170 protein-coding genes, 1 tRNA gene and 1 pseudogene are annotated in these 194,452 nt (G+C 73.2%); 77 read left to right on the forward strand and 95 right to left on the reverse strand.

Features of this window, described 5'->3' with window-relative positions; translation table 11 throughout:
* The first annotated feature begins 130 nt into the window (after positions 1–130).
* From ACZ518_RS20790 to ACZ518_RS20800, 3 genes are read left to right on the forward strand one after another with little or no spacing between them, the layout of a single operon-like run.
* On the forward strand, positions 131–922 hold the full coding sequence (locus ACZ518_RS20790; RefSeq protein ID WP_469114467.1) for an ABC transporter ATP-binding protein: 792 nt from the start codon (positions 131–133) through the stop codon (positions 920–922).
* On the forward strand, positions 909–1,805 hold the full coding sequence (locus tag ACZ518_RS20795) for an ABC transporter permease (protein WP_469114468.1): 897 nt from the start codon (positions 909–911) through the stop codon (positions 1,803–1,805). Before ACZ518_RS20790 ends, ACZ518_RS20795 begins: the two co-directional genes overlap by 14 nt.
* A gap of 7 nt (positions 1,806–1,812) precedes the next feature.
* Positions 1,813–2,574 carry a sirohydrochlorin chelatase gene (locus tag ACZ518_RS20800; RefSeq protein ID WP_469114469.1) on the forward strand — a complete coding sequence of 254 codons (762 nt, stop codon included), beginning with the start codon at positions 1,813–1,815 and terminating at the stop codon, positions 2,572–2,574.
* A gap of 40 nt (positions 2,575–2,614) precedes the next feature.
* Here the strand turns inward: ACZ518_RS20800 and ACZ518_RS20805 are convergent, their stop codons facing one another.
* Positions 2,615–3,616: a ketopantoate reductase family protein gene (locus tag ACZ518_RS20805; protein ID WP_469114470.1), complete on the reverse strand. Its 1,002-nt coding sequence runs from the start codon at positions 3,614–3,616 to the stop codon at positions 2,615–2,617.
* A 44-nt stretch (positions 3,617–3,660) separates the two neighbouring features.
* Here ACZ518_RS20805 and ACZ518_RS20810 point away from each other — a divergent pair, with 44 nt between their 5' ends.
* On the forward strand, positions 3,661–4,512 hold the full coding sequence (locus ACZ518_RS20810) for an aldo/keto reductase (protein ID WP_469114471.1): 852 nt from the start codon (positions 3,661–3,663) through the stop codon (positions 4,510–4,512).
* A gap of 124 nt (positions 4,513–4,636) precedes the next feature.
* On the opposite strand, the gene ACZ518_RS20815 is transcribed toward ACZ518_RS20810, so the two are convergent.
* Both ACZ518_RS20815 and mgt read right to left on the reverse strand, forming a co-directional pair.
* The gene (locus tag ACZ518_RS20815) at positions 4,637–5,200 is read right to left on the reverse strand and encodes a DUF1697 domain-containing protein (RefSeq protein WP_469114472.1); all 564 of its coding nucleotides are present in this window, start codon (positions 5,198–5,200) and stop codon (positions 4,637–4,639) included.
* Positions 5,201–5,246: 46 nt separating this feature from the next.
* Positions 5,247–6,532 (reverse strand): annotated as a pseudogene (gene mgt / locus ACZ518_RS20820) (macrolide-inactivating glycosyltransferase).
* Between the two features lie 115 nt (positions 6,533–6,647).
* Here mgt and ACZ518_RS20825 point away from each other — a divergent pair.
* Positions 6,648–7,511 carry a phosphotransferase enzyme family protein gene (locus ACZ518_RS20825; RefSeq protein ID WP_469114473.1) on the forward strand — a complete coding sequence of 288 codons (864 nt, stop codon included), beginning with the start codon at positions 6,648–6,650 and terminating at the stop codon, positions 7,509–7,511.
* Positions 7,512–8,034: 523 nt separating this feature from the next.
* Here ACZ518_RS20825 and ACZ518_RS20830 read toward each other — a convergent pair.
* Together ACZ518_RS20830 and ACZ518_RS20835 are read right to left on the reverse strand one after the other, a co-directional pair.
* Complete coding sequence (locus ACZ518_RS20830; RefSeq protein ID WP_469114474.1) at positions 8,035–8,754, reverse strand: exonuclease domain-containing protein; 720 nt, start codon at positions 8,752–8,754, stop codon at positions 8,035–8,037.
* 168 nt (positions 8,755–8,922) lie between these two features.
* The gene (locus tag ACZ518_RS20835; RefSeq protein WP_469114475.1) at positions 8,923–10,206 is read right to left on the reverse strand and encodes an SAV2148 family HEPN domain-containing protein; all 1,284 of its coding nucleotides are present in this window, start codon (positions 10,204–10,206) and stop codon (positions 8,923–8,925) included.
* 317 nt (positions 10,207–10,523) lie between these two features.
* On the opposite strand from ACZ518_RS20835, the gene glgX reads away from it, so the two are divergent.
* A complete protein-coding gene (glgX, locus tag ACZ518_RS20840; protein ID WP_469114476.1) occupies positions 10,524–12,638 on the forward strand; it encodes a glycogen debranching protein GlgX in 2,115 nt (704 codons plus the stop codon).
* On the opposite strand, the gene ACZ518_RS20845 is transcribed toward glgX, so the two are convergent.
* The gene (locus tag ACZ518_RS20845; protein ID WP_469114477.1) at positions 12,623–13,945 is read right to left on the reverse strand and encodes an MFS transporter; all 1,323 of its coding nucleotides are present in this window, start codon (positions 13,943–13,945) and stop codon (positions 12,623–12,625) included. The two genes, glgX and ACZ518_RS20845, sit on opposite strands and share 16 nt — an antisense overlap.
* 82 nt (positions 13,946–14,027) lie before the next feature.
* On the opposite strand from ACZ518_RS20845, the gene treY reads away from it, so the two are divergent.
* Positions 14,028–16,352, forward strand: a complete 2,325-nt coding sequence (treY, locus tag ACZ518_RS20850; RefSeq protein WP_469114478.1) for a malto-oligosyltrehalose synthase — start codon at positions 14,028–14,030, stop codon at positions 16,350–16,352.
* 11 nt (positions 16,353–16,363) lie between these two features.
* Here treY and ACZ518_RS20855 read toward each other — a convergent pair whose 3' ends face one another.
* The 3 genes from ACZ518_RS20855 to ACZ518_RS20865 form a co-directional block, all read right to left on the reverse strand.
* Entirely contained in the window at positions 16,364–17,461 is a 1,098-nt protein-coding gene (locus tag ACZ518_RS20855) for a serine hydrolase domain-containing protein (RefSeq protein WP_469114479.1), read from the reverse strand.
* A 169-nt stretch (positions 17,462–17,630) separates the two neighbouring features.
* A complete protein-coding gene (locus tag ACZ518_RS20860; RefSeq protein WP_469114480.1) occupies positions 17,631–18,089 on the reverse strand; it encodes an RICIN domain-containing protein in 459 nt (152 codons plus the stop codon).
* An 18-nt stretch (positions 18,090–18,107) separates the two neighbouring features.
* Positions 18,108–18,692 (reverse strand): hypothetical protein, encoded by a 585-nt coding sequence (locus ACZ518_RS20865; RefSeq protein ID WP_469114481.1) that lies wholly within the window; start codon positions 18,690–18,692, stop codon positions 18,108–18,110.
* A 212-nt stretch (positions 18,693–18,904) separates the two neighbouring features.
* On the opposite strand from ACZ518_RS20865, the gene ACZ518_RS20870 reads away from it, so the two are divergent.
* Both ACZ518_RS20870 and ACZ518_RS20875 read left to right on the forward strand, forming a co-directional pair.
* Entirely contained in the window at positions 18,905–19,705 is an 801-nt protein-coding gene (locus tag ACZ518_RS20870) for a helix-turn-helix domain-containing protein (RefSeq protein ID WP_469114482.1), read from the forward strand.
* Between the two features lie 59 nt (positions 19,706–19,764).
* A complete protein-coding gene (locus ACZ518_RS20875; RefSeq protein ID WP_469114483.1) occupies positions 19,765–20,115 on the forward strand; it encodes a hypothetical protein in 351 nt (116 codons plus the stop codon).
* On the opposite strand, the gene ACZ518_RS20880 is transcribed toward ACZ518_RS20875, so the two are convergent.
* Positions 20,066–20,722, reverse strand: a complete 657-nt coding sequence (locus ACZ518_RS20880) for a hypothetical protein (protein WP_469114484.1) — start codon at positions 20,720–20,722, stop codon at positions 20,066–20,068. The two genes, ACZ518_RS20875 and ACZ518_RS20880, sit on opposite strands and share 50 nt — an antisense overlap.
* 101 nt (positions 20,723–20,823) lie before the next feature.
* Between ACZ518_RS20880 and ACZ518_RS20885 the strand changes: the two genes are divergently transcribed.
* Positions 20,824–22,059 (forward strand): M14 family zinc carboxypeptidase, encoded by a 1,236-nt coding sequence (locus ACZ518_RS20885; protein ID WP_469114485.1) that lies wholly within the window; start codon positions 20,824–20,826, stop codon positions 22,057–22,059.
* On the opposite strand, the gene ACZ518_RS20890 is transcribed toward ACZ518_RS20885, so the two are convergent.
* Genes ACZ518_RS20890 through ACZ518_RS20900 form a run of 3 tightly spaced genes read right to left on the reverse strand, consistent with a single transcriptional unit; the run spans position 22,041 to position 23,938 of the window.
* On the reverse strand, positions 22,041–22,499 hold the full coding sequence (locus ACZ518_RS20890) for a GNAT family N-acetyltransferase (protein ID WP_469114486.1): 459 nt from the start codon (positions 22,497–22,499) through the stop codon (positions 22,041–22,043). The genes ACZ518_RS20885 and ACZ518_RS20890 overlap by 19 nt on opposite strands.
* 59 nt (positions 22,500–22,558) lie before the next feature.
* Positions 22,559–23,326 carry a DUF6193 family natural product biosynthesis protein gene (locus ACZ518_RS20895; protein WP_469114487.1) on the reverse strand — a complete coding sequence of 256 codons (768 nt, stop codon included), beginning with the start codon at positions 23,324–23,326 and terminating at the stop codon, positions 22,559–22,561.
* 39 nt (positions 23,327–23,365) lie between these two features.
* On the reverse strand, positions 23,366–23,938 hold the full coding sequence (locus ACZ518_RS20900; RefSeq protein ID WP_469114488.1) for an FHA domain-containing protein: 573 nt from the start codon (positions 23,936–23,938) through the stop codon (positions 23,366–23,368).
* Positions 23,939–24,049: 111 nt separating this feature from the next.
* Here ACZ518_RS20900 and treZ point away from each other — a divergent pair, with 111 nt between their 5' ends.
* On the forward strand, positions 24,050–25,801 hold the full coding sequence (gene treZ / locus ACZ518_RS20905) for a malto-oligosyltrehalose trehalohydrolase (RefSeq protein WP_469114489.1): 1,752 nt from the start codon (positions 24,050–24,052) through the stop codon (positions 25,799–25,801).
* A gap of 16 nt (positions 25,802–25,817) precedes the next feature.
* Here the strand turns inward: treZ and ACZ518_RS20910 are convergent, their stop codons facing one another.
* Together ACZ518_RS20910 and ACZ518_RS20915 are read right to left on the reverse strand one after the other, a co-directional pair.
* Entirely contained in the window at positions 25,818–26,972 is a 1,155-nt protein-coding gene (locus ACZ518_RS20910) for an aminopeptidase P family protein (RefSeq protein ID WP_469114490.1), read from the reverse strand.
* Complete coding sequence (locus ACZ518_RS20915) at positions 26,950–27,816, reverse strand: LysR family transcriptional regulator (RefSeq protein ID WP_469114491.1); 867 nt, start codon at positions 27,814–27,816, stop codon at positions 26,950–26,952. The genes ACZ518_RS20910 and ACZ518_RS20915 overlap by 23 nt, the downstream gene beginning before the upstream one ends.
* 139 nt (positions 27,817–27,955) lie before the next feature.
* Here ACZ518_RS20915 and ACZ518_RS20920 point away from each other — a divergent pair, with 139 nt between their 5' ends.
* Positions 27,956–28,711 carry a CTP synthase C-terminal region-related (seleno)protein gene (locus ACZ518_RS20920; RefSeq protein WP_469114785.1) on the forward strand — a complete coding sequence of 252 codons (756 nt, stop codon included), beginning with the start codon at positions 27,956–27,958 and terminating at the stop codon, positions 28,709–28,711.
* Positions 28,712–28,785: 74 nt separating this feature from the next.
* Positions 28,786–28,858: transfer RNA gene (locus ACZ518_RS20925), tRNA-His, on the forward strand.
* 79 nt (positions 28,859–28,937) lie between these two features.
* Here ACZ518_RS20925 and ACZ518_RS20930 read toward each other — a convergent pair.
* Entirely contained in the window at positions 28,938–29,693 is a 756-nt protein-coding gene (locus tag ACZ518_RS20930; RefSeq protein WP_469114492.1) for an alpha/beta fold hydrolase, read from the reverse strand.
* 73 nt (positions 29,694–29,766) lie between these two features.
* Here ACZ518_RS20930 and ACZ518_RS20935 point away from each other — a divergent pair, with 73 nt between their 5' ends.
* A complete protein-coding gene (locus ACZ518_RS20935; protein WP_469114493.1) occupies positions 29,767–30,483 on the forward strand; it encodes a hypothetical protein in 717 nt (238 codons plus the stop codon).
* Here the strand turns inward: ACZ518_RS20935 and ACZ518_RS20940 are convergent.
* Positions 30,470–32,533 carry a phosphocholine-specific phospholipase C gene (locus ACZ518_RS20940; RefSeq protein WP_469114494.1) on the reverse strand — a complete coding sequence of 688 codons (2,064 nt, stop codon included), beginning with the start codon at positions 32,531–32,533 and terminating at the stop codon, positions 30,470–30,472. The two genes, ACZ518_RS20935 and ACZ518_RS20940, sit on opposite strands and share 14 nt — an antisense overlap.
* A 329-nt stretch (positions 32,534–32,862) precedes the next feature.
* Between ACZ518_RS20940 and ACZ518_RS20945 the strand changes: the two genes are divergently transcribed.
* Positions 32,863–34,944: a GTPase-associated protein 1-related protein gene (locus tag ACZ518_RS20945; RefSeq protein WP_469114495.1), complete on the forward strand. Its 2,082-nt coding sequence runs from the start codon at positions 32,863–32,865 to the stop codon at positions 34,942–34,944.
* Here the strand turns inward: ACZ518_RS20945 and ACZ518_RS20950 are convergent.
* Together ACZ518_RS20950 and ACZ518_RS20955 are read right to left on the reverse strand one after the other, a co-directional pair.
* On the reverse strand, positions 34,922–35,251 hold the full coding sequence (locus ACZ518_RS20950; protein ID WP_469114496.1) for a hypothetical protein: 330 nt from the start codon (positions 35,249–35,251) through the stop codon (positions 34,922–34,924). The two genes, ACZ518_RS20945 and ACZ518_RS20950, sit on opposite strands and share 23 nt — an antisense overlap.
* A gap of 45 nt (positions 35,252–35,296) precedes the next feature.
* On the reverse strand, positions 35,297–36,835 hold the full coding sequence (locus ACZ518_RS20955) for a hypothetical protein (protein WP_469114497.1): 1,539 nt from the start codon (positions 36,833–36,835) through the stop codon (positions 35,297–35,299).
* Positions 36,836–37,013: 178 nt separating this feature from the next.
* On the opposite strand from ACZ518_RS20955, the gene ACZ518_RS20960 reads away from it, so the two are divergent.
* From ACZ518_RS20960 to ACZ518_RS20985, 6 genes are read left to right on the forward strand one after another with little or no spacing between them, the layout of a single operon-like run.
* A complete protein-coding gene (locus ACZ518_RS20960; protein WP_469114498.1) occupies positions 37,014–38,048 on the forward strand; it encodes a 3-oxoacyl-ACP synthase III family protein in 1,035 nt (344 codons plus the stop codon).
* Complete coding sequence (locus ACZ518_RS20965) at positions 38,045–38,791, forward strand: glycosyltransferase family 2 protein (RefSeq protein WP_469114499.1); 747 nt, start codon at positions 38,045–38,047, stop codon at positions 38,789–38,791. The genes ACZ518_RS20960 and ACZ518_RS20965 overlap by 4 nt, the downstream gene beginning before the upstream one ends.
* Positions 38,791–40,290 carry a class I adenylate-forming enzyme family protein gene (locus ACZ518_RS20970; RefSeq protein ID WP_469114500.1) on the forward strand — a complete coding sequence of 500 codons (1,500 nt, stop codon included), beginning with the start codon at positions 38,791–38,793 and terminating at the stop codon, positions 40,288–40,290. Before ACZ518_RS20965 ends, ACZ518_RS20970 begins: the two co-directional genes overlap by 1 nt.
* Positions 40,287–41,042 carry a glycosyltransferase family 2 protein gene (locus ACZ518_RS20975; protein WP_469114501.1) on the forward strand — a complete coding sequence of 252 codons (756 nt, stop codon included), beginning with the start codon at positions 40,287–40,289 and terminating at the stop codon, positions 41,040–41,042. The genes ACZ518_RS20970 and ACZ518_RS20975 overlap by 4 nt, the downstream gene beginning before the upstream one ends.
* Positions 41,039–42,286, forward strand: a complete 1,248-nt coding sequence (locus tag ACZ518_RS20980) for a cytochrome P450 (RefSeq protein WP_469114502.1) — start codon at positions 41,039–41,041, stop codon at positions 42,284–42,286. Before ACZ518_RS20975 ends, ACZ518_RS20980 begins: the two co-directional genes overlap by 4 nt.
* Complete coding sequence (locus ACZ518_RS20985; RefSeq protein ID WP_469114503.1) at positions 42,283–43,185, forward strand: NAD-dependent epimerase/dehydratase family protein; 903 nt, start codon at positions 42,283–42,285, stop codon at positions 43,183–43,185. Before ACZ518_RS20980 ends, ACZ518_RS20985 begins: the two co-directional genes overlap by 4 nt.
* Here the strand turns inward: ACZ518_RS20985 and msrB are convergent.
* The 4 genes from msrB to ACZ518_RS21005 all read right to left on the reverse strand — a co-directional run bounded on the left by msrB (position 43,166) and on the right by ACZ518_RS21005 (position 46,486).
* Complete coding sequence (gene msrB, locus ACZ518_RS20990) at positions 43,166–43,573, reverse strand: peptide-methionine (R)-S-oxide reductase MsrB (RefSeq protein ID WP_469114504.1); 408 nt, start codon at positions 43,571–43,573, stop codon at positions 43,166–43,168. The genes ACZ518_RS20985 and msrB overlap by 20 nt on opposite strands.
* A gap of 15 nt (positions 43,574–43,588) precedes the next feature.
* Positions 43,589–44,998 (reverse strand): UDP-N-acetylmuramate--L-alanine ligase, encoded by a 1,410-nt coding sequence (murC, locus tag ACZ518_RS20995; RefSeq protein ID WP_469114505.1) that lies wholly within the window; start codon positions 44,996–44,998, stop codon positions 43,589–43,591.
* Positions 44,999–45,068: 70 nt separating this feature from the next.
* Positions 45,069–45,536: an indole-3-glycerol phosphate synthase gene (locus tag ACZ518_RS21000; protein ID WP_469114506.1), complete on the reverse strand. Its 468-nt coding sequence runs from the start codon at positions 45,534–45,536 to the stop codon at positions 45,069–45,071.
* Between the two features lie 146 nt (positions 45,537–45,682).
* The gene (locus tag ACZ518_RS21005; RefSeq protein ID WP_469114507.1) at positions 45,683–46,486 is read right to left on the reverse strand and encodes a pyrimidine reductase family protein; all 804 of its coding nucleotides are present in this window, start codon (positions 46,484–46,486) and stop codon (positions 45,683–45,685) included.
* 36 nt (positions 46,487–46,522) lie between these two features.
* Here ACZ518_RS21005 and zapE point away from each other — a divergent pair, with 36 nt between their 5' ends.
* From zapE to ACZ518_RS21025, 4 genes are all read left to right on the forward strand, one after another.
* Positions 46,523–47,629 (forward strand): cell division protein ZapE, encoded by a 1,107-nt coding sequence (zapE, locus tag ACZ518_RS21010; protein WP_469114508.1) that lies wholly within the window; start codon positions 46,523–46,525, stop codon positions 47,627–47,629.
* Positions 47,630–47,691: 62 nt separating this feature from the next.
* Positions 47,692–48,117 (forward strand): OsmC family protein, encoded by a 426-nt coding sequence (locus ACZ518_RS21015; RefSeq protein ID WP_469114509.1) that lies wholly within the window; start codon positions 47,692–47,694, stop codon positions 48,115–48,117.
* 159 nt (positions 48,118–48,276) lie between these two features.
* Positions 48,277–49,617 carry an alkaline phosphatase PhoX gene (locus tag ACZ518_RS21020; protein WP_469114510.1) on the forward strand — a complete coding sequence of 447 codons (1,341 nt, stop codon included), beginning with the start codon at positions 48,277–48,279 and terminating at the stop codon, positions 49,615–49,617.
* Between the two features lie 85 nt (positions 49,618–49,702).
* A complete protein-coding gene (locus tag ACZ518_RS21025; RefSeq protein WP_469114511.1) occupies positions 49,703–50,605 on the forward strand; it encodes a polyphosphate kinase 2 family protein in 903 nt (300 codons plus the stop codon).
* A gap of 24 nt (positions 50,606–50,629) precedes the next feature.
* On the opposite strand, the gene ACZ518_RS21030 is transcribed toward ACZ518_RS21025, so the two are convergent.
* Genes ACZ518_RS21030 through ACZ518_RS21040 form a run of 3 tightly spaced genes read right to left on the reverse strand, consistent with a single transcriptional unit; the run spans position 50,630 to position 53,216 of the window.
* Positions 50,630–51,910 carry an HTTM domain-containing protein gene (locus tag ACZ518_RS21030; protein WP_469114512.1) on the reverse strand — a complete coding sequence of 427 codons (1,281 nt, stop codon included), beginning with the start codon at positions 51,908–51,910 and terminating at the stop codon, positions 50,630–50,632.
* Positions 51,907–52,551, reverse strand: coding sequence for a DUF5819 family protein (locus ACZ518_RS21035; protein WP_469114513.1), 645 nt, complete (start codon positions 52,549–52,551; stop codon positions 51,907–51,909). The genes ACZ518_RS21030 and ACZ518_RS21035 overlap by 4 nt, the downstream gene beginning before the upstream one ends.
* Before the next feature lie 50 nt (positions 52,552–52,601).
* On the reverse strand, positions 52,602–53,216 hold the full coding sequence (locus tag ACZ518_RS21040; RefSeq protein ID WP_469114514.1) for a hypothetical protein: 615 nt from the start codon (positions 53,214–53,216) through the stop codon (positions 52,602–52,604).
* A 133-nt stretch (positions 53,217–53,349) separates the two neighbouring features.
* Here ACZ518_RS21040 and ACZ518_RS21045 point away from each other — a divergent pair, with 133 nt between their 5' ends.
* Entirely contained in the window at positions 53,350–54,249 is a 900-nt protein-coding gene (locus ACZ518_RS21045) for a polysaccharide deacetylase family protein (protein WP_469114515.1), read from the forward strand.
* A gap of 29 nt (positions 54,250–54,278) precedes the next feature.
* Here the strand turns inward: ACZ518_RS21045 and ACZ518_RS21050 are convergent, their stop codons facing one another.
* From ACZ518_RS21050 to ACZ518_RS21060, 3 genes are read right to left on the reverse strand one after another with little or no spacing between them, the layout of a single operon-like run.
* Positions 54,279–54,935 (reverse strand): ABC transporter, encoded by a 657-nt coding sequence (locus tag ACZ518_RS21050; protein WP_469114516.1) that lies wholly within the window; start codon positions 54,933–54,935, stop codon positions 54,279–54,281.
* Positions 54,932–55,756: an ABC transporter ATP-binding protein gene (locus ACZ518_RS21055; RefSeq protein ID WP_469114786.1), complete on the reverse strand. Its 825-nt coding sequence runs from the start codon at positions 55,754–55,756 to the stop codon at positions 54,932–54,934. Before ACZ518_RS21055 ends, ACZ518_RS21050 begins: the two co-directional genes overlap by 4 nt.
* Entirely contained in the window at positions 55,753–56,427 is a 675-nt protein-coding gene (locus ACZ518_RS21060) for an AIM24 family protein (RefSeq protein WP_469114517.1), read from the reverse strand. Before ACZ518_RS21060 ends, ACZ518_RS21055 begins: the two co-directional genes overlap by 4 nt.
* Before the next feature lie 71 nt (positions 56,428–56,498).
* Here ACZ518_RS21060 and ACZ518_RS21065 point away from each other — a divergent pair, with 71 nt between their 5' ends.
* The 8 genes from ACZ518_RS21065 (at position 56,499) to ACZ518_RS21100 (ending at position 64,870) form a co-directional block, all read left to right on the forward strand.
* The gene (locus ACZ518_RS21065; protein ID WP_469114518.1) at positions 56,499–57,248 is read left to right on the forward strand and encodes a peptidyl-tRNA hydrolase; all 750 of its coding nucleotides are present in this window, start codon (positions 56,499–56,501) and stop codon (positions 57,246–57,248) included.
* Positions 57,245–57,682 (forward strand): SMI1/KNR4 family protein, encoded by a 438-nt coding sequence (locus ACZ518_RS21070; protein ID WP_469114519.1) that lies wholly within the window; start codon positions 57,245–57,247, stop codon positions 57,680–57,682. The genes ACZ518_RS21065 and ACZ518_RS21070 overlap by 4 nt, the downstream gene beginning before the upstream one ends.
* A 271-nt stretch (positions 57,683–57,953) precedes the next feature.
* Positions 57,954–58,163, forward strand: a complete 210-nt coding sequence (locus tag ACZ518_RS21075) for a hypothetical protein (RefSeq protein WP_469114520.1) — start codon at positions 57,954–57,956, stop codon at positions 58,161–58,163.
* Positions 58,164–58,299: 136 nt separating this feature from the next.
* A complete protein-coding gene (gene galE / locus ACZ518_RS21080) occupies positions 58,300–59,301 on the forward strand; it encodes a UDP-glucose 4-epimerase GalE (RefSeq protein ID WP_469114521.1) in 1,002 nt (333 codons plus the stop codon).
* Between the two features lie 456 nt (positions 59,302–59,757).
* Positions 59,758–61,047: an MbnB/TglH/ChrH family RiPP precursor modification enzyme gene (locus tag ACZ518_RS21085; protein WP_469114522.1), complete on the forward strand. Its 1,290-nt coding sequence runs from the start codon at positions 59,758–59,760 to the stop codon at positions 61,045–61,047.
* On the forward strand, positions 61,044–62,105 hold the full coding sequence (locus tag ACZ518_RS21090; RefSeq protein WP_469114523.1) for a TIGR04222 domain-containing membrane protein: 1,062 nt from the start codon (positions 61,044–61,046) through the stop codon (positions 62,103–62,105). The genes ACZ518_RS21085 and ACZ518_RS21090 overlap by 4 nt, the downstream gene beginning before the upstream one ends.
* Positions 62,106–62,189: 84 nt before the next feature.
* Positions 62,190–62,960 carry a TIGR04222 domain-containing membrane protein gene (locus ACZ518_RS21095; RefSeq protein ID WP_469114524.1) on the forward strand — a complete coding sequence of 257 codons (771 nt, stop codon included), beginning with the start codon at positions 62,190–62,192 and terminating at the stop codon, positions 62,958–62,960.
* Between the two features lie 119 nt (positions 62,961–63,079).
* A complete protein-coding gene (locus ACZ518_RS21100; RefSeq protein ID WP_469114525.1) occupies positions 63,080–64,870 on the forward strand; it encodes an alpha/beta hydrolase in 1,791 nt (596 codons plus the stop codon).
* Positions 64,871–64,981: 111 nt separating this feature from the next.
* Here the strand turns inward: ACZ518_RS21100 and hemQ are convergent, their stop codons facing one another.
* Entirely contained in the window at positions 64,982–65,695 is a 714-nt protein-coding gene (gene hemQ, locus ACZ518_RS21105; RefSeq protein ID WP_042802045.1) for a hydrogen peroxide-dependent heme synthase, read from the reverse strand.
* A 23-nt stretch (positions 65,696–65,718) separates the two neighbouring features.
* On the reverse strand, positions 65,719–67,197 hold the full coding sequence (gene hemG / locus ACZ518_RS21110) for a protoporphyrinogen oxidase (RefSeq protein ID WP_469114526.1): 1,479 nt from the start codon (positions 67,195–67,197) through the stop codon (positions 65,719–65,721).
* Between the two features lie 135 nt (positions 67,198–67,332).
* On the opposite strand from hemG, the gene ACZ518_RS21115 reads away from it, so the two are divergent.
* Both ACZ518_RS21115 and ACZ518_RS21120 read left to right on the forward strand, forming a co-directional pair.
* Entirely contained in the window at positions 67,333–68,361 is a 1,029-nt protein-coding gene (locus tag ACZ518_RS21115) for a DUF4349 domain-containing protein (RefSeq protein ID WP_469114527.1), read from the forward strand.
* 63 nt (positions 68,362–68,424) lie between these two features.
* The gene (locus ACZ518_RS21120) at positions 68,425–69,807 is read left to right on the forward strand and encodes an FAD-dependent oxidoreductase (RefSeq protein ID WP_469114528.1); all 1,383 of its coding nucleotides are present in this window, start codon (positions 68,425–68,427) and stop codon (positions 69,805–69,807) included.
* Between the two features lie 257 nt (positions 69,808–70,064).
* On the opposite strand, the gene hemE is transcribed toward ACZ518_RS21120, so the two are convergent.
* Positions 70,065–71,129 carry a uroporphyrinogen decarboxylase gene (gene hemE, locus ACZ518_RS21125; protein WP_469114529.1) on the reverse strand — a complete coding sequence of 355 codons (1,065 nt, stop codon included), beginning with the start codon at positions 71,127–71,129 and terminating at the stop codon, positions 70,065–70,067.
* Between the two features lie 91 nt (positions 71,130–71,220).
* Between hemE and ACZ518_RS21130 the strand changes: the two genes are divergently transcribed.
* From ACZ518_RS21130 to ACZ518_RS21140, 3 genes are all read left to right on the forward strand, one after another.
* Entirely contained in the window at positions 71,221–71,877 is a 657-nt protein-coding gene (locus ACZ518_RS21130) for a DUF3000 domain-containing protein (RefSeq protein ID WP_469114530.1), read from the forward strand.
* 287 nt (positions 71,878–72,164) lie between these two features.
* Positions 72,165–72,827, forward strand: coding sequence for a helix-turn-helix transcriptional regulator (locus ACZ518_RS21135; protein WP_007267191.1), 663 nt, complete (start codon positions 72,165–72,167; stop codon positions 72,825–72,827).
* 125 nt (positions 72,828–72,952) lie between these two features.
* Positions 72,953–74,239, forward strand: coding sequence for an HRDC domain-containing protein (locus ACZ518_RS21140; protein WP_469114531.1), 1,287 nt, complete (start codon positions 72,953–72,955; stop codon positions 74,237–74,239).
* Between the two features lie 84 nt (positions 74,240–74,323).
* Here the strand turns inward: ACZ518_RS21140 and ACZ518_RS21145 are convergent, their stop codons facing one another.
* A complete protein-coding gene (locus ACZ518_RS21145; protein WP_469114532.1) occupies positions 74,324–75,493 on the reverse strand; it encodes an alpha/beta hydrolase in 1,170 nt (389 codons plus the stop codon).
* 343 nt (positions 75,494–75,836) lie between these two features.
* On the opposite strand from ACZ518_RS21145, the gene ACZ518_RS21150 reads away from it, so the two are divergent.
* Together ACZ518_RS21150 and ACZ518_RS21155 are read left to right on the forward strand one after the other, a co-directional pair.
* Complete coding sequence (locus ACZ518_RS21150; protein ID WP_469114533.1) at positions 75,837–77,063, forward strand: thiolase family protein; 1,227 nt, start codon at positions 75,837–75,839, stop codon at positions 77,061–77,063.
* A complete protein-coding gene (locus ACZ518_RS21155) occupies positions 77,060–79,198 on the forward strand; it encodes a 3-hydroxyacyl-CoA dehydrogenase NAD-binding domain-containing protein (RefSeq protein WP_469114534.1) in 2,139 nt (712 codons plus the stop codon). The genes ACZ518_RS21150 and ACZ518_RS21155 overlap by 4 nt, the downstream gene beginning before the upstream one ends.
* A 64-nt stretch (positions 79,199–79,262) precedes the next feature.
* Here ACZ518_RS21155 and ACZ518_RS21160 read toward each other — a convergent pair whose 3' ends face one another.
* Together ACZ518_RS21160 and ACZ518_RS21165 are read right to left on the reverse strand one after the other, a co-directional pair.
* Complete coding sequence (locus ACZ518_RS21160) at positions 79,263–81,002, reverse strand: polysialyltransferase family glycosyltransferase (RefSeq protein ID WP_469114535.1); 1,740 nt, start codon at positions 81,000–81,002, stop codon at positions 79,263–79,265.
* The gene (locus ACZ518_RS21165) at positions 80,999–81,973 is read right to left on the reverse strand and encodes a glycosyltransferase family 2 protein (RefSeq protein ID WP_469114536.1); all 975 of its coding nucleotides are present in this window, start codon (positions 81,971–81,973) and stop codon (positions 80,999–81,001) included. The genes ACZ518_RS21160 and ACZ518_RS21165 overlap by 4 nt, the downstream gene beginning before the upstream one ends.
* 274 nt (positions 81,974–82,247) lie before the next feature.
* On the opposite strand from ACZ518_RS21165, the gene ACZ518_RS21170 reads away from it, so the two are divergent.
* Genes ACZ518_RS21170 through ACZ518_RS21185 form a run of 4 tightly spaced genes read left to right on the forward strand, consistent with a single transcriptional unit; the run spans position 82,248 to position 86,318 of the window.
* Positions 82,248–83,525, forward strand: a complete 1,278-nt coding sequence (locus tag ACZ518_RS21170) for a DUF6716 putative glycosyltransferase (protein WP_469114537.1) — start codon at positions 82,248–82,250, stop codon at positions 83,523–83,525.
* Between the two features lie 37 nt (positions 83,526–83,562).
* Positions 83,563–84,333: an acylneuraminate cytidylyltransferase family protein gene (locus ACZ518_RS21175; RefSeq protein ID WP_469114538.1), complete on the forward strand. Its 771-nt coding sequence runs from the start codon at positions 83,563–83,565 to the stop codon at positions 84,331–84,333.
* 6 nt (positions 84,334–84,339) lie between these two features.
* Positions 84,340–85,257, forward strand: a complete 918-nt coding sequence (locus tag ACZ518_RS21180) for an N-acetylneuraminate synthase family protein (RefSeq protein WP_469114539.1) — start codon at positions 84,340–84,342, stop codon at positions 85,255–85,257.
* Complete coding sequence (locus ACZ518_RS21185) at positions 85,254–86,318, forward strand: hypothetical protein (protein ID WP_469114540.1); 1,065 nt, start codon at positions 85,254–85,256, stop codon at positions 86,316–86,318. The genes ACZ518_RS21180 and ACZ518_RS21185 overlap by 4 nt, the downstream gene beginning before the upstream one ends.
* Here the strand turns inward: ACZ518_RS21185 and ACZ518_RS21190 are convergent.
* Positions 86,292–87,419, reverse strand: coding sequence for a PLL family lectin (locus tag ACZ518_RS21190; protein WP_469114541.1), 1,128 nt, complete (start codon positions 87,417–87,419; stop codon positions 86,292–86,294). The two genes, ACZ518_RS21185 and ACZ518_RS21190, sit on opposite strands and share 27 nt — an antisense overlap.
* Before the next feature lie 156 nt (positions 87,420–87,575).
* Here ACZ518_RS21190 and ACZ518_RS21195 point away from each other — a divergent pair, with 156 nt between their 5' ends.
* A complete protein-coding gene (locus tag ACZ518_RS21195; RefSeq protein WP_469114542.1) occupies positions 87,576–88,688 on the forward strand; it encodes an LCP family protein in 1,113 nt (370 codons plus the stop codon).
* Between the two features lie 21 nt (positions 88,689–88,709).
* Here ACZ518_RS21195 and ACZ518_RS21200 read toward each other — a convergent pair whose 3' ends face one another.
* The 6 genes from ACZ518_RS21200 to ACZ518_RS21225 form a co-directional block, all read right to left on the reverse strand.
* Positions 88,710–90,206, reverse strand: a complete 1,497-nt coding sequence (locus tag ACZ518_RS21200) for an amino acid permease (protein ID WP_469114543.1) — start codon at positions 90,204–90,206, stop codon at positions 88,710–88,712.
* A gap of 102 nt (positions 90,207–90,308) precedes the next feature.
* The gene (gene dxs / locus ACZ518_RS21205; RefSeq protein WP_469114544.1) at positions 90,309–92,225 is read right to left on the reverse strand and encodes a 1-deoxy-D-xylulose-5-phosphate synthase; all 1,917 of its coding nucleotides are present in this window, start codon (positions 92,223–92,225) and stop codon (positions 90,309–90,311) included.
* A gap of 252 nt (positions 92,226–92,477) precedes the next feature.
* Positions 92,478–93,770 carry a sugar ABC transporter permease gene (locus ACZ518_RS21210; RefSeq protein WP_469114545.1) on the reverse strand — a complete coding sequence of 431 codons (1,293 nt, stop codon included), beginning with the start codon at positions 93,768–93,770 and terminating at the stop codon, positions 92,478–92,480.
* Positions 93,767–94,555: an ATP-binding cassette domain-containing protein gene (locus tag ACZ518_RS21215; RefSeq protein WP_007267176.1), complete on the reverse strand. Its 789-nt coding sequence runs from the start codon at positions 94,553–94,555 to the stop codon at positions 93,767–93,769. Before ACZ518_RS21215 ends, ACZ518_RS21210 begins: the two co-directional genes overlap by 4 nt.
* Before the next feature lie 182 nt (positions 94,556–94,737).
* Positions 94,738–95,850 (reverse strand): sugar ABC transporter substrate-binding protein, encoded by a 1,113-nt coding sequence (locus ACZ518_RS21220; protein WP_469114546.1) that lies wholly within the window; start codon positions 95,848–95,850, stop codon positions 94,738–94,740.
* Positions 95,851–95,968: 118 nt separating this feature from the next.
* Complete coding sequence (locus tag ACZ518_RS21225) at positions 95,969–97,183, reverse strand: ROK family transcriptional regulator (protein ID WP_469114547.1); 1,215 nt, start codon at positions 97,181–97,183, stop codon at positions 95,969–95,971.
* Between the two features lie 611 nt (positions 97,184–97,794).
* Here ACZ518_RS21225 and mgtA point away from each other — a divergent pair.
* A complete protein-coding gene (gene mgtA / locus ACZ518_RS21230) occupies positions 97,795–100,566 on the forward strand; it encodes a magnesium-translocating P-type ATPase (protein ID WP_469114548.1) in 2,772 nt (923 codons plus the stop codon).
* A gap of 98 nt (positions 100,567–100,664) precedes the next feature.
* A complete protein-coding gene (locus ACZ518_RS21235; RefSeq protein ID WP_469114549.1) occupies positions 100,665–101,546 on the forward strand; it encodes a glycosyltransferase family protein in 882 nt (293 codons plus the stop codon).
* Here the strand turns inward: ACZ518_RS21235 and ACZ518_RS21240 are convergent.
* The 4 genes from ACZ518_RS21240 to acnA form a co-directional block, all read right to left on the reverse strand.
* On the reverse strand, positions 101,524–102,462 hold the full coding sequence (locus ACZ518_RS21240) for a carbohydrate ABC transporter permease (protein WP_469114550.1): 939 nt from the start codon (positions 102,460–102,462) through the stop codon (positions 101,524–101,526). The genes ACZ518_RS21235 and ACZ518_RS21240 overlap by 23 nt on opposite strands.
* A 13-nt stretch (positions 102,463–102,475) precedes the next feature.
* Complete coding sequence (locus ACZ518_RS21245) at positions 102,476–103,423, reverse strand: carbohydrate ABC transporter permease (RefSeq protein WP_469114551.1); 948 nt, start codon at positions 103,421–103,423, stop codon at positions 102,476–102,478.
* 38 nt (positions 103,424–103,461) lie between these two features.
* On the reverse strand, positions 103,462–104,886 hold the full coding sequence (gene ngcE, locus ACZ518_RS21250; protein ID WP_469114552.1) for an N-acetylglucosamine/diacetylchitobiose ABC transporter substrate-binding protein: 1,425 nt from the start codon (positions 104,884–104,886) through the stop codon (positions 103,462–103,464).
* A 321-nt stretch (positions 104,887–105,207) separates the two neighbouring features.
* Positions 105,208–107,922 carry an aconitate hydratase AcnA gene (gene acnA / locus ACZ518_RS21255; protein ID WP_469114553.1) on the reverse strand — a complete coding sequence of 905 codons (2,715 nt, stop codon included), beginning with the start codon at positions 107,920–107,922 and terminating at the stop codon, positions 105,208–105,210.
* Positions 107,923–108,406: 484 nt separating this feature from the next.
* Between acnA and ACZ518_RS21260 the strand changes: the two genes are divergently transcribed.
* The 9 genes from ACZ518_RS21260 (at position 108,407) to ACZ518_RS21300 (ending at position 115,118) form a co-directional block, all read left to right on the forward strand.
* Positions 108,407–109,936 carry a helix-turn-helix domain-containing protein gene (locus tag ACZ518_RS21260; protein ID WP_469114554.1) on the forward strand — a complete coding sequence of 510 codons (1,530 nt, stop codon included), beginning with the start codon at positions 108,407–108,409 and terminating at the stop codon, positions 109,934–109,936.
* A gap of 253 nt (positions 109,937–110,189) precedes the next feature.
* Positions 110,190–111,416, forward strand: a complete 1,227-nt coding sequence (locus ACZ518_RS21265; protein ID WP_469114787.1) for a helix-turn-helix domain-containing protein — start codon at positions 110,190–110,192, stop codon at positions 111,414–111,416.
* 88 nt (positions 111,417–111,504) lie between these two features.
* Positions 111,505–111,765 (forward strand): hypothetical protein, encoded by a 261-nt coding sequence (locus tag ACZ518_RS21270; RefSeq protein WP_469114555.1) that lies wholly within the window; start codon positions 111,505–111,507, stop codon positions 111,763–111,765.
* Positions 111,762–112,025, forward strand: a complete 264-nt coding sequence (locus ACZ518_RS21275; protein WP_469114556.1) for a hypothetical protein — start codon at positions 111,762–111,764, stop codon at positions 112,023–112,025. The genes ACZ518_RS21270 and ACZ518_RS21275 overlap by 4 nt, the downstream gene beginning before the upstream one ends.
* Entirely contained in the window at positions 112,022–112,231 is a 210-nt protein-coding gene (locus ACZ518_RS21280; protein WP_469114557.1) for a hypothetical protein, read from the forward strand. Before ACZ518_RS21275 ends, ACZ518_RS21280 begins: the two co-directional genes overlap by 4 nt.
* A gap of 77 nt (positions 112,232–112,308) precedes the next feature.
* Positions 112,309–113,427 (forward strand): cyclophane-forming radical SAM peptide maturase AmcB, encoded by a 1,119-nt coding sequence (gene amcB / locus ACZ518_RS21285; RefSeq protein ID WP_469114558.1) that lies wholly within the window; start codon positions 112,309–112,311, stop codon positions 113,425–113,427.
* Positions 113,405–113,644, forward strand: coding sequence for a multiple cyclophane-containing RiPP AmcA (gene amcA, locus ACZ518_RS21290; protein WP_469114559.1), 240 nt, complete (start codon positions 113,405–113,407; stop codon positions 113,642–113,644). Before amcB ends, amcA begins: the two co-directional genes overlap by 23 nt.
* Before the next feature lie 66 nt (positions 113,645–113,710).
* Positions 113,711–114,385, forward strand: coding sequence for a pentapeptide repeat-containing protein (locus tag ACZ518_RS21295; RefSeq protein WP_469114560.1), 675 nt, complete (start codon positions 113,711–113,713; stop codon positions 114,383–114,385).
* A 13-nt stretch (positions 114,386–114,398) separates the two neighbouring features.
* The gene (locus tag ACZ518_RS21300) at positions 114,399–115,118 is read left to right on the forward strand and encodes a hypothetical protein (protein WP_469114561.1); all 720 of its coding nucleotides are present in this window, start codon (positions 114,399–114,401) and stop codon (positions 115,116–115,118) included.
* 68 nt (positions 115,119–115,186) lie between these two features.
* On the opposite strand, the gene ACZ518_RS21305 is transcribed toward ACZ518_RS21300, so the two are convergent.
* Positions 115,187–115,513, reverse strand: a complete 327-nt coding sequence (locus ACZ518_RS21305) for a hypothetical protein (protein ID WP_469114562.1) — start codon at positions 115,511–115,513, stop codon at positions 115,187–115,189.
* 13 nt (positions 115,514–115,526) lie between these two features.
* Complete coding sequence (locus ACZ518_RS21310) at positions 115,527–116,672, reverse strand: hypothetical protein (protein ID WP_469114563.1); 1,146 nt, start codon at positions 116,670–116,672, stop codon at positions 115,527–115,529.
* 304 nt (positions 116,673–116,976) lie between these two features.
* Between ACZ518_RS21310 and ACZ518_RS21315 the strand changes: the two genes are divergently transcribed.
* Together ACZ518_RS21315 and ACZ518_RS21320 are read left to right on the forward strand one after the other, a co-directional pair.
* Entirely contained in the window at positions 116,977–117,225 is a 249-nt protein-coding gene (locus tag ACZ518_RS21315) for an excalibur calcium-binding domain-containing protein (protein WP_469114564.1), read from the forward strand.
* Positions 117,226–117,329: 104 nt separating this feature from the next.
* Positions 117,330–118,697, forward strand: a complete 1,368-nt coding sequence (locus ACZ518_RS21320; protein ID WP_469114565.1) for a cytochrome P450 — start codon at positions 117,330–117,332, stop codon at positions 118,695–118,697.
* A gap of 176 nt (positions 118,698–118,873) precedes the next feature.
* Here the strand turns inward: ACZ518_RS21320 and ACZ518_RS21325 are convergent, their stop codons facing one another.
* On the reverse strand, positions 118,874–119,434 hold the full coding sequence (locus ACZ518_RS21325) for a hypothetical protein (RefSeq protein WP_469114566.1): 561 nt from the start codon (positions 119,432–119,434) through the stop codon (positions 118,874–118,876).
* A gap of 36 nt (positions 119,435–119,470) precedes the next feature.
* Positions 119,471–121,036 (reverse strand): MFS transporter, encoded by a 1,566-nt coding sequence (locus ACZ518_RS21330; RefSeq protein ID WP_469114567.1) that lies wholly within the window; start codon positions 121,034–121,036, stop codon positions 119,471–119,473.
* An 82-nt stretch (positions 121,037–121,118) separates the two neighbouring features.
* On the opposite strand from ACZ518_RS21330, the gene ACZ518_RS21335 reads away from it, so the two are divergent.
* Entirely contained in the window at positions 121,119–123,185 is a 2,067-nt protein-coding gene (locus ACZ518_RS21335) for a S9 family peptidase (protein ID WP_469114568.1), read from the forward strand.
* Between the two features lie 71 nt (positions 123,186–123,256).
* On the opposite strand, the gene ACZ518_RS21340 is transcribed toward ACZ518_RS21335, so the two are convergent.
* The 15 genes from ACZ518_RS21340 to ACZ518_RS21410 all read right to left on the reverse strand — a co-directional run bounded on the left by ACZ518_RS21340 (position 123,257) and on the right by ACZ518_RS21410 (position 140,498).
* Complete coding sequence (locus ACZ518_RS21340) at positions 123,257–124,279, reverse strand: ABC transporter ATP-binding protein (protein WP_469114569.1); 1,023 nt, start codon at positions 124,277–124,279, stop codon at positions 123,257–123,259.
* The gene (locus ACZ518_RS21345; RefSeq protein ID WP_469114570.1) at positions 124,276–125,304 is read right to left on the reverse strand and encodes an ABC transporter ATP-binding protein; all 1,029 of its coding nucleotides are present in this window, start codon (positions 125,302–125,304) and stop codon (positions 124,276–124,278) included. Before ACZ518_RS21345 ends, ACZ518_RS21340 begins: the two co-directional genes overlap by 4 nt.
* Positions 125,304–126,290, reverse strand: coding sequence for an ABC transporter permease (locus ACZ518_RS21350; protein WP_469114571.1), 987 nt, complete (start codon positions 126,288–126,290; stop codon positions 125,304–125,306). Before ACZ518_RS21350 ends, ACZ518_RS21345 begins: the two co-directional genes overlap by 1 nt.
* Positions 126,287–127,264, reverse strand: coding sequence for an ABC transporter permease (locus ACZ518_RS21355; protein WP_469114572.1), 978 nt, complete (start codon positions 127,262–127,264; stop codon positions 126,287–126,289). Before ACZ518_RS21355 ends, ACZ518_RS21350 begins: the two co-directional genes overlap by 4 nt.
* A 23-nt stretch (positions 127,265–127,287) precedes the next feature.
* Positions 127,288–129,030, reverse strand: coding sequence for an ABC transporter substrate-binding protein (locus ACZ518_RS21360; RefSeq protein WP_469114573.1), 1,743 nt, complete (start codon positions 129,028–129,030; stop codon positions 127,288–127,290).
* A gap of 230 nt (positions 129,031–129,260) precedes the next feature.
* Positions 129,261–129,971: a GntR family transcriptional regulator gene (locus ACZ518_RS21365; protein WP_469114574.1), complete on the reverse strand. Its 711-nt coding sequence runs from the start codon at positions 129,969–129,971 to the stop codon at positions 129,261–129,263.
* A gap of 56 nt (positions 129,972–130,027) precedes the next feature.
* A complete protein-coding gene (locus ACZ518_RS21370) occupies positions 130,028–130,993 on the reverse strand; it encodes an ornithine cyclodeaminase family protein (RefSeq protein WP_469114575.1) in 966 nt (321 codons plus the stop codon).
* Positions 130,990–132,009, reverse strand: a complete 1,020-nt coding sequence (locus tag ACZ518_RS21375; RefSeq protein WP_469114576.1) for a proline racemase family protein — start codon at positions 132,007–132,009, stop codon at positions 130,990–130,992. The genes ACZ518_RS21370 and ACZ518_RS21375 overlap by 4 nt, the downstream gene beginning before the upstream one ends.
* Positions 132,006–133,010, reverse strand: a complete 1,005-nt coding sequence (locus tag ACZ518_RS21380) for a proline racemase family protein (RefSeq protein ID WP_469114577.1) — start codon at positions 133,008–133,010, stop codon at positions 132,006–132,008. Before ACZ518_RS21380 ends, ACZ518_RS21375 begins: the two co-directional genes overlap by 4 nt.
* A gap of 32 nt (positions 133,011–133,042) precedes the next feature.
* Positions 133,043–133,969: a dihydrodipicolinate synthase family protein gene (locus ACZ518_RS21385; protein WP_469114578.1), complete on the reverse strand. Its 927-nt coding sequence runs from the start codon at positions 133,967–133,969 to the stop codon at positions 133,043–133,045.
* Positions 133,970–134,045: 76 nt separating this feature from the next.
* Complete coding sequence (locus ACZ518_RS21390) at positions 134,046–135,515, reverse strand: FAD-dependent oxidoreductase (protein ID WP_469114579.1); 1,470 nt, start codon at positions 135,513–135,515, stop codon at positions 134,046–134,048.
* Positions 135,496–135,807, reverse strand: coding sequence for a (2Fe-2S)-binding protein (locus ACZ518_RS21395; protein ID WP_469114580.1), 312 nt, complete (start codon positions 135,805–135,807; stop codon positions 135,496–135,498). Before ACZ518_RS21395 ends, ACZ518_RS21390 begins: the two co-directional genes overlap by 20 nt.
* Positions 135,807–136,952: an NAD(P)/FAD-dependent oxidoreductase gene (locus tag ACZ518_RS21400; protein WP_469114788.1), complete on the reverse strand. Its 1,146-nt coding sequence runs from the start codon at positions 136,950–136,952 to the stop codon at positions 135,807–135,809. Before ACZ518_RS21400 ends, ACZ518_RS21395 begins: the two co-directional genes overlap by 1 nt.
* A gap of 80 nt (positions 136,953–137,032) precedes the next feature.
* Positions 137,033–139,420 carry a collagenase gene (locus ACZ518_RS21405; RefSeq protein WP_469114581.1) on the reverse strand — a complete coding sequence of 796 codons (2,388 nt, stop codon included), beginning with the start codon at positions 139,418–139,420 and terminating at the stop codon, positions 137,033–137,035.
* Between the two features lie 175 nt (positions 139,421–139,595).
* On the reverse strand, positions 139,596–140,498 hold the full coding sequence (locus ACZ518_RS21410; RefSeq protein WP_469114582.1) for a LysR family transcriptional regulator: 903 nt from the start codon (positions 140,496–140,498) through the stop codon (positions 139,596–139,598).
* A 102-nt stretch (positions 140,499–140,600) separates the two neighbouring features.
* On the opposite strand from ACZ518_RS21410, the gene ACZ518_RS21415 reads away from it, so the two are divergent.
* Together ACZ518_RS21415 and ACZ518_RS21420 are read left to right on the forward strand one after the other, a co-directional pair.
* Positions 140,601–141,347, forward strand: coding sequence for an SDR family NAD(P)-dependent oxidoreductase (locus tag ACZ518_RS21415; protein WP_469114583.1), 747 nt, complete (start codon positions 140,601–140,603; stop codon positions 141,345–141,347).
* 32 nt (positions 141,348–141,379) lie between these two features.
* Positions 141,380–141,589 carry a tautomerase family protein gene (locus tag ACZ518_RS21420; protein WP_386270637.1) on the forward strand — a complete coding sequence of 70 codons (210 nt, stop codon included), beginning with the start codon at positions 141,380–141,382 and terminating at the stop codon, positions 141,587–141,589.
* 9 nt (positions 141,590–141,598) lie between these two features.
* Here ACZ518_RS21420 and ACZ518_RS21425 read toward each other — a convergent pair whose 3' ends face one another.
* Positions 141,599–141,997 carry a RidA family protein gene (locus tag ACZ518_RS21425; RefSeq protein WP_469114584.1) on the reverse strand — a complete coding sequence of 133 codons (399 nt, stop codon included), beginning with the start codon at positions 141,995–141,997 and terminating at the stop codon, positions 141,599–141,601.
* The gene (locus ACZ518_RS21430) at positions 141,994–143,118 is read right to left on the reverse strand and encodes an acyl-CoA dehydrogenase family protein (RefSeq protein ID WP_469114585.1); all 1,125 of its coding nucleotides are present in this window, start codon (positions 143,116–143,118) and stop codon (positions 141,994–141,996) included. The genes ACZ518_RS21425 and ACZ518_RS21430 overlap by 4 nt, the downstream gene beginning before the upstream one ends.
* 134 nt (positions 143,119–143,252) lie before the next feature.
* Here ACZ518_RS21430 and ACZ518_RS21435 point away from each other — a divergent pair, with 134 nt between their 5' ends.
* From ACZ518_RS21435 to ACZ518_RS21445, 3 genes are all read left to right on the forward strand, one after another.
* Positions 143,253–144,872 carry an AMP-binding protein gene (locus ACZ518_RS21435; protein WP_469114586.1) on the forward strand — a complete coding sequence of 540 codons (1,620 nt, stop codon included), beginning with the start codon at positions 143,253–143,255 and terminating at the stop codon, positions 144,870–144,872.
* A gap of 4 nt (positions 144,873–144,876) precedes the next feature.
* Positions 144,877–145,683, forward strand: a complete 807-nt coding sequence (locus tag ACZ518_RS21440; protein WP_469114587.1) for a PaaX family transcriptional regulator — start codon at positions 144,877–144,879, stop codon at positions 145,681–145,683.
* 272 nt (positions 145,684–145,955) lie between these two features.
* Positions 145,956–146,813: a GNAT family N-acetyltransferase gene (locus ACZ518_RS21445; protein WP_469114588.1), complete on the forward strand. Its 858-nt coding sequence runs from the start codon at positions 145,956–145,958 to the stop codon at positions 146,811–146,813.
* Here the strand turns inward: ACZ518_RS21445 and ACZ518_RS21450 are convergent.
* Positions 146,810–149,071 (reverse strand): bifunctional salicylyl-CoA 5-hydroxylase/oxidoreductase, encoded by a 2,262-nt coding sequence (locus ACZ518_RS21450; protein WP_469114589.1) that lies wholly within the window; start codon positions 149,069–149,071, stop codon positions 146,810–146,812. The genes ACZ518_RS21445 and ACZ518_RS21450 overlap by 4 nt on opposite strands.
* Before the next feature lie 4 nt (positions 149,072–149,075).
* Entirely contained in the window at positions 149,076–149,903 is an 828-nt protein-coding gene (locus tag ACZ518_RS21455) for an enoyl-CoA hydratase family protein (RefSeq protein ID WP_125814897.1), read from the reverse strand.
* A gap of 315 nt (positions 149,904–150,218) precedes the next feature.
* Here ACZ518_RS21455 and ACZ518_RS21460 point away from each other — a divergent pair, with 315 nt between their 5' ends.
* A complete protein-coding gene (locus ACZ518_RS21460; RefSeq protein WP_469114590.1) occupies positions 150,219–150,641 on the forward strand; it encodes an ATP-binding protein in 423 nt (140 codons plus the stop codon).
* Positions 150,642–150,697: 56 nt separating this feature from the next.
* Here the strand turns inward: ACZ518_RS21460 and argF are convergent, their stop codons facing one another.
* The 9 genes from argF to ACZ518_RS21505 all read right to left on the reverse strand — a co-directional run bounded on the left by argF (position 150,698) and on the right by ACZ518_RS21505 (position 160,981).
* Positions 150,698–151,708, reverse strand: a complete 1,011-nt coding sequence (gene argF / locus ACZ518_RS21465) for an ornithine carbamoyltransferase (protein WP_469114591.1) — start codon at positions 151,706–151,708, stop codon at positions 150,698–150,700.
* Positions 151,709–151,844: 136 nt separating this feature from the next.
* Positions 151,845–153,071 (reverse strand): arginine deiminase, encoded by a 1,227-nt coding sequence (locus ACZ518_RS21470; RefSeq protein ID WP_469114592.1) that lies wholly within the window; start codon positions 153,069–153,071, stop codon positions 151,845–151,847.
* Positions 153,072–153,126: 55 nt separating this feature from the next.
* Positions 153,127–153,594: a hypothetical protein gene (locus ACZ518_RS21475; protein WP_469114593.1), complete on the reverse strand. Its 468-nt coding sequence runs from the start codon at positions 153,592–153,594 to the stop codon at positions 153,127–153,129.
* A gap of 236 nt (positions 153,595–153,830) precedes the next feature.
* Positions 153,831–156,407, reverse strand: a complete 2,577-nt coding sequence (locus tag ACZ518_RS21480; RefSeq protein WP_469114594.1) for a polynucleotide kinase-phosphatase — start codon at positions 156,405–156,407, stop codon at positions 153,831–153,833.
* The gene (locus ACZ518_RS21485; RefSeq protein ID WP_469114595.1) at positions 156,404–157,930 is read right to left on the reverse strand and encodes a 3' terminal RNA ribose 2'-O-methyltransferase Hen1; all 1,527 of its coding nucleotides are present in this window, start codon (positions 157,928–157,930) and stop codon (positions 156,404–156,406) included. Before ACZ518_RS21485 ends, ACZ518_RS21480 begins: the two co-directional genes overlap by 4 nt.
* A gap of 52 nt (positions 157,931–157,982) precedes the next feature.
* The gene (locus tag ACZ518_RS21490; protein WP_469114596.1) at positions 157,983–158,729 is read right to left on the reverse strand and encodes a hypothetical protein; all 747 of its coding nucleotides are present in this window, start codon (positions 158,727–158,729) and stop codon (positions 157,983–157,985) included.
* Between the two features lie 127 nt (positions 158,730–158,856).
* On the reverse strand, positions 158,857–159,087 hold the full coding sequence (locus ACZ518_RS21495; RefSeq protein WP_401241913.1) for a hypothetical protein: 231 nt from the start codon (positions 159,085–159,087) through the stop codon (positions 158,857–158,859).
* Positions 159,088–159,176: 89 nt separating this feature from the next.
* Positions 159,177–160,043 carry a homocysteine S-methyltransferase gene (mmuM, locus tag ACZ518_RS21500; RefSeq protein WP_469114597.1) on the reverse strand — a complete coding sequence of 289 codons (867 nt, stop codon included), beginning with the start codon at positions 160,041–160,043 and terminating at the stop codon, positions 159,177–159,179.
* Positions 160,044–160,054: 11 nt separating this feature from the next.
* Entirely contained in the window at positions 160,055–160,981 is a 927-nt protein-coding gene (locus ACZ518_RS21505) for an LLM class F420-dependent oxidoreductase (RefSeq protein WP_469114598.1), read from the reverse strand.
* 203 nt (positions 160,982–161,184) lie between these two features.
* Between ACZ518_RS21505 and ACZ518_RS21510 the strand changes: the two genes are divergently transcribed.
* Positions 161,185–161,466 carry a hypothetical protein gene (locus ACZ518_RS21510; RefSeq protein WP_469114599.1) on the forward strand — a complete coding sequence of 94 codons (282 nt, stop codon included), beginning with the start codon at positions 161,185–161,187 and terminating at the stop codon, positions 161,464–161,466.
* An 88-nt stretch (positions 161,467–161,554) separates the two neighbouring features.
* On the opposite strand, the gene ACZ518_RS21515 is transcribed toward ACZ518_RS21510, so the two are convergent.
* The 4 genes from ACZ518_RS21515 to ACZ518_RS21530 form a co-directional block, all read right to left on the reverse strand.
* On the reverse strand, positions 161,555–162,043 hold the full coding sequence (locus ACZ518_RS21515) for a DUF6099 family protein (RefSeq protein WP_469114600.1): 489 nt from the start codon (positions 162,041–162,043) through the stop codon (positions 161,555–161,557).
* A 122-nt stretch (positions 162,044–162,165) separates the two neighbouring features.
* Positions 162,166–162,561, reverse strand: a complete 396-nt coding sequence (locus ACZ518_RS21520) for a nucleotide pyrophosphohydrolase (RefSeq protein WP_469114601.1) — start codon at positions 162,559–162,561, stop codon at positions 162,166–162,168.
* Entirely contained in the window at positions 162,558–163,775 is a 1,218-nt protein-coding gene (locus ACZ518_RS21525; RefSeq protein WP_469114602.1) for an AAA family ATPase, read from the reverse strand. Before ACZ518_RS21525 ends, ACZ518_RS21520 begins: the two co-directional genes overlap by 4 nt.
* Before the next feature lie 66 nt (positions 163,776–163,841).
* Positions 163,842–164,237 (reverse strand): cell division protein SepF, encoded by a 396-nt coding sequence (locus ACZ518_RS21530; RefSeq protein WP_125606022.1) that lies wholly within the window; start codon positions 164,235–164,237, stop codon positions 163,842–163,844.
* A 98-nt stretch (positions 164,238–164,335) separates the two neighbouring features.
* On the opposite strand from ACZ518_RS21530, the gene ACZ518_RS21535 reads away from it, so the two are divergent.
* Genes ACZ518_RS21535 through ACZ518_RS21545 form a run of 3 tightly spaced genes read left to right on the forward strand, consistent with a single transcriptional unit; the run spans position 164,336 to position 166,745 of the window.
* Positions 164,336–165,001, forward strand: coding sequence for a TetR/AcrR family transcriptional regulator (locus ACZ518_RS21535; protein WP_469114603.1), 666 nt, complete (start codon positions 164,336–164,338; stop codon positions 164,999–165,001).
* A 43-nt stretch (positions 165,002–165,044) separates the two neighbouring features.
* Positions 165,045–165,782 (forward strand): DUF2470 domain-containing protein, encoded by a 738-nt coding sequence (locus tag ACZ518_RS21540; protein WP_469114604.1) that lies wholly within the window; start codon positions 165,045–165,047, stop codon positions 165,780–165,782.
* 42 nt (positions 165,783–165,824) lie between these two features.
* Positions 165,825–166,745: an NADP-dependent oxidoreductase gene (locus ACZ518_RS21545; protein WP_469114605.1), complete on the forward strand. Its 921-nt coding sequence runs from the start codon at positions 165,825–165,827 to the stop codon at positions 166,743–166,745.
* A gap of 137 nt (positions 166,746–166,882) precedes the next feature.
* Here the strand turns inward: ACZ518_RS21545 and ACZ518_RS21550 are convergent, their stop codons facing one another.
* The 6 genes from ACZ518_RS21550 to ACZ518_RS21575 are packed head-to-tail and all read right to left on the reverse strand — an operon-like array spanning position 166,883 to position 172,585.
* Entirely contained in the window at positions 166,883–168,214 is a 1,332-nt protein-coding gene (locus ACZ518_RS21550) for an LLM class flavin-dependent oxidoreductase (RefSeq protein ID WP_469114606.1), read from the reverse strand.
* A 48-nt stretch (positions 168,215–168,262) separates the two neighbouring features.
* Positions 168,263–169,207 (reverse strand): ABC transporter permease, encoded by a 945-nt coding sequence (locus tag ACZ518_RS21555; protein WP_469114607.1) that lies wholly within the window; start codon positions 169,205–169,207, stop codon positions 168,263–168,265.
* A complete protein-coding gene (locus ACZ518_RS21560) occupies positions 169,204–170,025 on the reverse strand; it encodes an ABC transporter ATP-binding protein (protein ID WP_469114608.1) in 822 nt (273 codons plus the stop codon). Before ACZ518_RS21560 ends, ACZ518_RS21555 begins: the two co-directional genes overlap by 4 nt.
* 6 nt (positions 170,026–170,031) lie before the next feature.
* Complete coding sequence (locus ACZ518_RS21565; protein ID WP_469114609.1) at positions 170,032–171,069, reverse strand: ABC transporter substrate-binding protein; 1,038 nt, start codon at positions 171,067–171,069, stop codon at positions 170,032–170,034.
* 14 nt (positions 171,070–171,083) lie between these two features.
* A complete protein-coding gene (gene ssuE, locus ACZ518_RS21570) occupies positions 171,084–171,629 on the reverse strand; it encodes an NADPH-dependent FMN reductase (RefSeq protein WP_469114610.1) in 546 nt (181 codons plus the stop codon).
* 26 nt (positions 171,630–171,655) lie between these two features.
* Positions 171,656–172,585, reverse strand: coding sequence for a TauD/TfdA dioxygenase family protein (locus ACZ518_RS21575; RefSeq protein ID WP_469114611.1), 930 nt, complete (start codon positions 172,583–172,585; stop codon positions 171,656–171,658).
* A gap of 1,282 nt (positions 172,586–173,867) precedes the next feature.
* Here ACZ518_RS21575 and ACZ518_RS21580 point away from each other — a divergent pair.
* The 4 genes from ACZ518_RS21580 (at position 173,868) to meaB (ending at position 180,345) form a co-directional block, all read left to right on the forward strand.
* Complete coding sequence (locus tag ACZ518_RS21580; protein ID WP_469114612.1) at positions 173,868–175,160, forward strand: ROK family protein; 1,293 nt, start codon at positions 173,868–173,870, stop codon at positions 175,158–175,160.
* 63 nt (positions 175,161–175,223) lie between these two features.
* A complete protein-coding gene (locus ACZ518_RS21585; protein WP_469114613.1) occupies positions 175,224–177,140 on the forward strand; it encodes a methylmalonyl-CoA mutase family protein in 1,917 nt (638 codons plus the stop codon).
* Positions 177,130–179,349: a methylmalonyl-CoA mutase gene (scpA, locus tag ACZ518_RS21590; protein WP_469114614.1), complete on the forward strand. Its 2,220-nt coding sequence runs from the start codon at positions 177,130–177,132 to the stop codon at positions 179,347–179,349. The genes ACZ518_RS21585 and scpA overlap by 11 nt, the downstream gene beginning before the upstream one ends.
* A gap of 12 nt (positions 179,350–179,361) precedes the next feature.
* Complete coding sequence (gene meaB, locus ACZ518_RS21595) at positions 179,362–180,345, forward strand: methylmalonyl Co-A mutase-associated GTPase MeaB (RefSeq protein WP_469114615.1); 984 nt, start codon at positions 179,362–179,364, stop codon at positions 180,343–180,345.
* A gap of 30 nt (positions 180,346–180,375) precedes the next feature.
* Here meaB and ACZ518_RS21600 read toward each other — a convergent pair whose 3' ends face one another.
* Both ACZ518_RS21600 and ACZ518_RS21605 read right to left on the reverse strand, forming a co-directional pair.
* Complete coding sequence (locus ACZ518_RS21600; protein ID WP_469114616.1) at positions 180,376–183,513, reverse strand: NACHT domain-containing protein; 3,138 nt, start codon at positions 183,511–183,513, stop codon at positions 180,376–180,378.
* A 73-nt stretch (positions 183,514–183,586) separates the two neighbouring features.
* On the reverse strand, positions 183,587–184,588 hold the full coding sequence (locus ACZ518_RS21605) for an asparaginase (RefSeq protein WP_469114617.1): 1,002 nt from the start codon (positions 184,586–184,588) through the stop codon (positions 183,587–183,589).
* Between the two features lie 114 nt (positions 184,589–184,702).
* On the opposite strand from ACZ518_RS21605, the gene ACZ518_RS21610 reads away from it, so the two are divergent.
* On the forward strand, positions 184,703–185,152 hold the full coding sequence (locus tag ACZ518_RS21610) for an Lrp/AsnC family transcriptional regulator (protein ID WP_469114618.1): 450 nt from the start codon (positions 184,703–184,705) through the stop codon (positions 185,150–185,152).
* A gap of 133 nt (positions 185,153–185,285) precedes the next feature.
* Entirely contained in the window at positions 185,286–187,118 is a 1,833-nt protein-coding gene (locus ACZ518_RS21615; protein WP_469114619.1) for an AfsR/SARP family transcriptional regulator, read from the forward strand.
* A 34-nt stretch (positions 187,119–187,152) separates the two neighbouring features.
* Here ACZ518_RS21615 and ACZ518_RS21620 read toward each other — a convergent pair whose 3' ends face one another.
* Both ACZ518_RS21620 and ACZ518_RS21625 read right to left on the reverse strand, forming a co-directional pair.
* Positions 187,153–187,713, reverse strand: coding sequence for a hypothetical protein (locus ACZ518_RS21620; protein WP_469114620.1), 561 nt, complete (start codon positions 187,711–187,713; stop codon positions 187,153–187,155).
* 89 nt (positions 187,714–187,802) lie between these two features.
* On the reverse strand, positions 187,803–188,591 hold the full coding sequence (locus tag ACZ518_RS21625) for a 4'-phosphopantetheinyl transferase family protein (RefSeq protein ID WP_469114621.1): 789 nt from the start codon (positions 188,589–188,591) through the stop codon (positions 187,803–187,805).
* Between the two features lie 218 nt (positions 188,592–188,809).
* Here ACZ518_RS21625 and ACZ518_RS21630 point away from each other — a divergent pair, with 218 nt between their 5' ends.
* On the forward strand, positions 188,810–189,817 hold the full coding sequence (locus tag ACZ518_RS21630) for a TauD/TfdA family dioxygenase (RefSeq protein ID WP_469114622.1): 1,008 nt from the start codon (positions 188,810–188,812) through the stop codon (positions 189,815–189,817).
* A 75-nt stretch (positions 189,818–189,892) separates the two neighbouring features.
* Here the strand turns inward: ACZ518_RS21630 and ACZ518_RS21635 are convergent, their stop codons facing one another.
* From ACZ518_RS21635 to ACZ518_RS21645, 3 genes are all read right to left on the reverse strand, one after another.
* Positions 189,893–192,454: an FtsX-like permease family protein gene (locus tag ACZ518_RS21635; RefSeq protein WP_469114623.1), complete on the reverse strand. Its 2,562-nt coding sequence runs from the start codon at positions 192,452–192,454 to the stop codon at positions 189,893–189,895.
* The gene (locus ACZ518_RS21640) at positions 192,454–193,233 is read right to left on the reverse strand and encodes an ABC transporter ATP-binding protein (protein ID WP_405978129.1); all 780 of its coding nucleotides are present in this window, start codon (positions 193,231–193,233) and stop codon (positions 192,454–192,456) included. The genes ACZ518_RS21635 and ACZ518_RS21640 overlap by 1 nt, the downstream gene beginning before the upstream one ends.
* A 206-nt stretch (positions 193,234–193,439) precedes the next feature.
* Positions 193,440–194,150, reverse strand: coding sequence for a hypothetical protein (locus tag ACZ518_RS21645; RefSeq protein ID WP_469114624.1), 711 nt, complete (start codon positions 194,148–194,150; stop codon positions 193,440–193,442).
* Between the last annotated feature and the right edge of the window lie 302 nt (positions 194,151–194,452).

Genomic DNA, 194,452 nt, shown 5'->3' on the forward strand with positions numbered 1-194,452 from the left:
GACCTGACCGGCATCTACGACCTGACGCTCCTGAACAAGGTCCTCAAGGCCGCCGGCAAGCCCGAGGTCTCCGACGCCGGCCTCGGCGCCAAGTAATCCCGTAGTCCAGCAACCCCAGGAGGTGACGACCATGGCCACCACTCTCGCCAAGGCTGCCGAGGGCGCGGTAGCGGAGCAGACGCACGCCGCCCGCATCGAGCACGTCTCGAAGTCCTTCTCCGGCCCGGCCGGATCGCAGCTCGTCCTGGACGACATCAGCCTCGATGTCGCTCCCGGAGAGTTCGTCACCCTGCTGGGGGCCTCGGGGTGTGGGAAGTCCACCCTGCTGAACCTGGTCGCGGGCCTGGACAAGCCGTCGGCGGGGTCCATCGAGACCCTCGGCCGTCCGGCCCTGATGTTCCAGGAGCACGCCCTCTTCCCGTGGCTCACCGCCGGCAAGAACATCGAGCTGGCCCTGCGGCTGCGCGGGGTCGCCAAGGCCGAGCGCAGGCCCGAGGCCGAACGGCTGCTGGAGCTGGTCCGCCTCGGCGGCGCCCACGGCAAGCGCGTCCACGAACTCTCCGGCGGCATGCGCCAGCGCGTCGCCCTCGCCCGGGCCCTCGCCCAGGACAGCCGCCTCCTGCTGATGGACGAGCCCTTCGCGGCCCTCGACGCCATCACCCGCGACGTCCTGCACGGCGAACTCACCCGCATCTGGGAAGAGACCGGCCTGTCCGTCCTCTTCGTCACCCACAACGTGCGCGAGGCCGTCCGCCTCGCCCAGCGCGTCGTCCTCCTCTCCTCCCGCCCCGGCCGGGTCGCGAAGGAATGGACCGTGGACATCCCGCAGCCGCGCCGCATCGAGAACGCGGACGTCGCGGAACTGTCCCTCGAGATCACTGAACACCTGCGTGGGGAGATCCGCCGCCATGGCCAGCACTGACACCACTCCGAAGGCCACGGCGAAGACGGACGACCTGGCCGGCCTGGAGGCCGGCCTCGACGCCCTCGACGCGGTCCAGACCCACCGCACCCCGGTGCGCGAGGTCCTCACCAAGAAGGTCCTGCCCCCGCTCCTCGCCGTCGCCCTGGTGCTGGTGGTCTGGCAGGTGCTGGTCTCGGCGAAGGTCACCGAGGAGACCAAGCTCCCCGCCCTGTCCGCGGTCTGGGACAGCCTGTCCGAGATGTGGCTCAAGGGCACCCTGCTGGAAATCATCTGGACCTCGGTCTCCCGGGGCCTCCTCGGCTTCCTCCTCGCCCTCGCGATCGGCACCCCGCTGGGCCTGCTCGTCGCCCGGGTGAAGTTCGTCCGTGCCGCGATCGGCCCGATCCTCCAGGGTCTCCAGTCGCTGCCGTCGGTGGCGTGGGTGCCGCCCGCCGTCCTCTGGTTCGGCCTCAACGACGCCATGATGTACACGGTGATCCTGCTCGGCGCGGTGCCGTCGATCGCCAACGGCCTCGTCTCCGGCATCGACCAGGTCCCGCCGCTGTTCCTGCGCGCCGGCCGCACCCTGGGCGCCACCGGCCTGCGCGGCGCCCGGCACGTCGTCATGCCGGCCGCCCTGCCCGGCTACGTCGCCGGCCTCAAGCAGGGCTGGGCCTTCTCCTGGCGGTCCCTGATGGCCGCCGAGATCATCGCCAGCTCCCCCGACCTGGGCCTCGGCCTCGGCCAGCTCCTGGAGAACGGCCGCAACAACATCGACCTGCCGGGCGTGTTCCTCGCGATCATCCTGATCCTGATCGTCGGCATCGCCATCGACCTGCTGATCTTCAGCCCCGTCGAGCGCTGGGTCCTGCGCAGCCGCGGCCTCCTGGTCAAGAACTGAGCACCCGATGTCCCGCGCACTTCTGGTCATAGCCCACGGCAGCCGCGATCCGCGGCACGCGGCGACCGTGCACGCCCTCGTCGGGCGGGCCCGGTCGCTGCGGCCGGGGCTCCGGGTGGAGACGGCCTTCCTGGACTTCAACGGGCCGACCGTCTCCCAGTCCCTGGCCTCCCTGTACCTCTCGGGCGTACGCGAGGTGGTGGCCCTGCCGCTGCTCCTCACCAGGGCCTTCCACGCGAAGGCCGACATCCCGGCGGTCCTGGCGGAGTCGGCCGTCCGCCTCCCCGACCTCTCGGTCCGGGTCGCGGACGTCCTGGGCCCCCACCCCCTCCTGGTGGCCTCCCTGGAGCGCCGCCTCGCCGAGGCCGGCCTCGGCCTCACCCCGGCGGACCGCGCGACGACCGGTGTCGTCCTCGCGTCCGCCGGCTCCACAGACCCGGAGGCGATCGCAGTGATCGCTGAAATCGCGCGGGAGTGGCGGCACACCGGTTGGTGCGCCGTGCGGCCTGCGTTCGCCTCCGCTGCCCTTCCCCGCACGGAGGACGCCGTACGCGCCCTGCGCGCGGAGGGCGCCCGCCGCGTGGCGGTCGCCCCGTACGTGATCGCCCCGGGTTTCCTCCCGGACCGCATCACGGCGGGCGCCGAGGCGGCGGGCGCGGACGTGATCGCGCCCGTCCTGGGCGCCACCCCGGAACTGGCCCGCCTCCTCCTCCACCGCTACGACACCGCGGCCCCGGCCCGCACCCCGCGCCAGGCCCTGACGGCCTGAGGCGCCGTCCCCGTCCCCATCGCCGGGGACGGCGGACCGGTCAGCCGCGGGCGGCGGCCTCGTCGGCCAGGGAGGTGAGGTCGGCGATGGACATCGCGCCCGGGGGCAGGCCTTCGCGGGCGAAGATGTTCGCCGCGTGGCGCAGTACGTCGTTGACCGGGGTGGGCACGCCGTGGAGCCGGCCCAGCAGGGAGATCTCACCGTTGAGGTAGTCGGCCTCCACCGAGCCCGTGCCACGGGCGAGGCTCTGCCAGGAGGAGCCGCCGCGTACGCCCGCCGGCTGGTCGACCTTGCCGTCGCGGGCCGCCGACTGCTCGGCCTCGGTGACGTAGGCGATGCCCGCCGCGTCGAAGGCGGCCTTGCCCTCCCGGACGGCCCGCAGCAGCAGCGCCGCCTTGGCCGGGTCCGGCTCGGGGCCGGTGGTCGCCTGGATGGCGTTGCCCAGGTTGCCGAGCAGCTTCGCGTACTTCCACCGCATCACGTCCTCGACGACGGGCGCCTCGAAGCCCGCCCCGCCGAGGTCGGCGGCGACCGCCCGGATCCGCGCGTCCGATCCGCCGGCGGCCCGCCCCAGGTGCAGGATCCCGGTGAGCGGTGAGCACAGGGCCGAGACCACTCCCGGTTCCAGGAAGGTGGCGGGGAGCCAGACGCAGACCCCGTACACCCGCGAGAAGCGGCGGAGCGCGAGCCGTTCGCTCTCCACGCCGTTCTGCGCGCACAGCAGCGGCAGCCGCTGCGCGGCCGTGCCGCCTCCCGCGACCTCCGCGTCGCCCCACGCGTCCAGGGCCGCGATGGCGTCCTGCGTCTTCACCGCGAGCAGCAGTACGTCGTCGGCGCGCAGTTCGCCCAGCTCCGACGGGCCGGTGACCACGGGGAGCCGGTGGACGCGGGCGCCGTCGGCGGTGGTGAGCCGCAGTCCGTCCGCCTTCAGCGCCTCGGCGTGCGCGCCGCGCGCGACGAGGACGACCTCCCGGCCCGATTCGGCGAGGCGCCCGCCGATGGTCGCGCCGACCCCGCCGGCGCCGATGATGATGTAACGCATGCCCCGAGCCTGACACACCCGTGACGCCCGGATACGGTCGGCCCATGATGGACTCGACGTTCCTCCTGGGCGGGGACCTGCCCGTACGCCGCCTCGGACTCGGTACGGGCGGGCTGGTCGGCGCCGGCTACTGGGGCCCGCGCGGCAGCCGCGCCGAGGCCCGGGCACTGCTGCGCGCGGCCGTGGAGCGGGGCGTGACGCTGATCGACACCGCGGACAACTACGGGCCCGGTCTGGCCGAGGAGTTGGTCGCCGAGGCCCTGCACCCGTACGGGGAGCGGCTGGTGGTCGCCACGAAGGGCGGGGTGGTGCGCACCGGGCCGGACGAGTGGCACGTGGCGGGCCGTCCCGGGGAACTGCGGCGGATGTGCGAGGCGAGCCTGCGGCGGCTGCGGGTGGAGCGGATCGACCTGTACCAGCTGCACCGCTTCGACCCGGCGGTGCCGATGGCCGAACAGCTGGGCGCGCTCGCGGAGTTGCGGGCGGAGGGGAAGATCCGGCACATCGGCCTGGACACCGTCACGGCCGAACAGCTGAGCCTGGCGGTGGAGTCGGCGCCCGTCGCCGCCGTGCAGAACCCGTTCAACCTGCTGGACCGGTCCTCCGCCGACGTGCTGGCGCTGTGCGAGGCGCGGGGGATCGCCTTCCTGCCGTACTACCCGCTGGGCAGCGGGGCCCTGACCCGCGAGGGTGCGGCCGCCGTCGCGGAGGTGGCCGCCGCGCACGGGGCGACCCCGGGGCAGGTGGCGCTGGCCTGGCTGCTGCACCGCTCCCCGGTCCTGTGCCCGACGCCGGGCACCGGTTCCCCGGCGCACCTGGCGGAGAACCTGGCCGCGGCCTCGCTCACCCTGTCCGTCGGTGACCTGGCGCTGCTCGACGCGGTGGGGGCCGGTTAGGGACGCAGGTCCACCCGGGTGGCACCGCCAGGGAGGACAACGTGGCCGCGGCCTGCGGCCGAGGGGATCGACGCCGAGGGCCACGGGACCGTGGGGCCGGCGGCGCACTGAGCCCGTCCCGTGCTCACGGGCGGGTCAGCTCCACGAGCTTGACGACGGTGTTCCAGTTGCGGGTGGTGACGTCCAGGCCCTTGACGACGGCGGGCCGGGCGAGGGCCTCTGCCAGTTTGGAGCGGCCGAGGCCGTCCGGGGCGTAGAGGTAGAGGACGCGGTCCCCCAGCCGGTACTCCTCCGGGAGGTACGCGGCGCCGTCGAGCGCGGCGAAGCGCTCCGGTCCGGGCTGTTCGGAGAAGAAGGTGGCGTGGAGCTGCCTGCCCTCCAGTTCGGCCGCCGGGAACGGGCAGGCCGCGGCGACGGCCGCGAGGTGGTCCCCGTCGACGACGAGGCAGGGCACCCGGAAGCCGAAGTGGGCCTCGATGGCCGTCTCCAGGCCCCGGGCGAGGGCGGTGGGGTCGGCCTCCGCGCTGCTGAAGACGGCGTTGCCGCTCTGCAGGTACGTCCGCACGTCGCCGTGGCCGAGGCCCTCCAGTACGGAGCGCAGCTCGGCCATCGGGACCTTCTTGTTCCCGCCGACGTTGATGCCGCGCAGGAGGGCGGCGTACTTCTTCGTACTCGCTGTCTTCGTCATGGCCGCACCCTAGGGCCTGTCCGGTGGATCAGGCCCTAGGGGGTGGCTACGACAGTGCGGCCTCGATGAGGTCGGCGGCCTGGCGCGTGCCGCCCTCGGCGGCCATGGCGGCGCGGACGGCCTCCGCGCGGACGGCGACCTCGGGGTCGGCGAGCAGGCCGAGGACGGCCTCGCGCAGGGTGGTGGCGTTCGCGTCCTCCGCGTCGACGCGCCGGGCGACGCCGAGGGCGGCCAGCATGTCGGCGTTGCCGAACTGGTCGACGGCCTGCGGCACGGCGACCATCGGGGTCGCGGTGGCCAGGCCCTCCTGGCTGCCGCCGGCGCCCGCATGGGTGATGAAGGCGTCGGCCTGGCGCAGGATGTCCAGCTGGGGGACCCAGCGGTGGACCTCGACGTTGGCGGGGACCTCCCCGAGTTCGGCTTCGTCGGTGAACTTGCCGATCTGCAGGACCACGTGCCAGTCGGGGAGGCCGCCGAAGGCCTCGATGCAGGCGCGGTAGAAGGCGGGCCGCTTGGTGAAGGCGGAGCCGAGGGAGACCAGGAGCACCTTCTTCCCCTCGGCGGAGGCGGGCCGCTCCCAGGTGCCCTGGGTGGCGCTGCGGTCGCCCTGGCAGGCGCCGACGAAGGTGTAGACGGATTCGTCGACCCGGTCGGCGTGCGGCTGGAGGACGCGCGGGATCAGGACGATGCTGCGCCGCGGGCGGCCGGTGAAGCGGTCGGAGTCCTCGTCGATGCCGTTCTCGTCGAGCCAGGCGCGGAAGCGGGCGTAGTACGCCTGCCCGCGCCCGGAGGCGCGCAGCTGCGCCGTCATCGGGGCGGCGACCTCCTCCTCGTAGCCGGTCCAGGCGACCAGGTTCGGGGAGAGGGAGATCTCGGGGACGCCCCAGCGGCGGGCGAGGACGCTCGCCGGGTAGGCGGTGATGTCGTGGATGACGAGGTCGGGTTCGTCGCCCTCGAAGGCGGCCGCGAGCTGCGGGAGCGCCTGGACGGCGTCGTCGAGGAAGGGTTCGAGGTAGTCGATGAGCTCGGTGCCCCAGGCCTCGGGGTCGTCGTCGGTGGGCAGGGTGGACTTCCAGATCACCGGGGTGGCTCCGGTCTCCGCGATCTTCTCGGCGAAGGAGGCGGGGATGGCGTAGCTGACGCGGTGGCCCCTGGCGACGAGCTCCCGGATCACTTCGATGCTCGGGTTCACGTGCCCGGGGGCGGCGATGGAGAACATGGCGATGTGTGCGGGCCTGGCTGCTGAAGTCATGACCCGACCGTAACGAGACGAGACGTCTCGTGCAATCGGAAAGGGGTCGGGCGGGCCACCCTGCCCGAAAATCGACGCATCGGCCGATTCCCGGCCCTCCAGGGGCCCGGGCCGGGAATGCGAGACTGGGCGGACTCACCGTGATCACTGCGATCACGGCGATGACGACGATCCGGCGAAGGACGAGACGAACGCATGGACGAGGCGCGGGCCAGGGACGTACTGGCGGAGGCGGGACTCGCGGGCACCGGGGCGGACCGCCCGGAGCTGCTCGCCTTCGGCGAGAACGCCGTCTTCGCGGCCGGCGGCCTGGTGGTCAAGGTGGGCCGCGAGGCGGCACTGCTGGCACGGGCCGAGCGGGAACTCGCGGTGGCCGGCTGGCTCGCCGAGGCCGGGATCCCGGCGGTCCGGGCCGCCGAACCGAAGCCCCGGCTGGTGGACGGACACCCGCTGACCCTGTGGCACCGGCTGCCGGAACCCACCCGCCCGGCCGGCCCCGAGGACCTCGCGGCGCTGCTGCGGCCGCTGCACGCGCTGCCCGCGCCGTCCTTCGCGCTGCCCGCGCGGGACCTGCTGGGCGGGGTCGAACGCTGGCTCCGGCTGGCCGGCGAGGCCGTCGACCCCGAGGACGCGGCGTACCTGCGCGCCCGGCGCGACGCCTACGCCGGCGAGGTCGCCGGGCTCACCCCGCACCTGGCTCCCGGCCCCATCCACGGGGACGCCCTGCCGCGCAACGTGCACGTGGGCCCGGACGGGCCGGTCCTGGTCGACCTGGAGACGGTGTCGGCGGACCTCCGGGAACACGACCTGGTGGTGATGGCCCTGTCCCGCGACCGGTACGGGATGCCCACCGCCTCCTACGAGGCCTTCGCGGCCGCGTACGGATGGGACGTACGGGAGTGGCAGGGCTGCGCGGTCCTGCGCGGCGCCCGCGAGACGGCGAGCTGCGCGTGGGTCGCCCAGCACGCCCCCGCCAACCCCAAGGCCCTCGCCGAATTCCGCCGCCGCGTGGCCTCCCTCCGCGAAGGCGACACGGAAGCCCGCTGGCACCCCTTCTAGTGCTGTGGCCGGGAAGGTGTGCCGGGTCGCGGTGTCCGGTGCGGTGCATCGCAAGGCGGAGGACCGCGGCTCGTACTGGACGTACTTACGCGGTCCGACAACGCGGCGAGGTGCCGTGCCGGGCACCACGACCCGGTGGACCTTCCCGGGCACGGCACCAGGGCCTGTCCGGTGGATCAAGGTCGGCCCCGGCCCTGATCCACCGGACAGGCCCTAAAGGGTCACGCCGCCGGCCGGGGCGGTGGGAGGCGACGGCGCGGCATGCCGCCGGGGCGGCGGGCAGGCGGACCGCGCGCGGGCCCGGACGGCGGCGCCCCGTGGCGGCGGCCAGGGCTCGCCCGGGGCGGCCCGCCGTCGTCCCACGCACCGGAATCCGGCCGTTCGTCCACCCCCCTGCACGCAGGCCCCGGACACACCACCGGCTTCCCCGGCTCCCGCACGGGAACCACCACCGCGGCGTGCGCGGCGGCCCCCGCTTCCCGGACTCCACGCCGGGCACCGCGACGCCCCGCCCGGGCCGGGCTCAGGCCGGGACCGGCCCCCGTAGCGGCCACGCCGTGTCGATCACCGCGTCCGGGCTGCCCTGGCGGCGCAGGTAGGACTGGAAGTCACGGGCCCAGCGGGCGTGCCAGCCGCCCTGCCGGTCGTGCAGCTCCGCCGGGCTGAGCGCCGCGACCTCCGGGTGCCGGGCGGCTATCGCCCGGGCCACCTGGACCGCCGCCAGCGCGTCGGCCCCCGCGTCGTGCGCGGCGTCGAGGGTGACCCCGTACACCCCGCACACCGCCTCCAGCGTCCGCTTGCCGCGCCGGAAGCGGTCCACGGCCCGGTCTATCGTCAGCGGGTCCACCACCGGCCCGGTCTCGGCCCCGCCCAGCCGGTCGGCGAGCGAGGGCAGCCCGTACCGGGCCAGCTCGGCCGAGAGCAGCGTCAGGTCGAAGGCCGCGTTGTAGGCGACCACCACGGCACCGCCGCGCCAGTGCTCCACCAGCGCCGCCGCGACCTCCTCGGCGACCTCCCCCGCCGGGCGGCCCTCGGCGACGGCCCGCTCCGTGCTGATCCCGTGGATCGCCGCGGCCTCCCCCGGGATCGGTATCCCCGGATCCGCGAGCCAGCCGCGCCGCGCGCGCACCTCACCGCCCCGCACCTCGACCACCGCGGCCGTCACGATCCGGGACTCCCCCGGCTCCGTGCCGGTCGTCTCCAGGTCGAATCCGACCAGCGCTCCCCCGTGCCACGCCTCCATGACGCGCCCCTCCCCCGTGTTTCCGGTCAACGCGTTTCAGCCTGCCACGAGGCACTGACACCCGGCCGGGGCACCCCCCGGGTGCCGGCCCGGACCCGGCCTGGTACGCCCGGCCCTCACGCACCGGTCTCACGCACCGGTCTCACGCACCGGTCTCACGCACCGGTCTCACGACACGGGCCGCGAGTCCTCCCACACCGACTCGAACTCCTCCCGGTACGTCTGGAACAGCCCGTGGTCGGCGTCCTTCGGCACTCCCCGCCCGCCCCCGCGCAGCACCAGCACCGGTGCCTCCATCCCCCGGGCCCGCCGCAGGTACGACTGGACCACCGCGATGCCCGAGGACTGCCCCTCCACCAGGTAGGCGGTGAAGCGCGGCGTCTCGTCGAAGACGTGGATGTCGAAGCGCGACGGGTCCTTCAGGCCCGCCCTCACCCTGCGCACGTGCAGGATGTTCATCTCCACCGACCGGCTCAGCTCGCCCTTGCGCAGCCCCAGCTCCCGCTCGCGCCGCTTGACCGCGCTGCTCGCCGGGTTCAGGAACAGCAGCCGCACCCGGCAGCCCGCCTCCGTGAGCCTGACGAGCCTGCGGCCCGAGAAGTTCTGCACCAGCAGGTTGAGACCTATGCCGATGGCGTCGAGCCGCCGCGCGCCCCCGAACAGGTCCTCCGCCGGCAGGTTCCGCTGGAGCCGCACCCGGTCCGGGTGGACCGAGATGACGTCCGCGTACCGGTCCCCGACCAGGTCCTCGACGGCGTCGATCGGCAGCCGGTCCGCCGAGGGGCTGCCCGCGCCGGCCCCGAGCACCTCCAGCAGCCGCGCCGAGGCGCGCTCCGCCTGCTCCAGCACCGCCCGCGACAGCGCCCGGTTGCGGGAGACCACGTTCCGGGTGACCTCCAGCTCGTCGAGCGCCAGCTCGATCTCGCGCCGGTCGTCGAAGTACGGCTCGAAGCAGGGCCAGTGCTGGACCATCAGCTCCCGCAGCTGCGGGAGCGTCAGGAAGCTCAGCACGTTGTCGTCGGCCGGGTCGAGGAGGTAGCCCTTGCGCCGGCTGACCTCGCGCACGGCCACGGCCCGCTGCACCCACTCCTGCCCGGCGGGGCCGGCCGCGGCGACGACCCAGTCGTCCCCGCCGTGCACCGGCTCGTAGACGGGCCGCAGCACCGCGCCGACCACCGACCGCAGCCGCTGCTCGATGAGGTTCAGCCAGATGTACGCACGGCCCGCGCGCTGGGCCCGCGTACGGACCTCGCTCCACGCGTCCGTGCCCCAGTCCAGCTCGGCCCCGGCCCGCGCGTCCCCGGCCGCCTGCGGGGCCAGTGACACCGCCGCCCCGGCCGCCGCCGTGCCCGGCACACCGCCGGACGTACCGCCCGAACCGCCCGCGGCGTCCACCGGGCCACCCTCGTGACCGCTGTCACCAGGGGGCAGCTCCAGACCTCCCGAGCTCACCCGTGCACCGCCTTCTGCGTCTGGACGCCCGTCTCCAGTGATCACGGAAGGGTACTCCGCGCACGCGGCCCGACGCAGCCCGAAGCCGTCCCCTTTGACCTCAGGTCCCCTGGTCCGGCTGTCCGTTGACCCATTATGTGATGCCCGGACAGTCCGTTGACCCGCATATCAGCTCTCCGGTTCACCCATCGGCAGCATTCCAAGTCCACGCGTGCGGACCCTCTTTCGGGGAAGATCTGGCAGAGACGTGAGCCGCGCAGGTCCAGCCGGACCGTGCGCCGGACCGAGCCGGACCAGGATGGGAAGAGTCGTTAGCCATGCAAGTCTGGCCGGGTCAGGCGTATCCGCTGGGCGCCACGTACGACGGCGCGGGCACCAACTTCGCCGTCTACTCCGAGGTCGCGCGGCGCATCGAGCTGTGCCTGCTGCACGACGACGGCTCGGAGACCGCCGTGGAGCTGCGCGAGACGGACGCCTTCGTGCGCCACGCCTACCTGCCCGGGATCATGCCCGGCCAGCGGTACGGGTTCCGCGTGCACGGCCCGTACGAGCCCGAGCGCGGGCAGCGCTGCAACGCGGCGAAGCTGCTGCTGGACCCGTACGCGCGGGCCATCAGCGGGAAGGTGTCCTGGGGCGAGGAGGTGTACGGCTACCACTTCGGCCGGCCGGACTCCCGCAACGACCTGGACTCGGCCCCGCACACGATGAGTTCGGTGGTGGTGAACCCGTACTTCGACTGGGCCAACGACCGGCCGCCGCGCCACGAGTACCACCACACGGTGCTGTACGAGGCCCACGTGAAGGGCCTGACCATGCGCCACCCCGACCTCCCGGAGGAGCTGCGGGGCACCTACGGGGCGCTCGCGCACCCGGCGGTGATCGGGCACCTGGCGAAGCTCGGGGTGACGGCGCTGGAGCTGATGCCCGTGCACCAGTACGTCAACGACCACCGCCTGGTGAACGACGGGCTCAGCAACTACTGGGGCTACAACACCATCGGCTTCTTCGCCCCGCACAACGGCTACGCCTCGGGGGACCGGGGCCAGCAGGTGCTGGAGTTCAAGTCGGCGGTACGGGCGCTGCACGAGGCCGGGATCGAGGTGATCCTGGACGTGGTCTACAACCACACCGCCGAGGGCAACCACCTGGGCCCGACGCTGTCCTTCCGCGGCCTCGACAACGCCTCGTACTACCGGCTCGCGGACGACCCCCGGCACTACACGGACACCACCGGCACCGGGAACTCGCTGCTGATGCGCTCCCCGCACGTGCTCCAGCTGATCATGGACTCGCTGCGGTACTGGGTGACCGAGATGCACGTGGACGGCTTCCGCTTCGACCTCGCGGCCACGCTGGCCCGGCAGTTCCACGAGGTGGACCGGCTGTCCTCGTTCTTCGACCTGGTGCAGCAGGACCCGGTGGTCAGCCAGGTGAAGCTGATCGCGGAGCCCTGGGACCTGGGCGAGGGCGGCTACCAGGTGGGGAACTTCCCGCCGCTGTGGACCGAGTGGAACGGCAAGTACCGCGACACCGTCCGGGACCTGTGGCGCGGCCAGCCGCGTACGCTCGCCGAGTTCGCGGGACGGCTGACGGGCTCCTCGGACCTGTACCAGGACGACGGGCGGCGACCACTGGCCTCCATCAACTTCACCACCTGCCACGACGGCTTCACCCTGAACGACCTGGTCTCGTACGACGAGAAGCACAACGAGGCCAACCGGGAGGGCAACCGGGACGGCGAGACCCACAACCGGTCCTGGAACTGCGGGGCCGAGGGGCCCACCGAGGATCCCGGGATCCAGGAGCTGCGCGAGCGGCAGATGCGGAACTTCACCGCCACCCTGATGCTCTCGCAGGGCGTGCCGATGCTCAGCCACGGCGACGAGTTCGCCCGCTCCCAGGGCGGCAACAACAACGCCTACTGCCAGGACAACGAGCTGTCCTGGGTGGCCTGGCCCGAGCCGGGCAAACCGCCGCCGTCGCTGCTGGAGTTCACCCGGCGGATGGTGTGGCTGCGCCGCGACCACCCGGTGTTCCGGCGGCGCCGGTTCTTCCACGGCCGGCCGGTGGAGGGCACGCACGACGACCTCTCCGACATCGCCTGGTTCACCCCGCACGGCGAGGAGATGCGGGCGCGGGACTGGCAGGCGCAGCACGCGCGGGCGCTGACCGTGTTCCTCAACGGGGAGGCGATCTCCGAACCGGGCACGCGCGGGGAGCGGATCACCGACGACTCGTTCCTGCTGATGTTCAACGCGGGCGCCGATCCGCAGGACTTCACCGTCCCGGCCGGGCACGGCGCGCACTGGAGGCTGATCGTGGACACGGCGCGGGCGGAAGTACTGCCACCCGGCACCGGGCCGCAGTACGCGGCCGGGGACCGGGTGGCCCTGACGGGACGGTGTCTGGTGGTGCTTCAGCGGCCGGCGTAGCCGGTCGAGGAGCCGGCCGCCGAGTCCTCGGGGGACGTGGTGCGCTGGGCCGGGATGAAGCCCTTGGCCGGGGCCGGGGCCGCCCCCACGGCCGGGGCCTGGGACCGGGCGGACGGCACCCGGGTCACGAGGGCGATGGCCAGGCACAGCGCGGCCGCGCCCACCGCCACGGCGAAGGCCCCGGCGGGCCCGTACGACTCGGCGAGCCGTCCGGAGACGGCCAGCGCGGCGGCCTGCCCTGCCACCAGGGAGCTGGCGGCGAAGGCCATCGACTCGGCGAGCCGGGCGGGCTCGACCACGCGCTCGGTGAGCGCGAACGCGGTGATCAGGTGCGGGGCGTACGCGGCCCCGAGGACGGTGACGACCAGGTACAGCGGCCACAGGGTCTCGGTGAACAGCAGCGGCACGGAGAGGAGCAGCGCGGCGCCGGTGGCCACCCGCCAGCGCAGCCGCAGCCCGAAGCGGGCGGGCAGCGCGCCGAGCGCGAGACCGACGGCGGCACTGACGACGCCCATGGCGGCGTAGACGATGCCGGCCTGTCCGGGGACGCCCAACCGGTCGGTGAGCGAGGCGATTCCCGCCTGGCAGGCGCCGAACATGGCGCCCTGGAGGGCGAGGGAGCCGCGTACGGCGTGCACCACGCGGGGCTGCCGGGCGGGCCGGGTGCCGGCAGCGCGCTCCGGCGCAGGGGCCCCGGCCGTGACGGCGGCGGTCGGGTGCAGGGCGTACGCGGTGCCGAAGACGGCCACGAGGGCGGCGGCGCAGCCGAGGGCGACGGCCGGGTGCGCGACGAGGGCGGCGAGGCCCACGAGGGCGGGGCCGAAGACGAAGGAGACCTCGTCGAGGGTGCCTTCGAGCGAGTGCACGGCGCCGACGGTCCGCTCGTCGGCCTTCGCGCGGTGCGCGAGCGCGACGGAGCGGGTGCGGGCGAGCGGCCCGATCAGCGGTACGGAGGCCCCGGTGACGGCGCCGATCGCGGCGAGCGGGGCGGTCGCGAGGCCGCCGAGGGCGCCGGCGACGAGCGCGGCGGTGGCGAGGGCGTTGACGGCGGCCGCGGTGAGGACGACGGGCCTCTGCCCGTGGCGGTCGGCGAGACGGCCGAGGACGGGTCCGAAGACCACCTGGCCGGCGGAGAGGGTGCCGCCGACGATTCCGGCGGTGGTGAGCGAGCCGCTGGTCTCGGCGACCAGCAGGACGCTGCCGAACTGGGACATCGCGACGGGCAGTCGGGCGAAGAAGGAGACGAGCGGGAGTAGGGGCCCGGTCAGGGCGATGACGTGACGATAGGTACTGACGGTTCCAACCACTTGATCGACACTAACGCGGCGCAGTCACCCGGATGCATTGGGTAATGGCACGGAATCGTGCGGGCTGGGTACGTACGTTCTCATGAGCCTGGGGTATTCAATCAGCCAATCGGAATCCGACGTTCAGACGCCGGTCGTTCCGGCGTCGACCTACCGTCTCCAGCTGGGCCCGCGCTTCACGTTCGCGGCGGCCGAGGCAGCCGTACCGTACCTCTCCTCACTCGGCGTGTCACACCTGCACCTGTCCCCCGTACTGGAGGCGGTGCCGGGCTCGGAGCACGGGTACGACGTCACCGACCACGCGCGGGTACGGGCCGAACTGGGCGGCGAGCGGGGTCTGCGCGCGCTCGCGGCGGCCGGACGGGCCCACGGGCTCGGACTGGTCCTCGACATCGTCCCCAACCACATGGCGGTACCGGTGCCGCTGCGGCTCAACCGGCCCCTGTGGGAGGTGCTGCGGGAGGGGCCGCACTCCCCGTACGCGCGGTGGTTCGACATCGACTGGGAGGGCGGCGGGGGGCAGGTCCTGCTGCCGGTGCTGGGCGGGGACGGGGAGGCGGGCGAGGTGGTGGGCGGCGACGGGGACGGGGACGGGGAGGCGCTGCTCCGGTACGGGGCCGTGGAGTTGCCCCTGCGGGCCGGGACGGCCGGACTGCCGATGCCGGAGCTGCTGGCCGCCCAGTGGTACCGGGCCGCGTGGTGGCGCGAGGCCCGGACGGACCTCAACTACCGCCGCTTCTTCACCATCACCGACCTGATCGGGGTGCGGGTGGAGGATCCGGTCGTGTTCGCCGCGAGCCATGCGAAGGTGCTCCAGCTGGTACGGGACGGGGTGGTGGCCGGCCTGCGGATCGACCACGTCGACGGGCTGGCGGATCCGGAGCAGTACCTGCGGCGCCTGCGGGCCGCGACCGGGGACGGCTGCTGGGTGGTCGTGGAGAAGGTCCTGGCCCGCCGGGAGCGGCTGCCGGCTTCCTGGCCGGTGGCCGGCACCACCGGGTACGACGCGCTGCACCGGATCGACGGGGTGTTCACCGACCCGGCGGGGGCGGGGCGGCTGGCCCGCGCGTACGGGGAGTCCGGCGGCGGCCCCGCCTCGTGGGAGGAGACCGCCGCGGCCGCGGCGCGGGAGGTGCTGACCGTCGACCTGGCCGCCGAGCTGGGGCTGCTGGAGCGCTGGGCCGGGCCGGAACTGGCGGACGCAGTACGTGAGTTGCTGATCGCCTCGCCCGTGTACCGGACGTACCCGGGCGGGCCGGGACCGTCGGCGGCGACCCTGGAGCGGGCCGCCGCGCAGGCGGGGGCCCGGGCCGTGGAGGGCGTACGGGCGCTGCTGCTGCGGGATCCCGCCTTCGCGGCGCGCTTCGCCCAGACCTCGGCGGCGCTGCGCGCCAAGTCCCTGGAGGACCGGGCCTTCTACCGGTGGGCGCCGCTGCTGTCGGCCACCGAGGTGGGCGGGGAGCCCGGGGACCCGGCGGTGTCGGTCGCCGAGTTCCACGCGTACTGCGCGGAGCTGGAGCGGGACTGGCCCGCCTCGGGGACGGTGCTGTCCACGCACGACACGAAGCGCAGCGCGGACGTCCGGGCCCGGATCGCGGTGCTGTCACAGGCCCCGGAGGCCATGGGGGTGCCGGACGGGCCGAACGGCCAGGCCGGGGCGGCCCGCTCGGCCGGGGCGGATCCGCGGCTGGCGTGGGTGGCCCGGCAGAGCGCGCTGGGCCTGGGCGCGGTGCCCGAGCGGGAGTCCCGGCTGGCGGCGGCCCTGCTGAAGGCCGCGCGGGAGGCGGGGGTGCACACCTCCTGGACCGACCCCGACGAGGGGTACGAGGCGGGCATCGCGGACCTGGTGCCCCGGGAGGCGGTGGAGCTGCCGCCGGAACTGGCGGAGGCGGCCCGCGCCAACCTGCTGGGGATGACCCTGCTGCACCTGGCGATGCCGGGGGTGCCGGAGGTGTACCAGGGCTCCGAGTACGAGTACAGGGCGCTGGTCGACCCCGACAACCGCCGCCCCGCCGAGTTCCCCCGGGAGGCGCTGGCCGCCCTGGACGCCGGCGCCGCCCCGCCGGACCTCGCGCGGGAGAAGCTCGCGCTGACGGCGGCCCTGCTGCGGCTGCGCCGCGACCGGCCCGGGCTGTTCACCGGCTACGCCCCCCTGCCGGCCCGGGGCCCGGCGGCCGGCCACTGCCTGGCCTTCGCCCGCCCGGCCGGCCTCGTCGCGGTGGCCACCCGGCTCTCGCACCGTCTGGCGGCGGCGGGCGGCTGGCGGGAGACCTCCCTGGAACTGCCCCCGGGACGCTGGCGGCGCGTGCGGGGTCCGGAGGGTGCGGGGGGCGCGGCGTACGAGGGGCGGGTGGCACTGGCGGAGCTGCTGGAGGGGCTCCCGGTGGCGCTGCTGGTGCGGGAGTAGGGGGCGGCCCGCTACGCGCCCCGGCACAGGGCGGTGTCCACGAGCGCTTCGACGTGCTTCGTGGTCGCTCCGTCGACCGGGTCGATGGTCACCGCGACGTTGGCGGCGCGGCCGTCTTCGGTGACTCCCCCGCGGGTCTCGTAGCCGGTGATGTCACCGCCGTGGCCCCAGGAGAGGCCGCCGCACGACAGCGTCCGGCTCATGAGGCCCAGGCCGTAGCCGGCGCCGCTGTCGCCGAGGGGGATCGTGGTGCGCATCTGGGCGAGTTGGTCGGGCTGGAGGAGGTCGCCGGCCAGGAGCGCGGTGAAGAAGCGGTTGAGGTCGGCGTTGGTGGAGATCATCTGGCCCGCCGCCCACGCCGCGGAGGGGTCGATCTCCGTGACGTCGTACACGGGTGCTCCCGGCGAGTCCTGGTGGTGGCCCTCGGGGTGGGGCCCCCGGATGGTCAGGTCACCGGGGGCGGGGAAGTAGGTGTGGCGCAGTCCGGCGCGCCGGACGACCCGCTTGTCGATCTCCTCGGCGAGGGGGCGGCCGGTGATCTTCTGGACGATCAGGCCGGCCAGTACGTAGTTGGTGTTGCTGTAGGCCCAGCTGGTTCCGGGAGGGAAGGCGGCCTTGTGCCGGAAGGCGATGTCGAGGATGTCCCGGGGTTCGAGGTACCGGTGCCGGATGATGTCGTCGGTGACGTCGGCCTCGTAGTCGGGCAGTCCGCTGGTGTGCTGGAGGAGCTGGCGGACGGTGATGCGGCTGCCGTCGATCCCTTCGCCCCGTACGAGGCCCGGGAGGTAGGTGTCGACCGGGGTGTCGAGGCCGATCCTCCCTTCGCCGACCAGTTGCAGGACGACGACGGCGGTGAAGGTCTTGGTGTTGCTGCCGATGCGTATCCGACCGTCCTCGGCGCCCGCGGTGTAGGTACGGGAGCGGCCACCGCGGTCCGTGACGGTGGCCAGCGCGCCGGGGACGTGGTCGGTCCGCACCAGGGCGTTCAGGCCCTGCTGGACGGGGTCCGGGCGGGCGGTGGCCGTCGCGGACGGCGCCAGGAGGCCGATGGTCACGGCGGCGGCGGCCGCCGCCCGTACGAGGGTCCTTCGCCGGGCCTGCTGGGGCATGGGGCAACTCCTGCGCAATGGTGGGGAGATCGGTGGGATCGGTGATATGCCCAGCATTTCCGTGTCCGGCCGCCGGGGCGATCCTGCTGCCCGGAGGGCGGGGGGTGGGGATATCCCCCGCCGACGGTGGGCCCGGCCTCCCCCGGGGAGGAGGCCGGGCCCGGGGTGGTCAGTGCCAGGTCTGGTAGGGGCTCTTCTGGGCGTGGGTACCGCACGGGAAGGTGCGCAGGTGGTGCTGGGGGCTGTCGTCCAGGCACAGGCCGGTCGCCTGGTTCCTGAGCTCGACGGCGCCGTCCGGGTAGCGGTGGACGATCCAGCTCTCGTCCTTCGCCTTGTCACACGGCTGGGCCGAGGCGGTGCCGCGCGGGTGGTCGGTGAGGCAGAGGCCGGTCTTGCGGTTCCTCAGCTCGCGGGTGCCGTCGGCCCACTGGTGGACGTTCCACTTCTGGTGGTCGTTGCCCAGGCAGGAGTACGTGCGGACACCGGCGTCGCTGTCGTCCAGACAGGCCGAGGTCGCGGCGTTGCGGAAGGTCTGGACGCTGTCGGGCGCGGCGGCCCCGGCGGTGGTGGCCGGGGCCAGGGCGGTGGCGAGCAGGATGCCCGCCAGGAGGGTCGTACGGATGCTCATGCTGATGTCGCTCCTCGGTCAGCCGGTGATGTTGACGGGTCGGTAGGCGTGGTAGCCGTCGCGGCCGTTCACGCCGTAGGAGTGCCGCTTCCAGCGGGTGCCGACGCCGCCCGCCTGCTCGTAGGACTTGTAGGCGGTGTGCGCGCTGTCGGCCCAGCCGTCGAAGATGACGACGTGGCGGAAGTCGGGGCTGTTGCTGTCGGCCTTGATGACGAGGTCGCCGGGCGCGAGGTCCTTCATCGCGATGCGGCGGGTGAAGCCGTCGTTCTTGAGGGAGACGGTGTTGGGGCCGGGCTTGCGCAGGCCGAGGGTCATGGAGACGTAGCCCGAGCAGTCCTGCCGGTAGCCGTCCTTCCAGTACTTGTTCTGGCCGTAGGGCACCGGACGGCCGTTGTCGGCCGTCAGCCAGGTCTTGGCCCGGGCGATGACCTGCGCCCGGCTGACGCGGGGAGCCGCCTGTCCGGGGGCGGCGGGGGCCTGGGCGGTGGCGGCCGCGGGGGCCGGTGCGGCGGGGGCCTGTGGCGCGGTCAGCGCGAGGGAGCCCAGGGAGAGGATGGTGGTCAACGCGGCCGTGGCCACGCGGCGGGTGAGGTTCAAGGACATGCCCGTTCTCCGATTTCCGGCAGGGGAACGCAGGGGAAATGCGCCCGTCCGGCGCTGATGGGGATCGCCGCTCACTCGACTGGGAGCCGGCTGGTGCCGAGTCTGCGCGGGTCCGGCGGGGCCTCGCAACGGTGTCCCGTTTGCTTCGCCCGAGTCGGGATCCCTAACCTTCTGACCTGCTGGGACATGACCATCCCGGGACAGGGGCGAGCATGGCGGACGTCGACGGGCGCAGCCCGGGGCAACAACTGGGTGGTGCGCTGAGGGCCCTGCAGCAGCGGTCCGGCCGTACGCTGCGCTCGCTGGAGTCCGAGGTGATGATCAGCGACTCCTCGCTCTCCCGCTACCTGCGCGGCAGTACCGTCCCGCCGTGGAACACCGTCCGGGACCTGTGCCGGGCCCTGGGTGCCGATCCCGCGGAGTACCGGGCGCTGTGGGAGGCGGCCGACCGCAGCCAGCCCGCGCCCCCGGCGCCGGCCCCGGCGCCCCCGGTCTCCCCGTGGTGGCGGGGCCGCTGGACGTGGCCGGCCGTCGCCGCCCTGGTCGGGCTGCTCCTGGGCGCCGCACTGTGCCGGGTCTTCCTGGTGCCGTCCGCGCAGGCCCCGGCGGAGCCACGGGCCGGGGCCGAGGCCGCGGCCGCGTCACACGACGTGGTGCGGATCTTCGTCAACCGCTCCACGGGCAGCTGCCTGGACCACAGCCTCGACCAGGGCCTGCGGGCCTTCCCGCCCAACGGCATGAGCTACCAGCGCTGGACCCTCCATCCCCTCGCGGACGGCACTGGAGCCGGCACGCTGAGGAACCATGCCACCGGCGCCTGCCTGGACGGTGACGGCACCGGTCTCGCCGCCCGCTCCTGCGGCACGTCCCCGTCCCAGAAGTGGACCGTCACCGCGTTGCCCGACGCGTCGGTCGAGGTCAGGAGCAAGACCACCGGCCAGTGCCTGGACGACGGCCCCGCGGGCCTCCGCCTGCGCCCCTGCGACCGGTCGGACCGCCAGAAATGGGGCTGACTCCTGCGGGGTGGCCGAAAACGGATCACGGTCCGGGCGGGCCTCGTTAGGTTCGTTGCATGCCTTCCACACTTCTCATCGGCTACGAGCCCCAGGCGATTCCCGGTATCGACGGGGCGGCACTTCAGGCAGCGCTCGACGCGGAGCTCGCCCGGTTCGGGGAGCACGGGATCGACGCGGCCATGGAGCTGGTCGTCCACGACGAGGCGGTCGAGTCCACCCTCATCGCCGCGCTGACCAGGAAGCCGTGGGACGTCGTGATCGTCGGGGGCGGGATCCGCAAGTCCGAGCACCTGCTCCCGCTGTTCGAACTCATCGTGAACCTGATTCCCCGCCACGCGCCCCAGGCCGCCATCGCGTTCAACTCCACGGTGGGGGAACTACTGGAGGCGGCTCAGCGACAGCTGTGAGCCGGGCGGTGAGGGAGGTGACGTGCTCCGGCCGGGCCAGGACGGACATCGCCGCCTCCTGAGCGCGCTGGAGCGCGGCGGCGTCCCGGCGCAGCCGGCGAAGGCGCGCGTTGATCCGCGGCCGCGTCCGCCACGGGTGCCACAGGGTCCGGAGCAGGAGTTGGGCCGTGGCCCGCCGGTACTCCTCGGTCCGCGCCGTGAGTTCTTCGAGCGGCTCGCCCAGGACACCGCCCAGGCGGAGGTCGGCCAACCTGACGGCCTCGCACCGCAGGGCCCGTTCCTCGGCCCCTCCGGCGAAGTCCAGGACCCTGCGCGGTATGCCGGCCGAGAGCGCGGCCACCACGAGTTCCGAGAGTGCTTCCCGCTGGACGTGCCCGGCGTCGCGGCCGTCCTCCAGGACCACCGTGACGGGCGGGCGCGACCTGCTCCCCCGCCGGGCCGGCACGATGTCGCACACCCCGTCGCGCACCGCCGCGACGCGGAGGAGCTGCTGCATGACCGACGCGCGCAGCTGCCGGCGTTCCTGGTTCCGGGAGAGGTGGTTGGTGACCGCGCCGCCGACGACGCCGCCGGCCGTGGTGTACGCCAACTCGATCCATCCGGGCACGGTCCGAGCGTAGGCGTGCCGCCGGCGGCGGGGAAGAGCGCCCCGAACGACGGCACACACATTCGGCGCCCGGGGAGCAGTAGCCGGCCGGTGTGGCGGGCATGGCACAACATGTGACCCTCCTCCGTGACATGCGCTACCCCACCCCGCACGAACTCGCCCTGGCCGGACGGGCGCTGGCGGACGAGCACCCCGGGCGGGTGCGGATGCGGCAGGCCGGTGTCTCCCGGGGCGGGAGGCCGCTGTGGCTGCTCTCCGTCGACGGGCGGCGCGAGGGGCCCCGCGAGGTGCTCGTCGTCGCCGGGGCCCATGCCAATGAGCCCGTCGGCGGGGCGACCGCGCTGGACCTGGCCCGGCGGGTGATCCGGGCCGGGGGCGGCGGGGCCGGCTGGCACTTCCTGCTCTGCGCCGACCCCGACGGCGCCGACCTGCACCGCACGCCGCGCCCGTGCTCGCTGCTGGACTACCACCGCAACTTCTACCGCCCGCCCGGGCCGGAGCAGCCCGAGTGGGCGCCGTCCCTGCTCCCCCCGGACCGGCTCCCGCCCGAGACGCGCGCCCTGACCGCGCTCCTCGACGAACTGCGGCCCGCCCTGCAGGTCTCCCTGCACGGTACGGACCTCGGCGGGTCCTGGGTCCAGCTGACGCGCGACGTGCCCGGGCTCGCCGAGCCCTTCGGGAAGTCGGCCGCCGAGCTGCGGATCCCGGTGGAGACGGGGGCCTCCGACGCCGCCGGGTGGGGCTCCCCCGGGCCGGGGATCTTCGTGATGCCGCAGGACGGGAGCGAGGACACCCGGCGCAGCACCTGGTGCCACCGCCGGCGCGGGACCACCGCGATCGTCGAGGTGCCCATGTGGGCCTCCGACCTGGTGGACGACCCGGCCCCGCACCCCGACCCGCGGGGCGCCCTGCGCGTGCTGGCGGAGCGGCTGACCGGTGAGGCGGCACGGGTGGCGGGGCTGCGGGAGGGGGTCCCGGCCGCCGGTCCGGGCGCCGCCGCGCTGCTGCGGGCGGTGGACTGGACGCTGGGGCTGATCCCTCAGGTCGCCGCCGAGTGGACGGCTCCCGCGGCGCCCGCGGAGGCCACCACGGCCTCCCTCGGCAGCATCGACGCCTTCGGGCGGCGGCTGTCGCTGCGCGCCGCCGCGATGCTGCTGCGCGTGCTGCGGGCCCAGGCGCATCCGGCGGCGCCCGGCCTGGACCGCCTGGTGACGGGGTGGTGCGAGGAGTTCTCGGCCCGCTTCCAGGCTCGTTGGATACCGGTGGCCACGCAGGTGGAGCACCAGTCGCGGACGGTCCTGGCCGCGTACCGCTGTCTTCAGACCGGCCAGGCGTAGCGCTGCTTGGGGCGGGAGCCGGCGCCGAGGCGGTCGTAGAAGCGGATCGCGCCCTCGTTCCAGTCGGGGGTCTGCCACTCGACGTGTCCGAGGCCGAGCTCGCGGGCGAGGCCGGCCACGGCGGCCATCAGGGCGGCTCCGAGGCCGTGGCCCCTGGCCTCCTCGGCGAGGTAGAGGCAGTCCATGTGGAGGTAGTGGCGGGCGTCCCAGAACGCGAACTCCTCCGAGCAGGCGGCGTATCCGGCCACGGCGCCGCCCGGGGTCTCGGCGAGCAGCACCCACAGCCGGGCGTCCTCGGCGAACAGCAGGGGGCCGAGGCGCTCGCCGAGGCCGGCGGGCCGGGGCGCCGACTTCTCGTACGCGACGTGCTCGTGGATGAGCTCGGTGAGGCGCGGGAGGTCTTCGGGGCGGGCGGGGCGCACGATGCCGGTGTGGTCCATGAGGGCATCCTGCCGGGCCCCCGGCCGGGGGCAAAGCGGGAACCGGCGGGTTCCGCCGGTCAGCCGTCGGTCTCCTCAGTCCGCTGCCGGACCGTCCCCGCCGTCACCGGGCCCAGCCCGGCCGGCAGGTGGCGCACCACGGCCGCCACCGCCTCCTCGGCCGTCGTGGTCTCGGCGTACACGTCGCCGCCCAGGAAGCCGCGGCTGACGGTGTACCGGTCGGCCGCGTGCGTGAGCACGCAGGGCCCGGCGATGGTCAGGGACGGCCGGGTCGTGGTCGAGAACCGCAGCACCCAGTGGCTGGTGAACGGGAAGAGGGCCCGCAGGACCGGCTCCCGGTACGCCGCCTCGACGAGTTCCCGGTACCCGGGTCCGCCCTGCTCCGCCGCCTCCACCCGCATGTGCTGCCACTCGGATTCGGTCAGCCGGGCCGGGTCCCGGTCCGGCACCTCGAAGCGGCCGGTCAGGCGTACGAACGGCGCGGCGTCGCGGACCTCCTCGAGCGGCGCGCCGTCGTACCAGGCCCGCGCGGCCCTGGCGAGCTGCACCAGGTCGTCGGTGCGGCCCTCGACGAGCGCCATGTTCTGGAAGGACTCCTCGCCGCGGACCGACCACCTCCGCTCGGCCGCCCACGCGCTGATGTGCAGGGGGTGCCGGATCGGCGACCCGCTCTCCACGGAGGCGTGGCCGAGCGGCTCGGAGTGCGAGGGATCGGTCACGGGGAAGGCGAAGCCGCCCTCTTCCGCGACGGCTCGCAGGGCGGCGGCGAGGCTGCCCCGCGCGGCGACGTCGGGATAGAGGTCGGCGGGATCAGGTCGGTGGTTCACGGCCCCGATTCTGCCTCCTCGGCGCGCGCTCCCGGCCGCTCAGTCCTGCGAGAGCCGGAAGCTCATCCGCCCGAACCCCACCTGGTCCCCCGGCCGCACGACCGCCGCGCCCGTCACCCGGCGCCCGTTGACGGTGGTGCCGTTGGTCGAGCCGAGGTCGCGCAGCAGCCAGATCCCGTCCCGCATGCTCAGCTCGGCGTGCGCCCGCGAGACGGTCTCGTGGCTGAGCCGCAGCCCGTTGCCCGGGTCGCGGCCGATGCGCAGCGGGCCGCCGGCCGGGTGGGGGAAGAGCAGCTTGGGCAGGCGTTCCACCTGCCAGGCGCGGCGTACCCCGGCGGAGACGGCCGAGGCGCGGCCGACCCAGCCGAACAGCCGGCTGGTCCACGGCGCTTCGGCGCCGATCGGGCCCGGGCGCGTCTGGAGGTCGGCGAGGAGCGGGGCGAGGTCCTCGGACCGGCGGGCGACCAGCGCGAGCTCCATGCGGCGCAGGAAGGTGTCGTGCGACAGCTTCCCGAGGGCCGCACCCTCCCTGAGCTGGCCCAGCGCCCGGTCCCGCTCGGCGTCGGAGAGCCGCGGGGCGGGGTAGGCGGGGAACTCGAAACTCGACGTCACAGGGTGATTGTCGGCCCGTCGGGTGTGGAGTGTCCAGAACTCCCCCGCCGGGCCCGGAATGATGGGCACGATTACGCATGCTGGACACCGCCGGAGACGAGGGGACCGTCCGTGCAGTTCGAGGTGTGGGCACCGCTGACAGGTCGGGTCGCCATGCGACTGAACGACACCGCCTACGACATGGCCCCCGACCCGGCCCCCGGCCGCTCCGGCTGGTGGGTCGTCGAGGCCCCGGCGGCCGACGGCGACCGGTACGGGTTCCGGCTGGGCGACGATCCGGTGGTCCGGCCCGATCCGCGCGGGCGGCGGCTGCCGGACGGCACGGAGGGCCTGTCGGCGGTGGTCGACCTCACGGCCCTCGCCCCCCACGTGCCGGCGCCGCACCTGCCGCTGCAGGACGCGGTCCTGTACGAGCTGCACGTCGGCACCTTCACCCCCGAGGGCACCTTCGAGGCCGCGGCGGGCCGCCTGGGATACCTGGCCGGGCTGGGCGTCACGCACGTGGAGCTGATGCCGGTGTGCCCCTTCCCGGGCCGGCACGGCTGGGGGTACGACGGGGTGGCGCCGTGGGCGGTGCACGAGCCGTACGGGGGCCCGGCGGGGCTCGCGGCGTTCGTGGAGGCGGCGCACGCGGCCGGGCTCGGGGTGGTGCTGGACGTGGTCCTCAACCACCTGGGCCCCTCCGGCAACCATCTGCCCGCCTTCGGACCGTACTTCACCGACACCCGCCACACGCCCTGGGGCGCGGCGGTGAACCTGGACGCGCCCGGCTCCGACGAGGTCCGCTCGTACCTGATCGGGAGCGCGCTGGCCTGGCTGCGGGACTACCGGATCGACGGGCTGCGGCTGGACGCGGTGCACGCGCTGGCCGACGGGCGGGCGCTGTCCTTCCTGGAGGAGCTGTCGGCCGCCGTGGACGAACTGGCGGCGGAGACCACGCGGCCGCTGTTCCTGATCGCAGAGTCCGACCAGTGCGACCCCCGGCTGACGACCCCGCGCGCGGCCGGCGGCCTGGGGCTGCACGCGCAGTGGAACGACGACTTCCACCACGCCCTGCACTGTGCGCTGACCGGTGAATCGCAGGGCTACTACGCCGACTTCGCCGAGGCCCCGCTCGGCGCCCTCGCCAAGACCCTGACGCGGGCGTTCTTCCACGACGGCACCTGGTCCTCCTTCCGGGGCCGCACCCACGGCCGGCCGGTGGACCGCCGCAGTACCCCCGCGCACCGCTTCCTCGGCTACGCCCAGACCCACGACCAGGTCGGCAACCGGGCGCTGGGCGACCGGCTGTCCGCCTCCTGCTCCCCCGGACTGCTGGCCTGCGCGGCGACGCTCGCGCTGACGGGGCCGTTCGTGCCGATGCTATTCATGGGTGAGGAGTGGGGGGCCGGCACGCCCTGGCGGTACTTCACCGACCACCCCGACCCGGAGCTCGCCGAGGCGGTGCGCAGCGGCCGGCGCCGGGAGTTCGCGGCGCACGGGTGGAAGGCGGAAGAGGTCCCGGACCCGCAGGACCCGGCCACCCGCGACCGGTCCTGCCTGGACTGGGCCGAACCGGAGCGGGAGTCGCACGCCTGGCTGCTGGAGTGGTACCGGACCCTGATCCGGCTGCGCCGCACCCACCCGGACCTGCGTGACCCGGACCTGGCGGCGGTCCGGGTCGCCTACGATGAGGAGCGCCGCTGGCTGACCTTCCGGCGGGGCGAGGTGCGGGTGGTGGTGAACCTGTCGACGGAGTCGGTGACGGTGGCGCTGGGCCGCAACGGGGTGCGGGTGCTGGCGTCCTGGGAGCCGGTGGAGCATCCGGGTCCGGACGGGCGGATCCACGTACCGGGCGAGTCGGCGGTGGTGCTCGGTCCGTAGCCCGCGCCGACAAGCCCTAGCCGACGATGGCCATCTCGCGGGGGGCGTTGTTCAGGCGGCGGCCGCCGTCCGCGGTGACCGTGACGATGTCCTCGATCCGGACGCCGAACCGGCCGGGCAGGTAGACGCCCGGCTCCACGGAGAAGCACATGCCGGGGACGAGGGGCTGTTCCTCGCCCTCGACCATGTACGGCGGCTCGTGGGTGGTGACGCCGATGCCGTGGCCGGTGCGGTGGATGAACCGTTCGCCGTAGCCGAACTCGGTGATCACGGCGCGGGCCGCCCGGTCCACGTCCTGGCAGCTCGCGCCGGGCCGGACGGCCGCGAAGGCGGCCTGCTGGGCCTCGCGGACGATGTCGTGGACGCGCTGCTCCTCGGGGGTGGGCTCGCCGACGTGGACGGTGCGGGAGATGTCGGAGCCGTAGCCGTGCTTGAGGCCGCCGAAGTCGAGGACGACCATGTCGCCGTGCCGGATCACGCGTTCGCCGGCCTCGTGGTGCGGGTCGGCGCCGTTGGGGCCGGAGCCGACGACGGTGAAGTCGACCTGGGAGTGGCCGTGTACGCGCAGCAGCCCGGCCAGGTCGGCGGCGACCTCGCTCTCGCGGCGGCCGGCGAAGGGGACGTGCAGGATCTGCGCGTACGCGGCGTCGGCGGCGGCTCCGGCGGCCGCGAGGCGGGCCAGTTCCCGTTCGTCCTTGACGGCACGGAGCATGGGCAGGGCTTCGGTGAGCGGTACGTAGCCGGTGGCGGGCAACTCCCTTTGCAGACCGAGCAGGTGCAGCGCCCAGGTGTTGTCGCTGACGCCGAAGCGGCCGCTGACGTCGAGGAGCGGCGCGGCCACCCGGTACGGGTCCTTGCCGTCGGTCCAGTCGCGCAGGGTCAGGGCGTCCGCGCCGGGTGCCCTGGCCGCGTCGGGGGCCTCCAGGGCGGGGACGACCAGTACGGGGTCCTGGCCGGCGGCGAGGACGAGCAGGGTGAGCCGCTCGGTCTCGGCGGTCGGGCGGTAGCCGGTGAGGTGGACGAGGTCGGGGCCGGGTGCGATGAGCAGCCCGGCGAGTCCGGCGTCGGCGGCGCTCTGTGCGGCGGCGGCCATCCGGGCGGCGTAGTCGGCGGCGGTGAAGGCCTCGGGCTCGGCGTGGGCCGCCGGGTCAGGAGTCGGTGTGGTGGTCATACGGGGATCCTGCCGTGAGGCGTGCGGCGAGCGCAGCGGCCGCGCCGGACGGACCGGCGGGCGCGAGCAGCTCCGTACGGTGCACCAGGCGGGGTGCGGCGAGCGGTACGGCCACTCCGGCGCGGGCGGTCTCGGCGACCGGGCGGGGCAGCAGTACGAGGCCGTGCCCGGCGGCGGCGAGGGCGCACAGCGCGTGCACGTCGGTGCCGTCGTAGTGCAGGGCGCGGCGTCCGGTGGTGAGCGGCAGCCCCACGTCCGGGGCGTCGAGCCAGCGCGCGGCGGCCAGGTCGTCGAGCCGGACGGAGTCCCGTGCGGCGAAGGGGTGCCGGGCGGGGAACAGGACGGCGAGCTCCTCCTCGCCGACGCCGGTGACCCGCAGCGGGGCCACGTCGGGCAGCCGCAGCGGGTCGCTGGGGGCGGCGAGCCCGTCGACGAGCCCGAGGTCGCAGTCCCCGGCGGCGACGGCGGCCGGGACCCGGGCCGGGGGCAGGACGCGCAGGGTGACGCCGGTGGCGGGCAGGGCGGCGAGCAGCCGGGGGTGCGCGGCGGCGAGGGGCGAGACGGCGAGGGTGATCCGGCCGGGCGGGGCGGCGGCGAGGCGCAGTACGTCGGCGCGGGCGGCGTCGAGCCGCAGCAGCAGCGGCCGGGCGTGCTCCAGCAGGCGGGCGCCGGCCGGGGTGGGGGCGACGGGCCGCCGGGTGAGCAGTCCGGTGCCCAGGTCGGCTTCCAGGGCGGCGATGTGCTGGGAGACGGCGGACTGGGTGTAGCCGAGTTCCCGTGCGGCGGCGGAGAAGGAGGCGAGGCGCGCGACGGCGGTGAAGGTGCGCAGGAGGTGCGGGTCCATGGCCGCAGGATCCCATCGCCGTCCATCAGCACTGCTTATCGACCGTCCGGGAACAATCGTTGGCGCTGAAGCGGGACCGGGTCGCAGGATGATCCGCATGACCACCGCACAGGCGCCCTACGGCGCGTCCGCCGCTCCGATGACCGTCGCCCGGATCGCCCTCGTCGGCGACCGCTCCCCGCACGTGGAGTCCCACGCCCGGATCCCGCTCCTCCTCGACGCGCTGGCCTCGCGCGAGGGGCTGGTGCTGGACGCCTGCTGGATCCCGACCGCGGGAGCGGAGGCGGAGGCCGCGGCGGGGACCCTGGCCGGGTTCGACGCCGTGTGGGTGCTGCCGGGCAGCCCGTACGCGAGCGAGGCGGGGGCGCTGGCGGCGATCCGGGTGGCCCGGGAGGAGGGCGTCCCCTTCCTCGGGACGTGCGGCGGCTTCCAGCACGCGCTGCTGGAGTACGCCCGCCACGTGTGCGGGCTGGCGGGGGCCGCGCACGCCGAGAACGACCCCCGGGCGGAGGACCCGCTGATCGCCCCGCTGGCCTGTTCGCTGGCCGGGCACGAGGCGCTCGTACGGGCCCAGCCCGGTTCGCTGGCCGAGTCGGCGCTCGGGGCGGACCGGTCCACGGAGCGCTACCACTGCCACTACGGTCCCGCGCCCCGCCACCTGCCGGTGCTCGCCGCGCACGGGCTGCGGCTGTCGGGGCACGACGAGGACGGCGCGGTGCGGATGGCGGAGCTGCCGGGGCACCCGTTCTTCCTGGCCACGCTCTTCCAGCCGGAGCTGGCGGGGGACGGGTCGCGGCCGCACCCGGTGATCCGGGCGCTGGCCGCCGCGGCGGTCGCCCGCGCCGCGCGCCGCGCGGAGGGGACGCGTCCGGGCGGTGGCCGGACCGCCGGATAACCCGTCGCGGGACCACCCCCCGGATCGGCTATGCTGTGCATGCACAACGAACGGGCGGTCCGCCGCCCTTCGTGGTGGGTGTAGCTCAGCTGGTAGAGCACCTGGTTGTGGTCCAGGTGGCCGCGGGTTCAAGTCCCGTCACTCACCCTTCCGGTCCCGTAGGGGGTACGAGGTTCGCCTCGTACCCCCTACGGGCTTTTCCGGATCCGGGTCGGGTCGCGTCGGGTCAGCCGCGCAGGAAGGCCTCCACCTCTGTGACGAAGGCCACCGGGGTCTCGTGGGGCGGGTAGTGGCCGGCGCCGGGGACCGTGACGACTCTGCAGTTCGGGTACGCGGCCTGCCAGGTGGCCCGCATCACCTCGGCCGTCAGGGCGAGGTCGTACGCGCCGACCAGGACGAGCACCGGCAGGGTGCTGCCCTTGACCGCGGAGAACAGGTCGCGGGGCTGCCAGTCGGCGAGGTAGCCGGCGAAGGCCTCGGGGCGGGAGACGTCGAGGGAGTGGCCGACCATGCGCTCCAGCCAGTGGCGGCTCGCCCGGTTCCCGGTGACCAGGTCGAGGATCGTCCGCCGCTTGCCGGGGTCGTCGGCGGCCCCGTAGAAGAGGGCGTGGGTCGCGTCGTCCATCGGGTAGGGACCGGCGGGGACGGGCGTGAGCCCGATCAGCTTCTCGACGCGCTCGGGGGCGCGGGCCAGTACCTGCTGGGCGGCCTTGCCGCCCATGGAGTGCCCGAGCAGGGAGAAGGTGTCCCAGCCCAGCTGGTCGGCGAGCGCGAGGACGTCGTCGGCGATCTCGGGGAGGCTGTAGCGGCCGGGGACGTCCCGGCGCTCGCCGTAGCCCCGGTAGTCGAGGAAGGCGTACGAGAAGCCCTGCGGGTCCAGGTAGTCGAGCACGGAGCCCCAGTTGGCGGAGGTCCCGAACCAGTCGTGCAGCACGATGACGCGGACGGGTCCGGTGCCGATCAGGCGATGGGCGATGGCCATGCGTTCTCCCTCGGTGACGGGGGTGGCGGAAACCGACGCCGTACGTCCTGCCCATCCGGCCTACGATCACACCGTGCCGACGAAACCGCCCCGCCAGCCGCTGGTCATGGGGGACTTCTCACGGGCCGACGGGGCCCGCCACCCGCACCACCCCACGGGCTACGAGGTCAGCGACCCCGCCGAGATCCGCGAGGTCCGGGCCGTCCGGCGGATCGGCCGGCAGCGTGCCGCCGCCGCGGCCGCCAAGGGCGTCGTCTTCTGCTCGTGCGGGGACGACGACGGGACCGCGCACCCCACCCCCGAGTCGAACCGGCTGCTCGACCCGCTCTCCCCCGAGGGGATCCCGGCCCGGCACCGGGCCCGCTGGGCAGCGGCCGCCCCCGAGGGGCTGCGGGAGTACGCCGAGGCCCTGGCCCGGGGCGAAGAGGAGCCGGCCCCGCCCCGCGGGGTGCCGTACGCGGTGGTCTTCGGCTGGCTGGGCGCCCCTCGCGCGGAGCCCCGCGACGCGGCGTGGCTGCTCGCCGAGCGGGGACCCCGGCGGCTGCTGGCCGGGGTGGGCACCGGGGAACTCGCCTGGGCGGTGCGGGAGACGGACCGGGCGGGGCTGGAGGGAGCGGTGCGGTTCTTCGCGAGCGAGGAGTTCACCACCCGCCACCCCAAGCGCCGCCGCGTCCCCGACACCGCCCGTGACCTGCTGCTCCGGCACGCCCGCAGCCACCGCCCCGGGGATCTGGCGGTCCTGGAACGGCGGCTGCTGCGCACACCGGACGACCGGATCAGACGGTCTTGAGCGCCGGGTCGGAGACGCTCGGGGCGCCCGTCTCCACGTGCCCCGCGAAGCGGCGCAGGAAGGTCGCGTCGGCGTCCGAGACCACGGAGACGTCGTACCAGCGGCCCGAGGCGCGCAGGTCGACGGTGTGGGAGACCGTGGCGCCCGGGTTGACCTTGAAGGTCTGGGCGGCGCCGCCGTAGGCGTTGGTCACCGTGAGGTTCACCGCGGCGGTGCCCCCGTTGACCAGGGTCAGGGCCAGGTTGCCGGTGGCGTCCACGTGGCGGGCCGTGACCTCGGGGCCGGCCTTCTTCGCCGGTCCCCTCCAGGTGCGCAGGAAGCCGTTGGGGCCCCAGACCGTGAGGTCGATCTTGTTGCCGGTGGAGCTGCTGGTGCTCCAGGTGTCCGAGAGGGTCTTGCCCGCCTCGACCGTGTAGGGCCAGGGGCCGTCCGTACGGTTGCCCGAGGTGCTGTGGAAGTGGGCGCCGAGCTTCGGGCCGGAGGCGAAGGTGAGCGTGAACTTGCCCGTGGAGACGGTGCGGGAGCCGTCCACGTAGGGGCTGTAGCCGAGCGCGCGGGCCGGCTTGGCGCCCGCCTCCTGGCGGGGCAGGGTGCCCGTGGCCGGCACGGCCGGGGTGTAGGACGGGTGGCGGTTCTTGTCCGGCGGGACGTACCCGGCCGTGGAGGGCAGCGCGGCGGGCGCGGCGTCGGTCAGGGTGAAGTCGAACGCCGAGGTCAGGTCGCCGCAGACGGCCCGGCGCCACGGCGAGATGTTGGGCTCCTGCACCCCGAATCGCTTCTCCATGAAGCGGATCACCGAGGTGTGGTCGAAGGTCTCGGAGCAGACGTAGCCGCCCTTGCTCCACGGCGAGACCACGATCATCGGCACGCGGGGGCCGAGCCCGTAGGGTCCGGCCGCGTAGCCGGAGACGCCCCCGGTGTACAGGTCGCCGGTGACGCTCGCCGTGGACAGGCCCCACGCCGAGGAGGCCGGCGGGTACGGCGGGACGACGTGGTCGAAGAACCCGTCGTTCTCGTCGTAGGTGATGAACAGGGCGGTCTTCGCCCACACGGCCGGGTTCGCCGTCAGGGCGTCCAGCACCTGCGAGATGTACCAGGCGCCGAAGTTGGCCGGCCAGTTGGAGTGCTCGCTGAAGGCCTCGGGGGCGGCGATCCAGGAGACCTGCGGCAGGGTGCCGTTCACCACGTCGGCGCGCAGCCGGTCGAAGTAGCCGTCGCCCGCCTTGGCGTTCGTGCCCGTACGGGCCTTCTCGTACAGGGGGCTGCCGGGCTGGGCGTTGCGGTAGGCGTTGAAGTACAGCAGCGAGTTGTCGCCGTAGTTGCCGCGGAAGGCGTCGTTGATCCAGCCCCAGTGGCCGGCCGCGTCCAGGCCGTCGCCGATGTCCTGGTAGACCTTCCAGGAGACCCCGGCGGCCTCCAGGCGCTCGGGGTAGGTCTTCCAGCCGTAGCCGGCCTCCTGGTTGCCGAGGACCGGGCCGCCGCCCGTGCCGTCGTTGCCCGTGTAGCCCGTCCACAGGTAGTAGCGGTTGGGGTCGGTGGCGCCGATGAAGGAGCAGTGGTAGGCGTCGCAGACCGTGAAGGCGTCGGCGAGGGCGTAGTGGAACGGGATGTCGTTCCGCGTCATGTACGACATGGTGGTGGCCGTCTTGGCCGGGACCCACTTGTCGTACTTGCCGTTGTTGTAGGCCTGGTGGCCGCCGGCCCAGTCGTGGTCCAGGCCGGTGAGGAACTGCATGCCGAGGTCCGCCACCTGCGGGTGGAAGGGCAGGATGTCCTTCGTGCCGTTCGACTGGTGGAAGACCGACTTGCCGTTGTCCTGGATGACCGGCCGCGGGTCGCCGAAGCCCCGGACGCCCTTCATCGAACCGAAGTAGTGGTCGAAGGAACGATTCTCCTGCATGAGGACGACGATGTGCTCGACGTCCTGGATCGTGCCGGTGGTGCCCTGCGCCGAGATGGCGGCAGCCCGCGCGATGCTGTCGCCCAGCATCGTGATGGCGGCGGTGCCGCCGGCGATCTGCAGGAACCTGCGCCGGTCGAGTTCAGCCATGGGTGACGACCTCTAGGGGGTGAGGGGGGATCGAGGGGCGTCCCAAGGACAGCGGTCCCGGGGTACCGGCCGGAGATCCCCGTCTGACGTCGGGCCGTACAGCGGGCGAACGGAAGCCCCCGCGGACGGAACTCCCGGACGGCCCCGATATCTGCTGGAATGGCCTCCACACACTGCAACGGGGGGCGCAGACGGATGGCGGGGGACGTGAGGGGGCGTGGCGTGCGCTCCGCTGCCGGTACGGTACGGGCAACCACGGCCCGCACAACAGACCCTGACGTCACGTCGGTCCGGGTCGGTGCCGGCCTCCGCCGGGCGGGGGGCCGGGCGTGAACCTCCCCCAGCTGCACTACGCGGGCGGCCCCGACGGCTCCGGCTTCACCTCCGTCACCCCGGGGGTGGGCGGGGAGCTGCTGCGCGAGGCGGAGCCGCTCCTGCGGTACGAGCCGCCGTGCCGGGCGCCGTCCGCCGGGTTCCCCGAGGCGCTTTCGCTGAGCTTGCTGTCCGACGGGAGCCGGCTGCTGTCCCGCGCGGTGCACACCGGTGCGGGCTTCGACTTCGACTCGGGGTACGGGGACGGCGGCGGCCCCGGGTCCGGGGACGGCTTCCACGCGCACGCCGTGCACCTGCCCGAGCCCGCGGGGGCGGGCCCCGCGCGGCCACTGCCGGTCACCGCCTGGGGCTCCGCGCAGTGGGAGGAGCGGACGCCGGCGGGCGGGCCGCCCCCGCCGCTGGAGCGGATACCCGCGCCGGGGCGGCACGACCGGGCGGCGCTGGCCGCCTTCGTCGCCGCCCGGGGGCCGTGGCTGGCGGGGTTCTTCGCCGACGTGCGGCGGGCCGCGGAGGACCCGGACGCCCCGCGCGTCCTGCTGGTGGAGGAGGACAGCGCGGCCGTGGCCCGCTGGGTGATGCTGGCCTGCGGGGTGCTGCCGCACGAGCGGGGACAGCGGCTGACCTTCACCACGTACGCCCGGCGGCCGCTGCTCGCCCCGCAGCGGCTGGTCGGTGTGCTGCCCGGCGACGAGCCGTCGGAGCCGGGGCCGTGGCGGGTGTACGGGGCCGCGGCGGCGGACGCTCCCGGGGAGTGCGGGGACCTGTGGGCGCGGACGGCCGCGGCGGTGTGGCTGGCGGCGCGGCCGGAGCTGTTCGCGCAGGTCAGGCGGCTGCCCGCGGAGCCGTACGCGGCGGGCCCGCTGGCCTCGCTGGCGCTGGCCGCCGGGATCCCGCTGGAGCCCGCGGCCCGGGAGGCGGCCGCCGGGTGGGACGGCGCGGCCGGGGACTCCCCGACGCCCGTGCCGGCGGGCGGGGAGCCCCTCCCCGACGTGGCGCGGCGGCTGGCGCACGCGCTGATCACCGACCCGGACCGGGCGTACGGGCAGCGGGAGCGGGACTCGCTGGCGGAGCTGCCCGTGCTGCGGGCCCTCGTGCTCGACCGGCTGGACGCGCTCGCCGCGGGCGATCCGCCCGCCGGGGCCCGGCTGTTCGAGCGGACCGGGCTGCGGCTGGGCGCGGCGGAGGCGCTGCCGCACCTGCGGATGTGCGCCCGGGCGGCGGCGGCCGCGGACACGGACGCGCACGCGGACCGGGTCGTCGCGCTGGACGCCCTGCTGCGGGAGGCCGGGGTCTCGCTGTACGCCGAGCCGCTCGTGCTGCGCACCGCGATGCGGCTGGTCTGGGCCGGGGACCCGCCGGAGGCGGCCGAGGCCGGGCTGCTGCTGGCGACGACGGGCGCCGCCGTGCACCGGGACGCCGGGACCTGGGAGCTGCTCGCCCGGGCCGCCGCAACGGCCCCCGCCGGGGACGGGGCGGCGGCGGACCTCGCGCCGGAGCTGCTGCGGCACTTCGGGGCGGAACTGCCGGACGGGACGCGTCCCGCGCTGCTGCTGTGGGAACTGGTCCGGGACCTGCGCGCGGGCGGGCCGGCCGGGGACGGGCTGCGCCGGGCCCTGGAGCTGGGGTCCCTGTCCCCGGAGCCGGGCGCGCGGGAGGCCGCGTACGCGGCGGTGGCCGGGCGGCTGCTCGCGCAGGACGGGCCCGAGGAGTCGGGGCTGCGGGCCCTGGCGGGCAGCGAGGACCCCGAACTGCTGGCCGCGTACCGGCAGGCGGCCCGCTCCGCCCCGGTGGCGGAGCTGCTGCGGAACGACCCGGGCCACCTCGCCTCCTGCTACGCCGCCTGGTCGGCGCGACCGCAGGCAGGACCGCTGTGGCAGGAGACCCGTACGGAGCTTCTGGAAGGGGTGCTGCGCCCGCTGCTGCCGGAGCTGCCGGCCGCCCACCTGGCCGCTGCCGGGCGGGAGCTGGCCCGCCGGGACGGCCACCTGGCACGGGAGTTCCACAGCTGGCGGCGCCCGTCCCCCCTGGCCCGGCTGCGCGGCGCGCTGCGGGCTCTCATCCCCCGAGCAGGGCGCTGATCTGCTGGGCGAGGGCCAGGCCGACGCTGCCGGCGCCCAGGCCGAGGGTGATGGTCTCCAGGCTGCGCCGGACCAGCCCCGGTTCAGGGGCGCGCCGGTCCCGGCCGGCCTCTTCCAGTTCGCCGCGCAGGGTCCGCGCCGCGTCGATCCGCTCCGGGGCGGCGTCCCGGTCGGTGAGCCACCGGGCGAGTTCGGCGGCCAGCCGCAGGACCCGGGCGGCGTCGTCCTCGGACCCGATGTTGATCACGCCGTCGTCCCCGTAGTTCCCCGGGCCGTTGACGTTCCCGTGGAAGTTGTACGTGCCCATGGGCGGCTCCTCTTCCGGTGCGGTGGGGGCGGGTACGGGCCGGGTTCAGGTCTTGGCGGGTGCCGGGGAGGGCCCGGGGCCGCCGCCGGCCGGGGGCGGTCCGGGCTTGGCCGGGCCCGTCAGCGGGCCGGCGGCGGAGATGTTCACCGAGCCGCCCGCCCCGAAGTTGCCCGGCCCGTTGACGGGGCCCTGGAAGGTGTAGTTGTGGTGGTTGATGACCTGCCGGGCTTCCTCGAAGGAGCTCGTGTCGACGTTGTGGGCCTTGAGGAACCGCTCGGTCGCGGTGAGCACGCCCTGCTGGAGGCGCTGGAAGAAGTCCACCGCGTCCGTCTGTTCGGTGAACCCCATCCGCTCCCAGTCGCCGGCCCGTTCGCGGATCCCGCCGGTCGCCCCGTAGTCGAACTCGGTGTGCCGCCTGCCGATGACCCAGCGCCAGTACCGCAGCCGGCCCCAGCGCCGGCCCCGCTCCCAGCCCCTGCGCAGCAGCCGGGCCGGGGCCTTGAACAGGAGGGGGAGGAAGCGGCCGGTGGCGAAGGCGAACAGTGTGGACCAGCGGCCGAAGGGGTCCAGCCGGAGCGTGCGCACCTCCTCGAACTCCTCCCGCAGGGGCGGGATGACGTAGGCGGCCAGCTCCCAGGTGAGACTCGGGTGCTGGAGCCGGGCCCTCAGGTGCATGGAGACGATGACCCGGCCTCCCTCACCGGCGCGTTCCATGCACAGGTACGTGCGCATGCCCGCGCCGGGCCGGGTCAGGGCCGCCCGCACCAGCTCCTGCGGGACGACGGGGCTCGGCGCCCGCAGCCGGTCGGGCAGCAGCTCCGGGCCCGCGTAGCCGACCCGGGTGCCGAGCACGTACAGCCGGTCCTGGGTGCGCAGCCCCTCCAGGCCGGCGATGGTGCCCATCTGCTCGGCGACGAACTCGTGCAGCTCGACCACGTCGAAGGGGACGATCTCCGGCGCCGGCCCGCCCGCGGGGCCCGCGGCGGGCGTGCTGACGTCCATGGGCTGCCAGACCCGCTCCAGGAAGGCCCGGCCGCTGCCGACGAACGGGGTGTCGTGCCCCGTCTCCTGGTGGTACGGAACGGCGTTGGCCCGCTCCTGCTCGCGCAGCGCGGCCTCGACCGCCGGGGCGAGCGGCGGGACCAGCCCGCCGGGGTACCCCTTGGTCCCGATCACCCGCAGGGCCATGGTCCGCGCCCGGTGTTCGGCGGCCAGCACCAGGAGCCAGGCGCCGAGGAGTCCGCCCGCGAGCGCGAGGCGGGAGAGGCCGACCAGCAGATCGGGCCGGTCGCCGGCGCCCGCGTAGACGCCGAGCACGACGCCGCCCGCCAGCATCGCGAGGAGGCCCGTCAGCAGTGCGTCACGCAGGCCGGTGCGGCGGGTCGCGGCGCGGGCGTGCCGGGCCACGGCCACCAAATCCAGGCCCAGTGCGGGCCCGAGCGCCTCCAGCCGGTCCCCGGTCAGGTCGGCCGCCGTCCTGTGCGCGAATTCCTCGTCCAGGTGCGCGGCCGCGCTCAGCAGCCGGTTGGTGGCGTCGTCCCCGTAGGTGACGAGCCCGGGTAAGGCTCTGCCGTCGTCCGCCATAATCCCTCCCCCGTGGGTGTGGCCGGTCGGACCACGATACGGAAAGCCGTGCGCGGTGTCCCGGGGTTCGACAGGGCGTTCTCCGGGTGGGTGGACGGGGGGCCTACTCAGCGTCCCCACAAGGGAACTGAGCATCCGTACTCAGGCCGGGGCGCGGCCGGATCGCCATCGTGGAGGCATGCACATACAGTCCTGTGTTCCGCCTCGTGTTCCGCGGCCGCGCGTCGGCATCACCGCCGTCGGCAGCCTGCTGCCCGAGGACGTCCTGTCCTCCGACGAGCTCCAGCGGGAGGTGGCCCGGCGCAGCGGCCTGGCGCTGCCCGCGCGGCTCCTGACACAGGCCACCGGGATCGTCTCGCGCCGGGTCGCCGCTCCGGGGGTGTACGCCTCGACGCTCGCGGTGGGCGCGGCGCGCCGGGTACTGGACTCGGCCGGGCTCACCCCGATGGACGTGGACCTGCTGGTCTTCGCCTCGGCCTCGCGGGACCTCGTGGAGCCGGCGACCGCGCACATCGTGCAGGCCGAACTGGGCTCCAGGGCCCACGCGGTGGACGTGACCAACGCCTGCAACAGCTTCGTCAACGGGATCGACCTCGCTCGCGGCATGGTCCTGGCGGGCCGGGCCCGGCGGGCACTCGTCGTCACCGGGGAGACCCCGAGCCGGGCGGTGCGCAGGGACCCGGCGGACTTCGCGGAGTTCCGCAGCGGTTTCGCCGGCTACACCTTCGGCGACGCGGGCGCGGCCGTCCTGCTGGAGGAGGTGGAGCGCGGCGGGATCCTGGACGTGGACAGCGAGACGCATTCGGAGCACTGGAAGGTCGGGGGCATCCCGGGCGGCGGTTCGCGGCACCCGCGCGGGGACGCGTACACGTACTTCCAGGGGGACGGGCACGAGCTGCGCGGGGTCTTCGAGAAGGTGGGGACGGCGGTCATCGACCGGACGCTGCACCGCACGGGCATGGACTGGGACGGTTTCGCGAAGGTGCTGGTGCACCAGGTGACGGTGCCGTACCTGGAGCGGTTCGCGGAGCTGACCGGGGTGCCGGCGGAGAAGCTGGTGGTGACGGTGCCCGAGCTGGGGAACGTCGCGAGCGCGAGCATCGGGGTGCAGCTGGAGCGGGTCTTCCCGGAGCTGGCGGCCGGGGAGCGGGTGCTGTTCGTGGGGCTGGGCGGCGGGATCAGCATCATGACGATGGTCTGGGAGAAGTCTTGAGCACGCGGATGTGGGTGGTGGTGCCCGCGCACGAGGAGGAGGCGCGGCTCGCCGGCACCCTGCGGGCACTGGCCGCGCAGCGGGACCGGGACTTCACGCTGCTGGTCGTCGACAACGCCTCGGCGGACGGCACGGGCGGTGTCGCGCGTGAGTTCGCGGCGCGGGCGCCGTTCCCGGTGGAGGTGATCGAGGAACCGGAGAAGGGGGTCGGTTCGGCGGTGGACACCGGGTTCCGGTACGCGATCGCGCGCGGCGCGACCCTGCTGGCGCGGACGGACGCGGACTGCCTGCCCCGGCCCGGCTGGACGGGTGCGGCGCGGGCCGCGCTGCGGGAGCGGCCGGGGCTGGTGTGCGGGCGGGTCACGGCCCGGCGCGACGAGCACGGGCCGCTGGGGCGGGCCGGCTTCGCGGGGCTGGTCGCGGTGGCCGCGCTGTTCGGGAGGCTGCGGCCGGAGCACTCCCGGCGCCACGGCTTCCGGGCTCCGTACCGGATGCACGCGGGGAACAACATGGCGATCACCGCCGAGCTGTACCTGGCCGTGGGCGGGATGCCCCGGCGCCCCTCGCCGACGGACCGGCTCTTCCTGAACGCGGTACGCCGCCACACCGACCGGATCTCCCGCTGCCGGGGCATGGTCGTGGAGAACTCCACGCGCCGGCTGCGCGCGTACGGACTCGCCGGAACCGCCCGCTGGTACCTGGACCAGGGCAGCGGCACGCACGGAACGGACGACCCCCGCTGATGCTGGACCGACTCGACAGGGCGCTGCGGGCCCGGCCCGAGCAGCCCGCCGTACTCTCCGCGACCCGTTCGGGCGGTACCCGGGTGCGTGCCACCCGGGGCGAACTCGCCGGACTGGCCGACGACTTCGCCGCCGCGCTGCACGCGCGCGGGCTGCGCGCCGGGGACACCGTCGGGGTCGCCGTGCGGCCCGGGCCGCGCGCCCTGGCGGTGCTGCTCGCGCTGTGGCGGCTCGGGCTGCGCGGCGCGGTGCTGGACCCCGGGGCCGGGGCGGAGGTGCTGCGGGCCCGGCTGGAACTGGCGCGGCCCGCGCTGGTGCTGGCGGACGGCGCCGCGCAGGCGGTGGCGGGGTGGGCCCGGCCGCTGGCCCGGCGGGCGGCGCTGGAACTGCCGGAGCTGGCTTCGCTGGGGCCGGTGGCCACGGTGGGGCCGCGGCTGCCGGGGTGTGCGCCCGCGCTGGAGCGGGGGGCGCCCCGGGCGGGGGTGCCGGCCGGGTACGAGGGCGACGGCGACGCCGTGATCGTGTTCACCTCCGGGACCACCTCGCGGCCCCGGGCGGTGGTGCACACCCGGGCGGGGCTGGCCGCCGGGATGGAGACGGTGTCGGAGCTGTTCGAAGGGGGCGCGGGCGGGCCCGTGCTGGGCGGGACCTTCTTCGTGCTGGTGCCCTCGCTGACGCGCGGGGCGCCGGTCGCGCTGCCGGCCCGCTCCCCCGCGACGCTGGCCCGGCAGCTGGAGCGGCTGCGGCCGCGGGACACGTACCTGACGCCGCCGCAGCTGCGGGACGCGCTCGGGGCGGGGGCCCGGTTCGGTGGCCGGGTGTGGACGGGTTCGGCTCCGGCGAGCGCGGGCCTGCTGGGCCGGGTCCGGGAGGCGGGCGCGGACCAGGCGTGGGGGGTGTACGCGCTGACGGAGCTGTTCCCGGCGGCCGCGGTGGAGTCCCGGGAGAAGGCCGCCTTCGAGGGGGCCGGGGACCTGGTGGGCGCCCCGCTGCCCGGGGTGCGGACCGCCGTGGACGCGGCCGGCCAGCTGCTGCTGACCGGGCCCGCGGCCCGGGACCGCTACCTGGGCGAGGCACCGGACCCGTGGGTGGCGACCGGGGACCGGGCGAGCCTGGACGGGGCCGGCCGGATCGTGCTGGAGGGCCGCTGCAAGGACATGGTGCTGCGCCGGGCGGAGAACATCTACCCGGGCCTGTACGAGCCGGGCCTGCACGTGCCGGGGGTGGAGCTGGGCGTGCTGGTCGGGGTTCCGGCGGGCGACGGGGACGAGCGGCTGGTGGCGGTGGTCCAGCCGCAGCCGGGTGTCCCCGAACCGGCGCTGCGGGCCGCGCTGTCCGAGCCGCTGCGGCGGATGGGCACGGCCCGGCCGGACGCGCTGCTGTTCGCGCGGATCCCGCTGTCGGGGCGCTCGCGCAAACCGGACCGGGCGGCGGCGTCGGCGCTGGCGGCCCGGCTGGTGACGGCCTCGGGGACGGCCGCTCCGGGGAGGCGGGCGTGAGCCTGTGGGTGATCGTCCCCGCCTACAACGAGGCGGGGGCGATCGGGGGCACCCTGGCGGCGCTGGCCGCGCAGCGGGACACCGGCTTCCGGCTGGTGGTCGTCGACAACGCCTCCACCGACGGGACGGCCCGGATCGTACGGGAGTTCGCCCGCTCGGCCCCCTTCCCCGTCGAGCTGGTCCACGAGCCCGAGCCGGGGGCGGGCACCGCCGCCGACACCGGCTTCCGGCACGCCGTACGCGGCGGGGCGCGCCTGCTGCTGCGTACGGACGCGGACTGCCTGCCCGCCCGGAACTGGACGGCGGTCGCCCGGGCGGAGTTCGGCCGGGGGGCGGAGGTGCTGTGCGGGCGGAGCGTGCCGCGCCGCGACGAACGGCCGACGTTCGCCGAGGCCCGGCTGCTGCCCGCGCTGGTGCGGCTGTCGGCGCTGTACGGGCGCCTGCGGTCCGCGCACCGGGACCCGCGCTACCTCGCCCCGTACGTGCTGTGCCACGGCCACAACCTCGGCATCACCGCCGAGCTGTACGTGCGCTGCGGCGGGGCGCCGCGCGAGCGGCTGGAGGAGGGCTCGGAGGACGTCACCCTGCTCAACCGGGCCCGTGAGCACAGCGCGCGCGTGGTGCGCGCCGAGCACCTGGTGGTGCAGAACAGCCTGCGGCGGCTGCGCTCCTGGGGTGCCCGGCGCACCCTGCTCTGGTACTGGGACCGGCGTTACCGGCCCACCGACACGAAAGAGGTCCACGTCCGATGACCAGCCACGCCCGGGCCCGACGGCGCGACCGCCGGGTCTACCTGCGCAGCCACCCACTGCTGTTCGGGCTGCTCGCCGCCACGCGCGGGCGGGCCGCGCGCCGGATCGGGGGCACCGTGCTGGTGCACGACGCCGGCGCCTACCGGGAGGCGCTGACCCGGATCCCGCTGGACCGGACGGCGGCCGGGACCACGGGCGGTGCCGCGCGGGAGGCGCTGCGCGGGGCCGGCGGAGTGCTGTTCGACCAGGAGGGCGGCGGGCACCGGGCGGGCCGGCGCTCGCTCGCGGAGGGGCTCGGCGCGGCCGGGGTGGAGGAGCTGCGCGCACTGTGGCGGCCGCTGCTGGTACGGGGGACCGCGCCGCTGGGCCGGGGTGCGGAGGTGGACGTGGTGGTGCTGGCGCGGGAGCTGGCCGGGTCGGTGGCGGGGGCCCTGCTGGGCTGCGCGGCCGAGCCGCGGGCGCTCGCGGAGGCGGCCGCGGAGGCCGCGTCGGCCTCGGTACGCGGCCACCTGCCGGGCCCGCCGAGGCCCGGGGCGGCGGCAGCGGCGGCCCGGGCGGCGGAGCGCCTGCGGGGGGTGCTGGGCGGCGGGGACGCCCTGGACGCGATGGTGGCGGTGGCCGCGGTGAACACCACCGTGGCGGCGGTGCCCCGGGCGGTCGCCTGGTGCGCGGACGCCGGGCTGTGGGGGCAGGCCGCGGACCCGGGGCTGCGGCCCCGGCTGGCGGAGGAGCTGCTGCGGGTCACGGCGGCCTCGCCGGTGCTGCCCCGGGTCGCGGCGGGGGCGGGGTCGGTGGGGGGCTGCCCGGTGCGGGGCGGTGACCGGCTGCTGCTGGTGGCCCGGCACGCGGCGGGGGCGCACCGGCGCGACCCGGACGGGCGGGACCCGGCGGGGGCGGGGGTGGGCCGGCTGGTGTTCGGGGCGGGGCCGCACGTGTGCCCGGGGGCGCGGCTGGCGACCGTACTGCTGGAGGACGTGCTGGCGGCGCTGGCCGGGTACCGCCCGGTGGTGGTGCGCTCCCGGGTGGACCGCCGCGCGGCCCTGCCGGGCTGGCGCGTGCTGACGCTCAGGTCGTGTCTTTTGGATCAGGCCGGATCAGCCCGCGGCGTCTGGTGCCGTGGATCGCAAGGCCGAGGAGGGAGTCAACGCGGAGCGTTGGCGACCGACGAGAACGCGGCGAGGCGCGGCACCAGACGCCGCGGGCCCGGCCTGATCCGAAAGACACGACCCAGGGCGGGCTCGTGAGGATCGCGGTCACCGGCGCGAGCGGCTTCTGCGGCGGGCACGTGGCCCGCGCGGCGGCGGCGGCCGGGCACTCCGTCGTCTGTCTGGGCCGCGGGCCGGGCCCGCTGGGCGAGCACCGGTTCTGGGACGCGGCGTCGGCCGGGCCGGACCTGTCGGGGGTGGACCTCGTCGTCCACTGCGCGGCTGCGGTCGGCGATCCGGCTCCGGGCTCCCGGGCGGAGGCGGCGATGCGCGCGGTCAACGTGGACGGCACCGCGCGGCTGCTGCATGCGGCTGCCGGGCGGCCGGTGGTGTGGGTGAGCAGCGCGAGCGTCTACGACCCGCGCCGCGGCCGCGGCCGCGTCACGGAGGACCACCCGCGCGCCAACCACCTCAACGCCTACGGCCGTACGAAGGCTGCGGGCGAGGCGCTGGCCCTGGCGGCGGGCGCGGTGGTGCTGCGTCCGAGGGCGGTCTACGGCCCGGGCGACACCCAGCTCCTGCCCCGCCTGCTGTCGCGGGTGCGCGCCGGCACCCTGCTGCTGCCGGGCCCGGACGTGGAGCTGAGCCTGACGGCGGTGGAGAACCTGGCGGACGCCTGCCTGGCGGCGCCGGGCTGGACGCCGGGCGCGTACAACGTGGCGGACGCGGCCCCGTACGGCCGGGACGCGGCGGTCACGGCGGTCCTGCAGGCCCACGAGGTCCGGGCGCGGATCCGCCACCTGCCCCTGGGGCTGGCGGGGGCGGCGGCCCGCACGGCGGAGTCGGTGGCCCGTCTGACCGGCACCGAACCGGCCCTGAGCCGTTACGCGGTGGACCAGCTGGCGCACCCGGTGGTCCTGGACCTGGCCAGGGCCCGCGCGCAGGGCTGGACCCCGCGGCGGACCCTGGAGGACTACCTCAGCCCTCGGTCGGCGTGAGCCGCAGGGAGATGCTGTTGATGCAGTACCGCTGGTCGGTGGGGGTCGGGTAGCCCTCGCCCTCGAAGACGTGTCCGAGGTGGGAGCCGCACTTCGCGCAGAGGACCTCGGTGCGGACCATGCCGTGCGAGACGTCGGCCCGCAGCTCCACCGCGTCGGTGTCCTTCGGGTCGAAGAAGGACGGCCAGCCGCAGTGCGACTCGAACTTCTCCGAGGAGCGGAACAGCTCGGCGCCGCAGCCGCGGCAGGAGTACACGCCCTCCGTCTTGGTGTCGGTGTACTCACCGCGGAAGGCGGGCTCGGTGCCGGCGAGGCGCAGCACCTGGTACTCGGACGGGGTCAGCTCCGCCTGCCACTGCTCGTCCGTCTTCTGGACCTCGTACGCCATGACTCCATCGCTCCCTTAGTTCGACAGGCGGGCGAGACGGATCTTTTCCAGGATCTGGGGTCCCAGATCCGTGACGTCACCCGCGCCCATGGTCAGAACGAGATCACCGGGCTTGGCCATTCCCGCGATGACCTCGGCGACCGCGGCCTTGTCGTGCTCGGCGGCGACGTCGGCGCCGGCGGTGCGGGCGGCGGAGATGATCAGCTCGCTGGTGATGCCGGGGATCGGGTCCTCGCGGGCCGGGTAGATGTCGAGGACGACGGAGGCGTCGGCCAGGGCGAGGGCCTGGCCCATCTCCTTGCCCAGTTCCTGGGTGCGGGAGAAGAGGTGGGGCTGGAAGACGACCAGGATGCGGGAGTCCCCGGCGGCGCCGCGGATGGCCTCCAGGTCGGCGGTCATCTCGGTGGGGTGGTGCGCGTAGGAGTCGATGACCTGGACCCCGGCGGCCTCGCCCTTGAGCTGGAGGCGGCGCTTGACGCCGGTGTACTTGCCGAGCGCGGCGGCCAGGTCGTCGGCCGGGATGCCGAGGGCGATGCCGGCCGCGAGGGCGGCGACGGCGTTGTGGGCGTAGTGGCGGCCGGGCACGGAGACGGTGAAGACGATCTCGCGGCCGTCGATCACGACCGAGACCTCGCTGGTCAGGCCCCGGGGGGTGACCTTCCGGATCCAGACGTCGGCGCCCTCGTGCTCGCCGTACGTGGTGACCGTCAGCTCGGGGTTGCCGCTGACCCGGTAGGCGATCTCGGCGGCGCCCTCCTGGCCGTGGGCGACGACGAGGGTGCCACCGGGGACGATCTTGCCGACGAAGGTCTCGAAGGACTCGTAGATCTCCTCCATCGACGCGTAGTTCGCGTGGTGGTCGAGCTCCGCGTTGAGGATGATCGCGACCTGCGGGGTGTACTTGTGGAAGCTGCGGTCGCTCTCGTCCGCCTCGGCCACGAAGACGTCGCCCTCGCCGTGGTGGGCGTTGGAGCCGGGGGCGTCCAGGTCGCCGCCGATGGCGTACGAGGGGTCCAGGCCCAGGGCGCTGAGCGCGACGGCCAGCATCGAGGTGGTGGTGGTCTTGCCGTGGGTGCCGGCGACGGCGATCGGGCGCAGGCCGTCCATGACGGAGGCGAGGGCGTCCGAGCGGTGCACGACCGGGATGCCGAGCTCGGCGGCACGGGCCAGCTCGGGGTTGTCGGCGCGGATGGCGCTGGAGACGACGACGCAGGTGGCGTCGGTGGCGAGGTGGCCGGCGGCGTGCCCGATGTGGACCGTGGCCCCGTGGGCGCGCAGCGCCTGGGCGGTCTCGGAGTCGCGGGAGTCGCTGCCGGCCACCTGCGCACCGCGCTGGGCGAGGATCTTCGCGATGCCGGACATGCCGGCGCCGCCGATGCCGATGAAGTGGGGCCGTTCCATCGCGGTCGGCAGGCCGGGCTTCATTCAGGTCGCTCCAGGATCGAGTGCGGGGTGTGCCCGCCGGGACGTGCCCGCGGGGTGTGTCCGCCCCAGCCTATTCGTTGTGGGCGAAGAGCTTGAGCACCGGAACCTCCACTTTGTGCCGGGCGCGGGAGGCCCAGTCGCGGTGGAAGAACTCCTCGACGAGGTGGGGGGCGGTCAGGACGATCACCTCGTCGGCTCCGGTCTCGTCGACGACGGCCTTCAGTTTGTCGAGCGGGTGGTCCTCGACGATCTGGCCGACGGCCTTGGCGCCCTTGGCGCGCAGGGCGGCGAGTGAGAGTTCGAGCGCCTGTGCGGCGGGCCCCCGGGCGGCCTCGCCCTCGGGCACGTCGGCCTCGTGGAGGGCCTCGGGCAGTTCGCCGAGCGCCACGTCGTCGATGGCACGGAGCAGCCGGTCCTGGTCACCCCTGGGTTGCATGAGGACGAAGAAGGAGACCGGGTCGTCTCCGTGCAGGGTGGTGACGAAGTCCACGTCCACCGTGGTCAGCGGCTGCTCGATCATCAATACGCTCGTGAACACGGACGCCCTCTCCTTCATGGGCCGAGGCCGGTCGGCCGGCCCCTGCGGAAACCATCCTGCCCCGCTTGCGCGCGGGGCCTCGCGAGTATGTCTGCCCAGGTATGTGCCCGTCGGAAGCTAAGCGGAACGAGAAATTCCGCTCCTGGTCAGATCCGACGGTAGCTGGTGAACAGGAACCCGGCCTCTTCCAGTACGCAGGCGGGCGCGAGCCGGTGCGGAACCGCGACGGAGGGCCCGCCGGAGATCCGCTGGGCGTCGCCCGCCGTGAGCGTCGGGGAGATCGTCAGGCACAGCTCGTCCAGTACGTCGGCCGCCACGAACTGCCCCAGCAGCCGGGGACCGCCCTCGGTCAGCTGGCGCCGCAGCCCCCGCGCGGCCAGCTCTCGCACCGCCCGCTCCGGGTCCACGGCGGCCCCGTCGCCCGCCATCACGACCTCGGCCCCGGCCGCGGCGGCCCCGGCCACCCGGTCGGAGGGGGCCCCGGCCCCGGTGACCACCAGGGTGGGGACCAGGGGCGAGGTGAACAGGGGCAGGGTGAAGTCCAGGTCCAGGCTCGCGGTGACCACCGCGATGGCGGGGGCAGGCCCCTGCCCCGCGGCCGCGCGGCGGGCCGCGAAGACCTCCCTGGCCCGCGCCGGGCGGTAGCCCTCCTGGCGAACCGTTTCCGCCCCCACGACCACCACGTCGGCCAGGGCCCGCAGGGTCCCGAAGATCCGCATGTCGGTCTCGCCCGAGATGGGCTGGGAGCGCCCGTCGTGCTGGGCCGCGCCGTCCAGGGTGGAGACCATGTTGGCCCGCAGCCAGTGGGCGCCGGGGGCCAGCTCGGGATACGCGTAGGCGTCGGCGAGCTCGTCCAGCGACCACTCCCGGTCGTCGGACGGCCACGCACGGTCGGCCGGGCCCCCGGGAGCGGCGGATGTCTGATCGGTCACAGGGAACAGGCGTCGCATCGGTGCAGTGTGACACGCCCCGTAGAGTTAAGAGCTGTGTCAACATCACTCTCCACCTCTGGTCCTGCCCCCGGGCAGCCCCCCATAGCCGACGCGGGCCCCCTCGCCCTGTGCGCCCGCGAGCCGCGCGTGCCCGCCGAACGGCTGGTGGCCGAGATGGTGCCGCCGCCCCGCTTCGACTCGGTGCGCTTCGACACCTACGACCCGGACCCCACCCAGCCGAGCCAGGCCGAGGCCGTCACCGTGCTGAGCGGTTTCGCCGCCGGCCTGGGCGGGGCCCACGCCAGCGGCGCCGGCCGGCGCAAGTGGTTCCAGAAGAAGGCCCCCGCCCCGGCCGCCGGCCCGCGCGGGGTCTACCTCGACGGCGGCTACGGCGTCGGCAAGACCCACCTCCTGGCCTCGCTCTGGCACGCCACCCCGGCCGAGCCCGCGCTCAAGGCCTTCGGCACCTTCGTGGAGCTCACGAACCTGGTCGGCGCGCTCGGCTTCCAGCAGACCGTGCAGACCCTGGGCGGGCACCGGCTGCTGTGCATCGACGAGTTCGAGCTCGACGACCCGGGCGACACCGTGCTGGTCTCCTCGCTGCTCAGCCGCCTCGTGGAGCAGGGTGTGGCGCTGGCCGCCACCTCCAACACGCTGCCCGGCAAGCTCGGTGAGGGCCGCTTCGCCGCCGCCGACTTCCTGCGCGAGATCCAGGGACTGTCCGCCCACTTCCGGCCGCTGCGCATCGACGGCCAGGACTACCGCCACCGCGGCCTGCCCGAGGCCCCGGCGCCCTTCTCCGACGAGCAGGTCGCGAAGGCCGCGTACGCGACCCCGGGCGCGAGCCTCGACGACTTCCCGGGCCTGCTGGACCACCTGGCGAAGGTCCACCCGAGCCGCTACGGGGCACTGACGGACGGGATAGCGGCGGTCTGCCTGACCGACGTCGTCCCGGTGCCGGACCAGTCGACGGCGCTGCGCCTGGTGGTGCTGGCCGACCGGCTGTACGACCGCGAGGTCCCGGTGCTGGCCTCCGGGGTGCCCTTCGACCGGCTGTTCAGTGAAGAAATGCTCAACGGCGGTTACCGGAAGAAGTACTTCCGAGCCATATCGCGGCTCACCGCCCTCGCGCGCGACGCGAAACCCCTGGTCTCCCAGTAGGTTTGGCACGGCCGGGTCGCTTCTCGCGGCCCGGCCGTTTCCACTTCTGCGAAGGGATCACCATGGCCACCACGCGTCACGCGCACACCGTCTGGGAAGGCGACCTCCTCAAGGGCAAGGGCGTCGTCTCCCTCGACTCCTCGGGCCTCGGCTCGTACGACGTCTCCTGGCCGGCCCGTTCGGAGGCGGCGAACGGCAAGACCAGCCCCGAGGAGCTGATCGCGGCCGCCCACTCCAGCTGCTTCTCGATGGCCCTCTCGCACGCCCTCGCCGGCGCCGGCACTGCTCCCACCCGCCTGGAGACCAAGGCCGACGTCACCTTCCAGCCGGGTGAGGGCATCACCGGCATCCACCTGACGGTGGAGGGCGAGGTCCCGGGCATCGACAACGACGCCTTCGTCGCCGCCGCCGAGGACGCGAAGAAGAACTGCCCGGTCAGCCAGGCCCTGACGGGTACGACGATCACCCTGAGCGCCAAGCTCGCCTGATCCCCTTCCGCTGTCACCACCACCGGGCCCGGCGCGCACGCCGCGCCGGGGCCCGGTGGGTGACGGGGGCGGGTGCCCGCACGCGTCGCGCGGGACCCGGGCACCCGGCGTGGTACCACGGGCCGGTCACATCTCCAGTGGTCCAGCGGGGAGTTGCCGATGTCCGTCACCCGACGCAGCCTGCTCGCGGCCGGCGCGGTCGCCTTCAGCGGAGCCCTCGGAGCGCTGTCCGCCCCGGGCCGCGCCCGCGCCTCCGCCCGGGGGTACGGGCCGCTGCTGCCCGACCCGGCCGGGCTGCTGGACCTGCCCGCCGGATTCTCGTACCGGGTGCTCTCGCGCGCCGGGGACCCGCTGCGCTCGGGCGAGGGCACCGTGCCGGCCAACTGCGACGGCATGGCCGCCTTCGGCGCGGGCGGCGGCCGGCTCCGCCTGGTCCGCAACCACGAGAACCGCGCCACCGCCGCGCTGCGCGTCCCCGCCGTGGACGGGCTCACGTACGACCCGGGGGCACTGGGCGGCTGCACGGTGCTGGAGCTGGACCCGGCGGGAGCGGTGCGCGCCGAGCGGGTCGGGCTCGCCGGCACCGCCGTCAACTGCGCCGGCGGGCGCACCCCCTGGAACACCTGGCTGAGCTGCGAGGAGACCGAGGACCGGGCGGGTGATTCGGGGTACTCCCGCGACCACGGGTACGTCTTCGAGGTGGACCCCGCCGACCCGCACCGCCTCGGCGCCGTCCCGCTGACCGCGCTGGGCCGCTTCGCGCACGAGGCCGTCGCCGTGGACCCGTACCGGGGGGTGGTCTACGAGACCGAGGACGCGTTCGTACGGCCCTTCGGCCTCTTCTACCGCTTCCTGCCCGCGCTGCCGCTCGGCGGCCGCGGCTCCCTGCGGGCCGGCGGCGCCCTGGAGGCGATGCGGGTGCCCGGGGTGGCGGACCTGTCGGCGGTGGACGAACCGGGGGCGGAGTTCCCGGTGGAGTGGGTCCCCGTACCGGACCCCGCCGCGGCCCTGACGCCGGTCCGCTTCCAGGACTTCGGGCCGCGCGGGATCACCCACGCGCAGAAGCTGGAGGGCTGCTACTGGGGAGGGAGCGGGGTGTACTTCGTCTCCAGCTACGCCCGCGGCCGCGAGGGGGCCGCCGCCGACCACCACGGCCAGGTGTGGTTCCACGACCCGGTGCGCGGCCGGCTCCGGCTGGAGGTGCTGTTCGGCCCGGCGGCGGACACCGCCCTGCCCGGGGACTCCCCCGACAACATCTGCCTGGCGCCCGACGGGGGGCTGATGGTGTGCGAGGACGGCGGCGGGGACCAGTACGTCTTCGGCGTCACCCCGGGCGGGGAGGTCTATCCGGTGGCCCGCAACGCGGACGGCATCGGAGGGGCCGGGGCACCGGAGTGGGGGGAGTTCGCGGGGGTCACCTTCTCCCCCGACGCGCGGACGATGTACGTCAACGCCTACGCGCCGGGCACCACGTTCGCGGTGACCGGCCCCTGGCGGTGACCCGCCGGCCGGTACCCGCCGTCTCGCGCGGCCGTCCGATGTGCTGCACGATCGTACGGAACCGAGCGGATCGGGGTGGACAGCGGTGGCCGGGAAGCAGACGAAGGGCGGCGGCGCCCGCAAGGCCGGGGCGACCCGCGAGGGTCCGGGCCCGGCGGTCGCGCCCCTCCTGCGGGTGGCGCCCGGGGAGCGGGTCGACCTGGCGGCCCTCGACACGTCCGCCACGACGGGCGGGCCTTCCGACAAGGCCGCCGGGGCCGGGGCCATCGCCCGGATGGCCGCACCGCTCGCCTCCCTCCAGGAGCGGCTCTACGCGGCCAGCACCGCCGGGGACCGCCGCAGGCTGCTGCTCGTCCTCCAGGGCATGGACACCAGCGGCAAGGGCGGCACGGTCAAGCACGTGATCGGCCAGTTCAACCCGTCCGGCTGCCGGATCAGGGCCTTCAAGGCCCCCACCCGCGAGGAGCGCGCCCACTCCTTCCTCTGGCGGATCGAGAAGGCCCTCCCCCAGCCCGGCGAGATCGGCATCTTCGACCGCTCGCACTACGAGGACGTCCTCATCGCCCGGGTCCGCGAGCTGGCGCCGGCGGACCGGCTGGAGCGGCGCTACGAGCAGATCAACGCGTTCGAGGAGGCCCTCGCCGACGACGGCGTGACGCTGGTGAAGGTCTTCCTGCACATCGGCTGGGAGGAGCAGCGCGAGCGGCTCCTGGCGCGGCTCGACGACCCGGAGAAGCACTGGAAGTTCAGCCCGGGGGACATCGAGGAGCGCGCGATGTGGCCGGCGTACCGGGAGGCGTACGAGCTGGCGCTGGAGCGCTGCTCCACGGAGGCGGCGCCCTGGTACGTGGTCCCCGCGGACCGCAAGTGGTACCGCAACTGGGCGGTGGGCAAACTGCTGCTGGAGCATCTGGAGGCGATCGGTCCGAAGTACCCGCCGGGTGACTTCGACGTCCGGGAGTACCGGAGGCGTCTGCTGGCGAGCTGAGTCCCGCCGCCCGGTTCCCGGCGGTCATCTCCGGGCGGCCACCGCCCTCCGGACCCGCGCGTCGAGGGCGAGGAGCAGGGCGGTCGGCAGGAAGAGCGCGTCACAGACGATCATGCCCAGGGAGAGGAACGGGAGCCCGAGGGCCACGGCGATCCCCGCGTGCTCCGCCATCATCACGGCGAGCAGGACGTTCTTGATCCTGCGGTGGGCCAGGGTGAAGGGGAACGCCACCTGGAGGATGACCGTGGCGTACGCCATGACCACGAGCGGGGCCGTCCCGGAGGCCAGCAGCTCGGACAGCCACGGCCAGGGCCGGAAGTGGTCCAGGTGCAGGGCGTAGTACAGGGCGCTTCCCTCCTGCCAGCGCGAGCCCTGGATCTTGTACCAGCCGGCGGTGCCGTAGATGAAGCAGACCTGCAGGGCCAGCACGGCCATCGCGCAGTTGTGCAGCATGCCGGTCAGGCGGTCCAGTACCGCGCGGGCCTCGTGCCGCGGGAACCACCGCTCGCCCGCGTGGCGAAGTCCGAGGGCCGCCCACAGGGCCCACAGCACCGCGCTCCAGCCCCACTGGGGGAATCCGAACAGGGCTCCGAGGAGCACGCCCGTCCCCTGCCACAGGTGCAGCCCGGAGCGGTCCGGCCGGTCGGCCTCCCGCAGGCGGCGCCGACGGGCGTCCAGGGACCAGACCTCGGCACAGCGCAGGAAGACCAGGTAGATCGCCATGATCCGCAGGACGTTGTCGCCGCCGTCGCCAAGGAACGGCGAACGGAACTCCAGGGACAGCACACCCACCATGAAGAACACGGAGGTGCCGCGGGTGCGCCAGCCCACCATCAGCAGGAGGGCGGCCGCCAGGGTGGCGTGGTAGACGGTCTCGAACCACCACCGGCCGGACCACCAGGTCAGCACGCTGAAGGCATGGTCCTCGCCGATCAACCGCACGGCCATGTCCAGCGGCCAGGGATTGAGGTCGCCGAAGAGGATCCGGCGGTGCGGCCATTCGCGCACGAGGAAGCTCGCGAAGACGAAGGCGAAACCGATGCGGACGACCGCCGCCTGGTGGGGGAACCGGGTCCGGCCGAGGGGCTCGACGAACGCGGTCAGCCGCTCGGGGACGGTCCGCCCGGGTGCGGGCCGTTCCTCGGCGACGGCGTCGGCGCCGGCAGCAGCGGCAGCGGCAGCGGCAGCGGCAGCGGCGGGCGGGGCTTCGGGGCGGGCGGGCGCCGGGACGCCGGACGCGTCCAGTGCCGGGGCGGGGGCCGGGATGAGCGGCTTCATGTCGGCGGGTTTGCGGTCAGGGGTCACAGGTCCTCCCCGTCCTTCGGTTCGACCGGCCACCAGGGCAGCGTGAGTTCGCGGGGGGTGGTGTCGAGGGGGCTGAGGTCCCAGTCGGGCGGTTCCACCGCCGTGACCCGCGTCCTGAGCTGGACCTCGACGGGCCGCTCCGCGCCCGCGGCGGCACCGAGGCGCTGGAGCACGATCCTCCTGAGGTACTGCTCGGACATGCCCGCTCGCGCGTCCGAGGCCCGGCCGTCGTCCTCATGGGTGACCTTGTAGAAGTCCCAGGCCCGGCGCAGCAGGTTCTGGTGCAGGTGGCTGGGGACCGGAGTGCCGTGGATGGCCTCGATGTCCTGCGCGGTCAGATCGGTCCACGGCCCGACGCGGCCGCCGTCACCCGGGCCCGTCCGCACCCGGGCGGAAATCGCCATGTTCTCCTGCACCGGGTTGGGCGCGAAGAGCTTCCAGTCCTGCCCGAACTCCGGGCGGACATGGCCGTCGATCTCCTCCGCGTACTCCCGTGAGATGCCGTTGGGGGGTGCGAGCGAGAGGAACAGCGCCGCGCCGTGCCACAGCGCGGCACCGGCCAGGATCGCGGCACCCGTGAGGAGGGCCGCGAGGGCTGGTGGGGACCAGGCCCGGGGAGGATGTTCTTGAGTGCCCGTCATGGCTGTGCGCTCCTGATTCCGCCGGGCCTGATCACGCGTCCTGTTGTGCGTCAGCGGGTGAGGCCGAGGCCTCCGAGCAGCGTCCCGCGGCCGAGAGCGCCGAGCAGGCCGCCGGAGGAGGCGCCGGACGAGCCGGAACTGCCCGAAGATCCGGAGGAACCACCAGAGGTGCCGCCGGAGGAAGAGGCGCCGGAGCTGCCCGAAGAACCGGAGGAGCCGGAGGAGCCCGAGGAACCGGAGGAACCAGAGCTGCCCGAGGAACCCGAGGAGCCGGAGGAGCCCGAGGAACCGGAGGAACCAGAGCTGCCCGAGGAACCCGAGGAGCCGGAGCTGCCCGAGGTGCCGTCATTGTCGTCGCCGTCACCGAAGATCAGCCTGCGGATGTTCAGGTCGACGCGCGGCCGGAACTCGTTGGTCTGGTTGCAGAAGCCGTTCAGGATCGGTCCGCAGTTGTGATGGATGGTGTTCGTCTGGGAGTTGTTGGAAGAGTCGCCGTTCTGGTCGGCCACGGCGACCTGGCCGAATGCCGAAGCACCGACGATCGACACCACGACCAGCAACGACTGGAGCGCGCGCTTCATCGCGCCACCTTCTTTCCTCGCGTTGTGACGGCGACCCCACCGGCTGCCGCAGCCGCCCCAACGAAGAGATCCGGCCAAGGTCACGGAGCTCGGTCCTCGCGATGGGCCAGGCCAGTGACAGGCGAGCTGCGGCAGCCCCCGTCCGAGAACCACCGCTCCGTCCCCTTGACCGCCTGTCGCACAGCCCTCTTATCGGAAAGTCATATATTTTGCGTGCGTGACCCTTTCTGCACGCAAAGTGGCGGCCTTGACCGTGCTCGGCGCCGCCCTCACGGGATGCGGGGGCGGCCCCTCGGGCCCCCCGCAGGGCGCCGGTCAGGCCCGTCCGGCCAGTCCCGCGGCCTCCGGCCCGGCCACCGCGTCCACCCAGGCCTCCCCCTCCGCTCCCGCCTCCCCGCTGCCCGGCGCGCCCGCCAAGGTGGCGACCCTGACCCCCGGCGCGAACGGACTGACCCCCGTCTTCGAGCGGACCCGGCAGCGCTCCGAGAAGACCGTGGCGCTCACCTTCGACGCCGACATGACCTCCGATCAGGGACCGCGCGCCGCCTCGGGGGAGCACTTCGACAACCCGGACCTGATCGACACCCTGCGCCGGCTGAAGGTGCCCTCGACGGTGTTCATGACCGGACGCTGGGCCGAGGAGTACGCCGACCAGGCCAAGTCCATCGGCACGGACCCGAACTTCGAGATCGCCAACCACTCGTACAGCCACCACGCCTTCAAGTCCCCCTGCTACGGGCTCCCCGCGCTGGACGGCGAGGCCGCGCGGGCCGATGTGGAGCGGGCCTTCACGGCGTTCAGGAAGGCGGGCGCGGTCAACACCGTCCCGTACTTCCGCTTCCCCGGCGGCTGCTACGACGACCAGGCGCTGAAGGCGCTGGCCCCCGCGAAGGTCACGGCCGTGCAGTGGGACGTGGTCAGCGGGGACGCCTTCGCGAAGGACCCCGACGCGGTGGCGGAGCAGGTGCTGGCCGGGGTGAAGCCGGGGTCGGTGGTGGTGATGCACTGCACGCGCAGCGCGGCACCGGTGACCGAGCAGGCGGTCCAGAAGATCGTCCCCGAGCTGCGAAAGCGGGGATTCCGCTTCGTGAAGGTGTCGGAGCTGATGGGGAAGTAACGTTCCTCCCCCGGTGGGCCGGGCCCCGGTCAGCTGCGCCGCGTACTGGCGAGGCAGGCCACCGCCCCCGCCGCGCCGGCCAGCAGCAGCGCCCCGGCCAGCGCGCCGAGCGGGAGCGGCGCGGCGTCCGTGCGGGCGGCCTCGACCAGGGCGGACACCGCACTGCGGGCCGGGGAGAAGGGCGCGGCCCAGGCCAGTAGCGAGCCCACGCCCCCGGCGAGGACGGCGCGCCCCCGCCCGCGGAGCAGCGGCCTGCTGCAGACCGCGCCCACGGCCGCCCCCGTCAGGGCGCAGCCGGCCACCGCCACCGCCCCGGCGAGCGCCGCCGCGCGCGGGGCCTGGTGCGTGAGGTCGCCGGCCAGCAGGGCGTAGGCCGCGCCCGCCGCCCCGGCGAGCAGCGTCCCGGCCAGCGCGGTCAGCAGGGCCGCCGCGTGCACCCGTACCGGACCGGCCGCGGCGGCGGAGACCGCGCGGGCCGCCGGGGGTTCGGCGGTGACGCAGATCCGGACCAGCCAGACGCTCAGCGGCACCAGGCCGGCCGCCGCGTAGCCGAGGGCGTCGAGCGCCGGGTCGCCGAAGCGGATGCCGACCGCGAGGAACGCCGCGTACACGACGAGCGGGCCGATCCAGTGCTGGGAGCGCAGCAGCAGGGCGCCCTGGTAGCGCAGCAGGGCGGTCGTGGTCACGGCAGTTCCTCCACGGAGCGGATGTGCCAGGGCGGGCGGGCGGTGAGCAGCTCGCGCAGTACGGCGTCGGAGCGGGCGGCGTCCACGGTCAGCAGGACCCCGCCGTCGGGGGCGGGTCCGGCCGCGGCGGCCAGGCCCGGGGGCGGGGCGGCGCCGGGCGGACCGGCCGCGTGGATCCGTACGGCGGGTACGCGCGTGACGGGGCGCGCGGCCGGGGTCTCCAGGGTGCCGCCGCGCACCCGGTAGTGGGCGTCGGGCCGGCCGGCGAGCCGGGCGGGGTCGTGGTCGACGAAGACGACCGTGCCCCCGGCGGCGGTGCGTTCGGCGACGGCCCGGTCCAGTTCCGCCCGGGCGGGCGCGTCCAGCCCGGTCCAGGCCTCGTCGAGGACGAGCAGCCCCGGCCCGGCGAGCAGTGCCTGGGCGACGGCCACCTTCTGGCTGGTGCCCTTGGACAGTTCGGCCATCGGGGTGCGGGCGTACGCCGCGGCGCCGAACCGCTCCAGTCCCTCGGCCGCCCGCCGGGCCGCCTGCGCGCCCGTCAGGCCGTGCACCCGGCCGAGGTGGGCCAGGTAGGCGCCGGCCGTGAGCGGCAGGGCCGCCGGGAAGCGTTCGGGGACGTAGGCGGTGCGGGGCGGGCGGCCCTCGATCCGGCCCTCGGTCGGCGTGTCGATGCCGGCGATGACGCGCAGCAGGGTGGACTTGCCGCCGCCGTTGCCGCCCTCGACGCGGACCAGGGCGCCGGCCGGCAGCTCGGCCGTGATCCCGCGCAGTACCCAGGGCCGCCGCCTTCCGTAGCGGCGGCCCACGTCGGTGAGCCTCAGTGCGCTGCCGCCGTCTCGGTGAGCTCGCTGGGCCGGACGATGACGAAGCCCTCGCCGCTCAGCTTCAGCTGGACGGCCTCGCCGGAGCCGCCGCGGATCATGGAGCCGACCGACTGGGAGCGGTGCAGCCCGGTGTCGAGCGCCGCGCTCCAGCCGACGACCGCGTCCGTGTCCACGTACACCGGCACCTGGGCGGTGACCGGGATGATGATGGGGTTGCCGTCGCAGACCACGGCGAGCTTGCCGGTGCCGGTGAAGAGGCTGTTGAAGAGCCCGCCGCCGGTCATGCCGGCGCCCTTCACCATCCGGATCTCGTAGGACAGGGTCGAATCGAAGCACAGCACGTTGCGCCCGTTGATGGTGAGGGCGTCGCCGGGTTCGAAGTCGATGATGAAGCAGTTGCCGGCCTGGTGCGCGAACCAGGCCTCGCCCTGGCCGCGTACGGACATCAGCGCGAGGCCCTCGCCGGTGACGGCCCGCTTGAGCATGCCGCCGATGCCCTGGCCCTTGCGCTCGAACTGGAGGTTGCCGCGGAAGGCGACCATCGACCCCTGGCGGGCGAGCATCTCCCCGTTCACGGCGTACTTCACGGACTTGGCGTTCTGCAGGGTCATGCCCGGTGCGGTGGCGGGCTGGACGAGGTTCTCGCTCGCGAAAAGGTCGCTCTTCATGGACCCGATCCTCGCCTGCGCCGGCCACCCGGGACATCCTCCTGAAGGCGGAGGCTGGCATGCTTGGACGGATGAGCAGCCAGCACGTGAACGAGACCACAGACGTACCCGCGGTCGGCGCGGACAGCCCCTTCCGGCGCGAGCACGCCCTGCGCGACGAGGCCCCGCAGTTCGTCCTGCCGCTGGTGGTGCGGATCGAGAAGGCCGAACCGCCGGCCCGGACCGACGCGCTGGAGACGGCGGCCCGTGCGGTGCTGGTACTGCTGACGGACGAGCGCTCGCACGGCGAGGGCGAGTGGGCCGGGGCCGTGCGCGACTGGCAGGACGCCCGGATCCGCAAGGTGGTGCGCCGGGCGCGCGGGGCGGAGTGGCGCAAGGCGGGCACCCTGCCGGGCGTCACGGTGGAGGGGCGGACCTCGGAGGTCCGGGTCTTCCCGCCGGTCCCCCTCGACGGCTGGCCCAAGGAGCTGGCCAAGCTCCAGGTGTCGGGCACCGACCTGGACGACCCGGAGCCGGCGGGTCCGGTCGAGCCCGGGATCCCGGTGCTGTGGCTGAACCCGGACCTGGACATGTCGGCGGGCAAGGCGATGGCGCAGGCCGGGCACGCGGCGCAGCTGGCCTGGTGGGAGCTGACCGCGGCCGAACGCGCCCTGTGGCAGGCGTCCGGCTTCCGCCTGGCGGTGCGCACGGCCCCGCGCGAGCGGTGGGCGGAGCTGAGCGCCAGCGGCCTGCCGGTGGTCCGCGACGCCGGCTTCACGGAGATCGCCCCGGGCAGCGCGACCGTGGTCTCCGACCATCCGGCGCTGCGGGCCCGGCTGTGAACTGGCGGGAGGTGGCCCTCGGGCTCCTGCCGGAGGCGGATCTCGCCGCGCCGGCGGCGGAGGCCGGGCTGGCCGAGGTCGAGCGGGTGCTCGGGCAGGCGCTGCCGGCCGATCTCGCCGGGCTGCTGCGCGCGTGCGACGGGATCGTCGGACGGCACGGGAGCGATGTGGTCTGGAGCGCCGGGCGGATCGCCCGGGAGAACGCGGAGCTGCGCAACTCGCCGGAACTCGCCGCGCTGTACATGCCCTTCGAGCCGCTGATGTTCTTCGGGGACAACGGCGGAGGGGACCTGTTCGGTGTCGTGCGGACCCCGGAGCGTCCCGACGTCTTCGTCTGGGACCACGAGACCGACGGCCGCGCCTGGGCGGCCTTCGGGCTGGAGGACTACCTGCGGCGGGCCCTGCCGGCGGCCGGGGACTGGCACCGGGGCTGACGGCCGCCGCGCGGCCCCTACGGGGATGCGGCGCTGCTCCCCACGAACGAGAGACCCAACCGGCGGCCGGTCAGTTCACCCGCCACCCTGCGGCGGGTGCCGTCCCAGTAGACGAAGGGGACGCTATGAAGTGGCACGAGCACACCACCGGCCAGCGGATCAAACTGCTTCGCGGAGCCGTCACCCAGGAAGAACTCGCCGAGGCCGCCGGCCTGTCCATCGCCACAATCCGCAAGGCCGAGCAGACATCTCCAGTGGCGCCGGAACTACCGTGCGCGAGCTCGCGCACGCCTTCCAGGAAGCAACAGGCCAGACCATCGAGCTGCGCGACGCGCCGGCACGTCCGGGCGACGTCGGCGGCTTCACGATGGACAACGCTCGCGCCAGCCGCCTTCTCGGATGGTCCCCGGAGCTGACCGTCACGGAAGCCCTCCACCACGCGATGGAGTGGCGACCCGTACGCGCGCGCATGCTGACGTAGGGCACCATGCCAGCAGTACCCCGGCGGCGCAGGTTCCTGCGCCGCCTCTGCCCATGCCGCGGCCACCTGCGCCGTCATCCCTACCCACCAGCAGGACCTGGCAGCACGACCGAACCAACGAACGAGGAACAGACCCTTGAAGGTACTCATCGCGGGGGGCGCCGGCTTCATCGGCAGCACCATCGCCTCCGCCTGCATGGACAACGGCATCACCCCCGTCATCCTCGACAACCTCGCAACCGGCCGCCGCGAGTTCACCGATGGCCGCATCTTCTACGAGGGCGACATCAGCGACGGGGCTCTGATCGACCGGGTCTTCACCGAGCACCCCGACATCCAGACCGCTGTCGACTGCGCCGCGCTGATCGTCGTCCCCGACTCGGTCGCCAACCCGCTCGGCTACTACCGCGAGAACGTCGCCAAGGGCATCCAGTTTCTCGAACACCTCGTCCGCAACAACTGCGGGAACCTCCTCTTCAGTAGCTCGGCCTCCATCTACCAGGCCGACCCCTCAGACTTCTCCGTCGACGAGCAGTCACCCCTCGAAACCCTCAGCCCGTACGCCCGCACCAAGGCGACGTTCGAGACGATCCTGCACGACGTCGCCGCAGCCGGAACCCTCAACGTCATTTCCCTGCGCTACTTCAACCCGATCGGCGCCGACCCCCAGCTCCGCACCGGACTTCAGGTCCGCACACCCACGCACGCCCTCGGCAAGATGATCGACGTGCACCACGCGGGCGAACCGTTCTCCATCACCGGAACCGACTACCCCACCCTCGATGGGACCGGCATCCGCGACTATGTCCACGTCTGGGACCTCGCGGCGGCCCACGTCAAGGCCATCGAACAGTTCGACGCCGTGACCCGCACCGCCCCCTACCGCGTCATCAACCTGGGCACCGGCCGCGGAACAACTGTCCGGGAACTCGTCGTCGCCTTCGAAGCCGTCACCGGAACGTCACTCCCTACCGTCGAGACCGATCGCAGGCCCGGCGACTCGGCGGGCGCCTATGCCCGCGTCGACCTCGCACGCGAGCTCCTCGGCTGGAAGGCAGAGCACTCCGTCGAGGACGGCATCCGCGATTCTCTGCGCTGGTACAACAAGCGCGACGCGGTGATCGGCGTCGCCGAGTAGCTCGAACCAGCCTCGGCCGGCACCCCTCCTGCCGACCGGGGCATTTGCCGAACCAACGCGCCCCCGGGTCCCAACCGGGGACCCTCCCATGTCCGAGGCACCCGCCGTAGGCCGCGGGCCGGTGCCCCGGCTGAGGCCTACTCCTGTCTCCTGACGTTCGAGTCCAAGACCCCGGGGGCGCGCACATATCGCCTTGATCTTGTAAGTGCCATGCAGGAGTTTTCTTGGCGGTCATCGAGATCGCCCCGGGTTCCTGCACGGTGGTCTCGGACCACCCGGCGCTGCGCGCCCGGCTGTGAACCTGCGGGACCGCTTCCGGCGCGGCGGGCCGTAAGGTCCCGGCGGGGGGCCGTGGAACCTCAAATGTTCCTCTGAACGTCCCTGACTGGTGGTTGGCCGGACCGTGCCGGGGCCATCACTTGGGCACACGGTCCACGTAAAGGGGGCGAGGGGGACATGAAGCCCATGGAACGCCTGGGGGTGGGCATCGGCTGGCGGCCGGAGATCGCGGAGGCGGTCGAGCGGCTGGACGGCCTGGACTGGGTCGAGGTGGTGGCGGAGAACGTCTGTCCGGGTCACCTGCCCGAGTCCCTGGTGCGGTTGCGCGAGCGGGGGGTCCGCGTCGTGCCGCACGGGGTCTCGCTGGGTCTGGGCGGGGCCGACCGGCCCGACCCGGCGAAGCTGGCGGCGCTCGGGGAGCGGGCGGTGGCGCTGGGCGCGCCGCTGGTCACCGAGCACATCGCCTTCGTGCGTACGTCCTCGCCGCTGCTGGAGGCCGGGCACCTGCTGCCCGTGCCCCGGACCCGGGACGCGCTGGCCGTGCTGTGCGAGAACGTGCGGATCGCGCAGGACGCGCTGCCCGTGCCGCTGGCGCTGGAGAACATCGCCGCGCTGGTGTCGTGGCCCGGGGAGGAGCTGACGGAGGGGCAGTTCCTGACGGAGCTGGTCGAGCGGACCGGGGTACGGCTGCTCATCGACGTGGCGAACCTCCACACCAACCGGGTCAACCGCGGCGAGGACCCGGCCGCCGTGCTGGATTCGGTTCCGCTGGATGCGCTGGCGTACGTGCACGTCGCCGGGGGCGTGGAGCGCGACGGCGTCTGGCACGACACCCACGCGCACCCCGTGCCGCCGGTGGTGCTCGACGTACTGGCCCGGCTGCGCGAGCGGGTGGACCCGCCCGGGGTGCTGCTGGAGCGGGACGACGACTTCCCGCCCGAGGCGGAGCTGGCCGCCGAAGTGGCGCGGATCCGCGCGGTGGTGGACGCGGGCGGGCCCCCGGGGACCGTGCGGGAGCGGGTGGCGCTGCGCGAGGGGCCCCCGGGGCCGGCCGGTGAGGCCGCCCGGACCCGGCTGGCGCTGGGGCAGGCGGCCCTGCTGTCGGCGCTGGTCGCCGGGACGCCCGTACCGGAGGGCTTCGACCGGCAGCGCGTCCGGGTGCAGGCGCGGGCGCTGGCCGCCAAGCGGGCCTCGGTGGTCGCGAAGATCGCGCCGGAACTGCCCGGGTTCCTCGGCGGTCCGGCCCCCTACCGCACCGCCTTCCTCGGCTACGCCCGCGGCCGCCCCATGACGGCCGGGTACCGCCGCGACGCGCTGGACTTCGCCGAGCACCTCCTCGTACGGGACCTGCCGGCCGACCCGGCCGCGCGGCGCCGGCTCACCTCCTGGTGGCGGGAGCGGGCGGGGGTGCGGCCGCGGAACCGGGTCGCGCGCTGGGCCCGCGCCCTGGTCGGGAGGACCCCGTGAACGCGTCGGCCGTCGCCGTCTGGGCGGCCGTCATCCTCTCCACGGTCCTGCTGCTGCGCGCCCTGCGGCGCGCCCGGCCGCCGGTGTCCGGGCCCGCGCCGCAGCTGCACGACCTGTCCGAGGCGGCGTTCCTCGCGGGCGGTCCCGGCACCGTGGTCGACAGCGCGCTCGTCTCGCTGTTCGGGGACGGCCGGCTGGCCGTCGGCGGCCCGGGCATCGTGCAGGCCCGGGCGGGGGCGCGGGGCGCGGACCCCGCCGAGCGGGCCGTGCTGGCGGCGCTCGCGCAGGCGCCGTCCGGGTGGCTCTACCAGGTGCGGTACGCCGCCATGTGCGAGCCGGCCGTGCAGGAGACCGGGGACGCGCTGGCGGCACGCGGGCTGCTCTCGGCACCCGGAGCGGGGCGCGGGGTGCGGTTCTGGGGGCTGGCGCAGGCGGTGGTGTGCGTGGCGATGGTGCCGGTGTCGCTGGTGGTCACCTCGGTGTTCTGGTCGCTGTACCCGGGGCCCCAGGTGCCGTTCGTCCTCAAGGTGCTCCCGGCGCTGTTGGGCGGCTTCGCGGCAGGTGTGCTGTGCGCGCGGCGGGCCAGGCTGCGGATCACCCCGACGGGGAAGCGGGCGCTGGCCGGCTTCCGGGAGCGGTACGCGGCCGATCCGGCTCCGCGGGTGCAGGTGGCGCTGTTCGGGCTGCGCGGGCTGGGGGACGCCCGTCTGCGCGAGCAGCTGGTGCCGGCGGCGCGTGACACCCGGCTGGCGGCGGCCCAGTCCCGGGTGCGCGGGCGCGGCTCGTCGGACACGTTCGGGGCGGCGTCGGCGGAGCTGCTGCCGGTGCTGTGGTGCGCGTCGGGCGACGGCGGGGGCGGATCCTCCGGGTCCGGTGGCTGCGGATCCTCGGGGAGCAGCTGTTCGGGTGGCTCCGGTACGGGTTGCTCGGGTGGTTCCGGTTCGAGTTGCTCCGGCAGTTCCGGTTGGAGCTGGTCCAGTGGTTCGAGTTGCAGTAGTTCCTCGGGCTCCAGCTGCTCGAGCAGTTCCTCCGGTTCCAGCTGCTCCAGCAGTTCCTGACCGACCATCACCACCGCATCACGAGCTGCTCACGCTTGGGCACCGGCCGCCTGAAAGCGGCTCCGGCGGCTGTAGAAATCGGCCATGTTCTGGATCTTGTTCCTGCTGCTGGCCTGGGCCGGGGTGCTGACCTCGGCCGCCCGCCTGCTGCGGGCCGCCACCGAGGCCGCCGAGCCGGCGCCCCGCCCCGCCGCCGCCCGGCGGCCGGGGGCGCTGAACCTGTACGAGGCCGCGTACCTGGCCGGCGGCCCGGAGCGGGTCGCCGTGCTGACCCTGCTGTCGATGGAGCGCCGGCACCGGCTGCTGCTGGCCCGCACGGGCTGGGCCACCGTGCTCGACCCGGTCGCCCGTGACGCGCACGAGCGGGCCGTGCTGGCCGCGTTCGGCCCCGACGGCCGGTCCCCGGTGTCGGCGCTCCGGCAGGCCGCCGCCGCGCACTCGGCCGTACGGGCCCTCGCGGACCGGCTGGACGAGGCGGGCCTCGCGGTGCCGTGCGGGGTGCGGGACGCGGTGGCGGACGGGGTCCGGTCGGTGCGGTGGGCCGCCGTGCTGGTGGCGGCCATGGCGGGGGCGGCGCTGGCCGTCCCGGCGGACGGGGCGGACGTGTCGAAGGTGCTGTACTGGTTCGCCCTGCCGATGCTGCTCTCGGTGTGCTGTCTGGCCATCGGCGGCACCGGCGGCCCGGCCCACTCCCCCTGGGCCTCCCCGGCCGGGCAGCGGCTGATCGTGGCCCTGGACCGCGACCGCGCCCCCGGCGACCCCCTGGCGGCGGTGGCCGTCCGGGGCCTGAGCGCGGTGCGCGACCCGGACCTGCGGGCGGCGCTGGGGCGCGACGCGCCGTGGGGCCCGGCCTGATCCGAAGGACACGGCCTACGGCAACAGGGCGTACCGGGAACGGCGTTCCGGCGGTTCGCCCGTGGCCGCGCGCGGCCCTGGCATCTCATAGGACCGGACGATGAGATGAAGGGGTCGCCATGCGGACGTGCCGGACGACGACGCTCATGCGGCAGGGGGTCGCCGCGGCGGCGCTCTGCCTCGCCCTGTGCGCCCCCGCGCCGGCCCGGGCGAGCGGGCCCGCGCCGGGAGCCGGGGGCGGGGACGGGGAGGCGCGGACCGCCGCCGAGGACGCCGGGGCGGAGCTGGTCGCCCGGCGGGCCGCCGCTGCCGCCGCGCTGCGGCCGGCGGCCGGGGCGGGCGGGGCTCCGGCGCAGGGCACCCGGCCCGTGACCAGGCCCGTGGCCCGGCCCCCCGCCGCCGGGGGCGGGCGGCTGGAGTTCCGGCCGTGTCCCGCCGTCGAGGAGCTGCCCGACCCGGTGCGGTGCGCCGCCCTGCGGGTCCCGCTCGACTACGCCCGCCCCGACGGCCCGCAGATCTCCCTCACCGTCAGCCGGGTCCCCGCCACCGGCCGGGGCGGCGCCGCCCGGCAGGGCGCGCTCGTGTTCAACCCCGGCGGGCCGGGCGCCTCGGGGATGTCCTTCCCGCTCCTCGCCGACCGGCCCGCGTGGACCCGTATCGCGGCCGCCTACGACCTCGTCGGCTACGCCCCGCGCGGGGTCGGCCGCTCCGCGCCGCTGACCTGCCAGGACCCCGCCGAGCTGCCGCAGGGGCCGACACAGGTCCCGGCCGAGCCCTCCGCCGCGTACAAGCGGGAGCGGCTGGCCGCCGCCCGGGCCTACGCCCAGGGGTGCGCACGGCACGCCGGCGCCGCGCTCGGGTACTACACGACCCTGAACAACGCCCGCGACCTGGACGTGCTGCGGGCCGCGCTCGGCGAGCCGCGGCTGACCTTCATGGGGGCCTCGTACGGCACCTACCTCGGGGCCGTCTACGCCACCCGCCACCCCGGGCGCGTGCGCCGCATGGTCTTCGACTCGGCGGTCGACCCGGACCCGCGCGGCATCTGGTACGGCAACAACCTCGCCCAGGCCCCGGCCTTCGAACGCCGCTGGGCCGACTTCCGCGCCTGGGCGGCCCGCCACCACTCCGTGTACGGGCTCGGCACCACGGCGCGGGCCGTGCGGGAGAGCTACGAGAAGGTCCGCGCGGCCGTGGCCCGCACCCCGGCGGGCGGGGTCGTCGGGACGGGCGAACTGCACGCGGCGTACCTCCAGACCGCGTACTACGACGACGTCTGGCCCGAGCGGGCCGCGGCCCTCGCCGCCTTCCTGCACGGGGACCCGGCCCCGCTCGTCCGGCAGGCGGCCCGCGATCCCGGGACGGCGCAGCGGGCGGCCAACGCGACGGCCGTCTACACGGCGGTGCTGTGCAACGACGCCCCCTGGCCCGGCGACTGGGAGACCTGGGACCGCGACAACACCGAACTGGCCCGCCGGGCCCCCTTCGAGACCTGGGCCAACGCCTTCCTGAACCTGCCCTGCGCCTCCTGGCCGGTGTCGGGGCGGCAGAGCCCCGTCGACGTCGGGGTCGTCGGGGACGTCGGGGCGGCCGGGGCCGAGCCGGGCCGGCTGCCGGGGACGCTGGTCGTCGCGGCGGAGCGGGACGGGGCGACGCCCCACCGGGGCGCGCTGGAACTGCAGCGGCGGCTCGGCGCCCTGGCCTCGCTCGTCACGGAGCAGCGGGCGGGCGCCCACGGGGTGGCCGGCGGACGCAACGCGTGCGTGGACCGGCATGTGGAGCGGTATCTGCTGACGGGCGCCACCCCGGGGTGGCGCGTCACGTGTGCGCCGCATCCGGAGCCCGCACCGGTGTCGCTGGACGACCGGGCAGCGGGCGCCTCCAGGGCGCTGCTGCCTCCGGTCGTCTGAACTTCCGGGCGGGATCTCCGGCTGCGTCGTTTCGGGGGCAGGGCCTCCCGATCCCCGGAGGCCACCCTTGTGTCACGGGTGTTCCTCCGGTCCTTCCCCCCAGGGGAGGTATCAGGCGAGCCCGGCGACCAGATCGGCGACGGACTTGCGGCGCCCGGTGTAGAAGGGCACCTCCTCGCGGACGTGCATGCGGGCCTCGGAGGCGCGCAGGTGGCGCATGAGGTCGACGATGCGGTAGAGCTCGTCGGCCTCGAAGGCCAGCAGCCACTCGTAGTCGCCCAGCGAGAAGGAGGCGACGGTGTTGGCGCGCACGTCGGGGTAGCCGCGGGCCATCTTGCCGTGGTCGGCGAGCATGCGGCGGCGGTCCTCGTCGGGCAGCAGGTACCAGTCGTAGCTGCGCACGAAGGGGTAGACGCTGACGTAGTCGCGGGCGACCTCGTCGGCCAGGAAGGCCGGGATGTGCGACTTGTTGAACTCGGCCGGGCGGTGCAGGGCCATGTTCGACCACACCGGCTCCAGCGCGCGGCCCAGCTTGGTGCGGCGGAACAGGTTGTAGGCGGTCTGCAGCTCGTCCGCGGTCTCGGCGTGCCACCAGATCATGATGTCCGCGTCGGCGCGCAGGCCGGAGACGTCGTAGGTGCCGCGGACCGTGATGTCCTTGGCGGCCAGCTGGTCGAACAGCTCCTGGACCTCGTCGGCGAAACCGGTGCGGTCCTCGGGCAGGACGTCCTTCAGCTTGAAGACGGACCACAGGGTGTAGCGGATGACCTCGTTGAGGTCCTTCGCCTTCTTCCCCGCGTTGGGAATCTTCTCTGGTGCAGTCATGTGTCCATTGTCCCGTGTGCTGATCAGTGGTCTGTCCCAGGGGTGGCCAAAGCGGCGATCACCGCGTCGGCCGCCTTCCCGGCGCTCGCGATGCAGGCCGGGATGCCGACCCCGTCGTAGAGGGCTCCGCAGACCGCGAGGCCCGGCAGTGCGGCCACGGCGGCCCGGATCCGCCCGGCCCGGGCGAGGTGGCCGACCGGGTACTGGGGCAGCCCGCCGTCCCAGCGGGTGACGGTGGCGGCCACCGGCCGGGCGGCCAGCCCGACGGCCTCACCGAGGTCGCCGAGGGAGACGTCGACCAGCTCGGAGTCCTCGCGCTTGAGGTCGCCCTCGTCGCCGTGGCGGCCGATGGAGGTGCGCAGCAGGAAGAGCTCGGGGTCGGCGCCGGCCCATGACCACTTGTTGCTGGAGAAGGTGGACGCCTTGATCGTGCGGCCGTCCACGGGCGGTACGAGGAAGCCGCTGGCACCGCCGTCGGCGATCGCGGCGGGCAGGTCGGAGCGGCGGAAGGCCATGGTGACCAGGGCCATGGAGGCGTACTCGACCTCGCGCAGCCCGGCGGCCGCCGCCGGGGCGACGCCGGCGAGCAGGTCGGCGGCGGGTCCGGCGGGGGTGGCGAGGACCACGGCGTCGGCGTCGAGGACCTCGCCGCCGGCGGTGATCCGCCAGCCCGCGGGCGTACGGGCGATCCCGCGCACGGGGGTGCCGGTCAGGATCCGCGCCCCGGCGGCCCGGCAGGCGTCGGCGACGGCGAGCGGGAGCCGGCCGATGCCCCCGGCGATCCCGGCGAAGAAGGAGCCGGTGGCGGCCGCGCCGGTGACGGTGGTCCGCTCGGCGGCCGCGCGGGCCGCGGCGCCGCTCTGGAGGGAGCGGACGCTCTCGGTGAGCGTGGGGTGGGTGCGTACGGCCTCGTACAGGGCGGGGACGGCGGCGCGCATCGAGATGCGGTACGCGTCGCCCGCGTAGACCCCGCCGAGCAGCGGTTCGACCAGCCGGTCGACGACCTCGCGGCCCATGCGGGCGGCCACGTACTCGCCGACGGCGACGTCCTCGCCGACCTCGGTGGGCGGGAGTCCGGTGTCGGCGGCGATACGGGCGAGGCCCTCGGCGGACAGGACGCCGGAGGCGGCGAGCGGGGCGGTGTCGCCGGGGACGCCCATGACGTGCCCCTTGGGCATGTCGCGCAGGGCGCCGCGGGTCCAGAGCCGGGCGGTGGCGGTCGCCGGGGGCTGGAGGGCGTCGCCGAGGCCCACCGCCCGGGCCAGCTCCAGGGCCTCGGGGCGGCGGGCGAGCACGGATTCGGCGCCGAGGTCGACGGGGGCGCCCGCGAGCTCTCCGGCGTACAGCTTGCCGCCGAGGCGCGGCCCGGCCTCCAGGAGGGTGACGCGCACGCCGTCGGCGAGCAGCCGGTGGGCGGCCGCGAGGCCGGAGATGCCGCCGCCGATGACGACGACGTGCCGCGGGGGGCCCGGCCGGTCCGTACGTGTGTCCGCTTCGTGCATGGACACATCGTCTCAGACGGCCGCGGCCTGAACGTGACCACATCGGGACCGGCTCGGGACCTGGCGGGCGAAACCCGGCGGGGGCCCGCGGGCGTCGAAACGGGGACACCAGCCGATCCCCCGGGGGTACAGACGATGCACACGCTCCACAGACACCGCGGCGCCGTGGCGCTGGCCGGGCTCTCGCTCGCGGGGGCCCTCGCGCTCACGGGCTGCGGGGCCGACGGCGGCGCGAGGCCCTCCTCGGACCGGGCGGCGGTCGCCGGGCCCCGCGAGGGCGCGGCCGCCCAGGGCAAGCCGGGGGCCGGGGCGGCCGCGCCCTCGGCGGCCGCCCCGGATTCCAAGGCCGGGCCGCAGGCGCCGGTGCGCCCGCACGTCATCCGTACGGGGACGCTGGGCATCGAGACGGCCGAGCCGCAGAAGGCCCTCGCCGCGGCCCGTACGGCGGCCGAGGGCGCGGGCGGGTACGTCGGCAACGAGTCCACCGAGCGCGGCCGGGACGGCCGGATGACCTCGACGCTGACGCTGCGGGTGCCCGGCGAGCGGTTCGACCCGGTGATCGGCGCGCTGGAGGGCAGCGGGAAGCTGCTGAGCCGGAAGGTCGAGGCGCAGGACGTGACCGAGAAGGTCGCCGACGTGGACAGCCGGGTGAAGTCGCAGCAGGCCAGCGTGGCCCGGGTGCGGGAGATGATGGAGAAGGCCTCGGCGCTGAGCGACGTGGTGATGCTGGAGGGCGAGCTGAGCCGGCGTCAGTCCGACCTGGAGTCGCTGCTGGCCCAGCAGAACGCGCTGAAGGACCAGACGGCGATGGGCACGATCACGGTCTCGGTCTCGGAGCCGCCGGCGGCCGCGGCGGAGCGGAAGAAGGAGGAGGCACCGGGCCTGGGCGATGCGCTGGGCGCCGGCTGGGGCGTGTTCGTCACGCTGGTGCGCTACCTGGCCCTCGCGGTCTCGGCGGTGCTGCCGTTCGGGATCGCCGCCGCCCTGCTGCTCCTCGGGTTCAAGGCCTACCGCAGGTTCCGCCCGGCGAAGCCGAGGACGGGCCTCACCCGCACCCCGGTGCCCCGGCAGGCGACCGCCCCGGCGCCCGCCCCCGTCCCCGCGCCCGCGCGGGCGACCGCCCCGGAGCGGTCCGACGCCCCTGGAGCGGATCTCCAGGACTGACGGCGCGTCCGCCCGTACCGTGTCCCCGAAGGCGCAGGCTGCGGCACGGAGGCGGGGCGGACGATGGCAGTGGAACGACTGGTGGTGGTCGGCGGCGACGCGGCGGGGATGTCCGCCGCGTCGCAGGCGCGGCGGCTGAAGGGCCCGGCGGAGCTGGAGATCGTCGCGTTCGAGCGCGGGCACTTCACCTCGTACTCCGCGTGCGGGATCCCGTACTGGGTCGGCGGGCAGGTCGGCGGGCGGGACGAGCTGATCGCCCGTACCCCCGAGGAGCACCGCGCCCGGGGCATCGACCTGCGCACGCGCACGGAGGTCGTGGAGCTCGACGTGGCGGGCCGCCGGGTGCGCTCCCGGGACCTGGACAGCGGTGCCGAGTCCTGGACGGGCTACGACAAGCTGGTCCTGGCGACCGGCGCCCGCCCGGTCCGGCCGAAGCTGCCGGGGATCGGCGCGCACGGGGTGCACGGGGTCCAGTCCCTGGACGACGGCCAGCGCCTGATGGACGACCTGGAGCGTACGCCGGGCCGCCGGGCGGTCGTGGCCGGCGCCGGCTACATCGGCGTGGAGATGGCCGAGGCCCTGGTGAACCGGGGGTTCGAGGTCACCGTCCTGCACCGGGGCCCGCAGCCCATGTCCACCCTGGACCCGGACATGGGCGGTCTGGTGCACGCCGCGATGAACGCCATGGGCATCGTGACGGTCGCCGGGGCGGACGTGGCGAAGATCCTCACCGACGAGGAGGGCCGGGCCCGCGCGGTGGCCACCGCGGACGGGCGCGAGTACCCGGCGGACGTGGTCGTGCTCGGCATCGGCGTGGAGCCCCGTACGGCGCTCGCCCGTGCCGCCGGGCTGCCGCTCGGCGAGTCGGGGGGCCTGCTGACGGACCTGTCGATGCGGGTCCGCGGCCACGAGGACATCTGGGCCGGCGGTGACTGCGTGGAGGTCCTGGACCTGGTGGCGGGCCGGACGCGGCACATCCCGCTGGGCACCCACGCCAACAAGCACGGACAGGTGATCGGCTCGAACGCGGGCGGCGGCTACGCCACCTTCCCAGGGGTCGTCGGGACGGCGGTCAGCAAGGTCTGCGACCTGGAGATCGCCCGTACGGGGCTGCGGGAGAAGGACGCCCTGGAGGCGGGTCTGCGGTTCGTGACGGCCGCCATCCGCTCGACGAACACGGCGGGCTACTACCCGGGCGCCCGGGAGATGACGGTCAAGATGCTGGCGGAGCGCCGCACGGGCCGGCTGCTCGGCGTGCAGATCGTCGGCGGCGCCGGCTCCGCGAAGCGGGTGGACATCGCGGCGGTCGCGCTGACGGCGGGGATGACGGTGGAGCAGGTGGTCTCCCTGGACCTGGGCTACGCCCCGCCGTTCTCCCCCGTGTGGGACCCGGTGCTGGTCGCCGCCCGCAAGGCAGTGACCGCTGTCCGCTCGGCGGGCGTCTGAGCCCTGCGGGGCTGTCCCCTACCCGCCCTTCGCCCGTTCCCCGGGCTGAGGCCCGGACCCCTCCTGGGGCCCCAGACCCCCGCGCCTCAAACGCCGGCGGGGCTGGATTTGCCGCTGCGCGGCAACTTCCAGCCCGCGCGGCGTTCGAGCGCACCGGGCGCGGAGCGCACGGTACCGGGGTCCGGGGCGGAGCCCCGGGAAACGGAGAAAGGGCGGGGCGGGGAGCAGCGCTGCAGGCACCGCCCCGCCCCGCGGGGTCAGCGCTGCGTCCGCGTGTGGACGTAGTCCACCAGGCGGGTCAGCGCGTCCGGGTCGGTCGTCGGCAGGACGCCGTGGCCGAGGTTGAAGACGTGGCCCTCCAGGCCGGCCGCGGCCGCCAGGACCTCGTCCGTCTTGGCCTGGACGGCCTCCGGGGTGGAGAAGAGGACGGCGGGGTCCAGGTTGCCCTGGAGGGCCTTGCCGGGGCCGACGCGGCGGACGGCCTCGTCCAGGGAGACCCGGTAGTCGACGCCCATGACGTCCGCGCCCGCCTCGCCCATCAGGCCGAGCAGCTCACCCGTGCCCACGCCGAAGTGGATGCGCGGGACGCCGTACGAGGCGACGGACTCCAGGACCTTCGCGGAGGCCGGCATGACCGAGCGGCGGTAGTCCGCCGGAGCCAGGGCGCCGACCCAGGAGTCGAAGAGCTGGACCGCGGAGGCGCCGGCCTCGATCTGGACCTTCAGGAAGGCGGAGGTGATCTCCGCGAGGCGGTCGAGCAGCTCGGCCCACAGCTCCGGGTCCCCGTACATCAGGGCCTTGGTGTGCTCGTGGTTCTTGGACGGGCCGCCCTCGACGAGGTAGCTCGCGAGGGTGAAGGGCGCGCCGGCGAAGCCGATCAACGGCGTGCCGCCCAGTTCACCCGTGAGCATGCCGATCGCCTCGGTGACGTACGGGACGTCCTCCGGGGTGAGATCGCGCAGCTGTGCGAGGTCCTCGCGGCGGCGGATCGGCTGGGCGACGACCGGGCCGATGCCCGGCTTGATGTCCAGGTCGACGCCGATGGCCTTCAGCGGGACCACGATGTCGGAGAAGAAGATCGCCGCGTCCACGTCGTGGCGCCGGACGGGCTGCATGGTGATCTCGGTGACCAGGTCGGGGCGCATGCAGGACTCCAGCATGGCCGTGCCCTCGCGCACCTTGCGGTACTCGGGGAGTGAGCGGCCTGCCTGCCTCATGAACCACACCGGCGTGTGCGGTACCGGCTCCCGCCGGCACGCCTTCAGGAAGGCGGAATCGTACGTCTGGCTCGGCGGGCCCTGGGGGCGGTCGTTGGCGCTCACGACCCGAATCTTCGCACGTATGAAGAAGTGCCCGGCCCGGCGCGGGTGTCCCTGCGCCGTACGGCCGCTCGTTCCGCCTAGTCTTCCCGGCATGGCTGCGGCTCAGGGACGATTTTCAGATGGCGCCGAGGGTACGGACAGCGCGAAGGAGAGTTCGGTCCCGCTCCCGTTCCGGCGGGCGGTCGACGGCTTGCGCAAGGCGCGGCTGCGGCCCGGGATCGAGATCGAGCCGACGAAACCGCCCCAGCGGCTGGCTCCGTACGCGTACGCGCTGGAGGCGGCCGTCGTGGACGGGGAGGACGACCTCGCCGACGGCCGGCTGATCCTGCTCCACGATCCGGCCGGGCACGACGCCTGGCAGGGCACCTTCCGGCTGGTGACGCTGGTACGGGCGGAGCTGGAGCCGGAGATGGCGGCGGACCCGCTGCTGGCGGAGGTGTGCTGGTCCTGGCTGACGGGGGCGCTGGAGGCGCGCGGGCTGGCGTACGGGGAGGCGAGCGGCACCGTGACGATGGCGGCCTCGCACTACTTCGGCGGGCTCGCGGAGCGGCGTCCGGCGACCCAGATCGAGATCAGGGCCTCGTGGACGCCGCGCGAGGGGGTGGGCGGGGTGCCGGACACGACCGCGCACCTGGCGGCCTGGTGCGAGCTCCTGTGCCAGATCGCGGGGCTGCCGCCGGTGGGGCCCACGGACAACGCCACGGGCGTGGTGTCCCTGCCACAGCGGCGCGGTCCGCACCACCCGTAGCCGGGCGGCCCGAGGGGGCCGTACGGCCCCGTACGGCCCCGCCCGTGCGCACCGTGACGACCGCTCGTTGTCATAACGGTGCGTCAGAACGACCCGCGCCGGGCGGCCTTCTGATCATCCCTTGATCGATCGTGCGTCCGAATTGCCCGAATTGTTACTCACCAAATCGTGATCATTCCCTAAAGCCGGGTGGGTGACGTGCCGAAGGAGTCAGTGACCATCCGCACGGTGCGAACCGGCTTCCTTCCCCGAGCCGGCCCGTCCCGCCACTCCCCCAGGAGGCCTAGGTGTCCGTTCTTCTCGAGCAGCCCGCAAGCCTGGTCGCCTACCGCCCGAACAAGCCGACGGCCATGGTCGTCGTGGCCGACCCGCGCGTCCGTTCCACGGTGACCCGCCATCTGTGGGCCCTCGGAGTCCGTGACGTGATCGAGGCGTCGTCCATCGCGGAGGCCCGCCCCCGCGTCGGCAGCCCGCGCGACATCTGCGTGGCCGACGTACACCTGCCCGACGGCTCCGGTCTCACCCTGCTCTCCGAGACCCGCGCCGCGGGATGGCCGAACGGCCTGGCCCTGTCCGCCGCCGATGACATCGGAGCCGTGCGCAACGCCCTCGCGGGCGGGGTGAAGGGCTACGTCGTCACGGGTACGCGGACCAACATCGGGCTCCCCACCCGGCCCGGCGCCGCCCCCATCGGCGCCGCCGCCGCCCGTATGCACCGCCGCCCCCCGGGTGCCCCGAGCCACCCGGGCGGCTACCGAGAGCTCTCCGGCCGCGAGGTCGAGGTCCTGCGCCTCGTCGCGGAGGGCCAGTCCAACAAGGCCATCGGCGTCTCGATGGGCCTGTCCGCCCTGACCGTCAAGTCCCACCTCGCCCGCATCGCCCGCAAGCTGGGCACCGGCGACCGGGCCGGGATGGTCGCCGTCGCGCTGCGGACGGGGATCATCCACTGATCCGTCCCGAGGCTCCCGGGCGAACCGCCGGGAGACCCCGGGAACCGGCCGCCTTTCTCCCCTTCGCGCCCGTCGACGGAACGTTCCGGCGACGGGCGCGTCACATACACGGATACCCTTTACCGGTGACCGACGCCCAAGAGACCGCAGCACACCTGCGCACCACCACCGGGGGCGGCCCCCCGGACGCCGAGGTTCCGTCCGATGGGCAGCCGACGCCGATTCCCTTGCTGGAGCCCCGTGAGGGCATTCCGCCGGTCGTCGCCGACGCCGACGCCCTCGCCCGGGTCGTCGCGGCCTTCGCCGCCGGTACCGGGCCCGTGGCCGTCGACGCCGAGCGCGCCTCCGGCTACCGGTACGGCCAGCGCGCCTACCTCGTGCAGCTGCGCCGCGAGGGCGCGGGCTCCGCGCTCGTCGACCCGGTGGGCTGCCCGGACCTGTCCGCGCTGGGCGAGGCGCTCTCCGGTACCGAATGGATCCTGCACGCCGCCACCCAGGACCTGCCGTGCCTGCGTGAAATAGGCATGGTGCCCACCTCGCTCTTCGACACCGAGCTGGCCGGCCGCCTGGCGGGCTTCCCCCGGGTCGGACTCGGCGCGATGGTCGAGAGCGTGCTCGGCTACGCGCTGGAGAAGGGACACTCCGCCGTCGACTGGTCCACCCGCCCGCTCCCCGAGCCCTGGCTGCGCTACGCCGCTCTCGACGTGGAGCTGCTGGTGGACCTGCGGGACGCGCTGGAGAAGGAACTGGACCGGCAGGGCAAGCTGGAGTGGGCCCGCCAGGAGTTCGACGCCATCGCCTCGGCCCCGCCCGCCCCGCCCCGCAAGGACCCGTGGCGCCGCACCTCCGGCATGCACAAGGTGCGCCGCCGCCGGCAGATGGCGGTCGTCCGGGAGCTGTGGGAGTCCCGCGACCGGATCGCGCAGCGCCGCGACGTCTCCCCCGGCAAGGTGCTGGGCGACGCCGCGATCGTGGAGGCGGCCCTCGCCCTCCCCGCGAACGTGCACGCCCTGTCGTCCCTGCCCGGCTACGGGCAGCGCATGGGCCGGCGCCAGCTGGACCAGTGGATGGCCGCCGTGGACCGGGCGAAGGCCCTGCCCGAGAACGAGCTGCCGCAGCCCGGGGCGTCCCCGTCCGGTCCGCCCCCGCCGCGTTCCTGGGCGGACAAGGACCCGGCCGCCGCGGCCCGGCTGTCGGCGGCCCGGACGGCCGTCTCGGCGCTGGCCGAGCGGCTGAACCTGCCGCAGGAGAACCTGATCACCCCGGACACCGTGCGCCGGCTGTGCTGGGAGCCCCCCAAGCGGCTCGACGCGGACACGGTGGAACAGGCCCTGGCCGGCCACGGCGCCCGCCCCTGGCAGATCGAGCAGGTGACCCCGGCCCTGGTCAGGGCCTTGGCCGCGACCGCCTGACCCCGACCCGGCGAAAGCCCCCGGCCCCCGGCCGGGGGCTTTCGCGTGGGCCGGCCACGCCCGTGCGGTCCGCCCTGCACGGGCCTACGGCACGGGAAGCGGCGTGACGTCGTCGTTGTCGTCCAGGTGGAAGCTGCCCTTGTCCTTCCCGAACACCTTGCCGTGCTTGAGCCACTGCTTCGACATGGTCTGCAGCGTCGTGCGCCGCCCCTCCCACACCATCTGGTGGCTGGCGCAGGACACTTTGAACATCAGCTTGTTCTCACCCGGGATGGCCTTGTACAGCTCCGTGACGGACGCGACCCCGGTGGTGACGGTCCTGTCCAGATCCCCGTACACGATGAAGACGGGGACCGGGCCGCCGAGCGTGCCGTGCAGGGGCGCGGTCTTCTTGTTCCAGCCCCACCAGAAGGTCTGGCGCTGGCGGTTGATCCCTTCCGTCCCGCCGCCCGGCAGCGGCGTGCCCCACTCGCGGCCCACGGGGTCGCTCGCCATGATCGCTTCCCAGACCGTGTCCTTGATGCCCGGCGCCCGCTGGGCCGGGCAGGTGGGGCTGGTCTCGTTGTCCCAGGCCGTCTCGAACCCCGCCTTGTTGCCGAGGGCCATCGGGTACGGCGGGGTGCTCAGCGGCAGCGCTTCCGGAGCGCCGAACTCGGTCCCGGGGGCGCTGTCGCGGCCGTTGGGTGTGAAAGCGGGCGCCTGGAACATCAGGCTGCGGACGTTCTCCTTGTGCTGGATGGTGTAGGGGCCCAGCGCGAACGCGGCGGCGGAGTTGCCGATCAGGTCCACCTGCTGCACGCCGTGGAGGTCCTTGATGTACTCGACGACCGCGTGGACCTCGTCCCAGTCGCTCTGCGAGTTGCCCAGCTGATAGGGGTACGTAGGGGGGCCGTCGGAGGTCAGGGGCAGGTTGGGGTACAGGACGCGGTCGTGCTGGGCCGGGTTGCCGTTGTACGCGCTGTCCATCTCCGGGCGGGGCGAGAGCCCCATCCCCTGGAGGTCCATCATGAACACGTCGTAGCCGGCCTGGGCCAGGGTCCTGGCCCAGCTGTAGTCGCCAAGACCGATGTCGTACACCGCCAGGACCGGGACGGTCCTGCCGTGCAGCATCAGGACGGCGCGGCGGTCCGCGGGCGGGGTGTCCTCCGGATACGGGTCGTACTCGCGGACGAAGAGGTCCACGGGCTGGCCGTAGTTGGCGGGAACGGTCGACTCGTGCTGGACGGCGTGGTCGGTCTGCCTGATCTGCGCCATGCGGGACTCCGCTTGCGTGGGAGGGGAAGCCCGGAGGCGAGCGCCGCCGGGCGGAGCCAAGGATCGGGGCCGCCGGGGCGCCCGGTCCTGAGCAGGGCCGGACGGACGGCCGAAAACGACCCCATCGTGGCGCCCAACCCCTCCGGTCGGCCAGGCGCACGCCGGGGCGCACGGTGGAGGGCCGCGCGGCGCCGCCCCGAGTGTGACCTTCGCCGCTCCTCGGGGAGGGGGTGTGCACATTGGTTACCCGCAAGTAGCATGGGCCGGGTGAGCGGGCGCTCAGCCATACCGGCCGGGCCGCCCCCGCGCAGCAGCGCCATCCCGTACCTGGAGGAGAGCCAACGTGCCTCGTACCGTCAGGGACGTCGTCTTCGTCGACGGCGTCCGCACCCCGTTCGGCAAGGCGGGCCCGAAGGGCATCTACCACGAGACCCGCGCCGACGACCTCGTCGTGAAGGCGATCCGGGAGCTGCTGCGCCGCAACCCGGACCTGGACCCCAAGAAGATCGACGAGGTCGCCATCGCCGCGACCACGCAGATCGGCGACCAGGGCCTGACGCTGGGCCGCACGGCCGGCATCCTCGCGGGCCTCCCGCAGTCCGTCCCGGGCTACTCCATCGACCGCATGTGCGCCGGCGCGCTGACCGCCGTGACCGCCGTCGCGGGCGGTGTGGCCTTCGGTGCGTACGACGTCGCCCTCGCCGGCGGTGTCGAGCACATGGGCCGCCACCCCATGGGCGAGGGCGTGGACCCGAACCCGCGCTTCGTCTCCGAGAAGCTGGTCGACGAGTCCGCCCTGTTCATGGGCATGACCGCCGAGAACCTGCACGACCGGTACCCGACGATCACCAAGCTCCGCGCCGACCAGTACGCCGTGCGCTCGCAGGAGAAGGCCGCCAAGGCGTACGCCGACGGCAAGATCCAGCAGGACCTGGTCCCGATCTCGGTGCGCAACACCAACGAGGCCGCGGGCGAGACGGGCTGGGGCCTGGTCACCACCGACGAGCCGATGCGCCCGGGCACCACGCTGGAGAACCTGGCCGGCCTGAAGACCCCGTTCCGTACGCACGGCCGGGTCACCGCGGGCAACGCCGCCGGTCTCAACGACGGTGCCACCGCCGCGATCATCGCGTCCGAGGACTTCGCCCGGGAGAACAACCTCCCGGTCAAGATGCGCCTCGTCTCGTACTCCTTCGCGGGTGTCGAGCCGGAGGTCATGGGCTACGGCCCGATCCCGGCGACCGAGAAGGCCCTGGCCCAGGCCGGCCTGACGATCGAGGACATCGGTCTCTTCGAGGTCAACGAGGCCTTCGCGGTCCAGGTCCTCGCGTTCCTGGAGCACTACGGCATCGCCGACGACGACGCCCGCGTCAACCAGTACGGCGGCGCCATCGCCTTCGGTCACCCGCTCGCCTCCTCCGGCGTGCGCCTGATGACGCAGCTGGCCCGCCAGTTCGAGGAGCAGCCGCACGTCCGCTACGGCCTGACCACCATGTGCGTCGGCTTCGGCATGGGCGCCACGGTCATCTGGGAGAACCCGCACTTCAACGCCGAGGGAGACTCCAAGTGAGCACCACCGCTGAGCTCCTGAAGGGCGCGGCCGAGCTGTTCCCGGACGAGGTCGTCACGTCCGCGCACGTCCGCCACCTGGACCTGCCGTTCGGCGCCGGGCGCTTCGCGCTCATCACGCTGGACAACGGCTTCGACCACACCAAGCCGACCACCTTCGGCCCGCAGTCGCTGGCCAACCTGAACGCGGCGATCGACCAGGTCGAGCAGGAGGCCACCGCCGGCTCCATCGTCGGCGCGGGCATCACCGGCAAGCCGTTCATCTTCGCGGTCGGCGCCGACCTCAAGGGCGTCGAGCTGCTGAAGAAGCACGACGAGGCGCTCGCCATCGGCAAGGGCGGCCACGACGTCTTCAAGCGCCTCTCCACGCTGGCCGTCCCCACCTTCGCGTACTACAACGGCGCGGCGATGGGCGGCGGTGTCGAGGTGGGTCTGCACTGCTCCTACCGCACCGTCTCGAAGGCCATCCCGGCCTTCTCGCTGCCCGAGGTCTTCCTCGGCCTGGTTCCGGGCTGGGGCGGCTGCGCCATCCTCCCGAACCTGATCGGCGCTGAGCGCGCGGTCTCGGTCATCATCGAGAACTCGCTCAACCAGAACCGCCAGCTCAAGGGCAAGCAGGTCTTCGAGCTCGGCATCGCCGACGCGATCTTCGAGGGCGCGGACTTCCTGGAGCAGTCGCTCCTGTGGACCGCGAACGTCCTGAACGGCACGACCGAGGTCGTACGCGCCGAGGTCGACCGCGGCGAGGCCTGGGACGCGGCCGTCGCCAAGGGCCGCGCCATCGCGGACTCCAAGGTGCACGGCGCCGCTCCGGCCGCCTACCGCGCCCTGGAGATCATCGCCGCGGCCAAGGACGGCGACCTCCAGGCCGGCTTCGACGCCGAGGACAAGGCCCTGGCCGACCTCATCATGGGCGGCGAGCTGCGCTCGGGCATCTACGCCTTCAACCTGGTCCAGAAGCGCGGCAAGCGCCCGGCCGGTGCCCCGGACAAGTCCCTGGCCCGTCCGGTCACCAAGGTCGGCGTCGTCGGCGCGGGCCTGATGGCCTCGCAGCTGGCGCTGCTGTTCCTGCGCCGCCTGGAGGTGCCGGTGGTCCTCACCGACATCGACCAGGAGCGCGTGGACAAGGGTGTGGGCTACGTCCACGCCGAGATCCAGAAGCTCCTCGGCAAGGGCCGCATCAACCAGGACAAGGCCAACCGCCTGACCGCCCTGGTGACCGGTGTCCTGGACAAGGCCGAGGGCTTCGCGGACGCGGACTTCATCATCGAGGCCGTGTTCGAGGAGATGTCCGTCAAGCAGAAGGTGTTCGCGGAGGTCGAGGCGGTCGCCCCGGCGCACGCGATCCTCGCCACCAACACCTCCTCGCTGTCGGTGTCGGAGATGGCCTCGAAGCTCCAGCACCCGGAGCGCGTGGTCGGCTTCCACTTCTTCAACCCGGTCGCGATCCTCCCGCTGCTGGAGATCGTCCGCGGTGAGAAGACGGACGACGCCTCGCTGGCCACGGCCTTCGGCGTCGCCAAGAAGCTGAAGAAGACCGCGGTCCTGACGAAGGACGCCCCGGCGTTCGTCGTGAACCGCATCCTGACCCGCTTCATGGGCGAGATCCAGAACGTCATCGACGAGGGCACCCCGGTGGTCACGGCGGAGAAGGCCATCGAGCCGCTCGGCCTGCCGATGTCCCCGCTGGTGCTGCTGGAGCTCGTCGGCCCGGCGATCGGCCTGCACGTCTCCGAGACGCTGAACCGTTCCTTCCCGGAGCGCTTCACCGTTTCGCCGAACCTCAAGCGCGTGGTCGAGGCCGGCAAGCGCGGCTTCTACGTCTACTCCGCCGAGAACGGCTTCAAGCCGGAGCTGGACCCCGAGGTCGCCGCCCTCCTGGTGCAGGGCGACTCCGTCCTGACCGAGGAGCAGGTCCGCGACCGCGTCCTGGACGCCGTGGCGCAGGAGATCGGCCTGATGCTGGAGGAGGGTGTCGTGGCCGAGGCCCAGGACATCGACCTCTGCCTCATCACCGGTGCGGGCTGGCCCTTCCACCTGGGCGGCATCACCCCGTACCTGGACCGTGAGGGCGTCTCGGAGCGGGTGAACGGCAAGAAGTTCCTCGCCCCGGGTGTCGCCAGCGTCCCGGCGTAACACCGAGGGCAGTACCGAGGAGGGCCCGTCCGCACCCCGTGCGGACGGGCCCTTCCGCGTACGCCTACCTGCGGCCGAGCCGGCCGGTCTTGACCAGGCGCTGAGCAGCCGGCGAGTCCGGGTTGATGCTGAGCGCCCGCTGCCCCGCCCGCAGCCGCAGGTCGTCGCCGCGCTTGCCCAGCTTGGCGGCCGTCTCCGCGATCCGCAGCCACACCATGGCGCGCCCGCTCTCGGCGGAGATCTCGGCTGCCCGCTCGATCAGGAGCCTGGCCCGGTCGGTCTCCTTGCGGCGGATGTGGGCCTGGGCCATGCCGATGAGCAGGTCGAGGTTCTCCTGTTCGGCGAGCAGTCGTGCGCCGACCTCCAGGACGCCCCGGTCGTCCTTGGCCTCGACGAGCGAGGCGAAGCCGCTCATCGAGACGTCGGTGACGGGCACCTCGTCCGGCTCGCGGCGCTCCCCGGTGCCGCGCAGGGTCCAGCCCAGGCCGCGCCGCCACTTCCAGGTGCGCGGGCCGGGCAGTTCCAGGCGGGTGCGGGTGCGCTCGTTGAAGTGCATGGACAGCTCGGGGCGGGCCTCCCACTGGTCGACGGCCGCGGCGATGTACGCCTCGGCCACCGGGCGCAGGAAGTCGAACCGCTTGGGCTGCATGCAGTAGCCGACGGCCTGGACGTACGGGGTGACCTCGGTCCGGATGTGTTCGGCGTCCAGGATCCGGTCCGCCGGGGCGGCCGTCGGATCCTCCAGGTCGGGGACCAGGGCGTGGGTGAGGGTGGCGGGTATCCGGTTGCTGTTCGCGTACGGCCGCATGCGCCGGACGACCTCCAGCGCGCCGATCTGGGCGACGGGGATCCCGTACAGGGCCCGGGCGGTGAACAGGCCGGTGGAGAAGCACCCGATCACCCGGCCGGGCCGCAGGTACTCGAAGACGGTCTCGGCGAGGACCGGGACGTCCAGCACGAGGAAGGGGACGCCGGCCTCGCGGGCGGCCCCGGCGAGGGCGTCGGAGAGGCTGGAAGGGGCGCTGGGGTGCGGTTTGAAGACGACGGAGGTGTGGCCGAGCCGTACCGCGTGCTCGAACATGCGCCGGTGCAGGTCCTCTTCCTCCTCTTCGGTGAGGATGCCGAGCGGGGAGAGGTACTGGCCGAGGAGGAGTGCGGTCTGCGGGCCCCGCTCGGCGAGCTGCCGCGGGATCACCCGGTCGAGGACCGGGCGGCACTCCTCGGTGAGCTCCGCCATCAGCTTGAGGACGGCGCCGGTGTGCACGGGCTGTGAGGGGGTCCCGTGCTCGGTGAGGAGCATGGGCAGCAGGGTGGGGACGAGGTCGAGGTAGAGGACCTGGGCGATCCGGCCGTGGATGGGGCGGGGCAGGTCGTTGCGGGTGGGGCCGTAGCTCATGACCCCGTCGGCGTACACGGTGAGGGTGGCGTCGGAGAAGATCTTGCAGAGGGTCTGGGCGGGCTTGACCTGGATCGACTCGACGACGAGTTCCAGGGGGCCGGGCCGGATGGCCATCTTCTCCCCCATGACGGTGCGCCACAGGGGGGCGTCCTCGTCGCGGGGGGCCCACAGCGCCGGGTGGAAGGGGTAGATGAGGTCGTTCCAGTAGACGACCCGGTGGAAGCGCGCGAGGACGGCGGCGGCGCCCGGCATGTGGTGCAGCGGGGTGGCGACTTCGGGGATGTCCACGTTGTTGCAGACGAGCAGGACGCGCTCGCGGTCGTCCCGGCCGAGCTGCCCGGCGTCGATGGCGGCGGCCACCGTCATGGCGCCGTAGAGGGTGGAGGCGGCGAATATCCGGGTCATCGGGCGGCGGCGCCCTGGTGCTGCGACATGAGTTCCCTGAGCTTGGTCACGCGTGCGGAGTCCATTCCCGCCAGGGTTCCTTCGAGGATGTCCTGGGGGAGGTCGAAGAGGATCTGCGCGCCGCGTTCGCGCAGCAGGTCCCGGGTGAGTTCCTCGTACTGTTCCTCGCGGCCCAGATGAATGACGATGAGCGCGCACAGGGTTCGCATGGCCTTGAACGACAGTTCATATCCGCGCGGGTGGTGGGAGAGCTCGTCGAAAATCATCCGGAAGGCCGGGAGGAAGTCCAGCTGCCGTTCGTCGGGGACCTTGGTGAGGGAAGTGGACACGTCGCGGCGGTAGAAGACGCCGTGGAGGTCGACCACTCCGAAGGACCGCATCCGCAGGTGCAGCTTGTAGAACCAGGGGCGGTCCTCGGCGGTGCGCAGGCTCTCGTCGAAGAACAGCGCGTCGGCCGCCCGCAGCCGCTCCCGGTGATAGATGCCCGCCCAGGACTGCGGGTAGTCCATGAAGGTGGAGGCGTCGACCGGGCCGATGTAGTCGGCTGGCTCCAGCGGGAGGGCCCTCGGCGCGAGCGGCGCCATGACGATCTTCCTTTTTCTCCCGTACACGCGGACGTGGCCGGTGCGCAGGAAATCCACGCCCGACTGGCTCATCCAGCCGACCAGTTGCGCGAGATATCCGGGGGCGTACCAGTCGTCGCCGTCGAGAAAGGTGAAGAAGCGGCCGCGGGCGGCGGCGAGGCCGATGTTGCGGGTGGCCGATATCCCCAGGTTCCGCTCATTGCGGATCAGGACGGCGCCGGGAATACCCGGAACCATCTCCCGCAGGATCTCTGACGTGCCGTCGACGGAGCAGTCGTCGACGACGATGAACTCGAAGTCCTCCCGGGCATTGAGCGCCAAGGACTTGAGCGCCGTCCGACAGAACTCCCGGACGTCACACATCGCGACGATTACCGAAAGGGTCACCACCGGAAGCACTCACCTTCTCCCCATTGCCCACACACGTCCGCCGAAGGCCCGCGGACGGACCGGACATCATGATAGAAGCGCCCGGAGAGGCACCCGGATGCTCCGGGTGTGACGTACAACTCCCTGGGCCGTCGAAGCCTTTTCGTGACACCTGGGACTCGGCTGAGCATGTAGGGTCTATGGGGCCCGGCGGCAGTCCCGCCCCTCGCCCGCGCCGGCCGCGGGTACGCCGACGGCAGTTGGGCTCCGCCGACCGACCGGGAATCACCAAGTGCGCATCCACGTGCTCGCAGACTCCGACACCCGCTGGAAATGGGGCGCGGGGCTGGCGGTGGGCCTGGCACCCGGCAGCGAGGTGCACGCCCACATGCTGCGCGGCCGCAGCACCCCGACGGCGCGCCAGCTGGCGGAGGTCGGCATCACCCCCGCCTCGATCACCGAGGCCACGCTCGCCGGTTTCGCGGCGGCGCCGGAACTCGACGGAGCGGATCTGATCATCCTGGGCACGGTCGGCGGCGCCACCCACGCGGCCCTGCACGCGCTCGCCCACCGGTTCGCCGGGGCGGCGCGGCGGCCGGTCCTGATGACGGGATACGTGGGCGTCGTGTACGAGAAGATGGCCGACGGGCTCCTGCTGCGGGCCGGCGCCGACATCGTGCTCGCCAACAGTCCTTTCGACCGGCGCCGTTTCACCGAGGTGTACGAGCCACTCGGAATTCCCGTTTCCTGCATAGTCCAGACGGCGCTCCCGTTCCTCGACCAAAGGCCTTACGACCCGAGCCGCACGTACGCCACCCACCCCTATACGGTGTGTTTCGCCGTCCAGCCGTCGGTGCCCGCCGACCGGAACGGCCGCCTTTACATGCTGCGCCGCGCGATATCCCACGCGCGGCTGCGCCCGGGACGCGACGTGCTGATCAAACTCCGCAGCAAGCCCGGTGAGGCGACCACTCATGTGGAGGCCTTCCATTACCAGGTGCTCGCGGAACAGCTGGAAGAACCGCTGCCGCCCAATCTGCATTTCGTCTACGGAAACATGTCGGACACCCTCGACCGCACCGACCTGCTGGTGACGGTCAGTTCCACGGCCGCGCTCGAATCGATGCACCGGGGAATGCCGACCGCGATCCTCAGCGATCTCGGAGTCCGGGAAGTCCACGGAAACCACTATTTCACCGGTTCCGGCTGCGTCACCGACTGGTCCGCGATAGACGAGGGCGACGCCCCGCTCGCGGACGAATCCTGGACGGCCGACCAGGGAATCCGCGCGGTGGATCCGTACGGGGAACTGCGCCACCGGATCGAGCAGTTGCGCGGCGCCGCGCTGCCGCCGATATCCCCGTACTACACGGCCGACAGCGCGCCCGAATACGTGGGTACGCTGCTGCGCCGGCGGGGGCTGAACCCGGACGGCTCCCCCGGCGCGGCCGCCGCCGCCCGCCGCCCGAGCGGCCCCATGCGGCGCACCTCACGCCGCGTGCTGAAGGTCGCCTACCAGTTCGGGGTCCAGCGCGTGGCCCCGAAGATCCAGCAGTGGGGCGGCGTGTGACCGCCCCCGTCGTCCCGGCACCCCAGGGGGAAGCCTCGTGAACGTCACCGCCGTCATACCCGCCCGGGGCGGCTCCAAGGGCATCCCCGGCAAGAACACCGCCGAGGTCGGCGGGGTCCCGCTCGTCGCCCGCGCGGTCCTCGCCTGCCGGGGCGCCGCCCACGTGACCCGGGTCGTGGTCTCCACCGACGACGCTGCGATCGCCCGCGCCGCCCGCGGGGCCGGCGCGGAGGTCGTCGACCGCCCGGCGGAGCTGGGCTCCGACCGGGCGTCCAGCGAGTCCGCGCTGCTGCACGCGCTGGACGTGCTGGAGGAACGTCACTCCGAGCCCGTGGACGTACTCGTCTTCGTACAGTGCACCAGCCCCTTCACCACCCCGGAGGAGGTCGAGGAGACCGTGCTGGCCGTGGTCCGCGACGGCGCCGACTCGGCCTTCACCGCCGTGCCCTTCCACGGCTTCCTCTGGGGCACCGGGCCCGCCGGGGCGGAGGCCGGCCACCACGCGCACGGGGTCAACCACGACAGCTCCGTACGCCTGCGCCGCCAGGACCGCACCCCCGAGTACCTGGAGTCGGGCGCCGTCTACGCGATGCGCGCCGACGGCTTCCGCCGGCACGGGCACCGCTTCTTCGGCCGGACCCAGCTCGTCCCCACCGCGCCCGAGCGGGCCATCGAGATCGACGAGCCCGGCGACCTCGGCCGGGCCCGGGCCCTGGCCCCCCTCCTCGACCCCCAGCAGACCCCGGCGGCCCCGTCGTCGCAGGACCCCTCGCAGGACCCCTCGCAGTACCCCGGAAAGGAACTCTGAACAGTGGTGCACAGCAGCCGAATCCGCCGTATCGGGAACAAGGAGGTCGGCCCCGGCCGCCCCACCTATGTGATCGGCGAGATCGGGATCAACCACAACGGTGAGATCGCCAACGCCCTCGCGCTGATCGACGCGGCCGCCGACGCAGGCTGTGACGCCGTCAAGTTCCAGAAGCGCACCCCCGAGATATGCACCCCGCGCGACCAGTGGGACATCGAGCGGGACACCCCCTGGGGCCGGATGACGTACATCGACTACCGCCACCGCGTGGAGTTCGGCGAGGACGAGTACCGGGCCATCGGCGAGCACTGCGCCGAGCGCGGCATCGACTGGTTCGCGTCCCCGTGGGACACCGAGGCCGTGACCTTCCTGGAGAAGTTCGACGTCCCGGCCCACAAGGTGGCCTCCGCCTCCCTGACCGACGACGAGCTGCTGCTCGCCCTGCGCGCCACCGGCAAGACGGTCATCCTGTCGACCGGCATGTCCACCCCGCAGCAGATCCGGCACGCCGTGGAGGTGCTGGGCAGCGCGAACGTCGTCCTGCTGCACGCCACCTCGACGTACCCGGCCAAGGCCGAGGAGCTCAACCTGCGCGTCATCAACACGCTCCAGGAGGAGTACCCGAACGTCCCGATCGGCTACTCCGGCCACGAGACCGGCCTCCAGACCACGGTGGCCGCCGTCGCCCTCGGCGCGTGCGCCGTGGAGCGGCACATCACCCTGGACCGCGCCATGTGGGGCTCCGACCAGGCCGCCTCCGTCGAACCGGGGGGTCTGGCCCGCCTGGTCCGCGACATCCGCACCATCGAGACCGCCCTCGGCGACGGCGTCAAGCGCGTCTACGCCTCCGAACTCGGCCCGATGAAGAAGCTCCGCCGGGTCCAGGGCACCCTCCCCGCCGAGGGCGTGACGGCCACGGCATGAGCGACACCCTCGCCCTGGTGGAGAGCCCGGCTCAACTACTGAACGTGCTGGAGTGGGCGTACGTCCACCCGGGCGAGGCAGCGTCCCTCACCATCGCCGTCCTCCAGCCGGTGGACCCGCGCTCGCGCGCGCAGGTCCGCCGGCTGTGCCGGTTCGCCTCCCAGTCCAAGGTGGTCTGGCGGCGCTACGAGGTCCGCGCGGGCTATCTGGGGCGGGCCGGGGAGCTGGTCCGCCTCGGCCGCGCGGTCGCGGCCGCCCGGCGCCTGGTGATCGGCGACCTGTTCTCCCGCACGATCCAGCTGCTGCTGCCCCGCTCCAAGGCCCGCGAGGTGGTCGTCGTGGACGACGGCACCGCCACCACCGAACTGGTCAGCCTGCTGACCTACGGCGGGCAGCTGACCCGCTGGCACCAGGGCGAGCTCAAGCCCTCCGCCAAGGGCGGCCCGGTCAACCGCTGGCTGGCCCGGGAGGAGCTGGAGCGCGCCGTCTTCTTCACCTGCATGCCGGTCGCCGCCCCGCCCGGCACCGAGGTGCGGCCCAACGACTACGCCTGGAGCCGGGCCACGTTCGGCCCGGTGCGGGTGCGGTCCGGGGCCGATCTGGCGGGCAGCTCCCTGGTGGAGACCGGGGTCGTCGACGAGGACCGGTACATCGACGCGGTCGGCTGGATCGCCCGCCACCGGGCGGCCGGCCGCTACTTCGCGCACCGCAGGGAGAGCGGGACCAAGCTGGAGCGGATCGCCGCGCTCACCGGCATGGAGATCGTCCAGCCCGAGCTGCCCCTCGAACTGACCGCGCTCACCGAGCCCATCGGCCAGTCCCTGCTGACCTTCGCGTCCACCATCGCCTACACCCTGCCCATCGTGCTGGGCGGCTCGCCCGTGCGGGTGGAGCTGTGCGACATCGACGACGCCTGGATCACCCCGGACACCGCGGAACGGTCGGTGGACTTCCTGCGGCGGATATCGGCACTGGCGGTGGACCGGCACAAGCTGACGAGGATCCCGCCGCAGGGGCGGCGGCGAGCCGAGCCGTCAGAGGCGCTGCCAGCGGCCCAGTGACAGGCCGGAGTTGTCCTTCTGCCGGCTGACCAGCAGTTCACCGCGGGCGCTGACACAGGCGATGACGACCAGGCCCCGGGCGTCGACGGCGAGCGCCGGGGAGCCCGGTCCCTCCTCGCCGATCTCGGTCCACCAGAGCCCCGCCGCCTCGTGTTCCGTGGGGTACGCGGCGAGCGCGGTGCGCCCGTTCACGCCCCGGTGTGCCAGCACCGTGCAGTCGTAGCCGTCGACCAGCGCGCGGACGGCCGCGACCGCGCCGACCGCCGGTCCGCCGCCGAGGGCCAGCACCCCGGCGCCCTCCCGGCAGGCGAACACCCCGCTCCCGTCGGCCGCGTGCCAGAAGTGGGTGACGCGGCCCGGTGCCGTCTCCAGCGTGCGCACCGAGCCGTCCTGGGCGAGGTACGGGACGTCCTGGGCCCGCTCCATCGGGCCGCCGGGGGTGCCCTGGGTCCAGCGGGAGAGCCCCTTCTCGCCGGGTGCGGCCAGCCAGACCCGGCCGTCGGCGGCCGAGTCGGCGCCGAGGCCCTCGAAGGCCTTGCTGCCCCGCAGGTCCTCCCAGGCCTGCCAGCCGCCCTTGCTGTCCTGACGCCTGACGTGGACTCCGCGACCCGCGTTGCGGACGAAGAGGTGGGGCGCGCCCTGGGCGTCCACCGCCAGGGCGGGCGGGCCGCCGCGGTGCGACATCCCGGGCCGCTGGTAGAGGGAGCCGAGGGATTCCCAGGGCCCCATCGGGCGGCCGCTCTGGTACTGCACCGCGTGGTGGTAGGTGACCGTCTCGGCGTCCCCGGTCCCGGTGCGGCGCCGGCCCGCGAAGTGGACGTACCCGTCCGGGCCCTGGCCCACCACGAGGTCGGTGAGCCCGTCGGCGGGGAGGAGGTCGGGGCCGCTCCAGCCGGGGCCGCCGGGGGCGCTCTCGGTCCAGCGGAGCAGACCGCCCTCGGCGCGCGCGTAGGCGGTGAGCCGGCCGTCCTTGCCGGCGAGGAGCCAACGGCCGGTCAGGGGGCCCAGCGCCGCGGTGTTCCGGTCGGGCGCGGTGGCCCCGACGGCTCCGGAGGGCTGCTCGGGGGATCTGTTCGAACCGCGCCGGGATCGCGTCGCCATGAAACCGCAGCAACCCTTCCGCTTCGCCGTTCGAACAGAATCAGGATACCCCGGGGCTCCCGGGCGGCCCCCTGCGTCTATGTTGTAGCCCGCGAGATCCCCCCGAGATCCCCACCGGATCTCCCGCCACCCGTTCGGAAGGACCGGTTCCCGGGCATGACTTCAGACTCCACCGCCACCGCGCGGCCTCCTCGTTCGCGCGCCTCCCGGATCCGGCGGGGGCTCGCCTGGACGGCGGCCGTGGTGGTCCTCGGCGCGGCGGGGTCCGGCTGGTGGGTCTACGGCCACCTCAGCGGGAACATCGACAGCGTGGACCTGGACCAGGCCATCGGCACGGACAACCGGCCGCCGAAGGTGGCCGGGAACGCGCAGAACGTCCTGGTCCTCGGCTCCGACTCCCGGGCGGGGGCCAACGGCGACCTCGACCACGGCGACGTCAGCGGGGCCCGCTCCGACACCGCGATGCTGGTGCACATACCCCGTCCTGGCGCCGCCCGGGCCAGGGCCACCGCGGTGAGCATCCCGCGCGACACCCTGATCACCCGGCCCGAGTGCAAGGACGAGGACGGCAGGACCGTCCCCGAGGCGGGCCGGGTCATGTTCAACTCCGTCTACTCGCTGGCCGGTCCGGCCTGCGTGGTCAAGACGGTGGAGCAGCTGTCCGGGATCCGCGTGGACCACTTCGTCGAGGTGGACTTCGCCGGCTTCAAGGGCCTCGTCGACGCCCTCGGCGGGGTCACCGTCACCCTCGACAAGCCGATGACCGGCGCGAAGGGCGGCCTCAAGCTGGACGCGGGGACACACCGGCTGAACGGCACCGACTCGCTGAAGTTCGTACGCACCCGCTACGGCTACGGCGACGGCAGCGACCTCGGGCGCATAGGCCTCCAGCAGCAGTTCATGCTCGCGATGCTGTCCGAGATCAAGAAGCAGGACGCCCTGGGGAATCCGGCGCGGCTCTACAAGCTCGCCGACGCCGGCACCAAGTCGCTGACCACCGACTCCGACCTGGCCTCGCTCACCGCGCTGTCCGACTTCGCGCGGAGCATGCAGGGCGTGGACCCGGCCACCATGGAGACCATCATGCTGCCGGTGGCCTACGACAAGGTGGACCCGAACCGGGTCGTGGTCGCACAGGAGCGGGCCTCCCAGCTGTGGGAGGCCCTGCGCAACGACCAGAAGGTCCCCGCCTCGGCGAAGGACTCCCCCGCCAAGGGCGGCGGCCCGGGCGCCAAGTCCGCGGCGCCCGGGCCGTCCCCGTCGTCCTGATGTCCTGATGTCCTGGTACTGCTAGTACTCCGCTTCCTTGCCGGCCTGGGCGAGGCGGCTCTTGCGCTTGCCGTACAGGAAGTAGACGACGAAGCCGACCACCATCCAGATCCCGAAGCGCAGCCAGGTCTCGGCCGGCAGGTTGAGCATCAGCCAGAGCGAGGCCGCCATCGACAGGATCGGGATCACCGGCACCCACGGGGTGCGGAAGGACCGGTGCAGGTCGGGGCGGGTCTTGCGCAGGACGATCACGCCGAGCGCCACGATGACGAAGGCGAACAGGGTGCCGATGTTGACCAGTTCCGCGAGCTTCGCCAGGCTGGTGAACCCCGCGATGACCGCGATGATCCCGCCGAGGAGCAGCGTGGCCCGGTAGGGGGTGCGGTACTTGGGGTGGGTGACGGAGAAGACGCGCGGCAGCAGTCCGTCACGGCTCATCGCGAAGAACACGCGGGTCTGGCCCAGCAGCAGGATCATGCTGACCGTGATCAGGCCGACGGCCGCCCCGAGGCTGATGGCACCGGAGAAGAACGGCTGGTTCACCGACTTGAAGGCCTCGGCGAGCGGGGCGGTCGGCGACATCTCCGCGTAGTACTGCATGCCGGTGACCACGATGGTCACGGCGACGTAGAGCAGCGTGCAGATGAGCAGCGAGCCGAGGATGCCGCGCGGCATGTCCCGTTGCGGGTTCTTGGTCTCCTCGGCCGCGGTGGCCACGACGTCGAAGCCGATGAAGGCGAAGAAGACCAGGGAGGCGGCGGTGAAGATGCCCATGATGCCGAAGTTGGTGGGCTCGTACCCGAACAGCAGCTGGACCAGTGGTGCCGTCCAGCCGCTTCCGCCCTCCTGCGGCTTCGCCGGGGGGATGAACGGCGAGTAGTTGTCGGCCTTGATGAAGAACAGGCCCGCGATGATGACCAGCAGCACCACGGTGACCTTGATGGCCACGACGACCGCGGTGATGCGCGCCGACAGCTTCGTGCCGACGACGAGTACCGCGGTGAGGACGAGGACCAGCAGGAAGGCCATCAGGTCGAAACTGCCGCCCGCGTCGGGTCCGGACAGCGCGACGGGCATGTCCCAGCCGAGGTTCGTGTGCATGAGGTGGCGTACGTACCCGGACCAGCCGACCGCCACGACGGCCGTGCCGAGCGCGAATTCGAGGACCAGGTCCCAGCCGATGATCCAGGCCGGCAGCTCGCCGATCGAGGCGTACGCGAAGGTGTAGGCCGATCCGGCCACCGGGACGGTGGACGCGAACTCGGCGTAGCAGAGGGCCGCGAGGGCGCAGACGACGCCCGACACCACGAAGGAGAGCGCGGTGGCGGGGCCGGCGTTGTTGCGGGCCGCGATGCCTGTGAGGACGAAGATGCCGGTACCGATGATGACACCGACACCGAAGACCGTCAGGTCCCAGGCGGAGAGCGATTTTCGGAGCGCGTGCTCCGGTTCCTCCGTGTCACGGATGGACTGTTCCACCGTCTTGGTGCGGAACGGGCTGTTCTGATCCGTGCTCACCGACGCACCTCCCAAGAAGTACGCGAACGGGCCGGGAGGCCCACCCTTCAAGGGTGATCTCCCGGCCCGTGACGTGCAACCGCGCGATCCGGCCTGTTCCGGCTAGTCGACGGCGGCGGCGGGCTCGTTCTCGAAGCGGCCGTCCAGCTTGGCGACGAGACCGGTGACCTGGCGGGCGATGTCCGGGGCGGTCAGGCCGATCTCGGCCATGATCTCCTTGCGCTGCGCGTGGTCGAGGAAGCGCTGCGGGATGCCGAAGTCACGCAGGGGTACGTCGACGCCCGCGTCGCGCAGGGCCTGCGAGACGGCGGCGCCCACACCGCCGGTGCGGCCGTTGTCCTCGACGGTGACGACGACCCGGTGCCGGTCGGCGAGCGGGGCCAGGGCCTCGTCCACGGGCTTGACCCAGCGGGGGTCCACCACGGTCGTGGAGATGCCCTGCTTGTCGAGCAGGCCGGCGATCTCCAGGCACATCGGCGCGAGCGCGCCGACGGAGACGAGGAGTACGTCCGGCCGGGTGACCTCGGGGGCCGGCTCGCGCAGGACGTCCATGCCGCCGATGCGGCCGACGGCCGGGACCGCCGGGCCGACGACGCCCTTGGAGTAGCGCACGACGGTCGGGGCGTCCTTGACCTCGACGGCCTCGCGCAGCTGGGCGCGCAGCTGCTCGGCGTCGCGCGGGGCCGCCAGGCGCAGGCCGGGTACGACCTGGAGGATGGACATGTCCCACATGCCGTTGTGGGAGGCGCCGTCGTCACCGGTGACGCCCGCGCGGTCCAGGACGAAGGTGACCCCGCACTTGTGCAGGGCCACGTCCATGAGGACCTGGTCGAAGGCTCGGTTGAGGAAGGTGGCGTAGACCGCGAAGACGGGGTGGACGCCGCCGGTGGCGAGGCCGGCGGCCGAGGTGGCGCCGTGCTGCTCGGCGATGCCGACGTCGTAGATGCGGTCCGGGAAGGCCTCGGCGAACTTGTTCAGGCCGACCGGGTGGAGCATGGCGGCGGTGATGCCGACGATGTCCTCGCGCTCGTGGCCGAGCTTGACCATCTCGTCGGCGAAGACGGAGGTCCAGCTGGCCGCGGCGGTCTTGACCGGGAGGCCGGTGTCGGGGTGGATCACGCCGACCGCGTGGAAGCGGTCCGCCTCGTGCTCCAGGGCCGGGGTGTAGCCGCGGCCCTTCTGGGTGAGGCAGTGCACGATGACCGGGCCGCTGAAGCGCTTGGCGCGCTGGAGCGCGGACTCCAGGGCCTCGATGTCGTGGCCGTCGATGGGGCCGATGTACTTCAGGCCCAGGTCCTCGAACATGCCCTGGGGGGCGATGAAGTCCTTGAGGCCCTTCTTGGCGCCGTGCAGGGTCTCGAAGAGCGGCTTCCCGACGACGGGGGTGCGCTCCAGGATCTCCTTGCCGCGGGCCAGGAAGCGCTCGTAGCCGTCCGTGGTGCGCAGGGTGGCCAGGTGGTTCGCGAGGCCGCCGATGGTGGGGCCGTACGAGCGCTCGTTGTCGTTGACGACGATGACGAGCGGGCGGTCCTTGGCGGCGGCGATGTTGTTCAGCGCCTCCCAGGCCATGCCGCCGGTGAGCGCGCCGTCGCCGATGACGGCGGCGACGTGGTGGTCCTCGCGGCCCAGCACCTCGTTGGCCTTGGCGAGGCCGTCGGCCCAGCCCAGCACCGTGGAGGCGTGCGAGTTCTCGATCACGTCGTGGTCGGACTCGGCGCGCGAGGGGTAGCCGGACAGGCCGCCCTTGGCGCGCAGGTCCGAGAAGTCCTGGCGCCCGGTGAGCAGCTTGTGGACGTAGGCCTGGTGGCCGGTGTCGAAGAGGACCTTGTCCTTGGGCGATTCGAAGACCCGGTGCAGGGCGATCGTCAGTTCGACCACGCCGAGGTTGGGGCCGAGGTGCCCGCCGGTCTTGGAGACGGCGTCGACGAGGAAGGACCTGATCTCTGCCGCGAGCTGGTTGAGCTCCTCCTGGCTGAGCCGGTCCAGATCGCGCGGTCCCTTGATGCGGGTCAGCAGCACCCGTGCCTCCTTGCAGTTGCTTGCTGGTCTGTCGAGTCTAATGTTCCGCTCGCGAGGGCGGTCATCGGGCGGTACCCGGCGGGTCACACCTTTGTCATACCTGTACACCTCGTCGCGAAATCACACATCCCAAACGGGCGTATACCTGCACACCCGTACGCACACGTGTACGCACGGGTGCCCGGTGCCACACAGAGTGGCACCGGGCACTGTGACGGGTCTTACCGCCTGGGATCGGCCCAGGCCGCGCGGTCAGGCGCGGCCGGCCGACTTCTGGGTCTTGCGGGTCACCGAGTCGATGACCACCGTGGCCAGCAGTACGGCACCGGTGATCATGTACTGGATCGGAGTCGCGATCCCCTCCAGGGCCAGACCGTACTGGATGCTGGTGATGACCATCACGCCGAGGAGGGCGTTCCAGGTCCGGCCGCGGCCGCCGAAGAGGCTGGTGCCGCCGATGACGGCCGCCGCGATCACGTTCATCAGCAGGTCGCCGGCGCCGGCGCTCTGGTTGGCCGCCGCGATCTTGGAGGCCCAGAAGAGGCCGCCGACGGCCGCGAAGGTGCCCGCGATCGCGAAGACCGCGATGCGGATCCCGTTGACGTTGATGCCCGCGCGGCGGGAGGCCTCGACGCTGCCGCCGAGGGCGAAGACGTTGCGGCCGAAGGTGGTGCGGCGCAGGACGAAGTCCGTGCCGACCAGGGCCACCACGAAGATCACCAGAGCCAGGGGCAGGCCCTTGTACTGGTTGAACACGACGGCCGGGCCGAAGGTGAAGACCGCCAGCAGGCCGGTGCGCAGCAGGATCTCGCTGAGCGGCCGCGAGGGGACCCCGGCGGCCTCCCGGCGGCGGTTGTCGTAGTAGGTGGCGAGGAAGTACGCCACCGTGGCGACCGCCGCGAGGCCGTAGCCGGCGGCCACGTCCGAGAAGTAGTACGTGGTGAGCTGTCCGACCACGCCCTCGGAGTCGAGGTTGATGGTGCCGTTGCTGCCCAGGATCTGGAGCATCGCGCCGGACCAGAACAGCAGGCCGGACAGGGTGACGGCGAAGGCGGGGGCGCCGATCTTGGCGAAGAAGAAGCCGTGGATCGCGCCGATCAGGGCCCCGCCGCCGACGGCGGCGAGGATCGCGACCCACTCGTTGACGCCGTGGGTGACGGCGAGGACGGCGACGATCGCGCCCGAGACGCCGCTGACCGAGCCGACCGAGAGGTCGATCTCGCCGAGCAGCAGGACGAAGATGATGCCGACGGCCATCATGCCGGTGGCGACCATGGTGATCGCGATGTTGGAGAGGTTCTCCGGGGAGAGGAAGTTCGAGTTCAGCCCCTGGAAGATGCTCCAGATGATGATCAGGCCGAGGACGACGGGGATCGAGCCCAGGTCGCCGGCCTTCATCTTGCGGCCGAACTCGCTCAGGTAGCCGGACAGCCCCTGCTCGCGCACGAGCAGGCGGGGGTCCACCACCGGAATGGCGTCCGCCGGGGCGGCGGGGTTGGCCAGCTTGGCCACCTCTTCCGCCGCGGTGTGGTGTTCGGTGCTCACTTGCGGGCCTCCCCGGTGCGGGCCGCCCGGCGGGTCACGGCGTTGTCCGTGGCCCCGGTGATGGCGGAGATGATCTCTTCCTGCGAGGTGTCGGCGACGTTGAAGACGCCGTTGTTGCGGCCCAGCCGCAGCACCGCCACCTTGTCGGCGACGGCCTTCACGTCGGCCATGTTGTGGCTGATGAGGATGACGGCGTGGCCGCGCTCGCGCAGCCGCTCCACGAGGTCGAGCACCTGTGCGGTCTGCTCGACGCCGAGGGCCGCGGTGGGCTCGTCGAGGATGACGAGCTTGGGCTCGCCCAGCATCGAGCGGGCGATCGCGACGGTCTGGCGCTGGCCGCCGGAGAGCGAGGCGATGGGGATCCGGACACTGGGGATCCGGATGGACAGGGTGGTCAGGAGCTCGCGGGCGCGGCGCTCCATCTCCACCTCGTCGAGGACGCCGAAGCGCTTGAGCTCGCGCCCGAGGAAGAGGTTGCCGACGACGTCGATGTTGTCGCACAGCGCGAGGTCCTGGTAGACGGTCGCGATGCCGAGGTTCTGGGCGTCGTGGGGCTTGCCGATGGAGACCGGGCGGCCCTCCCACTCGATGACTCCGTCATCGATGGGGTGCACGCCGGCGATCGTCTTGACCAGCGTGGACTTGCCGGCGCCGTTGTCGCCGACGAGGGCGACCACCTCACCGGAGTGGATCTCGAGTTCTACGTCGGTCAGGGCCTGGACGGCGCCGAACCGCTTCGAGACCCCTCGCAACGCCAGCACGGGCGCAGCGGACACATGAACCATCTCCTTCGCCGCCTGACCGGCGGGGATGTCGTGCAAAAGAGCAGGAGCGGGGCGGATGGGATAGGACGAGCGAAAGGTGAATCGTTTCTGCCCGGCGCCCCGCGGTTGGCGGGGTATGAGGGGCGGGGCACCGGGCAGGGCGGGAGGGTCGCCGCGCCGCGAGGGGGCGGCGGCGACGGGGCCTACTTGAGGCCGATGGCGGCGCAGGCGGTCGCGAACTTGTCGGTGCAGATCTCGTCGACCGTGTAGACGCCGTCCTTGACGACGGTGTCCTTGATGTTGCCCTTGGTGAGCGAGATGACCGGGATCAGCACGGACGGGATGCCCTTGGAGGTCGGGCTGTCCATCTTGTTGTTGATGATCCCGTCGATCTTCTCGCCCTTGGCGAGGGCGACGGCCATCTCGGCGGCGGCCGCGGCCTCGGGGGCGTACGGCTTGTAGACGCTCATGAACTGCTCGCCCGCCACGATCCGCTGCACACCGGCGAGTTCGGCGTCCTGGCCGGTGACCGGGGGCAGGGGGGACAGACCGGCGGCCTTGAGGGCGGTGATGATGCCGCCGGCCATGCCGTCGTTGGCGGAGTAGACGCCGATCACCTTGTCCTTGCCGAGCGCGGTGAGCGCGCCCGCCATGTTGGTGTTGGCGTTCTCCGGCTTCCACTCCTTGGTGTCGTACTCCTTGCCGATGGTCACCTTGCCGTCGAGGACGGAGTGGGCGCCCTTCTTGAACAGCGCGGCGTTCGGGTCGGTGACGGAGCCGTTCATCATGACGATCTGGCCGTCCTTGGCCTTGTCGCCCAGGGCCTCCAGCAGGGCCTTGCCCTGGACCTTGCCGACCTCTTCGTTGTCGAAGGAGGTGTAGGCGTCGATCGGGCCCTCCGCCAGGCGGTCGTAGGCGACGACCGGGATGCCGGCGTCCTTGGCCTTCTTGACCGAGCCGGCGATGGCCTTGGCGTCGACCGCGTCGACGATCAGGACGTTCACCTTGTTGGTGATCATCGTGTCGACCTGGGAGTTCTGCGTGGTCGCGTCCTGCTTGGCGTTGGCGTAGACCACCTCGGCCTTGCCGCCGGTGAGATCGGCGATCTTCTTCTCGATCAGCGGCTTGTCGAACTTCTCGTAGCGCGCGGTCTGGTTCTCGGGCAGGAGCAGACCGACCTTGATGGCGTCACCGGTGGCGGCGCCGGAGGGCTTCTTCTCGCCACCCGCTTCCTTGGCGCTGCCACATGCGGCCAGCGAAACGGCCATGGCGCCGGCGGCGACGGCTACGGCGGCTCTACGCATACGCGTGTTCATTCGTTGAACCTCCCTGACGAGGCCGCAACGCTGCGGCCGAGGTGGGTGTGAGTCAACCTCGGCCGCGAGTTTGTCGTCAAGGAGTGAATCCTTAACGAGATGACAACGGTGCCATCCGTTATCTAACTGAAGACATGGCCGCGGGAGGTCGCATCCCAATGCCATTTTCCGACAAAAGCGTCGAATCGCCCATCTCGCTGAGCACGAGGGCCAGCGCGCCGAGTACTTCCGCACGGCCTCCCAGCGAGCCGGTGAGCACCGACAGCCGACGGGCCGCACTGGGGATCGCGTACCGCCCCACGGACTCGCGGATGGGCGCCAGGACCAGCTCACCGGCCTCCGCCAGCGAGCCGCCGAGCACGATCCGGCTCGGGTTCAGGAGGTTGCAGAGGCTGGCCACGCCGCTGCCGATGTGCCGCCCCACGTCGGTGATGACCCGGCGGCAGCCGGGGTCCCCCTCCCGGGCCAGCTCGACCACCTTCTCCATCGTCAGTTCCGGTCCGTGCGTGCCCTGGAGCAGCGGCAGCACGTAGCGCGCGGCGGCGAAGGTCTCCAGGCAGCCGCGGTTGCCGCAGCGGCAGACGGGGCCCGATTCGTCCAGGGTGATGTGCCCGATCTCCCCGGCGGTGCCGCCGGGTCCCCGGTAGATCTGGCCGTTGATCACCAGGCCCGCGCCCACACCGCTCGCGACCTTGATGTAGGCCAGGTCGCGTACCCCCCGGCCGCTCCCCCAGACGAGTTCCCCCAGCGCGCCGAGGTTCGCGTCGTTGTCCACGTAGACGGGTACGCCCAAACGCTGCGAGAGCTCCTGGCGCGGGTTGATCCCGGCCCAGCCCGGCAGGATCGCGGTCGAGCCCAGGGTGCCGGACTCCACGTCGATCGGGCCCGGGACGCCGAGCCCGACGCCGATGACCTTGTCGCGGGCCACCCCGATGCCCTGGACCAGCCGTCCGACCAGGGATTCCGCCCGGTCGAAGCCGTCCACCCAGGAGGCGTCCACGTCCAGCGGCTCGGCCTCCTCGGCGAGCACCTGGTGCGCCAGGTTGCCCACGGCCACCCGCAGGTGGGTGTGGCCGAAGTCCACTCCGATCACGATGCCCGCGTCCCCGCTGAGCGAGACGCTGCGGGCCCGCCGGCCGCCGGCCGAGGTGTCGGTGACCTCGACGGTCCCGCTCTCCTTCAGTTCACGGACGATGTTGGAGACCGTGGCCGCCGACAGTCCGGTGGCGCGGGCGATCTCCGCCTGGGTCAGCGAACCGGCGAGGCGCACGGCCCGCACGACTCTCTCCAGGTTCGCGCGATGCAGCGAGGACTGCGATCCGGGAGTCTGCACGACTCATCCACTCCTGCCCATTAGCGACGGCCACCCGTCGCCCCCCGGCCGGTATCGCGGCTATGCGCTCCGAGACCCCGGCGTCTCTCCAACTTGTGAACCTTAAGTCGAGCCTTTGCCCACTCCGCCGTCAAGAGCCTGAGACGGAGCGAACCGGACACATAGCCCGAAAGTATGAACAAGGGCCACTGAGATCGTGCTACGGTCGCTGAGGCGCCGGTCCTCTGCGGCCTTTCCGGCCGGACCGCGCGCCCTGCCATGACAGCGCTACGCGAGGAGGTGTTCGGGATGAGTCCCGATCGAAGTCCTCGCCGCGCCTGCGCCGGCTGACCCGCCGACCGTCCGGGCCTGCGCCCCGCTGATCGGCTGACCTTCCGCGTACGCCCACGGCGACGGCCCCGTGCCGTTCCCCGTGCCGCGCCCGTGCCGGTCCCCTGCGGGACCCTGCTTCCCCTCTCCTTTCGCATGCCTTGACTCTCCTGTCAGGCATACGTCATCCATGTCCGCGGCGCACCCCGTGGCGTCCCGCGCCACCCCGCGCCGCACACCGATCACTCCACGTCACCGCGCGGCTCCGCGCTGCCCGGACGCCGTGGAGGGAGGTATTCGCCATGACCATGCTCACCCCTCGTACCCCGACGAAGCTCGCGCCGCCGGGCCGCGCCCGTCGCGAGCGCAAGGCCGCCGAGCTCGAAGCCGCCACCCGCCTCGCCGGCGAGCGCCTGGCCGAGATCAGCGCCCGCCCGGCCGTACGGGTCCTCCAGGACGCCGACACCTCCCGGAACGGCCTCACCCACGCCGAGGCGGCCCTGCGGCTGGAGCGGCACGGCGCCAACGCCGTCGCCCAGGAGCGCGCCCCCCGGTGGTTCACGCAGCTCGCGAAGGCCTTCTGCAACCCCTTCATCGGCGTCCTGGTCTTCCTGGCCGCCGTCATGTTCTGGCAGGACCCGGCGGATCCCGGAGTGGTCATCCTCTCCGTGATGGTGGCGGTCAGCGGGCTGCTGCGGTTCTGGCAGGAGTACCGCTCGGGCCGGGCCGCCGACGCCCTGAAGAAGCTCGTCACCACCACGTGCGCGGTGCAGCGCCGGGCCGGCAGCGGCTCGGCGCCCACCACCTTCGAGGTGCCGATGGACCGGGTGGTCCCGGGCGACCTGGTCAAGCTGGCCGCCGGCGACCTGATCCCGGCCGACCTGCGGCTGATCACCTCCAAGGACCTGATGGTCAGCCAAGCGGCGCTGTCCGGCGAGTCGTTGCCGGTGGCCAAGGCCGACACTCCCCCTCGCTCCGCCGGGGGGACCTCCAGCGCCGAGGACCTCCGCCCGGGGGCACCCGCCGTGGAGCGGGGGGGAGCGGCCACCGACCCGGTGGAGGCCGACAACCTCTGCCTGATGGGCACTTCGGTGACCTCGGGCACCGCCACCGGCGTGGTCGTCGCCACCGGAGCCGCCACCTACTTCGGTTCCATGGCCGGCACCCTGGCCGGCGAGCGCCCGCAGACCAACTTCGACACCGGCGTGCGCAAGGTCAGCTTCCTCCTGATCCGCTTCATGCTGGTGATGGTCCCCGTCGTCTTCATGGTCAACGGCCTCACCAAAGGCGACTGGAACGAAGCCTTCCTCTTCGGTGTCGCGGTCGCGGTCGGTCTGACCCCCGAGATGCTGCCGATGGTCGTCTCCGCCAACCTGGCCCGCGGCGCGGTCGCCATGTCCCGGCGCAAGGTCGTCGTCAAGCGGCTGAACGCGATCCAGAACCTGGGCGCGATGGACGTGCTCTGCACGGACAAGACCGGCACCCTCACCGAGGACCGGATCGTCCTGGACCGCTACCTGGACGTGCACGGCGCCGAGGACGGCGAGGTCCTGGAGTACGGGTACCTCAACGCCCACTTCCAGACGGGCCTGAAGAACCTGATGGACCAGGCGGTCATCGACCGCGTCAACGAGGCCGAGGAGGTTGTCGTCGACGCACGGTTCTCGATGGTCGACGAGATCCCCTTCGACTTCGCCCGGCGCCGGATGTCCGTGGTCCTCAACCGCAACGGCATGGCGGGGGCCGCCGCCCGGCCCGAGCACGTCATGATCACCAAGGGTGCCGTCGAGGAGGTCCTGGCCCTCTGCACGCACATGACCGACCGCGGCGAGCAGGTGGAACTGACCGGCGAACTGCGCCTGCGCGCCACCCGGATCGCCGAGCGGAACAACCGTCAGGGCCTGCGGGTCCTGGCCGTGGCCACCCGCACCGTCGCCGAGCCGCGCGACACCTACACCGTCGCGGACGAGGACGGTCTGACCCTGGTCGGCTTCCTCGCCTTCCTCGACCCGCCGAAGGCCTCCGCGTCCGCCGCCCTGCGGGGCCTGGCGGACAAGGGCATCGCGGTGAAGGTGGTCACCGGCGACAACGAGCTCGTCGCGGCCCGGGTCTGCGCCGACGTCGGCATCGAGGTGGGCCACGTGGTCTCGGGCTCCGAGGTGGACGCCCTCGACGACACCGCGCTGCGCGCGCTGGCCGCCCGTACGACGGTCTTCGCCAAGGCCAACCCGGTCCAGAAGGCGCGGATCGTACGGGCCCTGCAGGCCGAGGGGCACACCGTCGGCTTCCTCGGCGACGGGATCAACGACGCGGCCGCGCTGCGCGACGCCGACGTCGGCATCTCGGTCGACACCGCCGTGGACATCGCCAAGGAGTCGGCGGACATCATCCTGCTGGAGAAGGACCTGACCGTCCTGGAACAGGGCGTGGTGCAGGGCCGGACCACCTTCGGCAACACGATCAAGTACATCAAGATGACGGCCTCGTCGAACTTCGGCAACGTCTTCTCGGTGCTGGTGGCGAGCGCGTTCATCCCCTTCCAGCCGATGCTCGCGATCATGCTGCTGGTGCAGAACCTGGTCTACGACATCTCCCAGCTGGCCACGCCCTGGGACCGGATGGACGAGGAGTACCTGCGCAAGCCGCGCAACTGGGACGCCAAGGGCATCTTCCGCTTCATGGTGACCATCGGCCCCATCAGCTCGGTCTTCGACATCGCGATGTTCGTGATCATGTGGAACGTGTTCGCCGCCGACACCGTGGCCGAACAGTCGCTCTTCCAGTCCGGCTGGTTCATCGAGGGCCTGCTCTCGCAGACCCTGATCGTCCACATGATCCGCACCCGCAAGATCCCCTTCATCCGGTCCCGCGCCTCCTGGCCGGTGATGGGGATGACCGTCCTCGCGGTGCTGACCGGCCTGTGGCTGCCCTTCTCCCCGCTGGCCCCCTCGCTGGGCTTCGTCGCCCTGCCCGCGGGCTACTTCCCCTGGCTGATCGGCGTACTGCTCGCGTACTGCACGCTCACCCAGCTCGTGAAGACCTGGTACATCCGCCGCTTCGGCACCTGGCTCTAGGAAGCTCCGGAAGGGCCCGGCTCCGGGAGGACCCAATGAATTGAACACGTTCAGCCCAGCTGGCAGTATGGGTCCAGGACGTCACCGGGGGGGCGAGCATGCGTCAGAAACGGTCGTACGGACGGGTCCTGCTGGTCTCCGTACTGGTGGGATACCTGGAGGTCGCGCTCGCCGTCGTGGTCGCACTGCTGTACGTGCGGACGCAGCCGCCGCCGGACGTGCCGCCCGACTATGCCTGGATCGGAGCGGCCCTCTTCTCCCTCGCGGGCTTCACCGGCGTCATCGGGTTCCTGCTGTCACTGCTCTTCGTGCTGCCGGCGGTCGCGCTGTCCGACCTCCTGGGCCGCCGGCTCGGGGCACGTGCGGCGTGGTGCTCCGTGCCCCTGCTGGTGGCCGCCCTGCTGGCGCCGCCCGTCTGGGCCTTCGCCTCGTACAACGACGCGCAGACCCGGCCCACGCTGCTCTTCTGGGCCTCGGCCACGGCCTCGCTGTCGGCGGGCGCGCTGGCCGCCCGGCCCCACAGCGCCGCGCCGGCACGCCGGGTGGCGCTGTGGGGCGGGGCGCTGGTGGCGGGGACGGGCCTGTTCGGCGCCCTCGGGCTCGCCGTCGGAGTGCTGCCCGCGTACGAGCCGCCGGTGATCGGCCCGCGGACCCTGCCCGGCACCTGGGCCGACCACACGGGCGGGACGCTGGTCTTCACCCCGGACGGCCGGGTCACCGCCTCCGGAGTCGGGGTGCACTCCCCCGGCGACCCCCCGAGCGGCGCCTCACGGCGCTGCTCGGGCTCCGGCACCTGGTCGTACGAGCCCGGCCGGGACCCCCGGTCCCAGCGGGTCCGCGTCGACGTGCCGGGGTGTCCCTGGCCGGCGTGGGGCGTCGGCGGCACCGAGCGGCGGCCAGGGATCCTCCAGGACACCGGGCGCCCCGGTTCCGGGGAGCTGTACCAGCTGCGGAAGGCTACTTCAGCGTGGCCGAGGTGAGGCCCGCCTGGATCTGGCGCTGGAAGGACAGGTAGACGACCAGCATCGGGATCATCGCGATGGTCACGCCGGCGAACAGCACCGGCAGGTCCGTCTCGTAGCCCATCTGGTACTGGAGCTGGATCAGGCCCTGCGTGAGCATGTAGCGCTCGGGGTCGGATCCGCTCTGCGGCTGCATCAGCACCGAGGGCAGGATGTACTGGTTCCACTGGCCCAGGACATTGAATATCCCCACGCTGATCAGGCCGGGCCTGGCCATCGGCAGCATCACCTGGAAGAAGATCCGGGTGTCGGAGGCCCCGTCGATCACCGCCGCCTCGTGCACCGCCGTCGGCAGGGTGCGGAAGAAGGAGTGCATGAAGAAGACGGTGAAGGGCAGCGAGTACGCGATGTAGACCAGGATCAGCCCCTGGTAGGTGTTGAGCATGTCCAGGCGCTTGACCATGAAGAACAGCGGTACGAGCGCCAGGAAGACGGGGAACATCGCCCCGCTGACGAAGAAGTAGTAGATGATCCGGTTCCCCGGGAAGGGGTAGCGGGCCAGTACGTACGCGGCCATGGAGCCGAGCAGCATCGTCAGCGGGACCGAGAAGGCCAGCACGATCAGCGTGTGCCCGAAGTAGCCGCCGATGCCCTTGTCCCAGGCGCGGCCGAAGGCGTCGAAGTGCCAGTTGGAGGGCCAGCTGAGGGCCGAGGCGCCGATCTGGGTGTCGGTCTTGAAGGAGCCGAGCGCCAGCCAGACGAGCGGCAGGACGATCAGTACCGCCCAGACGGCGAGGAAGCCGTGCGAGAAGACGTTGAGCACCATGCCGTCGGTGCGGCGGCCCCCGCCGTCGCGGGCGCCGCCCCCGGCGCCGCCGGAACCCTCGGCGGAGGGCCCGCCGGGTGCCTTGGTCACTGTGGACTCTGCAGTCATCGTGGGGCTCCTCTCAGAACTCGATGCGCTCGCGGCGGGTGGCGCGCAGCGTGACGATGGAGAGGATCATGGTCAGGACGAGCATGACCACGCCCATGGCGCAGGCGTAGCCGCTCTTGCCGAAGTACAGGAAGTTGCGCATCAGCACCGTGGCCATGACCTCGCTGTGGTGGTCGGGTCCGCCGCCGAACTGGCCCGAGGTCATGGTCGACACCAGGACGAACATGTCCATCGCGGCGATGCCCAGGTAGACCGCGGAGGTCTGCACAGAGTCCCACAGCAGGGGCAGCGTGACCCTGAAGAAGGTCTGGGCGCGCCCGGCGCCGTCGAGCAGCGCGGCCTCGTAGATGTCCTTGGGCACGGACTGCATGGCGGCCGAGAAGAGGACGAGGTAGAAGCCGACGCCGTGCCAGACCACCACGAGGAGCAGGCACCACAGGACCAGGTCGGGCTGGTTGAGCCATTCGACGGGGTGGGCCGGGTCGACGAGGCCGGCCCAGGAGAGGAGGCCGTTGAGCAGGCCGCCCTCGTCGCTGCGGTACACCGCCCCGAAGAGCACGGCGAGGATGGCGAGGGAGAGGACCTGCGGGAAGAAGTAGACGATCTTGTAGAAGCCCGATCCGCGTACGCCCCGCACCCCGCCGGCCCCGCTGCGCCCTCCCGCGTTCACCATGAAGGCGAAGAAGAGGGCGAGCAGGATGGTGATCACCGGGACGAACACCAGGAGCAGCAGGTTGTGCCAGAGGGCGCCGCGGAAGACCTCGTCGTCCATCAGGGCGGAGTAGTTCTCCAGGCCGACGAAGTCGAACGTCGGCGACTGGCCCGACCAGTTGGTGAAGGAGTAGCCGAACGTCTGAACGTACGGCCAGATGACGAAGGTCAGGTACAGCGCGAGCGGCAGGACGAGGAAGCCGGCGATGAAGCCGGTGGTCCTTCCCCTGCGCCGGGCTACTTGGCTCATGGTGTCCGTCCCTGATGACGCTGCCGGTAGACGTGGGGTCAGCTGCGGTGGTTGTTCTTGGCGTTGGGGTCCTTGGCAGCCTTGTCTACCGCAGCCTGGGCCCGCTTGATCCACTCCTTTGGCTGGATCCGCTGGGCCATCAGCTCATTGGACGCGTTCTGGATCTCGGAGTCCATCTCGCTGTACCAGTCGGGGTAGAGGTAGTTGAAGGTGTCGGACCCGGCGGCCTTGACCGCGGCGACGGCGGACTGCGTGCCCGGCCGGAGCTTGACGCCCGGGTCGACGCCGTCCTTGACGACGGTGAGGGAGTTGGCCTGCTGGGCGAAGATCGTCGACCATTCGCGGGAGAGCATGGAGCGCAGGAACTCCAGGCCGCCGGCCTTGTTGGCGGCCTTCTCGGGGACGACGAAGGCCTCGTTGGCGCCGGCCCGGATGGCGGTGAAGGGCAGCTTGCTGTCGGCGAGCACGGGCACCGGCAGGAACTTCATGTCGAAGTCGTCCGGGGTCTGCTTGAGCTGCTCGTTCTCCAGCCAGGAGCCGGAGGGGATGAAGGCGGCCTTGTACTGGTTCCAGGCGGTCTGGGACTCGGTGTGGGTCAGGCCGTTGGTGCCGGGCATCAGGTAGCCCTTCTCGACGACCTCGTAGACCGCCTCGACCGCGGCCAGGGCGGCGGGGTTGCCCTCGAAGGCGTTGGGGGCGAGGTTGTCGATGGCCTTCATGGCCTCCAGACCGCCCTTCTTGGCGATCAGGTCCATGATGACGACGTTGATGTAGTAGGGGTACTTCCCCTGGTGGGCCAGGCCGCCGATGCCGGCCTCCTTGGCCTTGCCGCAGACGGCCAGGAACTCGTCCCAGGTCTTCGGCTCGGTCCAGCCCTTCTCCTTGAAGAGCTTGCCGGAGTACCACAGGCCGAAGACGGTGTAGACGTAGTTCAGGGCGACGAACTTGCCGCCCTGGGACCCCTGTTCGACCGTGCCCGGGATCAGCGTGTCGCGGACCTTCTTGCCCGGGTCGTCGAGCGAGGGGGAGTCGAGGAGCGCGGTCAGGTCGGCGAGCTGGCCGCCCTTGGCCAGGACGTCGATCTTGATCATCTGGGCGCCGGAGTCGTTGAGGACGTCCGGCGGGTTGCCGGCGTTGAACCGGGGCTGGAGCTTGGCCGCGATCTCCTGGGTGGCCAGGTGGGAGCTGGCGGTGCCCCACTTCTTGTCGAACGCGGCCTCCCAGGCCTTCGCGTAGTCGTCGCCGAAACCGCCCTTGAAGATGACCACGTCGAGCTTCCCGCCCTTGGCGAGGCCGAAGGGGTTCTCCTTGGACACGACCCCCTTGTCGGGGCCCTTCGTGGTGCCCTCACCGCCGGAGGCGCAGGCGGACAGGAAGCTCATCGTCGGCACGCCGATCAGTCCGAGCGCTGCGGAACGCTTGATCAGATCACGGCGGCCGAGGCCCTCACCAGTGGATCCCATGCTCATGTCCTCGCCTTCGTCAGATGTGTGAAGGAGGCCGGAAACAGCGGCAGTTACCGTGCGTGCGGGCATCGCCGCAGGTCCCCCGGCTTCCCCCGGCCCGGGGCCGCTCGTCGCGCGGTGGCCCGGACGGGCACAGGTATAGTCCACTTCCGCTCGGCTGAGCAAGATCGTGCACAAGGATCGTTCCCGGCTTTTCCGAGTTGAGACCTGTCCGTCACCTGAGACCGCCGCCGCAAAAAGCGGAAGGGCCGCACCCCCTTAACGGGGGTACGGCCCTATGGTGCCGACAGACGGCGGATCGCTCCGCCTGGCGCGCCCTTAGCCGCGGATGAGGTTCCGCAGGACGTACTGCATGATGCCGCCGTTGCGGTAGTAGTCGGCCTCACCCGGCGTGTCGATGCGGACGACCGCGTCGAAGGAGACACCGGTGTCGGTCGTGACCTTGACCGTGCGCGGGGTGGTGCCGTTGTTCAGCTCCTCCACACCGGTGAAGGAGAAGGTCTCCTCGCCGGTCAGGCCCAGGGAGGCCGCGGTGGCGCCCTCGGGGAACTGGAGCGGGAGGACACCCATGCCGATCAGGTTCGAGCGGTGGATGCGCTCGTAGGACTCGGCGATGACGGCCTTGACGCCGAGCAGCGCGGTGCCCTTGGCCGCCCAGTCGCGGGACGAGCCGGAGCCGTACTCCTTGCCCGCCAGGATGACCAGCGGGATGCCGGCGGCCTGGTAGTTCTGGGAGGCGTCGTAGATGAAGGAGACCGGCGCGCCCTCGACGGTGAAGTCGCGGGTGAAGCCGCCCTCGGTGCCCGGCGCGATCTGGTTGCGCAGGCGGATGTTGGCGAACGTACCGCGGATCATGACCTCGTGGTTGCCGCGGCGGGAACCGTACGAGTTGAAGTCGCGGCGCTCGACGCCGTGCTCCGTGAGGTACTTGCCGGCCGGGGTGTCGGCCTTGATCGCACCGGCCGGGGAGATGTGGTCGGTGGTGACCGAGTCGCCCAGCTTCGCCAGCACGCGCGCGCCGGCGATGTCGGAGACCGGGGTGGTCTCCATGGTCATGCCCTCGAAGTAGGGGGGCTTGCGGACGTAGGTGGACTGCGGGTCCCACTCGAAGGTGTTGCCGGTCGGGATCGACAGGGCCTGCCACTGGGCGTCGCCCGCGAAGACGTCCTGGTAGGACTTGGAGAACATGTCCTCGCCGATGGCGTTGGCCACGACGTCGTTGACCTCGGCCTCGGAGGGCCAGATGTCCTTGAGGAAGACCGGGTTGCCCTCGGTGTCGGTGCCGATGGCGTCCGACGTGATGTCCACCTTCATGGAGCCCGCGATGGCGTACGCGACGACCAGCGGCGGGGAGGCCAGGTAGTTCATCTTGACGTCGGGGTTGATCCGGCCCTCGAAGTTGCGGTTGCCGGAGAGCACCGAGGTGACCGCGAGGTCGTGCTCGTTGATCGCCTTCGAGATCTCCTCGTCCAGCGGACCGGAGTTGCCGATGCAGGTGGTGCAGCCGTACCCGACGAGGTTGAAGCCCATCTTGTCGAGGTACGGGGTCAGGCCGGCCTTGTCGAAGTAGTCGGTGACGACCTTCGAGCCCGGGGCCAGGGTGGTCTTGACCCACGGCTTGCGGGTCAGGCCCTTCTCGACCGCCTTCTTGGCCACGAGCGCCGCGGCGACCATGACGTAGGGGTTCGAGGTGTTGGTGCAGGAGGTGATCGCGGCGACGGTGACGGCGCCGTGGTCGATCTCGAAGGAGGTGCCGTCGGCCAGGGTGACCCGGGTCGGGCGGGTCGGCACGCCGTTGGTGGCGGCCGGGGCGTCGGAGGCCGGGAAGGACTCCTTGCCCGCCTCGTCGTCGTCCTCGACGTAGTTGCGGACGTCCTGGGCGAACTGCTGGGCGGCGTTGGCCAGGATGATGCGGTCCTGCGGGCGCTTCGGGCCGGCGATGGAGGGGACGACCGTGGAGAGGTCGAGCTCCAGCTTCTCGGAGAAGTCCGGCTCGGCGGCCGGGTCCAGCCACAGGCCCTGCTCCTTGGCGTACGCCTCGACCAGCGCGACCTGCTGGGCGTCGCGGCCCGTCAGGCGCAGGTACTTCAGCGTCTCGTCGTCGATCGGGAAGATCGCGGCGGTGGAGCCGAACTCCGGCGACATGTTGCCGATGGTGGCGCGGTTCGCGAGGGAGGTGGCGGCGACGCCCTCACCGTAGAACTCGACGAACTTGCCGACGACGCCGTGCTTGCGCAGCATCTCGGTGATGGTCAGCACCAGGTCGGTGGCGGTGGTGCCGGTCGGCAGCTCGCCGGTCAGCTTGAAGCCGACGACGCGCGGGATCAGCATGGAAACCGGCTGGCCGAGCATCGCGGCCTCGGCCTCGATGCCGCCGACGCCCCAGCCCAGCACGCCCAGGCCGTTGACCATGGTGGTGTGCGAGTCGGTGCCGACGAGGGTGTCGGGGTACGCCTGGCCGTTGCGGACCATGACGGTGCGGGCCAGGTGCTCGATGTTGACCTGGTGGACGATGCCGGTGCCCGGGGGGACGACCTTGAAGTCGTCGAAGGCGGTCTGGCCCCAGCGCAGGAACTGGTAGCGCTCCTTGTTGCGGCCGTACTCCAGCTCCACGTTCTGCGCGAACGCGTCCTTGGTGCCGAACTTGTCGGCGATGACGGAGTGGTCGATGACCATCTCGGCGGGCGAGAGCGGGTTGATCTTCGCCGGGTCGCCGCCGAGCTCCTTCACGGCCTCGCGCATGGTGGCGAGGTCCACGACGCAGGGGACGCCGGTGAAGTCCTGCATGATCACGCGCGCCGGCGTGAACTGGATCTCCTGGCTGGGCTGCGCCTGGGAGTCCCAGCCGCCGAGCGCCCGGATGTGGTCGGCGGTGATGTTCGCGCCGTCCTCGGTGCGGAGCAGGTTCTCCAGCAGGACCTTCAGGCTGTAGGGAAGGCGGGCGGCGCCCTCAACCTTGTCCAGCCGGAAGATCTCGTACGACTCGTCGCCCACCTGCAGCGTGCTGCGGGCGTCGAAGCTGTTCGCCGACACGACAGTCTCCTTCATGCATGATCTCGCGCGTATAACCGCAATCCTGCCGCCACGCCCTCTGGCCAATCCGCTAAGGTAAGGCTAAGTTAGGTAACCCTTACCAGCGGGGGCGGCTGCGGTACGCCTTCGGCAGATATCTCGATGTCGAGATAACTCTAGTACATGTCCGGGGGCGGGGACGAGGTGCGCACCTCGCGGCCCGCCGGAGCCGTCCACCGGGCGGCCGCTTCGCCATGCCCCGACACCGGCCGGCGGGACGCGGCCGGCGCCGGCGTGACCCGCGCCATCGCGTGACAAACGGGGACGAGAAGCAATCCATCCGCGGAACACTGACACACCGGGACGAAGAGGAGTTACCACCGGCACCGGCGGAGTCCGCGCGGCGCAAGGCGTGTTGGGCCGTACGTGGAACCTGACGGGGCGATAACACCCGTCCGCCACGCCCCAGGCGATCCACATCTCATATCTGAGATACGGTGCACCCATGGCAGACGACTACCTCGTACGCATCGGCAAGCTCATCCGTGACGCCCGGCAGCACCGGGGCTGGACGCAGAGTCAGCTCGCCGACGCCCTCGGCACGAGCCAGAGCGCCGTGAACCGCATCGAGCGCGGCAACCAGAACATCAGCCTTGAGATGATCGCCCGAATCGGTGAAGCGCTCGACAGCGAGATCGTCTCCCTGGGCTACGCCGGCCCGATGCACCTGCGCGTCGTCGGCGGCCGCCGCCTGTCCGGCTCCATCGACGTCAAGACGAGCAAGAACGCGTGCGTGGCACTGCTGTGCGCCTCCCTGCTGAACAAGGGGCGCACCGTCCTGCGCCGGGTGGCCCGCATCGAGGAGGTCTACCGGCTCCTCGAGGTCCTGAACTCCATCGGCGTCCGCACCCGCTGGATCAACGACGGCGTGGACCTGGAGATCGTCCCGCCGGCCCGCCTCGACATGGACGCCATCGACGCGGACGCGGCCGTCCGCACCCGCAGCATCATCATGTTCCTGGGCCCGCTGCTGCACCGCCTGGACCAGTTCCGCCTGCCGTACGCCGGCGGCTGCGACCTCGGCACCCGCACCATCGAGCCCCACATGATCGCCCTGCGCCGCTTCGGCCTGGACATCACCGCGACCGAGGGCATCTACCACGCGAAGGTCGAGGCGGGGGTCTCCCCCGACCGCCCGATCGTCCTGACCGAGCGCGGGGACACGGTCACCGAGAACGCCCTGCTGGCCGCGGCCCGCCACGACGGCGTCACCGTCATCCGCAACGCCTCCTCCAACTACATGGTCCAGGACCTCTGCTTCTTCCTGGAGGCGCTCGGCGTCCAGGTCGAGGGCATCGGCACCACCACGCTGACCGTCCACGGCGTGCCCGTCATCGACGCCGACGTGGACTACTCCCCCTCCGAGGACCCGGTCGAGGCGATGAGCCTCGTGGCCGCCGCCGTGGTGACGGAGTCCGAGCTCACCATCCGCCGCGTCCCGATCGAGTTCATGGAGATCGAGCTCGCGGTCCTGGAGGAGATGGGCCTCGACCACGACCGCTCGGCGGAGTACGTCGCCGACAACGGCCGCACCCGCCTGGTCGACCTCACGGTCCGCCCCTCCAAGCTCGAAGCCCCGATCGACAAGATCCACCCGATGCCCTTCCCCGGGCTGAACATCGACAACGTCCCGTTCTTCGCCGCCATCGCCGCGGCCGCCCAGGGCAAGACCCTGATCCACGACTGGGTGTACGACAACCGGGCCATCTACCTGACCGACCTCAACCGCCTCGGCGGCCGCCTCCAGCTCCTGGACCCCCACCGCGTCCTGGTCGAGGGCCCCACCCGCTGGCGCGCGGCCGAGATGATGTGCCCCCCGGCCCTCCGCCCGGCGGTGGTCGTCCTCCTGGCCATGATGGCGGCCGAGGGCACCTCGGTCCTGCGCAACGTCTACGTCATCAACCGCGGCTACGAGGAACTCGCCGAGCGCCTCAACTCGGTCGGCGCCCAGATCGAGATCTTCCGGGACATCTAGGGAGACAGCCATAAGGCGACCAGCAGGCATTGCGGACGCCCCCTCAAAAGTGGCCGCTGACCTGCGAACGCTCAAGAAGGGCGCCTGAACCTCTCAAGAGGAGCCCCCGCACCGGCACCGCGCCGGCCCGCGGGGGCTTCTGCGTTTCGGTCTCAGCATCCGGGTTCTGGGGCGCCCCACCGGGCGCGAGCACCGTACTCTCCGAGGAAGGTCTGAACTGCCGCAGGGAGAGGACGGCTTGAGCATGTCCGACATGATTGCCGAACAGCAGGCCATCGGCGCCCGGATCAAGGCCCGGCGCTTGGCCCTCGGCCACACGCAAGCCGACCTCGCGCGGGGCCTGGGAAAGACGCAGGGCTGGGTGTCCAAGGTTGAGAAGGGCGCCATCGGCCTGGATTCCACCAGCCTGATCAACCGCATCGCCGCCGCCCTGTCCTGCCACCCCAACGACCTGATCCGGCGCCCCTACGTGCACTCCGTGCCCGAGAACCAGTGGCAGGCGTCCGCCGACCTGATCATGCGCGAGCTGCGCCGGTACGACCTGAGCCCCAGCTTCGAGGGCATCCCGCGCCCGTCATCGGAGCTGTGGCAGGAGACCGTCCGCCTGGCCCGCCTCCGCGATGCCGCCCAGAACCGGGCGATCATCACCGAGCTGCCCGACCTCCTCGCCGAAGTCCGGGCCCTCGCCGAGGTCACCACAGGCCACGAGCGCGAGGAAGGGTTCGCCCTCTATACCCTCCTGTGCAAGTTCGCGCACACCTCCGGCCACGCCCTGGGCCACCCCGAACTCGTCGCACTCTCCTGCGACCGGGCCGCCTGGTCAGCATCCCTCTCCGCCGACCCCTTCATGCCCGCCGTGGCCCTCGGGATGCGAGTGTGGGACCTGTGGGGCTCCGCATCATGGGACGACTCCCTCACCCTCGCCGACAAGGCCCTGGCCCAGCTCCAGAACGACTACGACGCCGGTGACCCCCTCGCCATGCGGGTGTGGGGCGCCGGACAGCTCCGCGCCGCCGTTTCCGCCGCCCGCGCCGGCCGCGAACAGGAGACCGAGGACCGAATCGGGCATGCTCGTGAAGCCGCCTCCCGGATCGACGCGCTTCCCGAGCTACCGTTCGACCGCTACCAGCTGAACTTCTCCGCCGGGAACACCACGATCCACGCCGTCTCGGTACAGCTCGAACTCAACAAGCACCACGAGGCCATCCGCCTTGAAGAGCGTGCCGACCCCACCCACATCGCGACACTGCCCAAGTCCCGCCGGGGCCATCACCACATGGACATGGCCTCCGCGTGGCTGCGCGACCACAACCGCGACAAGGCGTTCCGTGAACTGCGCACGGCCGAGAGGCTGGCACCCCAACTCGTACGCAACCACCCCGTCGCCCGCGCCACCCTCGGCGACCTGATCCGCGGCGAGCGAGGTCGTGCCCACGAGCCGCTGCGCGCGATGGAGAACCGCTTCAAGGCTTCGAACTAGCCTTCGTTCAAGTCAATTTGGGGGCGCTGGCCTGCCGGTATTCCTCGCCGGAATATTGGAGCCTGCGCCCCCTCCTAACTTCTGTTCCATGAGCAGTCGACGCACGGACCAGGACCAGGTACGCCGTCGGGATCTCGCCGACGCCGCCGCCGGATGGACCCCCAAACGCGGGGATCTCGCCTACGACACCACGCGGGACATGACCGGCGTCGTGGTCGGGCTCCCTGCCGACACGGGAACCGAGTTCCACCAGCTCTGCCCGGAGGGCGGCGGCCACGAATGGACCGCCCACTTGGACCAGCTCACCACCCCGCGCACGGCCTCCCTCCACGAGGAGGCCCAGCCGTGACCGAGTACCAGGACCACAGCCCGGCCAGCGAGCCGACCGACGACGCCACCCCCGCCCTGCCGCAGCGGATCCCGGCCTCCAGCGACCGTCGGACCGGCTCCGATTCCTCCTCGCGCATCCCGTGGGACACCTTCGCCGTCGGCTCCGACGTCTCCGCGACATACGGCCAGCCCTCCCCGGCCCTGATCGAGCGGGCCCGGTGTGGTTGGCCGAGGCTGGGCACCCTCCACGCCCGGATCGGTGAGGACGGCAGGCAGTGAGGCGGCGCCCGGCGTGGCTCTTCGAAGGAGCCCGCGTCCTCGATCCCGCCCGGGACTGCGAGGGCATCGTGCAGTTCATCGGCGACTACGAGGACCCCCAAACCCGCCGCTTCACCCCCGAGGCCGTCTTCCTGCGCCCCGAGGGCGGCGGGGTCGAGTGGATCGTGGCCGACCACCAGGCCCTGCGCCAGGCCGACGCCCGCTGAATCCGGAGACTGCCCGCCCTGCATTCCGTACCGGCCCGGGGCGGGCGCACCACTCGAACCCGATCGAGAGGAGCACGATGCACAGCGCATTGCGGCTAGCCCGCGTCCCCGGGTCGGTGATCATGCAGCCGACCACGCAGTGCCTCCCCATGGACTGCACGTACTGCTACCTCCCCTTCCGCAAGGTCAAGAACCTGATGCCCGTGGAGGTCGCCGAGGCGGTCGCCGGCCCGGCCAACGGATGGGCCAAGAACAATCCGAAGTTCGAGGTCGTCTGGCACGGCGGGGAGCCGCTGGCCACCGGCCACGAGCACCTGGCCGCTCTCATGGCGCCCTTCGAGGGCGTGAGGCACTCAGTGCAGACGAACGCGGCCCTCGTGGATGACGCCTGGTGCGAGTTTCTGCTAGAGCACGACGTGCACGTGGGCGTCAGCATCGACGGCCCGGAGGACCTGAGCACCCACCGCGTCACGCTCGCCGGGCACCCGGGCTTCCGCGTCACCATGCGCGGGATCGAGCGTCTGCGCCGCCACGGCATCCCGTTCTCCGCCATCGCCGTCGTCTCCGATCCCGACCCGGCCGACGCCGCCCGCTTTTACGAGTTCTTCGCCGAGATGGGCGTGACCACCCTCGGCGTCAACGTAGAAGAGGAAGAGGGCGTCAACACCGGCTCCAAGACGTCCGACCCCGTACGGGCAGCAGACTTCTGGGGCGCCCTCGCCGACGCGTGGCGGGCCAACCCGGTCGTGCGGCTGAGGGAAGTGCAGAGGGTTCTCAACTTCGCCGGTGCAGTCCTCAAGGGCCACGACACCGCACCCCTGCCGTCGTCCTCCCCGTGGGACCCGCTCCCGACCGTCGCCTACGACGGCGGCGTGGTCATGCTCTCCCCCGAGCTGGCCGGGTTCACCGACACCCGGTTCGGGGACTTCACCACCGGCAACGTACTCAAGGACGGCCTGGACGTCCTCGTGGCCGAGGCCGAGCAGCGCACCCCCTGGATCCCCGAGTTCTGGCAGGGCATCGACGCCTGCCGCGCCACCTGCCCCGCGTTCGCCTTCTGCGGGGGCGCCCACGCCGCCAACCGGTACTTCGAGCACGACGGCCGATTCGACGGCACCAGGACCCGGTACTGCACTACCTCCAAGATCGCCCTACTCGAAGGAGTGACACGACATGTCCGCGATTACCGCCCCTGACGCCTCCACGCTCGTGATGGACTCGGCGGAGGGCTTCACCTCCCTCCTGAAGGCCGTGGGCTCCCAGTGCATCGCGGGCTGGGGGAACGCCTGGAGCAACGCCGACTTCGAGAACTACATGACCGCGTCCACGTTCGACAACCGCCCCACGTGGGACAACCCGGGTGCGTCCTTCGACAACCGGCCCACCTGGGACGACTGGAGCAAGAGCAAGTAGCCGCGCCGTCGGGGCGGTCCTGCCACGGCGCGGGGCCGCCCCGGCGCCACGATCAAGGAGCACCACATGTCCACGCGCATCTTCGGTCACGCCACCATCACCCTGCCCGAACTGGACGACCTCGGCCTCTACCTCTCCCGCGTCGACACCCTCGACAGCCCCCGCGGCACCGTCCAGGAGTTCACGTACGGGGAGGCGGACCTGCGCTCGCTCGACCTTTCGGACGCCCGGCTCATCACGGGCCGCATCACTGGCGTCCGCGCGAAGCGAGCCGAGTTCGAGGCCCTCATCCTGCACCGCGTGGAGATCACCGGCAGCGACCTCGGAACGGCCCGCTGGACCGAGAGCAAGCTGACCCGCGTCCACATCCGCGACTGCAAGCTCATGGGCGCCGCCCTGGACGGCCTGGTGCTCGATGACGTCCTCTTCGAGAACTGCAAGTTCGACTACGCCACCTTCGAGAAGGTCCGCGCAACGGGCCCCGTCGCCTTCACCGGCTGCGCCTTCACCGAGGCCACGTTCACCGACTGCGACCTGACCGACGCCGTGTTCTCCGAGTGCACGTTGCGCCTCACCGAGTTCGGCGCCGGCCGGTACCGGGACCTGGACCTACGCGGCAACGGCCTGTCGGGAATCCGCGGCGTCGCCAACCTCTCGAAGATCCTCATCAACCCCACCCAGCAGGCCGACCTCGCCCAGGCCCTCGTAGCCGACCTCGACATCACCCTGGAAGACGACTGACCGGGAGACCTCCATGCCCCTGCACATCGCGTACGGCGACCAGACCGCGCTCCGCGCCCGCTGCGAGGTCGCCGGCGTCCGCACCACCCGCGAGGACGAAAGCGCCTACGAGCCCGGCGCGGTCATCCCGGCCGGGCAGTGGCGACCCATGACCGACGTGGACGTCAAGTCGGTCACCGCGCCCCGCAGGCCCCTCAACAGCACGCTGGTGGACATCGTGCGTCCCCCGTTCAAGGAGGGCTCCGCACTCGAAGACCTGGTCCGCCCGATGGGTGATCCCAACGCCGTGTACCTCGGCCAGGCCCTGGCCAAGCCCAACATGCTCACCACCACCGACAACTACCAGGACGGCCGGCTGCTCGGCCTGCACCTCGACAACTGGGACAAGCTCAAGTACGCCGACAAGCACACCGGCCGGCGTCGGCTGTCCCTCAACCTCGGCCCTGGGACGCGGTACATCATCCTCGGAGCCATCGACGCCCAGACCGTCTGCCGCACGGTACACCCGGCCGATCACGTCCACCGGTACCCCCACACGAACGACTTCCGCGCCTACGTCGCCGACGGCCGCCCCATCCGCATCTTCCGGATACGCCTCTCCCCGGGCGAGGGTTACCTGGCCCCCACCGAGTACCTGCTGCACGACGGTTCCACCGACGGCCAGGACAAGCCGTCCGCCATGGCCTTCTGGCTCGGACGCTGGCCGACCGGCATGCTGCCGTCACTCGTATAAGCGGGCAACGAAGTCTGGCCTAGCGAAGAGAGAACAGCATGAGCACAGAGACCTGGGACAGGTTCGGTTTACGTTCCGATGGCGGCCCGCCCTGGGACCGCTTCGAATGGACGCAGTACGGCAATCACGGGCCAAGCATTGAGCTGCTCACGACCGGTCCCGGTACGCGGGTTCTGGAGCTGGGGCCTGGCAAAGGCTACAACCTCGTGTCCGTCACCAAGACGGGGTTCCTTCATGGTGTCCTTGAACCGCTGCTCCCACGAATCGCGCAGCAGCTTCTCCGCCTGTTCCCTCGCCTCAACGACGCGGGCTATGGCGAGGGCGTTCACCAGGCCGTGCTCCAGCACGTTGGCGTGGTACATCGCAAGCCCGTAGTACGCGAACGTCGTCTTCACGTAGGTGCCGTCGTCACGCTCGTCCTGGTCTCTCGATCCGCCTATCGCCTCGAACCGCACGACATGCGACGTGTCCCTGCCCCGAGTGCGCGTGCATCGTCGGCCACGTGCACCCAGATTCCGGGGACCGCTGACAACCAGGCTGCACCAAGCGCCCCGTCATCTTCCCAACCACGTCCAACTCCCTGCGGGCCGTTTCCACAAAGGCATCACGAAGCTCGTTCAGAGTGGTCCGCCTCTGCACCACCAGCTCATCCCGCGCCTCACGGTCCAAGCCCGCCGTATTAGCCAACGTGGCGGCTACGCTTTCACGGACACCAGCATCAACAAGCGCTCGGTGGGTTCGCTCCCGCGCACTTTCATCTCCGGGCGTACCCTCCGACTCGGCAATGGCGTCAAGGGCGGCACGGGCTATTGCGCCCTCCTCGTACTGCACGAACATCCGCTCGACCTCATCAGGTGAGTCGGGCCCCACGAACTCCCATTCGTCAGCGGAAATCTGCACCCGCTCCACGATGCTCCCGTCAGTGGCACGAGCGAGCCGTGACGCCTCCGCAACCATTTCTCTCAGCCGCCGCTTTTCGTCACGCAGGTTGTGGGAGTTCTCCTGGTCCAAGTGAACTGCGTAGAGAATCACCCCAAGACTCAGGGCTCCGTCCTTCGCTCCCTGCGCCTCTCTCAGCACGTTGGGAGGACTCAGCAGTTCCACCATGGCGAACGCCTTCAACAGGTCGCCGGCCCGTGACTCCTGCTGCGTGGCCATCTTCTTCGGCAGCAACACATCGAGTTCCTTGACGTACTCCGCCCAGACCTCCTGGCACCGGTCCCGCTGCCACTGTGCATGGGTTTCCCTCGACGTCTCCCGGATGCCAGCGAGCGTGGCCTCAACCTGCTGGCGGCCCGCCTCTAGGGTGGCCCGCGCCTGCTCTTGGGCGGCTTCGAGGGCCCTATTCGCCTGGGCGTCTGCTGCCTGGAGTGCGGCGCACGCCTGCTCCTTGGCCGCCTCCAATGCAGCCTTCGCCTGGGCCTCGGCTCCCTGCAACGCCCTCTTGCCCTGAATGGCTCCCGCGATGATGACGGCCGGGATCGCAAGGAGCGCTGCCCCCGCTGCTGCCACTGAGCCGAAGTCCTGGGATATGAACGTGCTGAGCTCAGCCATGAGCGGGCCCCCCTTGTTGTACTCGACGTGCCCGCTGAACCGTAGCGCGGTCACAGGCGCCGACGGCGCCTCCCTGTGGTCACAGGTCAGGCGTTGGAGGCCCATTCTGGGCTTGGAGGGCTTCCCCACGGCATCATCCGCACCAGAGACGTAGCGACCGCACCGCCCGATCCGGGAACTGCTGGAGCCGTGCAGTCCTGACAAGAACACTGAACCAAAAACTCAGGCCACGTCAGGTCGAATCTTCGGGGCGGAGAAAACTCTCTTCACCTACAGACAGTAGAGAGAGACCCCTGTAGCCGCTGTGCACCCGCTGGCTCCCCGAACAGAGCCCGCTGGAGAGCGTGCTGGAGCGCCGGCCATAGCCAAGCCCAAGCCCGCCACCGAGGGTCCGACCGACACCTCCACCGGCGGCAGCGGCGCGGGCAGCAGCGTCTACTACAAGAACTGCGACGCCGCGAAGGCGGCCGGGGCGGCGCCCGTCCGGCGCGGCCAGCCCGGCTACCGCGAGGCCCTCGACCGGGACAAGGACGGCATCGCCTGCGACAAGTAGGTCAACGGCGAAATTCGGCCGGACGGCTTGTCAGGGGTCGATCCGGGCGTGGCAGGCGGGCAGAATCGCCCTCGTCCGACGGTGTCCAGAGGCGGGGGCGGCAAATGGCTGAAGGGGTGCGGATTCCGGGGCTGGAGGGGGTCCCGCTGCTCGGGTCGCTCTTCGACCTCAAGGCGGACTCCCTCGCGACCTACGAGCGGGCCCGGGAGCGGCACGGGGACGTCGTGCGGATCAGCGCCGGCCCGCCCGGGCTGCGCGCCGAGCTGTACTGCGTGTTCTCCGCCGAGGGCGCCCAGCGGGTGCTGGCCTCCGAGGCGGCGAACTTCCGCAAGGACAACGCCTTTTACCAGGAGGTACGCGACTCCTTCGGCAACGGCCTGCTGACCAGCCAGGACGCGGACTACATGCGCCAGCGCCGGCTGGTCCAGCCGCTGTTCACCCGCAAGCGGGTGGACGGCTACGCCGGAGCCGTCGCCGCCGAGACCGAGGGCACCCTCGCCGCGTGGCAGGAGGCCCGGGACGGCATCGTCGACGTCTCCACGGAGATGATGCACCTGGCCCTGCGCGCGGTCTCCCGGATCCTGTTCGGCGCGGACGTCGACGCCACCGTCGACGTGGTGGACCGGTGCTTTCCGGTCATCACGGAGTACGTGCTGCGCCGGGGCTACTCCCCCGCCAACCTCCCGCGCACCTGGCCGACCCCCGGCAACCGGCGGGCGGCCACCGCGCTGGACGAGCTGTACGCCGTCTGCGACAAGATCATCGCCCAGCGGCTCGGGGCCTCCCCCCGGCAGGCGGAGGGCGAGGACCTGCTGACGCTGCTCGCCGGTGCGCGGGGCGAGGACGACGCCACCTTCGACCCCGCCGAACTGCGCGACCAGGTGCTCGTCTTCCTGCTCGCCGGGCACGAGACGACCGCCACCTCGCTGGCCTTCGCCCTGCACCTCCTCGGCCGCCACCCCGAGGAGCAGGCGCGGGCCCGGGACGAGGTGCGGACCGTGCTGGGCGGCCGTACGCCCGGGGCGTCCGACCTCGAACGTCTGCCGTATCTCACCCGGGTGCTGAAGGAGGCGATGCGGCTCTACCCGGCGGCCCCGGTGATCGGGCGCAAGGCCGTCGCCGCCACCGAGATCGAGGGCCACACCATCCCGGCGGGCGCGGATGTGATCCTGGCCCCCTGGGTCACGCACCGCCACCCCCGGTACTGGAGCGACCCGGAGCGCTTCGACCCGGACCGCTTCACGCCGGAGGCCGAGGCCGGCCGGCACCGGTATGCCTGGTTCCCCTTCGGCGGCGGCCCGCGCGCCTGCATCGGGCAGCACTTCTCGATGCTGGAGTCCGTGATCGCGCTGGCGATGCTGCTGCGGGCGTACGAGTTCGAGGCCGTGGACCGGGAGGTGCCGGTGGGCGCCGGGATCACCCTGCGGGCGCAGGGCCCGGCGCGCTGCCGGATCCGCCGCCTGGAGGGCTAGGCCGTCTCTTTCGGATCTTGTCGGCCTTGCCCGCGGTGGCTGGTGCCGTGCATGGCAAGGCGGAGGGGCGCCCGTGTACTGGACGTACTCGGGCGCTCCGACAACGCGGCCAGGTGCGGTGCCAGGCGCCGCGGGCCCCGACAAGATCCGAAAGAGACGGCCCAGGAGGTACCGCGTCAGCGGTAGTCGTCCGGGTGGTCCTGCATCCAGGTGTTGATCTGGTCCCGGGTGCCGATGAGCGTGCTCTGGTGCTTCTTCAGGTTCTCGAAGGTGCGGTCGCCGCCGAGTTCCGTGTCGAGCTTCACGATCAGGGCGATCGGCTCGGGGAAGTGGCCGGGGCCCTTCGGGTCGGCCTTCATCGCGCGGTCCAGGCGGTGGAGTTCGTCGTACACCCGGCCGAGGAAGTACGCGCAGTTCCCCGGGGTGCAGGAGTCGTTCAGGGTGGCCTGGAGTCCCGCGAAGGCGTCGCGGACCAGCTCGGGCGGGGTGGACGGCAGGCCGCTCGCCGAGGGCCGCCCGGCCGGCGTCGCGCCCGGCGCGGGCGTGCCCGTACCGGCCGGGGACGCGCTCGGGGACGCCGTGCCGGGAACCGGCGCGGCGGAGGCGGACGCGACGGGCGACGAGGCCGACGAGGCCCCGGCCTTGGGCTCGGCGTCGCTCCCGCAGGAGACGGTGAGGGCCGCCAGGGTGACGGTCAGGGCTGCTGCGGCGGCGCCGCGCACGGTCGATCGGAACATCGGTTCTTCCCCCCGGTTTGCGATGATCGGCCGAGCCTACCGGCTGCCCTCGCCCGGGACGGCTGCCGGGGTGTGGTTGCCCTGGAGGCGTTCCAGGTCGGAGGGCCGGACCTGGATCGCAAAGACCGCGATGAGCGCGCCGGCGAGGGTGAAGAGCGAGGCCGCCACGAAGGCCGCGCTGACTCCCGAGGTCAGCACCTGGTCGGCCCAGGGCTTGGGGAGCTGCCGGGTTCGGGCGAAGAACGCCTTCTGTTCGGGGCTCGCCGAGCCGAGGAAGGCGACCATCTGCTCCTTGGCCTCGTTGCGGCTGGCCGTGCCGAAGACGGTGACCAGGATCGACAGTCCGAGCGATCCGCCGATCTGCTGCATCGAGTTGAGCAGGCCGGAGGCGGCGCCGGACTCCCGGTCGGGGACGTCGGACAGGGCCATCAGGGTCAGCGAGACGAACTGCAGCCCCATGCCGGTGGCGAACACCAGGATCGGGCCGAGGATGCTGCCGGGGTAGGTGGAGTGGACGTCGGTGAGGGTCAGCCAGCCCAGCCCGGTGGCGCAGCACAGCGCACCGGCGACCATGAAGGGCTTGGGCCCGTACTTCGGCAGCAGTTGGGAGGTGGTCCCGGCGGCGAGCGCGACCATCACGCTGACCGGGAGGAAGGCGAGTCCGGCGCGGAGCGGGCTGAAGCCGAGGACGTTCTGCACGAACAGGGTCAGGAAGAAGAACATGCCGAAGATCGCGCAGGCGAGGAAGAGCATGATCCCGTAGGTCCCCGCGCGGTTGCGGTCGGCGAACATGTGCAGCGGTGTGATCGGCTGCGGCGAGCGCCGCTCGTTGAGGACGAACAGGACCAGCAGGACCACGGCGGCGGCGAAGGAGCCGAGGGTGAGCCCGTCGCGCCAGCCGTCCTGGGAGGCCCGGATGAAGCCGTACACGAGGGCGACCATGCCGCAGGTGCCCAGCAGCGCGCCGATCAGGTCGAAGTGTCCGGGGTGGCGCTCGGACTCGTGCAGGACCCGGGCGGCCAGTACGGCGATCAGCAGGGCGATCGGGACGTTGACGAAGAGCACCCAGCGCCAGTTGAGCCATTCGACCAGCACCCCGCCCGCGAGGAGCCCGATCGCACCGCCGCCGGCGGAGACGGCGGCGAACACCCCGAAGGCCCGGTTGCGTGCCGGGCCTTCACGGAAGGTGGTGGTGATCAGCGCGAGCGAGGTCGGGGAGGCGATGGCGCCGCCGACGCCCTGGAGGGCCCGGGCGGCCATCAGCTGGCCCGCGTTCTGGGCGAGTCCGCCGAGCAGCGAGGCCAGGCCGAAGAGCAGGACGCCGAAGACGAAGACGCGCTTGCGGCCGAGGATGTCGCCGGTGCGGCCGCCCAGCAGGAGCAGGCCTCCGAAGGTCAGGGTGTAGGCGTTGACGACCCAGGACAGGCTCTCGGTGGAGAAGTCGAGTGCGGTCTGGATGTGTGGTAGCGCGATGTTCACGATGGTGATGTCGAGCACGACCATGAGCTGGCAGGAGGCAATCACGAACAGGGCCAGCCCGTTTCCGCTCCCGCGGACCTTGCCGTCGGTCCCGTTGTGGTTCGGCAGTGCGTTCGGGTCCACTAGTCGACGCTAAGCCCGTGGGCCATGCGTCACCACTCGAATGGCCTATGCCATGTGATATTGCACATGCCACAATGCGATCATGGATGAATTCCTCCGGCTCTCCGCCGCCACGGCCCGGTTCACCCACGGCTCCCCCAGGGCCTTCTCGTTCGGGGACGACGGCCGCCTCCTCTGGTTCCTGCGCTCCACGGGCCCCACCGACGCCCTCGAGAGCCTCTGGGTCCTCGACACCGCCACCGGCACCGAGACCCGGGTCGCCGACCCGCGCGAGCTCTCCCCCGAGGCCGGTGAACTCCCCGTCGCCGAGCGCCGGCTGCGCGAACGCACCCGGCTCGTCGCCGCCGGGATCGGCTCGTACGCCCTCTCCGGCGACGGCCGCCGCGCCGTCTTCCCGCTCCACGGAAGGCTGCACGCGGTCACCTGCGACGGCACCGGCACGCCCGAGCCCGTCCCGGCCGCCGGCCCCGCCCTGGACCCGCGCCCGAACGCCGACGGCTCGCGCACCGCGTACGTCGCCGACGACGCCCTGTACGTCCACCCCGGCGGCCGGGTCAGCCCCGCCGACGGGGCCCGCTGGGGCCTCGCGGAGTTCGCCGCCGCCGAGGAACTCGGCCGCGCCCGGGGCCACTGGTGGTCCCCCGACGGCGTCACCCTGCTCGCCGCCCGCGTCGACGAGAGCGCCCTCCAGCGCCGCCACTTCACCGACCCGGCGCACCCGGAGCTGCCGGCCGAGGACTTCGCGTACCCCGAGGCGGGCGGCCCCAACGCCGACGTACAGCTGTGGGTGCTCGGCCCGGACGGCGGCCGGGTCCGGCTCGACTGGGACGCCGGGTCCTTCCCCTACGTCTCCGACGCGGGCTGGGAGTCCGAGACCGAGATCCTGCTGACCGTGCAGGACCGGCTCCAGCGGAACGTGCTCCTGCTCGGCGCCGACCCGGCCACCGGCCGCACCACGGAGCTGTCGCGCACCACGCACCCCCAGTGGGTCGACCCCCTCCTGCCCGGCACCCCGGCGAGGCTGCCCGACGGGCGGATGCTCACCGCCGCGGACACTCCCGGCGGGACCGCCCGCGGCCTCGCCCTCGACGGGAAGCCCCTCACCGGCGAGGGGATACAGGTCCGCCGGGTGGCCGGGCTCCACGGGGGCCGGCTGCTCATCGAGGCCGGACTGGGCGACCCCGCCGAGCAGCAGGTGCTGCTGCTGGACCCCGGCAGCGGCGAGCTGACCCCGCTCGCCGACGGGCCCGGCGTGCACGGTGTCCCGGCCTCCGCCCCGGCCGGGACCCTGCTGCTGACCAGCGCCGACGCCGACGGGATCCGGCGTACCGTACGCACCCCGGACGGGCGTGAGTTCACCCCCGCCGACCTGTCCGCACCGCTGCCGTACCGGGTGGAGCCGGTCCTCGAGCGGGTCACCGAACTCGGGATCCCGACCTCCCTGGTGCTGCCGCGCGGCCACGTCCCGGGCAGGCGGCTGCCGGTGCTGATGGACAGCTACGGCGGCCCCGGCTTCCAGGACGTGTCCGCCGAGCCGCGCCGCTGGCAGGCCCGGCAGTGGTGGGCCGACCAGGGCTTCGCCGTGGTCACCGTCGACAACCGGGGCACCCCGTACGTCTCCCCGGCCTTCACCCACGCCATGTACCGGGGGTTCTCGGAAGTCACCCTGGAGGACCAGGTCGCGGCGCTGCGGGCGCTCGGCCGACGCCACCGCGACCTCGACCTCGGCCGGGTCGGGATCCGCGGGTGGTCCTACGGCGGCTACCTGTCGGCGATGGCGGTGCTGCGCCGGCCGGACGTCTTCCACGCGGCGGCCGCCGGGGCCGCGCCGACCGACTTCCGGCACTACGACACCGCCTACACCGAGCGCTACCTCGGACTCCCGCAGGAGCACCCCGACGTCTACGAGCGGGACTCGCTGATCCCCGACGCGCCGAAGCTGACCCGGCCGCTGCTGCTGGTCACGGGCCTGGCGGACGACAACGTCCACCCCTCCCACACGCTGCGGCTGTCCCGGGCCCTGACCGACGCGGGCCGCCCGCACCAGCTGCTCGCGCTGCCCGGAGTCACGCACATGACCCCGGGCGGGACACGGGAGAAGATCATGGCGCTGGAGCTGGAGTTCTTCCGCCGCGAACTGGCCCTCTGACTCCCCCGGACACCGGAAGGGCCCCGCGGACGCCGGTCCGCGGGGCCCTCCCCTTCTTCCCGTGATCCCCGTCAGTCACCCGGGAAGTGACAGGCCACCTCTCGCGAGGCGGCGGGCCGCAGCAACGGCCGCTCGGTGCGGCAGACCTCCTGCGCCTTGGGACAGCGCGGGTGGAAGGTGCAGCCCGGGGGCGGGGCGGCCGGGCTCGGCGGGTCGCCGAGCAGCACGATCCGCTCCCGCCGCCGCTCCGCCGCCGGATCCGGCAGCGGTACGGCGGACAGCAGCGCCCGGGTGTAGGGGTGCTGCGGGTTCTCGTAGAGGGACTTCTTGTCCCCGATCTCGACGATCCGGCCGAGGTACATGACCGCCACGCGGTCGCTGACCCGCTTGACCACCGAGAGGTCGTGGGCGATGAACACGTAGGCCAGGCCCAGTTCGGCGCGCAGCCGCTCCATCAGGTTGACGATCTGCGCCTGGACGGAGACGTCGAGGGCGGAGACCGGTTCGTCGGCGATCACCAGCCGGGGGCTGGTGGCCAGCGAGCGGGCGATGCCGATGCGCTGGGCCTGGCCGCCGGAGAACTCGTGCGGGTAGCGGTCGATGTGCTCCGGGATCAGCCCGGTCAGCTCCATCAGCTCGGCGGCCCGGCGGCGGGCGTCCGCCGCGCTCCAGCCCTGCACGAGCAGCGGATCGGAGATGATCCGGGCCACCGTCTGGCGGGGGTTGAGGGAGGAGTGCGGGTCCTGGAAGACCATCTGGATGTCTCGGCGCAGGGGGCGCAGTGCCGCCTGGGAGAGCCTGCTGATGTCCCGGCCGTCGAAGGTGATGCTGCCGGAGGTGGGTTCCAGCAGCCGGACCAGCATCCTGCCGGTGGTGGACTTGCCGCAGCCCGACTCGCCGACGAGGCCGAGGGTGCGGCCGGGCTCCAGGTCGAACGAGAGCCCGTCGACGGCCCGGACGGGCGCGGCCCGGCGCCCGGTCAGCGACCGTCTGCCGGGGAAGGTCATGGTCAGGTCCCGTACGGAGAGCAGGGGCCCGGCCGGGTCGTCCGGCCGCCGCGCGGCCCGGTCCTGGCTGGTGGCCGGGGCGGTCATCGGGACACCTCCGGGGTGGGGGCGGGTGCGGGGGCGGAGCCCGCGAAGTGGCAGGCCGCGGTCCGGGCCGGTGTTCCGTACGGGCGCAGCTCGGGCAGTTCGCCCGTGCAGCGCTCCCGTTCCTGCGGCGGGCCGGCGGCGGCGCGCGGACAGCGGGGGGCGAAGGCGCAGCCGGGGGCGCGGTTGAGGAGTGAGGGCGGGGAGCCGGGGATGGAGGGCAGCGGGACGTCGTCGGGACTGTCGAGGCGGGGCAGGGAGTCGAGCAGGCCCCGGGTGTAGGGGTGGGCGGGGTCGGCGAACAACTCGTCCGCCGGGGCCTGTTCGGCGGCCCGGCCGCCGTACATGACCAGGACCTCGTGGGCGACGCGGGCCACCACCCCCAGGTCGTGGGTGATCATCACGACGCCGAGGCCGCGTTCCTCCTGGAGGCGGGCGATCAGTTCGAGGATCTGGGCCTGGACGGTGACGTCGAGGGCGGTGGTGGGCTCGTCGGCGATCAGCAGTTCGGGTTCGCAGGCCAGGGCCATGGCGATCATGGCGCGCTGGCGCATGCCGCCGGAGAACTGGTGGGGGTACTCGCCGGCCCGGCGGGCCGGTTCGGGGATGCCGACCTCGCCGAGCATGTCGACGGCGCGTTTGCGGGCGGCGGCCCGCCCGGCCCGGAAGTGCACCCGGAAGTGCTCGGCGATCTGCTCGCCGACGGTGTAGTAGGGGTGCAGGCTGGACAGCGGGTCCTGGAAGATCATGGCCATCCTGCGGCCGCGGACCTTGGCCAGTTCCCTCTCGGGCAGGCCGCGCAGCTCCTGTCCGGCGAGCTTGACGGAGCCGGTGACCTCGGCGCCGGTGCGGTGCAGGCCCATGACGGCGAGGGAGGTGACGGACTTTCCGGATCCGGATTCGCCGACGATGCCGAGGGTGCGGCCCGCTTCGACGGTGAAGCCGAGCGAGTCGACGGCGCGTACCGTCCCGCGCGGGGTGCTGAACGTGACGTGCAGGTCGCGCACTTCGAGCAGCGGGGTGGCCATCAGTACCTCACCCTCGGGTCGACTACGGCGTACAGGAGGTCGACGGCGAGGTTCGCGACGACGATGAAGAAGGCGGCGAGCAGGGTGACGCCGAGGACCACGGGCTGGTCGGAGCTGACGAGGGCTCCGTAGAAGAGCCTGCCGATGCCGGGGAGTCCGAAGATGGACTCGGTGATGACGGCTCCGGCGAGCAGGCCGCCCAGGTCCATGCCGAAGATGGTGAGGATGGGGGTCATGCCGGAGCGGAGGCCGTGTTTGACGACGACGGTCCGTTCGGGCATGCCCTTGGCTCGGGCGGTGCGGATGTAGGGCTCGGCCATCGCCTCGATCATCGAGCCGCGGCTCTGGCGGGCGTACATGGCGGCGTAGAGCAGGGCGAGCGCGGTCCAGGGCAGGAGCAGGTTCGAGGCCCAGGCGAGGGGGTCGTCGGTGAAGGCCTGGTAGCTGGGGTAGGGCAGCAGTCCGGCGGTGCGGATGACTCCGTAGATGAGCATGACGGAGGTGAAGTAGACGGGCAGGGAGGCGGCGGCGACCGCGCCGACCATCAGGGCCTTGTCGGTGGCGGTGTCCTTGCGCAGGGCGGCGGTGACGCCGGCGCCGAGGCCCAGCAGGAGCCAGAGGGCGGCGGCGCCGACGGCGAGGGAGGCGGAGACCGGGAGCCGGTCCATCAGCAGGTCCCAGACGGGCAGGGAGTTCTCGTACGAGTAGCCCAGGCAGGGGAAGTCGCACTGGACGGCGTACTGGCCGGAGCCGAGGGTGCGGCCGGTGAAGATGCCGGTGAGGAAGTCGGCGAACTGCCGCCACAGGGGCTGGTCGAGGCCCAGGTATGCGCGTACGTCGGCCAGCCGTTCGGCGCTGCAGGTCTTGCCGCAGGCCGCGGCGGCCGGGTCGGTGGGCAGGACGTAGAAGATGAGGAAGGTGACGGCCGCGATGGCGAGGAGCACGCCGGCCAGGGCGAGCAGGCGGCGCAGCAGGTAGAGGATCAACTGCGGCCGCCCCTCGGGTCGAGGATGTCGCGCAGGGCGTCGCCGAGGAGGGTGAAGGCGAGGACGGCGAGGAAGAGGAAGACGCTCGGGATGACGAAGTACATGGGGTCGGTCTCGTAGAAGGCCACGGACTCGGCGATCATCTGGCCCCAGGACGGGGTGGGCGGGCGGACCCCGACGCCGAGGTAGCTGAGTGCGGCCTCGGTGCTGATCATGCCGGGGATGAGCAGGGTGGTGTAGGCGATGACCGGGCCGGAGACGCCCGGGAGGATGTCGCGGGTCAGGATGCGCCAGGCGCTCGCGCCGCCGACGCGGGCGGCGTCGACGTATTCGCGGTGTTTGAGGGAGAGGGTCTGGCCGCGGACGACGCGGGCGACGCCGGGCCAGCCGAAGAGGCCGATGACGGCGGTCATCAGGACGATGCGGTTGACGTCCTTGGCCACCGACAGCATCGCGATCATGAAGATCAGCGAGGGGAAGGACATGGTGAGGTCCATCAGCCGGGACAGGACGGCGTCGGTGCGGCCGCCGAAGTAGCCGGCCGCGATGCCGGCGGCGGTGCCGGCGAGGACGACGATGGCGGTGGCGGCGAAGGCGATGAGCAGGGAGATCTGGGCGCCGTTGACGACGCGGGCGAACAGGTCGCGGCCGGTGACGGGTTCGACGCCGAGCCAGTGCTCGGGGCTGATCCCGCCGAGTGAGCCGAGCGGCAGGCCGCCGAGGTAGGGGTCGACGGCGCTCTTGTCGTACTCCTCCGGGGACCAGCCGCCGAGCGTCCCGAGCCAGGGGGCGGTGAGGGCCATCAGGACGAAGAGGAGGACGACGGCGGCGCTGACGCGGACGGCGGGGCGGCGGCTCAGTTCGCGCCGGGCGAGCTGCCAGGGGCTGCTGCCCGGTGCCGCCGCGGGCGTTTCGGTCGCGGCGCGGGGTGCGGCGCCGGGTGCGGGACCGGCTCCGGGTGCGGTGGTGGTCATGGTGTCGGGGGCCTCGGGTTCCCTCAGCCCTGGCTCTTCGACGGGTCCTTGAGGCCGACGGTCCCGTAGTCGATGGTGCCGGTCCAGACCGGGTGGCCGTGTGCGCCGGCGATGTTGGTGCCGATGAGCAGCGGCTTGCGCTCCAGCAGGACCGGGATGGACGGGGACTTCTTCATGATCTCGGCGTCGAGGTCGATCCAGGCCTGGCCGGCCTGCTTGGCGTCGGACATGGCGTTGATCTCGTCGATCCGCTTCATGGTGGCCTCGTCGCGGAACTGGGAGTAGTTGCCCTGGTTGCCCTTGTCCTTGACGGTGCGTCCGTCGAAGACGAAGGGGATCCAGGTGGAGCCGGAGGGGTAGTCGGGGCACCAGCCGGTGAGGGTCATGTCGGGCGTGGTGGAGAGGTCGCCGATGACGTCGTAGTAGGCGCCGGGGTCGACGGTGTCGATGACGACCTGCACTCCGACGCGGGACAGGCCCTGCTGGATGGCCTCGGCCTTGCCCTTGTCGCCGGTGGAGACGGCCAGGGAGACCTTCAGGTTCTCCTTGCCGGCGGCCTTGAGGAGTTCCTTGGCCTTGGCGGGGTCGCCGGCCGGGGCGATCTTGAGGGTGTCGGCCTGCTTGCCTCCGGTCAGGGCCGGGGGCAGGTAGGCGGTGGCGACCTCGTTGAGGGCGGGACCGCCGCCGGCGGTGACCACGGCCTCCTTGTCGACGGCGTACTGCATGGCCTCGCGGACCTTGGGGTCGTTGAAGGGGGCGCGGGAGTTGTTCAGGTGGAGCATCTCGGTACAGCCCTGGGACTCGGCGAGCAGGCGCGCCTTGACGTCGGGCTTGGGCAGCACCTTGGGGGCGCTCTCGGGCCGCATGTCCTGGTACTCGACGGCGGAGGCGTCGGCGCCGTCGCCGGCGATGATCCGGTCGTCGACCTGCCCGCCCTTGAGGCCCATGACGACCACGAACTTGTCCGGGTAGGCCTTGCGGACGGTGTCGGTCTTGGGGTCCCAGTGCTCGTTGCGGACGAGGACGAGCTTCTTGTCTCGGTCGTACGTCTCGATCTTGTACGGGCCGGAGGAGAAGGGGCGGGCGTCGTACTGGGTGCCCTTCTCCTGGGACTGCGGGACGGGTGCGAAGGTCGGCAGGGTGGCGGTCGCGGAGAACTCGGCGACCGGGCGCTTGAGTTCGAAGACGATCGTCCGGTCGTCGGGGGTCTTCACCGAGTCGAGGTGCTGTCCCTGGAGGGGGCCCTTGTAGCCGTCGGCGCCGGCCAGGTACTGGGCGGCGTAGTCGGGGCCGCCGGTGAGGTCGGGGGCGAAGGAGCGCTCGACGTTGTACTTGACGTCCTGCGCCTTGATGGGGCTGCCGTCCTCGTACTTCAGGCCCTCCTTGAGGGTGAAGGTCCAGGTGCGGCCGCCGTTGGAGGGGGTGCCGAGGTCGGTGGCGAGGTCGGGGACCAGTTCGCTGCCGGCCTTGCCGGGCTCGGCCTTGAAGGTGACGAGCGTGCGGTAGAGCAGCCGGGTGCCGAAGTCGATGGTCGGCAGCGTCCAGTTGCGGGCCGGGTCGAGGTGGGAGAAGTCCTGGTTGGACAGGACGGTGAGGGTGCCGCCCTTGGCCGGGGTGCCGCCGAGGACCTTCCCGTCGTTGGCGGCGGCGGGGTTGGACGCGCCTGCGGCGGCGGGGCCCTTCTTGGTGTCGGAGCAGCCCGAGGCGCCGAGTACGAGCGTCGCCACCAGGGCGGTGGCGAGGGTGAGCTGGGTGCGCTTGGTCATGGGTCACTCCAGGGAAGGGCCGCGCTTTAGGGTGTGACCGGTAACATAGTAATGTGAAATTGTACTGACAAGAGGTTGCCGCCGCCGTTATTCAGCCGTGTCCAAATCCATTGCGGCAAAAGCGAGTTGGGCCCGGACCAGAAGGTCCGGGCCCTGCGGGCGTACGGCGGTCAGCCCGGCCGCGTACGGCGGTCAGCCCGGCCGGAGCGGGCTCCGGGGCCGGGTGGGGGTCAGAGGCCCGAGCCGAGGCGGCCCTGGGGGCGGCCCACGGGCTCGTCACGGCCCTGCGCCCAGAGGGAGCGGACGTGGCCCAAGTGGCGCTGCATGCAGGCCTCGGCCGCCTCCGCGTCACCGGCGAGCATCAGGTCGAGCAGCTCGATGTGCTCCTCGGCGGAGGAGACCAGCTTGCCGGCCTCGTCCAGGCCCGTGAGGCCGTACAGCCGGGAGCGCTTGCGCAGGTCGCCCACGGTCTCGACCAGGCGCTCGTTGCCCGCGAGGGCGAGCAGCCCGAGGTGGAAGCGCCGGTCTGCCTCCAGGTAGCCGATGAGGTTGTGGTCGCGGGCGCTGCTGACGATCTCCTCGGCGACGGGGCGCAGCTGCTCCAGCTGCTCCGCCGTGGCCATCCGGGTGACCCGGCCGACGGTCGGGACCTCGATCATCGTGCGCAGTTCGGTGTACTGGTCGAGGTCGCGCTCGCTGACCTCGGTGATCCGGAAGCCCTTGTTGCGGACCGGCTCCACCAGGCCCTCGCGGGCGAGGTCGAGCATGGCCTCGCGGACCGGGGTGGCCGAGACCCCGAGCTCGGCGGCGAGGCCCGGGGCCGAGTAGACGCTGCCGGGGCGCAGCTCGCCCGCTATCAGCGCGGCGCGCAGGGCGTGGCCGACCTGGTCGCGCAGCCGCTCCTGGGCCTTGATGAGACTGTGCTGCTTCAGGTCACCCATTGCTCTTCCTCCGAGACCCCGCACACCACCGACGTGCGGAGGAACAGCGTACAATGTCACGTTTCGCTGTTCGCTCCGGTCGCGTGGTAGATCGCCACCGCGACGGCAAGATCTTCCCAGGCCATGCCCACGCTCTTGAAGAGCTGTGGACAACTCGGCCTCCCGCCCGTGGAATTGCGTCCCGCGACCAGGTCGGCGAGGGTGCCCGCGATATGACCGGCCCCGATCGCCCCCTCGGCCTCCGGGACGAGCAGGTCCCCCGCCTCCCGCAGCGCGGCCGCCCGCGACTCCACGTACACCGCCGCGCGTCGCACGAGGGCGGTGTCGGTCTCCCGGGCGTCCGGCTCGTGCGAGCCGACGGCGACGACCACCGCCCCCGGGGCGACGAGGCGCCCGTCGAAGAGCGGCTCGCGGGCGGTGGTGCAGCACAGGACCAGATCGGCACCGGCCACGTCGGCGGGCGTGCCCGTGCGGGCCGGGACGCCCAGGTCCCGGGCGTGCGCGGCCAGCTTCTCCGCGCGGCCCGGGTCCCGGGCCACCACCACCGCCCCGGCCAGGTCCCGCAGTTCCAGCACCGCTTCGAGGTGCCCGTACGCCTGCGGTCCCGAGCCGAACAGCACCAGCCGCAGCGGGCGCCCGGGCGCGGTCAGGTACCGCAGGGCGAGCGCGGAGACCGCCGGGGTGCGCAGGGCGGTCAGGGCGGCGCCGTCCAGGAGGGCCAGCGGGCGCAGGGTGGGGCCGTCCAGCAGGAGGTAGCTGCCGGTGATCCGGGGCAGTCCCCGCGCCGGGTTGCCGGGGGCCACCCCGGCGATCTTCACCCCGGCGTACGCGCCCGACGCGGCCGGCATGAGCAGCAGCTCGCCGGCGGGCGCGGGCACGCTGGTGCGCTGCGGGCAGGCCTCCGGGTCCAGGCCGGCGCGCAGGGCGGCCTCCAGGGCGTCGGCGGCCCCCCGAGGGGTGAGCAGGCCCGCCGTCTCGCGGGCGCCCAGCTGGAGGAGGCCCGCCGCGGGGGGGACCGTCACAGCAGGAAGCCCGCGCCGAGGGCGTCGTACGGGTCGGTGGTGAAGGTGTGCTCGCCGGTGCGGTAGGCGGTACCGGTGACCTCGGTGACCCCGTCCGCGAGGATCCGTCCGGTGAACACGGTGCCGGTCACCGACTCGTGCAGCAGGTCCTCCCCCGCCCCCAGCCGGCCGTCCTCCGCCAGCAGCGCGAGCCGGGCGGAGGTCCCGGAGCCGCAGGGCGAGCGGTCGATCTGCCCGTCGGCGAAGACGGTGACGTTGCGCTGGTGCGGCCCGAAGGGGGTGTCGGGCAGTTCCTCGTACAGCACCACCCCGTAGACCCCGGAGAGGAGCGGGCCGCCGGGGTGCCAGGTCGCCGGGTGGGTGGCGAGGGCGGCACGGATCTCCCGTCCGGCGCGTACGAGTTCGGGCAGGGCGGCGCGGGTGACCTCCAGGCCGAGGTCCCGCGCGGCGGCGGAGGCGTAGCAGGCCCCGGCGTGGGCGATGTCCACCTCCGCGATGCCGAGGGTGGTGGCCACCGGGACCTTGCGGGCGGCCACCCGGGCCGGGACGTTGCGGAAGGTGACCCCGGTGGTGCGGCCCTGGGACCGGTGGACGGTGGCGGCGACGCGGCCCGACGGCACGTCGATGCGCACCTGGACGTCCCCGTCGTCGGGCGCCGCGACGCGGCCGGTGTCCACGGCCCAGGCGCCGAGCGCCATGGTGCCGTGGCCGCAGGCGGTGGAGTAGCCGTCCTTGTGCCAGAACAGCACCCCGAGGTGGGCCCCGTCGTCGTCCGGGGGCACCACGAACCCGCCGTACATCCCGGCGTGCCCGCGCGGTTCCTGCACCAGCAGGCGCCGTACGTCGTCCAGGGGGCTGCGGCGCGGCATGGTCCCGGAGCCGCCCGGGCCGATGGCGGTGGCGCAGCGCTCGGCGACGGTGTCGCCGGGGACGGGGGGCAGCCCGCCCGAGGTGGTGTCGACGATGCGGAAGGGCTCCCCCGCCGTGTGGTAGTCGGTGGTGCGGACGGTGGTCACAGCAGGAACCCTCCGGGGAAGGGGTCGGTCGGGTCGAGGAAGTACTGGGCGGTGCCGGTGATCCAGGCCCGCCCGGTGACGGTGGGGACCACGGCCGGCCTGCCGCCGACCGTGGCCTCCCCGACGAGCCGGCCGGTGAACTCGGTGCCGATGAAGGACTCGTTGACGAAGTCCGTGCCGAGCGGCAGCAGCCCCCGGGCGTGCAGCTGGGCCATGCGCGCGCTGGTCCCCGTACCGCAGGGCGAGCGGTCGAACCAGCCGGGGTGGATGGCCATGGCGTGCCGGGAGCGGCGGGCGTCGGAGCCGGGGGCGGCGAGGTAGACGTGCTTGATCCCGGCGATGGAGGGGTTCTCGGGGTGGACGGGGCGGTCGGGCCCCCCGTTGACCGCGTCCATGACCGCGAGTCCGGCGGCGATCAGGTCGTCCTTGCGCGCCCGGTCGAAGGGCAGCCCGAGGGCGTCGAGTTCGACGAAGGCGTAGAAGTTGCCGCCGTAGGCGAGGTCGTAGGTGACCGTGCCGAAGCCGGGCACCTCGGCCTTCAGGTCGAGGCCCGCGCAGAAGGACGGGACGTTGGTGAAGGTGACGGCGGTGGCCGCTCCGTCCTCGACGCGTACGTCGACGCTCACCAGTCCGGCCGGGGTGTCGAGCCGGACGGTGGTGACCGGCTCGACGGCCGGGACCATGCCGGTCTCGACCAGGACCGTGGCCACCCCGATCGTCCCGTGCCCGCACATGGGCAGCAGGCCCGACACCTCGATGTAGAGCACGCCGAAGTCGGCGTCGGGCCGGGTGGGGGGCTGCAGGATCGCACCGCTCATCGCCGCGTGGCCGCGCGGCTCGTACATGAGCAGGGTACGGAGGTGGTCCATGTGCTCCATGAAGTGGAGCCGCTTGTCCGCCATGGTGGCGCCGGGGATCACCCCGACTCCCCCGGTGATCACCCGGGTGGGCATGCCCTCGGTGTGCGAGTCCACCGCGTGGTAGATGTGACGCGTGCGCATTGCGATCCCCTTCGTCGTCCCCTCCGGGGAACCTAGTTGAGGCCTTCGGCGAGGGCCTTCTCGGTGGCTGCGCGCACGGCGGCCTCGATCTCCCCGGTCAGCGGGAAGCGCGGGGGCCGGGTGGCGCCGCCGGGGCGTCCGGCGAGGTCCATCGAGAGCTTGATGGCCTGGACGAACTCGGTCTTGGAGTCCCAGCGCAGCAGGGAGTGCAGGGACTTGTAGAGCGGCAGGGCGGTGGCGAGGTCGCCGGCGACGGCGGCACGGTACAGGGTGGCGCAGGACTGCGGCAGGGCGTTGGGGTAGCCGGCGATCCAGCCGACGGCGCCGGCGAGGGCGAGTTCGAGCAGGACGTCGTCGGCGCCGATGAGCAGGTCGAGGCCCGGGGCGAGTTCGGCGATCTCGTAGGCGCGGCGGACGTCGCCGCTGAACTCCTTGACGGCGACGATGCTGCCGTCGGCGTGCAGGCGGGCGAGGAGGGCGGGGGTCAGGTCCACCTTGGTGTCGTACGGGTTGTTGTACGCGACCACCGGCAGGCCCGACCCCGCGACCTCCGCGTAGTGGGCGCGCACGGTCTCGTCGTCGGCGCGGAAGGCGTTGGGCGGCAGGAGCAGCACGGAGCCCGCGCCGGCCTCGGCGGCCTGGTCGGCCCAGCGGCGGGCCTCGGCGCTGCCGTACGCGGCCACGCCGGGCATCACGCGGGCGCCGTCGCCGGCGGCCTCGACGGCGGTGCGGACGACGCGGGCCCGCTCCTCGTCGGTGAGGGTCTGGTATTCGCCGAGGGAGCCGTTGGGGACGACGCCGTCGCAGCCGTTGGCGATGAGCCAGGCGACGTGTTCGGCGTAGGCGTCGTAGTCGACGGAGAGGTCCGCGCGCAGGGGCAGGGCGGTGGCGACCATGATGCCGTGCCAGGGGCGGGTGCGGGTGTCGGCGCTGAGTGCGGGGGTGGGCGCGTGGTTCATGAGGGGACTCCCTAGTGTGGTGTGTGACATTTTACTAGTGGGCGTGAGGCGGCCACAAGGGTCCGGGCGGACCCGATCAGTGGCCGGGGGCGGGAAGTTCGGCGTCCGGGAGTGCCGGCCGCTCCAGGGCCGCGAGGTGGCGCAGCGGGACCGGGCAGGACAGGGGGCGGCGGTCCGCAGCCGGAGCCCCGCCCGCCAGGGCCGCCACGGCCGGACCGCACATCCGGCCCTGGCACCAGCCCATTCCGGCCCGGGTGAGCAGTTTGACCGTACGGGCGTCCCGCGCCCCCAGGTCCTCCACCGCCTCGCGGATCCGGCCCGCCGGGACCTCCTCGCAGCGGCACACGTCGGTCTCCTCCCGCAGCCAGCCGGTCCAGCCGGGGCCCGGGCGGTGGGCGGCGGCCATCGCGTCGGCGAAGGCGCGCAGCCGGGCGCGGCGGCGAATCAGGGCGGCGGGTGCGGGGGCGGGGCGTCCGGCGAGGATCTGGGCGGCGATCGCGTGCGCGGCGATCTCCCCTTCGGTGAGGGCCAGTTCGGCCCCGCCGATGCCGCCCGTCTCACCGGCGGACCAGATGCCGGGGACGGAGGTGCCCTGCTCCGCGTCCACTTCCAGGGCGGCCGTGCCGTCGGCGGCCGGGCGGGTGGCGCAGCCGAGGCCGGTGGCCAGCTCCAGCTGGGGCACCAGGCCGTGGCCCACCGCGAGGGCGTCGCAGGGGATCCGGCGGGCGGTGCCTGGCAGCGGGCGCCAGTCGCCGTCGAGTCGGGTGATGGTGACGGCCTCGACGCGGGTGGTGCCGTGCGCCTCGGTGACGGCGTGCCGGGTGAGCAGGCGGATGCCGTGGCGCAGCAGGGCGCCGCCGTGGACGGCGCCTTCGGCGAGTTTGGCGGGGTTGCGCAGCAGGGCGGGGGCCTGGGGCGCGTACGCGGTGTACGAGGCGGCCTCGACGACCGCGGGAACGGCGGCCCCCGCGGCGGCGAGGGAGCCGGCCACGGCGAGGAGGAGGGGGCCGGAGCCGGCGACCACGACGCGGCGGCCGGGCAGGACGAGGTTGTTCTTCAGCATGGCCTGGGCGCCGCCCGCGCCGACGACTCCGGGGAGGGTCCAGCCGGGGAACGGCAGCTGGCGCTCGTAGGCGCCGGTGGCGAGGAGGACGTGGCGGGCGCGGAGGGTCGCGGGGGTCTCGTCGGGGCCGTGGCCCGCCACCGCGTGGAGGGTCCACTCCGTGCCGTCCGGTACCACCGTCCAGACGTGGTGGGCCGGGAGGTAGGTGATGCGGCCCGCCGCCCGGTGCGCGCGGAGGGCGGCCTCGCGGGTGGCGAAGGCGCGCCAGCCGTGGTGCAGGGCCTGGGGGCGGGTGGCGCCGAGGGCCGGGGCGGGGTGGCGGTAGAACTGGCCGCCGGGGCGGTCGGCGGCGTCGAGGAGGGTGACGCGCAGGCCGAGGCGGGCGGCGGTGACGGCCGCGGCCAGACCGGCGGGGCCGGCACCGACCACGGCCAGGTCGGTGGTCGGGTGCGGGGCGCTCTTGTCAGACGGCGAGGTCGGCATGGCCGGTGCCTTCCTGGGTGGTGACGGAGTCTCCGGGGCGGGCGGGGACGAGGCAGGCCCGCTGGTTGGGGCGGCCGTTGACGGTGACGAGGCAGTCGTAGCAGGCGCCGATGCCGCAGAAGGCCCCGCGGGGGGTGCCGCCCTCGCGGGTGGTGCGCCAGGCGAGGATGCCGGCCGACCAGAGGACGGCGGCGATGGACTGGCCCTCCTGGGCGGGGAGTTCACGGCCGTCGAAGGCCAGGGGGAACGTGGCCGCCGGGCTGCCGCCCACCAGGTCGCGGGGGCTGCGCATCAGCGGTCTCCTCGGGGGTGGAATCGCTCGGGGCGGAAGGGGGCCAGGGGGAGGCGGGGTTCGGTGCCGGCGAGGGAGGCCGCGATGAGGGCACCGGTCGCGGGGGCCAGGCCGATGCCCGCGCCCTCGTGGCCGCAGGCGTGGAGCAGGCCGGGCACGCGGGGGTCGGGGCCGATCGCCGGGAGGTGGTCCGGCAGGTAGGGGCGGAAGCCGTGGTAGGTGCGGATGACGCGGACGTCCGCCAGCACCGGGAAGAGGGCCGCCGCCTGCGCCGCCAGCCGGCGGAGGGCTTCGGTGGACAGGCCGCGGTCGAAGCCGACGCGTTCGCGGGTGGCGCCGATGAGGACCGGCCCGGAGGGGGTGCCCTCCACCACGGCGGAGGACTGGAGCGCCGCCGAGTCGCTGGCCACGTCGGCGATGTAGTCGGCCGCGTAGACCTTGTGGCGGACCACGCGGGGCAGGGGTTCCGTCACCAGGACGAAGCCCCGGCGGGGCAGGACGGGGAGGTCCGTGCCGGCGAGGGCGGCGACGGCCCCGGCCCAGGTGCCCGCCGCGTTGACGACGTACGGGGCCCGGAGGGTGCGGCGGGAGGTGCGCACGCCCCGCACCCTGCCCGACTCCAGGAGGATCCCGGTGACTTCCTCGCCGAGGTGCAGTTCGGCTCCGGACGCCGCCAGCAGGCGGGCGGCCGCCTGGGCGGGCTGGACCTGGGCGTCCTGGGGGTAGTGGAAGCCGCCCGCCAGGCCCGGGGCCAGGTGGGGTTCCAGGTCGTGCAGGGCGTCCGGGCCCACCTCGGCCGAGACGACCCCGGCGGCGCGCTGCCCCTCGGCGAAGTGGCGCAGGGCCTTGAGGGTGGTTTCGTCGGGGGCGACGACCAGGCCGCCCTTGGGTTCGTACTCGATGGCGTGCGGGAGTTCGGCGGAGAGGTTCCGCCAGAGTTCCGTCGACAGGAGGGCCAGGTCGAGTTCGGGTCCCGCCTCCTTGTCGGAGACGAGCAGGTTGCCCTCGCCCGCGCCGGTGGTGCCGCCCGCGACGGGGCCGCGGTCCACCACCGCCACGGAGAGGCCGGAGCGGCTCGCGTAGTACGCGCACGCGGCCCCGACGACGCCGGCGCCAATGATCACGACGTCCATGGTCAGTAATATGTCACATTCTTTTGAGAGTGCCTAGGGTGTCCCGGCCGGCCCCGCCCCCCGTTCGGATCCGGGGCCGGCCGGGCGCGCGGTCAACTGCGGAGGGGGCCTTCGCAGCTGTAGGAGGAGGTGCCCGCCGCCTTGTTGTCCCAGATCTCCACCGGGCCGAAGGAGCAGTTCATGTCGGCCAGGTTGTTGGAGGCGGTGCCCGCCCGGTCGAGGAGGAAGTAGTCGACCGTCTCCGACATGTCCTTGAAGTTCTGGTCGTCGCTGCGCCAGTTCTTCAGGTTCGCGGTGATCCGGCCGGTACAGGTGAAGCGGCGCTTGCCGGGGTCGCCGTTCTCCACGCAGTCGGGCGTGTTGTACGTGGCCGTCGCGAAGGAGGACTTCACCGAGGCGAGCGCCGCGTCGCGCAGCCGCTCGTTGGGGGTGAAGGTGGTGTTCGGGACGTAGAGCTGGTCCACCTTGGCGATCTGGGCGTCCAGGAAGCGGTTGTAGTCGCGCTGGAGGTAGGTGTCCGCGCCCGTGCGGTGGCGCCACGCGTCGTACCCGGCGACGTCGTTGGCGCGCAGGTACCCGTACATCTCGCGCAGCAGCGAGGGCTTCTCGGTCCACAGGAACTCGAAGAAGGTGCCCGCGTAGCTGTAGAAGCGGAAACCGTCGCCGTCGTAGGTGGCGTTGAGCAGCTGCTCGACGGTCATGCGGGGGCCGCCGCCGGCGGTGTCGCCGATGATGCTCTTGACCAGGGACTTGCGGACGGCGATGCCGTTGTCGCGGGTGGCTCCGTCGAAGAACTCGGCGGTGCCCTCGTCCATGGCGGTCGTGCGGTCGCCCTCGTACCAGGGGCCCTGGCCGAAGAAGCCGGGAACGGCGAAGCGGCCGTTGAGGTAGTGCGTGTACTCGTGGCGGAAGAGCTCTTCCAGGGTGAGGGAGGAGTCCTGCGGGACGCGGCGCTGGTAGGTGTAGAAGGTGGCGCCGTTCTCGATGTAGATGCCGCCGTTGTTGGTGCCGTAGCCGGTCAGGATCGGGTGGTAGTTCTCGTAGTCGGCGCGGGAGGCGTAGAGCACGATGTTGAGGGTGCTGTTGGGGTCCCCGGCGAGCGGCTGGTCGGTGCCTATGACGCGGTGGAACTGCGTCTTGACCTGCTTGCTGGCGTAGTAGAGCTGGTCGACCGTGGCCTTGTCGAGGGCGGTGCGGACCTTGATGGCGCCGTTGTCGTAGCTGTAGGTGTACGGGAAGATCTGCTTCTCGATCTCCTCCTTGCAGACCCCGTACGGCTTGCAGGCGCCGTAGAAGTTGAGCCAGGAGACGATCTTGGCCCAGACCTCGGTGCCGTGGCCGGACTTGACGCGGTCCAGCATGGCGCCGAGGTCGGCGACGACCTGGTCCTTGAGGCCCTCCACCTGGCCGAAGCGGGCGTACTCGCTGAGGGTGTCGCGCACCACCCAGGCGTTGCCGGTGCCCTTGAGGTAGGTGTAGTCGGCGAAGGCCTTGAAGACGGCGCGGTACGAGGCGTCCCCCGCGACCGCCGCGTGGAAGGCCGCGTCCTCGTTGCCCGGGTAGACGCCCAGGTAGTTGGTGGAGAGGGCGGCGAGGACGGCGCCCGCCCAGCCGGCGTCGAGGTTGGTGGCCGGGTGGGCCGGGTCCATGGTGGCCAGGACCTTCTTGATCAGGCCGAGCTGGTGGTGGCGCAGGCCGGGGCCGGCGGCGTAGAGGGCCTCGCGCAGGGTGCGGGCGTTGGTGGGGGTGACGTCGAAGGTCCGCGCGGCGTTGCCGAAGTCGTCGATGGCCTGGCGTATCGCGGCGGTGGTGGGGGCATCGGTGACGTCGATCTCGTCGCGTGAGAAGTCGTGGTAGGCGACGGCGTGCAGGTAGGTGAACATCTCCTCCAGGTGGGAGGAGTTACGGCCGTCGTGGGCGGCGGCCAGGCTGGATATCCGGCGGGAGACGGCCTGGACGTGGGCGTCGGACATGACGGGCGCCAGGCGGGCGTCCCAGGTCCAGATCAGCCCGCGCAGGCAGCCGTCGGCGGTGACGGCCTGGTCGCCGAGGAAGTCGGCGAACTGCTCCGGGGTGAGGTTCTTGATCCCGTCGAGGGTGCAGGGGACGCCGGCGGCGACGCTCTTGGCGGTGGGCGCGGCCTGGGCGGACTTGCGGCTCTTCTCCGTGCGTTCGGCGCTCGCGGCGGAGCCCGGGGCTTCCACCGCCGGGGCGGCGCCGGGAACCCGGCCGTCGGTGACGGCCTTGCCTCCGGGGGCCGGGGCGGGCGCCGGGACGAGCGGCTTGGCGTCGGCCAGGCGGTCGACCTCGTCGAAGGGGTTGGGCGCCGTGGCGGTCGCGCCCTGGGCTCCGGCGGCGAAGGCGCCCGTGGGGGTGGGCCGTTCCGCCGCCTGCGTCGCGGCCTGGCCGGCGGTGGCGAGGAGGGTGACCGTGACGGCGGTGGCGAGGAGAGACGTACGCACAGCTCTGTGCTGAAACACCGATGACTCCTGTTGGGAGGGAGGTGGGGGAAAGGTGCGAACTGCCCTGCGTCACGCGGCGTTTGACGGGGATTAACGTGCCGCGGTGTGACCTGTAACATAGTAATGTGAAATTGCACTGGCAAGACCTGTGCGCACACCAGTTCAGAACTTCTTGAGCCGGACGCCCCGAGGATCAGACCTCGGCCCTGAGGTGGGTCATCAGCTCCTGGACGAAACTCTCCAGGTGGGGCGGGTGGGGGCCCGTCCGGGTGGCGCAGAACCAGGTCCGGGTCAGCGGCTGTTCGCCGATCCGCACCAGCGCCAGGCCGTGCGAGGCCGCGTACGGGGCGGCGGCCCAGTTGGGCAGCACCGCCGCGCCCTGGCCGCCCGCCACCATCTCGACCACCAGGTCGGTCACCACCGGCATGGTGGTGATCCGGCCGGGCCGGGCGCCCGCGGGGATCGGCAGCGGCACCGCGGGAAGGCGCTTCTGGTCGTAGAAGTCGTAGAGGACCAGGTCGGCGCCGTCGAAGTCGCGGACGGTCAGGTGCGCGAGCGCCGCCCAGGGGTGGCCGGCGGGTACCACCGCCACCATCTCGTCCTCGAACAGCCGGGTCAGGGTCACCCGGTCCATCTGCACGTCCGGCTTGGTGACGAGCGCGACGTCGACCTTGTCGGCGAGCAGCGCCGGGATCGGGGCGTCGTCGGGGACGGTCGCGATCCGCACTTCGATGTCCGGCTCCCGCTCACGGTAGGCGCGCAGCACGGGCGGCAGCCACGGGAAGGTGGTGCTGCACTGGGCGGCGAAGCGCACCCGCCGGTCGCGGCCGTCGCGGATGTCGCGCACGTCCCGGGTGGCCGACTCCAGCTCACCGAGGATGCGGTGGGCCGCGACGAGCATCCGGCGGCCGGCCGCGTTGGGGACGAGGCGGCGGCCCTTCCGGTCGAAGAGCCGCATGCCCAGGCGGTCCTCCAGCCGGGTCAGCCGCTGGCTGAGGGCGGGCTGGCTGACGTAGAGCCGCTCGGCGGCGGCGGTCAGGGAGCCCGTCTCGGCGGTGGCGTCGAGGAGTTCCAGGTCCCGCAGGTCCATATCCATAACCGTGGATTATCCCATGCTCCAATTTCCGTCGTGGTGTTATCGGTTGACGGCTCATACGTTTCCGGTGTCACCACGTAACCCCCAGAAAGGCACCGGAACATGACCGACACCACGACCCGCCCCACCGCCCTGATCACCGGCTCCTCCAGCGGCATCGGACTGGACATCGCCCGGGCCTTCCTGGCCGACGGCGCCAACGTGGTCCTGAACGGCCGCGACGGCGACCGCCTCGCCAAGGCCGCGGCGGACCTCGGACACCCCGGGCGCACCGCGTGGGCGGCGGGGTCCATCGCGGCGCCGGAGACCGGCGAGCTGCTCGTACGCACCGCGCTGGAGCGCTTCGGCCGCATCGACGTCCTGGTCAACAACGCCGGCACCTTCGCCTCCAAGCCGTTCACCGAGGTGACCGAGGAGGAGCTCGACGGCTTCCTCACCGGCAACCTCAAGGGCACCTACCTCACCACGCAGGCCGTCGTGCGGGCCCTGCGCGCCCAGGGCCGGGGCGGCAGCGTCGTCAACATCGGCACCGTGCTGGTGGACCACGCGCTCGCCGGCTTCCCGGCCTCCGCCCCGGTGGTCAGCAAGGCCGGTGTGCACGCGCTGACCACGAGCCTGGCCGCCGAGCTCGCGGCGGACGGCATCCGCGTCAACCTGGTGGCGCCGGGGATCGTCCGCACGCCGCTGCACTCCGGCGCCGACGTGGACTCCTTCGGCGGGCTCGCCCTGCTGGACCGGGTCGGTGAGGTCTCGGAGATCTCCGAGGCGGTGCTGTACCTCGCCGGAGCCACCTTCGTCACCGGCCACGCGCTGCGCGTGGACGGCGGCCACGTCACCGGCCGCTCCTGACCCCGCCCGCCCCTGACGGAAGGACTTCCGCCGTGCCGTACGTGAACGTCAGGATCACCCGCGAGGGAGCCACGGCCGCCCAGAAGGCCGAGATCATCGCCGGTGTCACCGACCTGCTGGTCAGGGTCCTGGACAAGGACCCCGCCACCACCTTCGTCCTCATCGACGAAGTCGCCCTGGAGGACTGGGGCGTGGGCGGGGTCACGACCGACGAGTACCGCCGGCGGGCGGTGAAGGGGTAGGCCGTCCCCCTACGGGAGCACCGCGATGCCGTCCAGTTCGAGCTGGGCCTCGGTGTCCCACAGGCGGACCACTCCGACCACCGCCATCGCCGGGTAGTCGCGGCCCGCGAGGCGGCGCCAGATACGGCCCAGTTCGGCGGCGTGCGCGCGGTAGGCCTCCACGTCCACCGCGTACACCGTCACCCGGGCCAGGTCGGACGGGTGGCCGCCGGCCGCGGCCAGGGCGGTCAGCAGGTTGCCCAGGGCCCGCTCGAACTGCTCGGGCAGGCTCCCGCCGACCACCTTCCCTGAGCCGTCCAGCGCGGTCTGGCCGGCCAGGAAGACGATCCGCGAGCCGGTGGCCGACACCGCGTGGGAGAAGCCGGTGGCCGGGGACAGCTCCGGGGGGTTGAGGCGTTCGGTGGTCATCGCGCCGCCACCCCCCGGTAGAGCTCCTTGGCGATGATGGTGCGCTGGACCTCGCTCGCCCCCTCGTAGATCCTGGGCGCCCGCACCTCCCGGTAGAGGTGCTCCAGCAGGTGCCCCCGGCGCAGGGCGGCCGCGCCGTGCAGCTGGACGGCGTGGTCCACCACGTACTGGGCCGTCTCCGTGGCGAGGAGCTTGGCCATGGCGGCGCGACCCGGAACGTCGGCCGCGCCGCTGTCGTACGCGCCGGCCGCCGCGTACACCAGCAGCCGGGCGGCCTCGGTGCGGGTGGCCATCTCGGCGACCCGGTGCGCGACCGCCTGGAGGTCGGCGAGCACCCCGCCGAAGGCGGTCCGGCCGGCGGTGTGGGCCACGGTCGCGTCGAGCGCGGCGCGCGCCATGCCGACCGCGAAGGCGCCCACGCTGGGACGGAAGAGGTTCAGCGTCTCCATCGCGACGCGGAACCCCTGCCCGGGCTCGCCCAGTACGTCCTCCCGGCCGACGGGCACGCCGTCGAAGGCGAGCGAGCCGATCGGGTGCGGGGAGAGCATCTCCAGGGCCTCGCCGGTCAGCCCCGGGCGGTCCGCCGGGACCAGGAAGGCCGTGATGCCCTTCGACCCCGCCGCCTCACCCGTACGGGCGAAGACGGTGTAGAAGTCGGCCTCGGGGGCGTTGGAGATCCAGCACTTGCCGCCCGTCAGCCGCCAGCCCGGCCCGTCCGCCTCCGCCGTCAGGGCGAGGGCCGCGGCGTCGGAGCCGGCGCCGGGCTCGCTCAGCGCGAAGGCCGCCACGTGCCGGCCGGCCCGGACCCCCGGGAGCCACCGCTCCCGCTGGGCCGCGCTGCCCGACCGGAGCACCGGGTGCGCCCCGAGTCCCTGGAGGGCGAGGGCCGTCTCCGCCTCTGTGCAGCCGTAGGCGAGGGACTCCCGCAGCAGGCACAGCTCCAGCGCCCCCGAGCCGAAGACCCGCTCCAGCAGGCCCAGTTCCCCCAGCTCGGCGAGCAGGGGCCGGTTCACCCGTCCGGGCTCGCCCTTCTCGGCGAGCGGCCTCAGCCGCTCGCGCGACAGGGCGCGCAACCGGCCGCACCATTCCTCTTGCTCCGCCCCGAGCGCGAATCCGGCCATGCGAATGCCCCCAAGTCCTGTCGACACTCTTATCGCGTCCTGTTGACTGCCGTCACCATCACGATACGCTCGGAAGGCATTCGCACGGCCGGCTCCACCACAAAATCCGGACGTTGCAAGGGGGCGAACCCGCCTTGGAGCTCAAGCCATCCGCTCACGCCGACACTTTTGCCCGCGATAACCTGCCGCCCGCCCACGCCTGGCCGCAGCTCCTCTTCGAGCTGCCCGAACTGGCCTACCCGGACCGGCTGAACTGCGGCACCGAACTGCTCGACGCCACCATCGAGCGCTTCGGCCCCGACCGGCCCGCCTTCCGCGACGGCGCCGGCGGCGTGTGGTCGTACGGGGAGCTCCGCGAGCGCGTCGACGCCCTCGCCCACGTCCTCACCATCGATCTCGGCGTCGTCCCCGGCAACCGGGTGCTGCTGCGCGGGCCCACCGGCCCCTGGCTCGCGGCCTGCTGGCTGGCGGTGATGAAGGCGGGCGCGGTCGCCGTCACCGTACTGGCCCAGCAGCGCGCCCAGGAGCTGGCCACGGTGTGCGCCATGGCCGAGGTGCGGCACGCCCTGTGCCACGTCGACGCCCTCGACGACCTCGCCAAGGCCGAGGTGCCCGGACTGCGGATCACCCCCTACGGCGGCGCGGCCGGGGACGACCTGCTGCGGCTCGCCGAGGCCCACACCGCCCCCTACCCGGCCGTCGCGACCTCCGCCGACGACGTCGCGCTCATCGCCTTCACCTCCGGGACCACGGGCCGGCCCAAAGGCTGCATGCACTTCCACCGCGACCTCCTCGCCGTCGCCGACACCTTCTCCCGCCGCGTCCTGCGGCCGCGCCCCGACGACGTGTTCGCGGGCAGTCCGCCACTCGGGTTCACCTTCGGCCTCGGCGGACTGGTCGTCTTCCCGCTGCGCGCCGGCGCCTGCGCGCTGCTCCTGGAGCAGGCCACGCCCCGGGTGCTGCTGCCCGCCCTCGCCGAGCACCGGGTCACGGTGCTGTTCACGGCGCCCACCGCGTACCGGTCGATGCTGGACACCCTGGGCCCGTACGACACGGGGGCCTACGACCTGTCGGCGCTGCGCCGCTGCGTCTCGGCCGGCGAGAACCTGCCCGCCGCGACCTGGCGGGCCTGGTACGAGCGCACCGGACTGCGGATCATCAACGGCATCGGGGCCACCGAGCTGCTGCACATCTTCATCTCCGCCGCCGACGAGGACATCCGTCCCGGTACCACCGGCCGGGTGGTACCGGGCTGGGAGGCACGGGTGGTGGACCCCTCCGGGCGGCCCGTCGCCGACAACGAGCCCGGGCTGCTGGCCGTGCGCGGGCCGGTGGGCTGCCGCTACCTCGCCGACCCACGGCAGGGCGAGTACGTCCGGGACGGCTGGAACCTGACCGGCGACACCTACGTCCGCGACCCCGACGGCTACTTCCGCTACGTCGCCCGCGCCGACGACATGATCATCTCCTCGGGCTACAACATCGCCGGCCCCGAGGTCGAAGAGGCCCTGCTGCGCCATCCGGACGTGGCGGAGGCCGCCGTCGTCGGCCGCCCGGACGAGCGGCGCGGGCAGATCGTGGTGGCGTACACCGTGCCGCGCGACGGGGCGGTGCTGACGGAGGAGGCCCTGCGGACCTTCATGAAGGGGGAGCTGGCCCCCCACAAGTGCCCCCGCACCTTCGTCTTCCTGCCCGCGCTGCCGCGCACCCCCACCGGCAAGCTCCAACGGTTCCGGCTCCGCGCTCTAGAGTGAACCCGTGGTCGAGCAGCACACTCCGCGATCTCTGATCGTCACCTTCTACGGCGCCTACGGGCGGTCCTTCGAGGGCGCCGTCCCGGTGTCCGCGCTGGTCCGCCTGCTGGGCGCGGCCGGGGTCGACGCGCCCTCCGTCCGCTCCTCGGTGTCCCGGCTGAAGCGGCGCGGCTTCCTGGTGCCCGCCAAGGCCGCCGACGGCTCGGCCGGGTACGAGCCGTCCGAGGAGGCCCGGCTGCTGCTGGAGGACGGGGACCGGCGGATCTACGGAACCGCGCCGGTGTCCCCGGAGTGGCTGGTCGCGGTCTTCTCCGTCCCGGAGCAGGAACGGCACAAGCGGCACCTGCTGCGCTCGCGCCTGGCCCGGCTGGGCTTCGGCGCGGTCGCGCCGGGTGTGTGGATCGCCCCCGCCCAGCTGGCCGAGGAGACCGAGCACACCCTGGAGCGGCTGCACCTGACCGGATACGTGGAGCTCTTCCGCGGCGCCCACACCGGTTTCGCCCCCACCGCCGAGGCGGTGGCCCGCTGGTGGGACCTGACCGCACTGGCCAAGCAGCACGAGGACTTCCTCGACCAGCACGAACCGGTCCTCCGCGCCCTCCAGTCGGGCCCCGAGCCCACCCCCGAGGCCGCCTACCGGGCCTACCTGGCCGCCCTGGACACCTGGCGGCGACTGCCCTACGCCGACCCGGGCCTGCCCCGCGAGCTCCTCCCGGCGAACTGGCCGGGCGACCGCGCCGCGGCCGTCTTCACGGAGCTCCACAGCCGGCTGCGCGACCCGGGCGCGCTCTTCGTGCGGCAGCGGCCGTAGGGCGCGTCCGCGAAGCCCCGCCCGGGTGGCGTGTGCGCGCCTGTACGCGTACGTGTGCCTGTGCGTGCCGTTCATGGTTCCCCCTCGTCCGATGGCCTGCGGCCGGCCCGGCCGGCTCCTGTTCGCATTCCCAAGATCCCAGCGGCCGGGCGCCCGCTCCTCCCCCGTGCGGGGATACGGTCTCCCCCGCACGGGGGAGCGTGCGCCCACCGGTGCGCGCGCCCGCCGGAAAACCCGGTGCGGCAGGCTCCCGGCCCCCGACACGATGGGGCATGACATGGACCTTCAGCACTGATCTGGCGTCCTACCTGGCCGCCGCGCGCCCGGCCGTGGCCGCGCAGCCCGTCGTCAACACCACCCTCCTGACCGTCAGCGACGCCCTGGAGCGGCGGGGCCCGCAGGCCTTCGGCGACGGCGAACCCCTCTTCGGCTGGTGGACCGGCGCCGACGGGGCCGTCGACGGGGCCCTGCTGCACACACCGCCGTTCCCGCTGCTGCTCGGCGCCGCGCCCCCCGAGGCCGTCCGGGCCCTGGCGGGCGCACTCGGCTCCGACCCGCTGCGCACCCGCGTCGGCGGGTTCAACGCCCGCCGCGCCGACGCGGAGACGCTGGCGGCGGCGTGGGGGACGCCGGCCCGCGTCGCCGAGGAGCTGCGCCTGTACCGGCTGGGCACCCTGGCCGCACCCGACCCCGCCCCCTTGGGCCGGGCGCGGCCCGCCACCGAGGCGGACCTGCCCCTGCTCCTGGAGTGGGTCGAGGCCTTCAACCGGGAGTGCGGCATCCCCGCCGGCTCCTCCGCGGCTCCCCTGCGCGACCGGATCTCGTACGGCGGGCTGCTGCTCTGGGAGCACGACGGCCGGCCGGTGTCACTGGCCGGCTTCTCCCGCCCGATCGCCGCCGTCTCCCGCGTCGGCCCCGTCTACACCCCGCCCGCCGACCGGGGCCGCGGCTACGCCGCCGGGGTGACGCACGCGACGAGCGGGGCCGCGTACGCCGCCGGGGCGGCCGAAGTGCTGCTCTTCACCGACCTGGCCAACCCCACCAGCAACGGCGTCTACCAGCGCCTCGGCTACACCCCGGTGGAGGACCGGGTCGTGCTGGAAGCGCTGACGGCCCGGGACACCCCCTAACCCTTGCCGGTCGGGGGCCTGCGGCTGCCGGCGCGGTAAGGGGCGGGCCACGGGGCGCCGGGGCCCGCGTACCCCTGTTCGGCCGCCGCGTGCAGCGTCCAGTGCGGGTCGTACAGGTGCGGGCGGCCGAGCGCGCAGAGGTCGGCACGCCCAGCCAGCAGCAGGGAGTTGACGTCGTCCCACGAGGAGATCGCGCCGACGGCGATGACGGGGACGCCGAGGGCGTTGCGGATCCGGTCGGCGTAGGGGGTCTGGTAGGAGCGCCCGTACTCCGGGGCCTCTTCGGCGACGACCTGCCCGGTGGAGACGTCGACGGCGTCGGCGCCGTGGGCGGCGAAGGCGGCCGCGATCCGTTCGGCCTCTTCCGGCGTGGTGCCGCCGGGCGCCCAGTCGGTGGCCGAGAGGCGGACCGTCATCGGCCGGTCCCCGGGCCAGACTTCCCGGACGGCGTCGAAGACCTCCAGGGGGAAACGGAGCCGGTTCTCCAGGGGCCCGCCGTAGGCGTCCTCGCGGTGGTTGGTGAGCGGGGAGAGGAACCCGGACAGCAGGTAGCCGTGGGCGCAGTGCAGTTCCAGCAGGTCGAAGCCGCAGTCGGCGGCGCGGACGGCGGCGGCCGCGAAATCGGAGCGGATCGCGGCGAGGTCGGCGGCCTCCAGGGCGCGCGGGACGGCGGAGACCCCGGGCTTGTAGGGCAGCGCGGAGGCGGCGGCCAGGGGCCAGTTGCCGTCCGGGAGCGGTTCGTCCATGCCCTCCCACATCAGCCGGGTGGAGCCCTTGCGGCCGGAGTGGCCGAGCTGGACGCCCAGGGCCGTACCGGGCGCCGAGGAGTGGACGAAGTCGGCGATCCGCTTCCAGGCGGCCGCCTGCTCCGCGGTCCACAGGCCGGCGCAGCCGGGCGTGATGCGGCCTTCGGCGCTGACGCACACCATCTCCGTCATGACCAGCCCGGCTCCGCCGAGGGCCCGCCCGCCCAGGTGCACGAGGTGGAAGTCGCCGGGCACGCCCTCCCGGGCCGAGTACATGTCCATCGGCGAGACCACGACGCGGTTGCGCAGGGTGAGTCCCCGCAGGGTGAACGGGGTGAACATGGGCGGGGTTCCCGTGCCGTCGGCGTCCTCGGGGCAGCCGAAGTCGCGTTCCACGGCACGGGTGAACCGTTCGTCCCGCAGCCGCAGGTTGTCGTGGGTGACGCGGCGGCTGCGGGTGAGCAGGTTGAAGGCGAACTGCCGGGCGGGCTGGTCCACGTAGCCGGCGAGGTCCTCGAACCAGCGCATGCTGGCGGCGGCCGCGCGCTGGGTGCTGGCCACGGCCGGGCGCCGCTCCTCCTCGTAGGCGGCGAGGGCGGAGGGGACGTCGGGCAGCCGGCCGAGGGCTTCGGTGAGGGCGAGTGCGTCCTCGACGGCGAGCTTGGTGCCGGAGCCGATGGAGAAGTGGGCGGTGTGCGCGGCGTCGCCCAGCAGCACCACGTTGCCGTGCGACCAGTGCTCGTTGACGACGGTGCGGAAGCGGGTCCACGCCGAGCGGTTGCCGCGCAGCGGCCGGCCGTGCAGGGCCTCGGCGAACGTCTTGGCGCAGCGGGAGGCCGATTCGGCCTCGTCGCACAGGTCGAGGCCGGCCGCCCGCCACACCTCCTCCCGCATCTCCACGATGACGGTGGAGGAGTCGGGCGCGTACGGGTAGCCGTGCAGCTGCATGACCCCGTGCTCGGTCTCGGCGATCTCGAAGCGGAAGGAGTCGAAGGCGAAGTCGGCGGCGAGCCAGACGTACCGGCAGCGTCCGGGGGCCTCGGTCGGCCGGAAGCGGGCGGCGCCGCGCGCGCGGGTGGCGCTGTGCACCCCGTCCGCGGCGACCACCAGGTCGTACGCACCGGCCAGGGCGAAGGCGTCGGGCGCCTCGGCGCGGAAGCGCAGGCGTACGCCGAGGCCGGCGCAGCGTTCGTGGAGGATCTCCAGGAGGCGGCGGCGGCCGAGGGCGGCGAAGCCGTGGCCGCCGGAGGTCAGCAGCCGGCCGCGGTGCACGACGTCCACGTCGTCCCAGCGGACGAACTCGGCGGCGAGGGCGGCGTGGACGACGGTGTCGGCGCGCTCGATGCCGCCGAGGGTCTCGTCCGAGAGCACCACGCCGAAGCCGAAGGTGTCGTCGGGGGCGTTCCGTTCCCAGAGCTCCACCGTGTGCCCCTGGCGGGCCAGCAGCGCGGCGGTGTAGAGCCCGCCGGGTCCGCCGCCGACGACGGCGACCCGCATGGTGCTCGCGGACATGCGGCTACCTGCCCTTCCACTCCGGGGGCCGCTTCGCGGTGAAGGCGGCGTGGAACTCGGCGTAGTCCTGGCCGTTCATCAGCAGGGCCTGGGTGTTGGCGTCGAGTTCCACCGAGGCGGCCAGGGGCATGTCCAGCTCGGCGGTGAGCAGGGCCTTGGTCTGGGCGTGGGCGAGGGCGGGTCCGGCGGCGAGGCGGGCGGCGAGTTCGGCGGCGCGGGCGTCGGCCTTGCCCTCGTCGACGAGTTCGCTGAGCAGGCCGATCCGCTCGGCCTCGGCGGCGCGTACGGGCTCACCGAGCATCAGCAGCCGGGTGGCGTGGCCGAGGCCGACGACCCGGGGCAGCAGGTAGGCGGCGCCCATGTCGCCGCCGGAGAGGCCGACGCGGGTGAAGAGGAAGGCGAAGCGGGCGGAGGGGTCGGCGATCCGGAAGTCGGCGGCGAGGGCGAGCACGGCCCCGGCTCCGGCGGCCACCCCGTGCACGGCGGCGATCACGGGGAAGGGGCATTCGCGGATGGCGCGGACCACCTGGCCGGTCATCCGGTTGAAGTCGAGGAGCTGGGCGGTGTCCATGGCGAGGGTGGCGCCGATGATCTCGTCCACGTCCCCGCCGGAGCAGAAGCCGCGGCCCTCGCCGGCGAGGACGAGGGCGCGCACGGAGCGGGTGCGGGACAGTTCGGCGAGCAGATCGCGCAGGTCGGCGTAGGCGCCGAAGGTGAGCGCGTTCAGCTTCTCGGGGCGGTCGAGGGTGACGGTGGCCACGCCGTCCTGCCGGGTCACCCGCAGGTGGCGCCACCGTTCGGTCTCTGGTGTGGAACCGGTGAAGGGGCTCACACCACCGAAGCTATCACCGAATCGTGACCGCCGTCAGAGAAACGCGACAAGCCGTCACCCGACAGCAGCACAAGGCGCGACAAGGCGATACGGGGCTGTGCAGGTCTACGCAGGTCTGGACGGGGCGGCACACACGGGGCGAAGGTCCCGACGGTCCCCGCGCCGGTCCCCAGGCGTTGCGCCGGGGTGCCCTACGGAGCCCGCAGCCCGGTCCGTATCGTTGAATCCGGAACATCCCCCGCATCTCCACAACCCCGCCCTCCCACGCACCCCACGCGTCCCCCGCGCCCACCCTCACGGAAGGACGGACACGCCGTGCACGACACCTCCGCCTGGCGGATCGCCCTCCCGCACACGACCGCCGCCGTACCCATGGCCCGCGCCCTGATCCGCACCGCGCTCACCGACGCCGTCCGGTGCCCCGACAGCGACACGGCGGAGCTGCTGACCGCCGAGCTGGTGGCCAACGCCGTCGAGCACACCGCCGAGGGGGCCCCGATCGAGCTGGTCGTGGAGCTCCGGGCGCACGGCTGCCAGGTGGAGGTGCACGACGGCGATCCGCAACCGCCGGGCGACCTCACCGCCGGCCGCCCCGGGCCGCACCCCGACCCGTGGCAGGAGGGCGGCCGCGGGCTGCTGCTGATCCGGGCCCTCAGCTCGGCCTGCGGCCACCGGCCCACCCCGCGCGGCAAGGCCGTCTGGTTCACCCTGCCGAGCCGGGCGACGGCGACCGCCTGACCGCCCGCACCCCGCCGCCGGAGCCCGCATGACTATGCGGCCGAGTATGCGGCCGGCTACGCGGCGGGCTTGGCGAGCGTCGCGACGAGGACCGCCTTGATGGTGTGCAGCCGGTTCTCGGCCTCGTCGAACACGACGGAGTGCGCGGACTCGAACACCTCGTCAGTGACCTCCAGCGAGTCCAGGCCGTGCCGCTCGTGGACCTCCCTGGCGACCTTGGTGCCCAGGTCGTGGTAGGCGGGCAGGCAGTGCAGGAACTTCACGTCCGGGTTGCCGGTCGCGCGCAGCACGTCCATGGTGACGGCGTACGGGGCCAGGGCCCCGATCCGCTCGTCCCAGACCTCCTTGGGCTCGCCCATCGAGACCCACACGTCCGTGGCCACGAAGTCGGCCTGCGCCACGCCCTCCGCGACCTCCTCGGTCAGGGTGATCCGGGCCCCGCTCCCCGCGGCGAGCTCGCGGGCCCGCGCCACGACGGCCTCGGCCGGCCAGTACGCCTCCGGCGCGACGATGCGTACGTCCATGCCCAGCAGGGCGCCGGTCACCAGGTACGAGTTGCCCATGTTGAAGCGGGCGTCGCCCAGGTAGGCGAAGGAGATCTGCTCCAGCGGCTTGGTGCTGTGCTCGGTCATGGTGAGCACGTCGGCGAGCATCTGGGTGGGGTGCCAGTCGTCGGTGAGGCCGTTGAAGACGGGCACGCCGGATTGGGCGGCCAGCTCCTCCACGGCCTGCTGGCTGTCGCCCCGGTACTCGATGCCGTCGAACATCCGGCCGAGCACCCGCGCCGTGTCCCGGACGGACTCCTTGTGGCCCATCTGGGAGCCGGAGGGGTCGAGGTAGACGGTGTGGGCGCCCTGGTCGGCGGCGGCGACCTCGAAGGCGCAGCGGGTGCGCGTGGAGGTCTTCTCGAAGATCAGCGCGAGGTTCTTCCCCTGGAGCCGGCGCTGCTCGGTCCCGGCCTTCTTGGCCGCCTTGAGTTCGGCCGCGAGCTCGACGAGGCCGCGGAACTCGGCGGCGGTGAAGTCGAGCTCCTTGAGGAAGCTGCGGCCGAAGAGGTCGGTGGACATGGGGTCGCTCCAGAGTGGCGCCGACAGGGGATGCTGGAAGTCTATACGATCCACTGCATTGATATACGGAACAGTGGATCACATCACACGGCCGTCACACCTCGACTGTCACACCTCGGCCGTCACACCTCGACCATCACACCGCGTCCCGCTCCACCGGGCAGCTCATGCAGCGCGGACCGCCCCGGCCGCGCCCCAGCTCGCTGCCGGGGATCTCGATCACCTCGATGCCCTCCTTGCGCAGGTGGGTATTGGTGGTGACGTTCCGCTCGTAGGCGACGACCACCCCCGGCTCCACGGCCAGCACGTTGCACCCGTCGTCCCACTGCTCGCGCTCCGCCGAGTGCACGTCCTGCGTGGCGGTGAGCACCCGCACCTTGTCCAGTCCCAGCGCTGCGGCGATGGCCCGGTGCATGTGCTCCGGCGGGTGGTCGCTGACCCGCAGCTCGCTCGCCCCCTCGCCCGGCCGGATCGTGTAGGAGCGCAGCATGCCGAGCCCGGCGTACTGAGTGAACGTATCTGCGTCGACCATCGTCATCACCGTGTCCAGGTGCATGAAGGCACGCCGCTTGGGCATGTCCAGGGCCACGATGACGGAGGCCGAGCCGGCCGCGAACATCCCCCGGGCCAGCATCTCCACCGCCTGCGGGGTGGTCCGCTCGCTCATCCCGATCAGTACGGCGCCGTTGCCGATGACCAGGACGTCCCCGCCCTCGATGGTCGAGGGGTAGTCGGCCTGGCCCTGCGACCAGTAGTGGAAGGGGCCGGAGCCGGTGAACAGCGGGTGGTGCCGGTAGATGGCCTCGAAGTGCACGGTCTCGCGCTGGCGGGCGGGCCAGCGCATGGCGTTGATGGACACCCCGTCGTAGATCCAGGCGGAGGTGTCGCGCGTGAAGAGGTGGTTGGGCAGCGGCCCCAGCAGGAAGCCGTCCATGTCGAGGGCGTGGAAGCGCACCGAGACCGGCTCGGCGTGCCGCTCCAGGAACTCCCGCTTGGTCATGCCGCCGACCAGGGCCTCCGCGAGGGCGGCGGAGGGAAGCCCGCCGAAGACCGCCCGCAGGTGCTCGGTGGCGAGCGGACCGTACTCCTTCTCGTCGAAGACCCGGTCCAGTACGAGGTGCCGGGCCTCGGGGACGTCGAGGACCTCACGGAGCAGGTCGCCGAAGAGGTGGACGGCGACACCGCGGTCGCGGAGCACGTCCGCGAATCCGTCGTGCTCCTGGCGGGCCCGGCGCACCCACAGCACGTCGTCGAAGAGCAGGGCGTCCTTGTTGCTTGGTGTGAGCCGCTTCAGCTCCAGGTCGGGCCGGTGGAGGATGACGCGGCGCAGCCGCCCGGTCTCGGAGTCGACATGGAATCCCATGCCGTACACATTCCCAGACCGGGCGGCTTTTTGACCTCGCGTCGGCTGACCCCGGTCAGCGCAGGCCGAGAAGTGCCGTCGGGGTGCCGATGACGTCGGGGGCGGCCAGGCCCAGGTTCGGGAGGGCCAGGTTCGGGACGCCCTTGTTGCTCGCGTCCGGCATCGTCAGCGGGGCACCGACGACCAGACCGGGGGTGCGGGTGAGGAGGGTGGTGGCCGGGGACTCCAGGGAGCCCTCGCCGTCCGTCTCCGGCTCGCCCAACAGGTTGGGCACCGGGGAGGTGAGGCGGGTGGCCCCCAGGTCGGCGGCGATCGGGACCACCGGGAGCAGCGGGGTCGGCAGCAGGTCGCCCTGGTGGAACCGGGGCGCCTCCGGGGAGCCGACGAGCGGCACCGGGACCCCGGTGGCCAGGTGCGGGGCCGGCACGCCCAGCGTGGTCTCCACCGCCTCCAGCGGGACACCCACCGGGACCGAGTCGGCCATGGCCGGGGAGGCCGCGCCGGCCGCGGCCATACAGGTCATGAGCGCCGCAATGCTTCCGCGCGCGGTCATCTTCATAGGTGACGTTCCGTCCTTCCTGGGTCGCGGACACTCCGCTGCCCTGGATGAACGATCCCGCCGCCGCTTTCCCGGGGCTTCCGCGGGAAAGTTCCCCCATACGACCTAATTCGAGGCCGTACGGGGGCTGCCGCTTTACGCCGTCCCTTTACGCCGTCCCTTTACGCCGTGCCGCCACCCGGGCCGCCACCCGTGACGGGTCACAGGCGCGGGTCGACCGGCTCCGACTCCAGGGCGAGCACGGCGAACACCGGCTCGTGGACCCGCCACAGCGGCTCCCCCGCCGCCAGCCGGTCCAGCGCCTCCAGGCCGAGCGCGTATTCGCGCAGCGCGAGCGAGCGCTTGTGCCCCAGGAACCTCTGGCGCAGCCGCTCCAGCTGCTCCGGACGCGCGTACTCCGGCCCGTAGACGATCCTCAGGTACTCGCGCCCTCGGACCTTCACCCCGGGCTGCACCAGCCGTCCCTTGCCGTCCCGGGCGTACGCCTGGAGCGGCTTGACGACCACGCCCTCACCGCCGGCGGCGGTCAGCTCCAGCCACCACTCGGTGCCCGCCCGGACGGACTCCTCGTCGCCGGTGTCCACGTACACCCGGCGGGTCCGGCGCAGCAGCGGCGCGTCCGTGCCCTCGTCGGCGTCCGCGAGCCGGTCCAGCCAGGCGAGCTGCTCGTCGTGCGGTACTGCCGCCAGCGACCGGCCGGCGGCCGCGAGCAGCTGGAACGGCGCGAAACGTACGCCGTCCAGCCCGTCGGTGCTCCAGCAGTAGCGCCGGTACGCCTCGGTGAACGCGGCGGCGTCCGCCGCCCGTCCGCGCTGGCGCTCCAGCAGCGCCCCGGTGTCCACGCCCCGGGCCGCGGCCGCCTCCAGGGCGGCTACGGCGTCCGGCAGGACGGCGCGGGAGGCGGCGCCCACGGCCGCGTACTGGTTGCGGAGCAGACCCGTGGACTTCAGGGACCAGGGCAGCAGCTCCCCGTCGAACAGCAGCCAGTCCGTGCCGAGTTCCTCCCACAGGCCCGCACGGTCGACCGCCGCGCGCAGCCGGGCGAGGAACTCCTCGGTGACCCGGGGGTCCGGGAAGAAGGGCCGGCCGGTGCGGGTGTAGAGGGAGCCGGTGGGGCCGCCCTCGACGCCGAACCGCTCGCGGGCCGCCGCCCCGTCCCGGCACAGCAGGACGGTGGCGCGGGAGCCCATGTGCTTCTCCTCGCACACCACCCGGCCGATGCCGTCGGCCCGGTACTGGGCGAAGGCCTCGGCGGGGTGCTCCAGGAAGCCCGGCTCCGCCGAGGTGGCCGTCGGCGCCATGGTCGGCGGCAGGTACGGCACCAGCCGGGGATCCACGGCGAAGCGGCTCATGACCTCCAGGGCGGCGGCCGCGTTCTCCTCGCGGACGCCGACGTTGCCCAGGTGGCGGGTCTCCACGACCCGCCGGCCGTGGACGTCGGCCAGGTCGAGCGGGCGCCCCTCGTGGCCTCCCGGCACCTCGGCGGCGAGCGGCTTGACCGGCTCGTACCAGACCTTCTCGGCCGGCACGTCGACCAGTTCGCGCTCGGGCCAGCGCAGGGCGGTCATCCGGCCTCCGAAGACGGCGCCGGTGTCGAGGCAGATGGTGTTGTTGATCCAGGTGGTGTCCGGGACGGGGGTGTGGCCGTAGACCACGACCGCCTTGCCGCGGTAGTCCTCGGCCCACGGGTAGCGCACGGGCAGGCCGAACTCGTCGGTCTCGCCGGTGGTCTCGCCGTACAGGGCGTGCGAGCGGACCCGGCCGGAGGTGCGGCCGTGGTACTTCTCGGGCAGCCCGGCGTGGCAGACGACCAGCCTGCCGCCGTCCAGGACGTAGTGGCTGACCAGGCCGGCGATGAACTCCCTGACCTCCTTGACGAACTCCTCGCTCTCCCGGGAGAGCTGCTCGACGGTCTCGGCGAGGCCGTGGGTCTGCTGGACCTTGGACCCCTTGAGGTAACGGCCGAGCTTGTTCTCGTGGTTCCCGGGCACGCACAGGGCGTTGCCGGACTTGACCATGCCCATCACCCGGCGCAGCACGCCGGGGCTGTCGGGGCCGCGGTCGACGAGGTCGCCGACGAAGACGGCGGTGCGGCCGGCGGGGTGGACACCGTCCTCGTAGCCGAGTTCGGCGAGCAGGGTCTCCAGCTCGGAGGAGCAGCCGTGGATATCGCCGACGATGTCGAAGGGGCCGGTGAGGTGGGTGAGGTCGTTGAAGCGCTTCTCCAGCACCACTTCGGCGGAGTCGGCCTCCTCCACCGTGCGCAGGACGTGCACCTTGCGGAACCCCTCGCGTTCCAGGCCGCGCAGGGAGCGGCGCAGCTCGGAGCGGTGCCGCTGGATGACCCGGCGGGGCAGTCCGGCCCGGTCGGGGCGGGCGGCGTTGCGCTCGGCGCAGACCGACTCGGGCATGTCGAGGACGATCGCGATCGGCAGGACGTCGTGCTCGCGGGCCAGGCGGACCAGGGCGCGGCGGGACTCCTGCTGGACGCTGGTGGCGTCCACGACGGTGAGCCGTCCGGCGGCCAGCCGCTTGCCGGCGATGTAGTGGAGCACCTCGAAGGCGTCCTTGCTGGCGCTCTGGTCGTTCTCGTCGTCGGCGACCAGGCCCCGGCAGTAGTCGGAGGAGAGGATCTCGGTGGGCTTGAAGTGCTTGCGGGCGAAGGTGGACTTGCCCGATCCGGTGGCGCCGATGAGGACGACGAGGGACAGGTCGGTGACGGGGAGCACGCGGTGGGTCGCGCGGTCGGCCGTGCGGCCGGTGGTGGGGGTGGTCATGCCGCCTCGCCCTCCTTCGGGGTCTCGGTGGTGATGGTGAAGACGGCCATCTGGGTCGGGGCTCCGACCTCGGGGTCCTCGTCGCCGACGGGTACGTGGGCGACGGTGTAGCCGTGCCGGGCGGCGACGCGGGCGGCCCAGGCGCGGAACTCCTCGCGGGTCCACTCGAAGCGGTGGTCGCGGTGCCGGACGTGTCCGGCGGGCAGGGACTCCCAGCGGACGTTGTACTCGACGTTCGGGGTGGTCACGAGGACGGTGCGGGGGCGGGCCGCGGCGAAGACGGCGTACTCCAGCGCGGGCAGCCGGGGCAGGTCGAGGTGCTCGATGACCTCGCTGAGCACGGCCGCGTCGTACCCGGCGAGCCGCTTGTCGGTGTAGGCGAGCGAGCCCTGGAGCAGCCGGACGCGGGAGCTCTGGCGCTCCCCCATCCGCTCCAGCCGCAGCCGGCGGGCGGCGGTGGTCAGCGCCCGCACGGACACGTCGACGCCGAGGATCTCGGTGTACGCCGGGTCCTTGAGCAGGGCCTGCACGAGGTGTCCCTCGCCGCAGCCGAGGTCGAGCACCCGCTGGGCGCCGGCCTCGCGCAGGGCGCCGAGGATCGCGTCACGCCGGCGCACGGCGAGCGGAACGGACCGCTCCGGAGCCTCGGGGGCCGCGGGGGTCTCGGGTGTCTCCGGTGCCTCCGGTGTCTCGTCGGAGCCGTCCGGGGTCCCGTCCACGGCGTTGTCGAGTTCCTCGGCCTCGCTCCCGTCGGCCTCGGCCAGCCGGGCCAGCTCCAGGCGCTCCATGGCGTTCTGGGTGAGCCGCTTGTGGCGGGCCAGGTAGCGGGCGGTGATCAGCGCGTGCTCGGGGTGCGCGGCCAGCCAGCCGTCCCCGGCGCGCAGCAGCTTGTCGACCTCGTCGGGGGCGATCCAGTAGTGCTTGGCGTCGTCGAGGACGGGCAGCAGCACGTACAGCTGGCGCAGGGCGTCCTCCAGCCTGAGCCCGCCCTCCAGCACGAGCCGCACGTAGCGGCTGTCACCCCACTCGGGGAACCGCTCGTCCAGCGCGATCGGCCCGCTCTCCACCCGGTCCCAGCCCAGTGGGCCGAACAGGCGGCGCACCAGCTCCGGGCCGCCCCGGGCGGGCAGCACCGGGACCTCGATCCGCAGCGGGCGCGGGCGGCCCGGCAGTTCGGGGCGCAGGGCGCACTGGCCCTTGAGGGCCGTGCGGAAGACCCCGCTGAGCGCGACGGCGAGCAGCGAGGAGGCCGCGTACGGGCGGTCGTTGACGTACTGGGCGAGGGCGGCGTCTGGTGCCCCGCCCCGCCCCTTGCCCTGGCCGCGCCGAACCAGCGCGACGGGGTCCACCTCGAGCAGCAGCGCGGCCGTGCACCGTTCGGCCGTGGCCTCGGGGTAGAACACGTGGGCGATGCCGTGCGAGGTGGAGAACGCCTGCGCCTTCCCGGGATGCTTGTGCAGCAGAAATCCCAGGTCAGTAGCTGGATTCTCCGTCGTGCCGGTGGTGCTGATCGTCAGGAACATGCGTTCCAGCATGACCCGGACGCCACCGTCGGGGCGAACGGATTTCCGGTGGTCAGTCGTCGGACGGGTCGGGTTCCCGGGTGCAGATGTGGCCGGACGGGCAGGCGGCGCAGCCCTTGACGTCGGCGAGCTCGGCGACGGCCTCGAAGAGCTCGCGGGCCCGGTCGGCGGATCCGATGCCCTCGCGCCCGGCGAACTCCTCGGGGTCGGGCTCGGTGCCCTCGGCCATGTGGGACCGGATGAAGGCCAGGGCGGCGAACTCGTCGGGGGCGATGTCGCCGGGAAGGGCGGGGATGCAGACCTTCGGGACGAGCGTGTCCTCCGGCGAGTCGGCGAACACCCAGGGATCGCCCGGGCGTTCGGGGCGCCGGGTGACGATCCGCAGCAGGGTCGCGGGCGTCTCGGTGTCGACGAGGACGCCCCCGTAGGCGTGCAGTTCGTGCAGGCTCCTGCGGACCTGGTCGCCGGCCGGGTCGGCGCCGAGCATCTCCGCGGCCACGGCGACCGGCAGCGGCGCCACCGTGTCGCCCTGGCGCAGCAGGATGGTGCCCTCGTCGATGGCGACGTCGAGGTGCACGGCCTGGACCGGGATGCGGCCCGGGTAGAAGGCGCGCAGGCGCCCGAGGCGCCGTACGAGGTCGACGGCGTCCGGGGTCAGCCGCGGGTCGTCGGCGGCGCCGACGCCGGCGGACTTCGGGTCGACCCTGATCCACTCGTCGTAGCCGGGGGGCTGCAGCTGCTGGAGCGTGTAGACCGCCTGGCGGCTGCGCCCCGGCTTGTTGGGCTTCCTGCGTCCCATGGGGTTCCTCTCGCCCGTCGGGGGTGTCGGACCCTGAACAACGAGCGGGCCGGGCGGAGGTACGGCGGCCGCACCGCCCTGCGGGTGATCCGGCCGCCGTCCTTCGAGGACCCCCACGGGGGTGATGTCAGCGCTGCTTGGGGATGTTGAGCGGGCGGCCGATGTGCCAGTGCGGCTCGGTGCCGCTGTACGGGCACAGGTAGGCGATCCGCTCGTGCTGCCACGGCTGGATCCGGTTCATCTCGCTCGCGGCGTGTTCCGCCGCGGCCTCGTTCGCGAACTGCTTCTTCTCCCCGCACGCCCTGGAGCGGGTGATGCGGCGCCTGGCGGCGGCGCCCGTCCTGCTGGTGCGCTTCATCCGTCCTGCCTATCCCAGCAAGAGCCGACCAGAAAGAGCCTTCACTCGATCGAGTGATAGTCGGACGCGGACCCTTGCCATCGCCACGATCAGGCCAGGCGCGGCCCCAGGGCGGCGATGCGGTCCGGGCCGATGCGGCAGCAGCCGCCGACGAGCCGGGCGCCGGCCGCGCACCAGGCCTCCACGGGCCAGGGGGCGGGGGCGGCGGGGGCGTTCCAGCTCCCGGTGGCGGCGTCCCAGACGGAGCCGTCGTTCGGGTAGGCCACCAGCGGCTTGGCGGTGACGGAGGCGGCGGCCGCCAGGGCGGGCAGTACGTCGGCGGGGTCGCAGCAGTTGACGCCGACCGCGATCACCTCGGGGGCGTCGGCCGCCAGGGCGAACGCCTCGGCGAGGGGCTGGCCGGCCCGGGTGCGGCCGCCAGCGACCGTGTACGTGAGCCAGGCGCGGGCCCCCGTACCGGCCAGCACCCCCAGCAGGGCCTCCGCCTCCAGGACGTCCGGGACGGTCTCCAGCGCCAGGACGTCGGGGCCGGCCGCCAGCAGCGCCCCGATCCGGGGCCGGTGGAAGGCCGCCAGCTCCGCCACGGTGAGGCCGTACCGGCCGCGGTACTCGGAGCCGTCCGCCAGGACCGCCCCGTACGGGCCCACCGAGGCGGCCACCCAGACCTCCCGCGCGGCGGCCCGTGCGGCGTCGCCCGCGACCCGGACGCTCCGCTCCAGCAGGGCGGGCTCGTGGCCGACCTGGTAGCTCGCGGTGATCAGCACCTCGGCGCCGGCCCGCACGTACGCCGTGTGGGCGGCCTCCACCTGGCCGGGGCGCTCGGCGAGCACCCGGCCCGTCCACATCCCCCCGGACAGGTCGCAGCCCTGGTCGGCGAGCTGGTTGCTGAGCCCGCCGTCCAGGAGCACGGCCCTGCGGGCCAGGGCTTCGGCGAGCGGGCCGGTGGCGCGGGGCACGGTCGGCGGCCCTACCGGCCGAGCTGGGACAGGACTCGGGCGGAGATCAGCTCCAGGTGGTCCAGGTCCTCCAGGTCGAGGAGCTGGAGGTAGACCCGCGAGGAGCCGATGGCCGAGTAGGTGCCCAGCTTCTCCACGACCTCGTCCGGGGAGCCGGCCAGGCCGTTGGCCTTCAGCTCGTCGACCTCGCGGCCGATGGCGGCGGCCCGGCGGGCGACCTCGGCGTCGTCCTTGCCCACGCACACCACCAGGGCGTTGGAGTAGACGAGTTCGTCCGCCTTGCGCCCGGCCTCGGCGGCGGCCTCCCGGACCCGGGCGAACTGCCGCCGGCTGTCCTCCACCGAGGCGAAGGGCATGTTGAACTCGTCCGCGTAGCGGGCGGCCAGGCGCGGGGTGCGGCGCGCGCCGTGCCCGCCGATGAGGACCGGCACCTTGGCCTGGGCGGGCTTGGGGAGCGCCGGGGAGTTCTCCACCTGGTAGTGGACGCCCCGGTAGTCGAAGGAGGCGCCGGGTTCGGTGGCCCACAGCCCGGTGACGATGGCCAGCTGCTCCTCCAGCCGGGCCATCCGCTCCGCCGGGAAGGGGATGCCGTAGGCCCTGTGCTCCTCCTCGAACCAGCCCGCTCCCAGGCCGAGTTCCACCCGGCCGCCGGACATCTGGTCGACCTGCGCCACCTGGATCGCGAGGACGCCGGGCAGCCTGAAGGTACCGGCCGTCATCAGCGTGCCCAGCCGGATCCGCTTCGTCTCGCGGGCCAGGCCCGCGAGGGTGATCCAGGCGTCCGTGGGCCCCGGCAGGCCGTCGACCGAGCCCATCCGCAGATAGTGGTCCGACCGGAAGAACGCGTCGAAGGCCAGGTCCTCGGTGGCCTTGGCGACCCTCAGGAGGGTGTCGTAACTCGCACCCTGCTGCGGTTCGGTGAAAATGCGAAGATCCATGCTCTCCATCCTGCCCTTCCGACCCCTGCCGGGTGAATCTGCGTCAACCGGAAGGCCGACCCTCCGCCCCGCCAGTGACCAGGGCCGATGGGGATCGTTGGCTCGGACGGAGCCGGACCGCCCGGCCCGCGCGCCGGCGGCCTCCCGCCGATGCGTCCACCGCCCCCTTCCGCACCGGAAGGGCCAGGGCCGAGGAGGCCGCCATGTCCCACGAGTCCGCGCCAGAGCATCCCGGACAGACCGGACAGGCAGCACACGACCACGCACGTCAGGAGTCCGCGGCACCCGCCCAGGGCGGCGCGCCGAAGGGCCTGCTCCAGCAGATGGAGGAGCTGATGGCGGCGCTGAACGCCGACCTCTCCCAGCTCGACGCCGACCTCCAGCACTCCGCGGACCGCACCCTCCCGGCCGCACCGGCGTCCCCCGGCGGCCGCGCGTACGAGGGCCAGCTCCGCCCCGACCGCCACTCCGACCGGTCCTCCTGACCGCACGGGGGTCCCGTCGCGCGCGGCGGGACCCCTCAGCCACGCACCCGCCCGGCCACGCACCCGCCCGGCCCGCGCCCGGTCCGGTTCAGCTCACGCCCGATGCCGATCCCCGCTCGCGTACGGCCGCCATCCGGCGCAGCAGTGACCGCACCCGGTCGCTCGACTCGTCCGCCGCGTCGATCGACTCTATGCACTGCCAGTACAGGCCCTCGTCGTCCGTCGCGCAGGCCACCCCGACGAGGGCTATGCCCACCTCGCCGAGGAGCTCCTGGAGCCCGAGCAGCGCCTGCCGCATGTCGGCCATCCCGGTGAGCTGCGCCGCCCTCGGCGGCTGTTCGGGCGGTCTTCCCTCACCCCGCAGGGCCGCCCGGTCGATGACCCCGCACCCTCTGCCGCCGGCTTCCCCCAGTCCCCGTGCCTCCGCTCTCAGCTCCGGCGGCCCGGTGGCCGCCAGCCAGTTCCCCATGCCGTGCGCGAGCGCCTGGGCCTGCCAGGCCTCCCCCACGATGTCCCATGCCTCGCCGCTCCGCGCCAGCGCGTGCCGGCCGGCCGCGATGAGCCGTACCGCATCCATATGCCGTCCCCCGTCCGCACGACATCCCGCCGTTCTCCACTACCCAGAGTGAAGGCAACGAGCCAGTAAAGCCAGGGGTATTCGGAAATCTGTGGACACAAACATGGTTGTGGACGACGCCATCACTCCGAAGAGTGACAATCTGGTGTCGAAGTGCCGGTTACCGGGAAGCGGTGCTCGTTCCTCTCGATCTTCGCGGCCAGCGCATCCAGCACATCAACCCCGAGAACCTCACAGAACTGCAGCAGATACGCCATCACGTCGGCGACCTCGTCGGCCACTCTGTGTGCGCTCTCGGGTTTCTCCATGACCGCCGCCGACTGTTCCGGAGTCAGCCACTGGAAGATCTCGACCAGTTCGGCGGCCTCCACGCTCAGGGCGACGGCCAGGTTCTTCGGCGTGTGGTACGGGGCCCAGTCCCGGGCGGCCGCGAAATCGGCCAGCCGTCGCTGGAGTTGGTACAGGCGTTCGTCTCGCTGAGGTGCGGGCCCGTCACCCGTGAGTGCTGCGTCTTTCATGGGGACAGGTCTACCACTGAGACGCCGGGGACCCCCCGTCCGGTTCCCGCGGTGTCCTCGCCGACCGCCGCCACCAGCCTGATGTGCCCGCGAGCCCCGGACAGCAGCGCCAGCCGCAGCAGTTCGGCGGCCTGCCGGCGGTCCAGCCCCCGGTCCAGGCCGTCGGCGAGGACGGTCAGGGCCTGGCGGGCGGAGAGCAGTTCGGCGGCCGGGTCCACCTCCAGCACCCCGGGTCCGGTGAGCAGGACCAGGGCCATCGCCAGGAACCGCAGTTCGCCCGCGCCGAGCCGGTCCAGGCCGGTGGCGGGGCGGCCGGGGCCGCGGTCCAGCACGGCGGCCACGAGCCCGGGGCCCCCCGCGGCCGCCCGTACGTCCAGCCCCGCCACCGGCCCGGCGCAGCCGGCCCGCGCCGCCCCGGCCAGCAGCGCGTGGCGGGTGCCGCATTCGTGGCGGGTCCGGCGCAGTACGTCGGCCAGGTTGGCGCAGTCGGTCCGCAGCCGGCCCTCGCCAGCCGGGACGGGCGCCCGCATCCGGCCGGGGTCCGGGTCGCAGGCGAACACCGCGCGCAGGGCCACCACCACCTGCTCGGCGGCGGCCAGCACCCGGCGCTGGCCCGCCGTGGACCCGGCGACGCGCAGCGGCAGCAGTCCCGTGCCGAGGCGGTCGTCGGGCATCGGCGCGCGGGTCACGCCCACGGTGCCGCCGGTGAACCAGGCGGCCTCGACGGTGCTCCGGCGCGGGTCGCGCAGGGCGGTGGCGAGCAGGATCCGGCCGTCCTGGGAGAGCCGTTCGCCCGCGATGCGCAGCACGGGCTCGGCCTGGACCGCGAGGTCGAGGCGGACGGGGCCGCAGGGGCCGTCGACCGTGCAGCCGAGGCGGAAGCCGCGCCGCCCGCCGGCGTCGGGGAGGGCCCGCTCGGGCACCCGGGACCCGGGGTCGGGGAAGGCCTCGCGCAGGGTCGCCCCGGAGGCGAGTGCGGCCAGCGCCCGGTAGGCGTCCAGGGCATGGGACTTGCCGCTTCCGCTGGCGCCCGTGAAGAGGGTCACGGGGCCCAGCGGGAACGCGGCCGCCCGGTGCGGCCCGAAGGCGGAGAGCCGCAGCTCGGTGACGGTCGGGCGTAACGGGCTGTCAGCCGATGGCTCGGCGCACGGCGGTGTGGCGGTCGGGGCGGCGGCGGGCCCGCCGGGCCCCGCCGCGTCCAGGGTGGCGTCCATGGGCGGACGGTACGGTCCGCCCGGGTGCCGGGGTGGCCGCCGAACCGTTCCGCCGCCGCGACCTTCCTACGATCGGGGGACGGCAGCCGCCGCGATGCCCTCCACCTCGGTCCCGACCGGGGCCAGCAGGAAGACGTTGCGGTCGACCCGGTGCATGCCGCTGCCCAGGCCGAAGACCACACCGCTGCTGAAGTCGAGGATCCGCTTGGCCACTTCGCTGTCCGCGCCGGTGAGGTCCAGCAGTACGGGGATCTGCGCGATCAGGTACTCCGCCACCTCCCGCGCGTCGGCGAAGATCTGAACCCGGATCACCACGAAGCGCCGCTGTTCCGCCGCGGCCGCTCCGGGGGCCTTGGGGATGGTGCGGTGGTCCACCCGGGAGGGCCATTCGTTGCGACTGCGCAGGGGTACCACCTGCGCGAGTCCCTCCCACTGCTCGTCGGTGACGTCGTACCTGCTCACCGGGCCGCCTCGGCCGTGCGCTTCATGTGCATCCACCCATCCTCTCGTGTTTCACCCGTTCAGCCCAACACCGACACGAAGGACGTAGGGTCGCCGCCATGACCAATGGCGACGAGGTCCGCACGTTGAGCGACACCGCGGGCTCCGGACCCGCCCCGCCCGGCGCCGCGGGGAGCGGCGGGCCGGCCGCGCGGCCGCTGCGGCGCGAGGACGCGATACGCAACCGCGCGCAGATCCTCGCCGCCGCGGAGCAGTTGTTCACCGAGCGGGATCCGCGCGGCGTGACGATGGACCACATAGCCAAGGCTGCCGGTGTCGGCCGGGCCACGCTCTACCGGCGGTTCCCCGATCCGGCCTCCGTGGCCGCCGCGCTCCTGGACGAGCACGAGCGGACCCTGCGGGGGCGCCTCGCGTTCGGCCCGCCGCCGCTGGGCCCCGGCGCCCCGCCGGCGCAGCGGCTGGCCGCCTTCTACGCGGCGGCCCTGGAGCACCTGGAGCGGCACCTGCCGCTGGCCCTGGGCATCGGCCCGGGCCCGGCCCGGTTCGCGGGCGGCACCTACCGGCACTGGCGCGCACACGTCCGGGCCCTGCTCGTGGAGGCGGGCGCCGTGGATCCCGACGTCAGCGTGGACGCCCTGCTCAGCCCGCTCTCCCCGGAGGTCTACCAGTTCCAGCGGCACACCCTGGGCTTCGCGTCCGCGCGGATCGCCGAGACGCTCGGCCGGCTGGCGCGCGGGGTACTGCCCGACCCACAGATAGGTTAGGTTAGGCATACCTAAGTCAATCTCCGATGAGGGAGAGATCCGCATGCGCCTGCCCGGTGCCTCCGCCGCCACGCCCGCCGCCCGGCCCACCGAGGCCGAACTGGTCCGCTCCGTCCTGGCCGCCGCCCACTCGATGACGGTCGTCATCGACGGCGTGCGCCACGAGGTCCGCAACCTGGACGGCGGGGACGTGCTCGGCCGGCTGCACCTGCACCCCGCCGCACCCCTGGCCGGGCACCCCGCCGCACTTCCGGACGGCGGACTGCCGGCCATCCGGCTGGAGTTCACCGACATCGCCCCTACGCCCGTACGCGACCGGGTGCGCGCCCGCGTCACCGTCCTGGGCCACCTGCTGACCCCCTGGGCCGACGAGGCCTCCGCCCCGGGCGCCACCACCTGCGTGGAGTACGGCCAAGCGGTCCTGGAGACCGCGCGGGGAACCTCGTACATCGGGCTGGACGAGCTGGACGAGGCCTGGCCCGACCCGCTGGCCCCCTACGAGGCCGGCATGCTCACCCACCTCCTCGACGACCACCCCGAGCTGGTCACCCTGCTGCTGCGGCTGGTCCGGCCGCTGCCCTCGGCCGCCGTGATCCGTGCGCTGCCGCTCGCCATGGACCGGTACGGCATCACCCTGCGCCTGGAGGAGCGCACCGGCGACCGCGACGTACGGCTGCCCTTCCCCTCCGTCCTCGACGACGTGGACCAGGCCGGCACCCAGATCCAGGCGCTGCTCAGCGCGGCCCGGCGCAGCTCGCACCGCAACACCCTGCCGGCCTGACGGGCCGGAATACCCGGCCGCGGACCCGCGTTGGGGACGATCATGAAGGCCATCGCATACAGCGCATACGGAACTCCCGCCACACTCCGGCTCGTTGACTTACCGCAGCCCAAGGTGGGCCCGGGCGAGGTGCTCGTCCGGGTCAAGGCCGCCGGGGTCAACCCGGTGGACTGGAAGCTCGCCGCCGGATACCTCGACCCCATCCTCGAAGTCCGCTACCCGGTCATACCCGGCTGGGACGTGGCCGGAGTCGTCGAAGCGGTGGGTGAGGACACCTTCGACTACGCCGTCGGCGACGAGGTCTACGGCTACGTCCGCAAGGAGTGGGTCGAACTCGGCACGTACGCCGAGCTGGTCTCCGCCCCCGTCCGCACGCTCGCCCGCAAGCCCCGCGAGCTCAGCTTCGAGCAGGCCGCGGGCATCCCGCTGGCCGGCCTCACCGCCTACCAGTCACTCACCCGCGCCGGCCTCAGGGCCGGGGAGACCGTGGTCATCCACTCCGCGGCCGGGGGCACCGGATCCTTCGGCGTGCAGATCGCGGTCGCGCTCGGCCTGCGGGTCATCGGTACGGCGGGCGCGCACAACCACGACTACCTGCGCTCCCTCGGCGCGGAGCCCGTGCTGTACGGGGAGGGACTGGCCGACCGGATCCGCGAGCTCGCGCCCGACGGCGTCGACGCGGGCCTGGACTTCTACGGCGACGACGTCGTCGAGACGCTCCAGTCCCTGGTCCGGGAACGCCACCGGGTGGTCTCCATCGCCGACTACGACGCGGCCGCCAAGGGCGCCCACCAGCTGTGGGTACGCCCGGACACCGCCGACCTGACCTTCCTGGCGGAACTGGCCGACGCGGGGAAGCTCACGGTCAACGTGGAGCACGCGCTGCCCCTCGCCGAGGCGGCCAGGGCCTGGGAGCTGAGCGCCGCGGGCCGCACCCGCGGCAAGATCGTCCTGACCGTCTGACCGGCCCCCGTGGCATACGTCCGCGCCGCCGGAGCAAAGGGCTCCGGCGGCGCGCACCCCCTCAGGACAGGCCCGGCGGGTGGCTCAGGTGGGGGCCGGGCCGCCCCGGGCGGCGGGGACAGCGGCGGCACATTCGGTCAGACGGCCTCCCGGGTGTGCCGGTTGACCGGCCGGGCAAGGCCGTAGTTCTCGCGCAGGGTGCGTCCCGTGTACTCGGTGCGGAACAGACCCCGGTCCTGGAGGATCGGCACGACCTGGTCGACGAAGTCGGTGAGGCCGGTGGGCAGGACGGGCGCCATGATGTTGAAGCCGTCGGCGGCGCCCTGGGTGAACCACTCCTCCAGCTGGTCCGCGATCTGCTCGGGGGTGCCCGCGAAGACGCGGTGGCCGCGGCCGGCGCCGAGGCGTGCGATCAGCTCCCGCAGGGTGAGCCCGTCGCGGCGGGCGATCTCGGCGACGAGCGTGAAGCGGCTCTTGTTGCCGTTGATCTCCCGCTCCTCGGGCAGGGCGGGCAGCGGGCCGTCGAGATCGGCGCCGGTGAGGTCGGTGCCCAGCATCCCGGACAGCTGCGCGAGCCCGTACTCGGGGACCTGGAGCTCGGTGAGCTCCCGCTCCAGGGCCTTCGCCTCGGCCTCGGTGGCGCCGATGACGGGGGCGATGCCGGGCAGGACGAGCAGCTCGTCCTCGGTGCGGCCGTACCGGGCGAGGCGGGACTTGAGGTCCTTGTAGAAGGTCTGGCCGTCGGCGAGGGTCTGCTGCGCGGTGAAGACGGCCTCCGCGTACCGGGCCGCGAACTCCTTGCCGGACTCGGACGAGCCGGCCTGCACGAGCAGCGGGTACCCCTGCGGGGAGCGGGGCACGTTGAGCGGTCCCGCGACGCCGAAGTACTCGCCCTTGTGCGCGGCGGGGTGGAGCTTGTCGGTGTCGGCGTAGATGCCGCGCTCCTTGTCGAGGACGATCGCATCGTCCTCCCAGCTGTCCCAGAGCTTGGTGGCGACGTCGAGGAACTCGCGGGCCCGGTCGTAGCGCAGCCCGTGCTCCAGGTGCTCCTCGCGGTTGAAGTTGCGGGCCTCGTCGAGGGTTCCGGAGGTGACGATGTTCCAGCCGGCGCGGCCGCCGCTGATGTGGTCGAGGGAGGCGAACTTGCGGGCGAGGTTGTAGGGCTCGTTGAAGGTGGTGGAGACGGTGGCGATCAGGCCGATGTGCTCGGTGACGGCGGCGATCGCGGAGAGCAGGGTGAGCGGCTCGAAGCCGCCGAGGGCGTTGTACCGGGCCTTGCCCCACAGGGCCACGCCGTCCGCGAAGAAGATCGAGTCCAGCCGTCCGCGCTCGGCGGTGCGGGCCAGCTCCTGGAAGTAGCGCACGTCGGTGACGCGCTCGGGCCTGCTCGCCGGGTGCCGCCAGGCGGCGTCGTGGTGGCCGGCGTTCATCAGGAAGGCGTTGAGGTGGAGCGTGCGGGGTGCGGGCATGTCTGTTCCCTGGGTCGGGCGGGCGGGGACGGGGCGCGGGGCCGTGGGTCAGGAGGGGACGCGCCAGAGGCTGAGACGGCGTTCGACCGCCACCAGGACCTGGTTGAAGGCCACGCCGATCGCCGAGATCGTGACGATCCCCGCGTACATCTGCGGAATGGCGAAGTTGAACTGCGAGGCGTTGATCAGGTATCCGAGGCCCGCCTTGGCACCGATCATCTCGGCGGCCACCAGGACCAGGATCGACACGGCTCCGGCCAGCCGGATGCCCGTGAAGACGGCCGGGACGGAGGCCGGCAGGATCACCTTCTGGAAGAGCCTGGGGGTGGACAGGTCCATCGACCGGGCCAGCCGGACCAGGGTGGGGTCCGCGTTGCCGACGGCACTGATGGTGTTCAGCAGGATCGGCCAGACACAGGCGTAGACGACGATCGACACCTTCGAGGTCTCCCCGATGCCGAGGAGCAGGACGAAGACGGGGAGCAGTGCGAGGGCCGCCGTGTTGCGGAACAGCTCCAGCAGCGGGCCGAGGAACGCCGCGACGGGCCGGTACCAGCCGATCAGGAGCCCGAGCGGGACCGCCACCACGACGGCGATGGCGAAGCCGCCGAAGGACCGGGTGAGGCTGGCGCGGGCGTGCTCGCCGAGCTGGCCGTCGCCGAGCAGCCCCCACCAGGCCCGGGCCACCTCGCTGACCGGGGGCAGGAAGGTGGCGTCGACCAGCCCGATCCGGGGCGCGGCCTCCCACAGCACGAGCAGGGCGAGGATCGCGGCCGAGCGCAGCAGCCCGGCCCCCAGCCGGCGCAGCAGGGGGACTCCCCGGGCCGGCCGGCGGACGCCCGGCGCCGCGGCGGGGGCCGCCGGCCGCGTCCCGTCCCGTACGGCGCCCGGGTCCGCGTGGCCCGGTCCGGCGGGGACGAGCGTGCCGGACCGGCCGCGCGGGGCCGGCGCCTGCCCGGCGAGGGTGGCGGTGACGGGTGCATCGGTGCTCATGCGGCGGCCTCTTCCTTCTCCAGTCGCTGGGCGCGGGCCACCTCGTCGTGGAGCAGGCTCCAGATCTCGTGGCGGTATCGGGCGAACTCCGGGCTGGAGCGCAGGTCCTCGCCGGTGGCCCCGGTGAGCCGGTCGCCGAGCGAGACCGGGACGACCTCCTTGACCCGGCCCGGCCGGGAGGTGATGACCGCCACCCGTTGCCCGAGGTACACGGCCTCCTCGATGCCGTGCGTGATGAAGACGACGGTCTTGCCGGTCCGCTGCCAGATGCGCCGCAGCTCGTCCTGGAGGGACTCGCGGGTCTGCGCGTCCAGCGCGGCGAAGGGCTCGTCCATGAGCAGCACGTCCGGGTCGTACGCCAGTGAGCGGGCGATCGCGACCCGCTGGCGCATCCCGCCGGACAGCTCGTGCGGATGCCGGTCCTCGAATCCGCCGAGTCCCACCAGCTCCAGGAACTCCCGGGCCCTCGCGGCTCGTTGCCTACGCGGGACGCCGGTGGCCTCCAGGCCGAATTCGACGTTGCCGAGCGCGGTGCGCCAGGGCAGGAGCGCGTACTGCTGGAAGACGATGCCCCGGTCGAGTCCCGGCCCGGTGACGGGCCGGCCGTCGAGCAGGATGCGGCCGGAGGTGGGCCGGGTGAGGCCGCCGAGGAGGTCCAGGAGGGTGGACTTGCCGCAGCCGCTGGGTCCGACGACGACCAGGAACTCCCCCGCCGCGATCTCCAGGTCGATCCCGTCGAGCGCGGTGAACTCACCGCCTCCCCTTCCCCCCTTCACCGGGAACGTCTTGCTCACGGACTCGAACACGATCTTGGCCATGCCGGTTCAGCCCTTCCCCTGGCCGTTGAACTCGTTGGTGTACAGGTCGGCGGCCTTGAGCCGGCCCGGCTTGATCTCGCCCCGCTCGCCGAGCCAGTCCAGCCACAGCTGGAACTCCTTGTCCTCGATCCGCCCGTACGAACCGGCGACCCCGTACGAGCGCCAGTACCGGAGGGTGGCGGTGTCCTCGTTGCGGCCGCGCTTCTTGACGATCTCGGTCTGCCGGGCGATGACCTCCTCGCGCGGGGTGGCGCGCGACCATTCGATGGCCTTGCCGACCCCGGTGACGAAGGTGCGGACGGTGTCCGGGTTCTCCTTCACGAACTGCTTCGTCATCACGTACGAGCCGGCGCTGAACTTGCCGAGCAGGTCGTAGTCGCTGAACAGCGGTCTGATCCCGCCGGCCGCGACCGCCTTGTCGCGCAGTACGCCGCCCAGCACCCCGACCTCGATCTGCTTCTGCCGCAGCACCTGCTCGGTGTTGACGGGCGGTACCACGAGCGCCTCGACCTTGGCGGAATCCGCCTTCGACACCCCGTTGCGGCTCAGGTAGATGTCCAGGAGGGCCTGGGCGTGCGCGCCCAGGGTGTTCATGCCGACCTTCTTGCCGAGCAGGTCGCGGGCCGAGCGGATCGGGCTGTCCTCCAGGACGTAGTAGCCGCTGTACGCGTCCTGATCGACCCCGTAGTAGGAGATGACGGAGGTGATCGGGGCCTTGCTGGAGGCGAGTTTGACGATCGCGCCGTTGAAGGCGCCGCCGAAGTGGATCTGACCGGTGGCGGCGGACTGGATGTCCTGCGGGCCGCTGATGGTGTTGCCGACCCACTCCAGCTTGAGGTTCCCGAGGTAGCCGAGGTCGGCGGCCAGCTCGGGAAGGGTGACGGCGCCCACGTTGCCCTGGTACTTGAGCGTGGTGACCTGGCCGCCGGAGCGGCCGGGGCCGCCTCCGGTGGCGGTGGCCGTGCCGCAGCTCACCGCGGCCGCCGAGATGCCGAGCAGGGTCAGGAACTGGCGCCGGGAACGGACGGCGGATGCTGCGGACATGACGGATCCTCGGGTTACGGGACGGTGGTGAGGGCGGGGAGCGCGTCGGCGAACTCGTCGACGGCCTGGAAGAGGTCCAGCTCGGCCTCGGGACGCAGCCGGTCGGGGCCGGCTCCGCGTTCGACGGAGGAGTCCAGGACGAACCGCCCGGCGGTGACGTGCCGGGCTCCGAGGGCGGCGAGCACCGGGCGCAGGGCGTAGTCGATGGTCAGGACGTGAGCGAGGCTGCCACCGGTGGCCACGGGCAGTACGGTCTTCCCCGCCAGCCCGTCCTGCGGGAGCAGGTCGAGGAAGGCCTTGAGCAGCCCGGTGTACGAGGCCTTGTAGACCGGCGTCGCGATGACCAGGCCGTCCGCCGCGGCGACGGCCTCCAGGGCGCGGCGGATCTCCGGCTCACCGCGCCGCGCGGACAGCAGGTCGGCGGCGGGGAGGGTGCGTACGGACAGGTGCGCGGTCTCGAACCCGGCATGGGCCAGGCGCCGCAGCACGTGGTCGGCGACGACCTCGGTGCGGGAGTGGGCGGAGGGGCTGCCGGTGAGGGCGAGCAACTTGGACGGCACGGCGTACTCCTAAGTCGTGGGGGGGGTCAGACGGAGGCCGAGGCTCCGGACGCGATGCCGAACGACGGCTCGGGAACGCTCTCGGGGCTGATCAGGCGGGAGGGCGCCCCGTCGGGCCCGACGGGGACGTCGCCGTCGACGGTGACGCGGCGCAGGGTGCGCTCGTGGTCGTCTGAGTCGTCGACGCCGTAGTGCTGGGTGGCGCGGTTGTCCCAGATCGCGACGTCACCGGCGCGCCACTGCCACCGCACGGTGTTCTCGGGGCTCTCGATGTGCGCCTGGAAGAGGTCGACCAGGGCCCGCGAGTCGCGCCCGGTCAGGCCCTGGATCCGCTGCACGAAGTTGCCGAGGAGCAGGGTCCGCTCGCCGGTCTCGGGGTGGACGCGGACCAGCGGGTGCTCGGTGAGGAACGTGGTGGAGGTGAACACCTCCCGGTACTGGACGAGGGCCTCGGGGAGGGCGTCCGGCTTCAGGGCCGCGTAGTCGTACTCGTTGGAGTGCACGGCCCGCAGCCCGTCGGCGAGCGCCCGCAGCGGCTCGGGCAGGTGGGAGTAGGCGGTGGCGGTGTTGGCCCAAAGGGTGTCGCCGCCGTACGGGGGGATGGTGACGGCCCGCAGGATCGAGAAGGCGGGGTAGGCCGGGACGAAGGTCACGTCGGTGTGCCACTGGTTGGCGCGGGCGCCGTGGTGGGAGTCGATGCCGAGGGCGTACCGCCCGTCCGCGGACGGCACGGTGGGGTGCGCGACGGGCGTCCCGAGCAGCTGGGCGAAGGCCTCGTGGGACGCCTCGTCGAGGTGGTCCTGGCCGCGGAAGAAGACGACCTTGTGGGCGAGCAGAGCGGCCCTGACCTCGGCGACGGTCTCGGCGGCGAGCTCGCCGCCGAGGCGTACGCCGCCGATCTCGGCGCCGATGCGGCCGCCGATCTTCGTGACGGTGGTGGCGGTGGCAGTGGCCATGAGGACTCCTCGGTAGTTATTTCCGCAGCGGAAGAAATGAGCGCAGCAAGATCCCGGCCCTGGAGTGCGGGAGCGGCCGGAACTACACCCCTGGCCCCGGCGGCGATCACGCGGCGGGGCGGCCAGGGGGCCAACGGGGGTCGGGGACTCAGACCCCGAGAAGGGCCGTACAGCGGCCCGGACACCGGCCCGGCGCGCTACAGGGGCCGGAAGTGTGGAGCCGCGGGGCGAGGTACGCGTTCGCGGTCATGGCTCGGAGCCTGTCAGCGCCGCCGTACGGGGTCAACCCCCGCCCAGCCCCCTTGCCGAGCCCTGCCACAGCACCGCTGACCTGCGACTTCTCCCCGCCGGACGGCCGAAAACACCTGGCCGGATTTCACGGGGCCGCAACGCCCCCGCCATGTCGCTCCGCGCCGGTGTCCGGCGACCGCTGCGCGGGGCCGTCCCCCACCCGCCCTTCGCCCGTTCCCCGGACTCCGCCCGGCCCCGTTCCGGGGGCTCCGCCCCCACACCCCCGCGCCTCAAACGCCGGCGAGGCCGGCATTGCCGCCCGGAGCCGGAGCCGGCCAGGCCTACAGGGCCGAACCCCCGGGCTCCGCCCCCGACGGGCTGCGGACGCCGAGGCATGGGCAGCGCGTAGCGCTCTGCTGCGCCCCGACGCTTCCCATGCTGTCCTGATCATCCTCTGGTGCGGGTATCAGCCCAAGGCGGTCGCCGGACGCCGGGACGACAGGAGCGCGTAGCGATTCGCTGCGTCTGGAGGCTCCGCAGGCCGCTCTGATCAACCTCTCGTGCGCATAGCCGCACCCCCGGCCCGGAACCCCAACTCCTGAGGGCCCGGATGCCCGGCCGGCCAAGGCGCAGCCCCTCGCCTCATCACTGACGGACCCGCCCCTCCTCTCCTGCCCCGTGACCGTTCCTTTGGGGGCTTCCCGGCAGTCCTTGTCTTTCCGGGGCGGGACGGTCGGTCAAGGGTCGCCGAAGGCGATCACGAAGTGACGCGACCGAAGGGAGCGCCCTTGAAGGACCGGCACGACACGGAAGGACGATGGGACTGACGGGAAACCCCCAAACCCTCCCTGACACCGCCCGAGAGGACACCGCCCCCACCCCACCGGCCCCCCACCGGCCCGCACCCAAGGAGGCGGGTGGGCCACCACCGCCCACCCCCACCCCTCAAAAGAAGACAGCGGGCCCGCACCCCGACCCAACGCGCCGCCCCACTCCACCCCCCCCACCCCCCACACCTCTCCCCCCACCCCCCTCCCGGCATCATCGACGCATGACGAGAATGCCCGGCGACAGCCGGGGCGCCGCCAATGCCGCCGCCGTGTTGCGGACCGTGCTGGACCACGGGCCCGTCGCCCGGAGCGGGATCTCCGCCCTGTGCGGCCTGAGCCCCGCCGCGGTGTCGCGGCAGGCGACCGGGCTGCTGCGGGCCGGGCTGCTGCGCGAGCTGCCCGGCCCCTCACCGCACGCCGGGTCCGGGCGGCCGCGGGTGCCGCTCGACCTGCACACCGGGGCCGTCGGCGGACCGGTCGCCGCCGGGCTGCACATCGGGGTGCCCGCCTCCACCTTCAGCCTCGTCGACCTGCGCGGCCGGACCCTGGCCCGCCGCTCCGTCCCCCACCTCCCCCACCACCCCCACCTCCCCCACCACGCCGGGCGGAACGACCCCGCCCGCATCGCCGCCGAACTCCGCACCTTCCTCCGCGAGTCCGACACCGGCCGCCCCGTCCTCGGCCTCGGCGCAGCACTCGGCGGCTGGGTCCGCCCCGACACCGGGACCGTCGTGCGCCACCCCGCACTCGACTGGCACGACCGCCCCCTCGCCGACGAACTCGGCGCCGCCCTCCAGCTCCCCGTACGGGTCGACAACCACGCCCGGGCCGTCGCCGCGGCCGAGATCCTGTTCGGGCACCCGGCGGCCCGCCGCAGCCTCGTCCACCTGTTCATCGGCAACGTCGTCGACGCCGCGTTCGGCATCGAGGGCACCGTCCACCAGGGCCCGGGCTCCGCCGCCGGCGACGTCGCCCACCTCCCCGTGCCCGGATCCGGCGCCGCCTGCGCCTGCGGCCGTACGGGGTGCCTCCAGGCGGCCGCCTCCGACACCGCGCTCGGCGCCGAGGCCGTGCGGCGGGGCATCGTCCCCGACCCGTCGGTGCCCCTCCTGGCGGACGCCGCGGCCGCGGGGGACCCCCGCGCGGACCGCCTGCTGCGCGAGCGTGCCCGGGACGTCGGACGGGCCGCGGCCCTCCTCCTCGACGTGTTCAACCCGGCGGTCATGGTCGTCACGGAACTCTCCAGCGTCCTGCACGACGCATACCTGGACGAGATCCGCACCGCCGCCCTGGAGCGATCCCGCGTGTGCGACGACCCCGCCCGGATCGTCGCCCCGCACGCCGGCCCGGCCGTACTCCCCCAGGCCGCCGCGACGGTCCTGCTGGCCCCCCTCTTCCGAGACCCGGCGGGCCCCGCCCCAGGCGCTGCCCCGAACCATCGCCCGAAGCCCACCCCACCTCCACCCCACCCCCACCCCACTCCCTCCCCACCCCCCACCCCACAGCTCATCTGAGAGGGCGAGATCACATCCGGTGGTTCTGGTAACCGTCGAGTAGCCACCCCTAGCATTCGAGCCATGACGGTCCTGCCTGACGACGGGCTCTCCCTGGCCGCCGAATTTCCTGATGCGACACATGAGCAGTGGCAACGCCTCGTCGAGGGCGTACTGCGCAAGTCGGGCAAGGAAGTCACCGGCGAGGCAGCGGAAGCAGCACTGTCCACCAAGCTAGAGGACGGGCTCATCACCCGCCCGCTGTACACGGCGCGCCCAGACGCGGACCGCCCCGACGCGGACGGCCCTGTCGCGGGCGGCCTCTCCGCGGACGGCCCGGACACCGGCTTCCCCGGGTTCGCGCCCTTCGTACGGGGCGGCACCCCCGAGGGCAACAGCGCCTCGGGCTGGGACGTGCGCCAGCGCATCGCGGGCAGTGATCCGGTACGGGTCAACGAGGCGGCCCTCGCCGACCTGGAGAACGGCACCACCTCCCTCTGGCTGACCGTCGGCCGGCAGGGCATCGCCGCCGAGGACCTGGGCCGCGCCCTGAAGGACGTCTACCTCGACCTCGCCCCGGTCACCCTCGACGCCGGCGCCGAATACGCCGACGCCGCCCGCGCGTTGCTCGCCCTGTACGCGGAGCGCGAGGTGGCCCCCGACGCCGCCCGCGCCGCGCTCGGCATCGACCCGCTGGGCCACGAGGCCCGCACCGGCGAGGCCCTGGACACCGCTCCCGCCGTCGAGCTGGCCCGCGAGGCGGCCGCGTCCTGGCCGGGCGTGCGCGCTCTGACCGTCGACGCCCTGCCGTACCACGAGGCCGGCGGTTCGGCGGCCGAGGAGCTCGGCCTGTCCCTGGCGACCGGGGTCGCGTACCTGCGCGCCCTGACGGAGGCCGGCCTCGGCACCGAAGCCGCCTTCGGGCAGCTGGAGTTCCGCTACTCCGCGACCGCCGACCAGTTCCTGACCATCGCCAAGCTGCGCGCCGCCCGCCGCCTGTGGGCCCGGATCGCCGAGGCCTGCGGCACCCCGGGGGCGGGCGCCCAGCGCCAGCACGCCGTCACCTCGCCGGTGATGATGACCCGGCGCGACCCGTGGGTGAACATGCTGCGGACCACCGTCGCCTGCATGGCGGCCGGTGTGGGCGGCGCGGACTCCGTCACCGTGCTCCCCTTCGACAGCGAGCTCGGCCTGCCGGACGCCTTCGCGCGCCGCATCGCCCGCAACACCTCGACCGTCCTCCTGGAGGAATCGCACCTGGCCCGGGTGATCGACCCGGCGGGCGGCTCGTACTACGTGGAGCAGCTCACGGACGAACTGGCCCACGCGGCCTGGGAGTTCTTCCAGACCGTCGAGCGCGCCGGCGGCCAGGCCGCCGCGCTGCGCTCCGGGCTGGTCGCCGAGCGGCTCGCGGCCACCTGGGCGGCGCGCTCGAAGAAGCTGGCCACCCGCCGCGAACCGGTCACCGGTGTCAGCGAGTTCCCCCTGCTGTCGGAGAAGCCCCTCGTCCGCGAGGCGGCCCCCGCCGCCCCGTCCGGCGGTCTGCCGCGCGTACGGCGCGACGAGGCGTACGAGGCGCTGCGCGCCCGCAGTGACGCGCACCTGGAGGCCACGGGCACCCGCCCGCGGATCTTCCTCGCCGCCCTCGGCCCGGCCTCCGCGCACACCGCGCGGGCCACCTTCGCCTCGAACCTCTTCCAGGCGGGCGGCATCGAGCCCGTGCACGACCCGGTGTCGGTGGACGCGGCGAGCGCCGCGGAGGCGTACGCGGCGAGCGGCGCGGACGGCGTGGCGGTGCTGTGCTCCGCCGACGCGCTGTACGAGGAGCAGGCCGCGTCGGTGGCCGCGGCCCTGCGCGGGGCCGGCGCGACGACCGTGTTCCTCGCGGGCAAGCCCGGCACCTGCGCCGACGCCGTGGACGAGTACGTGTTCGCCGGCTGCGACGCGGTCGCCGTGCTGTCCTCCGTACTCGACCGGATGGGAGTCCCCCATGGCCAGTGAGCGCCGTGTGAGCAGCATCCCCGATTTCTCCGAGCTCGCCCTCGGCGCGGCGCCGAGCGGCGCCACCGAGGACCAGTGGCGTGCCGCGGTGAAGGAGTCCGCGGGCACCACGCCCGCCGACCTGCTGTGGGAGACGCCCGAGGGCATCGGCGTACAGCCGCTGTACACGGGCCGGGACCTGGAGGGCCTGGACTTCCTCCGGACCTACCCGGGTGTGGCCCCGTACCTGCGCGGCCCGTACCCGACGATGTACGTGAACCAGCCCTGGACGATCCGGCAGTACGCAGGCTTCTCCACGGCCGAGGAGTCCAACGCCTTCTACCGGCGCAACCTGGCGTCCGGCCAGAAGGGCCTGTCGGTGGCCTTCGACCTGCCGACGCACCGCGGCTACGACAGCGACCACCCGCGCGTGACGGGCGACGTCGGCATGGCGGGCGTGGCGATCGACTCGATCTACGACATGCGGCAGCTGTTCGACGGGATCCCCCTCGACAAGATGTCGGTGTCGATGACGATGAACGGCGCGGTGCTGCCGGTCCTCGCGCTCTACATCGTGGCGGCGGAGGAGCAGGGCGTCTCGCCCGACAAGCTCGCCGGGACCATCCAGAACGACATCCTCAAGGAGTTCATGGTCCGCAACACCTACATCTATCCGCCGAAGCCCTCGATGCGGATCATCTCGGACATCTTCTCCTTCACCTCGCAGAAGATGCCGCGCTACAACTCCATCTCGATCTCCGGGTACCACATCCAGGAGGCGGGGGCCACGGCGGACCTGGAGCTCGCGTACACCCTGGCCGACGGCGTGGAGTACCTGCGGGCCGGTCAGGGCGCCGGGCTGGACGTGGACGCCTTCGCGCCGCGCCTGTCGTTCTTCTGGGCGATCGGCATGAACTTCTTCATGGAGGTCGCGAAGCTGCGTGCCGCGCGCCTGCTGTGGGCGAAGCTGGTCAAGCAGTTCGACCCGAAGAACGCCAAGTCCCTCTCGCTGCGCACCCATTCGCAGACCTCGGGCTGGTCGCTGACGGCGCAGGACGTCTTCAACAACGTCACGCGCACGTGCATCGAGGCGATGGCGGCCACCCAGGGCCACACCCAGTCGCTGCACACCAACGCCCTCGACGAGGCCCTCGCGCTGCCGACGGACTTCTCGGCGCGCATCGCCCGCAACACCCAGCTGCTGCTCCAGCAGGAGTCGGGGACCTGCCGGTCGATCGACCCGTGGGGCGGCAGCGCGTACGTGGAGAAGCTGACGTACGACCTGGCGCGCCGGGCGTGGCAGCACATCCAGGAGGTCGAGGCGGCCGGCGGCATGGCGCAGGCCATCGACGCGGGCATCCCGAAGCTGCGCGTGGAGGAGGCCGCCGCCCGTACGCAGGCGCGGATCGACTCCGGTCGGCAGCCGGTGATCGGCGTGAACAAGTACCGGGTGGAGAACGACGAGCAGATCGACGTCCTCGTCGTGGACAACTCCTCGGTGCGCGCCCAGCAGATCGCCAAGCTGCGGCGGCTGCGCGAGGAGCGCGACGAGGCGCGTACGCAGGACACGCTGCGGGCGCTGACGAACGCGGCCGAGCGCGGCGCCGGCCAGGGCCTGGAGGGCAACCTCCTGGCGCTGGCGGTGGACGCGGCGCGGGCCAAGGCGACCGTCGGTGAGATCTCGGACGCACTCGAGAAGGTGTACGGGCGGCACGCGAGCCAGATCCGTACGATCTCGGGTGTGTACCGCACCGAAGCAGGCGAGTCCCCGTCCGTGGAGCGCACCCGTGCGCTCGTCGACCGGTTCGAGGAGGCGGAGGGCCGCCGTCCGCGCATCCTGGTCGCGAAGATGGGCCAGGACGGCCACGACCGCGGCCAGAAGGTCATCGCGACGGCCTTCGCCGACCTGGGCTTCGACGTGGACGTCGGCCCGCTGTTCCAGACCCCCGCGGAGGTGGCCCGCCAGGCCGTCGAGGCGGACGTCCACGTGGTGGGCGTCTCGTCGCTGGCGGCCGGCCACCTGACCCTCGTACCGGCGCTGCGCGAGCAGTTGGCGGAGGAGGGGCGCGAGGACATCATGATCGTGGTGGGCGGTGTGATCCCGCCGGCGGACGTCCCGACGCTGCTGGAGATGGGCGCGACGGCGGTCTTCCCGCCGGGCACGGTCATCCCGGACGCGGCCCACGACCTGGTGACGCGGCTGGCCGCGGACCTGGGCCACGAGCTGTAGGCGGCCGAGCGGATGCCCCCGAAGATCGACATCGACGTGTACGTGAAGGGCGTGCTCGACGGGAAGCGTGCGCACATCGCGCGCGCCATCACCCTCGTCGAGTCCACCCGGGCGGACCACCGCGCCCTGGCCCAGCGGCTGCTGACGGAGCTCCTGCCCCACACGGGCAAGGCGCGCCGGATCGGCATCAGCGGGGTGCCGGGGGTGGGCAAGTCCACCTTCATCGACGCGTTCGGCTCGATGCTGACGGGCCTCGGGCACCGGGTCGCGGTCCTCGCGGTGGACCCCTCGTCCACGCGCACGGGCGGCTCCATCCTGGGTGACAAGACCCGGATGGAGCGGCTCGCGGTCGACCCCGCGGCCTTCGTGCGCCCCTCCCCCTCGGCCGGCACGCTGGGCGGGGTCGCGAAGGCCACGCGCGAGTCGATGATCGTGATGGAGGCGGCGGGCTACGACGTGGTCCTCGTCGAGACGGTCGGCGTGGGCCAGTCGGAGACCACGGTGGCGGGGATGGTGGACTCGTTCCTGCTCCTCTCCCTGGCCCGCACGGGCGACCAGCTCCAGGGCATCAAGAAGGGCGTCCTGGAACTGGCGGACGTCCTCGCGGTGAACAAGGCGGACGGCCCGCACGAGCGCGACGCGAAGGCCGCCGCCCGGGAGCTGTCGGGCGCGCTGCGTCTGATGCACCCGGCGGACGCGGCGTGGACCCCGCCGGTGCTGACGTGCAGCGCGCGGGAGTCGGCGGGCCTGGACGAGGTCTGGAACCGCCTGGAGCAGCACCGTACGGTCCTGGAGACGGGCGGCCGGCTGGCCGCCAAGCGGGCGGCGCAGCAGGTGGAGTGGACCTGGGCGATGGTCCGTGACGAGCTGCTGGAGCGCCTCCGCTCGGACCCGGCCGTACGGGAGCTGGCCCCCGCCCTGGAGGCGGCCGTCCGGGCCGGTACGGTCACCGCGACGTCGGCGGCGGACCGGATCCTGGGGGCGTTCGGGGGCTGAGCCCGTGCCCTGACCGGGCCCGTCGCCGTGTCATGCGGAGGCGGGCCCGTCCGCGTCGTCCGGCTGGGAGTGCTGCTCCCGGAGGCTTGCCAGCTTCACGGAACGCGGCAGCCGGTCGGCACCGCGGATGCGGTCGGGGCTCGTTTCCACGGTGAGCGCCACCAGGCCGGCCAGTCCTGCGAGCGCGGTGACGTCGAGGTCCCCCTCCGCAGTGACGTCGCCGAAGAGCGCGCACCGCTCCAGCCCGGGGAAGAGTGCGGGGATGCGTCGCACGGCCCCCTGGAGCCCCCTCTCCCCGGGCCGGCAGTCGAGGAACAGGTCAGTGAGGGCCGGCAGCGTCGCGTCCGCGGGAAGGGCACCGAACGCCGAGACCTCCAGAATGAGCCTGTCGAGCTCCCGCAACCCCGTGAGCGCCCGCAGGTCGAGATCCGGGGACGCGTCGAAAATGCTGAGCTCCCGGACCTTCAGCCCGCTGAGGGCGGAAAGGTCCTTCAGCTCCGCGCACTGGCTGATGCCGACCTCCGTCAGAGCGGACTGGCCTGCCAGGAAGCCCAGGTCGGAGAGGTCCGCGCCTTGGAACACGATGCGCCTGGGGCTCCGATGGCCGAGGTAGGACGTCAGCGCCTCCGGTGAGACGCCCCTCCTGACGTCCAGTTGGCACACGTCCAGTCCGAGACGGTCGAGCTGGCGGAGGTGATCGTCGGACCTGACGGTGTAGAGGAGGCCGTCCGGGTCCAGGTGTGCGATGACCTGCTCGGCGTAGTCGGCGCTGTCGAACCGGTACCAGCTCCACATGATCTGGGAACGCACCTCGCGGAAGTGGTGCTGGGCGAACTGCGCGAGGAAGGGGATCGCTGCTTCCGAGGTGACGTGCGAGGCCGCGATGACCGTGTGGTACGCGTCCATGTCGCCGAGGTCCGCCGGGCCGGGCAGAAGGCCCAGGATCAGGGGACCGACCTCGGCAAGGGCTCGCGCTTCGTCCTCGTCCTGCGGCGGGATGAGGGTCTCGGTGCGGGCCTCCACCTCCCGTCGCGTCTCGGGGGCGAGCGTGGTGGCGTGCTCCAGGCAGGCCGCTGCCAGGAGGTAGACGCGCGCCTTCACGCGCCGGTCGGTGGAGCGGTCGCCGAGGTCCAGCAGGTCACGGAAGATCGCCACGCGTTCGGCGGGACGCGCGAGGGCGACCGCCATGCGAATGACGTCCTCCCACTGGTCGTCGGCAGCGTGAGCGGTGAGCAGCCCGAAGTCACCGTCCTCGACGGCGGCCCGGGCGCCGAGGAAATCCTGGAAGGTGCGGTGGACGAAGTCCACGGTGCCGGGGGCCGGTTCACGGAGCAGGCCGCTGCGCTGGAGGAAGTGCTCGAACACCACGGGTGCGTCGCCCAGCGCCGCCGCCTCCGGGACGGCGGGGAGAGCGCGGGCGATGATGTCCTCGGCCCGTGAACGGTCCATCTCCGTACGGCCGTTCTTGATCAGCCAGTACGCGAGCCGCTGGAGCAGGTCGAGCTGCGGCTCTTCCCGGAGGTCCGGGAGGCGCATGTCGCGCTCGCGGTCACGGCGGCTGAGCAGCATGGAGAGCGCGGCCTCGTAGAGGTCCCTGCGGCCGTGCGGGAGGAAACCTCGCCGGTCCCGGTGGAGGGCGCAGATCAACCCGCACATCAGCGGGTTGGTGGCGAGCCTGCCGAGATCGGTCTTGAGGCGTACGGCGCTGAGCAGCTGGCTCTCGTACGCCTCCAGCTCGGCGTCCTCGTCCGTGCCCTGGCGGGCTGCCGTGTGCCAGCGCCGGATGAACGTGGCGATCTCGGCCGGGCCCATCGCGGACAGGGTCAGCTCGGTGAATCCCTCCTGGGCCAGCCAGTCCATGCCTACGGCGGAGGGGCGGGAGGTGACGAGCCAGCGGTTGTCGCCTTCGTACAGGTCCATGAGGTCCCGCAGCCAGGCTCGGGTGCGTTCGCGTTCGCGGTCGGGGACCTCGTCGATGCCGTCGATCAGGACCAGGCCGCGTCCGGTGGCGAGGACCCGGTGCGCCCAACCGTCTGGCTGGCTCCCGCCGAGCGGGCAGCCGGCGGCCGTGAGGAAGTCCCGCGGCTCGGGGAGCCGTTCGCCGTGACGGGTCAGCGTGCGCAGGGACAGGACGAAGGGGATGCGGTCCTCCAGGTACGCCATCTGCGGCGGGAGGTCCTGCCGGGCGGCGGAGACGGCCAGCCACTGCACGAGGGTGGTCTTGCCGGATCCGGCCTCGCCGCGCAGCAGGACACGGCGACTGACGGCCAAGGCCTGGTCGGCGCGCTCCGGAGTGAGAACGAAGGGCGTCAGCCGTGCCCCCGAGTACTTCCCGGCGCTGTCGTCGAACGTCTCCTCGATCTGCCGGCGAGCAGCCTCAGGGCTCACCTCCGACGCCTCGAGTGCGGCCAGGAGCGCCTTCGGTACGGCCCGCGCGTATTGCGCGGGGGTGAACCGCACCGCCTCGGCCACCTCCAGGCTCAGGTACGCCGCGTCCAGCGGCCACCGGTTCGGGGTGTTGCCCAGGTCGATGCCGTAGATGGTGAGCTTCGCGTGCCTGCGGGCCACGTACGGGAGGTACAGCTCCTCGAACGCGGCGTCCTCCGCCCCCGGAAGGGGGTCGCGGCGGATGAGTTCGTCCACCTTGGCCGTCAGCTCGGCGATGCCCCGGGTCTGGGACACCAGGGCGTGGGGGACGAAGGTCGAGCGTTGCGTGAAGAAGTTCAGGATGTGCAGGCAGGCGGCGTCGAGCAGGCGCTCGTAGAAGTAGGTGGCGTCCGACGTCAGTTCGCGCTCCGGACGGCCGGCGGCGTCCCGTAGCGCGCGGGCGAACGCGGCGGGGCCCAGCCGGACCGCGTCCACGTCGCTGATCGTGAGGTCGCCGAGGGCGTGCAGCGTGGTGGCGAGGGCGTCGGCGACGGACTGTTGTTCGTCGGCCACGATGGGGCGTTCGCCCGTGCGCAGGGCCCGCCGGACCAGTTTCGCCGCCAGAGCCCGCAGGTCGGACTGTGTCAGGGTGCGCTTCTCGCCGGTGAAGGAGACGTACCCGGAGATCCTGATCGGCTTGTCGACCAGGCCCGCGCCGGGGCCTTCCGTGACGAAGAGCTGCCTGACGAGCGGGCCGATGGCCGCCGAGGCGATCCGCATGCCGATGATCCCGGGCTCCATGTCCGCGTCCCCCCACGACGTCGTGTCCGTTGCGAGGATCCTATGGGGCCCGGAGTCGTGCGCTGCGGAATCCCTACGCGTCGACCAGCACCGGGTCCGGCGTACCCAGGGCCGCGTGCAGGGCCCGGGTGCGGGCGGCCGGGTCGGTGGCGGACAGCAGGGCCGCGAGGACGGCGATGCGGGCCTGGCCGGCGCGGAGCGTGCCGGTGGGGACGGCGCCGGCGGCGACGAGGTCGACCGCGCCACCGTGCGTGTAGATCTCGGTGACCGGGCCGGCGGCGACCCGCGTGGTCAGGGCGACGAGGACGCCCCGGGCGACGGCGGCCCGTACCGCTTCGACGATCTCGGGGGTGGCGTTGCCGGCGCCGGTGCCGATGAGGACGATGCCCTGGGCGCCGGCGTCGACGGCGGCGTTCAGCAGCAGCGGGTCGGCGTCGGAGTGGTGCATGACCATGTCGACGCGCGGCGGCAGCTCCGGCATGGCGGGCAGGGCGAGTGGGGCCGGGCGCTCGGGGTGGCGGAGCACGGCGACCTTGCCGAAGCCGATCTTGCCGAGCAGTTCCTTCGAGGGGTCCGCGAAGGCGTCCAGGGCCACGGCCTGGGTCTTCACGGTGCCGCGGGCGGCGTGGACCCGGCCGGCGAAGGTGATCAGGACGCCCAGCCCGCGCGTGGTCGCGGCGGTGAGGAGGGCGTCGTAGAGGTTGCCGGGGCCGTCGCCGTCGGCGGAGCCCATGGGGAGCTGCGAGCCGGTGAAGACGACGCTGCGCGCGTCGTGGTGGTGCAGGTCGACCAGGAAGGCCGACTCCTCCAGGGTGTCGGTGCCGTGGGTGACGACGATGCCGTCGACGCCGGGGTCGGCGAGGACCTCGTGGACGGTGCGCAGCAGGGTGAGCTGGTGGGCGGTGGTGAGGCGGGGGCTGTTCACGCTGAACAGGTCGACGACGTCGACGCTGACGCCCTCGGGCAGCGGCGCGGTGGCCATGACCTCGCGGCCGTCCGCCTCGGCGGCGAAGCCCGAGCCCATCCACCGGCTGGCTATCGTCCCGCCGGTGCTGATGACGACGATGCGCCCCATGGCCACCCTTCCTTCGTACAGATTTTCTGGAGGGGGCAATGATAGTGAGATCTACGCGCAATGCGATTGCGCGTTTGAGCCGAATCGTAATAAAGGCTGAGCGATAATTGCGTGATGGATGCGATTGACCGTGAAATCTTGCGTGAGCTCCAGCGCGACGGCCGGCTCAGCAACCAGGAGCTCGCCCAGCGCGTGGGCCTGACCCCCTCGCCCTGCATGCGCCGGGTGCGGCAGCTGGAGCAGGACGGGGTGATCCAGGGGTACCGCGCGGTGATCGACCCCGACGCGGTGGGCCGCGGCTTCGAGGTGCTGGTGTCGGTGGAGGTCCGCCGGGACCGGGAGGCCGTCGAGGCCTTCGAGGCGGCCCTCCAGGACATCCCCGACGTGGTGGAGGCCTACCGCCTCTTCGGCAGCCCGGGCTGCCTGCTGCGCATCGCCGTCGCGGACCTGCGCGCGTACGAGCGGCTGTGGATCGAGCGGCTGACGGCGCTCTCCGGGGTCACCGAGGTCAACTCCCAGATCATCATGAAGCGCGTCAAGGACCCCACCGGCCTGCCCGTGTGAGCCGGTGCGACCCTCCCGGCCTGCGGATATCGCCGCGGGCCGGGAGGCGCACGGCGAGCGATAACCCTCCAATAAGGCCCCCGCATAGCTTCTGGAATCCAGAACGGATGCTCACACCAGAAGGGGGTGCCGCATGGACTTCCGGCTGCTCGGGCCGATCGAGGCCAAACGGGGAGGCGGCGCTACGATCCCGCTCTCCGGTTCGAAGGTGCACACGGTGCTCGCCGCGCTGCTGCTGTCCGAGGGGCGCGTGGTCTCCGATGCACGGCTCAGCGCGCTCCTGTGGGGGTGGGACCCGCCGGCCACGGCGAGCGCGCAGATCTACACGTACATGTCGAGGCTGCGCAAGCACCTCGGTGACGAGATCGAGATCGTCCGGCGCCAGCCCGGCTACGTGCTGCGGGCGCCCGGGGCGTGGATCGACCTGACCGAGTTCACCCGGCTCGACCGGCTGGGCCGCGAGGCCCTCGCCGACCGGCGCTTCGAGGAGGCCGGGACGCTGCTGCGCGACGCGCTGGACCTGTGGCGGGGCACCGCGCTGGCCAACGCGACCGAGCAGATGATCGAGGCGGAGCTGCCCCCGCTGGAAGAGGCGCGGATGATCGCGCTGGAGAGCCGGATCGAGGCCGACCTCGCCGTCGGACGGCACGAGCAGGTGACCGCCGAGCTGACCGGGCTGGTCGCCGAGCACCCCGTACGGGAGCGCCTGCGCGCGCAGCTGATGACGGCCCTGTACCGCTGCGGGCGGCAGGCCGACGCGCTGCACACCTACTACGAGGGGCGCGCGGTCCTGGCCGACCAGCTGGGCGTGGACCCCGGCGAGGCGCTGGGCTCCACCTACCAGGCGGTGCTCGGCGGCGGACTGGGCCTGGCCTCGGCCGCACCCCCGGCGTCCGCCGCGGACGGCGCTCCGGCGGCCCCGGCGACGCCCGCGGGGCGGCTCGCGCCCTCGACGCTGCCGGCACCCTACGGGGAGTTCACCGGCCGCGGGGCCGAACTGGCCGCGCTGCGCGAGCGGTTGACCCGCGAGGACGGCCGCCCGCGGCGGCTGCTGATCACCGGCATGGCCGGGGTGGGCAAGACGGCGCTCGCGGTGCGCGCGGCACAGGACTGCGCCGCGCGGTTCCCGGACGGGCAGCTGTACGTGGAGCTCTGCCACCCGGACGGCGCCCCGAAGGAGCCCGCCGAGGTGCTGGTGCGGCTGCTTCGCGCCCTCGGGGAGCCCCCGCCGGCCGCCGCCGCGCAGGATCTGGAGGAGCTGGTGCGGCTGTACCGGACCCGGACCTCGGGCGCCCGGCTGCTGCTGTTGCTGGACGGGGCGGTGGGCGACCGGCAGGTGGCGCCGCTGCTGCCGGGCGGCCCGGAGGCGGCGGTGCTGATCACCAGTCAGGCCCGGCTGGCCCGGGTGGCGGGCGCGGACACCACCGCGCTGGCCCCGGTCGACGACGACGAGGCGATGGAGCTGCTGGCCTCGCTGGTCGGCCGGGACCGGCTGGAGGCGGATCCGGACGCGGCCGACGACCTGGTCGCGTACTGCGCGGGGCTGCCGCTGGCCCTGTCGGTGACCGGGGCCCGGCTCGCGGCGCGGCCGCACTGGCCGGTGGCCCGGCTGGCGGCCCGGCTGGCCGATCCGGACGGCCGGCTGGCCGAGCTGGCGTACGGGGACGTGAGCGTGCGCGAGGCGCTGGTGCACTGCGTACGCCGGGTGGGCGGCCCGGAGCTGGCCACGCTGACCGGGCTCGCCGACTGGGACGGGGAGCCGTTCTCCGCCCAGTACGCGGCGCTGGTGCTGGGCTCGGCGGAGGAGGAGGCGGAGTCGGCCCTGGACGCCCTGGTGGACGGCGCTCTGATGGAGCTGTCCGGGCTGGACGCCCAGGGCAGGCCGCTGTACCGGTGCAACGACCTGGTGCGGCTGCTGGCGGCCTCGCTGACCACGCGTGACGCCTTCCCCTCCGCGGTGCGGTGAGCGTGCGGCGGGCCGGGCACCTACGGAGCGGCGCTCACCAGGAGCTGTGGGAGCGCGGCTGGAAGGTGCCGGCCGGCCGCAGGGCGGGCTCGATGGTCTCCCGGACGATCGTCCACACGTCGCCGACGACCCGCTCGCGCGGCGGGCGCGGCGACTGGGAGAGGGCGCCGGCGGCGATGGCCCAGGCGGAGGCGACGGCCGCGGTGGCCCGGACCTCGGCGGAGGGCTTCGCCGCCTTGGCCCGGGCCCGGCCCACGTCGATGCGGAACGCGAGCTCGGCGGCCTGGCCCAGCTGGACCTCGCGGATGAGCCGGGTGACGGGGAGCGCGAAGACGGCGGGCGAGAGCGGGTGTTCGTAGACCCGGCGGACCCAGGTGGAGAAGCGCAGCCGCTCCCGCTCCTCCCAGCCGCCGCGCGCGGCCGGGCCCGGGTCGTCCTGCTCGACGGCCTCCGCGATCTGGGTGAAGTAGGCGTCCAGGTCCTCGGCGGTCAGGCCCAGCAGCCGGGTGCCGGCCGGGGCTTGGGAGGCCGGGTGCCCGTGGACGGGGTGGGCGGCGATCAGCTCTTCCGCGGGGAAGAAGGACTCGATGGTCATGGCTCTGCGGGCCTTTCGCTGAGGCGGTACCGGGGCGGAGTGCGTGGCGGGTGCGGATGCGGATGCGGATGCGGATGCGGTGCGCGGGTTCAGTGGGCGGCCGGCCGGTCGGTGTGGTGGTGGACCGGACCGTGCGCGGCGGGTCCCGCCGGCCGGGCCAGTGCCACCGCGACGCCGTCGAACACCCGGAGGTCCTCGACGGTCCAGGCGCTGGTCCGGCCGCGGTGGGTGTGGGTGATCCGGACCGGTCCGGTGCGGGCCGGATGGGTTTCCAGCAGGCCGAGTTCGACGCCGGACAGGCCGAGGCCGGTGGCCTTGACCACGGCCTCCTTCCGGGTCCAGATCCGGTGGAAGGCCGCGTCCCGCCCGGGGCCGGGCGGCAGGGCGGCCAGGTGGTCGCGCTCGCCGGGGGTCAGGTCCGGGTCGGTGGTCGCCGAGCGGCGCATGGGGCGCAGGGCCTCGGCGTCGATGCCGATCGCGGTGCCCGCGCCGAGCACGAAGACCCCGCAGCCGTTCGTCCGGCTCATGCTGAGGGCGAGCGGCACCGGCGGGACGACCAGCCGGGGCGGACCGTGGCTGCCGTCCCCGCAGCCGGGACAGTTGTCCCGGCCGAGGGCGATGTCCCGGGGTTCGAGGTGGAACAGTTCGCCGAGTGCCCGGCGGGCGGCGGCGCGGGAGCGGACGAAGGCCGCGGCGTCGCGTTCCGCGGGCAGCGACAGTGCCCGCCGGAACTCCTCGGTGTCCAGCAGCGGCAGATCGGCCGGATCGGTGTTCTCGGGCGGACGCCACCACCAGACGTGGGCCTCACCCTGGGCGCCCAGGGCGCCGGCCGCGGCGATCGCCGCGCCGTGGGCGGGGTCCTCTTCCCTCCATGCCATGAAATCCTCCCTTCTTCTCCCCCGTCGAACGGTGCGGGACTTGCGGCCGACCGGCGGATTCACCGGGGACAAAGCCGCCCCATAAGCATTCGGCGGGCAACTATTTGCCGCCTATACCTATTTCCGCTGCCCGTTCGGGAGTGTTTTCCATAGGAATGCGATAGGACACGTCCGGAAACTGACTCGGGTCAAGGCTCATCTACCCCGAGGAATTTTTCATGCCAAGGACGCGAGAGCACACCCTTACCCTTCCCGTGACCGGTACGACACCGGACGCGGTCACCCTCACGGATGCCGAGCGCGACGAGCTGATCGCCCTGGCCGCCGACGTGCTGGCGGCCGGCCCGGCGCTGATCGACGAGCCGGCCTGGCTGGACACCGTCCGGGACGCCTCGGCGATGCTGCCCCGCCGGATCCTCTCCGAGCTGCGCCGCTTCCGCCACGACGCCGGCCCGGACGCGGTGCTGCTGCTGCGCAACGTGCCGGTGGTGGCGAACGACCCGCTGCCGGAGACGCCGGGCGTGCCGGGTTCCGTGGAGCGGGTGCCGGCCGTGGCGTCGGCCCTGGTCACGGCGGCGATGCTGCAGCTCGGCGAGGTCATCGCGTATCGCAGCGAGAAGACCGGCGCCCTGGTGCAGAACGTCGTGCCGGTGCCGGGGAGCGAGAATTCCCAGAGCAATGCGGGATCGGTTCTGCTGGAACTCCACGTCGAGAACGCCTTCCACGACAACAAGCCCGACTACGTGGGGCTGCTCTGCGTGCGCGAGGATTCGACGGGCGACGCGAAACTGTGCACGTCCTCGATACGGCGGGCGCTTCCGCTGCTTTCCGAGCGCACGGCCGCGGTACTGGCCGCGCCCCGGTTCCTCACCGAGCCGCCGCCGTCCTTCGGCGACCTGAATTCCGTCACGCCGGCGCACCCCATCCTGGTCGGGGACCCCGAGGACCCGAACATCCTGGTGGACTTCGCCGCGACGCACCCGCTGGACGACGGGGCCGCGGCCGCCATGGCCGAGCTGCGCGAGGCGCTCATGCGGACGATGTCGGCGCTGGCGCTGCGGGTCGGCGACCTCGCCGTGGTGGACAACCGGCTCGCCGTGCACGGCAGGACCTCCTTCACCCCTCGCTACGACGGCCAGGACCGCTGGCTGCACCGGGTGTACGCGCACCTGGACCACCGGCGCAGCCGGGTGGACCGCAAGGGCGGCGGGGCGGTGCTCAACTGAGGACCGGACCGCACGCACCGACGGCCGGAGGGCCGGCCCCCACGAGGGGGGCCGGCCCTCCGGCCGTCGGGCCCGCTACTGGCGCGAGCCGATGACGTCCGCGGGGCGGCCCGCCAGGGCGAGACGGCCCGGGACCAGCGTGGCCAGGACGGTGAGCACCGCCGCGAAGCCCAGCACCCCGAGGTACATCCAGGGATCGATGGACGGGGACGCGGAGCCCGTCATCCCGACGCTGAAGGCGGTGAGCACCGCGAAGGCGATGCCGGTGCCCAGCACGGCGGAGATGAGGACCACCAGGGCGGACTCGATCCGGAGCATGCCCATCACCTGCCGGCGGGTGGTGCCGACGAGCTGGAGCAGGGCGAACTCGCGGATCCGGTCGGAGACCGACATGGCCAGGGTGTTGACCACGGCGATCGCGGTGAAGGCGATGATCAGGCCCATCGCCACGTAGTTGACCTCGGCGTTGGACTGCTGGACCTCGGCCTGCAGGTCCTCGACCTGGCCGCGGTCGAGGACACCGACGCCGGGCAGGGCTCCGACGGCCTTCTGCAGCTCGGCGCGGCCGGGCTCGCCCTCGCCGGCGGTCTTGACCAGCAGCGAGGAGGCGAGCGGGTTGTCGACGTGCTTGACGACCAGTTCGTGGGACATCGTCAGGTCGCCGAAGCCGAGCCCGCGGTCGTAGACGGCCGCGACGGTCAGCTCGGTCTCGGTACCGTCGCCGAGGGTCAGCTTCAGCTTGTCCCCCGGCTTCTTGCCCAGGTTGTCGGCGGCGACGTCGCTGAGGGCGACGGACTGCGGTCCGAAGCCGTCCAGGGTGCCGGCGCTGACGCCCGGGTCCCAGGTCTGGGTCAGACCCTGCGTGGACACGCCCTGTGCCGGGTACTTCTCCAGGCCGACGCGCACGGAGGTGCGTACGACCTCGGTCACCGCCGACACTCCGGGGACCCTGCGGAGGCTGTCCGCGGCCTGCGCGGGCACACCGGGGCCGGCCGAGCCGACGACCCAGTCGGCCTTGTTGCCGGCCTTGGCCTGGGCGGTGGCCGCCGCGCCCATCGTGGTTTGGACGAAGAACACCGTGCAGGCCATGCCGATCAGCAGCGCCAGCGGGGTGACCGCGGCGGACAGCCGCTTGGTGTTGGCGCGGGCGTTGGCGGTGGCCAGGTAGCCGCCGACCCGGGAGGCCTTGAGCGGGACCCCGAGGACGGCGACCGCGATCCGGGCGATCAGCGGGCCGAGCAGTGACACCGCCACCGCGAGGACCACGACCGACAGGAAGGTCACCGGGGTGGACGCCGGCTCGCTGCGCAGCGCCGAGAGGACCGCGAGCAGGACGACGCCGCCGGCCAGGAACGCGGCGCCGGCGCCGAGCCGGCCCCAGGCGAAGTTCCGCTGTTCCATGGCCGCCTCGGACAGGGCCTCGGCGGGGCGGATGCGGGCGGTGCGGCGGGCCGAGATCCGTGCGGCCGCCCAGGCACCCAGCAGGGCCGCGCCGATCGCCGCGAAGAACGGGAAGACGCTGAAGGTGACTTCGAGCGTGTCGGGGATCGCCTTGAAGCCGACGAACTTGCCGTGCAGCCAGTAGGCGATGGGCAGGCCGGTGACCGAGCCGAGCACACCGGCGAGGGCGCCGACGATCAGCGCCTCGCGGCCGATGAGCTGGCGGACCTGCTTGGGCGTCGCCGCGATGGCGCGCAGCAGGGCCAGTTCGCGGTAGCGCTGCTGGATGGACAGGGCGAAGGTGCCGACGACCACGAGGATCGCGACGAGCAGCGAGGTGCCGCCGATGGCGCCGCCCATGGAGACCAGCTTGATCCGGGCCTTGGCCGCGTCGAGGAACTCCACCGGGCCGCGCTCGCCGCCGGTCACCACCTGGGCGGTGGTGCCGTCGAGCGCCTTCTTCACCTGCGCGGCGAGGTCCGCGGTGGACACGCCGGGCTTGGCCAGCACGCCGACCACCGCGACCTGTCCGGCGCGGCCCGAGAGCCGCTCGGCCTCGGCGTCCGAGAAGAACAGCGAGGACTGCTGCTCCAGGTCGCCTCCGGCGGGGGCGGCGATACCGCTGACGCGGTACTTGCGCGGGGAGCCGGTGGCCTGGACGGTCAGCTCGGTGCCGGGCTTGATGCCGGCCCGGCGGGCGAGTTCGCGGTCGACGACGACCTCGTCGGCGCCGGCCGGGGCGGCGCCCTCGGACAGGGTGAAGGGGGTCAGGGCCGCGGAGGTCCAGGAGTGGCCGTAGGAGGGCTTCCCGTCGACGCCCTGGACGACCTGCCCCTTGGGGCTGACCGCGTACGCCGGGAAGGTGACCTCGGGGAGCGCGGCCTTGACGCCCGGCAGCGAACCGAGGGTGGTGGCGGTGTCGGCGGGCAGCCAGACCCGCTCGCCGAGCGGCTTCTCCTTCTCCTTGGTCTTGGTCTTGTCTCCCTTGTTCTTGACGGTGACCTGGTGGACGTTCTGGTCACCGCCGACGATCACCGGGGCACCGGCGTAGCGCTCGGTGCCGATCTCTCCTCTTAAACCCGTCTCCAGGAGGATGCCGCAGGCCGTGACGAGCGCGGCCGCGCAGAAGAGTGCGAGGAAGGCCCCGATGAAGCCGCCCTTGCGGGCGCGCAGGGTCTGCAGGGCATAGCGCAGCATCAGGCCCACGCTCCCAGGTGGGTCATGCGGTCGGCGACGCGGTCGGCGGTGGGGGCGTGCATCCGGTCGGCGATGCGGCCGTCGGCGAGGAAGAGGACGGTGTCGGCGTAGGAGGCGGCGACCGGGTCATGGGTGACCATGACCACGGTCTGGCCGGTCTCGTCGACGCAGGACCGCAGCAGGGAGAGGATCTCCTTGGCGGTCACCGTGTCGAGGGCGCCGGTGGGCTCGTCGCCGAAGATGACGTCGGGGCGGGTGATCAGGGCGCGGGCGATCGCCACGCGCTGCTGCTGGCCGCCGGAGAGTTCGGCGGGCCGGTGGGTGGCGCGGCCGCCCAGGCCCACGCGGGTCAGGATCTCCTCCAGCCAGACCGGGTCGAGGCGTTCGCCGGCCAGGCGCAGCGGAAGCTCCACGTTCTGGCGTACCGACAGGGCCGGGATGAGGTTGAAGGCCTGGAAGACGAAGCCGATGCGCTCGCGGCGCAGCTTGGTCAGCTGGGTCTCGTTCATCCCCCCGAGTTCGGTGTCGCCGATGTAGGCCTTGCCGCTGGACGGCTTGTCGAGGCCGGCCGCGCAGTGCAGGAAGGTCGACTTTCCGGAACCGGAGGGTCCCATGACGGCCGTGAACGAGCCGCGTTCGATGCCGACCGAGACTCCGTCCAGGGCGCGCACGCCGCGCCCGCTCTTTCCGTACTCCTTCACGACCCCGTCCAGGCGCAGCGCGAACCCGGGGGATCCGGTGCTGCTCTGCCCACGGAGGCTGTTCGTCTGGGTCCGCATGCGCGACCAGTCCTTCCCATGCGTTTGAGGGGGGTTTGTCAGCAGCCCCATCCGCCCAAGTCGGCGGATGCAACACGCCGATCCTTGAGGGCGGGTCTATATTCCCTCTACGCGAGAAGGCCCCGGGCGCGCCTTTCCGGCCGGGGGCGGTGCCCTCCGGCCGGAAAGGTGCGCTCCGGGGCCGTTCGGTCGGCGGGGAGGGGCGGTCAGCGGGGGCGGCGGCCGCGGGTGATGCGGTACGCGAGGGCGGCGAGGGTGGCTGCGGCGCACAGGGCGTAGCAGGCGACGACCCAGCCGGCGGGGGTGCGGCCGGCACCGAGTCCGTGGACGAGGCCGGCGGCCCAGCCCGCGTACGCGAGACCGTGCAGGAGGCGGAAGGGGCGGATCCAGCGGCGGGTGGCGAAGACGCCCCGCCACAGGCCGGTGAGCAGGGCGAGCACGAAGAGCTGGGCGGCCAGGGTGCCGAGGTCGACCAGGAGGTCCCCGCTCCCCCAGCCGAGTACGGCGTCGGCCGCGGCGATCTTCTCACCGGCGACCTTGACGCCGATGTGGACGAGCAGGAAGCCGACTCCGGCGAGGCCGGCCGCACGGTGCAGGAGCTGGGCGAACTGCCGCTGGGCCTGGGTGAGTACGTCGCGGAAGACGGTGGCGAGGCCGAGCATCACGGAGCCGGAGAGCGCGACGAGCGCGAAGACGCCGGCCATCCGGTCCAGGAACTCCTGGACGGCGCCGCCGGCGAGGGGGCCCGCGCACAGCAGCAGGGCGACGACGAGCAGCCCGCCGGTGACGGCCGCGGCCCCGGGGGCGGGGGTGTGCGGGGGCCCTGGCCGGGCGGGGGCGGGGGCGGGCGCGGGGGCCGCCGCGGCGGGCGCGGCGGCGGGGGCCGGGTCGGCGGTGCGGGTGGCGGACTGGGCCATGGGGAGCTCCGGGAAGGGGTCGGTCCTCCGTGCGGGGAGGTCGGCCGGACCGGGCCCGGCCCCCCACGGGGGAGGATCCGGACCCGGAGCCTGATGGTGGAACACGCGCCCCGGCGGGACACGGGCCGGCGGGAGGCCGGCACCGGCAGGGAGCCGGCACCGGCAGGAGGCCGGGCCACGGCCGGGGGCCGGTGCCGGGACCGGCGGGAGGCCGGGACCGGCGGGAGGCCGGGACCGGCAGGGAGCCAGCACCGGCAGGAGGCCGGGCCACGGCCGGGGGCCGGTGCCGGGACCGGCGGGAG

Source organism: Streptomyces sp. NPDC033966, assembly GCF_055575955.1.

What these genes read in the sequence shown, in the direction of transcription:
- argF (WP_469114591.1), bottom strand. Translation starts at nt 151,708, where the DNA reads ATGTCCACCGACCTCTTCGGCCGCAGCTTCCTCAAGGAGCTCGACTTC.
- ACZ518_RS21510 (WP_469114599.1), top strand. Translation starts at nt 161,185, where the DNA reads ATGTCCCACGAGTCCGCGCCAGAGCATCCCGGACAGACCGGACAGGCA.
- ACZ518_RS21580 (WP_469114612.1), top strand. Translation starts at nt 173,868, where the DNA reads ATGACGAGAATGCCCGGCGACAGCCGGGGCGCCGCCAATGCCGCCGCC.
- ACZ518_RS20860 (WP_469114480.1), bottom strand. Translation starts at nt 18,089, where the DNA reads ATGAGCATCCGTACGACCCTCCTGGCGGGCATCCTGCTCGCCACCGCC.
- ACZ518_RS21220 (WP_469114546.1), bottom strand. Translation starts at nt 95,850, where the DNA reads ATGAACACGCGTATGCGTAGAGCCGCCGTAGCCGTCGCCGCCGGCGCC.
- ACZ518_RS20865 (WP_469114481.1), bottom strand. Translation starts at nt 18,692, where the DNA reads ATGTCCTTGAACCTCACCCGCCGCGTGGCCACGGCCGCGTTGACCACC.
- ACZ518_RS21005 (WP_469114507.1), bottom strand. Translation starts at nt 46,486, where the DNA reads ATGCGACGCCTGTTCCCTGTGACCGATCAGACATCCGCCGCTCCCGGG.
- ACZ518_RS20885 (WP_469114485.1), top strand. Translation starts at nt 20,824, where the DNA reads ATGGCACAACATGTGACCCTCCTCCGTGACATGCGCTACCCCACCCCG.
- ACZ518_RS21195 (WP_469114542.1), top strand. Translation starts at nt 87,576, where the DNA reads ATGACTTCAGACTCCACCGCCACCGCGCGGCCTCCTCGTTCGCGCGCC.
- ACZ518_RS21645 (WP_469114624.1), bottom strand. Translation starts at nt 194,150, where the DNA reads ATGGCCCAGTCCGCCACCCGCACCGCCGACCCGGCCCCCGCCGCCGCG.
- ACZ518_RS21310 (WP_469114563.1), bottom strand. Translation starts at nt 116,672, where the DNA reads ATGGCTGAGCTCAGCACGTTCATATCCCAGGACTTCGGCTCAGTGGCA.
- ACZ518_RS21345 (WP_469114570.1), bottom strand. Translation starts at nt 125,304, where the DNA reads ATGGCCACCCCGCTGCTCGAAGTGCGCGACCTGCACGTCACGTTCAGC.
- ACZ518_RS21325 (WP_469114566.1), bottom strand. Translation starts at nt 119,434, where the DNA reads ATGTTCCGATCGACCGTGCGCGGCGCCGCCGCAGCAGCCCTGACCGTC.
- ACZ518_RS21610 (WP_469114618.1), top strand. Translation starts at nt 184,703, where the DNA reads ATGGATGCGATTGACCGTGAAATCTTGCGTGAGCTCCAGCGCGACGGC.
- ACZ518_RS20980 (WP_469114502.1), top strand. Translation starts at nt 41,039, where the DNA reads ATGACCAGCCACGCCCGGGCCCGACGGCGCGACCGCCGGGTCTACCTG.
- ACZ518_RS21520 (WP_469114601.1), bottom strand. Translation starts at nt 162,561, where the DNA reads ATGAAAGACGCAGCACTCACGGGTGACGGGCCCGCACCTCAGCGAGAC.
- ACZ518_RS21615 (WP_469114619.1), top strand. Translation starts at nt 185,286, where the DNA reads ATGGACTTCCGGCTGCTCGGGCCGATCGAGGCCAAACGGGGAGGCGGC.
- ACZ518_RS20805 (WP_469114470.1), bottom strand. Translation starts at nt 3,616, where the DNA reads ATGCGTTACATCATCATCGGCGCCGGCGGGGTCGGCGCGACCATCGGC.
- ACZ518_RS21145 (WP_469114532.1), bottom strand. Translation starts at nt 75,493, where the DNA reads ATGGCGCAGATCAGGCAGACCGACCACGCCGTCCAGCACGAGTCGACC.
- ACZ518_RS21565 (WP_469114609.1), bottom strand. Translation starts at nt 171,069, where the DNA reads ATGTCCGCAGCATCCGCCGTCCGTTCCCGGCGCCAGTTCCTGACCCTG.
- ACZ518_RS21340 (WP_469114569.1), bottom strand. Translation starts at nt 124,279, where the DNA reads ATGACCGCCCCGGCCACCAGCCAGGACCGGGCCGCGCGGCGGCCGGAC.
- glgX (WP_469114476.1), top strand. Translation starts at nt 10,524, where the DNA reads ATGCAAGTCTGGCCGGGTCAGGCGTATCCGCTGGGCGCCACGTACGAC.
- ACZ518_RS20955 (WP_469114497.1), bottom strand. Translation starts at nt 36,835, where the DNA reads ATGGCGGACGACGGCAGAGCCTTACCCGGGCTCGTCACCTACGGGGAC.
- ACZ518_RS20795 (WP_469114468.1), top strand. Translation starts at nt 909, where the DNA reads ATGGCCAGCACTGACACCACTCCGAAGGCCACGGCGAAGACGGACGAC.
- ACZ518_RS20875 (WP_469114483.1), top strand. Translation starts at nt 19,765, where the DNA reads ATGCCTTCCACACTTCTCATCGGCTACGAGCCCCAGGCGATTCCCGGT.
- ACZ518_RS21425 (WP_469114584.1), bottom strand. Translation starts at nt 141,997, where the DNA reads ATGACCACCGAACGCCTCAACCCCCCGGAGCTGTCCCCGGCCACCGGC.
- mgtA (WP_469114548.1), top strand. Translation starts at nt 97,795, where the DNA reads ATGACCATGCTCACCCCTCGTACCCCGACGAAGCTCGCGCCGCCGGGC.
- ACZ518_RS21445 (WP_469114588.1), top strand. Translation starts at nt 145,956, where the DNA reads ATGACATGGACCTTCAGCACTGATCTGGCGTCCTACCTGGCCGCCGCG.
- ACZ518_RS21380 (WP_469114577.1), bottom strand. Translation starts at nt 133,010, where the DNA reads ATGCGCACGCGTCACATCTACCACGCGGTGGACTCGCACACCGAGGGC.
- ACZ518_RS21485 (WP_469114595.1), bottom strand. Translation starts at nt 157,930, where the DNA reads ATGTTCCTGACGATCAGCACCACCGGCACGACGGAGAATCCAGCTACT.
- ACZ518_RS21635 (WP_469114623.1), bottom strand. Translation starts at nt 192,454, where the DNA reads ATGCTGCGCTATGCCCTGCAGACCCTGCGCGCCCGCAAGGGCGGCTTC.
- ACZ518_RS21505 (WP_469114598.1), bottom strand. Translation starts at nt 160,981, where the DNA reads ATGGATCTTCGCATTTTCACCGAACCGCAGCAGGGTGCGAGTTACGAC.
- ACZ518_RS21215 (WP_007267176.1), bottom strand. Translation starts at nt 94,555, where the DNA reads ATGGTTCATGTGTCCGCTGCGCCCGTGCTGGCGTTGCGAGGGGTCTCG.
- ACZ518_RS20830 (WP_469114474.1), bottom strand. Translation starts at nt 8,754, where the DNA reads ATGGAGGCGTGGCACGGGGGAGCGCTGGTCGGATTCGACCTGGAGACG.
- hemQ (WP_042802045.1), bottom strand. Translation starts at nt 65,695, where the DNA reads ATGACTGCACCAGAGAAGATTCCCAACGCGGGGAAGAAGGCGAAGGAC.
- ACZ518_RS21035 (WP_469114513.1), bottom strand. Translation starts at nt 52,551, where the DNA reads ATGACGGGCACTCAAGAACATCCTCCCCGGGCCTGGTCCCCACCAGCC.
- ACZ518_RS21545 (WP_469114605.1), top strand. Translation starts at nt 165,825, where the DNA reads ATGAAGGCCATCGCATACAGCGCATACGGAACTCCCGCCACACTCCGG.
- ACZ518_RS21620 (WP_469114620.1), bottom strand. Translation starts at nt 187,713, where the DNA reads ATGACCATCGAGTCCTTCTTCCCCGCGGAAGAGCTGATCGCCGCCCAC.
- ACZ518_RS21115 (WP_469114527.1), top strand. Translation starts at nt 67,333, where the DNA reads ATGCACACGCTCCACAGACACCGCGGCGCCGTGGCGCTGGCCGGGCTC.
- ACZ518_RS21300 (WP_469114561.1), top strand. Translation starts at nt 114,399, where the DNA reads ATGCCCCTGCACATCGCGTACGGCGACCAGACCGCGCTCCGCGCCCGC.
- ACZ518_RS21060 (WP_469114517.1), bottom strand. Translation starts at nt 56,427, where the DNA reads ATGAAGAGCGACCTTTTCGCGAGCGAGAACCTCGTCCAGCCCGCCACC.
- ACZ518_RS21560 (WP_469114608.1), bottom strand. Translation starts at nt 170,025, where the DNA reads ATGGCCAAGATCGTGTTCGAGTCCGTGAGCAAGACGTTCCCGGTGAAG.
- meaB (WP_469114615.1), top strand. Translation starts at nt 179,362, where the DNA reads ATGCCCCCGAAGATCGACATCGACGTGTACGTGAAGGGCGTGCTCGAC.
- ACZ518_RS21475 (WP_469114593.1), bottom strand. Translation starts at nt 153,594, where the DNA reads ATGACCTGTATGGCCGCGGCCGGCGCGGCCTCCCCGGCCATGGCCGAC.
- ACZ518_RS21395 (WP_469114580.1), bottom strand. Translation starts at nt 135,807, where the DNA reads ATGCGCAGCCCCCGCGACCTGGTGGGCGGCAGCCCGGCGGCCACGTTC.
- ACZ518_RS21640 (WP_405978129.1), bottom strand. Translation starts at nt 193,233, where the DNA reads ATGCGGACCCAGACGAACAGCCTCCGTGGGCAGAGCAGCACCGGATCC.
- ACZ518_RS21515 (WP_469114600.1), bottom strand. Translation starts at nt 162,043, where the DNA reads ATGGATGCGGTACGGCTCATCGCGGCCGGCCGGCACGCGCTGGCGCGG.
- ACZ518_RS21385 (WP_469114578.1), bottom strand. Translation starts at nt 133,969, where the DNA reads ATGAACCACGCGCCCACCCCCGCACTCAGCGCCGACACCCGCACCCGC.
- ACZ518_RS21295 (WP_469114560.1), top strand. Translation starts at nt 113,711, where the DNA reads ATGTCCACGCGCATCTTCGGTCACGCCACCATCACCCTGCCCGAACTG.
- ACZ518_RS20915 (WP_469114491.1), bottom strand. Translation starts at nt 27,816, where the DNA reads ATGGACCCGCACCTCCTGCGCACCTTCACCGCCGTCGCGCGCCTCGCC.
- ACZ518_RS21130 (WP_469114530.1), top strand. Translation starts at nt 71,221, where the DNA reads ATGGCTGCGGCTCAGGGACGATTTTCAGATGGCGCCGAGGGTACGGAC.
- ACZ518_RS21410 (WP_469114582.1), bottom strand. Translation starts at nt 140,498, where the DNA reads ATGGATATGGACCTGCGGGACCTGGAACTCCTCGACGCCACCGCCGAG.
- ACZ518_RS21015 (WP_469114509.1), top strand. Translation starts at nt 47,692, where the DNA reads ATGGCCACCACGCGTCACGCGCACACCGTCTGGGAAGGCGACCTCCTC.
- ACZ518_RS20960 (WP_469114498.1), top strand. Translation starts at nt 37,014, where the DNA reads ATGCACATACAGTCCTGTGTTCCGCCTCGTGTTCCGCGGCCGCGCGTC.
- ACZ518_RS21535 (WP_469114603.1), top strand. Translation starts at nt 164,336, where the DNA reads ATGACCAATGGCGACGAGGTCCGCACGTTGAGCGACACCGCGGGCTCC.
- ACZ518_RS21600 (WP_469114616.1), bottom strand. Translation starts at nt 183,513, where the DNA reads ATGGAGCCCGGGATCATCGGCATGCGGATCGCCTCGGCGGCCATCGGC.
- ACZ518_RS20950 (WP_469114496.1), bottom strand. Translation starts at nt 35,251, where the DNA reads ATGGGCACGTACAACTTCCACGGGAACGTCAACGGCCCGGGGAACTAC.
- ACZ518_RS20970 (WP_469114500.1), top strand. Translation starts at nt 38,791, where the DNA reads ATGCTGGACCGACTCGACAGGGCGCTGCGGGCCCGGCCCGAGCAGCCC.
- ACZ518_RS21540 (WP_469114604.1), top strand. Translation starts at nt 165,045, where the DNA reads ATGCGCCTGCCCGGTGCCTCCGCCGCCACGCCCGCCGCCCGGCCCACC.
- ACZ518_RS20940 (WP_469114494.1), bottom strand. Translation starts at nt 32,533, where the DNA reads ATGGCTGAACTCGACCGGCGCAGGTTCCTGCAGATCGCCGGCGGCACC.
- ACZ518_RS21605 (WP_469114617.1), bottom strand. Translation starts at nt 184,588, where the DNA reads ATGGGGCGCATCGTCGTCATCAGCACCGGCGGGACGATAGCCAGCCGG.
- ACZ518_RS21490 (WP_469114596.1), bottom strand. Translation starts at nt 158,729, where the DNA reads ATGGGACGCAGGAAGCCCAACAAGCCGGGGCGCAGCCGCCAGGCGGTC.
- ACZ518_RS21585 (WP_469114613.1), top strand. Translation starts at nt 175,224, where the DNA reads ATGACGGTCCTGCCTGACGACGGGCTCTCCCTGGCCGCCGAATTTCCT.
- ACZ518_RS21630 (WP_469114622.1), top strand. Translation starts at nt 188,810, where the DNA reads ATGCCAAGGACGCGAGAGCACACCCTTACCCTTCCCGTGACCGGTACG.
- ACZ518_RS21020 (WP_469114510.1), top strand. Translation starts at nt 48,277, where the DNA reads ATGTCCGTCACCCGACGCAGCCTGCTCGCGGCCGGCGCGGTCGCCTTC.
- ACZ518_RS21160 (WP_469114535.1), bottom strand. Translation starts at nt 81,002, where the DNA reads ATGACCCGGATATTCGCCGCCTCCACCCTCTACGGCGCCATGACGGTG.
- ACZ518_RS21390 (WP_469114579.1), bottom strand. Translation starts at nt 135,515, where the DNA reads ATGCCGACCTCGCCGTCTGACAAGAGCGCCCCGCACCCGACCACCGAC.
- ACZ518_RS21100 (WP_469114525.1), top strand. Translation starts at nt 63,080, where the DNA reads ATGCGGACGTGCCGGACGACGACGCTCATGCGGCAGGGGGTCGCCGCG.
- ACZ518_RS21555 (WP_469114607.1), bottom strand. Translation starts at nt 169,207, where the DNA reads ATGAGCACCGATGCACCCGTCACCGCCACCCTCGCCGGGCAGGCGCCG.
- ACZ518_RS21470 (WP_469114592.1), bottom strand. Translation starts at nt 153,071, where the DNA reads ATGGGATTCCATGTCGACTCCGAGACCGGGCGGCTGCGCCGCGTCATC.
- amcA (WP_469114559.1), top strand. Translation starts at nt 113,405, where the DNA reads ATGTCCGCGATTACCGCCCCTGACGCCTCCACGCTCGTGATGGACTCG.
- ACZ518_RS21575 (WP_469114611.1), bottom strand. Translation starts at nt 172,585, where the DNA reads ATGGCCACTGCCACCGCCACCACCGTCACGAAGATCGGCGGCCGCATC.
- ACZ518_RS21450 (WP_469114589.1), bottom strand. Translation starts at nt 149,071, where the DNA reads ATGTCCGCGAGCACCATGCGGGTCGCCGTCGTCGGCGGCGGACCCGGC.
- ACZ518_RS20910 (WP_469114490.1), bottom strand. Translation starts at nt 26,972, where the DNA reads ATGACCACCACACCGACTCCTGACCCGGCGGCCCACGCCGAGCCCGAG.
- ACZ518_RS21265 (WP_469114787.1), top strand. Translation starts at nt 110,190, where the DNA reads ATGATTGCCGAACAGCAGGCCATCGGCGCCCGGATCAAGGCCCGGCGC.
- ACZ518_RS21365 (WP_469114574.1), bottom strand. Translation starts at nt 129,971, where the DNA reads ATGGGTGACCTGAAGCAGCACAGTCTCATCAAGGCCCAGGAGCGGCTG.
- ACZ518_RS21185 (WP_469114540.1), top strand. Translation starts at nt 85,254, where the DNA reads ATGAGCGACACCCTCGCCCTGGTGGAGAGCCCGGCTCAACTACTGAAC.
- ACZ518_RS21235 (WP_469114549.1), top strand. Translation starts at nt 100,665, where the DNA reads ATGCGTCAGAAACGGTCGTACGGACGGGTCCTGCTGGTCTCCGTACTG.
- ACZ518_RS20920 (WP_469114785.1), top strand. Translation starts at nt 27,956, where the DNA reads ATGACCGTCGCCCGGATCGCCCTCGTCGGCGACCGCTCCCCGCACGTG.
- ACZ518_RS21245 (WP_469114551.1), bottom strand. Translation starts at nt 103,423, where the DNA reads ATGAGCCAAGTAGCCCGGCGCAGGGGAAGGACCACCGGCTTCATCGCC.
- amcB (WP_469114558.1), top strand. Translation starts at nt 112,309, where the DNA reads ATGCACAGCGCATTGCGGCTAGCCCGCGTCCCCGGGTCGGTGATCATG.
- ACZ518_RS20890 (WP_469114486.1), bottom strand. Translation starts at nt 22,499, where the DNA reads ATGGACCACACCGGCATCGTGCGCCCCGCCCGCCCCGAAGACCTCCCG.
- scpA (WP_469114614.1), top strand. Translation starts at nt 177,130, where the DNA reads ATGGCCAGTGAGCGCCGTGTGAGCAGCATCCCCGATTTCTCCGAGCTC.
- ACZ518_RS21095 (WP_469114524.1), top strand. Translation starts at nt 62,190, where the DNA reads ATGTTCTGGATCTTGTTCCTGCTGCTGGCCTGGGCCGGGGTGCTGACC.
- msrB (WP_469114504.1), bottom strand. Translation starts at nt 43,573, where the DNA reads ATGGCGTACGAGGTCCAGAAGACGGACGAGCAGTGGCAGGCGGAGCTG.
- ACZ518_RS20815 (WP_469114472.1), bottom strand. Translation starts at nt 5,200, where the DNA reads ATGACGAAGACAGCGAGTACGAAGAAGTACGCCGCCCTCCTGCGCGGC.
- ACZ518_RS21430 (WP_469114585.1), bottom strand. Translation starts at nt 143,118, where the DNA reads ATGGCCGGATTCGCGCTCGGGGCGGAGCAAGAGGAATGGTGCGGCCGG.
- ACZ518_RS21320 (WP_469114565.1), top strand. Translation starts at nt 117,330, where the DNA reads ATGGCTGAAGGGGTGCGGATTCCGGGGCTGGAGGGGGTCCCGCTGCTC.
- ACZ518_RS20810 (WP_469114471.1), top strand. Translation starts at nt 3,661, where the DNA reads ATGATGGACTCGACGTTCCTCCTGGGCGGGGACCTGCCCGTACGCCGC.
- ACZ518_RS21355 (WP_469114572.1), bottom strand. Translation starts at nt 127,264, where the DNA reads ATGACCACCACCGCACCCGGAGCCGGTCCCGCACCCGGCGCCGCACCC.
- ACZ518_RS21240 (WP_469114550.1), bottom strand. Translation starts at nt 102,462, where the DNA reads ATGACTGCAGAGTCCACAGTGACCAAGGCACCCGGCGGGCCCTCCGCC.
- ACZ518_RS21495 (WP_401241913.1), bottom strand. Translation starts at nt 159,087, where the DNA reads ATGAAGCGCACCAGCAGGACGGGCGCCGCCGCCAGGCGCCGCATCACC.
- ACZ518_RS21550 (WP_469114606.1), bottom strand. Translation starts at nt 168,214, where the DNA reads ATGCCCGCACCCCGCACGCTCCACCTCAACGCCTTCCTGATGAACGCC.
- treY (WP_469114478.1), top strand. Translation starts at nt 14,028, where the DNA reads ATGAGCCTGGGGTATTCAATCAGCCAATCGGAATCCGACGTTCAGACG.
- ACZ518_RS21085 (WP_469114522.1), top strand. Translation starts at nt 59,758, where the DNA reads ATGAAGCCCATGGAACGCCTGGGGGTGGGCATCGGCTGGCGGCCGGAG.
- ACZ518_RS21120 (WP_469114528.1), top strand. Translation starts at nt 68,425, where the DNA reads ATGGCAGTGGAACGACTGGTGGTGGTCGGCGGCGACGCGGCGGGGATG.
- ACZ518_RS21480 (WP_469114594.1), bottom strand. Translation starts at nt 156,407, where the DNA reads ATGACCACCCCCACCACCGGCCGCACGGCCGACCGCGCGACCCACCGC.
- ACZ518_RS21525 (WP_469114602.1), bottom strand. Translation starts at nt 163,775, where the DNA reads ATGGACGCCACCCTGGACGCGGCGGGGCCCGGCGGGCCCGCCGCCGCC.
- hemG (WP_469114526.1), bottom strand. Translation starts at nt 67,197, where the DNA reads ATGCACGAAGCGGACACACGTACGGACCGGCCGGGCCCCCCGCGGCAC.
- ACZ518_RS21625 (WP_469114621.1), bottom strand. Translation starts at nt 188,591, where the DNA reads ATGGCATGGAGGGAAGAGGACCCCGCCCACGGCGCGGCGATCGCCGCG.
- ACZ518_RS20800 (WP_469114469.1), top strand. Translation starts at nt 1,813, where the DNA reads ATGTCCCGCGCACTTCTGGTCATAGCCCACGGCAGCCGCGATCCGCGG.
- ACZ518_RS21415 (WP_469114583.1), top strand. Translation starts at nt 140,601, where the DNA reads ATGACCGACACCACGACCCGCCCCACCGCCCTGATCACCGGCTCCTCC.
- murC (WP_469114505.1), bottom strand. Translation starts at nt 44,998, where the DNA reads ATGAAGCCCGGCCTGCCGACCGCGATGGAACGGCCCCACTTCATCGGC.
- ACZ518_RS20870 (WP_469114482.1), top strand. Translation starts at nt 18,905, where the DNA reads ATGGCGGACGTCGACGGGCGCAGCCCGGGGCAACAACTGGGTGGTGCG.
- ACZ518_RS21190 (WP_469114541.1), bottom strand. Translation starts at nt 87,419, where the DNA reads ATGGCGACGCGATCCCGGCGCGGTTCGAACAGATCCCCCGAGCAGCCC.
- ACZ518_RS20790 (WP_469114467.1), top strand. Translation starts at nt 131, where the DNA reads ATGGCCACCACTCTCGCCAAGGCTGCCGAGGGCGCGGTAGCGGAGCAG.
- ACZ518_RS21270 (WP_469114555.1), top strand. Translation starts at nt 111,505, where the DNA reads ATGAGCAGTCGACGCACGGACCAGGACCAGGTACGCCGTCGGGATCTC.
- ACZ518_RS21065 (WP_469114518.1), top strand. Translation starts at nt 56,499, where the DNA reads ATGAGCAGCCAGCACGTGAACGAGACCACAGACGTACCCGCGGTCGGC.
- ACZ518_RS21360 (WP_469114573.1), bottom strand. Translation starts at nt 129,030, where the DNA reads ATGACCAAGCGCACCCAGCTCACCCTCGCCACCGCCCTGGTGGCGACG.
- ACZ518_RS20825 (WP_469114473.1), top strand. Translation starts at nt 6,648, where the DNA reads ATGGACGAGGCGCGGGCCAGGGACGTACTGGCGGAGGCGGGACTCGCG.
- ACZ518_RS20855 (WP_469114479.1), bottom strand. Translation starts at nt 17,461, where the DNA reads ATGCCCCAGCAGGCCCGGCGAAGGACCCTCGTACGGGCGGCGGCCGCC.
- ACZ518_RS20930 (WP_469114492.1), bottom strand. Translation starts at nt 29,693, where the DNA reads ATGGCCATCGCCCATCGCCTGATCGGCACCGGACCCGTCCGCGTCATC.
- ACZ518_RS21335 (WP_469114568.1), top strand. Translation starts at nt 121,119, where the DNA reads ATGGATGAATTCCTCCGGCTCTCCGCCGCCACGGCCCGGTTCACCCAC.
- ACZ518_RS21260 (WP_469114554.1), top strand. Translation starts at nt 108,407, where the DNA reads ATGGCAGACGACTACCTCGTACGCATCGGCAAGCTCATCCGTGACGCC.
- ngcE (WP_469114552.1), bottom strand. Translation starts at nt 104,886, where the DNA reads ATGGGATCCACTGGTGAGGGCCTCGGCCGCCGTGATCTGATCAAGCGT.